Here is a 230,686-nt window from a genome sequence, read left to right as displayed (position 1 = left end):
GGCATTGCCAACAGTATGGCCTAATTTGTGTGTGTAAATGTTTCTTAATTTTTAGATAAAATCTGAAATTTCGACAAAATCCGATATAATTCCACGAATTTCTCCATAACATCTTCACTGCCTGATAGGTAAATCCGATAATAATTGTAACAAAAGTTACAGTGTTTTCAAAAAACTAAGGATGCCTAGAGAGATCATGGCGGGAGGATGTAGGAGAAGATGAAGATTCGGATGAAGCTGTCGGTTATGCTAATCGCAGTTGTATTTATTTCTACGGCATTAATGGGGATCTTTACGTATAGTAAGTCCACAGGCACTATCCTGGATCTAACTGAAACCTCAATGAAGCAGGTCAATACGAACAAAGCGCAGACCATTGGAGCGATGATTGACAAGGAGAAGCGGAGCATAGCGATTGTCGCCGATGACACGGAAATTGCCGAGCTGCTGCTAAAGGCTGGAAACGGCGGAATAACCAGCGGGGATGCTCTTCAAGCCAAGATTAATGCCAAGCTTCAGCGGCTGGTCAAAGATGCTGGCAACCTGGAGCATATGTTAGTGCTAAATATGTCTGGGGTTGGTGTGGCGGATAGCGATATCAAGCTGGTAGGAACCGACTTCAGTGATCGAAACTACACAAAAACGATTCTCAAGACCAATCAGCCCGTGATCAGCGAAATATTGAAATCCAAATCCACAGGTGCTTATGTGCTGGTGTTTGCTCATCCGGTGACAAGCAATGGCAAGATGATTGGCTTCGTAGCTTCTGCAGTCGACGCTAACAGCATTATTAAATATTTGGCTGACGCCAAGGTGGCGAACGCACCTTCCTCTTACGCTTATCTGGTCGATGAGACAGGGAACATGATCTATTCTCCCGATAAGGCGAAGATCGGCTTGCCGGTGGAGAATGCCCAGATCAAAGCTGTAGTGGAACGGGTAAAAGCCGGAGAGACAGTTGCTGACGGCAATGTTGAGTATAATTATAGAGGAACGGAGAAAAAAGCCGCTTATACTGTTCTGCCGGAGACGAGATGGACGCTGGTTCTGACCGGCGATATCGGCGAAGTCATGCAGCCGGTTCACAGCATGACAACTTATATCATCCTGCTGGGTCTGGGCAGTCTGCTGCTGACCTTGGTAATCGGGGTTGTAGTCGCTACACGAATTTCGTCGCCGATCATTAAGCTGACGGAGATGATCAACCGCACAGCCGAGCTGGATTTGAAATACGACTCGCAATATGAGTATCTCTTGAAGAACAAAGACGAGACCGGAACCATCGCCAAAGCTATGTTCCATACCCGCGCGGTGCTGCGGGAGATGGCAGGAAGCCTGTTAACGATCTCCTCCAAGGTGCTGGACAATGCAGTAACACTGGAGAAGCTCTCCATTGACGTCCGCGAGAACGCTCACGATAATTCAGCGACTACAGAGCAGCTATCGGCAGGCATGGAGGAGACGGCGGCTTCAACGGAGGAAATGACGGCGGCAATTCATGAAATTGAGAACAATGTCCGGATGATCTCCAGCCGGGTCAAGGAGGGAGCGGGGGTGTCCGGGCAGATTATAGAACGGGCGCTGGAGCTCCAGCATGATGCTACCCAGTCCACGGACAACGCTAAACGAATCTACGAGTCGGTTCGTGTGGAGATGGAGCAAGCCATCGAGCAGTCAGGTGCGATCAATGAAATCAACATCTTGGCCGACACGATTCTCTCCATCACCAGCCAGACCAACCTGCTCGCGCTCAATGCGGCAATTGAGGCGGCACGGGCGGGAGAGGCGGGCCGGGGCTTTGCGGTAGTTGCCGGAGAAATCCGCAAGCTTGCCGAGAGATCCTCCGAGACGGCGGCAGGTATTCAAGATGTCGTTAAGAATGTCTACTCCTCCGTCGAGCAGATGAAGGAACAGTCCGAGGCATTGCTTGGATTTATTGATCACAATGTTCTGAAAGACTTTGAACGTCTGACGGAGGTCAGCCAGCAGTATAACAGCGATGCTTCGACAATCAACGAGCTGATGAACCAATTCGAAGAATCCGCAGATCATCTGAATGAGACGATATCCGGCATTGCCACGGCAGTGAATGAGGTGGCGGCTACGATTAACGAAGGCGCCATCGGCGTGCAGGATATTGCCGAGAAGACGGCAGACATCGTCGAGAAGACCTTCCACGAAGCCGCGATGGCCGACGAAAACACCCAAAGTGCCAAAGAACTTCAGATTTTGGTAGAAAAATTCAAAATCTAAGCCGCTTAATGCAATCTTTAGGCTGCGTTCATCTGCTTTTAAGCTTGAGGGTATATATTAATCCCATAACCCCCCTTTAATATATTATTTGGCCCCGCTGGTTGTTGGCGGGGTCCTTTTTTTGTCTCAAGTATTTTACAAAAATAAAAAAATAATTGAATGGGATAAAAAAGAAAAATATCTATATAAACACAAAATTGAAAATATAGAGATAATTGTTTTGACGGTGGATGGAAAAATATGCAACTATGTATTGTATTCACAATACATCACATAAGAAGGAGCTTTAACCATGAAATACTTAAAATCTGTCGTATTAGTTATTTTTTTGTGCCTTGTTTTAAATCCGAATTTTGCTTCAGCAGACGAAGCACAATGGGTAACCAAAAATCCTATGTCTGAAGGCGTTACGAATATGCGAGTGATAACAGTTAACGGAGATATGTATAGAATTGGGGGATATACTTCTGATTCTACTAAAGTTGAAAGTTCAGACAAGGTCTATAAATATGAACCAATCAATGATGCATGGATTCCAAAAGCTAGTATGCATGTAAAACGTGAATATTTTGCAATTGCTGAATCAGGGGGTAAAATTTATGTTTTTGGTGGACAACAACATACAAATAAATTTACTGTTGCATTGAATTCTGTAGAAGAATATGATCCTGTCACTAATGTATGGACTGTAAAGCAAGACATGCCTACCGGTAGGATGGGCATGAGTGCGGCGACTGTTAACGGAAAAATATATGTTATTAGCGGTATAGTTGGAGAAAATACTCTTACGTCTCCGGTGGTGGAAGAGTACAATCCAATTACAAATTCATGGACCAAAAAGAAGGATATCCCGACTAGGAGATGGACCTATGGAATAGGTGTATACTCCAATAAAATTTACATTATTGGTGGATATAACTATGGAACTACAAAAACTGACAAGATAGAAATATATGATCCTAATTTAGACACATGGACTACCAGTTCTGTAGTTTCGCCTACTTTGAATATCGAACCTAGATCTGTAACGTATAAAGATAATATTTATCTTATTGGTGTCGGTGGTTCGTTTTTATTTTCTCCTGCAACTGAAACTTTGTCTAGTCTACCATCAATACCAGCGCCTAAATATGTGGATGGAGCAGGTATTGGCATACTAAATGGAAAATTATATTCAGTAGGTGGTTCATCTGTTTCTAAAAATGTTTACGAGTATGCTATTGAAAAAGTGGAAAATCCCGGACCTGATCCGCAGCCAGAACCATCCGGTGATCGTGCAATTCTAACCATCACATTAACAACAGGCCTTGAGAAAGAATACGATCTCAGCGCAGAAGAGATCAAAGCTTTTTTGACATGGTATGATGAACGTGATGCAGGTAAAGGACTGGCCAAATATGCAATTGACAAACATAGCAATAATAAAGGACCATTCATCAGCCGCAAGGAATATATAATCTTCGATAAAATATTGACCTTTAGTGTGGATGAGTATACTGCAAAAGAATAGCATTAATTAATTGTTCCACTCACTATAAATTAGATGTAACGGAAGCACCTTACCCTGCCAGCATTGGCGGGGTATTTTACATAAGAGAGTGACCAATTGAAGAATTGAAGATGTAACATAGAGAACCTCCTCAATTTAACATATAGTGTTTGACTATAGTTAATTGAGGAGGTAAGTATTGGGAAGGATTATTTGGTTGTATACTCACTGACTTCAAAGGTCAAGATTTTATCGAATACAACATAATCTTTACGTTTGCTGAATGGGCCCTTGTTATTCGTATGTTTATCAATTGCATACATACCTGGGCCTCTACCGGCATCGCGGGCATCATACCATTTTACAAATGCTTCAACATCGGACATTGGGAGATCATATTCTTTTTCTGTTCCGTTGATGAAAGTAATCGTAAGTAACCCTCGATCACCAGTTGGTTGTTCAGGTGTTGAAGTTGGTGACGGAGTAGCAGTTGGTACCGGTGTCACCGTAGCTGTTGGCACTGGTGTAGCGCTTGGTGTGGGCTCAGGTGTAGCTGTCGGTACTGGAGTTGCAGTTGGCGTTGTAGTAGGCGTTGGAGAAGGCGAAGCCGTTGGATCAACATATACCTCCCAATCGGTTATACGTGGTGTTGTCCCAGCGCCAATCCCCCAATAGTCTATTTTTGAATTAGGGTTTAAAGTAACTTTAACATAACGGACTTTGAAAGAGCTTGTACTACTACTTGCACCAATTGTGAAGTTTGGTGTGTTATTGCTAAAAGTTAATTGCATATTTTTATCATAAAAATAAAAACTAGAGGTGGAGCCTTTGCCAGATGAATAAAAATATATACTAGAGTATTCAGATCCTAAATCACCAAAAAAAGTTTTGGTCTCTCCAGGACCAGTAATTGCAGAAGTAGCAGCAGATGCCTTAGACAATGGGATGGCAGTAAACACTAACAAGAACATAAGGATTACAATTTTTATTTTCTTCATTGGTACACTCCTCATTATGTATTATCGCTATTGACTTTACAAAACTTAACAAGGAATGTCTAAACATATATCCCTATATCTGCAATTAAGTGAGCGAATACAATTATTTTCTTTTTATGAAAATCAGCATCAGCCAACTATAGAAAATGCGTGCGAGTGGAGATCATAAATCCAGCCGGAGTAACCTGTCGAGGAGGCTTGAGGGGTTATTTCAGTTTTTTTGCCCATACTGATAGCAAAGACTTCAGTTGCTGGAGGTAAAGACATCAATGTTTGAAATGATGCCGATGGCTGACAAGAAGGGCAGCCGTAACAGTATCAAAGCCACAGTCTACCGTGAGACTGCGGGCTTGTTGATTGTCCCGGAGACGCCGGGCGGAAAGAGCGGGCAGCTTCGGCAGATGCAGATGAGCTTTCTGCAGCAAATGGTCAAGGATGAGTGCTATAGCCTGGCGGCTATGAAGAAGCGGCTGCAACAGCTCCAACTGGCCCCGCTGGCGGAGGATGATCTGCGGCTGCAATTTGCGGCTGTGGAGATGAAGCTGCCGGCAGGAAGAATAGCGAACCGGCAGAAGCGCCGGGATTTGCTCCAGCTCGATTTTCAAAGGCTGTGCCGGGAGACGGCCGGCCACTGGAGGGGGATTTATCCATTCGGCGACGCCGCCAATCCTGCCATGATGCTTTTCCTCGTCATTGTGAAGCAGGGACCGAAGCATGCCCGGAAATCGCAGTTGTTCGTGGAAGAGCTGCAGCGGAACATCGCAAGCTGCCTGAAGCTTGAGTGCATAACGGGGATTGGCGAGGAGGTGAAGGGACTTAAGCGGCGGAAGAACGGCTATGCCTCTTGCATGCTGTCGTGGAGTCAGAGCACTGTCCGCAAAGACGGGGATGGCAAGCCGGAATATGTGCAAGAGCTAACCCAAGCCTTCACCCCGGAGATGGAGCGGAGCCTTACGCAAGCGATTGAAACTCTCGATGCGGGCGCCTTAAGTCAGCAGCTCGATGCCATGTTCAGCAGCGAAGAAGAGGCGCCGCTACCATATTGTAACTTGCTGGCGTTGCGGTTGCTGCTCTTGCTCCTCTCCATTGCCAGAAAGTTCGAGCCCCACGGCTCTGCTCTGCAGAAATATTTGTGGAACTGCCAGAAGACCATCACCAGTGAACAGTCCTGTAAAGGGATACGGGGGCAGATTGATGAGCTTGCGCAGCTTGTTATGGAGGAAGTGAAGAAGGTCCGCTGCTCGGGCGGCCGGCAGATGGCCGAGGCGGTCAGAAAATATGTGGAGGAGAACTTTTATTATGAGCTGACGGTTTCTTCCCTGGCGGACAAGTTTCATCTGCTGGAGAGCGAACTGCCGGGCCTCTTCAAGCAGCATGTAGGCGTTGCCTTCAGTAATTATGTCACTAAGCTGAGGATGACCAAATCTGAGCAATTGCTGCAAGAGAACGAACTGAGACTTGCCGATATCTCCATGCTTGCCGGGTACTCCAGCACCAGCCATTTCAGCGTTTCCTTCAAGAAATATAGCGGGACAAGCCCCAAGGAGTACCGGAAGCAGTATCTGAAGCGGCATGCGCAGGAATAGGGAGCTGGAGCGTTACTCGGTTCCCCCTGGACAAGAGGTTTGGTTCATTTCCCCATTGATGCTACAATAGAAGAAACTTATTCCATGTAAAGTCTGGATATGGAAGGGAGGGTTTGTGATGACAAGATTAAAGCTCTGCTCTATGCAAAGTCTATGGATGATAAACAACGGCGGTTGTTTGCATAGAGCTGGAAGCACGGTACCGCTCTAATTCTGGAGAATCGCTGTTTACCCTGTAGACTTTGCTACCTTAAAAAGTTCATTTTATTTTAAGGAGCGGAGCTATGAAGAAATATATCAATGCAGATGTCGTCCTGCCGGAAGAATTGCTTAAGGAAGTACAGAAATATATACATGGCGGAATGCTCTATGTTCCCAAGCCGGAGGGCTTGCGGACCAAGTGGGGCGAGAACTCGGGCGGCAGAAAATATCTGATGGTCCGTAATAATGAAATTCGCCAGCAATATTCCATAGGCCTCAACATTGAGCAACTGGCAGAGCAATTTTGCCTGTCCTGCGACAGCATCAAAAAAATTGTGTATGGTAAAAAATAGACAAAAAGCCACAGCGGAGCCTGCTCCAACGTGGCTTTTGCGGATTGATTCCACCCAAAAAAGAAAGCGCATACTTTTTTGTTGTCAAACGGCTAAATTCATGTTATTCTGACTTTGGGATTGTTACTGAAAAGGCAAAACCCAGGACATGTACTTGACATGTTTTGGGTTTTGCCTTTTTTTAATCCCAACTCTGGTATCCTGTCGCGCGATGGATCTTACGAAACGGAGTGGTGGATGAGTAAAATCGGCTCGTATTGGAAACGCTTAAATTATGTGCGAAGAAATGACGAAAATTCTATCAGCAATGTTGTGATCCGTCTGAAATTTTTTCGTCCAGCGTCTTAATCCTAGTTATACCTTAATACGGGATGAAGGAGGGCAGTTGGATGATCATCAAGAAAATCTTTAACAATAACGCGATTGTCGCCAAAGATCCGCAGAAGCAAGAGCTTGTTGTTATGGGCTGTGGCATTGGATTCAAAAAAAGCATTGGCGATGAGGTCGAGGAGGGCTTAATTGAGAAGGTTTTCATTCTCAAACAAAAAGAGGCTTCGGAAAAATTCAAGCTGCTGCTGGAGGATGTTCCCTCAGAGTATGTGTCGTTATGCTATGACATCATCGAGTACGGGAAAAACATGCTGGACACTCCTTTGAGTGAGTATATATATGTTACCCTAACGGACCATATCAACAACACACTGAAAATGTACGATGAGGGGATCCGCAATCCCAATCCGTTAATTTGGGAGATCAAAAAATTGTACCCCAAAGAATTCAAAATTGGGCTTAAGGCATTGGAATTTATTAATGACAGCGTAAATAAACAACTGACAGAAGATGAAGCGGGCAATATAGCCCTTCATTTGATCAATGCCCAGGTTAGCAGCCCGGATCATAAAATATCAGATATCGCAGGGCAGACTGAGAAAATTCAGGACATCCTGAACATTATCAAATATACCTATAATATAACGCTTGACGAACAATCCATCAGCTTCGAACGGTTTATTACCCATTTGAGATTTTTCTTTCAAAGGATTCATCAGAAGAAGAGGATGGAGCTGGATGATGATTTTTTATTACAGCAAGTCAAGGCAAAATACAAAAAAGCCTACAACTGCATGCTGAAGATAGAGAAGTATTTAGACACCGATCTGTCGGATGAAGAAAAGCTGTATTTAACCATTCATGTCCATCGTGTAACGGAAAAACAAATTGAATAAAAATTTTGGATTGTTACTGGTAAGGCAGGCGAGACCAAAATAGATAAGTACTCTTTTTGTAGTGCTGTCTATTGGGTCTCGCCTTTTTTATAAGGAAAATTAATTAAAGGAGCGATCAGCATGAAATACGAAAAGCTCGCACAAGACATTATCAGCAATGTTGGCGGCAAGGAAAATGTTAACAGTCTGACGCATTGCATTACCCGCCTGCGTTTTAAATTAAATGATGAGAGCAAGGCCAACACCGAAATTCTGAAGAATATGGATGGAGTCGTGACGGTTGTACAGAGCGGTGGACAATATCAAGTCGTTATAGGCAACCATGTCCCTGAGGTCTATGCGGAAGTCGCGGCTGTAGGCGGATTTCAGACGGCATCTGCAGAACCATCCGATGAAAAAGTGGGTCTTTTCAATAGATTCATTGATATCATTTCCGGTGTGTTCACACCAACGCTTGGTGTATTGAGTGCAACAGGGATGATCAAAGGGTTCACCGCGCTGCTCATCTCTCTGGGTGTGCTGACCAATACTTCGGGCACTTATCAAATTTTGAATGCAATCGGCGACTGTTTATTTTACTTCTTCCCGATATTCCTTGGATACACGTCAGCCAAAAAGTTCAATGCCAACATCTTTATAGGTATGGCTATAGGGGCAACGCTGGTCTATCCTACGTTTTCTGGTCTAACCGCAGCCGGGAAGCCGTTATACACTTTATTCAGCGGGACCGTTATTGAATCGCCGGTATATCTAACCTTTCTAGGCATCCCGGTAATCCTGATGACGTATTCGTCAAGCGTTATTCCGATTATTTTGTCCACCTATGTAGGCAGCAAGATCGAAGGTTTCTTTAAAAAGATTATTCCAAGCGTAGTCAGAACCTTCCTGGTTCCCTTCTGCACCCTGCTGGTGATTGTTCCGCTCGCTCTGATCTTCATCGGACCTGTTGCAACTTGGGCAGGACAGCTTCTTGGCGCAGGTACTTTGTCTATCTATAATTTGAGCCCGGTAATTGCCGGGGTGCTGCTCGGCGCGTTCTGGCAGGTATTCGTTATCTTCGGCTTGCACTGGGGTTTTGTGCCGATTGCCATCAACAACCTGACCGTGCTTAAATTTGATCCAATTCTGGCCGGCGTATTCGGTGCTTCCTTTGCCCAGACAGGTGTCGTATTGGCGATTATGCTGCGGACCAAAAACATTAAATTGAAATCGCTTTCTATTCCGGCCGTGATCTCGGGTATCTTCGGGGTTACAGAGCCTGCCATCTACGGGATTACCCTGCCGCGTAAAAAACCGTTCATCCTAAGCTGTATAGCGGCTGCAGTCGGAGGCGGAATTATTGGAATCATGGGAACCAAAGGTTATATCCTGGGCGGTCTGGGTATCTTCGGAATCCCGAGCTATATCAGCCCTGAGGGAATCGACAGAGGTTTTTATGGAGCCATTATCGGCATTACGGTCAGCTTCGTGCTTGGGTTCCTGCTCATGTTCTTCGGCGGATTCAAGGATGATGAAGTCAAGGCAGACAACACAAAAGGCCAGGGTCACAGCGGCGAACCTATGGTGAAGCAGGAAACCGTAAGCAGTCCGTTAAAAGGTGAAGTAATCGCATTGTCTGACGTCAAGGATGAAGCCTTCTCAACCGGTGCACTCGGCAAAGGGATTGCCATTGAACCTGCTGAAGGCAAGGTGTTTGCTCCGGTAGACGGGGTTCTAACCTCCCTGTTCTCGTCGGGCCACGCCATAGGCATTACAAGCGACCACGGTGTGGACATTCTTATCCATGTGGGCAAGGACACAGTTAAATTGAAAGGCAAATATTTTACCCCGAAAGTCAAACAAGGCGATGCGGTGAAAAAAGGCGATTTGTTAATGGAATTTGATATGGAGGCCATTAAAGCGGCGGGTTATATCTTAACTACCCCTGTAATCGTTTCCAATTCGAATAATTACCTGGATGTAATTGAAACCGGGAAGAAAAACATCGGGTATCGGGAAGACTTGTTAACGGTAATGATCTAATCACATATACGAGGAGGAATAATGAATGAATGAGATAACCAAGAGGTTTCCGGAAGGGTTTTTGTGGGGAGGCGCAACGGCGGCTAATCAATTGGAGGGCGGCTATAAGGAGGGCGGCAAAGGTCTCAGCACTGCGGATGTAATTACAGCCGGAACGCATACAACCCGCAGAAGAATTACACCGGTGCTGGAACAGGAGGCGAACTATCCGAGCCACGAGGCCATCGACTTTTATCACCACTATAAAGAGGATATACAGCTTTTCGCAGAAATGGGCTTCAAGGTTTTCCGGATGTCCCTGGCCTGGTCCAGAATATTCCCGAACGGGGATGATGCGCAGCCGAATGAGGAAGGCCTGAAGTTCTATGACAACGTGTTTGCCGAGCTGAAGAAGCATAATATTGAACCGTTAGTGACCATTTCCCATTACGAGGCTCCTTTCAATCTGGCGCAACAATATAATGGCTGGTCCAACCGCAAGGTCGTAGATTTTTATGTCAATTATTGCAGGGTTATCTTCAACCGGTATAAAGATGTGGTGAAATATTGGCTGACCTTTAATGAAATCAATATTCTAACCATGCCGTTTGGTTCTTTTATGGCTGGAGTGATCATGCCGGAGGGCAATGCGGAGTTTGGCAATACGGCAGGGGATGATGAGGGGCTGCGGTATCAGGCTCTGCACCACCAGTTCCTGGCAAGCGCAAAGGCGGTAAAGCTGGGGCATGAGATTAACCCGGATTTCAAAATTGGCTGTATGATCGCTTACATGTGTTCTTACCCGCTGACCTGTAACCCGGAAGACATTCTGCTCGCGCAGCAAAAAGACAACTTATCGAATTACCTCTGTTCCGATGTTCAGGTGCGCGGGGCGTATCCCGGATTTGCCAAACGGTATTTTAAGGAACAAGGCATTGAGCTTGTCATGGAAGACGGCGATGAGGAAATTCTGCGGGAGGGCTGTGTAGATTTCTATACCTTCAGCTACTATTCATCCACCTGCGTGAGTGCCGATCCGAATCAGGAGCAAATTGGCGGGAATTTATCCATGGGCCTAAAAAATCCTTACCTGGAAGCAAGCGCATGGGAATGGCAGATTGATCCGAAGGGTCTGAGATGGTCCTTGAACAATATCTACAACCGCTACCAAATTCCGTTGATGGTTGTGGAAAATGGCCTTGGCGCCGTAGACACTGTAGAGGAAGACGGCTCCATTAACGACGATTACCGGATTGATTACCTGAGAGGGCACATTGCGGAAATGAAAGAAGCCATAGCTGACGGAGTAGACCTGGTAGGTTACACCCCGTGGGGATGTATTGACCTCGTAAGCGCCGGAACCGGCGAAATGAAGAAGCGTTACGGCTTCATCTACGTGGACAAAGATAACGAAGGCAAAGGCACCCTGTCCAGATCGCGCAAAAAGAGCTTTTCGTGGTACCAGGGGGTTATTGAGAGTAACGGTGAGGTGTTGGAGTAGTACGGAGTTTGTGCGGGAGACCTTGGAATTCGATTCCAAGGTCTTTTTGTCTTTTGCTTAATACATTCTGTTAGAATGGGCATATGGTTATTTAAAGGTTTTTGTCAAAGGAGAGTTGAAAATGGATGAAAGAAAATTAAGCGGACTAAAGGTTTATGAATTTCAAACGAAGTTGTTGAGTATCAAGTGAAAATTGAAGAAAACGAGGTAGTTATTAAAAAAATCGACATTTAGGAGGCTGCATGATGCAGGTTGAGTATAACGTTTATAGAGCTATAGCTGCTGGGGATACCGCCTTTGTTGCTCATTATCTTTCAACCGGCGGGGACCCCAATTGTTATGAACAATCAGGGTGGACACTATTAATGTGTGCCGTCGAACATGAAAATAAAGAAATCATGGACATGTTGATCGCAAGCGGAGCCGATGTAAACTATCAATGCTCCGGGGGATGGACGGCTTTACACCAAGCCGTGGACCTGTCCATTGATGGAACCATTCAAACAGGTGGTTCTTCAGGTGAGGAGCCGGTAGATATTTTGCAGTACTTAATAGATCACGGAGCAGATATCCATGTGATGGATTCAAGAGGTGATACTCCCGTAGATATGGCGACAAGCTATAAATCGGAGAAGATCATCAGATTTTTAAAAGAATATCGGCCTGCTAACGAATAGGCGTTAATTAGGGAGGAACGAATGGGGCTCGACTATAACTATATACTTGTGATCCACAAGGATCAAAGGGATCGTTTGCTCCGTTATGTGCAGGAGCACGGCGAGGTCAGCGGAACGGGCAGTTTCTGTCTTCATTTTGGCGTTGATTCAGCGGTATTGAAGTATCTGGAGGGTGGATATGAACCGGGGCCTCATTATGATTGGGCAGAGATTCAACGCTCCCTTCTTCCAGGGAACAAGGCGAGGATCGGCACGATTGATTATTCGGAGGAAGCGCTAGATAATCATGCAGAGCTGTTACGTGTCCGCTTCATGGCTGTGACTTCAGATATGAGCCGTTTGCTGCGAGATTCCAAGTCGGTCCGGGAGTGGTTTGTTACCTTGAGCAAACATGTGGATGCAATCATTACATACATGGATATGGAAGCCGAGGGGCAACGGATTATTTACGGGAACGATACGGAGACTTTTTTGGAATTCAAAGAAGAAGGCTTTTCTCAAGGAACAAAGAGAGAATTTATTCGCAGAATGGACGAGTTCGCCAAGTATTGGCCTAAGGAACTGAAACAATATGAGACGAATTACAGATGGCAGGAGAAAATTTCCTTCATTATCAGGAAGGAGCAGAGAACTGCGCTGCGAAAATATGTCGAGAGTCATAGTCGCATGGATCAGGACAACCTCGTCCTGTATTTTGATTTGGATGCAGCCATTGTGAAGTATTTGGAAGATGGGTACGGTGAAACGGAATATGGCATCCCGCATGGGTCCGTCCTTCGATTTCGAAGGGAAATGGTTCACAAGCATATTGGCGAAAACCTGAAAGTGGCCTTAGGCAATATGGATTTCGTGGAAGAGGAAATCGGAGGCGCAGAGGGAGATTGGCTGGTTCATTTTATCCCTCGACAATGGAGGATGAGTCGGGTCTTTTCCGAATCCCCTTCCGTAAGGGATTGGTTTCGGAGGCTAGGCGACGCCGTCCGGGCTAAATTGATGTTCCAGAGCGTATGGTTGGGAGGATACGGTCATCGTATCATCTATGATCAAGGTCAACCAACCCAAGTGGAGTTCGTAGGGCATTACGATCTTAAGGCCGATCATTTTGCAAAGCTATACCGGGTGTTTGCCGAGTATTTTGAGCAATTTGCAGATGATCTTAACGAACAAGAAGGATGAATAAGAATAGAACTATGGAAATTAAATTAGATACTTGTGGAGGAATATTGAAGATATCCGCACTTGATCTGGAGGATGTATCCGTTACTTGCAAACCGGCGATGTTAAATTTCAAATCAGGAAAAGATAGTTTGGAACATTTCTCCTATCATTTTACATCCGGTAGAACTTATGCTGATGGCAACAAAATAGAAAATAGGCTGCTGGGATCATGACGGTTCGACAACAATTAGAAATGGGGACTGCTGAAAAACATGCAATTGATACTCTTGTAGAGTATCTTGAACTTGCCCCCTCGCGCCTAGATAGAGACCTAAGCCATATTAGTAATGAACGCTGGAATGCATCGGTAGCGATTGGACTTGCCCATGAGAAACAGGTGTTTTGCTTCCCGTGGCTGAGTGAGATGTGGAAGAATGCAATCATAGCAAGATTGGAGCATTGCTCAACTGTATTGAAGCTGAACAATTGTATGCTGCTTATTCCAGTACAGAACATATCTAACATCGAGAATTTCATTGATGATGTTGTGTATTTAAATGAGTACTAGCAATGAAAGGATTGGAAAAGGCAACCATCCACACTCTTCTGGAAGGGTTGCCTTTTAAAATAGTTCCAATGAACAGCAGATTTACCCGGCAATCCGCCGGGCCGCTTCCTCCACCGTCACCAGCTCCTCGCTTTGCTGCACCATATCCTTTAGCCGAAGCTTGTCGGCGGCGGCTTCATTCTCTCCGATGAGAATGACATAACGGATGCCCTTTGCGGAGGCAGAGGCCAGCGTTTTCTTGAGCTTGCGCTTTCCGGTGTCCACGGCGGTGCGGATGCCTGCTGCGCGAAGGGCTGCGGCTGCAGTTAGGGCCTGCGGCAGATACTCCCCAATAGGAATGACCAGCACGCCCGAAGTCTCCTCACGGGCCGGGCGTTCACCGAGCAGAGCCATAATCGACTCCATGCCGAAGGAAATGCCAACTGTAGGATATTCAATGTCATCCCGCCCCACCAGTTTACCGATGATGGCGTCATATCTTCCGCCGCCGCCCAGACTGGAGGAATACACTCCTGAGGCGTCAAAAATTTCATAGACTGTTCCCGTATAGAACGACAGGCCGCGGGACAAATAAGGATCGAAGACGCAGGTCCCGGCGAGTCCGATCTCTGCAATCAACTGCTGCAAGGCCAGAACCTCCAGAGCGCCGGGCTGTCCGGCCAGTCTATACTTGTCTGCAAGCTCTTCAAATGACGGTGTCTCCATGTCCAGCAGTTCCTTAAGCGTACCGATGGCTGCCGGGGTCAGTCCTTTCTCGTAAAGCTCAGCCAGTACTCCGCTGCTCCCGATTTTGGCAAGCTTGTCGAGGCTCAGCATCACGGACAGGTGCTGCTCCGGCGGCACGCCTGCCGCTTCCAGGATTTCGCCCAAGAAACGCCGGTTATTCCATTTCACCACGATAGGAATTTCCAATCTGCGGAAGGCCTCTGCCGCGAGCATCATAAGCTCCGCTTCCCCTTGCGGGCCGGGAAAACCCACCATATCGGCGTCGCATTGCAGGAACTCGCGCAGACGGCCTTTTTTGACCGGACCATCCCGGAACACCTTGCCGATCTCGTAGCGCTTATAGGGTAGCTCAATACCCGGATTCAGAGCGATCACTTTGGCAAAAGGAATCGTAAGATCGTAGCGCAGCCCAAGCTGGCGTCCGCGCTGATCGGTCAACTGGTACATTTCGCGGAGAATCTCGTCACCGCCGGCGTATTTGGAGGTTAGCAGCTCCAGTTCATTCAGCAAGGTCGTATCCATAGCTTCAAAATCGTATACTTCGAACAGCTCGGTCAGCGTGGAGCGGACTTTCTGGCGGATGGCCTGCTCCCGGCCGAAATAATCATAGGTTCCTTTAACGTTCTGCATGTTCAGCAGCTCCTTTGAATTGTTGGTTTGCAAAATAGCTAAAAACCAAAATAATAAGCGGAAAAATCCCTGCTACTTCGTGTGGAATTCCCGTTATCCATGAGGTAAAGAGAATTCCTCCCTGTATAATCGTTCTAACTACTACGGAAAGAGTTACTGACCTAATATAGGGGGATGCTTACCCTTTTAATTGTTCTAAAACGCCTGTTCTGTCTGTAATGGAGGGTGATTCTCCCGTTAACGGATCGTCAGACTCTACATGCTGGAGTTCAAACGCTTCTCTGCCGAACAGATTACCGCCGAACGGATTAGGGCGTGGAGATCACACTGCTGGCGTATCAGGGCCCTCGAACGGAAGCATCTCCCTGGTCAGAATTGTCTGACCGTTTGTTACGGACGGAGCAGCTCTTATTTCTACTGGAAGTCACTTTTTCGCAAGTGTACGGACTCCAGAGCCGTTATGGGTGGACTTTTACCCCAAAGTTACCTGCCGAAGAGGCAATAAGCGCCATACGGTCCGTACCTCGACTAAATGTATCCCTTTCTGGAAAATAAGGGTCTTACAGTCCGTTAAGGAACAAGGGGGGGATGGATACGACGAACCCTCTCTCCCCGAACCACAGAGGTTTCGTCCTAAGCCGCAGATTTAGAACGGGTGCTGTACTCGTTCAGGCACTGGCACGAAAATACCACTTTTCTTCCCCTTCTCCAATCCCCGCTAATTTTGGGGTGGGGTCTGAAAAAAATCTCCAAATAAAAAACGCGCCGGACCTCTTGGTCCTGCGCGCTTCAGTATGCCGCAGGGAGGTCAAACGCGAAATGCGTTAGCCCTCCCTGAATAATGTTCAGGAGTGCTAACGCTGCTTGTGATGATGAAGTGGATTCAGTATGATAGTAATGCTGTTCATGCGAATCAGATCCCTTCAAGGCTGGATTACAGCACATTATAGACGATTGAGAGAAGCCATGCAAGCTATGGAGCAATATCACACAATAAGGAGAGTGTTTTCCATGAATTCTACTCCAATCATTGCCGAAGCCGAAAGCTTCGCCAAAGAGCAATTAGGCCAGGACCGGACCGGTCATGACTGGTTCCACACGGACCGTGTGCGCAATATGGCGGCGCTGATCGCGGAGATGGAGCAGGCGGATATTGTTATCTGTACAATAGCAGCTCTGCTGCATGATGTGGCTGACGAGAAGCTGAACCCTTCCAAAGAAGCGGGATTGCTCAAAGTACATAACTGGCTGGCGCAGCATCTGAGTGACGAGGGACAAATCAGGCATATTATGCAGATCATCGAAACGATGTCCTTCAGCGGCGGCGGGGGAGCACCGATGTCAACCCTAGAAGGACAAGTGGTGCAGGATGCCGACCGGCTGGATGCGCTGGGAGCGATAGGCATAACGAGAACGATGGTTTTTTCGGGAGCCAAGGGGCGTCCGGTGTATGACCCGGAGATAACGCCGCGTGATGAAACCCTGCAGAAGGAGTACCGCGATTACTCCAAAGGAACGGCGGTTAATCATTTTTATGAGAAGCTGCTGAAGCTGAAAGACCTGATGAACACGCCTTACGGGCGCAAGCTGGCGGAGGAGCGGCATAATTTCATGCTTATTTTTCTGGAGCAATTTTATAAGGAATGGAACCAGGGAAGCCACTAGCTGCAATAATAAGACAATGCATTAGACGGAAGGAACAACTACATGAGTGAATTGCAGTTTAGAGATTATGAGTTAAATGAAGAGATTATCCGCGCGCTGGATGTGCTGAACTATCTGGAGCCAACCGAGGTGCAGAGCAAGGTCATTCCTGTAGCCCTGGAAGGGCAGGATCTGATCGTCAAATCGCAGACCGGCAGCGGCAAAACCGCATCGTTCGGCATCCCGCTCTGCGAGCTGGTGGATTGGGCGGAGAACAAGCCGCAGGCTTTGGTGCTGACGCCGACACGCGAGCTGGCCGCACAGGTCAAAGAGGATATTACCAACATCGGACGGTTCAAGCGGATCAAGGCGGTCGCTGTGTTCGGCAAGCAGCCGTTTGCCCCGCAGAAAATCGAGCTTGCGCAAAAAACGCATGTCGTCGTAGGCACGCCGGGACGGGTATTCGACCATATCGAGCGCGGCACACTGCCGCTGAACCGGATCAAATTCCTGGTCATTGATGAAGCGGATGAGATGCTGAGCATGGGGTTTATTGAGCAGATTGAGCAAATCATCCAGAAGCTGCCCCGGGAACGGGTAACGATGCTGTTCTCCGCCACGCTGCCGGATGCTGTGAAGAATCTGTGCCGCAAATATATGACCCAGCCGGTGGACATTGAGATTGAAGCCAGCGGTCTGACGACGGCGGCGATTGAGCATGCGCTGATTGAAGTCAGACAAGCGGCCAAGTTTGGGGTGCTGCTCGACCTGCTGACGGTGGAGAATCCCGAGAGCTGCATTATTTTTTGCCGGACGCAGGATCAGGTGAACGCGCTGTTCCGGGGGATGGCCGATCTGGAGTTCCCGGTGGACAAAATCCACGGCGGCATGATGCAGGACGAGCGGTTTGAGGTCATGAATGCTTTTAAAAGAGGCCAGTTCCGCTATCTGATCGCCACCGATGTAGCCGCGCGGGGCATTGATATTGAGAATATAACTCACGTAGTCAACTATGATATTCCAATGGAAAAAGAGAGCTACGTGCACCGCACCGGACGCACCGCACGCGCAGGCAAAAGCGGCAAAGCGGTCACATTCGCCACGCCGAATGAGCACAAATGGGTTCAGGACATTGAGCGCTATATCGGGTTCAGCCTCCCGGTGATGAAGGCGCCTTCGGCGGATGCCGTGGCTTACGCCAAGCCTGCTTTTGATGAGAAGCTGGGCAAGCAGCAGGTCCGCAAGAAGGGCAAAACCGAGGTGATGAACCAGGACATCATGAAGCTGTATTTTAACGGCGGGAAGAAAAAGAAACTCCGGGCCGTCGATTTCGTCGGCACGATTGCGAAGCTGGAAGGGATCACCGCCGAGGATATCGGGATTATCACGATTCAGGACAATGTGACTTACGTCGATATCCTCAACGGCAAGGGTACGCTGGTGCTGCAGGCGATGAGGGACACCACCGTGAAGGGCAAGCTGCTGAAGGTGCATATCGCGAAGAAATAAGGCGGCGGGAACAAGCAAGCTAACCTGAACTGAACTGGAGCGGCAGGGATTACAATAGAAACTTCGGACTACCGGGAGGCGTGGAACATGAAGAATCTGAGAAGCCGGGAATTTGCCGTCCCCTTTTTGCAGCGCTTGATTGAGGTGGATACGTGCAATCCGCCGGGTAATGAGCACCGCTTGTCTGAGCTGCTGCACGATTTTTTGCGGGAGCTTGGCGTGGAGAGCAGCATCACCGGAATCGAGCAGGGGCGGAGCAATCTGGAGGCTGTATTTCATGGGGCCGGGAGCAGGAGGCTGATGTTCTGCGGCCATCTGGACACCGTCAGCCCCTGGACTGCCGCCGCCGGAAGTTATCCTCCACATGGAGCGGTAATTGACAACGGACGGATGTACGGGCGGGGAACCTCCGATATGAAAAGCGGCCTCGCCGCCATGCTGCTCGCCGCAGCTTCACTGCACCAGGAAGGCATCCGGCTGGGCGGTGATCTGGTATTCCTGGCGACTGCGGGAGAAGAGGTGGATAGCTGCGGAGCACGGATGTATGCCGGTCAGAACAGCCCGCTGGATCTGGACGGCATTGTGATCGGGGAGCCGACCGGCAGCCGGGTGGCGGTGGGCCACAAAGGTGCTTTGTGGCTGCGGATAACGTTATTCGGGCGCAGCGCCCACGGCTCGATGCCGCAGCTTGGCCTGAATGCGGTGGAAGGGATGATGGAGGTAATAACGCTGCTGCGCAGCCACGCGCTGGAATGGCAGGCCCATGATGCCGTGCTGGGCACAAGCAGCCTGTCGGTGAATAAGATTGAAGGCGGAGTGCAGACCAATGTTATCCCGGATCGCTGCACCATTGATGTGGATATCCGCACGGTTCCGCCGCTGCGGCATGCCGCGCTCCTTGGGGAGATTGAAGCCAGGCTGCAGCAAATTCAGCAGCTTCATCCCGGCTACAGGTATGAAGTGGAGCAATTGCTGGACCGCAGTGTGGTCTGCACTGACCCCAGCCGGGAGCTGATTGCCACGGCGCTGGAGACTGCCGCCTCGTTGGGAGCAGCGGGGCCACCCGAAGAAGAGAGCCGTGCAGTGCAGGGCGTTCCCTACTACACGGACGGTTCTGTGCTGCATGACAATGGCAGATTGCCCGTTCTGATCTATGGCCCCGGCGACCCCGCCCTGGCCCACCAGCCGGATGAATGGGTAGACATTGAAGCGTATCTGGCCTCCATCGGCTTCTATAGAGAGCTGGCAATCCGCTTTCTGGGGACAGTAAAAGATTAAGGCCTATTAGAGGCACAGCAAAAAAACCTTCCGCGCCCATATTCATCAGGCGATTCCAGCGGAAGGTTTTTTTACATCTCTAAACTATGCGTTGTACTGTGCTTGATACAGACGGCTGTATGCGCCGCCGGTGTTCAGCAGCTCCTCGTGACGGCCCTCCTCGGAGATGCCTTCCTCGTTCACGACAATGATCCGGTCGGCGTTCTTAATCGTCGTAAGGCGGTGGGCGATCACAAGGGTCGTCCGGCCGACGGACAGCTCCGCCAGCGACTGCTGGATGGCTGCTTCTGTCTCTGTGTCCAGCGCCGAGGTGGCTTCATCCAGAATCAGTATCGGCGGATTCTTGAGGAACATCCGGGCGATGGCAAGCCGCTGCTTCTGCCCGCCGGACAGCTTCACGCCGCGTTCCCCGATGACCGTGTCCATCCCGGCCGGCAGGCTGTTGATCAGCTCCTCCAAATGCGCGCGTCTTGCTGCCTCCCAGATTTCAGGAAGCTCCGCATCCAGCTTGCCGTAAGCGATATTCTCGCGGATAGTTCCCGAGAAGAGGAACACATCCTGCTGCACAATCCCGATCTGTCTCCGCAGCGCATTCAGCTTCAGGTCGCGGATGTCGTTCCCGTCAATGGAGATGGCGCCGCCGGTGACATCATAGAAGCGGGGCAGCAGGCTGCAGATCGTGGTTTTGCCGGCCCCGGAGGGTCCAACGAAGGCAATGGTTTCTCCGGCTTTCACCTTCAGGCTGATGTCCTGCAGTACCGGACGGCCCGATTCGTAGCCGAAGCTGACATGGTCAAAGACAATATCGCCGTGCAGGGAAGCAACATCCAGTGCGCCGGGCTTGTCGGCAATATCGGGTTCCGCATCAATGACTTCCAGATAACGCTTGAAGCCGGCAATCCCCTTCGGATAACTCTCAATGACGGCGCTGATCTTGTCAATCGGCCGGAAAAAGACATTGGACAGCAGAATAAAAGCAACGAATTCCCCGATCGCAAGCTCTCCCTTAATGAAGAACCAGGCACCGCAGATCATCACGACGATGGTAATCAGACGGGTCATCATGTAGCTGACCGACGAGCTTTTGGCCATCAGCTTATACGCCATCAGCTTGGTTTGACGGAACATTTGGTTATCGACGGCAAACAGCTTTTTCTCATGCTCCTCATTGGCAAAAGATTGCACAACCCGGATTCCCCCGACATTATCCTCAATGCGGGCATTGAAGCTGCCTACATTGCCGAACAGCCGGCCATAGGTGGCGGTCATGCTGCGTCCGAAATAAATGATGATCCAGGCCATAATCGGCACAATAATAAAAGTAATAATGGCAAGCTTCAGATTGATATCGGCCATCAGGACAAATGCCCCTGCCAAAGTCATGATGGCAATAAATACATCCTCCGGCCCGTGATGCGCCAGCTCCCCGATATCGTTCAGGTCATTGGTGATGCGTCCGATCAGATGACCGGTTTTGTTGTTGTCGAAGTAACGGAAGGACAGCTTCTGGATATGGTCGAACATTTTTTTGCGCATATCGGTTTCAATATTGATCCCCAGCATATGCCCCCAATAGGTCACGATATATTGCATTGCTGTATTCAAGGCGTAAATCGCCATCAGCACAATACAGGCAATCAGAATCAGCGGCCAGTCCTGTCCCGGCAGCAGATCATCAATGAACTTATTGACGGCCACCGGAAAAGCCAGCTCAAGCAGCCCCGCACCCACAGCACAGGTGAAGTCGAGAATAAACAATTTTCTGTAGGGACGATAGTAGGCAAAAAAACGACGCAGCATCTCTTGTTCACTCATTTCTGTAGAATTATGTATATCTAATTGAGATTAATTCTCAATAAACCTCATGTTAAAGACGGGGACGGTATTTGTCAACGGAAAGAAGTTAAAAATTGCATATCTTTCGGGCGGATTTTTGCCGTTTTACCCAATCCCGAGTGCTCCTTCCCACATATCTTATCTGTATGCAAGGACAAAGGAGGAGTTAATCATGGGCGAAAATGTTGGAGGATACGGCGGCTTTACTTCTGCTGGCGCCATTCTGGTTCTGTTCATCCTGCTCGTTATCATCACAAAATCTTTCTGGGTATAAACCGCGATTCATTTGCTGCAGACCGCCAGTCCCAAGGACTGGCGGTTTGTTGAAATATAAGAATATGCTTCCCGCTATAAATCAGCCTTTACCGAATTTGAAATATTGTGCAATGCCGGAAGCAAGGAGATATAATTATTTAATGTGAATACATAGATCACCAGGAGGAGCATCATGAAAGTAAAGCAGCAAGAAGCACTTATTCAAAAGCCGGACAAGTCCCGCCCGGACGCTGGAGCGAGCCGCATTCTGCTGGCCGTGGGCATTATTTGTATTGCCGCTGCGCTGCGCGCCCCGTTCACCTCTGTTGGACCTTTATTGGGGATGATCCGGGATGATCTGGGATTATCGGGTACGCTCTCAGGAGCGATAACGACGCTGCCCCTGCTGGCGTTTGCGCTGCTGTCACCGTTTGCACCGGGGCTGGCCCGCCGTTTTGGCACTGCTAACGTGCTTATGCTGGCTATGCTGGCATTGTCTCTGGGCATTCTGATCCGCTCGTCCTCGGGAGCGGCAATGCTGTTCCTGGGCACAGCCATGATCGGGCTGTCCATCGCTGTCTGCAATGTGCTGCTGCCGGGGCTGATCAAAGGCAGATTCCCCGAGCGCATCGGACTTATGACTGGAGTCTATACCGTCTCGATGAATTTATGTGCAGCGGCCGCCTCCGGAATCAGCGTTCCATTGGCGCAGCAGAGCGGATTGGGCTGGCGGGGCACACTGGCCATATGGTTTATCGTGGCTGCGCTGGCCACGCTGTTCTGGATTCCGCAGCTACGGAATCTGGCCCAAGACAGCGCTGGGCGCAAAGGCCAATCCTCGGGAGCAATGTGGCGCTCGCGGCTAGCCTGGCAGGTGACTCTGTTCATGGGGCTGCAATCACTGCTCTATTATGTGCTGATTGCCTGGTTTTCGGTAATTCTGGTCGGGCGGGGCATGTCCTCCAGCCATGCCGGATGGATTCTTTCGCTTATGCAGCTTGCCCAGTTGCCGTTTACTTTTTTTGTGCCGCTGTGGGCAGGCAAAATGAAGGACCAGCGCCGTCTGGTGCTGGTCACCTCCATACTCTTTATTATTGGCATTCTTGGAGTCTGGCTTGGCGCAAGCTCCTGGATGGCCTTATGGGCCATCTGCATCGGCATTGCCGGAGGTTTCGCTTTTGGCCTCGTGATGATGTTCTTCAGCCTGCGTACCCGAAATGCCCGGGAAGCGAGCGAGCTGTCGGGGATGGCCCAATCGCTTGGTTATTTGCTGGCGGCGATGGGGCCTGCACTGTTCGGGCTTTTGCATGACGTGACCGGGAACTGGAATATTCCGCTGGCTTTATTGGCTGTCGCCAGTATTCTGCTCTTGGTTGTTGGACTTGGTGCAGGAAGCGACCGCTTTGTAGGTGATAAAAGATAAGTTTCGGTGTAGTTGTGAAGGGGAGTCTGCTTCGAATTCCGCTTACTCTCCATGCCCGGTTAGGGCGGTGAGGATGCCGTACAAGCTGAACAGGATCAGGATGACCGATGAGCAGAGGTTCAGCGAGCGGATGAAGGAGGCAGGGAGTCTGCCTCTGATCCAGTAAATTATGGTGCTTAGCAGCAGCCACCAGCAGCCGGAGCCGAGGGCGATGCCCACAGGCAGAAACCAGGAGCAGCCGATGGAGGTCCCCAGTGAAGCAGCGAGTGCCATGAAGCTCAGGAGGGTGGCCGGATTCGCCAAAGTCAATAGGAAAGATGATGCGAGGGAATAGGACATGCCGCCGCGCATAGTTTCTGTCTTCAGGCTGGTACTGGCGGGGAGCAAGGCTCTTACGCCCAGATAGCCAAGGAACAGGCTGCCGAGCAGCCGGAGCGGCAGAGCATACATTGTGGTGAAATTATTCACAACCTTGATGCTGGACACCGTCACCAAGGCATAAAGCATGTCGGCAAGTGTAATTCCGAGACCGGTGGCCAGTCCAGCCAGGAAGCCCTGCCGCAAGGTCCGGTTCATACAGAGCAGTGACATGGGGCCGACGGGAGCAGCTATGGCAAAGCCGAAGCCACAGCCGCTTAACAGGGCTGACCAGATGATCATGTAGGCTCCGCAGGGGGCAGCGGCACATTCGGAGTTTCCTTTACTGTCCCTAAAATAATAGTCGTGCGTGTCCGCACAATGCCGGGGAGACTCTTGAGCTGTTCGCTGATGATCCGGTCTAAATCACGTGTTCCCCGGCAGCGTACCTTCAGCACGTAATCGTCATCCCCGGCGGTATGATGGCATTCCTGGATCTCCGGCAGCTTCTGCACCAAGTCCAGAAAAGCTTCCCGGTGCGCAGGCCGCTCCAGCGAGACGGCGATGAGCGCTCCCAGCCCGCTGCCTGCGGATTCAGCGTCGATCAGAGCGGTATACCCTTTGATCAGGCCTTGCTCTTCCAGCTTGCGCACGCGGTCTGCCGTTGCCGGTGAGGAGAGGCCCAGATGACCCGCGAGCTCGGCCCAGGTAATTCTCCCGTTCTCCATTAGTGCATTGAGAATCTTGTAATCAATGGCGTCCATTTCACTCCACCTTTCTTTATTAAGTGTTAATCATAAAATACTTTATTTATTTAATTAAAACAAGCATTTTTATTTCGATGACGTAACTAAAGAACACTGACAAAAAATAGTTTGCAATTTGTAATTAAAGAGAGTATAGTCTTATTTGTAGTGATCAAATCGCTATGATACATAATATGCGGTCGTGGCGGAATTGGCAGACGCGCACGGTTCAGGTCCGTGTGGTAGCAATACCGTGGAGGTTCGAGTCCTCTCGACCGCATCATGCCTACAAAAAGGCCCACAGTTGCTTCGGCAATTGCGGGTCTTTTTTGCGTAAGTTGCCGCCTCGGGCTTCTGATCGTGACTTGAGCTAACGAGAGCTTGGATTTCATTAAGTCCTATGTTCTTGACATAAAAGTAAATCCGCAAGTAAAATTAACAGAAAAATACAATTTTATTGAGGTGAAGCTTGATGATAAAAGGTTTGTTCGAAACCCATATCTATGTATCTGATTTAGAGAAATCGTCGGAATTTTATAGGGAGATATTGGGAATGCCGGTGGCCTATGAGGATGCAAGACGCTGCCGATTCTTTTGGATCGGGGAACCCAGGAGGGCGATGCTTGGCCTGTGGGAGAAAGACCCGGCTCAAATTGTCAGCCAGCATTTTGCTTTTGAGACTACCGCAGGGGACATGGCCGGCATTGTTCCTTGGCTGAAAGAGCGGGGCATCGCTGTACGCAACTTTTTAGATGATGGGTCAGAAGACCCTTTTGTATTCGGATGGATTCCCGCTGTTTCCATTTATTTTCGTGATCCTGATGGTCACTCGTTGGAGTTCATTGCCGTGTTACCCGATGACCCGCAGCCGGAACTTGGGGTAGTGGCTTGGGAGGAATGGGAGCGAAGTCACGGAAGGAGCCTTTGACCTCTGTAATTAGCGGCCGAAATGATGAATACGGTTGAATGATATTTCCCGTTTGAGCCGTACAGTTATAGCGCAGACTATATTGATGATATTGTCCGGCATTCCCCCAATGACAATGCCGCCGAACGCTCAGGAAAGCTCAACAGAAAATCAAGCACGATCCCGCCGCCGGTTGAATACCCGCACAAAAAGGCTTTTTCAAGCTCCAAATGATCCGTTAGCAGCCTGATATTCCGGGAGCTTAATGAATAAGTAATCTCTTCTTTGGAAGCTTGACTTTGGCCCATGACCGCGGATATCAAAAGTGATTCTTCAAAAATCCTCCGACATTTGTCCCTGATATTGAAAATTCAAGCTTCTCAATCTCGGAGGGTGGATGATTATGATCGCTGTTTCTTTTCCGCAATCCTTATAATGCATTTGATGTCCATTTATGCAGGGCCGGGCATTTAAATCCACCTTCCTGAATTGCAATCTCCTCATTCATGGAATAATGTGTGCCTAGACATAAAGCATCTTTATCAAAAAAAATGTATACTAGTGTTAGTCTTAGTCCCCACTTGTACAGAGGAGGCTCTATCATTGACCGACACTATATATAAGCAGTTGTATTTGCGATCATCTATAGGTTACGCGGTAGTCTCCACGAAAGATGACACGATACTAATGGCAAATCCTGCACTTTGCACGATGTTTGGTTATACTGAAGCGGAGCTGAAGGAGCTCCGTTACCCGGATATGGCTTACCCGGAAGATGAGCTTGCGGCGGATCATGAGCTGACTGCGGAATATTTGCTGCGGAGTTCCGGCATGGCTGTAGATAAAGAAAAGCGTTTTGTGCGCAAAGATGGCGGGATCATCTGGATAGCCTTGCGTATCTTTTTGACTTTTGATGAGTCAACAGGCGCTCCTGCCCATCGAATTGTGGAAATGACGGATATCACCGGACACAAGCAATATGAATTGAAGCTGCTGGAGAGCGAGAACCGCTACAAATCCTTGTTTGAGTATAACCCTTCGGCGATTTGCGCCATGGATTTGCGGGGGCAGGTTCAGTCGCTGAACGCCAGCCTGCAGCAGTTGACCGGTTATTCACGGGAGAGCCTTCTGCTGTCCGGCTACAACGAGATTATTGATGCGGAAGAGCTGGAATTTGTAGAACGGCGTTTCGGGCTGGCTGCCGGCGGACAGGCCCAGTCCTTCGAGAGCAGGCTTATTCACCGGGAAGGTTATCCGGTCGAGGTCAGTATGATCTATGTGCCTATCATGGTGAACAGCAAGGTTGCGGGTGTATTCGGCATTACTAGCGATATCACTGAGCGCAAGCGCCGTCTGGAGCAGATTGAGAAGCTGAGCTACGAGCATGCGCTTATATTGAATTCCGTCTCAGAAGGTATATTTGGTATGAATCTTGAGGGCGAAATGATGTTTATTAATCCTGCAGCCTCGACGATGCTTGGCTATGAGCCCGGCGAGCTGGCGGGGAGCATCAAGCTGCATACGATTGAACAGACCTGGCTGAATGCCGAGCCTTATAGCAGTGGGCGGAGAACGTTGTCGGAGTCACTGTCGGAGCATCTTTCCTACGAAGAGGAAGAAGGAATATTCTGGAGGCAGGACGGCTCCAGCTTCCTGGTCAAATACCGGATGTCGCCGCTGTTCGACAATGGGGAACGGAAGGGAGCCGTGGTTGTCTTCCGGGATATTACCGAGGAAAAGGCCGTTGTGCGCGCCAAAGAGTCCGCAGAGCAGGCGGACCGGGCCAAGTCGGAGTTCCTGGCCATTATGAGCCATGAGCTGCGCACACCGCTGAACGGCATCATCGGCATGGCTGATTTGCTGGATGGAACAGAGCTGGATGAAGAGCAGCAGTATTACACACAGATCATTAACAAAAGCAGCGAGGCGCTGATGCATATTTTGAATGAGGTTCTGGATTTCAGCAAGGTTGAAGCCGGGATGATGACGCTTGAGCTGCAGCCGGTTGATCTCCGTGAAGTGCTCCAGCATGTGACGGAGCTGTTTTATCCCAAAGTCAAGGAGAAGGGTCTGGTGCTGCACACCGATATGGCCCCTGATCTGCCGCCGCTTGTAGTGACAGATGAGACCCGACTGCGGCAGATTCTGGTGAACCTTCTCGGCAATGCGGTGAAATTCACCGATGAAGGAGAGATTGGCCTCTCGGTGATGCTGCAGTCTATTGCCGATAACGGGGACCTGGTCATCAAATTTACAGTTAGGGATACAGGAATTGGCATCGCTCAGGGCAGCCAGGGAATGCTCTTTCAATCCTTTTCCCAACTGCATCCTTCAATTAACCGCAAATATGGCGGAACCGGTCTGGGTCTGGCGATCAGCAAGAAGCTGTCCGAGCTGCTCGGTGGAGGAATCGGCGTGGAGAGCTCTGAGGGGGAAGGAGCGGAATTCTATTTCACAATTCAGGTCTTTCTGCCGCATGCGGAGCCTGGAAAAGTGCCGGGCTCCTTACCCGTTGGAGATATGCAGATTATGAAGAATACGCTGGGAGAGGAATCCCTGGAAGGGGGGTACGGCCCCCTGTCAATATTGATCGCCGAGGATCATCCGGTAAATCTGCAATTGCTGCAGGCCTACCTGAAGCAGCACGGGTATTATGCCGATGTGGCTTTGAACGGGGAAATGGCAGTCGAGGCTGTACGCTCACGGCATTATGATATCATCTTTATGGATATTCAAATGCCGCTGATGGACGGTATTGAGGCCACCGAAAAAATTCGTGAGGAGATGGAGCTGTCTCCGGTTATCGTAGCCGTGACGGCATTTGCCCGCAAAGAGGACATGGAACTGTGCCGCAGAGCAGGGATGCAGGATTTCATCTCCAAGCCGGTGTCCCCGGCTGAAGTGGAGCGGGTGCTCAGAGAATGGTCGGTCGGCATCAGCAAGTAACCATCACTCCGCTGGACATGGACTACTGAAGATTCACCGCAAGCAAAGGCTATTCCCGAGTAGAGGCTTCTACACCGGATAGCCTTTTTGGCATTGGCGGGAACGGTGGTATGAAAGGAGAAGATGAAATGAAGGCTGCTCTGTATGTGCTGACCGCACTGCGGCGGAAACGTTGACAAAGTGTGCGATGCCGACTATATTTATATTAATCGTAAATATTACGAATATGAGCTTTGTATAAATTTAATTAGAAAACTTCAAAAAGGCAAAAAGTGGCGGAGGGGAAGTTTGGAACTGGAGGAGCGAATGCGTCCGCCTTTGTTCGCAGATTTCAACCGCAGCAGCGGTCTCAAATCAGGAAATCTGTGAACAACAGCGGCCGGAAGTCCAAACATTCCCCGCAGTCACGGTCAAAGCCAATTTGATATTTTTTTAAGTGAGAAGGAGTCAAAATTGGAAAAAATGAAACGCGGAGACTTTATGCTTATCCTGCTGGTATTGCTTGCGGCGGGTTCGATCTATGGGATCAAATGGTATAACAACCACAGTGAGCATTACGCGCAGGGGGATTTGAAGGCGGTCATTACGGTAGACGGCAAAGAGTATAAGACCGTTACCTTGACCAAGGAAGAGCAAATTATTCATATTAAAACAAAGTTTGGCCACAACATTCTAAAGGTGTACGACTACGGCATCCAAATGACTTATTCGGATGCTCCGCTCCCGATTGCGATTAATATGGGGTTCATCTCCAGGCCGAGACAGCAGATTATTTGTATTCCGGCCCGGCTGCTGGTAGAAGTCTTCAACCCGCTCTCATCGGGCGGTGATGACGAGCTGGATGCGGTTATTTAGCCTGGTTCTTTTCTTGCTGAATTGCCGCCCAGGCGGCTGTAGCGTCAGCATTGGTGTAAATGTAGGGCGTGGATGGCTGGGGAATCGGCGTAATTGACTCGGCAGTGATTTGCATGATTTCTTTACCCTTGTATGACGCGGCATGAAGCTTGCCCCGAACCTCGATCCAGGTGTCGGCGGGCAGGCTTATTTGCGTGTGCGGGTCAAGCAGCATTCCGAAAGGCGCAGCATCAGCCGTGCAGCACTGCACCAGAAAACGGCCCACCGCATAAGCATTCTTCATATCCGCCCCGGATTCCCGGTACAAAAAGCCGGAGACGGCAATGGTTTTGCCCTCGAATTGTTTTTTATACAGGTCAATTGCCCCTAAGGTCTCGGAGAAAATTTCCGGGTACACGGTGATCACAGGCTGAGCGTAAAGCTTGCCTGCCAGCTCTGCGAACTCTGCCTGATAGGGACTCGCGGCGGCGAATTCCGCACGGATACCTTGCTCTGGATGGTTATAGGTGAGCGCGATGCCTTTTCTGGCTGCCGCTGCGCTGCCAAGGGCGCGGTCGGGAAGCAGGAACCCGAGCAGCAGCGGGAACAGAAACAGGCTGTACAGCACTGTACTGCCCAGCCCGGAACGGGGGAGGCGGTGCTCACAGTCGCAGAGCAGGCTGCTTTTGCCGAATACAGCCTGAATGCCGAGACTAAGCGCCATTAGTGTAAGCGGAATGGGACAGAGCCTGATCCAGCGGGCCAGCTTGGGGGCCACATAATAATGCAAGGCGTCCTGCTCAACGAGATGCCCGATATAGAGCGCGAAGAGCAGCAGAAGGAGCGCCCTGAAACCATAGTGCAGCCGGATGCTCCGGGAGTCATTCATGCGGGAACCTCCTGAAAATTCATGAACGGGTCAGGGTCATAACCAGAATGAGACCAGCACAGACCCGATAAATACGGCTGAGAAAATCAGAAAAAATAAATACAGCGTAAATTTTGTCTTGAACAGCGAGAGCAGCATCAGCGAATTTTTGAAATCGAGCATCGGTCCAAGCACCACGAAGGCCAGCAGCGACCCTGAAGGAAAGGTATGCAAGAAGGTCGAGGCGACAAAGGCATCCGAGGTGGAGCAGAGCGAGAGCACAAAGGCGAGTCCCATCATGAACAGGTAGGAGCCAAGCGGCTTCCCGCCGATGGCGGCCAGACTGCCTTGATCCATGAAGGTCTGAATGCCGGAGGTGAGCAGACAGCCGATGATCAGATATTTGCCCATTTCAAAAAACTCGTCCGACGTATGCACGAAGACGGCAACCAGCCTGCCGCCGCGGGTGCTGCGGGCATGAAGCTCCCCGCTTTCACGTTCAATGGACAGCCTCAGCGGCGATTTGCGGACAGTGGCGTAGATTACCAGCCCGATAAGCGCCGCAACCGCGAAGGCCAGTCCCATCCGCGCATACGCAAGCTCGGGATGGGCACGAAATGCCGTCAGTGTCGCTCCATAGACGACCGGGTTGAGGATCGGACCGGATAAAATGAAGACGACAGCCACGTGCAGCGGCATTCCCTTGCGCATCAGCCGCCGGACCAGCGGAATCATCCCGCATTCACATACGGGGAAGAGGATGCCGAGCAGGCAGCCGAACAGAATCGCCGGGATAGGGCGGCGCGGAATCCAACGGGAGATCATCTCATCCGGCACGAATACTTGGAGCAGTGAGGAGAGCAGCGCTCCCAGAAGCACAAAGGGCATAGCCTCCAGCAAAATCCCGATAAAGGCGGTCTTGAACGTGTCGATATACGAGTTGTCCAGGAGCTGCGGATGATGGGGAAGCCAGAGGATGCCGATGGTAATCAGAAAAGCTGCGGGGAAGAGCAGCGGCAGTATTTTGATCGGAGTAAAGGTTCTCAAATCTTCCTGGGCTCCTTCCCGTAACAACGTGTACTTTAACTGAACAGGGCCGACCAGCGGTCTGTGAGCTGCTTCTCATCCAGATTCAGTCCGATGAACACCACATAAGGCTGGCCCGGATAACGTGAGGCCTCCCAGGTACAGCGGCTTCCGGCGTATTGCACAAGCTGAACCGTCTCTTGTCCCGCTAACCGTACATGCCCTTTGGCCCTTAACAGACGGTCTCCCCATTCGTGAAAAAAATCCTCCAGCTCTTCCCGGCCGATTCCGTCCTCTCCCTCTTGCGGGAAGGTCAGCGTCACAGCCGACACCTGCGAATAAGAGGCCTGCTGTCTTAATTCCGGTTCCTGCAACGCAGTTGCGCCCTGCCCATGACTGCCGCCCATTCGCTTCAGCGGTGTGCCGCTCATGGCACGGTTCCCGCGCTGCACAGCAGCGGAGCGGGGCTCGCGGGGGACAATTCCGGCCAGCAGCGGCGCGAGATTGATTTCGCTGTAATGGGTAAATACGATCTCCGAATCCGTGTTATGCTTGCTGATCATTTTTTCGATCCGCCATAAGGTATCCTGCTCGACGAGATCGCTTTTGTTGACAATAATCAGATCGGCACTGGTAATCTGCTTGCGCAGCGTCCGCACGAGCTGCTTGTCGGCAGTGAAGCGGCTGCTGTATTCCAGCGCGTTCTCCGCGTCCAGCAGCGTTAAGGAATAATGCAGGGCCAGCCGCTCGCTGAGTGCAGGCTCCAGCAGCGATTTGGCAATCTCTTCGGGATCGGCAACGCCGGTAAGCTCGATATAGATGATATCCGGCTGCCGCGCAAGCAGCGCGCTGAGGCTCCGCGGCAGCTCCTCCTTGCGGCTGCAGCAGACGCAGCCGTCCAGCAGCTTTTCCACATTTGCGCCGGTATGCTCCTGAAGTATATAGCCGTCTACGTCCTTTTTTCCCAGCTCATTCATCACCACGCCGGGATTCAGCCCCCGTGCCTTGCTCTCCTTCAGCAGGGTGAGCAGCAGGGTTGTTTTACCGCTCCCCAGAAATCCGCCAAGTATAATTACCGGTATCTTCATCTTCCTCACTCCCGCTCCCATTTTGCAATTGCAAGAATCATATTTTCATAATCCATCTATACGTAACATCCCCGCCGGAAAGACCACAAATCTGAGACAGCCTAAGATTTTTTGGAAGGTGCTGTTGACAATGGGCAGAGATAACATGTAGAATGTGTAAATCGTAAATATTACGATTAAACAAAAAGGGAGCTGATCAATAGTGAGAGTAGTCATTACACTCGCCTGTACGGAAACCGGTGACCGCAACTATACCACCACCAAGAATAAGAAAAACCAGCCCGGACGGATTGAGCTGAATAAATATTGTCCGCGGCTGAAGCGGGTCACCCTGCACCGTGAAACCCGCTAAGTCCTTTTGCCCGATAGGCCAATCGACAAATCCAAACACGTAAGGAGCAAACCTATGAACCAAATTCCTGTTACAGTGCTCAGCGGTTATCTGGGCTCCGGCAAAACCACACTGCTTAATCACATTCTGCACAACCGCGACGGCCTGAAGGTGGCGGTGATTGTCAACGATATGAGCGAGGTCAATGTTGATGCCGGATTAGTCAAATCGGGCAATACACTTTCCCGGACAGAGGAAAAGCTTGTGGAAATGTCAAACGGCTGCATTTGCTGCACATTGCGCGATGATTTGCTGCGTGAGGTGAACAAGCTGGCGCTGGAGGGACGCTTCGACTACATCCTCATTAAGTCCTCCGGCATCAGCGAGCCTGTTCCGGTGGCGCAGACATTTACCTATGCGAATCCCGAGCTGGACATTGATCTCACTGAGCTGGCCAGACTTGACACTATGGTAACTGTAGTCGATGCCAACCGGTTCTGGCATGATTTTGCTTCAGGCGACAGTCTGCTTGACCGCAATACGGTGGCCGGTGACAATGATTTCCGCGATATCGTCGATCTGCTCATAGATCAGATCGAAACCTGCGATGTGCTGCTGCTGAATAAATGCGATCTGGTGGAAGAGAAGGAATTGAACAAGCTTGAGGTTGTGCTGCGCAGACTTCAGCCGAACGCGAAGATCATCCGCACGGTGAAGGGTGCCGTCGATCCCAAGGAAATCCTGAACACCGGGCTGTTCGATTTTGAGAAGACAAGCATGTCCTCCGGCTGGATTGCCGAGCTGAACAAGGAGGACCACACGCCGGAGACGGAGGAATACGGCATCGGCTCGTTCGTCTACCGCCGGAGAACGCCGTTCCATCCGCAGCGGTTGAGCTTCTTCTTCAGCAATTGGCCGGAGGAGGTTGTCCGGGCCAAAGGGCTGGTCTGGCTGGCGGCAAGGGGCGATCTGGCCGCTACGATAAGCCAGGCGGGGCCATCCATCCAGTTCGGGCCCGCCGGCTATTGGCTCGCCACGCTGCCGCGGGAACAGCAGATTGAGGTTCTGGAGAACGAGCCTGATGTCAAGGCGAGATGGGATGAACAGTGGGGTGACCGCATGAATGAGGTCGTATTCATCGGGATTGGCATGGGCCGGGCCGATATTGAGGCCAGACTGGATAGATGTCTGCTGACAGAGGAAGAGATGAAGCAGGATTGGAATACCTTCAATAACCCGCTGCCGTGGCCTGCGGAAGAGCTGCTGGCGGCTTCGCAGGAGTGACGGTCATGATTCTGTCCTCCATGCGGGATGTGGTGTTCGGTTACGGCAATGAGCCGGTCATTGACCGCCTTTCTCTGGATATTGAAGCCGGGCAGTTCATCGGGATCACCGGCCCGAACGGGGCAGCCAAAACGACACTGCTCAAGCTATTGCTGGGCCTGCTCAAGCCGTGGAGCGGAACGGTCTCCCTGAACCGGGAGATCACTGGCGGCGGGAAGCTGGGCATCGGTTATGTCCCGCAGCAGGTGTCTTCGTTCAATGCCGGCTTTCCCAGCAAAGTGATCGAGCTTGTCCGTTCCGGCTGCTACTCGCGCCTGGGATGGTTCGGACGCTTCACGAAGGAGCAGGAAGAGCTTGTGGAGTTAAGCCTGCGGCAGGTAGAAATGTGGGAATACCGCAACCGCAGGATCGGCGAGCTGTCCGGCGGACAGAAGCAGCGCATCTGCATCGCCCGGGCGCTGGCGCAGCAGCCGCAGGTGCTGGTTCTTGATGAGCCTGCAACGGGCATGGATATCGGGAGCCGCACCGGCTTCAATAAGCTGATGCGCCATTATGTCAGCGAGCACGGGCGGACGGTGATCATGGTTACACATGGTCTTGATGAGACAAAGCCCTATCTGGATACGGTGATTAGTCTGGAGCGGAAAGAGCAGGAGGGCTGGAAATGCTTGGTTACGAATTCATGCAGCGCGCGTTTTGGGCCGGAGGCCTGATCGGGATCATCGGTCCGCTGCTCGGTGTGTACCTGATGCTGCGCCGGCAGGTGCTGATGGCCGATACTTTGTCCCATGTGTCACTCGCCGGAGTGGCGCTGGGTTCGGTATTGCAGTTAAGTCCGGCGCTCAGCGGTTTTGCCGTCGCGGTGACCGGAGGAGTTGTGATTGAGCAGTTGCGGCGCTCCTACCGTACATACAGTGAGCTTCCGGTAGCGATTATTATGACCTCCGGCCTGGCGCTTGCCGTTGTGCTGATGAGCCTGAAGATGAACCTCAGCAAAAGCTTCAGCTCATACCTGTTCGGCTCCATCGTCGCCGTCAGCGATACCCAGCTTAAGCTGATCGCTGCCGTAGCTGCTGCCGGTCTTATCTATTTCATAGTGTTTCGCCGTCCGCTCTATAGCCTTACCTTTGATGAGGAGACGGCGCGTATCGGCGGTGTGCATACAGGTCTGTTGTCCTTTTCATTTGCTGTGCTGACCGGCATGACTGTTGCTGCGGCAATGCCTGTTGTCGGCGTACTGCTGGTTTCTGCACTTATTGTGCTGCCGGCTTCAATCGCTCTGCGGATTGCCTCCGGGTTTACCGCTGCAATAGTGATTTCGGTCGGTGTCGGCCTCATCGGGGTATTTAGCGGGCTGACCGCTTCATATTACATCAACACGCCACCCGGGGGCACAATTGCCCTCATATTGCTGATCTTCCTGCTGATCGCCATCGCGGTGCAGAAGCTGGCTGCGTTCAATTACCGCCGCCGCATTTAATCTATAGTTTATTTGAATAAAAGGAGCAAAACAATAATGATACAACTCCGTATGCGTCACCTTGCCGCCCTGTCCCTGACCGCTATGCTTATAGCCGCCGGGTGCAGCAATAACAGCAATACTGCGGCCAATACAGGAGCCGCTGCCAGCGCTCCAGCCGCAACAGTGGAGCCAACTGCCGCTCCAGCCGCAGCAAGACTGGATATCAAGGTAAGCTTTTATCCAATGTACGAATTTACCTCCAAAATCGTCGGGGATCTGGCCGATGTGGAAACCTTGATTCCGCCCGGGATTGAGCCGCATGATTGGGAGCCGACAGCACAGGACATGGCTGGAATCTCCGCTGCTGATGTGCTGGTCTATAACGGTGCTGGTATGGAAGGCTGGGTGCAGCAGGTGCTGGACAGCGCTGCCGGGAGCAAGCTGGTTGCCGTGGAAGCCAGCAAGGGCCTGAATATTATGGAAGGCGCGGAAGAGGAAGAAGCCGATCATGAACATGAGCATAAGGAAGGCGGGCATGCCGAAGAGGGGCATGAGCACGGCGGCCTGGACCCGCATGTCTGGCTTGATCCTGCTCTTGCGGTCAAAGAGGTGCGCACCATTGAAGCCGCTTTGTCCGCCGCCGATCCCGGACATGCCGCTGCTTTTAAGGCGAACAGTGATGCCTATGTAGCGGAGCTTGAGCAGCTCAACCAGGATTACAAGGAGGGGCTGAAGGATACGAAACGGAAGGATTTCATTACCCAGCACGCGGCGTTCGGTTATCTGGCCCGGGAGTACGGCCTGACTCAGGTGCCGATTGCCGGCCTCTCTCCCGAGCAGGAGCCTTCTGCTGCCAAGATGGCAGAGATCGTGAAATTCGCCAAGGCGCACGAGGTGAAGACGATCTTTTTCGAAACCCTGGTATCTTCGAGCGTCGCGGACACGATTGCCAAGGAAATTGGCGCGAAATCGGCGGTTCTGAATCCAATCGAAGGTCTGACAGATAAGGACCGCAGCAGCAATCTTGATTATATCGGCATTATGCGCCAGAACCTGGAGGCACTCCGTACAGCTTTGAACGAATAGCAGTTGCTTATCCTATATCGAAAGAGGTGAATACTTAATATGGCGAAAAAATCAAAGGTTATCAAGGAGCTGAAGCGGCAGGAGCTGGTTGCAGCTTACGCAGACAGACGCCGCGCGTTGAAGGCCAATGGGGATTATCTGGCTCTGCAGAAGCTCCCGCGCGATTCCTCGGCCACTCGTCTCAAGAACAGATGCTCCGTATCCGGCAGACCAAGAGGTTATTTAAGCAGATTCAAGGTTTCACGGATCGTATTCCGCGAGCTGGCGCTCAAGGGGCAAATTCCCGGGATCACGAAAGCGAGCTGGTAGACCCGGCCCCCGCAAGCGGCACCAAACAAACGGCTGATTCTCTGAACTGCAGAGGGTTGGCCGTTTTTGCTATGGAGTTAGTCTTTGCCTGAACCTGCGGAGTGAACTAATATAGTAGACAAGATTGACTCTAAGCTTGAGAAGGAGATGAATGTTATTGTACAAGCTCATTGAAGAGCTCACACTGAATACCTGGCCTGCTGAGCAAAGTGTGCTTTTGGAGGGCTGGATTCTGCGCTATGCCGCAGGGTATACCAAACGCGCAAATTCAGTGAGTCCGCTATACGGACCCGAGGGACAGCATACCGCATTAGATGTGAAACACAAAATACTGCTCGCAGAGCAGTACTATGAAGCTGCCGGGCTGAAGCCTGTATTCAAAATCACTCCGTTTATCCAGCCTGCTAATCTCGACGGAATACTGGCGGAGCAGGGCTACAGTATAGTAGAGCCTTCATCGGTCAGGCTTCTGGATTTGCAGGAGCTCCCGCCTGTCCCCGGACAGTATAGTGTCCAGATCCGGGAGGAGCTGACGGAGGAGTGGCTGGCGGCATTTGCCGGAATATCCGGGCTGTCCGCTGCTAACCGTGATACGCTGCACAGAATGCTGTCCTCGGCCTGCTTGAAGCAGGGGTATGCCCTTTTGCTGAAGAGGGGGATTCCTGCGGCCTGTGGGCTGGGCGTCATCCAGCATGGTCATATCGGTCTATATGATGTATACACAGCTCCGGCGTTCCGGCGGCAGGGAATGGCGGAGGAAATGCTGCTGTCCCTGCTGCACTGGGCCAAAGATCAGAGTGTGGCCCAGTCCTTTCTACAGGTAGTGCAGACCAACAGAGGAGCCTCCGCATTATATGATAAGCTGGGCTACAAGGAGATTTATAAGTATTGGTATAGAGTGAAAAGCGGAGACCATATAAGGAGATGAACTTAATAGATCATAAAAGGGGTCCAAGTAATGGAGGGGAAGTTTGGATACTTACGGAGCGGTAGCATCCGCCTGAGAGCTTTCCGTAGGAAAGCTGGCCGTATGATTAGGCAATGTTTGGATTTCTACCGCGATCAGCGGTTCCAATCAGAGAAATCCAAACCTAACAGCGGCCGGAAGTCCAAACATTCCCCGCAGTTACGACTAAAGCCGTTTCGGTCAATCTATAATTCAGTTTATTATAGAAAGGAATGAGTCTTATGTCCGAATATTGGAGTGACAGATTTGCCCGTGAAGGCATGATCTGGGGGGATCAGCCTAGTCCTACGGCCCTGCGGGCGAGAGAATGGTTTGTTGAACAGGGAGTGCAGTCTGTCCTGGTTCCGGGTGCGGGGTATGGCCGGAATACGAAGGTGTTCTCTTCCGATTTTGTGACTTATGGCATAGAACTAAGCGGTGCAGCCCTGGAGCTGGCAGCAGAATGGGACTCTAAGACACAGTTCACAGAAGGATCGGCACTGGAACGTCAATTAGACTTCCGGGTGGATGCCGTCTATTGTTATGATGTGCTTCACTTGTTTCTTGCGGAAGAGCGTCGTAGTCTGATTACTGCAAGCCTTGAACAGCTTCGGCCCGGAGGTCTGCTCTATTTCACCAGCTTTTCGGATGAAGACCCCAATAACGGCTGTGGAAGGCAACTGGAGCAGGGAACGTATGAGTATAAGGAAGGGAAATACGCCCACTTTTTCAGCGATGCTGATTTGAGAACTCATTTTGCCGGAACCGAAATTATCGGGACAGAGGTCTGGGAGGAGACTCTGCATAGTTTGCAGGGAGAAAGTCATAAATACATACTGAGAGAGATACGCGCGCGCAAGAAATAATCATTGGGAGTCAGGCCGGTGGCCCTCAAGAGGCCCCTCTCAATTAGAGAAGGGCCTTAAGTGGGGCACACGCGAATACCGTATGTACCTTGAGGATTTTGGTTAACGCAGTTCACAATCGGCGAACAGGATATGCCGCGGAATGTGGAAGAAATTCTCGGCCTTCTCCTGCAAGGCGAGTGTCGGCAGATGGCATTGGTGCAGCCATTTGCGGAAGGTTCCGGGATGGACACCTATCCAGATGCTGACATCAGTTACAGAGAAATCGTAAACCATACATAGACCGGTTAGAATAACATTGCTATCCGGAGAATGCGCATTCGTTCTTTTCATGAAACGTGAGGGCGTCGGCTGGCATACAATCGGACTTTGCCGCAGGAGAGCCTCATTGAACAAGATGTGGGGCGGATAGCCAAGAATTCGGCATACCTTTTCCAGATTGGTTCTGGAAGGAATGCGGCCTTCGTACACCCAAGCGCTTACGCTGCGTGAAGATACGGAGAGCTCTTCTGCAAGCCGTGACAGCTTCATATCCTTAGCCATCAGGATGGCAAGCAGCACGCGGTTGCGGATCTGGCTTCGCTTCGGCTTGCGGAATCTTTTGACCCGTACGCCTTGTCCAAGATATTTGCGGTTGATCAGAGACCAGGCCTGGATTTTGTGTGGCTCTTGCTGATTCTTAGGCATAATTCCTCCGATTTACAGAATTGATAATGTGGCAAATGTTCTGGTTTAGCTTTATATGACTTTAACATTTTGATAATACGTTCGTCCAGATGAAATGCATGGAGCCTCCCCGAAGCTTAAGTTTCTTTCAGAAGTGGTGCGGGTATGATATATTTTTAGTAATCAATTTACATTATTCAGGAGCAGGGAGCGATATAGATGATCAAGCACATTGTATTCTTTAAATTAAAGGACGGTTCCCCGGAGCAGGTGGCGGCTACAGTGGCGGTGCTCCGGAACATGGAAGGCAAGATTCCGCAGCTCATCTCCATCGAGGTTGGCGCTGACATCATTCATTCCGAGCGCTCTTTTGATATTGCTCTGGTGACGGTGGTAGCTTCAATGGATGATCTGCAGGCCTATCAGGTACACCCGGCGCATAAGGAAGTCATCACCCATATCAATGAGGTCAAGGAGCTTTCGATTGCTGTAGATTACGAAATCTAGAGCTGAAACGCCGCGGCAAACGCGGGAAATAATGCTATTTTCTTGGAGGGTCAGTTGTGTATTATGTCAACCGGAAGCAAATCGAAAGTATCCTGGGGCAGATTCCGGATATTAATGCCGGGCTCCGCCAGGCGGCAGCCGCGTGGGATGGAAGCACATTAATGGGACTGGTGCAGGAACGCTGCCTGCATTTGGCGATAGAGGTCGTTACCGACGTAGGCAGTTGTCTGATTGACGGGTTCATTATGCGCGATGCCGGAAGCTATGAGGATATTATTTCTATAATCCATGAAGAGAAGGTTTTTAGCGGCAGCGGGCTCTATGGGCTGCTGACAGAGCTTGTCGCTCTCCGCAAGCCGCTCGTGCAGGACTATTATGCCTGGGAGCGCAGCCTGCTGCATCCGCTCACACTTGAGCTTCCCGGGGCGCTGGAGCAGTTCGCCGCAGAGGTGCACAGCTATTTGGAGCAGGAGCTGGGTGCAGAAGCTCCGCAATAATCTATTTTGTTGACAATGAAATAGGCGTCAGCCGTGTAAGAGAGGAGGTCCTTGATGATGAAGAAGGGTCAGGAAAGCGGATCAACAAGGCGCATGATTATGACGCTGCTGAAGATGAAAGGGCCGCTGACGATCGGCGCGCTCGCGGAGGAGCTGGGGATTACCGAAATGGGCGTCCGCCGCCACGTGCTGCAACTGGAGCAGGAGTCGCTGGCCAAAACCAAGGTCGTCCGTCAGGCCATGGGGCGCCCGCTGCATGTCTATTCACTGACTGACCGTGCAGAAGACCATTTTCCGAAAAGCTATCATAATCTGGCGCTGGAGCTGTTGCGCGAGCTTGATCATGGCAGCGGCCTGGAGGCTGTCAACGTGCTGTTTGAAGGCCGGAGAAAACGGATGCTTGCCCAGTATGCCCCGATGATGGAGCACCGCAATCTGGAAGAACGGGTGGCCGAGCTGTCCTCCATTCAGAATTCCGGGGGCTATATGGCGGAATGGAGTCAAGAAGAGGACGGCTCTTATATGCTTCGCGAGTATAACTGTCCCATCCGCCAGGTGGCTTCCCAGTATCGTAAGGCATGTCAATGTGAGCAGCATTTATTTGAGGAACTGCTTGATGCCAGAGTGACACGGACGGAGTGCATGGCAGAAGGCGGCCAATGCTGCCGGTACGCCATTACTCCCCGAAGGAAAGACAAAACTTCAGAAATGAACCTTTAATCAGTCACAGGTCAGGCTCCCATTGCTTATGATATAGCAGAACTAGGCGATAGCCCGGGTGGCCGGGCAGAGATTCAATGAACTTAAAGGAGAGATGGATGATGAAAAAGGATACCAAAAGCTTGCTGTGGGGCGCACTGGTTGGCAGTGTGGTCGGTTCGGTGACAGCACTGCTGTTTGCCCCGAAGCCCGGTAAGGAGCTGCGCAAGGATATTGCGGAAGGCACCTCGGTTGCCGTTGATAAAGTGCAGGAAATTGCCAGCGCAACCGGCGAGAAAACCACAGAGCTGTATGGCAAAGCCAAGGACGCGGTGGGATCTGTTGTCACCGAAGTTAAGGAATGGGGGAAGCACTACACTTCCTCCGATGCAGAAGAACTGGTAACGATCAGTGCAATTGCTGCTGTAGCAGGTGCTGCTCTTGAAGCTGCGGAGTTGGATGAAGCCGGAGCGGAGGCCGAAGCTGATGCTGTGGCTGAAGCTGAAGCGGCTGCTGAAACTGACACTGCAGCCGACGTGGAAGCCATTGTAGAAGATGACACGCAGAATGACAAAGGCGGCAGCGGTACTCTTTAGGCCTGCAGATGCTATTTTCCTGGAGCTACTTGCACTTATAAGGTTTTCCGGCGGGAGCCGCTTTTCGCATTTCTTGCGGAAGGCGGCTCTTGGCAGGAAAGAGCCCCGCTGCTTGAACTGTTGCGGCAAATGGAGTATTATCTGCAATTGGGGCTCAAATCCCGGTACATTTTGTTTTGGCCTTACATAAGCTACACAAAACAAGTAGAAGGAAGCGGTGTGTTCGTGCAGCAAGCTATAGCAATACTAGACTCAGGTGTAGGGGGATTGACGGTTGTCAAGGAAGTAATGAGGCAGCTCCCTCGGGAAAAAATCATTTATTTCGGAGACACAGCAAGGGCACCGTACGGCCCCCGTTCGACAGAGGAAGTGAAACTGTTCACCGAACAAATCGTGGACTATTTAATTCAATTCAATCCTAAAATGATCGTTATTGCCTGCAACACAGCAACAGCGGCCGCTCTCGATTATATTTCAGCCAAAGTATCCATTCCCGTCATCGGTGTGATTCATCCCGGAGCACGTGCGGCCATCACGGCCACCAAAACCGGTCAGGTAGGCGTCATAGGCACGATAGGCACGGTTAATAGCGGGGCTTATACGACTGCGCTCAAGCAGCTTTCCCCGTTTGTTCAGGTTGTCAGCCAGGCTTGTCCGGCGCTTGTTCCATATGTTGAGCAAGGCCTGTTCCGTACAGAGGAGAGCCATATTGCAGTAGCGGAGTCTCTCAACGGCATCAAATATGAGCCGATAGATACCTTGATCCTCGGCTGTACCCATTATCCCTTCCTGGTTGAACCGATAGGGAAAGTGATGGGGCCTGGAGTCAAGCTGATCAGCTCGGCGGATGAAACCGCGCGGGAAATCAGCACAATTCTGTATGACAAAGGCAAGCTGGCGAGCGGAGATGAAAGTCCAATCCACCAATTCTTCTGCAGCGGAGATGCGGAGATGTTCCAGCGGATCGCCCGGGACTGGCTCGGAGAGCAGATCAAGCGTACGCCCGTAGTGTGGCAGGTATCGTCATTATAAAGCATGGCTCGGAGTGAATTGAATAGGGACAAACCTCCTGATTCAGGAGGCGTTAGAACTGCAAAATAAGGCCGGGGCAGCAATACCCCGGCCTTTTAGTATTGTGCGGCAGCGGGCCGGCTCAATTCTTTCATGGTGGACAGAAGGGGTTGCATACAATAAGACCAGAGGGCTGTGTCCGGTTGTCTTCGCGGAAATGTCCGGCTGACGGCAGTGGATGACGGCGTACTTTGAGGCCGAGAGGATGAGACATATGCAGCAGTATATTGCCCGCAGGGGAGACACCGTCAGCCGGATTGCCGCAAAAGCCGGACTGACGCCTGAGCATGTTATTCAAGGAAACCCTTGGGCAGGGGGGCAGCCTTACTTGTATCCGGGACAAATTCTGTTCCTGCCATCCGCTCCGCGCAAACGTTATGCTGTGCAGGAGGGCGACAATGCGGAGCTGATCTCCGCCCTGTTCGGCGTGGAGATAGGTGAGCTTGAGCGGCTGAATCCCGGCGTAACCTCGGCACATTGGTGCGCTCCGGGCAAAGTGCTGGTTATTCCTCCAGCCATGTCCCATTCAGTGGTGCACCTGCGCGGTGAATACGGGCCTAATGAGGTTGAGGAGGATATCACAAAATTAACGGACCAATTTCCTTTTATCCACAAGGACAGCATCGGCACCAGTGTGCTCGGCAAGCCGCTTCATTTGCTGCGGATCGGCAATGGTTCCCGCCATCTCCATGTGAATGCTGCGCTGCATGCCAATGAATGGCTGACATCGCCTTGTCTGATGTCCTTTGTAGAGAAATATGCTGCGGCTTATGCCGAAGGCAAGGAATGGAACGGCCATCATCCCGAAGCGTGGTATAGCCGCTGGACGATATGGGTAGTCCCGATGGCCAACCCCGATGGGGTGGAGCTGGTACAGGAAGGAATACTGACCGGGCATCCCTGTTACAATGAGCTGATGAAATGGAACCACGGCCGGCGCAGTTTCCGGCACTGGAAGGCCAACATCCGGGGTGTGGATCTGGGGGATCAGTTCCCCGCCCACTGGGAAGAGGAGCGGGCCCGGCGGAGTGTGCGGGAGCCTGGGCCGCGCGATTTCAGCGGGCCTGCGCCGCTCAGCGAGCCGGAAGCGGCAGCGCTTGTTAGGCTGGCGGAAGAGATTCCCGGCGATGCTGCCGTATCCCTCCATAGCCAGGGAGGCGAGATTTACTGGAATTACCGGGGGTATGAGCCGCCGGAGAGCAAGGCGCTTGCAGTCAGGCTGGCGGCGGCAAGCGGCTACCGGCCGGTGGAGCTGACCGGCAGCGATGCCGGGTACAAGGATTGGTTCATACAGCGTTTCCGCAAGCCCGGCTTCACCGTGGAGCTGGGCAGCGGCAAAAATCCGCTGCCGCTGGCTGATTTTGGGGATGTGGCGCTGGAGACCGGTCTTATTTTGGCGGCTATTCTTTCAAATTTCAATTAAAAATGAAACAATACCTGCAAATTTGCGTAATATAACAGCAAAGGGTATGGCCGCAGTTTTCATCTAGAAGTTCTCAGCGGCTGTACCCTTTTCAAATCTTCACAACACTTTGGGAGGGCTGTTAATGAAACTGAGAAAACTGCTGTCACTGAAGATGTGGTCCCGGCTTTTCCGCAATTCCTGGCAGTATGTCATATCGCCCGAAGTTGCGCTAACGGACAAGCTGCTGTTCACGGTTCCGGTGCTGCTCTATTGGGTGCTGCCCGATGTTATGCCTTTTCTGCCGATTGACGATATTGGCGTGACGATGCTGCTGACGGGCTGGTTCGTATCACGGATGGACCGTAAATACCCGGCGCTGAGAGCCGGAAGATGAATATTTAGAGAATCTTTAGCGCGGCTGCAGCATCTATTTCAGTAATATAGTTGCTTTTGCAGGCTCATTTCCTTAAAATGAATTATTGAGTATTTAAACTATAGATGCCTGGGAGATGGATAAGGATGAACGTCAAAATTACCCGCAACGCGGCTAAAGTGATAAAGAAAACAATGGAGCTTGAAGGCAACAGCGAGCTGAAGCTGCGCGTAGCCATTACGCATGCCCACGGCGATCATGCCCACTACGGCCTGGATTTGGACACGCCTAAAGAGAATGATGTCGTGGTTACGACAGACAAAGAGATTGATGTCATTCTTGACCCGAACCAGCCGCTGCTGGATGGTGTGAAGATTGATTACCTGTACTTCCCGGAAGAAGGTTTTGTTATCACTAATCCGTCAAAAGGAAATCATGGCGATCACTAAGCGTTCGCCTATATTTTACGGACATAAAGAAGGGTTGCTTCATGGCTAACGATATACGGATTTGCGACGAATGTAATCATATCAAGATGAAGAGTATTCTGCCCAAGCTGCGCAAGATGGCGCCCGATGCCGAGATCAAGACCGGGTGCATCTCCTATTGCGGGCCTTGCGGCAAACGGCCGTTTGTGTATATAAATGGACGGTATGTCAGTGCTCCGACTGAGGATGAAGTGCTGGCGAAAGCCGAAGCTTTTGTCAAAAAGCCGGTCATCAAGGAATAATACTAACCTAGAGAAGTATCGCCTCCGCAAGGGTTTGCGGGGGCTTTTTGCACGCTGAAAACCGCCTCCTAGAGGGGACGTCCGCATCTTCCAGCAACTGCATGTTATAATAGAGCTGTTGTCAAAATTAGAGACCTACATAGGAGGGAATGGAGCCAATGAAGCATATTGCTGATGGAACGATTTTGAATAACGGGATTGTCATGCCGCGTTTTGGACTGGGCACCTATAAGGCAGAGGGCGAAGAGGTCGCCAAAGCCGTAACGACTGCGCTTGAGCTGGGATACCGGAGTATTGATACCGCAGCGGTGTATGGCAACGAAAATGAGGTTGGAAGCTCGATTGCCGCCAGCGGCGTCCCACGGGACAGCTTGTTCGTAACGACCAAGGTATGGAATACGGATCAGGGCTACGATGAGACCTTGAAAGCATTTGATGTCAGTTGCAAGAAGATGGGTCTGGACATTATTGATCTGTACTTGATCCATTGGCCGGGCGTAGACAAATATAAAGATACTTGGCGTGCGCTGGAGCGTCTGTATGCCGAAGGCCGCACCCGGGCTATTGGGGTCAGCAACTTTCAGATCCATCACCTGGAGGAATTGCTTAAGGACAGTGAAATTGTACCCGCTGTGAATCAGGTGGAGCTGCATCCGCGGTTTATCCAGAGAGAGCTGCATGAATACTGCGCCAGCCGGGGGATTCAGATTGAAGCCTGGGCTCCGCTGATGAAGGGCAGATTGCAGGATAATGAACGGCTGCAGGGGATTGCGGCAAAATACGGCAAGACGGTATCGCAGGTAGTTTTACGGTGGGGACTGCAAAATGAGATCGTGATTATTCCGAAATCGGTAACTGCATCGCGGATCAAGGAAAACAGCGAAATCTTCGATTTCGAGCTGTCGGCGGAGGAGCTTGCGGCGATAAGCGGACTCGATGCCGGAGAACGCGTTGGCTCCCATCCGGACAAGGTGTTGTTCTAGTTCGCGCTCAAATTTCATTAACAAGTGTATGTACAAAAATAGCCTTAAGCACTCACAGCAACTGTGGGGCTTAAGGCTATTGGTTTATTGCGGATTGCGCGGAGGCAGCGGCCCGAGGTACTGATAGTACTGGCACTCTATCCGTCCGTTGTACAGCTTCCGCCGTTTGTCCGCCTTGCGTCCGTAGAATTGCTCGAATTCCTTATACGGGCTGATGGCGAAAAAGGACCAGGTCGGCAGGTACAGCATCATTTCGCCGAATTGGCGGGTGAGCTTCTCCACTTCCTTGTCGCTGCTGATCCGCTCTCCGTAAGGCGGATTTGTGATGATGCAGCCGTAATCCCCTTGCGGTCTGGCTTTGGCGGCAGCGATGGTCTGAAAGGTGATCTCACCGGAAAGTCCGGCGCTCTTGGCGTTGGCTTCAGCGATTTCAATCGCGGCAGGGTCGATGTCGGTGCCGGTAAGCTGCAGCGGGTAGTCGTCGCGCACGGCGTCGAAGGCTTCCTCGCGTGCTTCTTCCCAGAGGCGCTTCGGAATTACGGGCCAATGCTCTGACGGGAACGAGCGCCGCAGGCCCGGCGCGATATTCCAGGCGATCATCGCCGCTTCAATAAGCAGCGTGCCGGAACCGCAGCAGGGATCGAACAGCGGACGGTGGCCGTTCCAGCGGCTGATCTGAATCAGCGCAGCGGCCATCGTTTCCTTCAGCGGCGCTTCCGTTGCCTGGCGGCGGTAACCGCGTTTGTGCAGCGCCGGTCCGGTGGTATCCAATGTAATCAAGGCGGTATCATTCAAAAGAATGACTTCTACAACATAGCGGGGCCCGTTCTCCGGGAACCATTCCGTCTGGTGCGAAAGCTTCAGCTTTTCAACAATGGCTTTCTTGACAATCCCTTGGCAGGCGGGTACGCTGGTAAGCTGGGATTTATGCGACCGTCCTTCCACGGGGAATTCCCCGTTCCCGGGAATCCAGTCCTGCCAGTCGATGGCTTTGACGCCTTCGAACAGCTCGTCGAAGGTTCTGGCCGGGAACTGGCCCATCTTCACCAATACCCGGTCAGAGGTGCGCAGCCATAAATTGCAGCGGCAGATGTCGATGTAATCTCCGCTGAACAATACCCGCCCGTTCTCGACCGTGGTCTCATAACCCAATTCGTTTAATTCACGTGCTACGATTGCCTCCAGCCCCATCGGGGCGGTGGCGATCAATTGTAATTTGCCCAAATGCTCTCAACTCCGTTTAACTTGTAGGTAAATATGAAAAGCCAGTACAATAAGTGAAGCAGCAATTCTAGTATGACTAACTTGTATGACTAACCTAGCCCCGCTTTGACGGCGGCTTGTCTTTTCAAGTATAGGGGAATGCGGGACACAGCACAATGCCACTAATAATCAAAGGAGAATACCTATGCCTAATCAGGAAGAATACAGTGAACAGCTATATACAGAGGACGAGATGCTTCTTAAGGTCAAACAAGCAATTACCGACAACCGCATGCCGGAGGTTTCCATTGCGCCGGGCTATGGGCGGCTGCTGACGATGCTGGTCAGCATGTCCCGCTCGGCCTCCATTCTGGAGATCGGAGCCCTTGGCGGATACAGCGGAATTTGCCTGTGCCGCGGACTTGCGTCCGGCGGGCGGCTGACGTCGCTTGAGCTGAAGGCTGAGTATGCGGAGCTTGCAGAGCGCCATCTGCAGCAGGCCGGCTTCGGTGAAGCTGTGGAATACAAGCTCGGCCCTGCGCTGGACAGCCTGAAGCTGCTGGAGGCGGAGGGCCGGCGGTTTGATTTCTTTTTTATCGACGCCGACAAGGAGAATTATCCGAATTATCTCGAGTATGCGATCAGACTAGCCTCTCCGGGAGCGATTATCGCCGGGGATAATATATTTCTGCGCGGACGCACACTGAGCCTGGAGAAGAATGGACCGGCTGTCCAAGCCATGCGCCGCTTCAATGAAATGATTGCCCGTGATGAGCGGCTCATGACTACGCTGCTGCCCGCCTACGACGGCCTGGCGCTTGCTATTGTTAAGTAAGCATCGCCGCTACCGGAATAAACGCGGCGCAGTACCTTTGTACAGCTTCAGCCGCACCCAGACCGTATTGACCAGCAGGAAACCGCCCGAAATCAGGAACAATCCTTCAATTCCGATGTATCCCGCCAAAAAGCCGCCAGTAATCGCTCCCAGCATGTTCCCAAGAGCCAGCATGCTGCTGTTGAAGCCAAAAGCGCGGCTTTCTTTGCCGTCAGGGGTATAGGAGCGGATCAAAGCGTTGACGCTAGGGAGCAGACCTCCCATGAAGACCCCCATCAGAAAGCGGACGGCGATGAGCTGCCAGACACTGGTTACAAAAGCTTGGGGAATGATGAATACGGCAGCGCCGACCAGCGCGTAGGTCAAGATGCGGTGAGCGCCGACCTTGTCGCTAAGCTTGCCCAGCAGCGGCGAAGCCAGCATGTTGGAGATGCCGGTAACGGCGCTGACTACCCCGGCCCAGAAGGCGATGTCTGCCGCTGAGCCGTGCAGCTTTTCTACATACAGCGGAAGCAGGGTCATTGGGCTGATCATGGCAAACTGCAGGAGGAATGTTACCCCGAACAATGCCGGAAGCTGCTGGACTTTGGCCAGCTCCTTGAAGCCTTCCATTACAGAAACCTGCGGCACCTTGGCGGCCTGGGTACGGTCGAACTTCTCCTTGACCAGGAACAGCGCCAGCAGGGAGGCGGCGAACAGGAGCGCACCCACGATATAAAAGATCGGGCGGTACCCGATCCAGTCAGCCATCGCTCCGCCGATCAGCGGTCCAAGAATGGTTCCGGCAACAGAACCGGACTGCATCAGTCCCATGGCAAAACCCATGCGCTCCTTTGGCGTGTTGCCGGAGACGAGCGCGATGGAGGCCGGATTGAAGCCGGAGATTGTTCCGTTAAGCAGCCGGAGCAGCAGAAGCTGCATAGGCGTCTGTGCGAAGCCCATCATCACAATGACCAGCGCCATGCCGAAGCTGGAGCGCAGCAGCATGATTTTGCGCCCGTATTTGTCGGCCAGCTTGCCCCACAGCGGCTGAAACAGAAATGAGGTCATAAAGTTCGCGGCAAAAATAAGTCCGGCCCATATCCCGAGCGAATTGCCTTGGACTCCCAGGTCTTTGGCCAGATATAAAGACAAGAATGGGGTAATCATAGTCATTCCGGCGTTGACCAGAAATTGGCCGAACCAAAGCACAATGAGGTTGATTTTCCAGGTCTCCCAATTCTTCAAAGTGCTTTCACTTCCTTTCAAGAGAATAAATGATTATAGACTCGCAAAAAAAGACATTCTATCAGTATATCATATATTTCAAGTCAATCACTGCAACACTTGTCATAGTAATGTCATTGGATTGTCATTCCCTTGATGGTACGGCGGTTGTTCCGAACTTTTAAAAAGAGCATAATAAGTGATAAGCGTTTACTTAATTAACTATTAAATCTAATGGAGATCTTATCATGGCCTACAATGACACTTTTATCCGCGCATGCAAGAAGCAAGACACGGAGCATATTCCCGTATGGTACATGCGGCAAGCTGGTCGTTACGATCCCGAATACCGTAAAATCAAGGAAAAATACTCGCTGCTGGAAATCTGTGCGCAGCCGGAGCTTGCGGCGGAGGTTACACTAATGCCTGTCCGCAAGCTGGGGGTAGATGCAGCTATCCTGTACTCCGACATCATGAACCCGGTGGCTTCTCTTGGGGTCAAGTTTGATATCGTCAAGAACATCGGACCGGTTATCGAGAATCCGATCCGCACCGCAGCCGATGTGGACAGACTGAAGCCAATTGATGTTGAAGGCGACCTAAGCCACATTCTGAAGACGATTGCAATTCTTGACAGGGAGCTTGACGTGCCGCTGATTACATTTGCCGGTGCGCCTTTTACGATTGCCAGCTATCTGATTGAAGGCCGGCCTTCGAAGAGCTATCACCGCACCAAGGAACTGATGTACAGCCAGCCCCAGGTCTGGCACAAGCTGATGGAAAAGCTCGGTGATATGGTCATCGCCTATCTGCGCAGCCATGTCGTTAGCGGCGGCAAAGCCTTCCAACTGTTCGATAGCTGGGTCGGTGCGCTGGCCCCCCGTGATTTCGAACAATATGTGCTGCCGACCATTTCCCGTATTTTTGCCGGACTTTCCGATCTTGATGTGCCGAAGATCTATTTTCCCGGTGTAAGCTCGGGGGAACTGCTGCCAAGCCTCACGAAGCTTCAGGCTGATGTCATTGGCCTTGACTGGCGTGTGAGCCTCAGTGAAGGCAGACGCCGGACTGGCGGAGCCTTTGCCATTCAGGGCAATCTTGATCCTTATCTGCTGACAGCACCGATGGAGCTGCTGAAGGAACGGGCCAAAGAGCTGATTGATGAAGGCATTCAGGAGCCGGGCTACATATTTAATTTGGGGCATGGATTATTTCCTGAGGCTTCACTGGACACGCTAAGAGAGCTGACGGAGTATATACATGATTATTCGAACGCAGCCCTTAAGAACAGAAAGGAATGAAAACCGTGACTACAAAAATTGGTGTACTGGTGATGTCGTACGGCACGCCTGAAAGTCTGGAGGGCGTAGAGGCCTACTACACCCATATCCGCCGCGGCAATCCGCCTTCCGCAGAGCAGCTTAAGGAGCTGAAGGATCGTTATGAGGCTATCGTCGGCGGAGTTTTTCCGCTGCGGGAGAACACGGACCGTCAAGTAGCAGCATTGCAGAACGCGCTGAACAGCGGCCATAACGCAGAGAATGTGGAGTATGTCTGCTACCAGGGACTGAAGCATGCCCGCCCTTTTATTGAAGATGGTGTAGAGGCCATGCTGCAGGATGGCATTACCAAAGCTGTCGGTATTGTGTTAGCGCCGCACTATTCCGTAATGAGTGTGGGCACTTATATCAAACGGGCACAGGAAAAAGCTGCAGCCAGCGGAATAGAAATGACATTCGTGGAGAGCTATCACCTGCACCCTGAGCTGATAGATGTGCTTAGCCGCAGAGTGGCAGCGAAGCTGGACCTCTTTGAGGAAACGGGGGCGAAGCGCGGGGAGGTTCGGGTGCTGTTCAGCGCGCACAGCCTGCCTGAGCGGATTCTAGCCATGGGTGATCCGTACCGTGATCAGCTCCTGGCAACCTCTGAAGCCATTGCCAAGCAGGCGGGAGTAACCTCCTGGCAATTCACCTGGCAGAGCGCGGGCCGCACAGCCCAGCCGTGGCTCGGTCCCGACATCCTTGAGACGCTCCGTGAGCTTAGTGAGGCACAGGTGAAATATGTCCTGTCAGCTCCAATCGGCTTCGTGTCAGACCATTTGGAGGTGCTGTACGACCTCGACATAGAAGCCCAGGCACTGGCCTCTGAACTGGATCTGCGGCTGCTGCGGATTGATTCCCTCAACAGCGATCCGGCCTATATGTCGGTGCTCAGCGATGTGGTGCAAACTGCGGCAAAAGAGCTGAAGGTGAGCCAGTCATGACCGGCAGAGCCCGTAAGGTAGTGATAATCGGCGGAGGCCTCAGCGGCCTCAGCGCCGCTTTTTATGTCCGCAAATATTACCGGGAAGCCGGAATTCAGCCGGATATTGTTCTGGTAGAGAAGGATAAGTTACTTGGGGGCAAGATTGAGACGCTGCACCGTGAGGGCTTTGTGATTGAGAAGGGTCCAGATTCTTTTCTAGCCCGGAAAACGGAAATGAGCGACCTGGCCAAAGAGCTGGGGATTGATCAGGAGCTGGTGACTACCAACCCGAATGCCAAGAAGACGTACATACTGCAGCGGGGGAAGCTGCATCCGATGCCGGCCGGCCTTGTGCTGGGCATTCCCACGGAGCTGAAGCCGTTTCTGAAGAGCGGACTGATTACATTCGGCGGTAAGCTGCGGGCAATGATGGATTTCGTGATTCCGCCGCGCCGCAGTACTGAGGATGAATCGCTGGGTGAGCTGATCGAACGCCGCCTTGGTACCGAAGTGCTGGAGAATATGACCGAGCCGCTGCTGGCTGGCATTTATGCCGGCGACATGCGCAAGATTAGCCTTCAGGCCACTTTCCCGCAGTTCGGAGAGGTGGAGCGCAAATATGGAAGCCTGATCCGCGGGATGACTGCGGGGCGCAAGCCGGCTGAAACACACACCGGCACCAAAAAGAGCGCCTTTCTGACCTTCCGTAAAGGCTTGCAGAGTCTCGTTCAGGCGCTGATCCACGATTTGCATGATGTGGAGCAGCGGACCGGAACGGGTGTGAAGTCGTTACATCTGCTGAGCGGTGCCGGAGCTGGCACAGCGGCTTCGGCGGGTGGTGCTTCCCCTCGCTATGAAGTGGAGCTGGATGACGGAGAACGGCTGCAGGCGGACGATGTGTACGTCACCGTACAGAATTATGCCGCAGCCGGGCTGCTTCGTCCCCATGTGGATGTGTCGGCGCTGGACGCTGTGAACTATGTATCGGTGGCCAATGTGGTTATGGCCTTTGCCAAGAAGGACATTGTTACGGAATATGACGGTTCAGGTTTCCTGGTCCCGCGCAAAGAAGGCCGCAATATTACAGCTTGTACCTGGACGTCTACCAAGTGGCTGCATACAAGCCCCGACGACAGGGTGCTGCTGCGCTGCTATGTCGGGCGTTCAGGGGATGAACAGAACGTCGGGCTTCCAGATGAAGCGCTGGCGGGTCTGGTGCACAAGGATCTGAAGGAGATTATGGACATCACTGCCGATCCGTTGTTTACGGAGATTACCCGGCTGAAGCATTCCATGCCGCAATATCCGGTAGGCCATCCGGCCAATATTGCCGGACTGCGCAGCGAACTTGCCCGCAAGCTGCCGGGGGTGTATGCCTTCGGAGCCGGCTACGACGGAATCGGCATGCCGGACTGCATCAAGCATGCCAAGCTGACGGCGGAGAGCGCGGCGGGCAGCCTCAGGCAGCAGGAGCCAGCGGCGGTGCCGGAATAGAATTAACGGTGAAGCGGAGAGGGGGGCGCTTCACCGTTTTCTTTTTGAAGGCTGGGCTCTGTCTATTTGGAGGAGGGAGTCCGACTTATGCTATAATAGAAACAATTTACGGGTAAAGGAGATTTGCGTGTACCATGTATCCGCCGCGATCACGTTCCAGACAAAAGCAGAAGCGCAGAAGCAGACAAAGGCGCAGAACGGCCTGGATATGGTTGAATGTAAGTCTGCTATTATTGATTTCTGCTCTCCTAGCTTATTACTTTATCAGCGATAACGGTAGAAGCGGCGAACTGCAGCCGCCAGCCGCGGAAGCGGTAAGCTCGTCTACACCGGATAACGGGGCGGCTGGGCCATCCGCCACTACCACCGCTCAGCCTGAAGCTGCGGCAACCCTGGCGCCGGAGCCTTCGCCAGAGCAAACTTCGGAGCCTTCTCCGGAGCTTTCACCATCCCCATCCCCGGGGGAGGTTAGCGCTTCAGAGGCACCGGTAGCCAGCAGGGTCCCTGCGGATGATGCAGCCGCGGGCGGGAGGGCAACTGCCGGTCTTGTTTCCGGACTGCCGAAGAACGCCGCCGGTAAGACGGTTAAGCTTAATTTTGCCGGGGATGTTATCTTTTCAGGTAAGGTCGGGGAGCTGCTGGAGAAGAAGGGCTACGATTATTCCTACGCCGCTCTGAACGGGCTGTTCAAGCAGGATGATCTTACCATTCTCAATTTGGAGACGCCGATTACCACCGGCGGTGTCGGCGCCGCAAATAAGCAGTTTGTGTTCAAGGGAGCGCCGAAGGCGCTGGATTCATTGAAGGCAGCGGGCGTAGACGCGGTTAATCTGGCTAACAATCATACCCTTGATCAAGGGGAAGAGGGGCTGCTGGATACTCTTAGCCATCTGAGCGGCCGGGGTATTCCCTATGTAGGGGGCGGCGCGAATGCCGCAGAAGCATACACTGCCAAGTATTTTGAACGCCAGGGTATCCGAATTGCCCTGCTGGGCTTCACGCGTGTGATGCCCCGCAGTGACTGGATGGCCGGAACGAACAAGCCGGGAGTTGCCTCGGTGTATGACAGTGCAGAAGCATTGAAGGCCATCGCCGCAGCCAAGAAACAAGCCGACCTGGTGGTAGTCGTGGTGCATTGGGGCAAAGAGCGCATGGAGCAGTATGATAAGACACAGCAGGCGCTGGGTCACAGCTTTATTGATGCGGGAGCAGATCTGGTTATGGGCGGACATCCGCATGTGCTGCAGGGAATAGAGCCATACAAGGGCAAGTGGATCGCTTACAGCACAGGGAATTTTATTTTTACGCGTTCCTCTGTTAAATCTACCTGGGAAACTGCTATATTTCAGGCAGAATGCAATATTACAGGCCAGTGCTCGCTGAAGCTGAATCCGATGGATGCCGAGCTGGGCCAGCCGGTGCCGATGAATGAGGTGGACGGACAGCTTTTGCTGCATAAGGTTGAAACGCTGTCCTCGGGTCGGGTGAAGATCGGCAATGACGGCAGCGTCGTTCAAGCCGGCGGATAGAGGTGCTCATATGATGAAGAATATGTGTGTGGCCCATCGCGGATTTTCCGGTAAAGCCCCGGAGAATACGCTCGCTGCGGTCCGCATGGCAATGGCTCTGCCGTTTGTCCGCTGGATCGAGATTGATGTGCAGCTTACGAGGGATGGCGTGCCCGTAGTGATCCATGATTTCACGCTGGACCGGACGACTAACGGGCACGGCAAGGTGAAGGAGATGGATTACGAGAGCATCCGCCGTCTTGATGCGGGAAGCTGGAAAGGGCGTGCTTTTCGCGGAGAACGCGTTCCTTCACTGGATGAGGTGCTTGCGCTGGCCTCCGGCAGGCTGCACTTGAACATTGAACTGAAGACAAGCGGAGAGATGTATCCCGGCCTGGAGAAGGCGGTTATTGATCTTGTCCATTCGGCCGGCATGCGCGATCAGGTCGTGCTGACCTCATTTGATGCCGGGGCACTGAAGCAGAGCAAAAATCTGGACCCCGGCTTTCAGACTGGACTGATCTACGATTCCAGATCCGGTGACCCGGCGGGGAAGCTGGAGGAGCTGGACTGCTCCTTGTTGTCCATCAGCTACGACCGGCTGAATCCGGGGCTGGTGAAGCTGCTAGCCGGGCGCGGGGTGAAGATTATGGCCTGGACGGTGAACAAAGCCAAGGAAATGCGCCGTTTGGCGGAGATGTCTTCGGATATAATGATTTGTACCAACCGTCCGGATATCTGGGGCGATACGTTTCTGGAAGTCTAAATGAACTCTATAAGAGCGGGAAAGAGAGCTGAAGAACGAATGTGTGCTGATGTTAACAATATTTACTGCGTTGGACGCAACTATAGACAACATGCCGAGGAGCTGGGCAACAAGGTGCCGGTGGAGCCGCTGATCTTTCTGAAGCCGTCCCATGCGGCAGTTCCCCTTGATAAGGCGGTCATTCAGCTCCCCAAGGATGCCGGGCTTATTCATTATGAAGGTGAGATTGTTCTGCGGATTGCGCGGGACTACGTGCCTGGAATGAGCGTGCAGGAGCTTGTGGATGTGATGGCGCTCGGCCTCGATTTCACCCTGCGTGATGTGCATAATGATCTGCAGAAGAAAGGCCTGCCTTGGACACCTGCAAAAGGGTTCAAAAACGCAGCCCCGCTGACTCCATACATTGCATTTCCCGAAACGGAGGAACTGGAAGCCACGGACTTCACTGTGCGCAAGAATGGCGTAGAGGTGCAGCGCGGTAATGTAAAGAATATGATTTTTTCGCTGCAAAACATTGTGGATTTCATTGCCTCACGCTATGGACTCGGCAAAGATGATATCATTTATACCGGTACGCCTGCCGGAGTAGGACCTGTCGTGTCTGGTGATTCGTTTGAGCTCTACTGGGGCGATACCCTGCTGGGTACCTGCCTGATCGGTTAGCGATGCCGGCGGTAATTGAAGTATTGCAATGGGGGATCGGCTTCTGCGGTGCTCTGCTGGTAGCGGGAGCTGCTTATTATAAGCGGTCGCTCAGCTTCTCCGGCATGCTGGCGGCGGTAGTGATGGGAACGATCTATTTCGGAGCAGGGAATGCTTTTTGGTTCGGCATTCTGCTGCTGTTCTTCATTTCCTCCAGCCTGCTCTCGAAGCTTCATCATGAGAACAAGGCGGAGCTGGAAGCCACTTATGACAAAACTGGACGCCGGGACGCAGGCCAGGTCTTCGCCAACGGCGGCCTGGGCATGCTGCTGGTGCTGCTGAACGCCATTTATCCTCTGGAGATATGGGGCTATCTGTTCATCGGTGTTATGGCTACTGTAACCTCGGATACGTGGGCTACAGAAATCGGCACGCTCGCCAAGAAGCCGCCCCGCTCTGTGCTGACAGGGCGGAGACTGCCAACCGGCACCTCCGGTGGCGTCTCGCTGCCGGGAACCCTGGCCGCAGCAGGAGGCGGCGCCCTGATCGGCGCTGCCTCCTGGCTGCTGCGGGCAGCCTCGGGCATGCCGGACCACTCCTTCCTGCTGCTTACGCTGGCAGGACTTCTGGGCGGTCTCGCCGGCGCGTTCGCCGACTCGGGTCTGGGGGCAACCGTGCAGCGGATGAACCGCTGCACGGTGTGCGGCCGCGAGGTGGAGGCCTCGCGGCATTGCGGGCAGCCTACCGTGTACGCACGGGGCTGGCGCTGGATGGACAATGACGCGGTGAATGCGGCCAGTTCAATCTTCGGGGGCATAGTGGCCCTGGTGATCGGCAGCATTTGACGGATCAGCCGCCAGGTTGTTAATGCATAGTAAATTTAGACTCGCAACTTTTGAGGAGGTGAACCGGTGAGCGGTGCATCCATACACAAGCATACAGCCATACTGGATGCTGCCTATGAGCTCTTCGGTTCAGGGGGCTTCTACGAAACGAAGATGTCGGAAGTGGCGGAACGTGCGGGCATTGCCAAAGGCACGGTGTACTTATATTTCAAGAATAAAGAAGATTTGTTCATGGCTGTTACACGCCGCGACTGTGAAGGTTTCCTTCAGCAGCTTGAGGGCAAGCTGCTTGCTTGCGGCAGCCTGACAGAGAAGCTGTGGGTGATTGCGGAGCATCATCTTTTCTATTATTATGAGCGCAAGCAGCATACGAAGCTTTTTTTTCGGGCACCGAACAACAACCCTGAGCTGGTGGCCTATATGGCGCTGTTTATGGAAGAGTACATGCAGGCCGTGGTGAAGGTGCTGCTGGAGGGCGGAGCGTTCGAGCCGGAACTGATGGCGCAGTCGTACATTGGCATGCTGGACCGGCTCAAGATGGACATTCTGTTCGATCCCTCCTTTAAGGAGGAGGATGCGCACAAACGGACGAAATTTGCCGCAGGCCTTTTTATCGGGGGGGCAATCGGCAGCCTGAACGTGGTACTGGGAGATCAACCGGAGGATCGTAAGCCGTAACAGAATCCGGTTTCAAAATATAAGGCAAGCGAGGACAGAGCATGAATATTATGACCGTGGAACATCTTTCCAAAAGCTATGGGGAGAAAATATTGTTCCGTGATGCGTCGTTCGGCATGGATGATCGGGACAAGATTGGTGTCATCGGTGTGAACGGTACGGGCAAATCAACCTTTCTGAAGATTATCGCCGGGCTGGATACTCCGGATGACGGGCAAATCGCCATCGGAAATGCAGTGCGGGTGCAGTATCTGGCGCAGAATCCGCCGTATGGGCCGGACAATACCGTGCTGCAGCAGGTCTTCGCCGGAGACGAGCCGGAGCTTGCGGCAATGCGGGAATACATGGAAACAATGTCTCTTTTGGAGAAAAGCCCAGGCAACCCCGAGCTGGAGAGCAGGCTGGTGCGGATTGGGCAAGCCATCGACGCGGCAGGCACGTGGCAACTGGAGAGCGAGGCCAAAACGGTGTTGACGAAGCTTGGGATCACCCGGTTCGATGCACGGATGGAGACACTCTCAGGGGGCCAACGCAAGCGCGTGGCGTTGGCGGCCGCGCTGATCACACCGTCCGAGCTGCTTATTCTGGATGAGCCGACCAACCATATTGATACGGACTCCGTGGGTTGGCTGGAGCAATATTTGCAGAAACGGCGCGGCGCGCTGCTGATGGTGACGCATGACCGTTATTTCCTCGAACGGGTAGCCAGCGTCATGCTGGAACTCGATGGCGGACAGTTGTACCGCTATGAAGCGAACTACTCGCGGTTTCTGGAGCTGAAGGCCGAACGCGAGGAGCGTGAGGCTTCGGCGGAGCAGAAACGCAAGAATCTGCTGCGCACCGAGCTGGCCTGGATTCGGCGCGGGGCCAAAGCCCGCTCCACGAAGCAGAAGGCAAGAATTGACCGCTTCGAGAAGCTGAAGGAGAACCAGGGACCTGCTTCGGCCAGTCAACTGGATATTTCCGTGGCCTCGGCACGTCTTGGCCGGAAAATCATCGAGCTCAAGGATCTGACCAAGGCGCTTGACGGAAGGGCGCTGATCAAGGATCTGACCTACATCGCTGTTCCGCAGGACCGGGTAGGGATTGTCGGTCCCAACGGAAGCGGCAAATCTACGCTGCTGAATCTGATTGCCGGCAAGCTTCAGCCGGATAGCGGCGAGGTTCAGCTAGGAGCGACCGTCAAGCTGGGGTACTTCACACAGGAGCACCAGGAGATGAATGATACCCAGCGGGTCATTGAATACATTAAGGAGGAAGCGGAGATTATCCGCACAGCCGACGGCAGCGTCATTACAGCGGGCCAGATGCTGGAGCGGTTCCTGTTCCCTCCGGCGATGCAGTGGACTCCAATCGCCAAGCTCTCGGGGGGCGAGAAAAGACGGCTGTATCTGCTGCGGGTACTTATGGGTGCGCCCAATGTGCTGCTGCTGGATGAGCCGACCAACGATCTGGACATCAGCACCCTTGCCGTGCTGGAAGATTATCTTGAGGAGTTTCCCGGTGTAGTCTTCACCGTATCCCATGACCGGTTTTTCCTGGACCGGACCGTGGATAAGCTGATTGCTTTTGAGAATGGAAGCATCCGGCTCCATGTCGGAGACTACAGTGAATATGAGGAATGGCTGGCGAAGAATGTTCCGGCCCGGGGCGGCGAAGCCGTCAAGGAGGAGGGAACCGGGAAACGCAGCTCAACGCCAGAGCAGGGACAAAGTGCTGCGTCGGCACCTTCTGTGCCTAGAGAGAAGCTGAAATTCACCTTCAAGGAACAGCGGGAATTCGAAGGCATTGACGAGCAAATTGAGCTGGCTGAGCAGCAGCTTGCAGACATTAGCACACAGATGGAGGCGGCCTTTGCTGACTCGGGTAGGCTGCAGGAGCTGGTAGAGCAGCAGCGGCTGGGAGAAGCAGAGCTGGAGCGCCTGATGGAGCGCTGGACGTATCTCAATGAGCTGGCTGAGAAAATTGCGGGGAAAGCTTAGATGACACGTTCAATGGAAACCGCAGTCGCCCTGCGCAGTGCCGGTCACGCCGAAGAAGCGAGAAGTCTGCTGCTTCAGCTTCTGGCAGAGGATCAAAGCAATGCGGAGCTGCATTATCAGCTTGCCTGGACCCATGATGTGCTGGGCCTGGAATGGGAGGCTGTTCCTTATTATGAGCGCTCCTTAGCACTCGGCCTGCCCCCGGAACCGCGCATGGGTGCGCTGCTCGGACTTGGCAGTACTTACAGAACGCTGGGGGAATACGATCAGTCAAGGAAGGTACTGGAGCAGGGCATCCGCGAATTTCCGCAGAATAAGGAATTTGCTGTGTTCCTTGCCATGACACTGCATAACCTGGGCGAGCATAGTGAAGCAATGAAGCTGCTATTGACGCTGCTAGCAGAGACTACCTCAGACGAAGGCATCGCCAGCTACCGGAAAGCCCTTCTGTTCTACTCGGATAAGCTGGAGCAGATGTGGAAATAAATCGCTCTCTTATTTAGTCATAACGGCTGTGCCATCCTTTAAAGGACGGTACAGCCGTTTCTGCTTGTCCAGTGGCTTTTATCTGTTGCTCTGTTTGATACCCTACAATGATTGCCTTCTCGTGGACCAGTACACAAGCACTTTGCCAAGCTTGTAATACTATATTGCGAGGAGGAGATATTTATGGTGAGAGCAACCCAAACGGACAGTGAACTCAAAGCCTTCATCGCCGCAGCGGAGAGGGTTTGGTTCGATGTGTATGATTCCGCTGACGATAACAGGGTTATTACAGTAGGCGGGGCAGAGTATAAGCGGCTGCCGCTGAAATACAGCACAAGGGCCAAAGTGATTGCAACTTTCCGGAAATACTGGGGAATCGCGATGAGTGGCAGAATGTTCTGCAATCTGCAGACGGTTTCGAGGAACAATAGGCTTTACGTTATTGTAGGCGACACTGGCATCATTCCCTTTATTCCCTTGCGCATCAGAGTAACGGGGCGAAATGCTACGCGAATCAGGCTGACAGCCGTTCTGTCGGTGGATGGAATAGAGGAAGAAGATTCGGAGAGTGTCCGTTATCTTATTGCCAAGTCGGGAACAACGCTGCGGATTCTCAACAGGGATAAAAAAAATACCGATCCCCGGTATCAGACATGCGGCTAGAGCAGAGCTACTTCATCTGTTGAATCTCCTTAATAGAGAAAAAGGGTACGAATTTCAGCACAAGATCACTGAATCCGTACCCCAGCTCTACATCTTATGGCTGCTCTGCTCCCGCCACGGCAATCATCTGCACGACCGGGCGCGAATCGCCGGTCAGCACAGCTTCATCGGCGTTCATCTGAGAGGAGCCGTCGCCGTCGAGAAAGATGCCTTCCCGCCCCTCGCCGGGGACGGTCTCCAGAATGGCTGTACGGAATTCCTCTGCCGTACAGCGCGCCTGCGTGACGATCAGCCACAGCTTCCCGTCCTGATCGTAGACCAGCCCTGAGCGCATCCGCTGATCGTCCGCAAGGGGAAGATGCTCTGCGGTTGCAGCCGCCTGCCACAGCTCCTCATGCTGCAGATTCATGCTGATGCCGCCCTGCGCCCAGTAATGCCCGCGGTCACTGACCTCCAGCTCGTCTCCAGAGGAGACAACCTGTACCGATAATGTCCCGCTGGCTCCATCCCAAACGAGCGTTCCACGCGGATATTTGGCGTTGAACCAGCCAGAGCCATAAGCCCTTGGCGTTCCGTTCACCGGGCTGTCATTCATAATGGCCACCGACAGGAGATCGCTGCCATAGAAGAAGCCGCCGTTAATCCCGTATGCGGCAATCGGGCGCAGCGGCGTGCCGGCTTTGCGCAGCACGATGTCTTCCGGCGCGACCAGCATCATGTGAAGCTTGGCCTTGCCCGGGCTATCCGCTTGCAAATAACTGTACTTGTGAGGCAGGCCGTCAAAGGCCTCTTTCTTATGCGGATGAGCCAGCAGCACCACAGCTATGGTGATGGCTGTCCCCGCCAGCAGAACGGCTGCGGCAATCAGGTACGGCTTGCGCAGCCATGCCCGCCACTTCTTGCCGAAGCCGGCTTCAATTCCCGCCCACATAGGCAGCGAGAAGCTTCGCCGTGTTCAACACGGCTTGCTTGTGGGTGCGCTCCATGGAGTGGGAGGCATGTACGCCCGGGCCGATCAGCGCGGCACGGATATTGTTCCCGCCCCGCAGTGCTGCGGAGGCATCGGAGCCATATTGCGGATAAATATCCACCGCAAAAGGAATTGCCAGCTTGTTCGCCAGCTCAATCAGCCGGCCGGTCATCGCATAATCATAAGGGCCGGAGGAATCCTTGGCGCAGATGGAGACATCGGTCTCCTTGCAGCTCAGATCATCGCCCATAGCACCCATGTCGACGGCGATCATCTCACTGATCTCGCCGGGAATCCAGGCTGCGCCGTGCCCTACTTCTTCGTAATTTGAGATCAGCAGGGAGAGATTGTGCAGCGGCTTCCAGCCTTCGCGTTTCATGCTTTCCAGCAGGCCGAGCAATGCGGCAACACTGGCTTTATCGTCGAGATGGCGCGATTTGATATACCCGCTTGAGGTAATCACTGCCCGCGCATCGAAGGAGATGAAATCGCCGACGGAAATGCCGAGCTTCAGCACATCATCCTTGGTCGAGACCAGCTCGTCGATGCGGACCTCCATATTTTCCTCTGCCCGCTTGAAGTCCCGCGCGTCCGCGTACACGTGAACAGAAGGGTGGCTCGTCAGAATGGTACCCGTGTAGGTTAAGCCAGAGCGGGTATGAATGACACAATACTCATTTTCGATGCTGTTCATCGTAAAGCCGCCGACCGAGGTCAGGCGCAGTGTACCGTTTGGCTTGATCGAACGCACCATAGCTCCGAGCGTATCCACATGGGCGCTGATGCCAATGGTACGCGAAGGATCGAGACCGGGAACGGTGAGGATAACCCCGCCTTTTTCGTTCCAACTGAGTGGTACGTTCAGCGCTGCCGCCTCCTCAGCGACCAGACTCATGACTTGTGCTGTATAGCCGCTGGGGCTGGGGGTATCGAGCAGTTTTTTTAATATGGATAAAATGTAATCTTCATTAGGTTGAATGGTAAGCAAGGTATAGTCCTCCTGTTCTTTGTATAATCTTAGAGCTCGGGCAGGTTGTTCGAGGTAAGACTGTCCTTTTGGTTCGGCAGATCGTCCAGAGCATTGCCCGCATCACGGAGCTTATTCAGCTCTGCCGTAAGCACTTTGATTTGCTTCTGCAGCTTATATTGGCGGAAAATTCCGTAGGAACCGACAATAACTCCGCCGATTAGCGCACAGCCGAGAATAACCAGAATCAGCGGAAGGCTGACTTGATCAAAATAAAAGTTAACCTGAACCGGATCTACATTGATAACTGCAAATACGGCTGTCAGCAGGGCGAAGATCAGACCTAATATTAGTGACCATTGCAATTTCAAATAACTTCCTCCTCTGAACGTGGTGGCATTAGAAATCCCCTGCCCGCACCGGGCAGGGGATTACGGTAATACTAAGCTTTATGCCTTATTTGGTCAACTGCTCCATCTGCTCAATCACGCTCTCAAACACACTCATAGCTTCGCGGATCGGCTCAGGAGAGGACATGTCGACTCCCGCCTTGGAGAGAATATTGATCGAATAGTCGCTGCCGCCGCTTTTCAGGAAGCCGAGGTAACGGTCCACCGCCGGTTTGCCTTCCTCCAGAATCTGCTTGGAGAAGCTGGTTGCCGCCGAGAAGCCGGTAGCATATTTATAGACATAGAAGCTGTTGTAGAAATGCGGAATCCGCGCCCACTCCATCTCGATGTCCTTGTCCACAACCATACTTTTACCATAGTACTTGACGTTAAGGTCATAGTAGATGGCTGAGAGATCCTGCGGAGTCAGTGATTCGCCGTCTTCGGCGCGCTGGTGAATGATCTTCTCGAATTCCGCGAACATTGTTTGCCGGAACACGGTGGTGCGGAATTGGTCGGCGTAATACGTGAGCAGATACATTTTTTCCTTCGGATCGGTCGACTTGTTCAGCAGATAATCCATCAGCAGCGCTTCGTTGGTCGTGGAAGCCACCTCTGCGAGGAAAATCGTGTACTGCGCATCGCGGTATTTCAGCGCATTGTCCGAATAGTAGGAATGCAGGGCATGGCCCATTTCATGTGCCAGGGTGAACATGCTGTTCAGATTGTCGTTGTGGTTGAGCAGCACATAAGGGTGAGTGCCGTAGGCTCCCCAGCTATAGGCGCCGGTGCGCTTATTCTCATTTTCATAAATATCAATCCAGCCCTTGTCATAGCCCTCTTGAAGCACACCCAGATAATCCTCGCCGAGCGGCTTCAGACCTTCCTTAGTAATCTTCTTGGCCTCTTCAAAGGTAATGTCCAGCTTGTATTCATCCACCAGCGGTGCGAACAGGTCATACATATGTAGCTCGTCGACGCCCAGCAGCTTCTGGCGCAGCTTCATGTAACGGTGCATCAGCGGCAGGCTCTCATGAATGGTGTCGATCAGGTTCGTGTACACTTCCTTAGGAATGTTGTCGCCATAGAGCGACATTTCCAGAACGGAAGGGTATTTGCGTACCCGCGAGTAAAATACATTCTTGTTCACATTGGCGCTCAGTGTGGCAGCAATTGTGTTTTTTTGTTTGGCGTAAGTTTCATAGACCGCCTTAAAAGCGTTCTTGCGAACCTCACGATCCGGGCTCTCCAGGAACTGAATGTAGCTGCCGTGCGTCAGCTCCACTTCCTTGCCTTCCTCGTTTTTGATCTTAGGGAATTTCAGGTCCGCATTGTTCAGCATGCCGAAGATCGTCTGCGGTGCCTGGGAGATATTGCCCACCTGTGCGAGCAGCGCTTCTTCCGCTTTGGAGAGGACATGCGCTTTCTCACGCTTCATTTCCGTTAAAGTGAAAGTATAATCGGACAGGCTGGGATCAGCGATGAACTGGTCGAGCTTCTCATTGGGCAGAGCCAGAATTTCCGGTGTGACAAAAGAAAAGGCTTCTCCTGCTTCAACGCCAATCTTCTTCGCCTTAGAGGAGAGCGCTTGGTAGACCGGTGCGGCTGTATCTTCATCCTGGCGCATATGCGCGTAAACATAGAGGCGTTCGGTCAGCAGGGACAGCTTATCATCCAGTTCAAAGCACTTCTTAAGCGCTTCAGGGGAGTCCAGCTTGCCCTGGAAGTCTGCAGCGCTCTTGATGAGCTCCTTTGCTTCCTTATACTCTGCATCCCATTGATCTTGTGAGGCAAACATGTCTTCAAGCTTCCAGCGGTTTTCGGCGGGTACTTCACTTCTTTTCAATAACTGTTCCATAGAAATCCTCCTCGGATGATGGGATGTAGTAGGCATAGTCTTCTGCGGTGCTGCTGACATTGCGGGATCGCCCGGCAGCAGACTTAAGGCAAGCAGAAGCGGGAGGGACTTGGTGAAAAAGGACATTGACGGCAGCCTCCTGATCGTTAAGGTCGGCTTAGTATGCCCTGCCAGATCCTGATTATTTAAAATATAAGAAAGTATAAGCTTCACGCTATACTTTATCCTTATATTTCTCGCTGAAACGGATGCCGGCCTTTGAAGGACGGCGTAGCCGTTTCTGCTTGCCCTATGCCGTGGAAGTTATGCGAGAAAGCTATAAATAATGAAGATAAAAGCCAAGGCGATCAATATGACCGCAGTCAGCGCCATCCCCCGCTTCAGGCGGGGGGGCACCTTGTCCTTGCCCATAATCAGAACTGCTCCGAGACAGAGAACTACAACTACAAATATAGCGAGACTCTCGTTACCCATAGCTATACCTGCTTGAAGGCAGCGATAATGTTTTTGTACTCTTCTTCATTATCCTTATATGATTCTTTGTTGAAACGGTTATTAACCCATTCCATCATGGCCGGACGGCTCATAAAGGTATGTGTTTCTTCTCCCCATTGGTCGGAAATCTCGCGCAGGACAATATAACGGCCCTGAACCTCCACTGTCATCATATTCCACTTATCTGTTTTGTATATTTCATGTTTTTTGATCATTATCATTACCACCCTGGCGATTTTTGGCTTTTGGGTCAATGATAACGCAGAGGGGAAGTGAAAAGCAAATATTATCACGCGGGAAGGGAAATGATGGATTGCTTTGCAGGCAGAGTTGGGGTATAATGTAAGCATACGTCATATATGGCGGTATTTTTAGGAGGTTGTTCATTTGAAAGGTACAGTAAAATGGTTTAACGCAGAAAAGGGTTATGGTTTTCTTCAAGTAGAAGGCGGCGAAGATGTATTCGTTCACTTCTCAGCAATTCAAGGTGACGGATTCAAGACTTTGGATGAAGGTCAAGCAGTAGAATTCGACATCACTGATGGTAACCGCGGTCCTCAAGCAGCTAACGTAGTTAAATTATAAGAAACGGCTTGACAGTTGTTCTGTCAGTCCCAATATATATTTGATATGGAAAGCACTTGCATGAGTGGTAACCAGCAATTCAAAGCACACAGTTCTTTCGGGAACTGTGTTTTTTTGTTCAAATATAAGAATGTATATAGTTCACGCTGAAACGGATACCGTCCTTTTAAAGACGGCGTAGCCGTTTCCTCTTGTTAAGCTGTGCATGCAGATACGGCTGATATTTTCACCAGTAGTGTATGTATCAGCCGCGTCTGTGAATATGCTCAAGCAGGACCCGGGGACAATCCCGGGTTAATTGCCCTTTTTGCGGAAATAGCGCCCAGCCCCGATTCTATCATCATCCAGCAAGTGTTTGGACAGAAAACCGATGAATGCCAGCAGTGACAAGCACATAGCCACAATATAGAAAACTGTGCGTCCGGCATTCTCATAGATCACTCCGCCGAATGTGCCGCTGAGCAGACCGGATGCGCTGGACCAGGCGACAGTAAAGATCGCTATGCCTGTTGCCCTGAGATGATCCGGGATGATCCGCGTGATGTAACGGACAGCCGTCACATAAAATGTGCCGAACGAAATGCTGTGCATGGCCTGTATGGCGATAACGGCAACGGGATCATTAGCCAGGGACATGAACAGAAAGCGCAGAGCAAACATCAGGCTGGCAAAAGCGAGCAGCGGCAGCTCCTTGAACTTATCGCCGTATTTGCTGAGGGCAAAAAAAACCGGAATTTCACTCAGTGCGGAAGCGAGCAGCGCCCAGCCGACGATCTCATCACCGGCGTGCATCTCTTTCAGGCTGATAGTAAGGAAGGCTTCGTTCATTCTATAGCCGACGGCAAGCACGAACACGCTGCCGAAAAACCACAGCACTTCCTTTTGCAGCAAAATTTGCTTTAGCCCTTCGCCCTTGGGTGGCTTGGCTGTAGATTTGCGGGAGCTTGGAAAGTCATCTTCAGTCCGTTTGACATCCTTCAGACCTATAGTGATCAGCAAGGCGGCTGCAACGATTACAATACAGACTGCGATGCTTGAGGATGTTCCTGTTGCCCTTAGCACATATCCAATGGTAAGCGCGAAAAAGGAGTAACCCAGCGAGCCAAATACACGGATAGTAATGAAATTGCGCCCGTGGCGCTGGGCGATTTTGATTGCCATCGTATCTGCAAGAGGAAATATCGGGTAATAGAAGAAATATAAAAGGGACAAAATAAGCACAACAGTTGAAAAATCCTCAGCCCTTGCCAACATAAAAGCGGTTACTAATTGTCCTGCCAGCAAAATAGCCATAATCTTCCGGATCGTGCCCAGCCGGTCGCTGATCATGCTCCAGAACAGATTGGACAGTATGGAAATCAGCGGCCCGATGGAATACAGGACACCCACCTGCTGGTTGCTGAAGCCCAAATGGGTGTAAAATAACGGAAAATATGAAACGATCAGCACACTTGTGCCATAAACCGTGAACATAAAGGATCGCAGCCAATTCTGACCGCTGTACTGGCCGCCGGTCCGTCTTGAATACATGAAATTGCACTCCTCCGAATATGAAATACGCCTAGTATATCATACACAATGGAAGCTAGGTTTGAGGAAAATGGCGTATTTCAGAATCTTTCACTGGTTTTGCGAAAGTGATTTTGTTGTTTGTACAAATGTGGGTGATCATATTATAATAATGATGATTTGGATAAGGAGACAACAATGTGGAGGCACTGTCATTGAATGAATTTGAGCAAGGCCGTTACCTTAGCCCTCGCGGCCCGATTGGGTTGATGAACAGGGTCTACAAGTACGTGCTGCCGGAAGTGCGGGAATGTCTACATATCTGGCGTGAAGATGCGGAGGGGATTCCCGATCCCGAGCTACGGAAGCAAGCGCTTGCCAGCATTGAAACCAAACAGTTTCACTGCGAAGGCGGCGGGATCTATGCCGCCGGCAATTTGTCGATGAGACATATACTGATTCCGCTAATTGTTGCTTATCAAACGATCAGTGATTATCTGGACAACCTGTGTGACCGCAGCACTTCGCTTGACCCCGCCGATTTCAGGCTGCTGCATCAATCTATGCTGGATGCGATTAATCCCGGGGCGGAGCTTGTTAATTATTATGCGCTGCGCAGCGAGCAGAACGACGGCGGATACTTGCACAGACTTGTCCGCAAATGCCAGGAGATGACCTCGCTTTTGCCGGGGTACGCTGCGGCGGCTGCAGAAATACATGATTTGGCTGTTCTGTATACGGATTTGCAGGTTTATAAGCACATCCGACCAGAGCTCCGGGAAGCTGCCCTGAAGGAATGGTGGGAGACAGAAGGGAAACGTGCTCCGCACCTGCAGTGGAATGAGTTTGCGGCCGCAACAGGTTCTACCCTGGGCGTGTTTATGCTTTTTCTGGCTTCATGCGACCCCAAGCTGAGCACATCGGCATCGGCTTCGATTCGTGCTGCGTATTTTCCGCATCTATGTGGACTGCACATTATGCTGGATTATTTGATTGACCAGGACGAAGACCGGGCTGGCGGAGACCTCAATTTCTGCAATTATTATGACGATACTGATACCATGCTGAATCGGATTGCTTCTATTGTGGAGTGGGCCCGCAGGGATGTCCGGAATCTTCCGGAGACCTCAATGCATCGCATGGTCATCGAGGGGCTGCTGGCACTTTATTTATCCGATCCGAAAGTCAGCGAACAGCGGGAGGTTCGCTCTGTATCCAAACGTCTGATGAGAAGAAGTCCGCTGACAAGGCTGTTCTTCTTCGTGAACAGCCGTTGGATACGCAAGCATATGTATTAGATGCACAATTTTAAGGAGGAACAAACAGGATGGCAAACGTAAAAAAAATCGCAGTATTAACCAGTGGAGGAGATTCGCAGGGCATGAATGCCGCAGTTCGCGCTGTTGTGCGCAGTGCAATCTACTTCGGCATTGAAGTGTTTGGAATCCAGCGCGGATACCAGGGCCTGCTGAACCGGGACATCTTCCCGATGGATCTGCGCAGTGTCGGCGATATCATCCAGCGCGGGGGCACCATTCTTCAATCTGCCCGCTGTCTGGAGTTCCTGACACCTGAGGGACAGCAAAAAGGTGCGGATATCCTGAATGAAATGGGTATCGACGGTTTGGTGGTTATCGGTGGAGACGGCTCTTACAAAGGCGCCAACAAACTCAGCAAGCTGGGCATCAACACCATGGCTCTGCCGGGCACCATTGATAACGATATTTCCTTCACGGATTACACCATTGGTTTTGATACTGCGGTAGGAGTCGTTGTTGATGCTGTCAACAAGCTCCGTGATACAATGTCCTCCCATGAACGTTCATCCATCGTAGAGGTAATGGGACGCCACTGCGGAGATATCGCCCTCCATGCAGGCCTTGCTTCCGGAGCGGAAACGATTCTGGTGCCGGAAATGCCGTATGATTTGAATGAGGTAGCTGACCGGATGCGCGACAACTTTACCAAAGGCAAACGCCATAGTATTGTTATTGTTGCTGAAGGTGTGGGCAAGGGTGAAGATGTGGCTCAAGCGCTGAAGGACCGCCACGCTTCTCTGGATGCGCGTGTTACGGTTCTGGGACATATTCAACGCGGAGGCACACCAACTCCAGCAGACCGCAATCTGGCCAGCCGCCTGGGAGATTTCGCCGTACGTTCGCTGATTGAAGGTCAATCCGACAAAGCTTGCGGAATCATTAAGGGTGAATTGGTGCTTACGGATATCGACCTGGTTGTGAACACCAAAAAAGACTTTGACAAAGAGCTTTATGAATTGGCATCCCGTCTTTCTCAATAAAATCATTGCAGCCTTGTAGCTGCTTATGAATTAACAAAAAAGGAACAGTCGCAGAATGAACTGCGCTGTTCCTTTTTTTGTTGCGGTTATACACTCTTTGACTTGAGGAAGGCATACCGCCGCTGCACCTTGACGAGCCGGGACAGGAGTAGAATGGCCCCTATAGCGAGACCCGTGATCAGTCCGATCCAGTAGCCGTAAGCCCCCAGATCTGTATAGGTAGCCAGGAAATAGCCAGTAGGAAGACCGATAACCCAATAGGCTGCAAAACAGATGATGAAGGCCGGGTTCACATCCTTGTATCCCCGCAGCACTCCTTGTGTGGGGGTAGCAATGGCATCGGATATCTGGAAGAATATCGCATAGATCAGAAAATGCTGGATTAGTGCAATGACCTCAGGCTCATCCGAGTATAGACCGGCAACATGGTTCCCCGCGAACAGCAGGACTAGTGCCGTAGCCAGAGAGAGCACAGCCGCCGAGCTGATTCCCAAAATCCCGTATTGGCGGGCATCTCTTAATCTGCCGGACCCGCTCTCAAAGCCGACGAGTATCGTCAGACTCATGCTGATGCTGAGCGGAATCATATACAGCGTTGAGGCGAAATTAATCGCTGCCTGGTGGGCGGCGATAGTCACCGTATCGAAGCGGCTCATGAGGAGCGTTACCGCCGAGAAAACCGCGGACTCAAAAAAGATAGAGAAGCCGATAGGCACGCCGATTTTCAGCAGCTCCTTGAAGCTCTGCAAAGACATTGCGTAGAATCTGCGGAACAATTGCAGGCTTTTGAAGGGTTCATAACGGTAAACAATGAGCAATGATATGCCAAAGATCACCCAATAGGTTATGGCTGACGCCACTCCGGCCCCTACACCGCCAAGGCGGGGGAAGCCTAATTTTCCGAAAATGAGCAGATAGTTCAGACCTACATTCACCGGCAGCGCAATCAGTGTAATGAGCATGGATACTCTTGTCTGTCCCAGAGCGTCAATGCAACTGCGCACTACAGTATAGCCGAACAGGGGAATCACTCCAACCGAGATAGCACACAGGAAACGGAAGGCGATATCACGTACGTGCGGCTCCAAATTCATGAAGTTAAGCACAGGATTTAGAGCGAAGCCTCCGATGACCAGTACAAGTACTGATACCAGTAGTGAGAGCCATATCCCCTGAGTCACTTGATAGGCCACATCCTTGTTCTTCCTGCTGCCGACAAGGTGGGAGACGATCGGTGTCATACCCATAAGAATGCCGCTGAGGCCAGTCTGAATCGGAAACCACAGGCTGGTGCCAATGGCTACGCCCGCCAGATCGCTTGTACCATATTTGCCGGACATGTTCGTATCGAAGAAGGTTATCGCTGACAATGCAATTTGTGTAATAAGAATGGGAATTAGAATATGAAGGAACTGTCCGGTTTTTTGCTTGATTGAATAAGTTTGTATCATTAGCGCATGCCTCGTTATCCATATTTTCTTTACTGAGGATAATCCCCAATAAAAAACCCAGCAAGATGCCGGGTTCTTATTCATTCTATAATGATTATGTTAGTGAGAGATAATTGCTGTACTCTATTTTTCGTAATCTACGCCTGGTGTGTAGCGGTTGTTGGCGTTCCAGAGCAGATATTCATCAACGTTCTGCTCTTTCATGGCGCGGATCTGGTCTTCAACCTGCTGTTTGCCGTATTTGACATAATGTCCGCTTCCAAGCCAGCTTGCAGTGAAGTCCTGAATCCAAGGCCGGATAATCGGCTTGCGGCTGCCAAGTGGGTTCAGCTTTTTGTGCGTATCGACCATAGAGCCTTTGATGGTTGCATATGGATTTTTGTCGGGATCTTTTACCTTAAACCACCCGGTTGAATAATGGCTCGGGTAGACCATCGGGCTGATGACATCCACATTCTTTGATATCTTAACGAAATCCTGGCCGATCCCCTCCGCAGCAGGGACAGACGCGGCATAACCGAAGATGTCAACCGATACACGGACACCAAGCGGTGCAAGCTCCGATCTGGCATATTTGACAAAATCGGAAATAATCTCGACGCGTGGACGGTCGCTTTTCGTATATTTCAGCGTATCTGCGCGTTTTTCGAAGCCTTCAGGGAACCGGACATAATCAAATTGGATTTCCTTAAAGCCCAGCTTGACGGCTTCCTTGGCAATGTCTACGTTGTATTTCCATACATTTTGATTATAAGGGTTAACGAAGCTGTCGCCGCCTTTATTGGTCCAGACGGAGCCGTTCGGATTTACAAAGGATAACTGCGGATTTTTCTTGGCCAGCACGGAGTCTTTAAAGACAACAATTCGTGCAATTGGATATACATTATGCGCCTTCAGACGAGCCATCAGCTTGCCTATATCTCCGATGAAGGGCTGTGGATGGCCCATTTGCTGAAGCTCAACGTTATCCGTTTTGTAAGTGATGTACCCGGCATCGTCCTTGATGTCAATGACCATGGAATTCAGCTCGGTTTTGTCGAGCAGGGCGAGCAGAGATTCCATTCGGGATCCTCCGGCACTGTACGCTGTTACGTATATGCCTTTAACTTTCGGAGCATCGGGCTGTGGATCGGCATAAGCGGTATCCGTTCCCGGCGAGTCCACGGAGTCCGGAGACGGTGCAGGTGCTGCGCTGCCTCCCGCAGTGTCTGATGAAGGTGCTGCTGTGCCAGAATTCTCGTTGTGTTGTGCGACAATGGGGGGATTCGAGGCAGATTGCAGTGCGGCTGCCACATCGGCATCTTGCGCATTATGCTGAACGCCAACGCCTCCCAGAGCCATCATCAGTAAAGCCCAGGTGATGTTCATTCGTTATTCTCTCCCTTTATATACATTCCCGTTAAGTATAAAGGAACGGCAGCTTCCAAAAAGAACAGACTTGTAACAATCCCTGTAATTTTGACTGTAAAAACCGCTCTTGCTGTATACGCACGGGATGTACGGATTTTTCACAACTCTTCCTGAAAAAGTAAATGCCGCCTGGAGCCGGCGCGTGGCCGAATCCAAAGCGGCAACTATCCAAAACTGACATCTGGCGCTTGCTTAATGAAGATACGCAGAATTCTGATGCTCGCAAATGCTGTAATGGATGATATCCATGGCATCAGCAGGCTCCAGAATACTCAGACCGTCACGCAGAACGATTACGGAATTCAATTCGTCCTGTTTTAGAAAAGGCATCATATCCGGATACCATCTCATGACGATTGCTGACAGTTTTACCGTTTCCATTTCCACAAAAATCACCCTTTCCTTTTTCGAATCGAACTGAATTGAAATTCAAGGTCCACCCGGAAAACGAAGTGCTTGGAAAAAAGAGGGTAAATCACAATCTTCATGAAATTGTTAAGGGTCCTGCGTGGTTCTAATATATCATAAATTCAAGATATGCGCATTATATGCACATTTCTTTTGGAGAGTTTACCTTTTGCGGAATGAGCCCATGACTCCGACCGTTTCCACAATGTTGACAAAAGCCTGAGGATCGCTCGTTCTGATGATCCGCTTCAGCTCTGCAAGCTCATAACGTGTTGTCACTGTCATTAGCATGTCCCTTTCCACATGAGAATAAGCGCCTTCTGTCTTGATCTTTGTGACCCCGCGCTGAAGCCCGAGCAACTGCTGCAGCAACTCGTCTGTTCGGGTAGTTACAATGTATACGGTAACCTTAATGTGACTGACGTGGATCAGATCAACAACCTTGCCGCTGACATAGATGGATGCCATAGAAGCAAGCGCCAGATTCCAGTTGTTGTCAAAATAAGCTGCGGTGAGAATTACCAGCCCGTTCAATCCCACCAGCACGTTGCCGATAGGGAAGTCACGGTAACGCGTGATTATGGAGCCGAGAATATCGAACCCGCCGGAGGAACCGCCTACCCGGAAGGATATTCCGGCACCGACGCCCACAAGCACTCCCCCGAAGACAGAGGCCAGCAGCATATCCGATGCCACAGTTACTGTGGGAATTACTGCCATCAGCCAGGTGGTTGCACCTACAGAGAGAATGCTGAGGACGATAAATCTCCGGCCGAGCTGGAACCAGCCTGCCACCAGCAAAGGCACATTGAAGAGCAGGTACAGCAGGCTGATGTTAAACGGTGTAAAATAACCCACCAGCATGGCGAGACCGGATACCCCGCCACTGAGCAGTCTGTGAGGGATGAGAAACAGGTTGAAGCCGCAGGCTATCATCGCCGAACCGAAGATGACAGCCAAATAATTACCGATTTGCTTTAAGCTTGACAAGCAGGTTCACCTCTGTCTTTAAATGTAAATAATGAAAGAAAGGAATGTACTGGTATTCCTAAAGGGGTTTGTGATATAATGTATAGGATATTCTTGAGTAGGACGTTACAATGGTATTTTTGCATTGCTTAGGATGCGAAATTACAATTGTTCAGGCGGATTTGAGTGGCCTGATCTAAGGACAGCTTTTGGTCCCAAACGCGCACGCTAAACCATGCAGAGAATCCGGCATGATTGGACAGCCTATAAGTGTGTTTACCGCTACTTAAGAATACAGACAAGCATGTGGAATGTCCACTATATAGAAGGAGCATGAATAATTTGAAAACATTCGCAGAATTCGGCTTGGAGCCAAAAGTGCTACAAGCAATCTTGGAGCTTGGATTTGAGGAAGCAACACCTATACAGGAGCAGGCCATCCCGATTGCACTGACTGGATCGGACATGATTGGACAGGCGCAGACCGGTACAGGTAAAACCGCCGCTTTCGGGATTCCCCTCATTTCCAAGATTGCCCGTGAAGAAGAAAAAATCCTTGCGCTGGTTATGACGCCTACACGCGAGCTGGCTATTCAGGTAGCTGAAGAAATCGGCAAGCTTACCCGTTTCAAGGGACTTCGTTCGCTGGCTATCTACGGCGGACAGGATATCGGCCGCCAAATTCGCGGGCTGAAGAAGAAACCGCAAATCATTATTGGTACACCAGGACGCCTTCTCGACCACATTAACCGCAAGACCATCCGTCTTGATGACGTACAGACTATTGTACTGGACGAAGCCGATGAAATGCTGGATATGGGCTTCATGGAAGACATCCAGACCATCCTCAAGCTTGTGCCGGAAGAACGCCAAACCATGCTGTTCTCAGCTACAATGCCTCCTAACATTCAACGTCTTGCCCAGCAGTTCCTGAAGAACCCGCAACATGTTTCCGTTATCCCGAAACAAATCAGCGCACCTCTGATTGATCAGGCCTACATTGAAGTTCCTGAACGCCAGAAGTTTGAAGCTCTGAGCCGTCTGATTGATATGGAATCTCCTGATCTGGCTATCGTATTCGGACGTACCAAACGCCGGGTGGATGAACTGGCCGAAGGCTTGCAAAAACGCGGCTATTCCGCAGACGGACTGCATGGCGACTTGTCCCAGAACCAGCGTGATGCAGTAATGCGCAAATTCCGCGACGGCAGCATTGATGTGCTGGTTGCTACTGACGTAGCGGCACGCGGACTCGATGTTTCCGGCGTAACTCACGTTATCAACTTTGACCTTCCGCAAGATCCGGAGAGTTATGTACACCGTATCGGCCGTACCGGCCGCGCAGGCAAGGAAGGTACCGCTTGGTCCTTCGTGACTCCACGTGAGATGGATCACCTGCATTTGATTGAACGTGTGACCCGCCACCGCATTACCCGCAAACCGCTTCCGACAATGGCTGAGGCTATTGAAGGCAAACAGCGCATTACCGCTGAACGTTTGCTGGCAGTCGTTGAAGGCGGCGGTGAATTGAACGAATACAAAGGCATTGCTATTCAACTGCTTGAGCAATATGACTCGGTACAACTGCTGTCTGCAGCAATGAAGCTGCTTACTGGCGAAACCAAGGATACTCAGGTTGAATTGACTCCGGAAGATCCAATTCGTGTGAAACGCCGGGGCGGCAAGAATGACATCCGCAGCGGCCGCAAGCCTAACGGCGGATATGGCGGCAACCGTACTGGCTCGGGAAGTGGCGGCGGCTACCGTGGCAACCGTGACAACGCAAACAGCGGCAGCCGTGGCGGTTATAGCAGCGGCTACGGCAGTGGCGGCTACGGCGGCGGCTACAAAGGCAACCGTGATTCCGGAGCTGGCCGTGACGCCGGTGCCGGACGCAGCGGAGACCGCAAACCGTCAACACGCCCAAGCAGCACAAGCACGCGTCCTGCTAAGCGCGAAGATTACGACATTTAAGCGGCAGTTTTGCTCATAAGGAGAAGACGAGTAACCGGATGGCGGTTCTCGTCTTCTTTTTTTAATTCCGTATTAGATAAATGTGCGGGTGATGATTACGAGCAGGATGAACAGAACAAGGATAGTGCCGGTAGATGTAAAAGGGTTACAACAAGGATTGGACATTTGGTTAACCTCCTTTAGGTGAGTGATTAGCGTGGCTACGATTCTAATATATGGACTCTCCGCTAAGACTGCGTAGACGATAACCCAACAATCGTAAACTTGGGCGCTGGAAAAGTCCGGGGCAAATAGGGTATAGTAAAGGTACGCAGTATGCGCGAGACAGACAGGAGGAAGGGAATTGGAGTTTAAAGGAGCAATGGGCGGTTTATACCGCATCACAGAGTGGATATCACGCATCGCCTTCAGCAATATTTTGTGGGCGTTATGTTCGGTCCCGTTTCTGTTCATGGCAGTGATGAAGATGATTATGCTGGGTTCAGAGGCAGGGGGGGCTAATGAGCAGATCACACTCAACTGGGCACTTGGCATTCTGGCGCCGTTTACTGTGTTTCCGGCAACAGCAGCGCTGTTTACAGTGGTCCGTAAATGGGTTATGGGCAATACGGATGTCAGCACGTTCCGCACTTTTTTTCAAGGATACAAAGAGAACTATGTCAAAAGCATGCTCGGGGGGGTTATCTACACCTTACTGTTTGTTGTTATGTACGTTGATGTGACCGTATACATGACTCAAATGGCCAATTTTAGAATCGTCGGTATACTGATGCTGGTGCTGATGATTATTTTGTTCGTCTCCATGTTCAACTTTTTTTCGATTGTGGTTCATTACCAGATGACCTTCAAAGAAGTGGCGACCAATTCTATTCTGCTGACTATCGCCCGTCCAATCCGTGTGTTCTCCACCTTAATCGGTTCGGCGGTTCTTGCTTATATTGGTCTGCGGTATTCGGTGCTGTATGTGATCTGTATTCCGACATTGATCGCTATGCTGGCTTTCTTTAACTTCTATGCTACGTATAACAAGCTGCAGATGCAGGTTGAGAAGAAGAAGCAGGAGGAGGAGCTTGCTGCTCTGGAAGCTGCTGAGAAAGAGGCGGACGAGCAGCAGGATGATGAGGATAACACGGATCAGGATCTAAAGAAGATTTAACATAGGGACAACAAAACCCGTTCAAAGTGGACGGAAATTGTTATCCGTTACTAATTAAAGCGCATACAGGTTTACTTTTTTGTCAAAAAGCAATATAATAGCTATAAATCCTGCGATGTGCGTTTACGGTTGCTCGTTGTTTTGAACCAATGATAATGTCTTGGGAGATCTAGATGAAGCGCGGCTGAACAGCCCTGTCTATATGACTTGGGGAATTCAAAAACGACTTCTGCGGCCACCCACCTGCTATAGCAGGTTCAGAAGACACTGTAGCCGGACGGCATAGGCGGGTTTCAACTGTTTTTGACAAGGTGCCCTGTTTCCCGCATTGCTGCGGGTACAGGGCACCTTTTTATGTATGATGATCTATAGAGAAAGTGAGCAATGCCCTTTTGTTCCGCGGATAAGAATGTTACACTTAAGGTAATGAACTTGGGATTTGAAGAGGGGGAAGTATTTTGTCGTTGAAAAGAACCTTGGTCGGTTTATTTCGCAGTCATGACGGAACAAGCGACCGTGCAAAAGATCCGGCATTAAAAACACGTTATTACACTCTTTCAAGAGACAAGGCGTGGGAGGAAATATCCTCAACGCTGAAGAAGATTCCTGGATTCAAGGTGCTTCATGAGGTGCAGTCTGTCGGAGAAATTATTCTTGAGAAAAGAACCGGATTCGGCCGCACGCTGGATATCACCGTCTCTGTGCTGAATACTACGCCGGTGCGTTGCGCGATTGATATTTATTCCGCATCGAGAGGATCGCTTGGCGATCTTGGCGCTAACTACCGCGTCATTCAGCGGTTGTACCAGTCGCTGGACAAGAAGCTGGGCAAATACAAGATCGACTAATATAAATTCATCCATATGCAAAAAGCGGGAGAAGGGTGTCCTTCTGCCGCTTTTTTTCAAATATATTAGGCTCGTTCCCGATAATTACAGCAGTTCCTTCACAGCGGCTATAGCAGCCTCGTAGTTAGGGTGTTCGGTCATTTCGGGCAAGTACTCGACATATGCCAGTGTGTTGTTCTTGTCCACCACAAAGATGGATCGCATGTCCAGACGGAATTCTTTGATCAGCACGCCATAGGCTTGTCCGAAAGCTGCCGCTTTGTGGTCGGAAAGTGTGATGACACGATCAATGCCTGCGGCACCGCACCAGCGGGCTTGGGCGAATGGCAGGTCCATGCTGATGGTGAGAATGACCACTTCATCGCCAAGCTCTGCGGCTTCAGTATTGAAACGGCGGGTCTGCGCATCGCATACACCGGTATCCAGAGAAGGTACAACGCTGATCAGCTTGATTTTACCGGCATAATCGCTAAGCGATGCGTCTTCCAGCAGATTCTTGCTTACCACGAAATCTGGCGCGGAATCACCGGCTTTCAGCTCTGGTCCTACGAGGGTGATGGGGCTGCTTTTAAATGTGGCTGCGCCTGTTCTTTCTTGCGTCATTTCCTTGTTCCTCCTTGAATTGCATTATTGGATTCTTACTGCCAGAATAAATTATAATCTTTTTAGAAGCTTTGTGTCCAACCGGACAAGAACAAGATACATAAAGGGATGGTGCTATGATATTCATAAGGTACGAGAATTGGAAAGGGTACATTCGCTATTACCCGGTAACCTGTACTTTAATTCTGTTAAATGTAATCATGTTTATTGTGTTGACTGCGAACGGCGGTTCAACCAATCTGCAGACGCTGCTGGATTACGGGGCTACTCTGAATGCGGGTCCCGAAAAAGATGAGCTGTGGCGTTATGTTGCGGCGACTTTTTTGCATAACGGGTTTGCCCATCTATTCTTTAACTGCTTTGCATTATTGGTGTTTGCCCCGCCGCTTGAGCGGCTGATGGGCTGGTGGCGCTATTCGCTGCTCTACTTGGCCGGAGGGTTCATCGCCAATTATTTGGCGGTTGCAATCAGCAGCCGTTCGGTTGTGGATGTGGCTACAGTCTCCGTAGGCGCTTCAGGCGCAATCTACGCCATCTATGGCGCCTTTCTTTATATTGCCTTATTACAGCGGGGAATGATGGATGAGGGCTCCCGTAAGACGCTGTACGGCCTTCTGGTGATGGGGGGGATTATGTCCTTTGCCACGCCAAATGTGAATTGGATGGCCCATCTCTGCGGATTGGGAGCTGGTTTTTTCCTCTATGGATTGATTATCCGCATATTCAAAAAAAGCCGACGGTAGAAGAGGGTGGAGATGTGGAGCTTAGACAGCTTCAGTATTTTTTGAAGGTTGCCCAAAAGGAGCATGTTACAAGAGCTGCGGAAGAGCTGCATGTAGCGCAGTCCGCGGTCAGCCGCCAGATTCATCAGCTCGAGCAGGAGCTTGGCGTGGACTTGTTCATGCAAAAAGGCCGCAACCTGCAGCTAACGCCGGTAGGACAGCTCTTTTGCAAAAGGGTTGAGTCCGTGCTGAAGGAGCTGGAGCGCTCTGTGGCGGAGGTGCATGAATTTCTGGACCCGGAGCGCGGCGAGATCCGTATCGGCTTTCCGCATAGCCTGGGGACACATCTAATCCCTTCAATTGTTGCGGAATTCCGGCGGCATTACCCGCTTGTCAAGTTTCGCTTTAAGCAGGGAGCCTATCCCTCCTTGATTAAGGATGTGCTCTCGGGCGAGGTTGACCTCGCCTTCATCTCGCCTTTCCCGGAGAGTGCCGAGCATATTGCCGGAGATATTGTTATGACAGAGGAGCTATTCGCCATCCTTCCGCAGAATCATCCGCTGGCTGGAGAGAAGCTCATCCGCCTCGAGCAACTGCGTGATGAGAAATTTGTCCTGTTCAGCCAGGGGTATTCGTTGAGGCCGATTGTATGGCAGGCCTGTGTGCAGGCTGGCTTTAAGCCGCAGATTGCCTTCGAAGGCGGGGAAACGGATACTATACGCGGTTTGGTTGCCGCAGGAATGGGGGTGAGCCTTCTTCCCGAAATGGCCCTGTATCAGACCAATCCGATGCAGCCGGCACAGGTGCGCGTGGTAGAACCCGCTGTAACAAGAACAGTGGGGCTTATTCACCGCAGCGACGGCAAGCTGCCGCTGGTGGCCCGTTCTTTTCGGACGTTCCTGCTGACCTATTTTAAAGACAGAAACAACAATACCCCGGTTGGCTCGTAGCCTTCCGGGGTATTGTTTATGCCTGTGAATTGCAGACTTAGTCACGGTTTCCAAGGAACATGGCAATTAAACGGATCAGTTCAAGCAAGGAAACCAAGGCTGCAGCTACATAAGTCAAAGCTGCCGCATTCAGAACCTTGGCCACGCCGCGTTCTTCCTCGTTGCGAATGTAGCCTTGCTCCACCATCACCTGGCGCGCCCGGTTGCTTGCGTTGAATTCAACGGGGAGAGTCACAAGCTGGAAAGCCACTGCAGCCGAGAAGAAAATGATACCCAGGCCGATTAGGTTAAGAGAACTGAAGATGAAGCCGGCCAGCAGCATAAATGGTGCAACTCCCGAGGCGAAATTGACGACCGGGAACATCCGGTGGCGCAGAGTGAGCATTGGATAGTGTACTTTATGCTGAATGGCGTGGCCGACCTCGTGGCAAGCGACGGAAATGGCAGCTATAGAGCTCTCATAATATACCGGTTCTGACAAGCGCACAACCCGGTGAACGGGGTCGTAGTGGTCGGAAAGCGAGCCGCGTACTGGTTCGATCGGAACATCACTGAGGCCGTTCGCATCAAGCATGCGCCGGGCCGCATCGTAGCCGGTCATACCGCTCATATTGGCTACCTTGGCCCATTTATTGAAATTGCCCTTCACTCTGAATTGAGCCCATAAGGAGAATAGAAACGCAACAATTACTAACAGATACATCAAAGAATTCATATGTCATTCCTCCACTATAATTTACAAGCTGTTTACATTGGCGGCCCCTGCATCAACAGAAGCCGGATCGCTTCCATACAGGCAACTCCTTGTGGAAGCAGCGTAGCCAGCGCCCGTCTGGCCTGAACGGGCTTTAACCCGCTGATGATCGGTTCCAGCGCCTTCACCTCACGCTCAAGCCGCTGCATGTGGATCTCAAGCTCGACCAGTTTGTCCGAAACATCGGTTTCGGGGGTAGCTTCATTCCACCTGCTCATCATGGATTTGATCTCTTCCAATGTATATTTCTCTTGCTTTAATTGATTAATACGCTCCAAGGCAATCAGGGTTTCATGGCTGTACAGCCGGTAATTCTTCATGCTCCTGGATTCTGGCGAAATCAATCCCAGTTTGGTGTAGTAATCAATTGTCCGCTCACTGGTGCGAGCAGCTTTGGCCAGTTCACCGATCCGGTACAAGTTCATATCCCCAAGTTATCTCACCTCGCTAACTGAAGCCGGTTCTTTTTCTCTATGCCGTCTTCTTACTATATAAAATATGGAATAACTTAATGATACCAAAAGACAAACCATACAGTCAAACGTCACGCTTACTTTTGGTATATGCTATGAGGTGGGTAAAAATGCTTCAAATCCTTTGTGCTTACAATATTGGTCAACCCGCTAATCGAGAGACTTCAGTTACCTGAAAAAGATAACACATCATGTAATGTGTTGATGATGAGGTGTTTTTGATGCTGTTTTTTAATGAATATTAATAAAAATGCATATATTTGAATTCAAATAAAGAAGCAGATTGAATGCGTTCTCATATTTGAGAGTCCCAAAAGCCTGTAAATCTGCGCGTTATCTGCAGCATTAGGGTGACCAAGTTAAACTGTGAGGAAATCGTAAGCTTCCATAAATAAATTAAAGTATCCAAAAAAATAGTCTTGTCAATTTACCTGACTTCTGATTATAATGACATTAAGAGTTTCACGTTTTGTTAGGAAATATAACATTGGGGAGTGGGGTAAAGTATGAAGAAAAAGATGATATTGATGTTCCTGGCCATGATCACACTGATGGTCTACCCGGTTAGCGCCTTTGCTGCTGATGGTCCTGCGGCACCGGATTTGCAAATCGGGCTGGATACGGCGTTCACCTTCCTGGCATTTATCCTAGTGTTCTTTATGCAATCAGGGTTTGCAATGCTTGAAGCCGGATCCGTCCGGATGAAGAATGCCGGTCACGTAGCCGGGAAGACGGTATTGACACTGGCTATTGCAAGCTTGTGTTTCTGGGCTCTTGGCTTCGGTCTTGGCTTCGGTAACGGCAATAGCTTCTTCGGAACTACAGGGTTTTTGTACGGTGGGGATACACAAGCTGCTTCCTTCGATAATGCCCTCGGGTTCTCAGATGTAACCCTTAACGTTAAATTCCTGTTCCAAATGGCTTTTGCCGCAGTTTCCCTGGCTATTGTGTCCGGCGGTATGGCTGAACGTGCTAAGCTGAGCGTATACATCATTTTCGGTATTCTGTTCTCCGTAGTTATCTACCCTGTTGTAGCACACTGGGTATGGGGCGGCGGCTGGTTATCTGAACTGAGCATGCAGGATTATGCAGGTTCGACGGTTGTCCATCTTACTGGTGCAACGGCGGCGGTTGTCGCAACGATCTTGCTTAAGCCACGTCTTGGCAAGTTCAATAAAGAAGGCAAACCGGTGATTATTCCAGGTCATAACCAAGTATTCACTGTACTCGGTGTAATCATCCTCTGGTTCGGCTGGTTCGGATTCAACCCAGGCAGCGCATTGTCTCCAATGGGCGGGTTCTTCGGACACGTAGCTTTGACAACAAATATTGCGGCGGCTGCTGGCGGTCTGGCTGCGCTGATCGCATCCTGGCTGTACTTTGGTAAGTCAGATATTCCGGCAATGCTGAACGGTGTGTTGGCCGCGCTTGTTGCTATCACTGGTGCCTGCGCATATGTAGAACCTTGGGCTGCTATCATCATCGGTTTGGTTGCAGGGGCATTCACGTTCATGACTTCCCAATGGCTGGAACGTGCAGGTCTGGACGATCCGATCTATGCATTCTCCGTACACGGTATTGCAGGGATGTGGGGAGCGTTGTCCACGGGTCTGTTCGCAGCGCCTGATCTGATCGAAAAAGGCGCTCTCGTCGGGAAAGCCGGCTTATTCTACGGCGGAGGCTTCCATCAGCTTGGTGTTCAGGCGCTTGGTGTAGCGGGAACATTCGTATTCGTAGCGGTAGCTTCCTTCATCATTCTGTATGTAATGAAGCTGGTCATGGGCTTGCGTGTAACTGAAGAGGAAGAATTGATGGGTCTGGATATCAGTGAGCATGGTACCTACGGGTATCCTGAGCAAATGAAGCTGATCGCAGATTCGGAATCCAAAACCCAAAAATTATAAACTTCTCGTTGGGAGGCGGACCGAGTGGCTTGGGTGGAGACTGCAGACTGGAATGAAGATAAAAGATATTTGTCCATCACAACGGCCGGTTCGCCGCAGGAGCTGAAGGCAAGGCGCAGCGCCTGTCAAGATGTACTGCTGGAGCAGTTAAACGTTATCCCGATCGAGGAATGGATGTCCCGGGTCAATGCCATGCATGACCGGATTGCCGGGACAGCAGTCGGCATATGTGAGGCGCAGATGAAGGAGGCGGGCTACGGCCCGCCTCCCTGCGCCTATTCCTTTATTGTCTTCGGCAGTGCCGGCAGACAGGAAGCTACGCTGTGGAGTGATCAGGATAATGGCCTAATTGTTGAAGGTGAACCGGATGGGCATAAAGCAAGTTATTTTGAGGCCTTCGGGGCAATGATGTCCGATGTGCTTGAAGAAGCAGGCTATGAGAAATGTGAAGGCAAAGTGATGTGCTCAGAGCCCTTGTGGCGCAAAACGCTGCCGGAATGGAAGCGGCAACTGGAAGGCTGGATGAGCCAACTGGAGTGGGAACCGATCCGGTATCTCATTATTGCTTCCGATATGCGTCATGTAGCCGGAAGTGAGGCGTTATCCACAGAGTGGCGTGAATCTTTTCATGCCGGATTCGTCAATAACGAGAAGCTGTCTACGGCCGTGCTCCGCAATACGGTCCGCCACAAAGCGACGCTGAATCTGCTTGGGCAGGTGCTTACGGAACGTTTTGGCGATTATGCCGGCGGATTTGATGTTAAATATGGTGTCTATATCCCTCTGGTTAATATTGTAAGGCATTTATCGTTACTGCACGGTGTCTGGGACAGCTCGACACTGAAGCGGCTTGAGCTTCTGGCTGGGCTGAATGAGTATCAGCATCTGGAGGATATCCGCCGCGCCTTTTTAACTGCTCTGCGCATGCGTGTGAATACACCCTATACCGTTCAGGACGGCTTGTTATCCAGCAGTGACTACATTGCTGAAAGTGATCTGAAGAATAAGCAGCTCTTGTCTGAGCTGCGGGAAGGTCTGCTGCTCGTCAGGCGTCTGCACAAGGCACTGCAGCGTCAGCTCCGGTCAGCGGAAAGGAGGCAGTCATGAAGGAGCCGAACAAAGGCGGAGGATTCTGGAACAACCTCAGACAGGGCGGAATGCCGTCCGCCATCGCTTCCATGAGGGGCGGGGAATCGGCACAGCAGACCGCACAGCAGATGGCATTTATCCGCTCCCTTATGCGAGAGAAGCGGCGCCCTGAAGTACTGCATACCCCGCTATCTGAACTGGAGACAGTTATTTTCGATCTGGAAACTACAGGCTTTTCCCATCAGCATGGAGATGAGATTATTTCTTTTGGTGCGATAAAGGTGGTGGGAGAGCAAATCAAGGAAGAGGAATGCTTCTATACTCTGGTGAACTGTCAGGCAGCAATTCCGGAGGATATTACAAAGCTTACGGGAATTTCGGAAGAGATGACATCAACAGCGCCGTCCTTGATGGACGCACTGCATAATTTCATGTCATTTGTCGGCCAGCAGGTGCTGGTGGCACACGGCAGCAATCATGATAAGTCTTTCTTAAATGCGGCTCTGTGGAAAACCTCCAAGGTCCAGCTTACCCACAGAGTGCTCGATACAATCATGCTGGCCCGCTGGCTGGAGCCACACCGCAGCAACTACACACTGGATGAGCTGCTCGCCGTTCACGACATTCCTATTCATGGCCGGCACAACGCACTTGAGGATGCCAAAATGACGGCTAAATTATGGGTATCTTACATGCGTGAGATTTCCCAGAAACGACAGATTGAGACTCTGGGAGATCTGTACGCTTATCTAAGCAGACCATAGAGTGGCGCGTGCAGCAGTCTATGGTTGGGATTTCCGTCCGCTCCGGGCTGCCGGTCGATATAGAACCCATTCAAGCGCGGAGGCTCCTTGCCATTTGATCCGGGAGAACCGATCAGATACACCTTGAATTCAGCGCCTAGGGAAGGTAGGCCCTGAATATCGGCGGTGGAGGGCCAGGGGCTGGAGTGCGGGTGGGAATGAAACAAACCGATGGGGGCGGGATCGAGGTAGAGTGCTTTAACCCATTCCTGCGGATCGGGAACAAAGGCATGCAGCGGGTCAGGCGCTACGTTGCGCATGGGCATATAGTCGTTGATGCGCATGCCGCCCGCTGCGGCAGCACCCAGCAGCACTCCGCAGGCCTCCTGCGGAGTACAGGACAGCAAGTGCTTCCCCAGCGCAAGCTGTACGGAGGAACTCAGCGCTATGGGCTGGATTTTTCCCTGGAATGCTGTCATTTGTTCACCCCTCTCTCTTCATAGGGTTTCGTCTTTGGCGAAATCCTCTTTTTTATTTATTTTTTGCAGATAATGGATGGTTTGAAACAGGGCCTGATGAGGGAACAATAGGAGAAACCCATCCCATTTGCAAAGGATAAACCTCTATGAAAGCTGTGAATAAACGTAATCTAACGGTCCTGGCCGTTATTGTATTTTTGGTCTTTCTGGCGGTAGAGCATAGATTAAAGCCTGAGCCGGAGGCGGTTCCTGCAATTCAGCAGCAGTCAGCCCCGGAGCTTAAGAGCGGTACCGGTGAGGGTCTGCTGGCCCCTGCGTTTTCTATGCAGGACAAAGACGGCCACAGCTATAAGGTAGGCGGAACCCGGGAAAAGGCGGTCTTGCTTAACTTTTGGGCTTCGTGGTGTGATCCTTGCCAGAAGGAGGCGCCTGCTCTCAATGCGCTGGCACTGAAATACAACAATGTGCTGGATATTTACGGAATTAACGTAACCAGTCAGGATTATAAGCCGAATGCGGAACGTTTTGTCAGAAAGTATATGCTGGCGTTTCCGATCTTGTATGATCTGAAAGGCGAGGTGTTTGATAAATATAAAGGCGTGGTATTCCCTACCAATGTGCTGGTTGACAAAAATGGGGTGGTTTCCGAGGTGATTCTCGGTTTTCTGTCCCCTGATGAGCTGGAAAAGAAAATTATTGCCCTTACCGGCTCCTGATAAGCAGCAATGGAGTAATAATGAAGTAATTGCTGAAACAAAGCCCCTCTGCATCACGGAAAGTTCCGGCTGCAGGGGGGCTTTGTTTAGCTTAGACAAGGACAAACTGTCAGTCGGAATTAGTGATTCACAAGTCCGCGGGGCTCGCTGCTTGTTTCCTTGCCGTTCTCCAGCGATATTTGTCCAAGCAGGGCATAACGCATACTGTCGACCAGCGCTTCCCAACTGGCTTCGATGACGTTGCTGGATACACCTACGGTACTCCAGGTATCCTTGTAGTCTTTGGACTCAATCAATACGCGCACCTTCGCAGCGGTCTGATCCTGCTCATCCAGCACCCGCACCTTATAGTCGGAAAGGTGCATATCCTTAAGCTGCGGGAAGTAGGTGAGCAGCGCCTTGCGCAGCGCGTTGTCGAGCGCGTTGACCGGGCCGTTGCCTTCAGCGGCGGTATACAGATTCTCACCGCCGACTCTAAGCTTGACGAATGCCTCGGAAACTACAGGATGTCCGGCTATTTTTTCTACAAGCATCTTGAAGGATTCGAAGGTGAACAATTCGTTCACCTCTCCGGTTGCTTCGCGAAGCAGCAGCTCCAGGGAGGCATCGGCGCCTTCGAATTGGTAACCCTGATGCTCCAGAGTTTTGATTTTGTCGATCACCTTGCGGGCCTGCTCGCTGCTTGGGTCAAGGCTGAGCCCCATGTCCTGCGCTTTGGACAGAACGTTGCTCTGTCCGGCCAGCTCGGATACGAGCACTCTTTGCTTGTTCCCGACCAGCTCCGGGGCAATATGCTCATAGGTGCGGGAATCGCGCAGAATTGCGGATACATGAATTCCGCCTTTGTGCGCAAAAGCGGCATTGCCAACATATGGCTGATTCACCGGAAGGTTCACATTGGCGACCTCGCTGATGAAATGAGCCGTATTTGTAAGCTGAGGCAACGAATCGCCAGGGATGCAGTGATACCCCATTTTGAGCTGGAGGGTGGGAATGATTGAGCATAGGTTGGCGTTCCCGCAGCGTTCGCCATAGCCGTTGATTGTGCCTTGAACCTGACGGACTCCAGCTCCGATTGCACTAAGCGCATTGGCGACCGCCAGCTCACAATCGTTATGTGTATGAATACCGAGTGAAGCTCCAGGGAGCTGAAGGGCAATGCTAGAGACAATCTCCTGAATTTCAAAAGGCAGAGTTCCGCCGTTCGTATCGCACATCACCAGCCAATCGGCACCTGCGCTACGGGCTGTCGCCAGCACGGCAGCAGCGTATTCGGCATTGTTCTTATAACCGTCGAAGAAATGCTCGGCATCAAAAATGACTTCGAGGCCCTTGCGTTTGAGGTAGGAGATGGATTCGCCGATCATGGCGAGATTTTCTTCAAGTGTAGTTTGCAGGGCAGTATGCACATGGAAGTCCCATGATTTACCGACCAGTGTGGCTGCAGGAACACCGGCGTCGATCATCCTTTGCAGGTTGTCGTCATGCTCGGTAATGGAGTTCTTGCGCCGGGTGCTGCCGAATGCGGTAATTTTGGCATTCAGATGCAGCTCCTTGACTCTTTTAAAAAACTCAATGTCTTTGTTGTTGCTTCCCGGGATGCCACCTTCAATATAGTGAACGCCCAGATCATCGAGTTTCTTGGCAATTTTCAGCTTGTCATCCGCCGACAGACTGATACCTTCACCTTGGGTGCCGTCACGCAGCGTCGTATCGAAGATGGAAATGGACTTAGACATGAGAGTCCTCCTAGAAGTTTGAATTTTTATATTATAGCATTTTTACGCGGGAATGTAACAAAGAACTTTACAGCAGGCCGAGATTTATTGACCTTCCGCCGGAGGAAGAGGTATGCTGAAATCAACACTTTGGAACCCTGAATATAAGAAGGTAGATATTGTGCAGAATGTGGATCAATATTATCCAACAAGCGGCAGGGTTATTTTGCATGTGGACATGAATGCTTTTTATTGCTCTGTGCATGAGGCGGAGGACCCTGATCAATACAAAGGAAAAGCAACAGCGGTTGCCGGCAGCGTGGAGCTGAGGCGGGGAATTATCGTAACCTGTTCCTATGCAGCGCGCAGGCAGGGGATCTCAACGGGAATGCAGGTGCAGAAGGCGCTGCGCCTTTGTCCTTCGCTTATTTTGATTAAGCCGGATTTTCATCTATACCGCAAGTATTCGAATGCGTTCATGCAAATTGCCTACAGCTACACGCCGCAGCTCGAAGCCGTCTCGATTGACGAATGTTATCTCGATATTACCGGCTCCCGCCAATTCGGAACACCGCTGGAAATCGCCGAAGCCATTCAGCGGCGGATTATGGAGGAACTGGGACTGCCCTGCTCCATCGGCATTGCACCCAATAAGCTGCTGGCCAAGATTGCATCCGATCTGAAGAAGCCTAACGGCATCACCGTCCTGCGGCTGCGCGATGTGCCGGGTGTCCTGTGGAATAAGCCCTGCAATGAGATGTTCGGCATTGGCGGCAAAACGGCGGAGAAGCTCCGCAGGCTGGGGATCTACAGTATCGGGCAGTTGGCCGCTGCGGAGGAGAGCATGCTGGTCGAGCATTTTGGCGTGATGGGTTCATGGCTGAAGCGGGCGGGGAACGGGATAGATCATGGTGAAGTGAACCCTGAACGGGAGCAGAGCAAGTCTATTGGGCATACGACGACACTGCCGCGCGACGTTGTCGGCTTAGCCGAGGCCCGGCCAATTCTGCTGAATCTCAGTGACCAGGTAGCGCGGCGGCTGAGAAAGCAAGGATTGGTAGCGGCGGGTGTACAGCTCACAATTCGCACGCCTGAAATGAAGACCATCACCCGCTCCCGCCAGCTTGAGGCTCCAACGGAAAACGCAGATGACATCTACAAGGCGGTCTGCGACCAATTTGCGAAGCACTGGAAGGGGGACAAGCCTATTCGTCTATTGGGTGTAACTCTGCAGGGGCTGACCCCCAAAGAGGATTCCGCGATCCAACTGGATCTGTTCGATTATGAACGCCAGCCTAAGAAGGAGTCGCTTACCAAAGCGATGGACATGCTGCGCAATAAATTCGGCGAGAATGCCGTGCTGACAGCGGGGATGCTCAGTGACAGCCATTCGGCGCGTCTGCGCAACCACAAGGAGCGCGGGACCTCCCTGCAGAAGGACAATCTCCACGAGGTTGACCCTGCGGATGACTGAACAGGCGGTTTTTGAATACGGCGGCAGTGTAGCTGCATATTACGTCAAAATGGGAAACGGACTCAAAACTCATTGAAATTGTATTCCATTTATATTAATATGAGAAAAATAACAGGCTGCTATTGCAGTGCTGTATTGTTCAACGGGAGGCAGAGGAAAAATGGCTAAATACACTTGGGTCGAAAAAGATACCTGCATCGCATGCGGTGCTTGTGGAGCGACGGCCCCTGATATTTATGATTATGATGATGAAGGCTTGGCAGAAGTGATCTATGAGAATGACGGCAACCGTGGTGTAACCGCGATTCCCGATGATTTATTCGATGATTTGCAGGATTCTGCCGATGGATGCCCAACGGACTCCATCAAAATTGCGGATGCTCCTTTTAACAAAGAGGGTTAAGCCTCTAAGGTATTCGTATCTGCGCAAAATATAAGGACCTGATGAAGGGTGGCCTCCATCAGGTCCTTATATTTCCATAAAGACATCTCTTTGCTGCGATAAATGCGGCTAGGGATGTCTTTTTTTGATGATTCAGCCGATATAAACTAATAAAGATTAAAGTAACTCATAACCCGGAGGCCCCGATGAAAAACTCGCAGCATCTTAAAGCATATGTGCAAATGCACCCTGATAATAAGATGGCATGGTACTTGCTTGGTAAGGAATATTATAAGAACGGCCAGCATGGGAAGGCTAACTACTGCTTCAATCAGGCGGGCGGAGTATATGAAGCTTTCGAGCACAGCAAGGTTCCTGCGGAAATGCTGCGTGAGTATGAAGAAGGATTGCTCAATACAGCGCGGCAGCGGCATGATTCCAAGCTTAGAAGGAATAGGGTAATGCTTGCGCTTGTGCTGCTATTGCTGCTGTTCATACCCTCGGCGGTAGCCCCGGAAGGAAGCACGGGTGAACCCGGCGAGCCGGCAGCGGCGAATGCGGCTTCAGGGCTGGAGGACCCGGACGTCCCGGCATCGACACCGGAATCGGCTCCGGCATCAGAGGAAGTAAAGTCTTCGCAGCCTGCGGCAATGGGCTTCACGGCGACAGGTGAAGACGCAGCTTCGATGGGCCGGACCTTGGCCAAGACGGTGCAGAGCGGGCAGGATACATCCAGGACAGCTATCCTGACCATGAAGCGTTCGGGACAATGGCTGCTATGGAAAAAGAATCTGCCGCTTGCCGCTACAATTGAGAAGGACAAGGAAGGCAAGGTTGTTTACCAGTCCTATGATCCGGCTGCCTGTGCTTGTACGCCCCCGGAAGCAGGAGGGCTGAAGAAGCAGGCAGGGTCATGGCAGCGCAGCCAGGAGGAGCTGGCCGTGCTCTCGAGCGCCATCCGCTCTTACAAGAACAGCAAAGGCGCGTTGCCGGAGGCACTGCAGGAGCTGACCAAATCTTTTCCGGAGAATATTCTGGGCGGAACGACCCCGCTGATGAAAAAGAACTTCGCTGCATTGCGCGCGGCGGCAGCCCCGCAGCCTCCAGAAGCTACGGCGAAGCCTGCCGGGCCAGAGGCGTCGGCTATCCCGGCGGCGGGCCAGGGAAGCGGCAATGGGGCAGGGGCGTCAGGCGGCGGGAAATCAGCAGATCAGCCTTTTTTTACCAGTCCGCTTAGAATTATTGTAGATAAACAAAAACACCGCCTGGCAGTGATCAGCGGCAACATCATTCTGCGGAACTATGAGGTTGGACTTGGAGGGGGCAGGACACCGGAAGGGGAGTTCGAAATCTCCGATAAGGTGGTTAATCCGAACGGGCGCGATAACGGTGAATTCGGCAGCCGCGGCATGCAGCTCTCGGATACCAACTATGCTATTCACGGTACGAATGAGCCGGACAGCATTGGCAAGGATGAGTCCAAGGGCTGTATCCGGATGAAACGGGAGGATGTGGAGGAGCTGTTCGCGATGGCGCCGATGGGAACGAAGGTCGAAATTACAGAGGGGGTTCTGCCTGATGAGCCGCTGCTTCCAGAGGAACGCTTCCCGTCCAGTGCACCAGAGAATCAGACCAACCCCCACAAAGTCTACCATTGGCTGGATTAATTTCCTGCTACTATAAATAAAACAAGAATCAGAAGCACCAGAAGCACCAGACTGACACTGATCCATAGGATTGCACTGCGGTTAACTTCTTCTTTCTTTTGCTGCAATGTGGGTGGTTTGCGTTTTGTGGACATATCGTTCATCCCTCTTTCTCTCTTCGTCAGTGATTACCCTTACATTGTAATGCGTTTACAAGAAAAATACTATACTCGGCGTTTCGCTCCGGAGCAGTGCAGGGTAAAAAACTTTTCTTTTCCCCCGGAAACGGCTAAAATTAAGAAGAAACCTACAGAATCGGGGAGTTACCTGCATCACTTAAGGGTTCCCTTTGAAGGAGCGAGAACGGTGCTGTATCGACATTTAGGCAAACCTATTTTCTTTAAAATGGACCCGGAGAAGGCGCACCATCTCGTCATCGGCGGACTGAACAAATCAAGTCTTGTGCCCGGCGGAAACGCGGCAATGCGTCTGATGTACGGCGTTCCCGAGACGGCCGATTTGGCGGTTGACCTGTTCGGACTGCATTTCCCGACTCCGGTGGGACTGGCTGCGGGCCTGGATAAAAATGCTGAAGCGGTAGGGGGCTTCTCCTCTATAGGATTTGGATTTATGGAAGTGGGCACGGTGACGCCGAAGGGCCAGCCGGGCAACGACAGCCCGCGGCTATTCCGCCTTCTGCCTGACGAAGCGCTGATTAACCGGATGGGCTTCAATAATGAGGGCGCGGAGGCGATGGCGCAGCGGCTGAAGGCGCTCGGGAAACGCAGGATTCCGGTGGCGGTGAACATTGGCCGCAACAAAACAACGCCAAATGAATCGGCGCATGAGGATTACCGCCAGTGTATCCGTACGCTATATCCGTACGGTGATTTTTTTGTGGTCAATATCAGCTCGCCGAATACGCCGGATCTGCGCAGTCTGCAGCACGGCAGCGAGCTGTCGAATCTGCTTGCACAAGTTCAGGAAGAAATGGAGCTTCAGCGTGTGCAGAGCGGTACCGCCAAAAGCCTGCTGGTCAAAATTGCTCCCGACGTCAGCGATGCCGAGCTAGAGTATATGGTACATACGCTCTCTGAAGCCGGAATGGACGGTGTGATTGCCACCAACACTACGCTTAACCGTGAAGGGCTGAAGAGTGACAAGGCAGGCGAGACAGGGGGCCTCAGCGGCAAGCCGCTGCGCGACCGTTCGACTGAAATTATTCGCAGAATCTACCGCCAGACCGACGGCAGGCTGCCGATCATTGGTTCAGGCGGTATTTTTACCGCTCAGGACGCATATGAGAAGATCCGGGCAGGCGCAAGCCTGGTCGAAATTTATACAGCTCTCATCTATGAGGGACCGGAGGTTAACCGCAGAGTGCACGCCGGACTACGGCAACTGCTGCGGCGCGACGGATTCTCTCATATCCTGGAAGCGGTGGGTGCTGATCATCACTGAAGGATGAATGGACAGGAGGACTAAGGCGATGGACGTCAGGGACTGGGGAACATTTTTGCTTCCATATGAACAGACAGTGGAAGAATTGAAGGTTAAATTCAAAACAATGCGCGCGGAGCTTAAGAAAAGAGAAGAGTACACCCCTATCGAGTTCGTGACTGGACGCGTAAAACGGCTCTCAAGCATTCTTGAGAAGGCTAAGCGCTTGAATGTGAAGATGGAGGACCTGGAAACGGGCATTGAGGATATCGCCGGCATTCGCATTATGTGCCAGTTCGTCGAGGATATCCGCAGAGTCGCGGAATATATCCGTGCCCGCAAGGACCTGGAGGTCCTCTACGAGAAGGACTACATTACGAATTATAAGGAAAGCGGCTACCGCAGCTTCCATATGATTATTAAATACCCGGTACAGACAGCCCTGGGGCAAAAGATCGTGCTCGCCGAAATTCAGATCCGTACCTTGGCAATGAACTTCTGGGCAACGATTGAGCATTCCCTGAACTATAAATACCGGGAGAGTCTCCCGGATGAAATGCGCCTGCGGCTGAAGACGGCAGCGGAAGCCGCTTCGATACTGGACAGCGAGATGTCCAGCATCCGTGATGAAATTCTGGATGCGCAAAAAACATTTGAGGATAATTCGAACACTACAACGCAGGTGCTGAAGGCGATTCATCAATTGTATTTCTATCACCTGGTCAATGAAGCCATCGAAAGCCAGGAGCGCTTTAATCAACTCTGGCAGGTGCAGGATATGGAAGCGATGAAATCGCTGCTGGAGCATGTGCGGGAGCTGCTCTCGAACGCCAAGAAGGACAGTCTGCCGGATGGCCTATGAACCGTTGTACCTGGCTTACCTGGTCTACTTCAACCGGGACAGGGATTATTTTGAATGCCATGAGGTGCTCGAAGAGCTGTGGCTGGCAAAGGATCGCGATCCGCTCTACAAAGCGCTGCTGCAAGTAGCGGTAGGGTTGTATCACTTCCGCAATCACAATGTGCGCGGCGGCAGAATCATGCTGAACCGGGCGCATGAAGTGCTGCAGCGTTATCCCGCAGAGACGCTTGGCATTGATCTTGCCAGGCTGGCAAGAGAGGCTCAGGAGTATGCACGGAGGCTGGAGAACTATGCAGAGCAGCCGTTCGATTATTTTGACCTGACGATTGTGCCCCTGGACCCGGGTCTGGCCGAGGCGGTTGCTGCTGCAGCGCTGGAGATCACACCCAGTAATCCGCAGCGCCGCGGTCCGCAGAGACCGGCAGCATCCCGCCGCAAGCAAGGTAATGAATAGCAAGGCTACCACAGGAGCACCCTCAGGGGTGTTCCTTGATTATTGGAGGACGGAATCATGGCGGCACAACTGCCCGGCTCTTTCATGCAGCGCATGAAAGAAATGCTGGGAACGGAGTATGAGCAATTTGCGGATTCATATAAGGAAACTCCCTATGGAGGAATTCGCGCCAACCTGCTAAAAATTTCGGTGGAGGAGCTGCTGGCTCTCTCCCCTTTTACACTTGCACCTATTCCCTGGTGCCCGTCAGGGTTCTATACAGAAGAGGGGGCAAGACCCGGCAAACATCCTTACTACCATGCCGGACTGTATTATATTCAGGAGCCTAGCGCGATGGCTCCGGTGGAACTGCTGGACGTGCAGCCAGGCGACCGCGTGCTGGATCTATGTGCGGCTCCGGGCGGCAAGTCGACACAGATTGCGGCCAAGCTGCAGGGGAAGGGCCTTCTGGTCAGCAACGATCTTCACCCGGAGCGGACCAAAGCTCTGGCCAAAAATCTGGAGCTGTACGGCGTACGCAACGGAATTGTGCTCAATGAGAACCCCGGGCGGATTGCGGCAGCTTTTCCCGGATTTTTTGACCGTATCCTGATCGACGCGCCTTGCTCAGGTGAAGGCATGTTCCGCAAGGATGAGGACATGGTGAAGCAGTGGGAGCCGGAAACGCCGCTGAAATATGCCGCTATGCAGCGTGAGATTCTGGAGTCGGCTGTAGCGGCGCTCAAACCGGGCGGTACTGTGGTGTATTCGACCTGTACCTTTGCTACCGAGGAGAATGAAGGAATTATCGGCGGGGTCCTGGACAAGCATCCGGAGTTTTCGCTTGTTTCCGTGGGCGGCACCGGTTCCTTCGCACTTGGACTTGGCGGGCTTCCGGGTGCCGCCCGGCTGTGGCCGCATAAGGTCAAAGGCGAAGGCCATTTTATGGCGGTGCTCCGCCATGAGGGCAGCGGCAGCTCTGACGGGGAGCCTGCAGAAAGACTAGAGCAGGCTGGTCAGGAACAAGCGCTGGCTGCTTCCTCACGGAGCAAATCCGCCAAAGCTGCTTCGAGGTCACATCCTGTGCGGGCAGAAGGCGGGCGCGGCGGCAAAGGCAGCCGATCTGCCGGCAAATCCGGCGGGGGAGCCCAAGGCCGCCAGCTTCCAGGAGCAGGAGGAGAAGACGCTGCAATTGCGGCGTATAGTGAATTCGCCAAAGACCAGCTCGGCTGGCAGCCAGCAGGATATCCGGTGCTGTTCGGGGATCATTTGTATATCTCCCCGCTGCCCAAGGCGGCGCTGGACGGTCTGAAGACCATCCGCCCGGGCTGGTATGTGGGACATGTCCGCAGCGGGAGATTTATTCCCGGACATCCGCTTGCTACCGCGTTGCATCCGGCTGAAAGCATCCGCAGTCTCTCGTTACCGGGCGCCGGCAGTGAGGCAGTCTCCTATCTGAAGGGGGAAACACTGTCTGTCCCTGAGGAACGCCTGTCCATACAACCGGGGAATTCCGCCAAGGGGTATGTTCTGGTCTGTATTGACGGCTATAGTGCAGGCTGGGCCAAATGGCAGAACGGCATGCTGAAGAATGAATATCCCGCTGGCTGGAGGTGGACCTAAACTATGAGCGCATCAGGTAATGCTGCAAAAAAACAACGGATTGACAAGATTCTGTCGCACATGGGCATAGGCTCCCGCAGCGATATCCGCAAACAGGCCAAGCAGGGGCTGATCACCGTGAACGGCGTTGTAGTTAAAGACAGCGGCTTTCATGTTGACCCCTATCTTGACAGGATAGAAGTCAACGGCGAACCTGTGCTATACCGTGAATATATCTATCTCATGATGAACAAGCCTCCGGGCGTACTGTCTGCTACGGAAGACAAACGGGACCGCACGGTGCTTGACTTGCTGAAGCCGGAGTATGCGCAGTTCGAGCCATTTCCGGTCGGAAGACTGGACAAGGATACGGTGGGCTTATTGCTGCTGACCAATGACGGGCAGCTTGCCCATGAGCTGCTCTCGCCGCGCAAGCATGTGCCGAAGACCTACGAGGCTACTGTCGAAGGCGAAGTCGATGCCGCCGATGTGGCTGCTTTTGCGGCCGGTGTGGAGCTTGAGGACGGTTATGTGACTCTGCCTGCGCAGCTAACTATCCTTGGCAGAGAGCGGGGGACGGTGACCCATTCGCAGATCTCGCTCATCATCACCGAGGGGAAATTCCACCAGGTGAAGCGGATGTTTTTGGCGGTGGGCAAGAAGGTAATATTTTTGAAGCGTGTGGCTATGGGCGGTCTTAAGCTGGATGAGAGTCTTGCACCGGGCGCTTGCCGGGAGCTGACTGCCGGGGAACTGAAGCTGCTGGGCGGCGGAGGAACGGAGCTTTAATAAAGTACGTCCGGGAAATGATTTTATACCGCTTTGATTAATATAACAGCCTCAGTTTACGTTTTTTGTATAAAATGATCTAAGCTCAAACAGATAAAAGAGTGACAAGGATGGTGGAGTATGAAATACAAGCTGATTGCACTGGATGTGGATGGGACGCTGTTGAACGACGATCACCAGCTCAGCTCCGAGAACAAGGAGGCAATTGCGGAGGTTACGCGGCAGGGCGGGCTAATCGTACTTTGCACGGGCCGCAGTCCGCAGAATTCAATTCCGTTCATGGAGGAGATGGGGCTGTCCGGGTATGTGCTGGGTCACAATGGAGCAGCAACGGTACGTGTGGAAGACCGCGAGGTACTGCATATTTACGGACTGGATGCGCGTGGTCTGGACCCTTATATTGAATACTGCCGCGAGCGTAATATTCACTATGATATCAATACGGCTTTTGACATGTATGTAGATAATGTGGAGAACCTGACGGAAGAAGCCCTCTTTATGTATGAGCATTTCCGGGTTATGCCGGCGTCGCTTCCTGCGTGGGAGGATTTCCGCGAACCGGTTGTTAAGTTTACGGTATTTACTAAGTCAGATGTTCTGGATGAAGCACAGCGCGAGTGGGCGACCTGGTCGCAGCAGTATAATATTTTGCGCAGCGGCGAATTTTTCGTTGATTTCATGCATCCGGATGCCTCTAAGGGCAACGCGCTGATGAACCTGGCCACGCAGCTCGGCATCCCTCAGGAGGAGGTCTTGGCGATCGGGAATTATTATAATGATATTTCAATGCTCACCTATGCCGGTCTTGGCATTGCCATGGACAACTCCCCGCTTGAGGTCAAGGCGGCGGCGAACGTAATTACTGGCACTAACAACGACAACGGGGTGCGTGACGCGCTGGTTAAGTATTGTTTGTCGTGATACGGATAAATGGATAATGTATTGGCTGCAAAAGTATAGAATAGAGTCCTTGGCGGCTCTGTTTTGTGCTTTTTTGTGTTGAAGTCCGATGAACGATTGTGTACTGCTGATTGGGTGAACCTTTCCGATAAAAAGGCTGTTTTTCCTATCTGGCTGTAAAAAACGCTATGGAATTTACATCTTCTATAGGACTGATTTTTACAGAGGAGGAACCCCCGCTTGCAGACTCAGATAAAGGTGAGCAAGGAAAAGGAACAGACTTCCGTTCATCATAAACCGTACAGCTATGAGCAGACGTATATGAAGCCAGCGGCTGCGCGGCAGCCGGACCCGGTGGAAATTATCCGGCGTATCCGCAAGAACCCGGCTTCGCTGTCACGGGAGGATCAGATGGCGCTCCAGCGTATCCTGGGCAATCGCGCCGTTGTTCAGTTGTTATCCGAGCTGAAGAAGAACGGTAAGAAAGAGGAAAAGACGGGTAGCGAGGGAGACGGAAAGCAGGAGGGGAAGGGACCGGGAGGTCTGGATAAGGCCAGTGCGAGTCAGGGGGCTCAGGCTGTGGAATCCGCTCAACCTGTACAACCCGAACCCGTGCAACCCGAACAACCCTTACAACCTGCACAGGTGGAAGAAGCGCCGGTGGTTAAAGTGGAGCGGCAGGCGAGTGAGCCGCAGCCCCAGAAGCAGGGGCGGAGCCAGGGTGTGGAACGAGCGGCTGTGAAACAGAGCAGCGCTGTTCTTGAGCAGCAGCCAAGCAAGAAAATAAAGGGATTTCTAAAGAAGAATCTGCTGGAAAGCCCTGTAAAGGGGAAAGCTTCGCCTGGCAGTGTAGAAGGCACTGTGGAATTGGCTACTGGAGCACTGGGCAGAGAAGAAAACCCTGTACCTGCTCAGCAGAAGAAAGAAGCAGGAGTCGATTCTAAAGCTACGGGCGAACCAGCGGCGGAGTCGGCTGAAGTACAGTCAGCGTATGAGAAGGACGGCAAGGCTGGCGAGTACTCAAAGGGCAGCAAAGAAGCAAAGGGCGGCAAGGGTGGTAAGAGCAGTAAAGGCAGCAAGGAAACCCAGGATGCCAAGGATGCTAAGGAAGGCATGGCTGGAAAAGGAAGTAAGGACGCTAAGGACGCCTCAGGGAAGTCTGGAAAAGCCGAGCAGGCCGCGTCAAAGGAGCCTTCACTGGGAACTGCTCTCGGCGCCATAGCCGGGGACGGCAAGGAAACCCCGGCCAAGGCCAAGAAGGTCAATATCCGCGGCGAAGATCCGGGGCAGATCCTGGATCAGCTCACCCATGTTCAGCCTACCGAGATGGGGGATGCCTATGCCCAGGCTGTTGACGTTTCCGCAGGAGCTTTTGCGAAGCAGAAGCAAAAGGCGAAGCAGTCCCTCCCGGTCATTCCCGCACCGACCGGACTGAAAGGGAAGGTGCTGCAAGCCCGGAGAAAGCCGGTGCCGCTGAAGCACGCTGCTCCAGAGAGCTATAAGAGCGAACGGTCCGGGGGAGCTGCAGCTCCGGGGAACCTCGAACGCATGAACATCGGCTCCTCCGGCCCAGAGGAAAACCCCGAAGCCATCATGAGCGAAATCCGTTCCGCCGCAGCCCAGCCGCCCGGCATCAGCATGACCGGCGAAGCCGATCCTTCCCAAGTGGAGGGCTTCAGCCGAGAAGCCACGCAGCAAGTAGGCGCAGCGAAGCAAGCGGAGATGGGCCAGATCAGCACCCCGTTCGGTGAGAATGATATCTTCCCCGAACCGGATGGCTCGACCCTGAAGGCAAACGCAGAGCTGCAAGGCGGCAATGCTCCTTCTGCCAAAAAGCTGCCGGGCCTCGCCATCCCGGGCGAGATGACCGCAGGCCTGAACAAGACGCTGGCCCCGGAAATGAACAAGCAGCTCGGTGCCAAGCAGGCCGAATACAGCAAGGAAAAAGAAAAATTCGACAGCAAAGTCATGCTCTCCAAAGCGGATAGCCACTCGCAAATCCAGAAGGCCGAAGCTGAAGCCAAAGAGCAGCAGCTCAGCCAGCAGGCCGGAGCCAAGGCCGAAGTGAATGCCCTGCGCGGCGAGTGGAAAAGCGAACTGGATGCCGCCGAAGCCGACTATGCCGGACAAGCCGGAGCCGCAGCCCAGCAGAAGAAAAGCGAAATCAACACCGTGCGCACCGAAAAGGAACGCGAAGCCCAAAAGCGGCAATCCGAAGCCGAACAAGAAGCCACGACCGCCTATAGCAAAGCCAAAAAAGAGGCCGACGGAAAACATGAAGAAGAAAAAGCCAAGGAGGAGAAGAAAGGCGGGTTCCTCGGCTGGGTGAAAGACAAACTCGAAGCAGTGGTCGAAGTTGTCAAGAAAGCGGTCAACTTCATTTTCGAGGGTCTGAGAAAAGCGGTTAAATTCATTTTTGAAAAGGCGAAGCAAGCCGTGCTGGGCATCATCGAGCTGGGCCGCAAGCTAATCACCACCCTGATTCAAGGCCTGGGGAATTTGCTCAAAAAGCTGGTCTCGGTCGTGTTCGCCAAATTCCCGGGCATTGCAGCCAAGATTTGCAGCAAAATAGACGGCGTCGTGAACAAAGCGGTGAAAGCCGTCAACCAGCTCGCACAAAAGCTCAAAACGAAAGTCACCCAGGTCATGGACTTCCTGGCTACCAAAGTGGATCAGGCCTTGGCTGTTGTGCAGAACTTCTACACGAAACTAATCTCCACCATAGGCAACCTCCTGATCGCTGTGTTCCTCGATGTGATGGAACGGATCGGAGCGCTCGGCAAGGCAGCGAAGCGGTCCTTCAGCCATTTGGAAGGCAAGATGTGGGAGTATCTGCTCGGTGTGGACATTTCGAAGCCGCTAGGCGCAGGTGCCGCAGAAGGCGGGGCAGAGCAGGAACAGGAAGCGGGAGAACCGCAGCCGGAAGAGAAGCTTACCGCAGACGACATCGAAATGGAGTCGGTCGAAGAGGGCGAAATGGACCCTGAGCTGGTCCAGGACATGAACCTCAAGGACGGCGAAACCAAGCAGCTTCCGGGCAGCAGCGACCCGCATACGATGGATAGCATCATGGCGGATTTTGATACCGGAAAAGCGAACCAAAGCCTCGGCGGCAAAATCGCAGACGGCGTATCGCTGCGGGCAAACAATGCCAAAATGGTGTTTGACCAGATCAAAACATATGTAATAAAATGGATGAAAGCCCATGGATTACAGCTCTTGGCCGCCATTGTAGGGATACTGGTCGGCGTTGTGGCTGCGGAAATTCTCACAGGCGGAGCGGTCACGGCTTTTCTTCCGGTCCTGATGAATATTGTCATGACCGTCATGGAAGCGCAGGCGATTGTATCCGTGGCGCAAACCCTCGCACAGGCCTCGGGCTATATCGGCACGTACCTGAGCCAAGGCTGGCAAAAGCTGATCGAACCGGCGGCCATCGCGCTGGCAACAGCACTGGCGATGGGTCTCGTTGAGCTGGCGATGGAGCTGGGCTTCAAGGGCCTCGGCAAGGGACTCAAGAAGACCGGACAAGCCATGAAGAAAGGCGCAGCGGCAACGGCCAAAGGTGTAAAGGCCGCCGCAGGTGCGGGAGCCAAGGGCATCAAGAGCCTGTTGAAAACCGGAGCCAAACTGGCCTCCAAGAGCGGCAGCATGATCATCCGCAATGGCAAAATCGTGATCAAGAGCCTGCAAAAAGGATTCATGAAGGGGGTCAAGAAACTCCAAGCCCTGCTTGGCAGGATTCTTGCGAAGTTCAAGTTCAAGAAGTTTAAGCTGGAGCGCAAGGGGAAACATATTCGTCTGTATGGCGAGGTTAATCCTTGGGTGCTGCTCGCGGACGGAACGATCGAAGAAGTCGACAGTCTGGAAGGCAGAAAAGCAGGAATCAGCACTCAGGATGAACTGGATAAGCTCAAGGGCTTGACGGACTCCCAAAGAGTAGACGTCTATAATAAGGCCGTTGCTAGTAAAGACGGTAAGATAGATTTTGATAATATTAAAGAACCGGGAGTAGTTGGTAATGATTTTGTAGGTACATTGAAGGGAGAAAAAGTCACTCTTCCTGGTGTGAAAACAAAAGAAATAGTATACACTAAAAGACTTCCGGAGGATACGGCGCAACTTCGTAGAGAATTTGATAGTACTGTGAGAAAAAAATTCCTAAAGGAATTTGCGAATGATTCCGTAAAAATTCAAAAACTTAGTAAAGCAGGTTTATCAGAATCTGATATTGCAAGAATGAGGGATGGCTTTGTACCAAAAGGATGGCAAGTTCATCATAAGTTACCACTAGATGCTGGTGGTACGAATTCACTTGATAATCTAATTTTAATTAAAAATGACCCCTACCATAAAGTAATCACAAATGCACAAAATGAACTAACAAGAGGCTTAGAGGCAGGACAAAGTAAAAAGATAAATTGGCCAATTCCAGAGGGAGATATCTATCCTTCAGGGGAATAATTTGATTAGGAGGAGTGAGCAAATGTTAAATAGTTTATTAATTGAAATTCAAAAAATTGAAGAACGATATGGAGGTAAGCTTAATGAACCGGCAACTAGTAAAGATCTCAAGAAGTTGGAGGAGGTCATCAAAGATAAATTCGATGGTTTAATACTACCTAGCGAGTTCATTGAGTTTCTTACGAAAGTAAATGGACTGGATTTTAATGGTTTGGTGATATACGGGGTTGATAATTTTTTATTGACTTCACAAAGTGAGGATGAAATAAATGGTTTTGTTGAAACAAATGATCTATGGTATGAAAATGAATGGCAAAGAAAATTCGTTTTCTTTGGGGATTCAGATATTGCTTGGTACTGTTATGATCTAACCGATAAAATTTTTTTGGAACTTGATAAACCATCCGGCACTATAATGAACACTTTCATTAACTTTAATGATATGCTGGTGAACGCACTTGAAAATAGGCTAAATTAATCTAATTTACAGAATTTATTAATTACTGTAACTGTGTGTGATAAATATTGCAAGATCTGTAATAACCCCCCCTTTTCCAAAATTAAACTGAGATCTAAGTTAAGGAGGAAGAGGCACCTCTGGCCTGATAATTTCGAGTCTTGGGTAAAGGAGCTACCACAATTTCTTACGTAACCAAAGAAACCTTGATTGGCCCTGGGCCATTCAAGGTTTCTCTTTTAGCAGAACTCAAGATGGTATAGCGAGCAAGAGCGTTTATGCGCGGCGTTGCTGGGATGCTGGAAGCACATGCGAGTCAGCAGTCTATTGCTCGTCAGCAAGGGCTTTTTGAATCCGCAGGCCTTTAGGAAGGTGATTCTTGAGCTGTCCCGCGCTGGCCTTGCCCCAACTGACCGGCAGTCCTTGGACGGTTACCAGTGTCCAGCCGTGCAGACCGGGCGGGACAGCCAGGCTCTCGCCGCGCAGCCAGGCCTGAATGTCCAGACTGTCCGCCGCCAGATCATAGCTGTGTGCCGCCTGTTCGGGCGTAAGGGCCATGGCGAGGGCATGGGCCGGTTCGATCCGGTTTTTCTTCAGATGAGCCACATGCAGGCCCGCGCGCGGCACTTTCAGTCCTTCCAGCAGGCCGGTATGCAGGCTGGCACTAAACGCCTCCGGCAGCAGATACAGGGATTCACCGAAGAGCAGAGGTACGCCCTGGCCGGTAAATCCGGGCAGCTCAGCGGCTGCCCAGCTCATAAATTGCTGATAGGCATCGCGGACGGCGGAAAGCGGCCTGGAGGCATTTTTGCCACGTCCGCCGCCGCGTTTGCTGCGGCTCTGCACGGCTTCCTCTGAGACGGCTTTGCGCAGCAGCGCAACGAAATGGCCTTCGCCTTGTTCCAAATGGGGCCACAGGCGCCGCTCCGCAATCAGCTCCATATCGGGATAGCTGTCCAAGAAACGCAGGATCGTTTCTTCATTTTCTGTACGGTTGAAGGTACAGGTTGAGTAGGCGAGGCTGCCGCCCGGCTTAAGCATAAGATAGGCATCCTGCAGAATGTCCCATTGTCTTGCCGCACACATCTCCACATGCCCAGGAGACCACTCGTCTATCGCTGCGGGGTCCTTGCGGAACATCCCTTCGCCGGAGCAAGGAGCATCGAGCATGATCCGGTCGAAGACTGCCGGGAACCGGCGGGATAAATCTCCAGGAGCCGCACATGTAACAATCGCATGCGGGATGCCTAGACGCTCTACGTTTTCCGCCAGTATTTTGGCCCGCTCCGGGTGAATCTCATTGGATACGAGCAAGCCTTGTCCCTTCATCAGGGCAGCGATATGCGTTGTTTTGCCGCCTGGAGCGGCTGCAAGATCAAGCACGGATTCTCCGGGAAGCGGCGCCAGCAGCTCGGCTGCGGACATTGCCGACGGCTCCTGAATATAATATAGTCCGGCAGCATGAAAGGCGTGGCGTCCGGGCCGGGCGGGTTCTTCATAATAATATCCTGAGGGACACCAGGGCACAGGCGTAAGGCCGAACGATGAGATTGCATGCTCTGCCGCATCCTGTCCTGAAGCCGAGGCGCTTTTTAAAGTGTTGAACCGCAGACCCTGGGTCCGCCGCGCATTATAGCTCTCCAGAAAAGCGTCCGCCTCCTGCCCCAGCATCTCTCTAATCCGGGCAGTGTAAGCGGCGGGCAGCCGTTCTTCATTCATATGACATTCTCCTCTTGTCAAAATCTTAGATAGGTGTTAAGGCTCTTCTTAGTTGCTGTTTCAGGTGGATACCGATAAAATCAAGGTATGGGACCTAAACGTACCTGTAAATTTATATGTACATATATCACTATATCATAATTGCCGGGTCGCACCGTATTCAGGGCAATTGTAAAGGGGATGTCCTTATGAACTTGCTGCAAGCGCTATTTTTCCCGCCGGAGCAGCCCGGTGGTGTATCTTCCATGATTCCGCATTTGCAGGAACGCTTTCGTTCGAACCGCTGGGAGATGGATTTATTCTGGCTGCCCAAGCGAATCCGGGGCAAGGGGCGTGAAGAGATCGTTTTTGAAACCTTTGACTGGACCCTATATGGCGAAAGTCCGGTTGTGCAGAAATATATTCAGACCTACAGGGATTATATCTGGTGGACAAAACTTCGGATGAGCAAAAAATATGATCTGATTCATGCCCACCATCCGATTGCAGGTCTTGCGATGAAAAAAATTTATCCCGAGGTTCCGCTTATTCAGACCCTGCATTCCAGCTACGAACGCGAGCTGATTCTCAATGGGGCCATTGTAGAAGGGGGGCTGGAGCATCGGTTCCTCGTGTCGATCTACCGTGAGCTGGAGCATGTCAGCGACCGTCTGATGACGGTATCGCGCTCTTTTGCCGAATATTTAGCTCCTTATATTGATCAGCCTTCGAGAATCGGAGTGATTCCGAACGGTTTTGACGAAAAAAGATTTAAGCCTGTGCCGCATGACAATGATATTCCGCAACTGGTTACAGTAACCCGTCTGGTTCCGGCCAAAGGCATCGACACGTTGTTCAAGGCATGTGCGGAGCTGAAAAAACGCAATCTTGAGTATGTGCTGCATATTATTGGCGATGGTCCTTCACGTGCAGAGCTGGAGCTGCTGGCTCAGAATCTTGGCATATATAATGAAACGATTTTTTATGGCTATACCCTGCATCCGGAAGAGTTCATGCCGTTCTTTGATATTTTTGTGCTCCCGTCGCGGGCGGAAGCCTTCGGATCGGTATTCGCGGAAGCTGCGCTTAGCTGTCTGGCGCTGGTCGGTACGAGTGTGGGCGGAATTCCCGAGCAGATTGAAGACGGTGTAAACGGTCTGCTGGTTGAGCCTGATGATGAGCTGGCTCTGGCGGATGCGCTGGAGAAGGTGATCAGCGATCCTGGCTACCGTTACGAGTTGTCCCGTTCGGCTTGGGATAAAGCGAAAAGCCAGTACTCTTTGACGCGTGTAGCCAATGAGCTGAAAAAAACTTATCTGCAATACCAGCAGGGAATGAAGGGGTGAGGTTATGATTCCATTTCGTTTCCTGCATGCTGCGGATCTGCATCTGGACAGCCGTTTTGCCGGACTGGTGCAGCTTCCGCAGGCCATACGCTCCTATTTGCGGGAGTCTACCTTCGCCGCCCTCGGGCGGCTTGTTGGCGTAGCTGTCCAGGAAGAGGTGGATTTTGTCGTCATCAGCGGCGATGTGTATGATGTCTCCGATGCCTCCTTGCAGGGGCAGCTTCGTTTCCAGGAGGCACTTGGGGAGCTGGGAAGACACGGCATTGCAGTATATCTGATTCACGGCAATCATGACCCGCTGGATGGGCCGCGTCTGAATACGGAACCACCCGGGCATGTAACGGTATTCGGCAGCGGAGAGCCGGGACAGGCCATCGCCTGCCGCCGCTGCGATGGCCAGGAGGTGGCAGTGGTCAGCGGCATCTCCTATCCAACGGCCAAAGTGACGGAGAATACAGCGCTGCTCTTCAACCGCAAACCGGGCAGCAGTCTGTTCCATATCGCTTTGCTCCACGGCAATGTGGACGGAGACCTCCAGCATGAGACCTATTCACCCTGCACCCGCAGAGACTTGATTGGGCGGGGATATGACTACTGGGCGCTGGGACATATACATAAACGAAGTATTCTGCATGATTGTCCGGCGATTGTATACCCGGGCAATATCCAGGGTCGAAGCGTCAAGGAAACAGGGCCAAAGGGCTGTTATATCGTGGATGTGGACAGCGAAGGCCGGACGGACCTCCGGTTCCATGAGCTGGATTCTATCCGCTGGCAGGTTCGTGAGCTATCCATTGAAGGCTTTGAGGACGAAGCGCAATGGACACAGTCTGTAGAGCAGGCCATAGAAGAGATCAGGGATGAGCTTCCGCAACGGATGTCTGTGGTGCGTTTCCGGCTTACGGGGCGTGGCGCTCTGCACAAGGTACTGTCCGAGAAAGGGGCGGCGGATGATCTGCTCGCCGAGCTGCAGCGCAGAGAAACAATTCGTGCAGAGCACAAAGAGTATGCCGGGCTGGTCTGGACGGAAGGGTTCACTGTGGAAACCGGTCTCGCCATTGACCGGGAGCGGCTGCTGCTGGAGGATAGCTTCCTTGGAGAAATGCTGCGGCAGGCCGGGCGAAGCGGACAATCGGCAGAAGAGCTGGAGGAGTTGATCGGCAGTGCGCTGAAACCGCTGATGGAGAACCGGGAGCTGCGTCGTTTGCTCTCAGCGGCGGGAGAAGAGGAGAAGCAGGGCTGGCTTAGAAGTGCGGCAGAGCTTGGCATTACACTGCTTGCCGGAATGGATGAAAATGACGGGCATACAGGCAGTATGCTCCCGACTGAAGCCGGAGGCAAGAGTGCAGATGCTGAGGCCGAAACACCGGAGCGGGGGAGTGCTAGATGAGAATAGAGGAGCTGCAGATTGGCGGGTTCGGCCGTCTGCATAATCGGGAGTTGAGGCCGGGTCAAGGAGTCACCGTTCTCTATGGCCGCAATGAGGCCGGTAAAAGCACGACGCTGCAGTTCATCCGCTCTATGCTGTTCGGAATTTCCAGCAGAGCTAATCCTGTGGAACGATATGAGCCGTCACAGGGCGGACAGCATGGGGGCATGCTGGTTGCGCGCGACGGCGAAGGTGCTCTGTGGAGCATCCGCCGGTATGCGGCAGGAGGGGATACACAGAGTAGAGGCGAAAAGCTGCAGATCACCGTCAGCTATCCGGATGGAAGAACGGAGGAAGCGGATCAGGGCGAGATGGAGCGCCGTCTGCTGGGCGGTATTTCCCGCAGTATGTTCCGGCAGTTGTTTGCCGTATCGCTGGATGAGCTGCAGGAGCTTGGAACGCTGCAATCCGAGGAAATGAGCAGCTATCTGTTCCATGCGGGTATGGGCGGAGGCGGTGAAATATTGCGGGCGGAGCGGCGGCTGCTTCAGGATGCCGAGAAGCTGTACAAGCCGCGCGGCAAGGTGCAGGAGGCGGCCAAGCTTCTCCAGATGATTGAGAAGCTGGAAAGAGAAGTCGCTGAGAGCCGGTCATATCTGCCAAGATATAATCTGAACACCGCGGCTTTGGAGGCTGCGGAGCATGCGCTTTCAGGGCTGGAGGCGCGGCGGCAGACGGAAGGGGACCGGCTGCGTAAGCTGCGCAAAGTCCAGGATATTCGCGGGCTGTGGCTGAAATGGAGTGAGGCCCGGCTGGAGCTGGAAGGGCTGCCTGTTATTGATTCTTTTCCAGAGGACGGCGCGGCGCGCTGGAACGCGCTGGAAGGAGAAGTCCGCAGTGCTGAAGGCGCGGTACATCGACTAAAGCGGCAGCACAGCGAGCTTGCTGAAGGCCTGGCGCACAATCCGCCGGACAGGCTGCTGGAAGCGCAGGGTCCGCGGCTTGAAGCGCTGGACCGCCGCCGCAGCAGCTATGAGGATAAACAGGCGGAACGTCAACGCCTTACTGGAGAGCTTGCTGCGCTGGAGGGGCATCTGGAGCACGTGCTGCGGGGAATCGGCGCGGGCTGGGGGTCTGCCGAGCTTGCGGGTTTTTCCGGTGCGGCGGCAGACCGTGAAGCCGCACGGCGTTTCGCTGAGGCCTTCACCGGCTATGACCGCCGCATGGAGGCCCGTGAAGCGGAGCGGCAGAATCTCCGCTCCGGCCTGGCCGCCGCCGCCGCTGCGCTGCAGGCGGCAGAGCGGGCACTGGCGCGCGAGCACGCCGCCGGTGCCGAAGACTTCGCGGGCCTGGCTTCGCGCAGCCCGCATGAACTGCTGCAGCTCTGGGACGAGCTGCAGCAGGCTGCCGAGCGCTGGCGCGAAGCGCAGCTCGGCGAAGGGCCGCTGCGCGGCCGCGCAGCCGGCGGGGCCGGCAGCGCCGGGCGCCGGGCGCAGCGCTATCGGCGCCTCCTGCTGGCGGGCGCAGCGCTCACGCTGCTGCTGCCGCCAGCGCTGTGGCTGACCGGCGCGCCGCCGGTCAGCGCCTGGGTCGCGCTCGGCCTGCTGGCGGCGGCCGACCTGGCCCTGTGGGCCGCCCTGGGCGCAGAGCGCAGGGCGGACGCTGCCCCGCCGGGGCACGGCGGGGAGGGCAGCGCAGCCGCAGCGGAGATGCTGCGGCTGCGGGGGCTGCTGCTCTCCGGCGCGGAGCCGGAGAGCGGGCTGAGCCGGCCGGGACGGAGGCCGGCGGGGGGGCCCAGCCCTGACGCAAGCGGGCTGGAGGCCGGGATGAAGGCGCTTCGCAGGCTCATGGAAGCCTGGAGCGCCTGGCGGCAGCGTGTGGAACGGCTGGAGGCCCAGCGGGATGCCTGCCGGATGGAGCTGGACACGCTGACGGCACAGGAGCGGGCACTGGCCGGAGAATTGGAACGTGCCGAGAGTGAGTTCATAGCGCTGAACGGACGCTATGAGGAGTGGCTGTATCAGCACAAGCTGCCGGAGGGCTTGTCGCCGGAAGGACTGCCGGACATCTTCGTCCGGGTCGAGCAGGGCAACGAGCTGCTGCGCCAACAGCACAAGCTTGCTTCGCGGCTGCAAGAATTGGCAGCAGAGTGCTCTGCCTATGAAGATGAAGTACTGGCGTTGATGAATGAAGCCAAGGCGAAGCTGGAAGAAGCAACTGTTCTCCCCGCTTCAAGTGAATCCGCTGCAGCGAACCAGCCGCAAGCGGGGGCGCAGATGAGCATTCGGGAGGAGGTGTCCCTGCTTAGCTGGCTGGAGCTGAGCAAGCGGGAGTGGGATCTGCTGCAGATTGAACTGCTGCGCCGGGAAGGAATTGCTGCACGGCTTCTGGAAGTGAAGGCAGAGCTTGCCGAGAGCAGCCGTGTGCTGGACGAGCTGGCGCAGCGCTGCCGCGAGCTGCTGCAGGAGGGCGGTGCCGAAGGCGGGGAGGAATTTCTCCGGCGGTCCGCGGCTGTACAGCTTCGGACAGAGCTGACGAGGTCGATCCGCCAGTGGGAGCTGGCCATGTTCGGAGGCTGGGAACATACGGGCGCCTCTGAGCTGCTGGCACTGCTGGAGCATCACGACGCCTATGCGCTGGAACAGGAGCGGAACGCTGCGGAGGAAGCTGCGGCGGGCATTGAGGAGGAGCGGAATGCCTTGCTGGAGCACCGGGGCAAGTTGCTTAAGGAACAGGAGCATTTGACGGAACGCTGCATGGAGGATTCGGTGCTTCAGCAATTGGAGGAGCAGCGGGCGGCGCTGCGGATGATCGCAGGCCAGTATGCGGTAACTGCGCTGGCGGCGGAGCTAATGGGCAGAACACGGCGCATTTATGAGCAGGAGAAACAGCCGCAGGTGCTGCTGCTGGCCTCCAATTATTTTGCCAAGCTGACAGAAGGGGAGTATCGGCGGGTAGTTATGACGCTTGGTCACAAAGAGCTTAAGGCCGAGCACAAGGATACAGGGCTGGTGGACAGCGGTCTGCTTAGCCGTGGGACGGCGGAGCAGCTCTACCTGGCGCTCCGGCTGGCGCTCGCGGAGACCATGGCGCGGCAGGCCAAGCTGCCGCTGCTCTTTGATGACCTGTTCGTCAATTTTGATGAACGCCGTCTGCATGCGGCATTGGCCCTGCTGGGTGAACTGTCAGCCTCCCGGCAGATTGTCATGATGACCTGCCACAGACATGTGGCTGAGGCGGCGGCTGCAATAATTCCTGCAGCCTTGGTCGTTCCCGTCTAAACCAGCTACCGGCGCCTTGCTCAATCAGCCCTCACATCGGCTTTGTTTGAGTTGTATTTTCTAATCTCGGTTGTTGCCAGAGTGACCAAGTCAAGATTTCCTTGCCGCAGCAATCATCTTCGCGTAATGCGAATTACAGGCTTCACCGCAGCAATAGTGATGCCTTTGCCTCCGGGACCGGGAGGATCGCCCTTGCGCGGAGGCGGGGACATCGGGGCACGCAGCAGCATCACTGCCCATATCAGCGACAAAGCGCCGAAGATCGGATAGAACACGCCCAGCAGCGAACTGAAGCCGAACTGGCTGAAGAGATAGCAGATGAGCATCAGCAGCGGGGTCACGAGGACCGGAGCCATAGGCAGACGCTGCTGTAGCTGTACGCCGACACCATAGATATTTGCCACAAAGGTACTGAAAATCTCCATAAATATCAGCAGCAGATAGATGAGCTGCACAATGGGACCCAGGCGAAACGCGATGCTGCCCATAGGGATTTCGAACTGCAGAATTCCCGGCATTTGCGAGCTCATGGCAAAATGCGCGGCCAGCAGCATGAACCCAATCCCCACTCCGCCGAGAATGCCGCCCCGCCAAAGCGGCTGTTCATCATCCGTATGCCGGGCCAGCGGCACCAATACGGCTTGGGCCATTCCGAGGTTGAAGGCGGTATAGAGCAGAGGGGACATCCAGGCATCAAAGAGGTTATGGTCAGTTCTCAAGAACAGAAAACGTTCCGCACCCGGAACCCCGAGCGTATTAAAAGTAATAATTAGCGACAGAGTAAGCATTAAAGGGACGACAAGGCTGTTGATCTGCAGAATGCCGGAAATGCCGCGCTTCAGCAATAAGTAGGAGCCGAATAGGGTCAGCAGCAGTCCCACTTGAAAAGGCAGCTTAAGACGCTCCTCAAAAATAGCGCCGGCCCCTGCCAGCATAATACTGGTGACTCCTATCAGGATAATCATCGTAAACAGGCTGATGATGCTTCCCGCACGTTCTCCAAAAAGATACCGGTTGAAATCCTCATACGAATCTGCTCCGATGCGGCGGGCGATGACCATCATTTTCGTTCCCAGCCATATAAAAAGTACAGTGGAGAGCAGAATGGTCAGCACTGCCCAGTGCCCGTACCTTGTAAAGAAACGGAGGATTTCCTGGCCGGTGGCGAATCCGGCGCCTACGATGGTGCCAATATAAGTGAAGGCGATTTGCATAGTGCGGACATGGGATTTCATGACTCCCCTCCTAAAAGTGCTGCATTGATAAAATGGCGATGCTCAAAGGATAGCCTTGTGCAGTCCATATAGTACAGGTTATGATGATGAGCAGAAGGACATGACTTCTGCCTAATGCTTAAGTGGGGTTATTATAGTGGAACGTCTGAAATATAAAGGGTAATGGAGGTTCATAGCCATGGAATTGTTGAAACAACGGATTTTGCAGGAAGGGGTCATCGTTTCCGATCAGGTGCTGAAGCTGGATGCACTGCTCAACCACCAGGTAGACCCTGAGCTGACGATGGAAATGGGACGGGAGTTTGCCGGGAGATTTGCTGATGCTGGAGTAACACGGGTAGTTACCGTGGAATCCTCGGGTATTGCCGTGGCATTTGCCACCGCTTACGAGATGAAGGTGCCGCTTGTTTTTGCCCGCCGCAAAAAGACGCTGCTTGCCGATCCCGACGCCCTGTGTGAGAGAGTTCCTTCATTTACGAAGGGGATCGTTACAGATATCATGCTGTCCCGCCAGTACATCTCCCCGGACGATAAGGTTCTCTTTATCGACGACATTATCGCCAATGGGGATGCCGCACGCGGCTTGATCAAAATCATCCAGCGCTCGGGCGCTGAGCTGGTCGGACTGGGTGTGGTTGTGGAGAAAAGCTTCCAGGCGGGAGCAAGAACGATCAGGGAGCAGGGCATCCGGCTGGAGTCGCTTGTCAGAATTACGTCTCTTAGCGAAGGATCAATTGTCTTTGACAATTAAACAGTGACAAATACAGGAACGCAGCCTAATTTTGCAACAACTGCTTTTCACCCTATAACTTTTCCTTTATAATGAGTATCAGACATGAGAGAGGAGGCGTCACAATGGGGAAAGAACCGGTGACAGAGCAATTTTTTATTGATAAATTAACCGAGGCCAAGGATCATTTCGAGCGTGCGCTGGATTGCAAACATACGGAGTTCGACGATCTGTACCCCTATATGATTGAACATCCTCAGTTTTTCTGGTACAAACGTTATGTTGCTTGGTCGGAGCTTCTGACCATCACAGGTTTGTGTGAAGAACTGTCCTTCAATTGGAGACAGAATTTCACGGAGCATCAGGTGGAATACTTGGAAGAACGTGTGATGTCCGCTAAAGTTCTTGACTTCTGGTTTGAGAAGAATGAAGCGCTGATATAGGAACTTCATAAGATATACATTGATGAAATTGGCAAGCAATTAGACCCGAATGGTTTATCATTGGGGTCTTTTTCATGAGTGGAAAGGCTAGATGGAGTGTAGAAAGGAGACTTTGGACCGCATGATCAGTGATGAACAACTGGATGCTTACCGGATATCCGGAGAACGTATACGTGTTGTGCGTGACGGCTTGGAGAGTAATGATGTTAAAGGGATTGTCCTGGCCTGGGATGAGTCTCAGGTGATGATCCGCCGCCCCAATAAGCGGGTAGTGAAGCTGGACCGCAACTATATATACCAGCCTTATGACGACCCTAGACAAACCCTTGAGAATTTATAAAAAGCACAAGCAGCCCCGTCCGGTTATGGATGGGGCTGCTGTACTTATAGACGGCAACAGTTGTCCTAAATGGACAACGCCATTTGTTCGACCGCTTCTTCCCGGGGAGCACCATGAATCTCCGGGGATAAGCCGAGATAGGCACGCATGCGCTGCATCATTTCATTGCGGAAGCCGGGCCACGGAATATTCATCTCACCGGTATATCCGCGGCAGGAATACTGGGCTTCTACGCCGCGCTGATCCTGGCGGACAGTGGTGATCTTCAGATTATGGGCAGTAAGCTCACGGGTGATCTCCTGCAGCATCAGTGAAGTTTTCTTCGTTGCACCGGATACCAGCTCCATGTATAGCTGTGGAGTTTTGAACAACCCGCTTTTGCCGATTACCCGGCAATCACGTTCAAATACTTTATGAATAAACGTTAGCAGCAGATAGCTTCTGACAAGGGACATTTCGCTTTGGGTTATTTCTTCAGGGAGTGTTGCGGAGTGTAGAAGATTTCTCTTGGTAGTCGCCATATAAATCACCTCATTTATAGTATGCGAACCTTTGTTCTTATTATACACCTTATCCACAAATAAAAGCAATTATTATACAAAAAATTCATTTAGAATTAAATCATTATAAAAAGATTGACTTCATGAATTCATCGTGTTATGATCTATCTTGTGGCCGCGAAAATGGTCATCTAAATATGCGGTCATGGCGGAATTGGCAGACGCGCTGGCTTCAGGTGCCAGTGGTAGCAATATCGTGGAGGTTCGAGTCCTCTTGACCGCATCAGCTTTTAATGAATAAGCTTCTGAATTTCCTTTGTTGGAGATTCAGAAGCTTATTTCGTTCTTATGGGATTATTCCCAGCAGGCGATAGGGTGGCGTGTGCATCGGATACGTTGCGGAATATTTTTCGATCCTTGCCGCTGACGGGGATTAACAAAACAATTTTCTCGGTAAAATATACTTTACTGATCGTTCTAGAAATGATATGCTTAGTTCAAGTTAGATCTAACCGATTTTTATCGCTTTAAATAGAATGATCATTCTCAAATCATCAGAACAATTTTAAAAAGGGAGAGAATCGTATGAAATATTCAGTTATTACAGGAGCAAGTTCAGGTATAGGTTATGAGACCGCATTGGCGTTTGCCGCTAAGGGTAAAAATCTGATTATTGTAGCCAGAAGACTGGACAAATTAGAAGAGCTTAAATCAAGAATTCAAGAATTAAATTCTGCTGTAGACGTTGTTATTGTTACTAGTGACCTTTCGGTTATTGATCAGGCGTATACCCTGTATAACGATTTGAAGAAATATCAAATTGAGACATGGATTAATAATGCGGGACTTGGAGAGGGTTCTCTTATTGCTGATCAGAAGCTGGAAAAAGTAGAGACTATGCTGCGTGTTAACATCGAATCCTTGACGATTCTTTCTACACTCTATGTGAGAGACTATGCTGATGTGGAAGGTACTCAGTTGATTAATGTGTCCTCAGCACTGGGATATGCTGTTGCTGTAGGAAGTGTTGCATATTCTGCTTCTAAATATTACGTTAGTGCCTTCACTGAAGGGCTTGCGAAAGAGCTGGAATTGAAAGGGGCAAAGCTAAAAGCGAAAATTCTGGCACCAGCCATTACGGAAACTGAATTCGTGAAAAAATCTTTGGATGCCGAAGATTACGACTACAAAGCCAACATGCGCAAATATCATACTGCCAAGCAAATGGCAGGCTTCATGGTGGACCTTTATGATAGCAACGAGGTGCTAGGCATTGTAGATCAGAACTATGATTTCAATTTGAGAGGACCAATCTATCCGGTAATTTCAGAATTCTAAAGGCCACTTACCAGAAGGATGTTGATTATTAATGAAAACACTCATGAAAGCGGCTCAGATCACCAAGTATTCCAAAAAAATCCATGCTCAAATCAATGAGATTCCCATTCCTGAAGTTGCTGACAACGAGGTTTTGGTAAGGGTCAAAGCTGCGGCTGTCAATCCACTCGAAATGTTAATTATTACAGGCAGCGTAAAACTGATTCAAGATTATGAATTCCCGTTGACGCTTGGTAATGAATTGGCAGGAGTAGTTGAAAAAGTTGGTAAAAATGTGAAAGGCTTTAATAAAGGTGATGAAATCTACACACGGCTGCCGCTGAGAAAAATTGGTGCATTTGCGGAATATGCTGCAATTGATGCTGACGCAATTGCGCCAATGCCCAAAAACTTGTCCTATGCAGAAGCTGCAGCAGCAGCATTGACTGGACTTACGGCGTATCAGGGCTTGCATGAAGAACTTGAGGCGCAGCCTGGAAATTCTGTCTTCATCCCGGGTGGATCGGGCAGCTTTGGTCAAATGGCTGTCCCGCTTGCTAAGGCAATGGGACTAAAGGTAATCGTTAGCGGCAACTCACAAATGCGCGAACGTACTTTAGCAATAGGTGCAGACCAATATTTGGACTACGCACAGGAAAGCTACGTTGACTTGTTGGAGAATGTCGATTATGTGATGGATACCTTGGGAGCGGGCGAATTCGATAATGAATTAACAATCATTAAGCCGGGCGGAAGATTGCTCTCTCTCCGTACAGGACCCAATAAGCGCTTCGCCGAAGACAATAACTTCCCTTGGTGGAAGCAGCAGCTTTTTTCTGTTGCTGGCGCAAAATTTGATCACAAAGCCAAGAAGCAAGGCGTGGAATACCGCTTTATCTTTGTTCGCTCTGATGGCGCACAGCTAAGAGAAATCACCAAAATCATTGAAAAAAACAATATTGTTCTACTGCTTCATCAAAAGCAATTTACTATAGGCGAAATAAATGAAGCGTTAGAATTAACCGCAAACGGACGTCCAAAAGGGAAGGTGATCATAAATTTGTAAGGAGAGAACGTTCACTTCAATGTATAATGGATACACGGGGTGATCATTATGGCCAGACATAAAGAATTTGAAGTTAATGAAGTATTGGATAAAGCGATACAGCTCTTTTGGATGCAGGGCTACGAGAAAACTTCGATGCAAGAATTAGTTGAATATATGGGGATTCACAGAAGAAGCATATATGATACTTTTGGAGATAAGCATGCCTTATATATGTGTGCGCTTAAACGATATGCGGATATTCAAAGCAACAAAATGAGCTTATTGGTTGAGAGGCAGGAACCGGTTAAAGAAATATTACGACATTTTTTGGAGACAACGTTGGAGAAAGAAGGAGACCCTCAGGGGTGTCTCCTCGTTAATTCGGGTGTGGAGCTGGGATTACTAGATCAGGAAGTTTCTTCCTTTGTTGAAGATAGCTATTCAAAAACAGAAAAGCTGTTATATAATCTCATTCTTGCCGGTCAACAAACAGGTGAAATCGAAGCTAAGCTTGACCCTGAAGCCCTTTCTCATTATTTCATGAATGCTTGGCTAGGATTACGTACGATGGTCAAAACAGCAACGAACCAGGAGAAATTATCGGGTGTTATGATTACCACACTGAGTATTTTAGATTGAGAAGGCAAAATATGAATTTTGAAGCTGAACAGTGGCCCATAAGACGGATGCTTTCAAAAAAAGTGACCCTCTTGTGGGTCATTTTTGTGTGGAGCCAAAATATTTTTTTATGAATAAAAGATCTGAACTCTTGCAACAATTCTCCCGCGCCAGTTGTATATAGAGTGCCGAACCGCTGGAACGGTTCAAGATGAAGGGAGAATTCGATTATGAAAAAAATATCTACTACCATTGTGGCTTGTGCGCTTACGCTTGCAGTGCCCACCATGTCCGCCCTGGCGGCCGGAGCATCGGAGAACCTGCTGATTGCCCCCCATCATGAATCCCGGTCTGCTGTACAACCAAAAGAAATCAAGTTGCAGGCGAAGGTCATAAATAAAGTAGATATGGTACCTGCACGGGCAGTATTTGAGGCTCTTGGTTTTACGGTTACCTGGAACGCAAAGGAGAAGAAATTACATGCGGAAAATGGAGAAAGAGAGACTGACGTAGTGCTTGGGGATGACAATTACTTCGCTTACAGCACCAAATCCGAGGGTATGACCGCTCCTGTTCCCCTCGGCGCCGCTCCTGTGAAAATCGGAGGCTCCATCTACGTGCCTGTGAAGCTGTTCAGCATCGTGCTGGGTAATCAGGCAAATCCGGTAGTGGTAAAGGGGGGAAAGATCATCGTGAACAGCGGCAGCAAGATGGAGAATACACAGCTCCCGACCCCTTTTGTGAACTACGATAGCATAGATGCTGCGAGAAAGGCAGCGGGCGCCAATTTTGCGGTTCCTACCGAACTTCCCGAAAACTACAAGCAGGACGAAATCTTTGTGTTCAACAGCAGAATGGCTCAGATCATCTATAGGAACGGAGAGCAGACTCTGTATTATCGCGTATCTCAGGAAACCGGTGATATCAGCGGCGATTATAATGTCTATGAGAGTACCAAGACAGTTGCCATTGGGAACCTCGAGGTTACCCTGAAAGGGAACAAAGGGCTTGTCTCCGTAGCCTCATGGGAAGCAGATGGCTTCAATTACTGTCTGCTGGCTAACAAAGCCCTTACTGCTGAACAAGTGCAGAACATTATCCTCAGCATTACAATACTATGACGAATAGCGTTGTACGGCTGCGACCGCCCTTAAAATGCATTAACGCGTTAGAACCTGTTGTCCGCTTCACCTTATTCTTATATCGTCTGTTGCTTGTTCCTCTGTTCTCGCTTCGTTATGAGTCAGGACCTCATGCGGATAGGATAGCGTTACAAGACCAAGAGGTTAACCAGCAGTGGGCGGAGGCCGCATTGAACCAACATGGGAATGCCATCCTGCGGCTGGCCCATTCCTATCTTCATAATATGGCGGACGCTGAGGACATGCTCCAGGAAGCACTTTTGCAAATGCTCAGGAAAGCGCCGTCTTTTGATAGCCCGGAGCACGAGAAAGCATGGCTGCTGCGGGTGACCATCAATCTTTGCAAAAACAAAATAAAATATAATCAGCGCCGTCGCTGGGAGGATTTGTCTGAATCCCTTGCTTGTGAGGTCCGTGAGGACCTCACGTTTGTGTGGGAGGCTGTCAGCTCGCTGCCGGTTAAGTACCGTGAGGTAGTACACCTGTTTTATCAAGAGGACCTGAGTACTGCTCAGATAGCCAACCTGCTGAACAAGCAGGATTCTACCATTCGTTCCTTGCTGCATCGGGCCAGATTTATTTTGAAGGAGCATTTGATGGAGGTGTATGACTTTGAAGAATAAATATCAGCAGGTGCAAAGCTTGATTTCTGTAACCCCTGAGATGGAACAACGGATAGTAGCCCGCCTGGCGCAGGCGGATTACAATAGGCCCCGGCTAAGGAAGCCTGCATTTTTTCGCTTTTCACGTAAAGCCGTGATTTCTGTTGCTGCTTGCTTTGCTCTCGCGGTTTGTATTGTAGTGGCGGTGCCGGCTCTAAAGACATCACAGACCCCGGCCCCACCTGTAGAGAACTCCTCTCCTGTAGTGGATTACAAGAGCTTGTCCGACCTGGCCATGAACCTTCCGTTTCCCCTTTATGTGCCTGCTGTATTGCCCGAAGGGTATAAGCTGGAGGCTATCTCTGCTCTATTCGGAGAGACCGCTCAGCTAAGCTACACTGACGGTACTAACAGGATTACGTTTCGGATGACAGAACGGAAGGGAGACGTGAGCGGAGAGTATAACGAATATGCTCAAGTCGAGAGTGTTCCTATAGACGGCGGGGAATTCACCCTGAAGGGTAGCAACGGACTTTTTTCTATAGCAATATGGGTCAAGGACGGTTATTCCTTCTCTGTTTCGGCTGCCAAGCCCCTATCCCGGGAGGTTATGGTTCAGCTAGCGGAAGGCGTTGCTCCATACGCATCCAAATAATTTACAGCTAATCGTGCGTCTTTCATCCGATGCCCGTTAGCGAGCCGGGTGTTTATATAAATCGGTACATTCTTTGTTTCTTTATTTATAGCCGTTATTCTTGCCCAAATACAGCATTTTGCTATAGCAGCAGGCATATATAGTTAGAATGCCGCATTTCGTACAACGTTTACGATAGAGGCGGGAGAAGGGGAGGGAAGCGCATGGGCAGCTACAGAATAAGCAGGGAAATTCCGCTCCAGGCTTCGTGGGATGTCATTGTTGTCGGGGGTGGTCCGGCCGGATGTACCGCCGCCGCTGCGGCAGCAAGGGAAGGCGCAAGAACCCTGCTCATTGAAGCAACGGGCAGCCTGGGCGGAATGGGGACGTCGGGGCTTGTTCCGGCGTGGTGTCCTTTTTCCGATATGCAGACTATCATCTACAGAGGGCTTGCGTTGAAGGTATTTGAGGCTTTGAAGGCGCAGATGCCGCATGTCAGCAAGGAAGCGGTGGATTGGGTGCCCATAGAACCGGAGAAGCTGAAGGTCATCTACGATGAGCTGGTTCAGGAGGCGGGGGTTACGGTTCTGTTCATGACGCAGCTTGGAGCTGTAGATACGGATGAGGCGGGTAAGGTTACGGCACTGATTACAGCCAGCAAAAGCGGCCTCCAGGCTCTGCAGGCCAAGGTATACATTGACTGTACGGGGGATGCTGATGTTGCTGCATGGGCAGGCGCGGAATACCTCAAGGGAGAAACTGCCACCGGCGAGCTGATGCCTGCCACCCACTGCTTCACCTTGGGGAATGTGGATGAGTATGCGTATCATCATGGACCGATGCTGCATAACAACAATAAAACCAGTCCGATCTACGATATTCTCGCCTCTGGCCGCTATCCCCTGATCCCGGATTCGCATATTTGCAACAATATCGTTGCTCCCAGAACCGTGGGGTTCAATGCGGGACATTTATGGGACGTGGACAATACAGAGGTGTTATCCATATCTGAGGCTCTGATGCAGGGCCGCAAGCTGGCCGCAGCCTATAGGGATGCGCTTGCGGAATTTCTGCCTGCCGCCTTCGGCAACTCGTATGTAGCCAATACCGGGGCATTGATGGGGGTCAGGGAGACACGGAGAATCGTGGGAGATTACGTGCTTAGCGTTGATGATTATGTCAGCCGCCGCAGCTTCGAAGATGAAATCTGCCGCAACAGCTATTATATAGACATTCACGGGACGGAGAAGGAAGAGAAGCAGGCTGGCGGGAAACCTGAGGCGATTAAGCGCTATGGTCCGGGCGAATCGCATGGCATTCCTTACCGCTGTCTGACCCCCCGTTCGCTGAAAAATGTGCTGGTTGCCGGGCGCTCCATTTCATGTGTGCGCGAGGTGCAAGGCAGCGTCAGAGTCATGCCGGTCTGTCTGGCGATGGGTGAGGCTGCGGGAATAGCCGCAGCCATGGCGGCCGTGCTCCCGGAACATAATGTACATGCAGTGGATATCTCCGAGCTGCGCCGACGCCTGCGGGAAGAAGGCGCATATCTGCCGGATGCAGATGCTAAGTGAGAATTACGGCCGCTTCCCTGAACGATTCATCAGGATGGCATTGATCTCGCCGCCTGCCAGGATGATGATGGAGCTGATGTACAGCCAGATCAGCAGAACCGTGACGCCGCCGAGGCTGCCGTAGGTTTTGGTGAAATCGCTGAACTGATTAACGTACAGAGAGAAGAGAACAGAGGTTGTGATCCAGCCGATGGTTGCAAACATCGCGCCGGGCATAACCTCTTTTAACGTCAGCCTGCGGCTTGGGGCAATCCAGTACAGCAGGGTGAAGACAACGAACAGGACAAGCAGCGGGACGGCATATTGCAGCAGGTCCCATATTTTCTGGAAGCCGTAAGGCAGATCGGCCAGCAGAAACACCCTCGTCTTCAGCCAGGTGCCGAGTACGAGCAGCAGAATGCTGAGCAGCACCACAAAGCCGATGATCAGCGTGGCCAGGAAAGCTATGCCCCGCACCTTCCAGAACGCCCTGCTCTCCTCAATATCATAGGCACGGTTAAGGCCCTTGATAATTGCATTGATTCCTTTGGAAGCGGCCCATAGTGTAGCCAGCATCCCGAAGGACAGCAAGGCCTGACTCCGGCCCTCGGAGACGTCTTTTAGAATTTCTTCAATAATGGAGATGGCTTCCTCCGGCATAATCTGCTCCAGATCACGGATTTTGTCCTCCAGTGAAATGTTGGCGTACCCGATCAGCGTCATTATAAAGATCAGGAAGGGGAACAGGGAAAGGATTAAATAGTAGGTTAACTGCGCGCCGATTCCTTGAACATCATCTAGCTTGATTTTCAGGAACAATTGCTTCGAGAAGTCATACGTTCTCCTGAAGGCTGAATTCCTCATAAGTCCCTCCTCTGCAATCCTGTAACTTCCGTTTATTCAATAGCTTATGTTATGCGCCGGGTTAAATCAATCACAGCAATCCAGGAGAGAGTCCTTTTTAATACAAGTTATAAAGAATATTAATCATTCAACGCCCGAGGAGGAGAATGTTAATGAATATATCAGAGCAGGATTTCAAAGCTATTAGAAACTGGGTCTATCGCAACTCCCGCCCGGTTGATCTGGCCAGATGGAAATACCATTTCGAAGCGGGGCCGGTCTCCGCTGTGCTGGAAGCGTTAGCGGCGTATCAGAATGAGGATGGGGGATTCGCCCATGCGCTGGAGGCCGATTCATGGAACCCTAATACTTCGCCAATTCAGACAGCGAATGCCGTTGAGAAGCTGCTGGAGGTTCACTTTGAAGATAGAGCGCATCCAGTCGTTCAGGGGATTCTGAAATACTTGGATAGTGGAGCAGATATGGAAGGCGGCTCGTGGAAAAATGTTGTGGAATCCAGCAACGGATATCCCCATGCTCCCTGGTGGCATACAAGCTCTAACAGTTCCGCCCGCAGTATCTTCAACCCAACGGCGATTCTGACCGGATTTATCCTGAAATTTTCGGACAGCGGCAGTAGACTCTATGAGCGCGGAAGGAGGATAGCCGGGGAACTGAGTGAGCTTTTTCTCGCCAATCCGAATATTGAAATGCATCCGCTGAAGTGTGTCGTTACACTCCTGGATTGTGTGGCGGAGGCGGGGTTGCAGGAGATAATTCCTTATGTAGAGCTTCGAGAAGCTGCAACGAAACAGATTACAGCGTTGGTGCACCGGGATGCCGCCAATTGGAGCGGATATAGCTGCAGACCTTCCGTGTTCATCAAATCACCGGAAAGCCCGGGCTATGAGGATAACGCTGACTTACTCCACCAAGAGCTGGATTATCTTCTGGCGGCAAGGAACCCGGAGGGAATCTGGAATTTGACCTGGAGCTGGGCAGCCTATGAGCGGGAATTCGCCATCAGTGAGAACTGGTGGAAGAGCGAAATTATCATTGAGAAGCTGCTGCTCCTGCGCGCTTTTGGAAAAGGAGGAACTTACCTATGACTCAAATCACCAGTTCACCGTCAAAATATATTCAGGGCGGCGGCGAGATCAGAAAGCTTGGATTCTATTGTTCACAATTGGAGGCGCAGGGGGCTTATGCCCTTATAGATCCGTTTATTCTCTCCCTCTACGGAGAAGAAATTACGCAGAGCTGTGAGCGACATTCCGTCCGTCTCTTGCAGCATGAATTCAGAGGAGAATGCTCCCTTGAGCAGGTGCACAGGATTGTGGCCGAAGCCCAAGCGGGCGGCATAGATGTAATTATAGGGATCGGCGGCGGCAAAACCCTGGATACGGCCAAAGCCGTCAGCCACTTCTCGTCCCTGCCGGTTGTTCTCGTCCCTACCGTTGCTTCCACGGATGCGCCGTGCAGCGCCTTATCCGTGCTGTATACGGAGGACGGCAGATTGGACCGGTACCTTCCCTTGCGGCGCAGCCCGGATGTTGTGATTGCAGACGTCGATATTATTGCCAAGGCTCCGCCAAGACTGCTGGCTGCCGGGATGGGCGATGCCTTATCCACCTATTATGAAGCCAGAGCCTGCCGGCGCTCTGGCGCGGTTACCCAAGCCGGGGGCAGCGGTTCCATCGCCGCCTTTGCCCTTGCCAAGGCTTGTTATGACACGCTGCTTGAGGACGGTGCAGAGGCGCTGCGGGATTGCCGGGAAGGCCGGAGTTCGGATGCTGTCGGGCGGATTGTCGAGGCCAATATTTATCTCAGCGGCATCGGCTTTGAGAGCGGCGGGCTGGCAGCGGCCCATGCGATCCATAACGGGCTGACACTGCTGGAGGAATGCCGTCATGTGCTGCACGGTGAAAAGGTCGCGTTCGCCACGCTGGCGCAGCTCATGCTGGAACAAGCCCCGCCAGCGGAGATTGATACGGTTGTGGACTTTTGCCGGATGGCAGGGCTGCCGCTAACCTTAAGCGAAATGGGGCTGTCCGGCATTCCGCAGGAGAGACTCGCGGAGGCTGCTTCGGCAAGCTGTGCCGGGGACGGTCCGATGTCGTGCATGCCCTTTACCGTTTCGCCGCAGCAGGTGCTGGAAGCGATACTTGCCGCAGACAAGCGGGGGCGGCAGGGAGTCTGACGATTGTTAATTATTGCGTAGCTGCTGCCGTACATATTTATCCTTCGTGTTCCAAACAATGAGAACATTAGTTCAACAACACGAAGGAGGCGTTCCCTTTGAAGAACAGAGGCTACTTTAATATTCAGCACCCTATACTGTATCTTGTTGCCGCCGTGGTCGTCATCATGACCACGCTGGGCTTAGCAGCGCCGCCCGCACTGGGCGCGGACATTGCTGCGCAAGGCTCCTATGGCAGCGGGATGAAGCCGCAGGCAGAGCCGGGCGCGGGAACCGGTGGCGGCACCCGCGAGCAGCCGGTGGAGAATACCGTCTCCCGCAGCCCGGTAGCACTCATTGTCGATGATTTCGGCAATAGCATGCGGGGGACGGAGGAGATGTTCGCGCTGCCGGTCAAATTTACCGTTGCGGTCATGCCATTCCTGCCTACGTCGGAGAAGGATGCGCGGCGCGCCCATGAGCGGGGGCTTGATGTGCTGGTTCATCTGCCGATGGAGCCGCGCCAGGGCAAACCGGAATGGCTGGGACCGGGAGCCATCCTGACCCGTATGAGCGATGCGGAGGTCCGCCAGCGGGTGGAGGCGGCGCTGGACAATGTTCCGTTTGCCGTCGGAATCAACAATCATATGGGCTCCAAGGTAACCGGAGACGAGCGGGTGATGGGCATTATTCTGGCTGTTTGCAAGGAGCGGGGACTGTTCTTTGTGGACAGCCATACCAATTACCGCTCGGTCGCCGGGAGAGTGGCCCGGGAGATGGGATTGCCTCCGGTGGAGAATCACATTTTTCTGGATGATGTTCATACGGCAAGCCATGTTGTGAAGCAAATGCGGCTGGTGAAGGAAAGGGCGCTGAATCAAAAATACTGTGTAACGATTGGCCATGTCGGCATTCAAGGCAAAGAGACCGCTGCAGGCATCCGCAGCGGCATTAACGAACTAAAGAACAGCGTCGAATTTGTGGGCATCTCCGATTTGGTAAAAAACCAGTGGAAATGGAGTTCCCATGTCACACTTCCATAAGATACGCAGCAATGCCGCCCGCAATGGCTTCTGCGATCTCCTCCTGGCCCTTCGGACTGCACAGCTTTTCACGGTCAGTGGGACTGCTGATGAATCCCGCCTCAACGATAACCGTTGTGGCGGTTATTTTGTTGAGCAGATAGAAGGGCTTGCCGGGTACGGAATCGGACTGTACACCGTAAAGCTGATTGAGCTGATCCTGAATCGAACGGGCGAGCAGATAGCTGCGCCCTTCCTGGCGGTAGAGGATGATCGGTCCGTGTTTTGCCGGTGAACGGGCCCAATTCACATGAATGCTGACCACCACATTAGCGGGCAGCGTCTCCGCCAGCTCTTTGCGCTGGGCTAAGTCGCGCAGATGACGCGACCGGCTCTGCAGCCACCGGTTATCGTCGCTCGGGGCATAGTCGCCGGTCCGGTTGAGGATGGCGTCAAAGCCGTCGCTGCGCAGCAGCAGGAACAAGCGCCGGGAGATGGCAAGCGTAATGTCTTTCTCCAGAATGGAGCCATGCGAGGTTCCGCCGTCAATTCCCCCATGTCCGGCATCTATAAGAATGATCCGCTGGTCATGGCCAAGCATCCGCTGGCGATCCGGCTTTGCGCTATGTTGTGGCGGCTCTGTATAGGTCTGTGCACCCGCAGCGGTGCTGGTCAGCAGAGACAGCAGCAGCCCTGAGACAGACAGGAGCAGCCACAAACGGCGCAGCGGCCTGCCGGCGCTTACAGAGGTTTTTTTACTCGAAATATAAGAAAATATACGTTTCACACCGTACTTTGTCCTTATATTTCTCGCTGAAACGGTTACCGTCTTTTTATGGATGGCACAGTTGTTTCTGCTTGAATGGATTAAGGTTCTCAAGTGAACGGCCTCCTTGTCCATGAATGGTCTTACAGCTTGTCTCCATTGGGTTCTTTGTTAGAATGTGCCGGAACAGGCAATACTATGCGAATTGCAAATTCATAGTTTAGATCAAAGTGCAATGGAGCACACTAGTAGAGCGTCAGAATTAAAAAGGTGGATTAGGGGCTTGAGATGCCCGTAGGACGGAAGGCGTGGAGCGATCCTCCCTCAGGTGTACCCCTTTCCAGACGGGGGTTGTTCTAAATTGGCGTTTGGCTCGGCGTTACGGACTGTGGTGCACTTCATTCGGATAAGAGTCACGGATTGGGGAAGTTACGGACACCACGGGCCTTATGATGAAATATTCCGCTCCTGAACGTTCCTTGGAGAGACGATAAGCGCCCCTCGGTCCGCTAAGCCGCAACAAGTGGCGTTTGCTTGAAAATAACGGCTCTCCGGTCCGTATGGAGCCGAATCGGCTGCTGCGACTTCTCTTCACCAACCCTTGAGGGTATGATCTCACCCACAGATTTAGCTCTGATGCTGGACTGGGATTGGGAGACTTAGAGCATGGCTGCGGAATATTTCTATTTAAGGGGAAAAGGGGGAATAAGGATGGCTTCCGGTGGGGATGAACTGGTGAAATACATTACGGAGAAGGTCGTTGTCTATATGGAGGACCCGCGGGCCAGCCGGGAACGCAGGAAGGCCCGGAAGCAGCCATGGGCGGAGAAGTGGTTCGGCATGCTGCCGCTTAGCTGGTCCATCTGGCGCAGTCAACGGGCGCGCGGCAAAAAATAGCTTCAGAATCACCAACAGCAAACAACCTTCCCGGCGCCGTTAATACGGCAGCCCGGGAAGGTTGTTTGTATTGTATGCGTATGTGTGCGGAGTTTATTTCCCGTTGGAATGTGCTGTCTTTGCCACAGTGGTGCTGGGAACGGGATTCCCGGAGGATGGGAGCTTGTGGAAAGTTCCCTTCTCCAGCAGAACCGCAAGAGGGAGATAACGCCTGCCCTCCGGCCCGGAAAGGGCGTACACGATAGCCGGGCGGCTGCTATCATCCTTACTGCCGGAGGAGGTTAACCTCCAGCTCTGATAGCCCGTGACCATAAAAGGCGCACCCAGGGTGTCATTGCGGCCGGCAGCTTGAAAGGCAAGACTGCCGCTTGCAGCGAGCAAAGCTGCAAGGCTGTCTCCGCTCACGGATTTCAGTGAGGGTGCTGTGAGCCACAGCAGGTCTGCATAAGGATCATCCTGACCACCGCTCCGGTAAGCCCGAAGAGGCGAACGTCCTGTATCCAGGCTGGATAGAGATGAGGCTCCATCCAACGTTCTTGTAAGGACCGCTTCCGCTTGGCTGGGGCTCCATGGCATGACCTGCAATACTGAAGCGTTGATATATAGTGTTGTCTGGTCCGTTGTTAATTTCCACAGCGGCAGCAGCGGGGCGTAGAGCGCTGTTAATTCAAGTTTTCCGGAATAAGCTGACGGGATAAGTTCCTGCTGCACCAGGAACTGGCGCAGATCTTGCAGACTGTAAGGAAGACCATAGCTTCCGGCCCCGTATTCGCTGAGCATATAACCGCCCTGTTCCGTAGCGGAGATGACAAGATACCCAATCCGCTGATCCCCGTTTAAGACATTAACCAGCCAGCCGTGTGTTCCGGGCCCCAAGGGGAAATATTCGGTTCCGGCATCTGCCCAGGCTGTAAAAGGGGCATCCGCCGAGAGCTTGCGGATGGTGCGGCGGGTAAAGTCCTGCAGGGATTCAGGCGATGGAACGGACTTCAGCGTGAGCAGGGGCAAATGATCCTTGGATACCGCCTGGGTAACCGTAACCTTGCTTCCGGTAGCGGCCAGCGCCGGAGGAAAAGCTGAGACAGCCGAGAATCCGACCAGCCCAAGACACAGACAAAGGACGAGACGCACACGACGTCCGAAAACGTCCTTCTGCCTTGCTTTTATCTTCATGTGATCGCTCACCTTTCTTGGAGAAGTACTGATGCTTATTGTAGAGGACAAGCCCTGAAAAGGCTGTTGCTTGCTGTCCGCGGCAGTGCAGGAAATTCACTGTTTTTTTGCCTGCTTTTAGCGAGCAGGGTCGCATCTTATGTGCTGCGCAGATGGAACAGGCCGTAGGTTATGGCAGAAACTGCAATCTGCGGCTCGTACTGCCAGGCGGTCTCCTTGCGGCGGCGGTTGTATTGCTCCTCTATAGCCAGCCGTTTCTCCTCATCCTGCTCCTTGAGCAGCTCCGCGTAGTAAATGTCCACAATCCCCAGCTCCAGCTCCAGCCGTTCGCGCGCCTCCTCGGCCCAGGTGTAGTCCATCAGCGCAAGCTTCGAGGTCAGGTAGCCCTCCAGCCTGTCCGCTCCGGCAGCAACCGTCAGCTCCGAGGGCTGAATGTGAACATTCTCGGGCAGGCGGGGCGTCAGCTCCCGTGAAGCCAGCCTGGCTTCAAAGTCGGGGACAATCAGCCCGGTGGCGAGTGAGACCCCGATATAATGCAGCTCCTCGCGCTTCAGATCGCAGGTCATCTCCACCTTGTAGCAGACGCCGAGCCACGGCTCGTAGGCTGCCGAGAACAAGGTCAGCCGCTGTCTGCGCCCCGGGTCCTCGAAGAGCTGCAGGCATTTGCCCTCCTCCCGGGCCGCAGCCCAGATTTGCCGCAGCCGCTTGCTGCCGTAAATGACATCCTCGCGCCTGATCATGCCCGGTCCGATTCGCGGCAGCGCCGGAACGTTCCCGAAGTAACGGGCGAGGAGGCTGTCCTGCGGATCAGCCGCGCTCCCTGGCGGTGCCGCGCCTGCGGGCGCTCCGCCGCCAGTCACACCGCCGGCGCCGAGGTCCGCGCCGGCCGGCAGGCCCGCAGCGCCCGTGCGGCGCTGCGGCCTTGAAGGCGGGGCCGCCTGTGCGGCTGCGGCCAGGCTGTCGTACTTCTCCGGCTCGAAGACGAATGTGAACGACAGCGTCTCGGGCTCGACGCCTGTACGGTCCACGAACCCCCAATAATAGGGCCGTTCGGTGAGCATCCGGTCAGCGATGGGCGAGAGCTTCACCGTCACATGCAGCGGCGACGCTTCGATGATGGAGCATTCTGTCGCCTCCAGATAATCCATGACCTGCTTGCGAATCTCCTGTACAGATAGGCTCATAACGCAGCCCCGCCTTCCTTCTGAATGCTGTGAGACAGCTCGCTGAGCGATTCGCCGATGTGGTCCAGCCCGCTGCGCAGCTCCTCGTCACTGCGGGCTTCGAGCATGATTTTGTACAGGCTTTTCTCCAGAGACTCCTTCTTCTCGAAACGCTCCAGAATCACATCCAGCCCGCCGATTACCATCTCGAACATGTTGATCTTCTCATGCAGCAGGTGAATGATATGCTCTTCAATCGTGCCTTCTGTCGAGAGGTTGTAGATCATCACATCGTTCTCCTGGCCCAGACGGTGCACCCGGCCAATCCGCTGCTCGACCCGCATCGGGTTCCAGGGCAGATCGAAATTGATCATATGGTGGCAGAACTGCAGATTAATGCCCTCGCCGCCCGCTTCGGTGGCAATCATCACCTGGGCGCGTCCCCGGAAGAGGTCCATCATCCAGTCCTTTTTGCCCCGGTTCATCCCGCCGGAATAGGTGACGGACTGCAAGCCGTGCTCACGGAAATACTGCAGCAGGTACTCCTGAGTGGCCCGGTATTCGGTAAACACGATCACCTTTTCATTCATTTCACGGATCAGCTCCATCGTCTTGGCCGCTTTGGTATTTGTCTTGACCGTGCGGATGCTCTGCAGCAGGCCCATCATCTTGTCACGCTTCGGAGAATCGGCCGGAAGCTTCTTAATCAGATTGACCAGCGTGACGAATACGGCATCCCGGCTGCTGCAGACCTCACGCTGAAGCGTAACCAGGGAGAGCATGCTGCTGAGATTGCCGCCCGCTTCCTCATATTGGTCTTTGACAAAGGCGGTAACGCCGTCATATAATACTTTCTCCTCAGGTGAGAGCGTGAGCGGAATATTGCGCACCTTGCGCTTCGTGAAGCTGACCGGACCCTCGCCGCGCCGGTTGCGGATCATGACTTTGGATAGCTCGTCCCGGAGCTGGCCCTCGTTCTTCGGCTGACGTTTGTCAACCACGAAATTAGCGGCAAAATCCCCCTGGTTTCCGAGCTGGCCCGGCTTCAGCAGCGTAATCAGATTGAACAGCTCGCCGAGGTCATTCTGCACGGGAGTGGCGGTGAGCAGCAGGCAGTATTTTTTGCGGAGCTGCTGAACGAATTGGTAGTTGGTCGATTTCTTGTTCTTGAGCTTATGGGCCTCGTCGATAATCAGCATGTCATACTCATGGTTCAGCAGAGTTTCCTTATGGGGATCACGTTTGGCGGTATCCATGGAGGCGACCACTATGTCGTTGTCCCAGGAATACGCTTTTTTTTGTGCAACGGCAGAAATGCCGAATTTGGTATTCAGCTCCCGCACCCATTGCAGCACAAGGGAGGCGGGAACGAGAATCAGCACCTTGGTCACAAGCCCGCGCACCAGATATTCCTTGAGCACCAGCCCGGCTTCGATGGTTTTGCCCAGGCCGACCTCGTCGGCCAGAATGGCGCGGCCCGACATTTGGAACAGTACCTTATGGGCGGTATCAAGCTGGTGGGGGAGCGGGGAGAGCCCGGACAGATGCTTCATGCACTGCAGCTCATCAAAGCTGGTGACCAGAGCCGAGGTTTCGCCTTGAATAGCCAGCCGGGATAGACGCCAGTCTCCCCAAGGTCCGCCCTTGTCCAGCCTTGACTCTAAATCATGCAGCCAGTTTCGTTCAAAAGACAGAGGAACAGGCAGCAGCGGGGCAGTGGAAATGCCTTCCTGCGGCAAGGAATTGCGGAATAATTGCGTCATATAGCAGCCTCCTCCGGCGCAAGTTTCATATCGAAATGCGTAGGAGTAGTATGCTCGTAAAAGAGAGAATTCATAACCTGCTATTTTCGGCCCCATGCTGTAAAATAACGAGCAAGAGGGAGTAAATGTGCCATCTTTTGCCGATATTTCGCTTAGATGCAGCTATTTTCGAAAAAGACCTACCACACAATATGTGGTATAGTTGAAAAGCTGACTGACACAATATATTGTTACAAATGCTTGAAAACTTTGATTATACCGGGCATTTTCCGGTTGTTTTTTAAAATATAAGGATTCATATGCTTTACGCCATAAATCATCCTTATATTTCTCGCTGAAACGGATACCGTCCTTTTAAGGACGGCGTAGCCGTTTCTGCTTGTTGTCATTGCATACTTCAAGCGTACAAGGCAGCCAGCCTGTATTTTCTTGAAACGGAATTACATATTACAATACCGGGAGGTTTTTCTATTGAGTACAAAGGAACGCAAACAGCGTCTTGAAGGGTTGAGCGAGAAAATATTTTTGGACCGCTACGCCTGGAAGGATGCCGACAGCAACAATGCGAAGGTTGGCGATGTGGTGCTTGTGCTGACGAAGGACGACCCTAAGTTTCCTACCAAGGAAGTAGGGGAGATCGTTGCGCGGAGCGGCCGTACAGTGACGGTGAAGACACGCAGCGGAGAGCTTGTGGACTCGGATGTAGAAAAGCTGACGCTTAACATAGAGAAGACGCCGGAGGAAATGTGGGACCGTCTAGCCTCCGCTATGGCTTCGGTAGAGAAGACACCTGAGCTTCAGGAAGAATGGACAAGCAAATTCCGTTCGATTCTCGATGACTGGAAGCTCGTTCCAGGCGGACGGATCGCCGCAGGCGCCGGGGCAAGCGAAGAGCTGACCCTGTTCAACTGCTATGTCGTGCCTTCGCCAAAAGACAGCCGGGGCGGCATCATGCAGACCCTCTCGGAAATGACCGAGATCATGGCCCGCGGCGGCGGCGTAGGGATCAACCTGTCCTCGCTGCGTCCGCGCCGCGCCATCGTCAGAGGTGTCAACGGCTCGTCCAGCGGTTCTGTATCCTGGGGCGGACTGTTCAGCTACACAACCGGACTGATTGAGCAGGGCGGAAGCCGCCGCGGCGCGCTGATGCTGATGATCAACGACTGGCATCCCGATGTCGTCGATTTCATCACCGTGAAGCAGACGATGGGACAGGTAACGAACGCCAACCTGTCGGTATGCGTAAGCAATTCTTTTATGAAGGCCGTCAAGGAGGATCTGGACTGGGAGCTGGTATTCCCGGATACTACGGACCCTGATTACGATACAGTGTGGGACGGTGACCTGGATAAATGGAAGGAAGCTGGACGTGCAGTCATTCCTTACCGTACAGTCAAGGCCCGCGATGTGTGGCATACCATTATTGAATCGGCGTGGAAATCGGCTGAGCCGGGCGTAGTGTTCATGGAATACTATAACCAAATGTCCAATAGCTGGTACTTCAATCCGATCATCTGCACGAATCCTTGTGGTGAGCAGGGGCTGCCGGGCTGGGGCGTGTGCAATCTGTCCGCCGTCAACCTCTCCAAATTCTACGATGCGGAGAATCATGATGTGGATTGGGCCGATCTTGCTACAACCACCCGTTATTCCGTGCGGTTCCTGGACAATGTGATCGACAAAACGCCTTATCACTTCCCGGAAAATGAAGCCAACCAACGCAAGGAGCGCCGCGTAGGTCTGGGCACAATGGGCTTGGCCGAGCTGATGATCAAGCTGAACATCCGTTATGGCAGCCCGGAATCGCTGGAATTCCTGGACAAGCTGTACGGCTTCATGGCCCGCGAAGCCTACCTGGCTTCCTCTGAAATTGCCGGGGAGAAAGGCTCCTTCCAGGCGTTCGACACCGAGAAATACCTGCTGAGCGGATTCATGAAAAATATCGCTGAAACCTACCCTGAGGTGGGCGAATCCATCCGCAAGCACGGCATGCGCAACGTTACCGTTATTACCCAAGCGCCTACAGGCAGCACGGGGACAATGGTCGGCACATCCACCGGCATCGAGCCTTATTTTGCCTTCAAATACTTCCGTCAGAGCCGTCTCGGCTACGATGAGCAGTTCGTGCCGATTGCCCAGGAATGGCTGGAGGCCCATCCGGGTGAAGAGCTTCCTGAGTATTTCGTCACCTCGATGGATTTATCCGCCAAGGATCATATCCGTGCACAGGCGGCAATCCAGCGCTGGGTGGACAGCTCGATTTCCAAGACCGCGAACTGCCCGTCCGACTTCACTGTTGAAGAAACGGCGGAGCTGTACGAAATGGCCTTCGATCTGGGCTGCAAAGGCGTAACGATCTACCGCGACGGCAGCCGCGATGTCCAGGTGCTCGAAACGTCGAAGAAGGAAGACAAAAAGGAAGCCGCAGCTCCGGCGGCTGAACCTGCTGCTCCTGCTGTCTCAGCAAGCGCGCCAGCTACTGCATTGCAGGCAAGTAACGCAGGCGGCGTAGACAAACAATACAAAAAACGCCCGCAGGTGCTGCGCGGCGCTACCTATAAAATCAATACGCCATTCGGCATGGCGTATATCACCATCAATGATCTTGACGGCATTCCGGCCGAGATCTTCCTGAATGTCGGCAAGGCCGGCTCCGATGTCTTCGCTATGGCGGAAGCGCTCGGCCGGGTCTGCTCGCTGTTCCTCCGTTACGGCGATCACGGCGAGAAGGTTGAGCTGCTGATCAAGCATCTCAAGGGCATCGGCGGCTCCGGCGCCATCGGCTTCGGCGCGAACCGCGTCGAGTCTATCGCCGACGCAGTGGCGAAGGCCCTCGAGACCCATGTGCAGAACAATGCACATGACGACCATGTGGCCGCTCCAATCGCGGCCACCCTGGAACTGGATTTTAATGAAGCGTTGAACGCCGAGCTGAAATCCAGCGTGCCTGCCGCGGCGTCCACCGATGATGGCCAGGGCGGCCATGACGCACACAGCCACGCCACCGCTTCCCGCGACCTCTGCCCATCCTGCGGCAGCGCCTCGCTGATCAACATCGAAGGCTGCAAGACCTGCAGCAACTGCGGGTATAGCCGGTGCGGGTAAGTAGGGATGGAGATTTGTGACTAAGTAGCAACTCAAAACAAGCGATCATCGAGAGGGGGCGTAAACCTTTTATCTCAATGGATCGCTTGTTTTGAGTATTGGACTTTCATGACGACTCATTTCCGTATGCAATGGAACTACAGGAGGATATATTTTAATCTAGAAATGAAAAGAAAGGATTAATTTTGGATTTAGGTTGGTATCCTTGAAAAAGAGCAATCAGATTCGTCCGAAATAAAATAAATCCTTGAAAAAATGCTCCCTCCCCCTCCTTCTGCGCTTCATTTTAATGATTCATTTCCAGCCAAACAAAAGAGCAGCCCGCCCGGATTAACTCCTGAGTTGGCTGCTCTTTTACATGTCTCCGAAGGAAGCCCCTTTTGGGGATGCCCAATTTAATTACATTCAGCGCTTTAAGAGGCCTGCTCGAATTGGCTGTTATATAGCTCGGCGTAGAAGCCGTTCTTGGCGAGCAGCTCGCTGTGGCTGCCGCTCTCCAGAATGTCGCCGTCCTTCAGTACGAGAATGACATCGGCATTCTTGATGGTCGAGAGCCGGTGGGCGATGACGAAGGAGGTCCGGCCTTCCATGAGCCGGTCCATCGCCTGCTGGATCAGCAGCTCTGTCCGGGTATCGACCGAGCTGGTCGCCTCGTCGAGAATGAGCATCGGCGCATTTTTGAGCATGGCGCGGGCAATGGTGAGCTGCTGCTTTTGCCCGGCTGACAAATTGACCTTGTCGTTCAATACGGTATCGTAGCCGGCGCTCAAGGTCTGGATGAAATGGTGCAGGCCCACCGACTTGCAGGCATCCTGAAGCTCTTGGTCGGTAATGCCGGTCTGGTTGTACACCAGATTCTCGCGGATCGTACCTTCAAACAGCCAGGTGTCCTGCAGCACCATACAGAACTGATCATGGATATTCTCCCGGGTCAAACTGCTGACCGGAGTATCGTCGATGTAAATCTCGCCGCCGGTCAGTTCATTGAAACGGATGAGCAGATTGACGAGCGTAGTTTTGCCGGCGCCGGTAGGTCCGACGATAGCGATTTTTTGACCCGGCTGAACCTCGGTGGAGAAGTCGTTGATGACCGGTTTATCCGTACCCTCATAGGCAAATTTCACGTGTTCGAACTTCACTCTGCCGGTTGCGGCTTCCAGGCGTACCGTCTTCCGGCTCTCATCCTCCATTTCCTCGGCTTCAAGAAATTCAAAGACACGTTTGCCGGCTGCGGAGGCGGATTGCAGGCTCTGTGCAGCCTGGGCAATCTGCGAGAGTGGCTGGGTAAAGAAACGGACGTACAGCATGAACGCGACGATAACCCCGAAGGAAATGTCTCCGTTCGACGCCAGTATAGCACCAACCACACAGACGGCCACGAAGCCCAAATTTCCGATAAACATCATAATCGGCATCATCAGCCCGGAGAGGAACTGGGCCTTAAATACACTGTTTTTGAGATTGCCGTTCAAATCTTCAAAGGCACCGCGCATCTGCGCTTCGGCATTGTAGGCTTTTACAACGGTATGTCCAGTGTAGACTTCTTCCACATGACCGTTGATCTTACCCAAGTATTCTTGCTGGCTCTGAAAATACTTCTGGGACTGCTTCATGATAACCATCATCAGACCGAAGCCGATGACCGTTGCGACAACGGCTGTAACGGTCATGATCCAATTCGTCTTGAGCATCATGACAATTGACCCGATGAAGAGGGAGATTGCAGTAACCAGCATACCTACGCTCTGATTCATCGCTTGCCCGATGGTATCCACATCATTGGTCACCCGGGAGAGAATATCGCCGGTTGTCGATTTATTATAGTAGGAGATCGGGAGTCTGTTCATTTTGTGCGCCAGATCGGCTCTTAAGCGTTTGGAGACTTTTTGCGTCACATTCGCCATAATGAGTCCCTGCGTCAGGGACAGTACAGCGCTAATCCCATAAATAATGATTAGGAAAAATCCGATGGAAGCCACTGCATCCAGGTCGATTCCGGTGGCAATGCCCTTGGTAATCAGGTCGGTCATCTCCGAGAGCTGATCCGGACCGAGCAGGGTAAGCACTGTCCCGATAGCTGCACTGATTACGGCAAGGAGTACTACTGGAATATATTTGCGGCAATAACGGAGAAGCTTGCTCCAGGTGCCGGGTTGTTTGTGGTTTGCAGACATTATGCCAACTCCTCCTTAGACAACTGCGAATAAGCAATTTCTTGATAGACGCTGCAGGTGTCCATTAATTCCTCATGTGTGCCCATGCCGGCAATGCGGCCGTCTTCCAGCACGATGATTTTATCCGCATCCTTAATGGTGCCGATCCGCTGGGCGACAATCAGCATCGTGGTCCCGCGGGACCCTTTTTTCAGCTCGCTGCGCAGTTTGCGGTCCGTCTTGTAATCCAGCGCGGAGAAGGAATCGTCGAAGATTAGAATTTCCGGACGGCGGGCGACGGCCCGGGCGATGGACAGCCGCTGCTTCTGGCCGCCGGACAGATTGGAACCGCCCTGGGCGATATGCGCATCATAGCTGCCTTCCATTTTCTCTACGAAATCTGAAGCCTGGGACGTATAGACCGCGTCTACCACTTCGGCGGAAATGTCGCTTCCGTTGTCACCGAAGTCGATGTTGGACGATACTGTACCGCCGAACAGCACTGCTTTTTGCGAGACATAACCCATTTTATTGCGGAGTGCGCTCTGTTCATATTGGTTAACGTTCATCCCGTCGACGAGAACCTCACCTTCGGTTGCATCATAGAAGCGGGGGATCAGGTTGACAACGGTGCTTTTGCCGCAGCCGGTCGAGCCGATGAAGGCAACCGTTTCGCCTTTGCTTGCGGTAAAGCTGATATCCTTAATGACATAATCATCTGCATCGGGATATTTAAAGCTGACATTTCTGAATTCCACCTCACCGGCAAGCTTGGAAGGCGAAGCGGTCAGTGATCCGTTCGTCAGGCGTGGCTTGGTATCCAGCACTTCGTTGATCCGGTTGGCCGCGACATGGGCGCGGGGCATCAGAATGAAGATCATAATCAGCATCATAAACGCCATTACCACCTGAATCGCATAGGAAGAGAAGACGATCATATCGGAGAACGTGCCCATTTTGTCAGCCATATTGGCAGATTGGATCAGTCCCGCGCCAACCCAATAAATGGCAAGGCTCAGCCCGCTCATAATCATGGTGATGCTCGGCATGAGTACAGCCAGTACGCTGTTCGCGAACAGGTTCGTCCGGGTAAGCTCATCATTGGCTCCGCTGAACTTGTCTTCCTGGTAGCCTTCCGCATTATAAGCACGGATAACACGCAGTCCGGTCAGATTCTCTCTGGATACCCGGTTCAGGTTATCGGTCAACTGCTGCAGCTTCTGGAACTTCGGCAGTACAAGCACGACGCAGATCCCGACGATCAGAATAAGCACTCCGACGGCAATCCCGGTTGTCATCGACCACTGCCAGCTCTTGCCGGTAATCTTCAGCAGTGCCCACACCGCAAGGATCGGGGCTTTTACCAATAGCTGCAGACCGATAACAATCAGCATCTGCACCTGGGTAATATCGTTGGTGGAACGGGTAATCAGGCTGGCTGTCGAGAAGCTGTTGATCTCCTCCATGGAGAAGGATTGCACCTTATCGAACAGCTTGGAGCGCAGCCGGGCCGAGAAGTTGGCCGCGATCCGGGCCGCGATGCCGGCAACAACAATCGAGGTCGCCAGACTGCCGAGCGCACACAGCAGCATCCAGCCGCCGGTGGCCATAATATCGCTCATTTCGCTTCCCGGTGTCTGAACCAGCCGGGTAATTTCACTCATATAATCGGGTAATTCGAGATCGAGCCACACCTGGGCAACGATAAAAAGGATGCTGATGCCGAAGAGAGCCCATTCCTTCGGGTTTAAGTATTTAAGTATTTTGACCATAAGTCTGACTCCTTTGTGTGATGATATATGTATGGTACCGGAACAACATAAACTGAAAGTTAACTTTTCTGAAAAAAAGAAAAAGCTTTGAAAAAACCTCGCGGTTCTTTCAAAGCTTTATGGTTCTGGGGTCCCCGCAAAGTACCTGACAAGGCTTCGAAGCCAAAGCCTCACTTTGTGGGGTTATTTTTAAACTCCGGACGGCAATGTGACGATAAATGCTGTTCCTTGGGCAGGTGTGCTCTCGCAAGCAACCTTGCCCCCGTGCAGGCTAATGATTCGCTGTACGATGGTTAGACCGAGTCCATTGCCGGCTGCCGAGTGGGAGGTATCCGCCTGATAGAATTTATCGAAAATTCTGGGGACGGCGTCCGGATCAATCCCGTTGCCGGTGTCACGGAACACGACCTCCAGCGATTCTGCCGTCCGTTTCATCCCGATTGTGATTGTTCCATGCTCCGGTGTGAACTTGACCGCATTATCCAGCAGATTAAGCCAGACCTGATTAAGCAGCTCTTTATTGCCGGACAGTGAATAATCATGCAGGGTGAGATCGAGCGACACCTGTTTTTTTTCGATTTTGGCGGCCAGCAGCAGCACACATTGGCGAATTTGCTCTCCGATGTTCACTGTTTGCTTATCTGTCAGAATAGTCTGTGTCTCAATCTTCGACAGCTCCAGCACATTTGAGGCCAAAGAGGCCAGTCTGGCAGATTCTTCAATGACGATATCCAAATATTCATTCCGTTCTTCTCTGGAGAGGTCATCATGCTTCAGGATTTCGGCAAAACCTTTGATTGAGACAATCGGTGTCTTGAATTCATGAGAGAAGTTGTTCACGAAGTCGGTACGCAATATCTCAATACCGCCGAGCTCCTCGGCCATCCGGTTGAAATTCTCAGACAGAATCCGGTACTCGGGAGGACTCTTCAAATACAGGCGCGTGGAAAAATCGCCAGCGGCCAGCCGCCTGGTTGCATCAATAAACTCCCGGATCGACTGAACCATTTTGCGGCTGGCTAAGCCGGATATCGCGGTTCCGATAATGATGCAGGATAACAAAATCATGATAGGCAGCACAATGCCGCCCCGGGCGATTTCATTATTAAGCAGCCCGAAGAAATGGGCCAGGAAGAACAATATACCGGTGATCACAACAGTAATCAGGAAAATAATGCATACCATCAGCGAAAACAGGAACGGCAGTGTTATTTTCTCTTTGATTCTTGCGCCCAGTCTGCTCATGGAGTCCGCACCGCCTTATAGCCGAGGCCGCGGACGGACACCAGCTCAAATTCGGGATAGTCTTCGAACCGCTTCCGCAGACGGTTGATATGCACATTGACCGTGGTGTCGGTGCTCTCACTTTGCATCCCCCAGATTTCGTCCATCAGTTGGATACGGGTGAAGATGCGGTCAGGATAGGACAGCAGCTTATACAGCAGGTAGAACTCTTTTTGCGGCAGGGTCTGTTTCTCCTCGTCCCGAGTCACCGTCAAGGCATCATAATCCAGAATCACCTTGCCTACAACGAGTGTACGGGCACTGGCGATCTGGGAACGGCGGAGCAAGGCCTGAATCCTCAGCAGCATTTCCTCGGTATCAATTGGCTTAGTCATATAGTCGTCGGTCCCGAGGCGGAAGCCCTTCTTCTTATCCTCAGGAAGATGCTTGGCTGTAGCCATGAGAATAGGAATCAGGCTGCCGGCATCCCGGAGCTCCTTGGCGAATTCATACCCGTCCATATTCGGCATCATAATATCAAGAATGATCAGGTCGATATGCTGCTCTTCGAGTACTTCCATTGCCCGGGCCCCGTCTTCGGCGGTGGACACCAGGTATCCTTCACGTTTCAGCACGGCTTCCAGCAGTCTTCTGGCATGCCGGTCATCTTCTGCAACCAGTATATGGATCATCGCGTTCACTCCAGTGGTGTGGTCATTTGATGGTATAGCTTTTAACCCTATCATAACCATCCTGAAAAGGATTAGGCAAGAAGTGTGCTTTTGTTTAGTAAGTTTAGTTGGAGGGTGAAATATTTCTGTTTCCTGGGTATTTTTTGATTCTTTTGCAACTGTATTGACGATGTATTTAAGTTGATGTAGGATTTAATTGAGTAAAAAAGTGGTAAATGTCCATCGTAATTTAGTTTTGTTTAGGTTGATTGTTGATCTTTCATCATTCTTAAGAAGAATAGGAAGGAGCTTATGCTGTGGCTTATAAAACACAAGATCATATCTCCGCTGTAGTCCCGGAGAAGGTGGCTAAATGGGGAGTATGTGAAATTGTTCTGCATGGAGGACCTGCGCAGGGCAATCCATTTGTGGACGTTTCATTGAACGCAGAGTTTACTTTTGGAGAACGCGCCATTCAAACCTCCGGGTTCTATGATGGTGAAGGTGTGTATTGCATCCGGTTCATGCCGGACAGCGAAGGGAAGTGGCTCTTCAGAACAAGCAGTACAGAACATTCTCTTCATGGAATCGAAGGTGTATTTGAGTGTATGGCTGCAAAGTCAGGAAACCACGGACCGGTCCGGGTCAACAATACATTTCATTTTGCTTATGAGGACGGAACACGGTATCTTCCGGTCGGCACAACTTGTTACGCATGGACCCATCAGGGGGAAGACATGGAACAGATGACTTTGGCAACCTTGAAAGCGTCCTCATTTAACAAATTGAGAATGTGTGTATTCCCTAAGTCATATTCATATAACACCAATGAGCCGGTATACTATCCGTTTGCAGGTTCGCTTGAGCAGGGCTGGGACTATAGCAGGTTTAATCCGGCGTTTTTCAGGCATTTGGAGGAAAGGATTGCCGATCTCGGGAGGCTTGGTATTGAAGCAGACCTGATCCTGTTCCATCCCTACGACCGCTGGGGGTTCGCTGAGATGGGCGAGGCTGCAGACGATCAATACCTTCGTTACATTGTGGCAAGACTCTCGGCTTATCGCCATATTTGGTGGTCTCTTGCTAATGAATACGATTTTATCGGGAGTAAAAGCATTGATGATTGGGAGCGGTTCGCTCAAATCGTAACGGACAACGATCCTTATAACCACCTGATATCTAACCACAATGGTACAAAGTTATTCGACTTTCACAAGCCGTGGGTTACCCATTGCAGTATTCAACGTGTTGACGTATACAAGACGGCCGAGAATACAGACGAATGGAGAAAACAATGGAATAAGCCGGTAGTTATCGACGAATGTGCATACGAGGGCAATGTGGAGCACGGCTGGGGAAACATTACCGGGGAAGAAATGGTCCGGCGCTTCTGGGAAGGATTCGTGCGCGGAGGATATGTCGGACATGGGGAAACTTACCTGCATCCAGAGGACCAAATATGGTGGGCCAAAGGCGGTCGGCTCTACGGTACCAGTCCAACGCGGATTGCGTTTTTACGCCGTGTAATGGAAGAGGGACCGTCAGCGGGCTTAAACCCGTTGCCTTCCGATTGGGATGTGCCCTGTGCAGGGATCGAAGATGAATATTATTTGTTCTATTTCGGATTCAATCAGCCGATGTTCCGTGAATTCAAGATGAAACCAAACATCCGCTTTAAGGTTGAACTGCTCGATACCTGGAACATGACGGTGGAGAGGCTGGAGGATAGCTATGAGGGCACTTTCCGGATCGCTCTGCCCGGGCGGACTTCCATGGCGTTGAGAATGACCGCCATTCCTATATCACTTGAACTAAAGAAAACATAAAAAGGGCAGAAGTGACGGAGGGGAAGTTTGGATACTTACGGAGCGGTAGCGTCCGCCTTTATGTATCAATGTCCTGAATCTATTGGATATGTTCTTCAGATTGGGGCATCGACTTGATCATAATTCCCCTATAGAATGACTGTAAGATTTCATGGGAGGAGCAGAGCAGAGGATGACATTATCTTTGGCAGGTACATTCCGTAGCGTTCCCGAAGGAGTCAGAATTACAACATTTGCGGAGGATCATTTTCAGATTGAAACAGCTCCGGAGGGAGGCGGTGCAGCTCTGGATTTATCGCAGTATGCACCGGGGATTTGGAAGGACTACGAATATTTGACCGCAGATATTTACCATGAATGCCACGACGTACTGGTTATCATTTTCCATTTTCAGGATACTGCCGGGCGGTCGATTTCGGTTCATTACGGTGTTCTTCCCCGTGTGACAACGCGATTGTGTTTGCCGCTGACAGCTTTAAATGGCGAAAAGCTATTTCTGGACCGGTATCCAGGGGTCCTGCAATCTCTGCTCAGGGGAGATTCCTTTGTGGACCGCAGCCGGATGGAAGGACTCTCAATCTGTACAATTCCTTCTGTTTCTGACAGGCGGTTCGAAATATCGGGTCTGCGGCTGACACAGGAAGCGCCGGAATTCAAGTATACCCCCAGCCAATATATGGATGAGCTGGGGCAGCTCTCATGGAAAGAATGGCAGGGTAAAACAAAGTCAGCCGGAGATATGATAGCTGCATTAAATCAGGAGCTTGCCTGGACGCGGCATGGGGAGGAAAGCCCCGACTGGCCTAACGGCAGCTATGGCGGCTGGAAGAAGCTGCAATTTGCGGCTACCGGGTATTTTCGGACCGAGTTCGATGGCTCGAACTGGTGGTTTGTTGACCCGGATGGTTACGCTTTATTCAGCGCGGGAATGGACTGCATCGGGCCTTCTTCCGAGCTGCGGGTAACGGGAATGGAGCATTTGCTGCCCGTGCTTCCAGAGCGGGAAGGGTCATATAAGGATGCATGGAGCATGCACGGATACTCGCCCTTTATCGCCAACCTGATCTCCGCATTCGGGGAGCAGTGGCGGGAATGCTGGAGGGAATTGACCGAGCAGCGGTTGAAGGAGTGGGGGATCAATACGATCGGAAACTGGTCCGACCCGGATTTTATCTCCGGCTCCAAGCTTCCGTATGTCTATCCGATGCACAGCTTTCCAACGACGGGTGCGGTGATATATCGCGATTTTCCGGACGTCTTCAGCCCCGAGTACGAAGAGAGTGCATTGGAGTTCGCCAAGCAGCTAATTTCGCTTAAGGAGGACAAGAGACTGGTAGGTTATTTCATGCGGAACGAACCGCATTGGGCGTTCGTTGACGGACTGAATTTGACGGAGGAGCTGCTGCGCAGCCCCGTGCACTTCGCGTCCAAAACCCGTCTGATCGCCTGGCTTGAAGACCGGTATGGTTCGGTGGAGCGCTGGAACGCGGCTTGGGAATCCTCATTTGATGATTTCCAGGACCTCTTGGTCAGCCGAATAGCATCGGCAGAAGGTAATGAGGAGCGGAGGAACGACTTTACGTTATTCAACCGGATGATGATCAGGCGATATGTAGAAATTCCTGCAAGGGCTTGCAAAGCTGTTGATCCCCGGCATTTGAACCTGGGTATGCGCTATGCCTGGATTTCTAGTGAAGATCTGCTGGAAGGCTGTGAAGCCTTCGATGTATTCAGCATCAATTGTTATCAGTTTCAACCGGACCGGGAGCTTATCGAGCGTATCAGCAGCAGGCTTAATCGGCCCGTGATGATCGGGGAATATCATTTCGGCGCAGCAGATTCCGGCTTGCCGGCTTATGGCATCCGGGCAGTGGCTACGCAGCAGGACCGGGGACTCGCTTACCGCTGCTACGTTGAACAAGCTGCCGCAATACCGGCACTAATCGGTGTTCATTATTTTCAGCTTAACGATCAGACAGTGCTGGGGAGATTTGACGGGGAGAATTATCAGATTGGGGCAGTGGATGTCTGCCAGCAGCCTTATCAGGCTTTGGTGAAACAGATGATCGTCGCTCACCGGAACATGTATGAAGTCCGGTCCGGCCGGATTGAGCCGATGGCTCAGGCGCCTGAGGAAATACCGCGGACCGGATTCTAGTTCGGCTTACGGACTTGTTTTGAAGCCCGCCTGTTAATATGGCGGGCTTTCACCGTTCATGCAATTTTTTATAGACACTTGGAGTCTGGCCGGTAAGCTTCTTGAACACCTCATTGAAATGCTTAATGTCTTTATAGCCTACCTGCTCAGCGACGACAATAATTTTGTTGTCCGTGTGGGTAAGCAAATTGCAGGCCTCTTCGATGCGCAGCCTCTGAACATACTCTGAAACGGTCATGCCCGTATGCTCCTTGAACAGCTTGCAGAAATAAGTAGGGCTCAGGAACGACTGAGAGGCAAGCTCGTTAAGCTTTGTGCTTATTGTGTAGTTTGCTTTTAGGTGCCGGATAGATTGTTCTATGAGCTTGGCATGATGTGACATTGTGCGGTTATTGGTCTTGTCTGACTTCTTTAAAGAACGGAAGATTGTAATAAGCAATTCCATCAGGTACGCCCTAAGCATTTCAATATATCCGTCCTCTTGGTTCGTAAATTCCACTAGCATTTTCTTGTACATCGCTTCGATAGCTGAATTTTCCCCGCCTAATATTTTTAGATCATCCATAGTATCAGACCCCAAAGAGAACACAGAACGAAAGGACAAATAGTGAATCACGTCGCTGAAATCCTTATAATCATTAAGATTCACATCAATAAAATCCGGCTTGAATACACAGTTATAGACTTGTAAAGGCGGGGCGGCAGGAGAAGCAAAGGATCTGAATTCATGTGGGATATCGTAGTTGATCAGAAACAAATCCCCTTTGCAAACCTCATACTTGCTATCCCCAAGAATATGTATACCTGACCCGGAGGCCACATATGAAATTTCAATAAAGTCATGAACATGTAAGTGCGGTTCCGGGCTCTCACTAAATAGATTTAGAAATATAGAATTGCCGTTATTAAAGAATCGCTCGCCGGAATCACGGTAAATCACAGCATTATTCATAAAATTCACCCCATACAATTATAATATGCCCCCATGAAATAGAAAATATGAAGCAGGTATACTTTGGATATGCGGTAAATTCTTTTTCAGACAGGAGAGTTTAAATGAAAATAGCTTCTATGAAATGCAACCGTATCGTAAATCCATTAGGATATAACCTTAACAAGCCCCGCTTAAGCTGGGTGACAGAGGCTGAGGGGGCTACCCTTCAAAAGGCTTGCCAGGTAGAAGTGGCGTATGACGTGGCGTTCTTGCACATCGTGCATGACAGCGGCGTTCGAGAGGATATTGACAGTATCGGTCATACACTGGAAATGAAATTGGAGCCTTGTACCCGGTATTACTGGAGGGTGCGTGTATGGACGGACATCGGGGATCTTATTAGTTCTGCCGCCTGGTTTGAGACCTCTAAGCTGGATCAGCCCTGGTCAGGGCAATGGATTACGCCGGACTGGGAAGACCAAGCCGTCCATCCCCTTTTGCGAAAAGGGTTCAGCCTTACCGGAGATATTGCCCAGGCAAATCTTTATGTGTGCGGGTTAGGGTTATATGAGGTTGAAATTAACGGCAAGCGGGTCGGTGACGAATACTTAACGCCTTATTGCAACAGCTATAATCACTGGATTCAATATCAGACCTTTGATGTCACACGTCTGGTAACGAAAGGGAACAATGCCGTAGGAGCTATGCTCGGTAATGGCTGGTATAAGGGACGTTTTGGCTTCCAGGGTGAGGAGGGAGGACATTACGGGGACAGCTTTGCTTTTCTCTGCGAGCTTGTTATCCATTATACGGATGGGAGCACGGATATCATATCCACGGATGGAAGCTGGAAAGCTGCACCATCCCATATTGTTGACAGTAATATTTATGATGGCGAGATTCAGGATGCTAATAAATATGACGAAGCTTGGTCAACCGCTTTATTCGATGATTGCAACTGGACAGGAGTGCGTCTTATTGACATTGGGTTCGATTTGCTCGAAGCCCGCAGAAGTATTCCGGTGCGAATTATGGAAAAGCTCAAGCCTGTTAACGTTATTCATACGCCGAAAGGCGAGGTTGTGCTTGATATGGGACAGAATATGGTAGGCTGGGTCAGCTTTGACAATAACGCTCCTAAGGGCCACACCATAACTCTCCAGTACGGTGAAGAGATGCAGGAGGGCAGCTTCTACAGGGAGAATCTCCGTACAGCCAAAGCGGAGTTCAAATATACTTCCGGTGGCCGGCCTTGTGAGGTGCAGCCTCACTTTACATTCTACGGTTTCAGGTACGTGAAGGTTGAGGGATGGCCCGGGAATGTAAGAGCGGAGGACTTCACCGGATGTGTTGTTTACTCCGATTTGGAAGCGACGGGGCATATAGAAACGTCTAACCCGATGGTGAACCGGCTGATTCTGAACGCATTATGGGGACAAAAGGGGAATTTCCTTGATGTGCCAACCGACTGCCCGCAACGCGATGAACGGATGGGGTGGACAGGGGATGCTCAGATGTTCTCGGGTACCGCGTGCTTTAACATGGATTCGGATGCTTTTTTCCATAAATATCTGTATGATCTGGCCAAAGAACAGTCGGGTATGGGCGGGATTGTACCTCATGTGATCCCCAGCTTCGGAATGAGCAGCAGAGGGGAAAACAATTTTTTGTCCGGCGGCTCCAGCGCATGGTCTGAAGCAGCGACCGTCATTCCTTGGAATTTGTATCTTCATTATGGGGACACGGCGATTCTGGAGCAGCAGCTAGACAGTATGAAGGCTTATGTTGACTACATTAGGTCACAGGATGATGGCGGCAGGCTGTGGAATACAGGCTTCCACTTTGGGGATTGGCTGGCCTTGGATGGCAAAGGGGAATTTGATGTATTTGGAGGAACACCCACTGACATCATAGCAACTGCGTATTATGCTTATTCATCGCAGCTCGTAGCAAAAGCCGCTAAAGTTCTAGGCAAAGAAGCTATAGCCAATGAATATCAGCAGCTTTCTAATGAAGTGAAGGAAGCTTTCTGCGAGGAGTTTCTGACAACGCGGGGGCGTCTGGTGGCGGAGACACAAACAGCCTGCATCCTGGCTCTGTTTATGGAGCTTGTTCCAGAGAAGCACCGGGAAAGAATTGTCCAATCCCTCAGAGAAAATCTGGAGAATAACAAGAATTATTTAAGCACGGGGTTTGTCGGAACGCCATATATTTGCCGGGTGCTGTCCGAGCATGGGCATAATGATCTGGCTTATAGACTTTTGCTGAATGAAGAATTTCCAAGCTGGTTATATGAGGTCAAACTAGGGGCTACGACGATATGGGAAAGATGGAATTCGCTGCTGCCGGACGGAAGCTTTGGCGAGCTTGGCATGAATTCGTTGAACCACTATACGTACGGCTCCATTGTTGAATGGATGTACCGGAATATGTGCGGATTAAATCCGTTAGAGGATTTTCCAGGCTTCAGAAAAATCCGGCTGGCGCCGCAGCCTAACCGTCTTCTGGGTTACGCCAAGGCATCTATTCATACAGCCGCAGGGCTGTATGAGAGCGGCTGGAGCTATGAAGCGTATGGTCTCCGCTATCAGTTGCGCATTCCATTTAATGCGCAGGCCGATCTGGTGCTTCGGGATACGGAGGTTAGGCATATTACGATAAACGGCGAAGCTCTTGAGAATTCGCGCCTGGATTATTCGGAAGCGGAAGATCATGTTATGATCGCTCTTAAGACGGGCTTCTATGAGATCCGTCAACAAATCTAGAGCCTGCAAATATCCGGCAGAAGCGGCGAGTCTCCTAATTTGGAGGTTCGCTGCTTTTTGCTTCTGATTTCACCACGCCTTGCTTCGATTTCATACATTTAAGATTGTAGGTCCGGCCGTAGGTCTTGCCATAACTGACAATTCGGTCTAGCATACTGTGGTCCTTCAGCTTCGTAAACGGACAAGGGTCGGGAGCTGTATTCACTTCCAGAATCCAAGGCTTCAGGTGCTGGTCCAAGGCGATGTCTACGCCGATTTCCTGAAGACCCGGATAGGCGGCGCTTAACTGCCGGGCGGACTTCACACCAATTTCTTTCATTTCCGTAATCAGAGCTTCGCGCTCCTCTATGCTTGTGTAGGTGCTGAGCAACTCCTCGACCGGATAAATTGTCCCTCCTTGGCTTCCGTTCGTAACCACCTTGCGAGGATGTGCCACGCGTCCTGCAACCCCGGTAGCTTCCCATTCCTTATTAGAATTGCGCTGCACCATCACCCGGATATCGAAGGGGCGTCCATCGTAACTCAGCAGCCGGACCCCCTTTTGAACTAAATACGATTTCCCCAGCGTTTCTCTCAAGATTGCACGATAAGCCGTGTTGTATTCAGAGAATTTGTGCACCCGCGTACCCGCCTGATAGCGGTATTGCAGCCGTTTCTTTCGGCGGGCCGGATCACTGCTCCCTTTGCTGTTCAAGCCGATGCTGGCCGTTTTTTCCACCCGGATCACCCCCTGACCCAAAGATCCGCAGCATGGCTTGATGTACACCATCTTATATTTATGCAGCATCTCCTGCAGTACCCTCTGATTCATTTTTTTCGTTGCCGGGATATGCTGCTTTAGCTCCTGGCTCCCAGCCAGAACCCTGGTTTTGGTCAGCTTATTGGATATGCGGCTGATCTGTTTCTTCATTTGTATCCCTCCGTGCCAAAGGATCTATAGGCTATATTATGGGAATGGCCCGGTTTTTGATTGGGCAGCCACCCAGACATAGAACACACCGAAAGAATGTTACATATGCTTATTGTAGGTGTTTACCCATAAAGGCCGCGGCAAGCGGCAGAGCAGGAGGCGGCAATGATGCTGCTGGATGAATTGCAGGATAAGGTGCAGGAAGTCATTGGGGGCTATCCGTGGTACAAAGGGCTGATCGGCGGTGAGAAAACGAATTACAGCCTACAGGACCTGCCGCTTATGACGTCAAAAATACTGGAAACCTATTATTACACGGAGTCCGCTGACCCTTCTTTGTCCGTGTACAGGACGTCGGGTACAAGCTCGGGCCGCCGAAAATCCATCTTCTACTCCCAGGAAGACGATAGGCACTATATTGATATCAAAACAAAGCTGTTCGCAGAGCTTCTGGCGGGGAGCGGCTGCACAAGAGCAGTAGCGGACATGGGGACCGGACATGCAGCGAATACTGCGTTATCCATATTTGAACGGCTTGGCCTGGAAAATCATGCAATCCCCTTTGAGCTGCCCATCGAACAGCACATTGAACGGCTGCAAGCCTTTCAGCCGGATGTGCTGTACACGATGCCTTCCATTCTGGATCATATCGTATACGCCTCGGACAATCCGCGTGCCTTCGGCATCCGCAGAATTATTCTGGTCGGGGAAATTGCCACGCCAGAGTGGCAGCGGAATATGGCCCGCCTGTTCGGTCTGGAGCCGCGCGACATCATCGACACGTACGGCTCCATTGAAATCGGCACGATTGCTTATTACTCGCATGAGCTTGGCAGGTATATTGTTGCCGATGGAATCTATGCGGAAGGGATCGGGACGCAGGAGTTAGATGAGGAGCTGCAGCCGCTGGGTACAGACGAAAGCATCCTGGTGCTTACCTCGAACGTCCGCAAGCTGCTGCCTGCCATCCGTTTTGTTACCTATGACGTCGTTAGGGATTTCAGGCCCGTGATGATCGGCGGGGTGGAAAAGATGAGCTTCGAGTCCATCGTCAAACGGGTAGGCCGGGAGCTGAAGCACGGAGAAAAGATCAGCCTGTACGATATCGAACAGGTGGTATACCGTCATCTTGAGGATGCAATCATCCGGGTGAAAGTAAGAAGCAACGCACTGACTGTCTATATCAAGAGCAAATCCGCAGTTGACGCCACTGTTCAGGCCATCCGGCAGGAGATCAGAGAATGCATTCCGGAAATCGGCATGATGATCCGAAATCATCTGCTGAACGATATCGAGGTTATCATTGCTGCCGAAGATGAGCCGCTGGACAGCGGGCAGGTGAAGAATAAGAAGCTATATTACCAGATGGCTAAAGACAGGGCCGGGCTGAACCTGAATGGGGGTATTCTATCGACCATCGGAAATACGCCCTTAATCAAGCTTAGCAACCTGTTCCAGACGAACGGGCTGGGGGTTTACGCCAAAATGGAGCTGCTGAACCCCGGGGGAAGCGCGAAAGACCGTCCTGCCCTGCGGATGATTGAGGAGGCGTGGAGGGAAGGAACCATAGGGCCGGGAACGACCATCATTGAATCGAGTTCGGGAAACATGGCGATCAGCCTGGCTATGATTTGCAAATATGCGGGGCTGCGTTTTATCAGCGTGGTTGACCCCAGAACAACGGAAACGAATCTGCAAATCCTGAAGGCTTTGGATGCAACCATCGACTACGTTGTCCACCCTGACCCGGACACCGGCGAGTTTTTGCCTGCCAGGCTGAACCGGGTGCAGCAGCTCCTCACGGCAATACCGGGCAGCTTCTGGCCGAATCAATATGGGAACAAGAACAACTATCTGTCCCACTACCATACAACCATGAAGGAAATCGTGAATGAACTTGACCGGGTGGATTATTTGTTTTGCAGCGTCAGTACATGCGGTACGATCCGGGGACTTGCGGAATACGCGAGGGATCACGGTCTGGGGACCAAGATCGTAGCCGTCGACGCGGAGGGCAGCGCCATTTTTGGCGGAAATAAGGGGCAGCGGCGGTTCCCGGGACTCGGGGCCGGCATCGTGCCGCCCTTCTGCAGAAGAGATCTGATCGACCGTATCGTGCATGTCTCGGACCGGGATATCGTTCAAGGCTGCCGGGCGCTCGCGCGGAGCGAGTCGATTCTGGCCGGGGCATCCTCCGGCGGGATAATTGCCGCAGTTCAGCAGATGGAGCAGGAGATACCTCCGGGCTCTGTCTGCACGGTCATTCTGCACGACAAGGGGGAGCGTTACCTCGATACGGTATATTCAGACTCATGGGTTCAGCGCCAGTTCGGCGGAGAGCTTCCGTCTGAAGACGGAGATGTTCTCTCTTAACGGCAAAAGGAGGAAACAGCATGCTGTACTTAAACGACCGGGACATACGGGCAATAGGCTTTGATTGGCCTGCCCTTGTGGATTCGGTAGAATCTGCGGTGCGCATTCTTGATTCAGGTGATTACGCACAGCCGATAAAACCATACCTAAGATATAAAAACCTTCAAAACCGCATTATTGCAATGCCTGCATATATAGGGGGAGACGTGAGTGCAGCCGGAATCAAATGGATTTCCAGCTTCCCGGGCAATCTAAAATCCGGTCTTCCCCGTGCGCATAGCATCATCGTACTAAATGATCCCGTTACAGGCGAGCCTTCAGCGGTGCTGAATTCGCCAGTCCCTAGCATCGTCAGGACCGCTTCCATCAGCGGACTAATGCTCCGCCACTTTTTGGAGGCGCGTCCGCTGGGCCCTATTCAGCTCGGCATTATCGGCTGGGGCCCGATTGGGCAGCAGCATCTGCAAATGGCAACGGCTCTGTATGGAGAACGAATCGAACGTATCCGTATATTCGATATAAGGGGAGTTGATTTGTCAGAAGCTCCGCCTCTTTACAGGGACAGGATGGAAGCGGCAGAGACATGGGCGGATGTGTATCAGCATTCCAATATTTTCATTACATGTACCGTATCGGATTACCGTTATATTGATCTTCCCCCGGCAAAAGGCAGTCTGCTGCTGAATGTGTCTCTGCGAGATTATAAGCCGGAGGCGCTGGCTTCAGTGAACGCCATCATCGTCGATGATTGGGATGAAGTGTGCCGCGAGAATACGGACATCGAGCGGCTCTATCTGGAACAGGGGCTTACCCGTGCCGGCACCCGGATGATTACCGATGTTGTCTCCCGCCGCAGCCTGACGGAATTCACTGCGGATGAGCCGGTTTTGTTCTGCCCGATGGGGATGGCCGTCTTCGATATCGCTATAGCGGTATATTATGTGAAGATTGCAAGAGATAAAGGGATTGGGGCAGAGCTTGCGTAAGGGGAAGAAAATTGGACGAATAAACATCGAAAACCCGCCCGGGTGAGCGGGTTTTCTGTGAAAGCTTTTTACGTGGTGGCCGGGTTAGTCAGTGTGTGCGACGGCGCGGATTTCAATCAGTTGATGCGGGAACGCCAGCCCCGACACGCCGATGAGGGTAGCAGCCGGCCGATGGTCACCCGTATATTCCTTGTACAGAGCGATGCATGGCTCGAAATGCTCTTGCGGGTTAGTCAGAAAGATTTCCATCTCAGCGATGTTCGACTTAGTGACACCAAATCCCGCCAATACGCGATCGAGATTTTGCAGTGTCTGCCGGGTCTGCGCTTCGATATCACCCTCGCCAATGAACTCGCCCTGCATATCATGGGCAAATTGTCCCGAAATGTAGATGGTGCCGTTAACGCTGTAGCCTTGGGTGACGCTGAAGGCTTCTTCCCATGCAACGCCATGATTGTAGATTTTAGCAGTAGTCAATTTTTTTCTCTCCTTTTCTTCAAAGTAAGGCTAGTATAAAATGAACATAAATAAATGAGTAGTACGCACTTTTTTGATAGGTACTACCCGGAAGGATAGCGTAAGATGAGTATAGCTGACTATAAGAAGGCTACAAGTATTCAAGAAACCCCCTTTGGTTACACGTTGTCAGTGATTGGCGGTAAATGGAAAATGGTTATTCTGTATCTCCTGGCAGAAAACCAAACGGTTCGCTTTAATGATCTGAAAAGACAAATCGGCGCGATAACGTTTAAAACATTAAGCTCACAGCTAAAAGAATTAGAAGCGGACGGTCTGGTGAACCGGAAGGAGTATCCTCAAGTTCCCCCTAAAGTCGAATACAGTCTTACAGCTAAAGCGGAAACACTATTGCCGGTTTTGGAGAAATTATGTGAGTGGGGCGAAAAAAACCAAACTAATTAAATCCAGTATGCTTATTATAGAAAGGATCTGGGTAAGGATGATTGGAATTTTAGCAGGTATGGGACCCAAATCTACAGGGCCTTTTGTCGATAGGGTGGTGGACCAGTGCCAGCAAATATATGGCGCCAAGTATGACATTGATTTTCCCCATATGATGATCTATTCATGTCCGACACCTTTTTACATGGACAGGCCAGTCGACCATGCGGCTATGGAAAAGGCTATTATTGACGGTGCCCAAAAGCTGGAGAGAACGGGTGTGGTTTTTATCGCAATTCCTTGCAATACGGCACATTTGTATTATGAAAATATAAAAAATTCCGTTTCTGTGCCTGTGCTGAATATAGTGGATGAGACCATTCTGAGGCTGCCGAAGACTGCTGAAAAGATTGCGCTGTTAGCTACACCCGCCACGGTTCAATCTGGCATTTATCAAAAGAGTCTGGAAAACCTTGGACTTGATTGTCTCCACCAGGATCACTGGCAACAATGGGTGAATGCCATTATTACCAACATAAAAACAGGTGAAATCCAAGAAGCAAATGTGTTGTGGCAACGATTGTATTCGGAACTGGTGCGGAAGGCAGACGTCGCTATACTTGCATGTACTGATTTAAATGTAGTTGCTAAAGGTAGTGCAGAAGAGCTTGTCCTGATTGATTCGTCAGAGTGTCTGGCGCAAGCTGTGGTGAAGAGGTATGTTCATGCAAAAGAAGAGGGCGAATAACGTCCTCTTCTTTTTTGCAGGTAATTAAGGGACTCATGAACTGTAAATCCGTTCGTCATCCTCACCTTCGAGCGTCCGCACCTCGATCCATTTCATAGCTGTAAAAGCCTTCATTCCGTGCCGGTCTCCTCTGGCTATTGTAAATATTCCGCCTGCCTGTGCGGCGGCGGGCAATCCGTTCAGAACCGCTTCTCCTTCACCGGATAAGATGATCCAGCTCTTGCCGGAATGCTCACAGAGTATTTCGGGCAAGTCATGATGTGGCAGCAGGGACAATGAAATTGTAAGCACAAGCTTCGAACCATTCATAGTCCGGTCCAGGACGGTAAAGCTTCCCCACTCGGGTTCCCCGTATTTCGGTTCCCCCGCAGCATTCTGCAGGATTTCTTTTATCGCGTTCGCTTCGCCTTTACCGGCAATCAGAATCCCCTCGGGACTTCCTACGGCGACTATGCCGGACACACCGATTACATGCAGCGGAATGTTCAATTCATTGACAATATGGGTATTCCGGCATGCTCCCCACATCCCCCCGGCGCCAATCACCGGTTCAGGGAGTTGGGCGGTCAGCGTATCCCAGCTTCCCAGATCCAGCCACTCGCCTTCATGGCGCAGCACGACGGCTTTGCTGCTGCGTTCAGCCACCTCCTTGTCAAAGCTGCGGACCGGGAATTCGGGATACAGCTCTGTAAAGGCGTCGAGCTCAGCGGGCAGCCCCATCTGCTGTACATGCGACAGCATAAAGCGCAGCGGAAACGCAAAAACTCCGCAGTTCCACAGCGCATGCTCACGGATCAATTCCGCAGCTCTGGAGCCGTCTGGCTTTTCTTCAAAGGAAATGACCGGGGAATACGCTTCGTCTGCACCCTCGCCCGGAACAATATAGCCGTATTGGTCCGATGGATGAGTGGGCCTTGTCCCAAGCAACACAAGCTCGGCCTGGGAGACGGCTAATATGTCAGTGAATTGATGAAATAACCGGAAGAAGCCGTCATCGGCAAACATATCGGCCGGGGCTACACATATCGTATCTTCCGGCTTCGCTTTCCCTGTGGAATACAAGTAGAGGGCACCCAGCGCTGCTGCGGTGAAGGTGCCGCGTTTATGCGGCTCCCCAATCACCGGATATCCATTCCGGGTATGCCGCCGCGTCAGGCCTATTTGCTCCTGGTGGGTGACGAACAATGCGGATTCACCAAGTCCGGCGTGGTCGAGCTGACGGCATACCCGTCCGATCATCGACTCCGTGCCGCCGTCCGGTGCAGGAAGCAGATTCAGAAACATCTTGGAACGGATACGGCCCGACAGCGGCCACAGCCGCTGGCCGGAACCGCCGCATAGAAGAATGGTATGCAAGGCTGTCTGCCTCCTTAGTGCTTGGCCGGAATGGAGTATCCCTTACGCTGGTGGAACGAAAGCGAGCGGTAGGTACGGGCCAGCTTCTGAATCTGCTCTTTGCCCAGGGCGGCCGCCGAGGTTTTCAGCGAGGTATTATTGGCGTTTCTGAGCAGCACCGAGGCGCTGTTTCCGCTGTACACATAATTGGCATACGTCTCAAATTCGGAGAAGCCGAACTGTCTCCGCTTGTCGATGCTGCGGAGAATGGCGGCATGCCACGATACTCCGTGCCGGGCTTCGATTTTTCTTTTCAGTCCGGCCAGCTTTGCTTTTTCGAACAGCATGTAATGGGTGACAAAGGATTTGGGGGAAGGGGCGGCAGTACCGAGCAGCTTCCGGTAGGTGCGGAAATATTCCGGCTGGCTCCAGTTGCGGCAGTAAAAGATGCTTTTCCCCCCGGAACGGAACCGGTGAGGCTTAATCAGCACCGTATCGGCATCAATGACGAGAAAAAAGCTCTCCCGGCAGATATGGTCACCGTTCATCTTGAGTAGCTGCTGATACAGCCAGCCGGAGCGGTTCCAGCGGGGAGAGGAATAATGGATATCTTTTTTGGTAAAGGGCAGCACAGTGGTTTCATTGACAAAAATACAGCCTTTGCGTGTGCACAGACTTCTGATCCGGGTGCTGTTGGGCGAGACAATGTAGATGTTGCTGATGGGATGGCGGACATGGCGGCGAAGGCCGTCTATCACATGGCGGAGGGTGGCCAGATCTTTTTCAATGGCCGGGATCAGGATATCTATGGGAGGTCCGCTGTTCGTTAAGCCTGCTGAAGTAGCTGACATAAGATCATCTCCGTGCACAAATTGACATATAAGGCGTCTGCATTAATGTATGTCGGGTAATCGCTTTATGACCGGGCAGAGGCCGCCGTGAAGCCAATCTTCCTGCTCTGGCAGATGAACGCAAAAAAACTCCAATCCAATTGACATTTCTGCTGTTATTTCTGATCAAGCCAGCCAACCTTACGGTTTTCCTTGTTTTCCCTATATTTAGTTCATTTCGTAAGCGATTGCCTTGGCGAGAGTAAACCTATGCTTGCGATTGTATAGATGTCTATGTATAATAAGGTCATGCTTAAATATAACGCTTTATCATTGATCAGCAAGATTCGCACCGAGGCTTACAAGATGATCGTTTCCGAGCTTGAGAAACACGGCGTCGAGGGTATTGTCCCTTCACATGGCGATGTGTTGATCTTTCTTTATGAGCAGGATGGCTTGTCTGTCAAGGAGCTTGCGAACAAGATTCACCTTACACAGCCTACAGTGACTGTCCTGATCAACAAGCTGGAGAAGCTGGGGTATGTGAACAGAATAAAGAGCGGGGAGGATAGCAGAGTAACTTTAGTAAAGCTTACAGAGAAGGGCGTTGCGCTGCAGCCGGCATTTCGGGACATATCGGATAAGCTGAATGAAGCCATTTACGGCGGTCTCAGTCCTGCGCAGCGGGAGGATCTTGAATTTCTGCTGGAGCATATTTATAGAAGATTCTAAATAGTTTTTAAATTTTTTTGCATAATTATATAGATATCTATCAATCATAAGCAAGATGATATTCAACCAAATTCAATCATCGGAGGTAATAACAATGAAACATCTAGTCGTATATGCCCATCCCAATCCTGAGAGCCTTAACCATGCCATTCTGGAGACAACGGTTAATGCACTGAAGAAAAAAGGTCATGAAGTCGTAGTACGTGATTTGTACGCACTTGATTTCCAACCGGTGCTTAAGCCTGAGGATTTCGTAGGCATCCGCAGCGGACAGACTCCGGCAGATATTCTTGCTGAACAGAAATATATTACGGATGCGGAGGTGGTCACCTTTATTTACCCGATCTGGTGGACAGGGCTTCCTGCGATTATCAAGGGTTATGTTGACCGGGTATTTGCTTACGGCTTCGCGTATGCTTATGGAGCAAATGGTATTGACAAGCTGCTTGCGGGCAAAAAAGGGTTCATCATCAATACGCACGGCACTCCGAACGAGTACTATGATCAAATCGGAATGACTGCTGGACTCAAAATTACTTCCGATACCGGTATTTTTGACTTTACGGGAATCGAAGCGGTGGATCATTTGCTGTTTGGCGGTATTTCTGCAGCCGACCCGGAAGCTCTCAAGGAGATCCTCGTTCAGGTTGAAGAAAAAGTAACCTCTTTATTCTAACCGAAAGCTTGCTTATTATCGGGCCTGCCGTTGTCCCGGAGACAGCGCCGGGCCTTTTTCTGCTCATAGTCCACCGGAAAAAAGGGAATATTAATGACGCTGATGCATAACGTCTTTGCGGAAAAGCGCTAGTTGCTGGCCTGCTTGTTCCTTTACAATCCTCCCGGCGAATTATATAATAACTTTAATTGTATATAGTTTTACCCGGAGGAGCCTGCCAACAGCGGGCTCTTTTTGTGTTTTTTTATGGAAATTTAAGTAAGGAGGTAAATCTTATGACTCTTAGACAGGGCAGTGAAAGTATTTTGGTATGTGTCCATTATGGTCCGCACGGACAGCGTCTGATTCAGAGGGGGAGCCGGTTATCAGGATTGTTAGGCGCTCCATTATGTGTGCTAACCGTAGATTCTTCCAAGGATAACGAGTACAACTCTGAGAAGGAGCAATATATCTCGGGATGGGAAACACTCACTAAGGAAGCTGGCGGAGAGTTTTTAATCAGAAAATGTATAGGCAAGAAGACGGCCGAAGTTATTGTGGATACTGCCCGGGAGCGGGAAGTCACGCAGATTATCATCGGCCAGTCGGGCCAAACCTTATGGCAGGAGATCACCCGGGGTAATTTTATCAATGAATTAATTGAACTGCTCGGCCCGATTGATCTCCATATAGTAGCTGTACAGCGCTATCCTGATCTCTTGGAACAGACCCATGAAAAAGGCTTCACTGCTTATCTGGTGAAACAAGACAATGATTATGTGCTTGCGGATGAAGTTGAAGGTGAATCGCCGATAAAGGGGATGTTTTTCCGCGAACTGGATACGGATTTCAACAGTGGTTTGTTCAAAATCGTGGAGAACGGGGAAGCGCAGTATCTGCGGATTCTGCAAGGCGTCTGGGTAAAGCCAGTCCAATAGAATATTGATTAAAATGAGGGGGGAGTGTTTGGCTGTGCTGCATGCTTCAATTGTGATTCCATTTCTGCTGGCGGTTCTGATCCCGCTCATCAAGCGTTTTCCGCGTTTTCACGCAGGGTGGGCAGTTCTGCCTGTTCCTGCGGCTCTTTTCGTATACTTCCTGACGAGGATACCGGAGATTCAGGCCGGGCACAGCACGGTCGCCACAGTGGGCTGGATGCCTTCGCTGGGGATCAATATCACGCTGGTACTGGATGGGCTGAGTCTCCTGTTCGCGCTGCTGATTACGGGAATGGGGGCGCTGGTCGTTTTGTATTCCATTTTCTATCTGCAAAAGCGGACAGAATCCATACGGAGCTTCTATATCTACCTGCTCATGTTCATGGGAGCGATGCTAGGCGTTGTGCTGTCCGATAATTTAATGGTGCTGTATGGGTTCTGGGAGCTGACCAGCATTACGTCATTCCTGCTGATTGCCTTCTGGCACCGGCGGGAGAGATCGCGCTATGGGGCGCTCAAGTCCATGCTGATTACGGTCTTTGGCGGACTCGCGATGTTCGCGGGGTTCAATCTGCTGTACGTGATGAGTGGAACCTACAGCATCCGGGATATATTCTTGCAGGCAGGCGAGCTGTCGTCCGAACCGTTGTTCCTTCCGGCTATGCTGCTGATTTTGCTCGGAGCGTTCACCAAGTCCGCTCAATTTCCCTTTCATATCTGGCTCCCGGATGCGATGGAGGCACCGACTCCGGTCAGTGCTTATCTTCATTCCGCTACAATGGTTAAGGCAGGACTGTATCTGGTAGCCAGGCTAAGCCCCGTATTCGCGGGTCAGTCCGAATGGTTCTGGCTGGTCTCACTTTGCGGACTGGTTACGCTCCTGTACGGATCGTTCAAAGCGATAAAGCAGACAGATCTGAAGGCTCTGCTGGCCTTTTCGACAATCAGCCAATTGGGTCTGATCATGTGTCTCCTGGGACTTGGCTCTGCGGCAGCCTTTTTCACAGGTACAGAGGAATCAGTGTTCTATTCACTGGCTACAGCAGCGGCTGTGTTTCATCTCATCAACCATGCCGTATTCAAGGGTACGCTGTTCATGGTGGTCGGCATTGTAGACCATGAGACGAATACCAGGGACTTGCGCAAGCTGGGCGGACTGATGTCCATTATGCCGGTTACCTTCTCGGCAGCGCTCATCGGAGCCTTTTCGATGGCTGGTCTTCCGCCGTTCAGCGGCTTTCTGAGCAAAGAAATGTTCTTCACCGCTGTGCTAAATATCCGGGAATTCAATATTTGGAGCGGGCAGGCCTGGCTGATGCTGTTTCCTGTCCTAGCCTGGATCGCCAGTGTATTTACTTTTGTGTACAGCATGATTCTGGTCTTCAGAACCTTCACCGGCAAGCTGCAGCCGGAGAAACTGGATAAGGTTCCGCATGAAGCACCGGCAGGGCTGCTGTTCTCACCGGTATTACTGGTTTCGCTGGCGGTGGTATTTGCTTTTTTTCCGAAACTGCTGACCTCCTCCCTGATTGAACCGGCAGTGGCTGCGATTCATTCTGGGCGGCTCCCGGCGGAAAATCTGCACGTCTCCATTCAATTCTGGCACGGCTGGACTCCTGAAATTTTCATGACGATGGGCGTTGTCGCAGCGGGTGCGCTTCTGTACAGAGGATTCAGCAGATTGCGGATTCTGGACCGCGGGTGGAGCGGAAGGGATTCACTGAATCGCTTATATGATTTGGGCATACGGGCGCTGGAGGGCGGTTCGGCCCGATTCACCAATCTGTATATGACCGGCTCAAACCGGCATTATTTACTGTATATCTTCGGGTTCTTCATCTTTGCTCTGGGAAGCACACTGCTTGGGGCGCAGGGAATTACTCTGGGTATGGCGGATTACGCGCCAGTGTCGCCATACGAGGTGCTCATTGTTGCGGTCATGCTCGCAGCGGCTATTGCCGTGCCTTTTGCCAGGTCGAGAGTCAATGCCATTCTGTTCACCGGCGCGGTTGGCTACATGGTGACGCTGCTGTTTGTCCTGTTCCGTGCTCCTGACCTTGCGCTGACACAGATGATCGTAGAGACGGTATCGGTGATTCTGTTCCTGCTATGCTTCAAATTCTTGCCGAAGCTGAAGAAGGAACGGGAGAAAGCTTCCTTCAAATGGCTGAATCTCATGATTGCCGTGGGAGTTGGCCTGACAATGACAGTGATTGCGCTGGCAGCTATGGGCAGCAGCCCATTTGCGCCGATCTCTGAGTTTTTCCTTAAAGAAAGCTATTCTCTGGCCGGCGGCAAAAATGTGGTGAATGTCATTCTGGTAGACTTCCGGGGCTTCGATACGCTGTTCGAAATTATGGTGCTGGGCATTGCCTCGCTTGGAATTTATGGTCTGGTGCATCTGAGAATGGAGCCTGGGACGCTGATGCCACCAGACAAAAGGAGCCTGAAGACAACCGGCTTCCCGCTCCGCAGCAACGATGTGATCCTTCGGACTATGTCCAAGATTGCCGCACCGATTATGGTCATATTCTCGATTTATTTGTTCTTTGCCGGACATAATCATCCGGGCGGGGGCTTCATTGGAGCCCTTATGACCTCCGCTGGCCTTATTCTGGTTGCTATTTCACTGGGGATGGATACTGTCCGCAGATTTCTTCCGGTCAATTACCGTATTCTGACGGCTGTGGGATTGCTGATTGCGATTCTGACAGCCGCAGGCTCCTTCGCTTTTGGAGCGCCTTTTCTGAGCCATTCCTTTGGCCATTTTACGCTGCCGATATTGGGCGATACGGAGCTTGCAACAGCGGTCCTGTTCGATCTCGGCGTATATGTGGCGGTCGTCGGCGTGACGATGAATATTATTTTTACCATAGGAGGGGATGAATGAGATGGAATTGATTATGGCCATTGCGGTCGGTGTGTTATTTACGGTTGGAGTATACCTGATCCTGTCCAAAAGCCTGTTGCGCATCGTGCTCGGCACCTCCCTGCTTACACACGGCGTTCATCTGCTGCTGCTGACTATGGCCGGACTGAAAAGGGGTGCGGCTCCGGTATTGGGCGGCCAAGCGGATACCTATGTAGACCCGCTTCCGCAGGCGCTAATTTTGACCTCTATCGTGATCAGCTTCGGTGTTACGGCCTTCTTCTTCGTGCTGGCCTATCGGGCCTACCAGGCACATGGGACAGATGAAATGGATGCCGTCCGGGAGGAGAAGCAATGAATAATCTTGTGGTACTGCCAATTCTGATTCCTTTGTGTACTGCGGTCCTAATGATATTTCTAAAAGAAAAGGTGCTGCTGCAGCGGTTAATAAGTGTATTCAGCGGCGTTCTTAATGTTGTGCTGTCGTGCATCCTGGTGTCCCGTATTGATGGGAACGGCATTCAAACTCTCCATATGGGAGGCTGGGCTCCGCCTTATGGCATTGTTTTTGTGGGCGATATGTTTGCCGCACTGCTGGTGCTGACGGCCTCTGTGGTAAGTCTCGCAGTTCTGCTCTATTCCTTCGGCAGCATTGGGGTGGAGCGGGAGAGAACGTACTACTACACTTTTTTTCATTTTCTGCTCGTTGGTGTATACGGGTCGTTTCTGACGGGGGATATCTTCAACCTGTTTGTCTTTTTTGAAGTGATGCTTATTTCTTCCTACGCATTGATTTCACTGGGAGGAACGAAGCTGCAGCTTCGGGAGGCACCAAAATATCTGTTGATCAACATTGTGTCCTCGACGCTCTTTGTGGCGGCGGTCGCCTACTTGTATGCGGCGGTGGGCACGCTGAATATGGCTCATTTATCGCAGCGTGTGGCTGAGGCCGGGCAGGGCGGTGTCCTGAATGTCATTGCAATTCTCTTCCTGATTGTGTTCGCGCTGAAAGCAGGGCTGTTCCTATTCTTCTGGCTCCCCGGCTCTTATATCGCGCCGCCAGCAGCGGTCCGGGCCTTGTTCGGCGCTTTGCTGACCAAAGTGGGAGTGTATGCAATGATTCGTACATTTACACTTATTTTTGTCAATGATCCTGATTTCACGAATGGCTGGATTGCCTGGATGGCGGCGGTTACGATGATCCTGGGCGCACTCGGCGCAGTCGCGTATAATGATATTCCCCGCATTCTGAATTACAATGTCGTCGTCGGTGTAGGATTTGTGGCCTTCGGGCTGGCTTCGGGAACGTCAGATGCACTGAATGGAGCGGTTTTCTATTTGCTTCACGATATGCTTGGCAAAAGCCTCATGTTCATTCTCGGGGGGCTGATCATTGCGGCGGAGGGTACAGATCAGCTTAAGAACATGGGGGGAATGATCAAACGTTATCCGCTGCTGGGCTGGAGCTTTTTCGTTATGGCGTTGGCGCTTGCCGGTATGCCTCCATTCAGCGGCTTCCCCGGCAAAGTGCTGATTATCCGTGGGGGACTCGATTCGGGAATGCTGACGTTATCCCTGATCGGGCTGGGCTCCAGCCTGCTTGTGCTGTACTCGCTGATCAAAGTGTTCCGGCTGGCCTTCTGGGGCAATGAACCGGGTACGGAGCAGCCTAAGGTGAGGCTCAAAGGCGGGACTGCGGTTGCGGCCGGTCTGCTCGTTCTGGTCATGATGATGGGCCTTGGAGCAGAGTGGGTAAATTCCTATGTTACACAGGCGGGGGATGTGCTTGGTTCTCCCGAGCTTTACATTAAAGCTGTAATGAAGGAGTAGATGAGCATGGCAGTACTGTTCTATTTGAAGCGTCTGTGGTCCATTGTGAAGCTGCTGGCGCTGTTCCTGCGGGAACTGGTGTTATCCAGCTTTGCGGTGATCCGTCATATCATTCGTCCCAGATTGGCGATGCGTCCGGGCATCTTTGCCTATGAAACCGCGCTTACCTCAGACTTTGAGGTTACGCTGCTCTCCTGTCTTATTTGTCTGACACCGGGAACACTTACGCTGGAAGTATCGGGAGACGGCCAGACTCTGTATATTCACGCGATGGATATTGCGGACGCCGGCGAGCTCTCCCGGCAGATCAGGGGAACCTTTGAAAAAGCGATTATGGAGGTGACGCGGTCATGATTTCGGCGCTGCTTAATGTTGCTCTGATGATTTTGGCGCTGGGGATAGCAGCCTGCCTGTACAGACTGCTTCAAGGTCCCACCCGTTCAGACCGGATTGCTGCGCTGGATACCATCGGTATCCATCTGCTGGCGCTGATTGCGGTGCTAAGCATGCAGCAGAAGACAGAGGATTATATTGAAATTATTCTTGTCATCGGTATTCTGACGTTTATCGGAACAACGGCGTTAGCCAGATACATTGAAAGAGACACTGTGTTCGAGCGGGGAGGTGATGATCATGATCGGTGAACTGCTGATTGGGGGGCTTGTTCTGTTAGGTGCATTGTTTTGCGGACTTGGGGCCTTTGGGCTGTTCCGGCTTCCGGATGTCTATTTACGTTCCCATGCTGCAACCAAAAGTGCGACCCTTGGCGTATTATGCGTATTGTCAGGGGCCTTTCTGTTTTTCTTTTTCTATATGAACGTAGCCAGCGTCAAGCTGCTGCTTGCTATCGTGTTTGTCTTCATCACCTCCCCGGTGGCGGGCCATTTAAACGGCCGGGCCGCTTACCGCTCTGGCGTGCCGCTATGGAAGGGCAGTGTGCAGGATGATCTGAAGCCGGTGCTGGAGGAGCGTCAGGAGCAGGCTGATTCGCAGCAAAAGTAAATTTTTACTGGATATCCGCAGCCCCAGACTGTACAATATTAACCGTCTTAAAATTTGCAACGAAGAAGGTCCTGCAATTGAACGAAAATCATACGCACAAGCTGCTAAATACCTGGTTCGATTTCAAGTTCCGGCTGCTGGCCGGAGGAATTGCTGTCGGGGTGTTATCTGGAAGTGTTGTGGTGCTGTTCCGCTATGTGTTGGAAGCTAATCTGGAGAATGTTCTCAGATTCTATCACTATCAGTTAGAACATCCTTGGCTGATTCCTCTATGGCTGATCGTGCTGGTGCTGGCCGGATGGGGAACCGGTATACTGGTCAAAATGCAGCCGGCAATCTCTGGAAGCGGTATTCCCCAGGTGAAGGCGGTATTGCAAAATAAACTGGAAATGAACTGGTGGAAGGCGGTTAGCGCCAAATTTGTAGGAGGTACAATCAGCATAGGTGCCGGGCTGTCGCTGGGCAGAGAAGGCCCCTCGATTCAGATTGGGGCGCTGATGGCCCAGGGCTTCAGCCGTCTGCTGCGAAAGACCAAGACAGAGGAGCATATGCTGATTACCTGCGGGGCCAGCGCCGGGCTGGCTGCTGCATTTAACGCCCCGATAGCGGGAGTTATCTTTGCACTGGAAGAGGTGCATATGAATTTTTCCCCCTTAGTAATGATTGCTGCGTTGGCTTCATCGCTGACGGCTGACTTCGTCTCCAAAGAGTTTTTCGGGATGAGTCCGATTTTTCATTTTTCGGGAATCAGCACTATTCCGCTTGGTCAATATTATCACTTGATTATTCTGGGTATAATTGTTGGGATCATGGGGATTTTTTTCAACAAAGGGATTTATGCTTTTCAGGATTTATATAAAAAAATGACCTGGCTTCCGGCCCAGTTCAGACCTGTTGTTCCTTTTTTGCTGGCCGGTGTACTGGGCTTGTGCCTGCCCTCTGTACTCGGAGGAGGAAATAATCTGGTAAATGAGCTTGTTGAAGGCCCATTTGGATTAAAGCTGCTCCTGCTTATCCTGGTTGTTAAATACTTGTTCACAATGCTCAGCTACGGCTCAAGCGCCCCCGGAGGAATATTCCTGCCTATGCTCGTAATCGGCAGTCTTATTGGTGTAATATACACCAAACTGATAAATGGAATGACCGGAGGGACTACCCTGAATGAGAGCAGCTTTCTGATACTCGCGATGGCCGGCTACCTTACTGCAAGTCTCAAAGCGCCTATCACGGGAATCATTTTGATTACGGAAATGACCGGCTCTTTTAGCAATCTGCTCTCAACCGGCGTTGTTTGCCTCGCTGCTTATATGACTGCTGAGCTGTTCCGTTCCCATCCTGTTTATGAAGTACTCCTGGACCGTTTTCTCCATCAGGGGCATGAAGAAAAGTCTGCAGAATCCTCAACCAAAGTTATTCTGGAGATTCCGATTCATCATGGGTCACTGCTGGATGGCCTATGCATTAAAGATTTCTCCTGGCCAGCACAATGCCTGATTGTTTCAGTAAAGAGAGGAACGAAGGAAAATATTCCCGATGGCGAGTACGTTCTGGAGGCTGGAGATTATTTAACCATTCTCACCGGGGACCGGAATGCCCCGCTCGTTCAGAAATCTTTGACACAGGCTGCTAACCTTGCAATTGATTGATAGGAGCATTGTATTAATTCGCGCGGACTTCCTGTTTTTCTCAATTAACGGTTATCAAGAACCGATATAAAGAATAGCATCTGATGATGTAATACAAACTTGGAGGAATCAACATGCCCTACACAATGGAAGTAAACGTTCAAAAGAATCAAGTGGTTGTCAAAGCGTTCGGTCTTACAGAAGAAGATGTGCCTTCATACATAGCGGATTTTGAAAATGCGATGAAAAAGCTGAAGACAGGATTCACGGGAGTAACCGATGTTACCGGGTCCAAATCCATTCTTACGCCTGAGGTTGCCGCCATGCTTGCACCTACAGGAGACGTAGCAGTTGCTCATGGAGTCGCCGGATGGGTATATGTGGCAGATTCACCGGTATGGAAAATGCAGATGAAGAGACTGTTCGGTAATTTTGCAGTGCATTATCCGACTTATGAAGAGGCGGATGCTTACCTGCAAAGCCTGACTAAATAATTCATAATAGCTTAGTGGAGGTCCTGCGGGACCTTCATTTTTTTTGCCCGGTTCAGGCTTAAATCAGGCTTATGAAAAAAATTTCTCTCCAAAATTTTCTGGATAAGCAACAGAGCTAACATAACCGGCTGCCTTAAGCTGATCGCTGAATCTCCGGAATGCCAGTAATATCAAGGGGTTCCGGCTGCTTGGGACATGACCGGACAGGGCGTATGAAAACGGATTTATATGCGGCTGTAGACGGCTTGTCCATCCATTATTGTAAACGTAATCATGTGATGTTATCTAATCTGTCGCACTTGACGCGACTGAAAAGCCTTTGTTATGGTTTTTATAAGGCTGAGGCCAGCCGATAGATGATTTCGCAGTTAGGAGGATGATTAATTTTGATCAAAGGTATTATTTTCGATTTTGATGGCACTATTATTGACACTGAAACTGCCTGGTACACCGCTTTTAAAGAAGCATATGAGGAGCACGGGGTAGAATTGACGCTTGAGCAGTATTCGGGCTGTATTGGAACGAGTCTGAACAGCTTTAATCCTTATGAATACTTGATGACTGAGCTTAACCTGGACATTAACAAGGAAGAATTCAGAGCAGCCGTTCGGGCGCGGCACGACAAGCTCATGGAGGTTGAAACCATCCGTCCGGGCATTCAGCATTATCTGGATTCCGCCAGAGCAGCCGGACTGCGTCTTGGGCTTGCCTCCAGCTCCTCCCTGGAATGGGTTGAGAAGTATCTGAAGCAGCTCGGCATCCGCGAATACTTTGATTGCATCCGTACTTCCGACCATGTGAAGAACGTGAAGCCTGACCCGGAGCTGTATAATCAGACGTTGTCATGCCTTGGTCTTGCACCGGAGGAAGCGATTGCGATTGAGGATTCTCCGAACGGCTCAAAGGCTGCGGCAGCAGCGGGAATTCAGTGTGTGGTTATCCCGAATGAGATTACCCGCTTCCTTGAATTTGATGCTGTGCATCACCAAATCGAAAGTCTCGGGGAACTTGATTTCGACCAGGCTGTCCGCCGGGGACGTGTTGGCAACATAAGCTGAACTACGAATGTGTCATCTAACTTCTTACAAGGGGGGAGTTCTTATTGAGAGCCGTACATTTCGGAGCAGGCAACATAGGTAGAGGGTTCATCGGCCCTGTGCTGTCTAACTCCGGTTACGAAGTATGTTTTGTCGGAAGAAACAAACGGAAGATTTCACAACTGCGGGAGCGGGGCTGTTATCCTGTGACGCTGGCCAACGACAACCGGGACAGCTACATCGTTAATAATGTTACAGCCCTCGATTTGGCGGATACGGAGAAGGTCGCCAAGGCTATCGCGGAGGCAGAAATTGTTACAACTGCAGTAGGGCTGTCGGCCCTTAAGGATATAGGGGGCACGATTGCGCAGGGGATCGAACTCAGGCTGCAAAACAGCAGGAACATCAAACCTCTGCATGTCTTTGCCTGCGAAAACGGCGTTAACAGCAGCGAGAAACTAAAAAGCTCGGTGTACGGTCACATGGAGCAAGAAGTCAAAGCGCTTGCCGACAGTTTCATTGCTTTTCCGAGTGTGATGGTAGACCGCATTGTTCCTGTTCAGACCCATAAAGATCCGCTTGAAATCCTCGTAGAACCCTTCAGTGAATGGGTGATTCCCCGCACGGACATGATCGGCAGTTATAAGGAGATTAAAGGAGTCCATTACGTAGAGAAGCTTGACCCATACCTCGAACGTAAATTATTCACGGTAAATACCGGTCACTGCAGTGCAGCTTATTTCGGTTATTTGGCAGGCTACTCGACAATTCAGGAAGCAATGTCCGATCCGGCAATTGTCGCCCGCGTCCGCGAGGTACTGGAGGAGACCGGAGCTGTCTTGATTAGGAGATATGGGTTCACTCCGCAAGCCCACGCGAAGTATATTGACAAGATTCTGGAGCGTTTTCGCAATCCCAACTTTAACGACAAAATCACGCGAATTGCCCGTTCCCCGCTCCGCAAGCTTTCTCCAAGGGACCGGCTGGTGTATCCGGCCATGCTGGCCCATGAGCTGGGCCTGAAGACATCCGGCCTGGTCTCGGCGATGACCTCAGCGCTGCTGTTTCATCACTCTCCCGATCCGGAGGCTATGCAGATGCAGGAAGCTATCCGCCGGTATGGATTAAGTGAATTCCTGTCCGCCCATTTGAACATTCCCGCTGAACATCCACTTCATGAACGTATAATCCAGGAATATCAGAAGCACTTTATAAGCCTTTCCCAAAGCCTGTAGGTGCAGCTTAAACAAACGGAATTTCGGAACATGATTGTCATGTTTTGAGGTTCCGTTTTTTTCTGAAATAGGTTGATAACCTATCTACTTTGTGCTTTAATGCAGTAGTAACACGGATGCGGGCGGCTGTTATTTTTTTGAAAGGAAATGAATTGTTTTATGAAGAGATCATTGAAAAGCATTTTGAATAGGCCGATTTTAGTGTTTAGTTTTGTGCTGCTGCTGAAAAGCGCTGTGGCCTGGTTTGTTGTTTTTAACGACGGCCCCAATTGGAGCATGCTGTACACGGAAATTCCTTTTTTCATCATTGTATTCAGCCTCATTGAGTGGCTCTCCTCGAAGCGGAAGATTCTGTATTACATGATCGCCAACTTGTTTATTACGATTATTTATTTCTCCGTTCTGATGTATTACAAGTATTATGGCGTTATTGCTACTTACCATGCCTTGCAGCAGGCGGATAAAGTCACGAAGGTCGGAGAGAGCACGTATTCCCTGATTACGCCTTATTATCTGTTTATTTTTGTCGATATTCTCTTCTTCCTGTGTCTTATGTTTCGTCCTAAGTACATTGCCATATGGAAGGAAAGAGGTCTGTACCGTATGAGCCGGCCGGTCTTGATTACTGTTGCCGTTGCTTCATTCGCGCTCTGTATCTTCAACATTTGGCCCAATCGTGCAAGCATGAACGAAATCAAGAAGGCGGAGAGCATGGGGATCTTGAATTATGAGGTCTACACGCTGTTTGCGGACAGCACAGAGAAGGAAGAGATCATTGACAGCAAAGAGATTACGCAGCAGGCCGTGGATAAGCTTAAAGGCGTCCCGACTCCACAGTCACCGCAATACTTCGGCATTGACCAAGGGAAAAATCTGATTGTAGTGCAGATGGAATCGTTCCAGAACTTCCTGATTGGACTTAAGATAGACGGACAGGAGATTACCCCGAATATTAACAAGCTGGCCCAAAGCAATACGTATTTCAACAATTTCTATACCAATGCGGGCCAAGGCACTACCTCAGATGCTGAGTTTGTGGTGAATTCTTCTTTTTATGTGCCCAAAAACGAGCCGGCAACCTCTTCACCCTATATGAAAAAAGCTGTGCCCAGCCTGCCGAGACTGCTGAGTGAGAAGGGGTATTTTACGGCTACTTTTCATACCAACAGTGTGGAGTTCTGGAACCGCAGGGCGCTGTACAAGGCGTTAGGCTTTGACAAATATTATGACCAGTCCTTTTATGGCGATGACGATCATATTGCGTTCGGTTCCTCGGATGAAGTCCTGTTCAAGAAGACGGTACCGGAGCTGTCCGCTCTCGATGCCAAGGATAAGCCGTTCTATGCAATGGTGATTTCCATGAGTGCCCATCATCCCTTCCGGCTGCCGGAGGAGAAGTTCAAGATGAAGCTGCCGGAGCGCTACGAAGGCACACTGCTGGGCGACTATATCCAGTCCCAGAATTATGCGGACTATGCAATGGGGCAATTTCTGGATGAACTGAAAGAGAGCGGGCTGTGGGATGATAGCCTGATTGTGTTCTACGGGGATCACCAGGGTGTCCCGATGTATACCCTTGGCAACGACGAGAAGGAATTGCTGAAGGAGCTGGTCGGCCATGAGTATGGCTACACCGATATGTTCAACATTCCGTTCATTGTCCATTCACCAAGCGGGTCGCTGCCTGCCGTGATGGAGCGGACGGGCGGACAGATTGATATTCTGCCGACGGTAGCCAATTTGCTGGGAGTCTCGCTGCAGAATCAATTGCATTTTGGTGAGGATCTCTTGAATACACAGAGTAATCTGATTCCCTTCAGACATTTTTTGCCGACAGGGTCTTTCGTGAACAACACGAGTATTTATTTGCCGGGGAATGATTACGAGGATGGCAGTAACTACAGGCTGAGCGATAATGCAGAGGTCAAAGACGGTTCCACCGAAGCGCAGTTTGAAGCCGCCGAGCGTCTGCTGGATATGTCGAACAGTTATCTGCTGCAACTGCCGGAACGGCAGTAGCCTGGAACAGTAAGAATGGGGGAGACCCTGATCTTACTGTTTTTTTTTGTTAAGATTCATCCACCTGTCCGTTAAGCTCTTCGAAATAGTGGTAGACCCCGTTCAGAATGTCCACTAAAGCGTCGCTCTGCTCTTTACCGAGATAATCAATCATGCCCTTGAACGTATCGCGGATTCTGGCAACCGCTGTATCGGCAAAACGTTCTCCCTTGTCCGTTAGTGTAATTCCGCTGACTCTCTTATCCTGCGGATCGCTGGAGCGGGTGACATAACCTTGCGCCAGCAGACTGTTCACCATTTGGGTGATGGTCGGGGAAGTGACCTTGTGCAGCCTGCTGATGTCCGAGACCGTGAGTCCTTGCCTGCCTGATTTCTCTGTGCCCATCCGGATCGTCACGAGCACGCGTATTTCACTGGGCTTCAGCGGGGAGGTATTTGGCTTTTGCCAGTTTATCTTGGAGAATTGCTGAAATACCTCCATTAAGTCGTCAACCTTCGCATATCTGTCTTCGTTCATGTGTACACCCCATAGGCTTGTTTAGCCTAATTATAGTCCAGACTGTGAAATAAAAGAAAGGAAGGGACAGGAAGTGTGTGATCACTAATTCACAAACAGCGAAGTAAGCGCATACATAAAGTTTTGTGCTAATCGAGTTTCTTGAAAACAGCCCATACAAGCAGAATTAGACATACGCCTAGCGCAATGAGAACGAACGGAAACCACACCGGTGCGGAAGCTGCGGTCAGACTGATCGGGCCCATCCTGGAATTCACCTCCTTTCTTATACGGCTTATAGCTCTTATTCTGCGGGATTGTAGAGAAGTGACGTCTGGTATTTGTTCAGAAAAGTAATCCATTCCTCCGAAGGCTTCTCGTCCGTAACAATATAATCAATCTCGTCAAAGCCGAACAGCTTGATAAAGGCGATCCGGTCAAACTTGGAATAGTCGGCCAGGAGAACGGCTTTGCTCGCCTGCTGGCGCATCAGAATCTTGAGCTCGCTTTCGGCTTCGTTCGAGTCGCTCAGTCCGCCTGTCATCGAGAGCGCTTTGCAGCTAAACAGCGCGACATCCACATTGTATCTCTGAATGGTATGGGAGGCACTTGGCCCGACAAAGGAGTTCGTCTCGGCTCCCAGCACTCCGCCGGTGGAAATCAGCTTGTGTCCGGAATGCTGGAACTCGGACAGGACGACAAGGGAGTTAGTGATGATCGTCAGATTTTTTTTGGCTTCGGTGATTTTCTTCAGGGCTTCAAAGGCTGTAGAGCTGGTGTCTGTCATCAGGCTGTCCCCGTCATTGATCAGCTCCAGGACGTTTGCGGCTATATTCCGCTTTCCTTCAATATGAATCGCATGTCTGTGGGAGTAGGAGGGGTCCTCATTGGTGTGGACGTTCAAGACAGCGCCCCCGTAGCTTTTCTTGGCAATGCCTTCTTTGTCGAGCTTCTCCAGGTCTCTGCGGATGGTCTCCTCAGAGACATCGAAATTCTGGGCCAAATCGGCGACATGGACTTTCTTGTTGCGGTACAGCTTGTTGATAATGAGCTCACGGCGTTCAAATGCTCTCACTGGGGCGGCCTCCTTGCTATAACCTATCTGTGTTCTTATTCTACTATAACTTCTAAGATAAATAAAAGCATAATCCACAAATAAACCACACTATATTTATAAAACCACATAAATTCACTATATTAGTGTGGTTTTATATTGACATTGGATTCTTTGGATTTTATGATGAAACAGATGGAAACGCTTTATTGTTCTTATCCTACGGAGGAGGTTATAAGGCATGACAACACATTATCCCACAATCGGAATCCGCCCTACGATTGACGGGAGACGCCGCGGCGTGCGTGAATCGCTTGAGGTTCAGACGATGGGGATGGCGGAGCGGGTCGCAGCTTATCTGCAGGCAAATCTGCGTTACCCGGACGGCTCACCTGTAGAATGCGTTATTGCAGATTCCACCATCGGCGGTGTGAAGGAAGCAGCGGCTGCGCAGGCTAAGTTCTCCGGCGCAGGTGTAGGCGTGTCGATCACTGTGACGCCTTGCTGGTGTTATGGCTCAGAGACGATGGATATGGATGCCACGATTCCCCATGCGGTGTGGGGATTTAATGGTACGGAAAGACCCGGCGCCGTGTACCTTGCCGCTGTGCTGTCGGCGTATGCCCAGAAGGGCATTCCGGCCTTTGGAATCTATGGGGAGGATGTGCAGGATTCGGGAAGTGAAGACATCCCTGCCGATGTTCAGACGAAGCTGCTGCAGTTCGCCAGATCGGCGCTGGCGGTTGCTCTTATGAAGGGGACCTCTTATCTGTCGATGGGTTCGGTATCTATGGGGATTGCCGGTTCGATTGTGAACGACTCATTCTTTCAGGAGTATCTGGGCATGCGCAACGAATATATTGATATGTCTGAATTCGTCCGCCGTTTCGAAGAGGGAATCTATGATCAAGATGAATTTAAGCGCGCGCTGAAATGGACGAAGGAGAACTGCCGGGTGGGACCCGACAATAATCCGGTGCATTTGCAGGTCAGTGATGAAGTGAAGGAATCCCAGTGGGAGACCTGCGTCAAGATGGCGCTTATCGGCCGTGACCTGATGGCCGGCAATCCGGTGCTGGCGGAGCTTGGATTTGAAGAGGAAGCCCAAGGCCACAATGCGCTTGCTGCGGGCTTCCAGGGGCAGCGTCAATGGACAGACCACTTCCCGAACGGCGATTTCATGGAGACAATTCTGAATTCGTCCTTCGATTGGAACGGCAGGCGGGCGCCTTATATTCTGGCTACGGAGAATGACAGCCTGAACGGCGTGACAATGCTATTCAATTATCTGCTGACGAATACGGCACAGATCTTCGCCGATGTCCGCACCTACTGGAGTCCGGCTGCCGTGAAGCGTGTCACCGGCTACGAGCTTGAGGGCCAGGCGGCAGGCGGTCTGCTCCACCTGATCAACTCCGGCTCCGCCGCGCTGGATGGCGCCGGTGAACAGACGGCAGATGGCCAGCCTGCCATCAAGCCGTTCTGGGAGATTACGGACGATGAGGTGGAAGCCACTCTGAAGGCTACAGAGTTCCGGCCGGCTTCGCAGGAATATTTCCGCGGGGGCGGCTTCTCCACCGACTATCTGACCAAAGGCGGCATGCCTGTGACTATGGCCCGTCTCAATCTGGTCAAAGGGCTGGGGCCGGTCCTGCAACTGGTGGAAGGCTATACGGTGGAGCTTCCCGAAGCGGTGCACCGCACCTTGGACGAACGCACTGATCCTACCTGGCCGACCACCTGGTTCGCACCCAATCTTACCGGAGCCGGCCCGTTCAGCTCCGTATATGACGTAATGAACAATTGGGGAGCCAATCACGGCGCCATCAGCTATGGGCATATCGGGGCCGATCTGATTACACTGGCTTCGATGCTGCGTATTCCTGTTTGCATGCACAATGTAGCGGAATCGAAGATCTTCAGACCGCGCGTCTGGTCGATGTTCGGCACGGAGACTCCCGAAGCTGCCGATTACCGGGCCTGCCGCAATTTCGGACCGCTGTATTAATACTAATCTATGAAGCGGGCAGGTGCATGCAATGAGTAAGCTGATAAGGCTGCTCGCCGTGGATCTGGGGGCAAGCTCGGGAAGAGTGATGCTGGGAACCTATGACGGCAACTCGATTGTAGCAGAAGAGCTTCACCGGTTTGCCAATACGCCGGTCCAGGAGGGCGGACATTTGTATTGGAATGTCGCGGCGCTGCTGCAGGAGATCAAACATGGCCTGAAGCTGGCGATCCAGGCTTACGGCGAAATAGCCAGCCTTAGTGTGGACACGTGGGGTGTAGACTACGGTTATATTGACCATGCCGGACAACTGCTGAATGCCCCTCATCACTACAGGGATCAACGAATGGACGCCCACCGGACGAGACTGGAGGAGCTGCTGCCGCCGGAGGAGCAATTCCGTCTGACGGGCAATCAGCCGGATTCGATCAACACGGTATATCAGTTGTTTGCGGACTTTCAGGAGAATAGCCGGCTTCAGGAAAGCGTCAATAAAATGCTGATGATGCCGGATTTGTTCCTCTATTTATTATCGGGAGCGGCTTCCGCCGAGCGAACGATTCTCAGCACAAGCGGTTTGCTGGATGCCCGCTCGGGTAGACTCTCCACGGAGGTATTCTGCAGGCTGGGAATCCCCGCCGGCCTGATCCCGGATCAGGTGCCGGCGGGAACTGTCATCGGCTCTTTGCGGCCGGAGCTTAGCAGTGAGCTTGGCTGCGGACCAATTAATGTAATCGCCGGGGCATCCCATGACACGGCTTCAGCCGTTGCCTCTATCCCGTATGCGGATAAGGACAGTGCGGCATTTATTAGCTCCGGCACCTGGTCTTTGGTTGGGATGGAGACGAAGGCGCCGGTCCTGGACCGGCAATGCCTTGACTACGGCTTCACCAATGAGAGCTGCTACGGCGGGGGCAACCGGCTGCTGAAGAATATTACGGGTCTCTGGCTGCTGCAGGAGACCCGCAGAGTGTGGGCTGAAGCCGGGGAGGCGCTCAGCTACGGGGAGCTGATTGAGCTTGCCGGGAATGAGGGACCGGCAAGCTCTTGGATCAATCCTGACGATCCGCTCTTCCGTACGCCGGGAGATATGCCGGAACGCATTGCTGAATACTGCCGGAAGACCGGACAGCGTGTACCGAAAACCAAAGGAGCCATTGTCCGGGTTATTGTGGAAAGTCTTGCAAAGTCCTACGCTTCGGCGCTTAAGGGACTGGAGCAAATTACTGGCAGGCCGATCCGCATCGTCCATATGGTTGGAGGGGGCATTCAGAACCGGCTGCTCTGCCAACTGACAGCGGATGCCACGGGGAAGAAGGTTATTGCCGGTCCTGTCGAAGCGAGTGCGCTAGGCAATCTGCTGGTGCAGCTAGCGGCCTTGGGCGAACTGGATTTCAGCCGGGCTGCCGGGGTAGTGGCCGCATCCGAAGCCTTAAGCATGTATCGGCCGAATAAATGAAAACAGAGGAGAGTAAATCATGGATGAGCTGGAAAAGAAGCTGCGTCTGCAAATTTGTGATATCGGCAGAAATCTGTTCAACAAGGATTATATCGCTGCGAACGACGGCAACATATCCGCCCGCTTGAGTGCAAATGAGGTGCTGGCTACCCCGACGGGAGTCAGCAAGGGCTATTTGGAGCCGCATATGCTGGTTAAAGTCAATCTTGAGGGGGAGATTCTGGAAGCCCATGAAGACTACAGACCTTCAACGGAAGTGAAGATGCATCTGCGGATTTACCGCGAGCTGCCTGAGATGAACGGGGTCGTCCATGCCCATCCGCCGTTTGGTACTGCTTTTGCCATTAAGGGAGAAGCGCTTGATAAAATGATGATGCCGGAATCCGTCATCGCCATGGGCGATATTCCGCTCGCCAAGTACGGCACGCCATCAACGGAGGAGGTTCCCGATTCCATCATGCCGTTCCTGGGCAAGAAAACAGCCGTGCTGCTGGAAAGTCATGGCGCGTTGTCCTGGGGCAAGGATGTCATGGGCGCTTACATGAATATGGAGCGGCTGGAGTATACGGCGAAGCTTACCTTCCTCACCCGCATGATTGACGGAGAACGGGAGCTGCCGGCGAACCGGATCGAAGAGCTGGTTGCGCTAAGATCCTTCTATGGGATGTAAGGGAGGGAACGGTCATGCTGAACAAAATTCCCAAGCTGCTCTCTCCCGAGCTGGTGAAGACAATGATGGAGATGGGGCATGGCGATGAGCTTGTGCTCGCCGATGCCAACTACCCCGGGCATGCGCTGCACTCCAGGGTGATCCGCTGTGACGGCATCGGGATTCCGGAGCTGCTGGACGCGATCCTGGAGCTGCTTCCGCTGGATCATTATGCGGAGCATCAGGCCGCTCTGATGAGCGTTGTTCCCGGAGATCCGGTAGTACCCGTAATATGGGATACTTACATGGAAATTATCGCCGGACATGATCCCCGAGCGGTGACAGCCCATGAAGCACGTTTTGACTTCTATACCCGCTCCAAAAGCGCCTATGCAATCGTAGTTACTGGTGAACAAGCACTGTACGGCAATATTATTCTCAAAAAAGGTGTGGTCAAAAGCGGCTGACCGCTTTGAGTCTGAGACTGAATTTAATCCTGCCGGTCATGGATTCTCGAAGTGAGAAAATATGACTTGCGGGATTTTTTTGCATATCAGAAAGTATAGGGATCGGGTTTCCGCAAAGTATGAAAATCACAATAGACGATATCGAATAAGAGTTGAAGAATTTCTTAGGATTCAGTAATCCGAAGAATGGATTGCAGATCCGAGTCCCTAAGATTGTCACGATGTAAAGTTAGTTTCTCGCCGATGTATTTACGATTGCCTGAGGCTATACGATATTTTTCTGAAACATCGTGAGATATGAAGGAATGGAGTCGGAAGATATTTAGATAAAAGGAAAGAATTATAAGTTCGTTTTCAGAACTGTTTTTTCGTCTTTATTTTTTCATAAATGTATCTTATTTCCTTCATTGTTACGCATGAAAAGACAAGAATAATAAAATATAATTACATTTAACAACATTCGGCAAATAATAACAAAAAATTCATCTATCAATTGACATCCTATGGACTATACCTCAATTAATGGGGAGGAGTTATTATATTCCTTGTAATCGGCCGATTAACAAACGTATTGAAGGGCGGAAGAATAGTGAAAATTAAAAAGTTCTTATCTGTACTTCTTACAGTTGCAGTAGTTATGATTCCATCGGCATCCGCATTTGCCGAAGATTCAAACACTGCTAAAGTTGCTTCTGCGGCTACAGTAACTCCCTATATTGTAGGCATAGGTGATACGCAAGCATCTGCTATATCTCTAGTACTTAATGAGTATGGTGGAGTTATTTATGACCTCTTTATTCAGAGTTCAACAGATAGTGACTGGTTTAAATGGACCAATACATCATCTGAATTTAAAAGAGTATATGTAACAGTAGGTGGATTTTCGGGTAATGGACCAACTAGGGCTGGGTTGAAAATCAACTATAATAACGGTTATGGTGAGACCTCAGTTCTCTACACGGATAAAGCAGGCACTAGTGAACCACAAGCTTTTGGGAATGTTTTTGTACCACCTGGAGCTACTGTATACGTAGTTGTAGACGCTCCTAACTTTACGTCTCCACCAGCCTACCATCTTAATTTTTCTGCATACAGTATCTAAGAAATACAAATGTCAAGCACCTCTTATGTAAAAAAGAGGTGCTTTTTTGTGCGGTGGCAGGGTGGGGTGGCAACTGTGCGGAGGTAGCAGGAAGCCTATGAGGAAAATGTCATTAGATGTCAATGAGCCAGATGGTTTGTTCCAGCGTTCACAAAAAATACAATTTCTGGTTTCGGAAATAGGCGGATGAATCCGCTTTTTACGGTAAATACGTCTGCTGCATTGTCATATTTTCGTTCATCAATCAATAAGAAAACCTAAACAAAAACCAGTTGTAAACGCTTAATGTTAGTTATTGGTCATAAATAATTACATATTCAATGACAATATGCAGGAGTATGGGTTTCGAGATTGAACTATGTTTAGAATAAACGTAATATAAATAGATATAATTGGCTGGATCGCAGAAGGAGGGAGTTGCAATGCCCAAAGGGATTCCGAACCTGTTCATTGAGCCTGATTGTGAGCACAACCGCGAGCTGAAAAAAGGCTGCGTCAAACCGGGTCCGGGCGACGTTGCCAAGGGCTGTGTCTTTCAAGGCACTCAGGCCGTTCTGCTTCCCATCTCGGATGCCGCGCATTTGGTGCACGGAACCTCTGGCTGTCTGCAGAATAGCTGGGGCATGCTGGAGGCCGGAATGCCGGGCGGTCCGTTGTCGAAATTCAGCTTTTCCATGGGGCTGACGGAAACGGATATTGTTCTTGGCGGCCAGAAGAAGCTGCTTGAAGCGATCAACTACATCGTAGAGCATTACCACCCTCCCTGTATATTTGTATACGCCACCTGTATCACCATCCTGACCGCAGAGGACTTGAACACGGTCTGCGGCAAGGCCGAGAGCCTATGGAAGCTCCCCGTTATCCCGCTGCATAACTCCGGCCTGATGGGAAGCGAAAATATGGGCAACCGGCAGGCGGGCGAAGCATTATTCGAACGAGTCATTGGTACCAGTGATTCAGACCCCAGAAAACTCACCCCTTTTGATATCAACCTCATTGGCGATCATCATTTCTCCGCAGAAGGACAAGAAATTGAAGCTATGCTCTCCAAAGTCGGGATACGCGTCATGTCGCGGATTGCCGGTGAATGTACCCTCCAGGAGCTGCGCTCCGCCCATCAGGCCAAGCTGAATATGCTGGTATGCAGCCGTTCAATGGTTACTTTGGCCCGGCGGATGCGCGATTCATTCGGCATTCCTTATTGTGAAGGCTCCTTCTGCGGTTCCCGGGAGATCCGGTTCTCCCTGCGGCAGCTCTCCTTTCACTTTCAGAATGAGGCACTGGATAAAGGGCTGCACCGCTACATGCGCCGGGAAGAAGAACGCCTCCACAAAGACATCCAACGCTCCTATAAATCGCTCAAAGGCAAGAAGGTCGTGCTGTTCACCGATGGTATTGAGAGCTGGCTGTATATTTCGCTGCTCCATGAGCTGGGGATTAAGATCGCTGCCATTGGCACTAATCATAATGCCCAGGAGGATCTGTCCCGGATCAAGGAACGGATTCAAGAGGATACCCTGTTGATTGTTAAATGTGAAGAAGCACGGATTCTGGAGCTGTGCCGTCTGCGGAAGGCTGATCTGTTAATCGTAAGCGGCCGCAGTGCTTTTGTCCCGCTGAAGGAGGGAATTCCTTTTATGAACATTGATGAAGAACGGCGCGGGGGGTATGCCGGCTATGACGGAGTGAGAAGATTTGCCCAGGACGTGATGGATACGCTGGCGCAGCCTGTCTGGCAAATGATCCGCCGGCGCTCCCCCTGGGAGGTGGACAGCTATGAACAAGGCTGACAGCTCGCCGGGCAAACCGCTGGCGGTCAATCCTTTTCAGACCAGCCAGGCGGCAGGCGGCGTGCTTGCCCTGCAGGGCATTTATCGGGCGGTTCCGATTCTGCACGGGGCGCAGGGCTGCGCGGAATCGGTGAGAACAGTGCTATCCCGCCATTTTCGTGAGCCGATTTCGCTCCAGAACATTGCCATTCATGAGCAGAATTTGATTTTTGGCGGGGAGGAGGCCATTCGGGAGATGATCCGGCTGGTTATGGACAAACATCACCCGGACGTTCTGGCGCTGATCGGCACATCGCTGACAGCGGTTGTGGGCGAGGATCTGCTGGGAATCGCCGAGGCCTATTACCGTCAGCATAAGCTGCTGTTCAGAGATAAGCTGATGTGCGGGCTGCATCTTCCCGACTATGAGGGCTCCTTGGAATCGGGTTATGCCAAAACCGTGTATGCTGTAATTCAAAAGGTCATTCAAAGCGGGGGGCGAACGGTGCGGAAAAAGAAGCGGAACCGGATCAATCTGCTGCCGGGAGCGCATCTGACGCCGGGGGATGTGATGGAATTGAAGGAAATAATCGCTTCCTTCGACATCGAGGTGATCGTCCTCCCGGACCTGTCCTCCTCGCTCACCGGGCATCTGATGATGGGCCACACACCGCTCTCGCGGGGCGGGGTTCCGCTGGATTACTTGCGCGAAATACTTACATCCTCCTACACCCTTGCGCTGGGCAGCTCGATGGAGCCGTGTGCGAGACTGCTGCAGGAGGAGCTGCAAATTCCCTATCAGGTATTTAATGGGGTAACGGGGTTAGCGGAAACCGATGAGTTCTTTCTGTTCCTCCGCCAGTTCAGCCAGAGCGACGGTCAGAATAAATATCGCTGGCAGCGGCAGTTCCTGCTGGATTGCATGCTTGACACGCGTTCGGTGTTTAGGGGGAAAAGGATTCTGGCCGCACTTGAGCCTGATCACCTGGTTGCGCTGTACCAGTGCCTCTCAGAGCTTGGCATCAGGTTCTTCGGTTCGGTGATCTCCACCGCTTCACCGGCGGTTGCCGCCATTCCGGGTGCTGTGCAGGCCGGTGATCTGGAAGATCTGGAGCGGATGGCTGCGGGCGGAGCCGACCTGTGGGTGAGCAATGCTTACGGGGAACGGAATGCGCTTCAGTGCAATATTCCTTATTTGCCTTTGGGATTTCCGGTATTTAACCGTTTTGGTTCGCCGGCCAGCGTGAGCGTGGGATACCGGGGGACAGCCGATCTGCTGAATCATATCGCCAATACTATGCATAGCAAGGAGGGGAACGGCCGATGAAGATTGCCTTTGCGTCCAATGAGGGCAGAACGCTGGATTGTCATTTCGGACAATGTCATTCGTTTGTGGTTTTTGAGTTTGGGGAAAAGGGTTACCGCTTGCTGGAATCAAGGACGGTGCCCGCCCCCGGGGAGGAGACGGAGGAATGCGATAAATTCCAGCAGCGGGTAGAGCTGATTGCAGACTGCACGGTTCTGTTTGTTGTGAAGATCGGCGGCGATGCCGTCAAAAAAGTTCTCGCGGCAGGAATCATCCTCCTTCAGTCCGAGCAGGGAAGCGAGATTCTGCCCCAGTTGGAGCAATTGCGGCAGATGCTGAAGGAGCGTCCGCCGCTGTGGCTGGTCAAAGCGCTGAACAGAGTAAATGATAAAATGTGAGTCTTAAGACATCGCATCAGATGCATCCGCCGCGCGTTTGCGCGGTGTCTTCAGCTTTGGGAAGAACCCGGCGATGAACAAGGCGATATGCCAGGCGAAAACCCAGAGCACGGTGTTCTTCAGGCCGGCCGAAAGGCCCAGAATGCTCCAGGAGTAAGAAGCCAGGAATAGAAGAGTACCTGTTGCTGTAAGCAGGATGACACGCAATCCGAGCCAGAGAAAGGGCTGCCGGTTATGCTTAGTTATGAACACCCGTCTACCCTTAAGCAGCCGGAGAACCAGTACAAGCACATATATACCAAGCAGTGCTGCAACAGCGTATGCGATGTAGGCGTTGGTCTTACGTGCAGCATTAAGCGCATCATATCCATCCGGTACGGAGCCGGTCAGCGACTGAACCCATGCATGGTAAATGTCCTGCCGCAGGTCGATGCCGTTCTCGCTGTTCGTCAGGATCACAAGGCCATCCCCGGTCTTCGGGACGAAGCCGTAAAAGCTGTGAAACCCCCGGTTATCTCCCGGATGATACAGCATGACCTGGCCGCTGGACAGGGTTCTTGTGAAAATACCCAAGCCGTTATCGGCCAGAACCGGAGTCTGCATCTCATGGATAAGCGGTTCCGAGATAACGCCGCTGCCAGCCGGCGGTTCGTTTTTTTCACCCATGCTTGCCATAATCAATTTCATCAGATCGGCGGAAGTGGTGGAGAGACCGGCAGCAGCTTTTTCAGTAAACTGGTAATCCGGCAGCGGCTGTCCGAAGTAACCGTATCCTTGTGACATCAGAGGGTTGGCGGCGGTGTCCCCAAAGGTGCTGGCATTCATTCCTAACGGCTTCAGTACCTGCTGATCCATATATTGTTCAAAAGGCAGGCCGGTGACCTCCTCAATCACTAGCTGCAATAGCGTATACCCCGCACCGGAATAGACCGCCTCCGTTCCGGGAGCGGTGGCCAGCTTCACCGGATTGGACCCTCCATCCCCTGATAAGGATTCCTCCAGCGTCGGCAGCGGCTCTCCCGGAGCGGAGCCAAGATAACCCTGGTGTGCCGGGAGGCCGGCGGTATGGCTGAGCAATCTTCTGAGAGTGACTCCCTTCTCGTCAAATTCAGAGCCTGGCAGCTTCCAGCGCGTTATATATTCCGTGACGGAATCATCGGGCGATAACCGTCCTTCTTCTGCGAGATGCAGAATACCCCATGCAGTAAGACTCTTAGAGATTGAACCTGCCTGAAACAGCGTATCGTTGCTCACGGGCTCACCGCTCTTGGTGTCAGCCACCCCATAATTAAGCGAGTAAGCCACTTGCCCGTTATGCACCAAACCCACTGCGACTCCGGGTACATCATAGGTCTTCTGCCACTCGGGCACTTTGCGGTCCAGCAGCAGCTTGAATTCCTCAATGCTTCCGGCAGATGACATTTCAGCAGACGCTGGACTCCCTGTCTCCGCACTCACACTGTTGGATAAGCCTGAAACCGCCAAACCTGCGGCAATCGTACATAAGGCTATAATGGGGTAAAATGCTGTTTTTTTGCTGGATTTCATGTGTTTGGACTCCTTTGGTATGCATTCGTATAAGCGATAAATACAGCGTAGTCCATATGAAGGTAATCTCCCATAGATTTAGCTTACGGTAAGCTTTAAAGTTCCTTAAAGGAATCTTAAAGCGCTGTAAGGTGTCACGAAAAAGAAGAGGAGTATCCCTAGCCGCAAGGCCGGGGATCTCCTCTTCTTTTGTGGATTATGCAATATTGTGCGTCAGGCAAAAGGTGCGGCGGCAAGCTGGATGCAGTGGGTTGGACAACTGTCGAAGGCCTCCTGCAATTCATCCAGCATGTCCTCGCCGATGGCTGTAACCCCCTTGTTATTGTCACCCTCATAGATTACGCCGGCAATTCCGTTGTTATCCAGATCGAAAATATCCGGGGCTGCAGAGTTGCAAGCACCGCAAGCGATACAGGAATCCTGGTCCACACTGGCAAATTGACTCATGATTCTCTCTCCTTTTAACTTTGATAAGTGACGAAAAATGATGATTTCATGATAGCTTATGCCTCTTGCAACGGGTAAATGCTTTTTGATGTATGTTTCTTCATGTGTTATTTTACATCTCACGAACCGTCACTTACAACGGATAAATGGCTGATTTAACAGTAGGTTCATATTTTGTGTAAGGTAATATAACATCTTGCGCTTAAAAACATTATTTTGATGCAGATGATTGCGCTTTTACAGCTAAGTAGTAGAGGTTCGTTCGGAATAAAAGTGATATCTGCTATGTCATGATAATTAGATAGCGTTTTCAAAACAGTATTTACGAATGTTGAAAAGGTAAACCCCGATTAAGGTTCGTTTATGTCGTTGACAGGTTCTTCAATTTTGTTATGATCTAGTCAAATCCAGAGCACCAACAGATTCAGAAAAATATTAAAGCGGGAGTGTGGAGAAATGACTAGAAAAATTGCAATCTACGGCAAGGGTGGAATCGGAAAGTCTACTACACAACAGAACACGGCTGCGGCAATGGCTTACTACCATGACAAAAAGGTGTTTATTCACGGCTGTGACCCGAAGGCCGATTCCACACGGATGATTCTCGGCGGGATGAATCAGAAGACGCTGATGGATATGCTCCGTGATGACGGTGCCGAGAACATCACTACCGAGAAGGTTGTGAAGTCGGGTTATCTCGGTATCCAGTGTGTGGAATCGGGCGGGCCTGAACCGGGGGTTGGCTGCGCCGGACGTGGCGTCATTACAGCGATTGATCTGATGGAGAGCAATGGCGCCTACACCGACGATTTGGATTTTGTGTTCTTCGATGTACTGGGTGATGTAGTGTGCGGGGGCTTCGCAATGCCGATCCGCGACGGCAAGGCCCAGGAGGTGTACATCGTAGCATCGGGCGAGATGATGGCCATATATGCGGCGAACAATATCTGTAAGGGTCTTGTCAAATATGCCAAGCAAAGCGGCGTCCGTCTTGGCGGAATCATCTGCAACAGCCGGAATGTGGACCGGGAAAGAGAATTTCTGGAGGAATTCACCGCCTCAATCGGCACACAAATGATTCATTTCATGCCCCGTGACAATATCGTTCAGAAAGCAGAGTTTAACAAAAAGACGGTCGTTGAATTCGATTCCGAGAGTAAGCAGGCAGGGGAATACGGCGAGCTGGGCCGCAAAATCATCGAGAACGAAAATTTTGTGATCCCCAAGCCGCTGAGCATGGATGAACTGGAAGCGATGGTAGTCAAATATGGAATTGGCGATTAAAAACTAAAGCGTAGGCTTTTGAAGCCAGTTTTGCGAAGCGGGTTCACGAAGCATATGCCGACAAAACTTTTAGGAGGAATAACCATGCCATATCATACTTTTAAATGCAGCGAGTGCATTCCAGAGCGGACCAAGCATGCTGTGGTCAAAGGTCCCGGCGAGGATTTGACCTCTGCCCTTCCCGAAGGCTACCTCAACACGATTCCGGGAACGATCTCCGAGCGGGGCTGCGCCTACTGCGGAGCCAAGCATGTTATCGGCACACCAATGAAGGATGTTATCCATCTGAGTCACGGCCCGGTCGGATGCACTTACGATACTTGGCAGACCAAACGCTATATCAGCGACAATGACAATTTTCAGATCAAGAACACCTTTGCCTCGGATGTGAAGGAGAAGCATATCGTCTTCGGAGCCGAAGGGCTGCTTAAGAAGAATATTGTAGAAGCGTTCAAGGCTTTTCCTGAAATCAAACGGATGACGATCTACTCCACCTGTGCCACGGCGTTGATTGGCGATGACATCGGTGCGGTTGCGCAGGAGGTTATGGATGAGATGCCTGATGTGGATATCTTCGTCTGCAACTCTCCCGGGTTCGCGGGACCGAGCCAATCCGGCGGCCACCACAAAATCAACATCGCCTGGATCAACTCGAAAGTGGGAACGGTTGAACCGAAGATTACCAGCGATTATGTCATCAATTATGTCGGCGAATATAACATCCAGGGCGATCAGGAGGTTATGGTCGATTATTTCAAAAGCATGGGCATTCAGGTGCTGTCCACCTTTACCGGCAACGGCTCCTACGATGATCTCCGGGCGATGCACCGGGCGCATCTGAACGTTCTGGAATGCGCGCGTTCCGCCGAGTACATCTGCAATGAGCTGCGGGTGAAATACGGAATTCCGCGTCTGGACATCGACGGCTTTGGTTTCGAACCGCTGTCTGCCTCACTCCGCAAGGTTGGCTTGTTCTTCGGTATCGAAGACCGGGCGCAGGCAATTATTGATGAGCAGACCGCCAGATGGAAGCCGGAGCTGGACTGGTACAGGGAACGCCTCCAAGGTAAAAAGGTCTGCCTCTGGCCCGGCGGCTCCAAGCTCTGGCACTGGGCCAATGTCATCCATGAGGAAATGGGGGTTGAGGTCGTATCCCTGTATACGAAGTTCGGCCATCAAGGCGACATGGAAAAAGGCATTGCCCGCTGTGAGCAGGGCGCTCTCGCCATCGACGATCCGAACGAGCTGGAAGGGCTTGAGGCGATGGAGAAGCTGAAGCCGGACATTATTTTCACAGGTAAACGTCCTGGCGAGGTTGCGAAGAAGATCCGGGTTCCTTATCTCAATGCCCACGCCTATCACAACGGTCCGTACAAAGGCTACGAGGGTTGGGTCAGATTTGCCCGCGATATTTATAATGCCATCTATTCACCGATTCATCAGTTGTCAGCACTGGATATCAGCAAGGATGAGATTCCGACGGATAAAGGCTTCGCCACCCAGCGGATGGTGTCCGACGTGAATTTGAGCGAAGAGGTCAGAAATTCAACCACTCTGCGGCAATATACCGGCGGGTATGACTCCGTCTCCAAACTGCGGACCAAAACGTATCCATATTTGCAAAATCAGCTCGCAGGCGTGTAGCGGAGGGAGGGGAATTCTATGGAAGATGTGATGAAGGAGAGAGTTGCGGAGCTGGAAAATTATATTATGAAAAAATGCCTCTGGCAGTTTCACTCCCGTTCCTGGGACAGGGAAAAGCAAAACGAGGGCGTTCTCACGAAAACCATGCAGATTCTCTGCGGTGAACCGGTAGACAAAGGAACCCCTGCGGACCGCTGTTATTGGGTGGATGCCGTAGTCCTGGCGGAAGAGTACACCAAACGGTTCGAATGGCTGGCCGAAATGGGTATAGCGGAAATTAAGCAACTGATGCAGGCGCTGAAGGAGCGGATTGATTATGTGACCATAACCGGGTCGCTGAACAAGGAGCTTACTGTCAAGCAATATTAATTCGCGTAAGTGAATAATCGGAGGGGGCCAGACTATGACTTGTGAAATCATTCAAAAGGAACGCAGCGGTGTTATTAATCCGATATTCACCTGCCAGCCGGCAGGCGCGCAGTATGCCAGTATCGGAATCAAGGATTGCATCGGAATTGTTCATGGCGGCCAAGGCTGTGTAATGTTTGTCCGTCTGCTGTTCTCCCAGCATTTCAAGGATAACTTTCTGCTCGCTTCCTCCTCTGTTCATGAGGATGGTGCGGTATTCGGCGCACTGAACCGTGTCGAGGAAGCGGTGGATGTGCTGCTTATGCGCTACCCGGATGTGAAGGTTGTGCCGATCATCACCACCTGCTCGACAGAGGTCATTGGCGATGATGTGGACGGTGTCATTCTGAAGCTGAACAACGGGCTGCTCAAGGAAAAATATGCCGGCCGGGAGGTGCATCTGATCGCGGTGCATACGCCCAGCTTTGTAGGCAGCCAGGTGAGTGGTTATGATGTGGCCGTCGATGCCTTTGTGAGGCATTTTGCCCGCAAGGACCAGCCAAACGGCAAGCTGAATCTGATCACAGGCTGGGTTAACCCCGGAGATGTGACGGCACTCAAGCACCTGCTGGACGAAATGCAAGTGGATGCTACGGTGTTGTTTGAAATAGAAAGCTTTGATTCGCCCATTCTGCCCGATAAAAGCGGGGAATCGCACGGCAGCACTACGATAGCGGATTTAACCGGGACGGCGGATGCGCTGGCTACAATCGCGCTTAACAAGTACGAGGGGGGCAAGGCTGCAAAATATCTGGAGGATGAATTCGGCATTCCCGCCGTTATTGGTCCTACACCGATTGGCATCCGCAACACCGATACCTTTCTGCAGAACGTCAAAAAGCTGACCGGGAAGCCCATTCCGCAATCCCTGGTTCGCGAGCGGGGGGTTGCCATCGACGCTCTGGCGGATCTGGTGCATATGTTCCTTGCTGACAAGAAGGTGGCGATCTATGGACATCCGGATCTCGTTATCGGTCTCGCTGAATTCTGCATTGATCTGGAGATGCAGCCGGTGCTTCTGCTGCTTGGCGACGACAATACCACCTACAAGAACGATCCGCGTATCCAGGCGCTGCAAAATAATGTGGAATTCGGTATGGAAATTGTACTCAATGCCGATTTGATGGAGCTGGAAAGCCGGATCAAGAACAAGGAAGTGGAGCTGGATCTGATTCTTGGCCACTCCAAAGGGCGCTTCACCGCCATCGACAATAATATCCCTATGGTCCGGGTAGGCTTCCCTACTTATGACCGTGCAGGATTATACCGCCATCCAACCGTTGGTTATGCCGGGGCGATCCGCTTGGCTGAAGAAATTGCCAATACCCTGTTCACTGATATGGAGTACAAGCGGAACAAGGAATGGATTCTGAGCGTGTGGTAGCATTTGCGCAGGAGAGTGGAATGATGATTTTCAATAGTTCTTATAACAAGGGATAAACATTAGCTATGGGGGAGGTGTACAGCGCTATGCTGGCAACGGAAACGGATCTGGAGGATTTTGAGGAGAACTATCGGGATGCTTTGGCGTATCATCGCAGAGCGGAGCAATTTTTGCGGCAACAGCAGCGGCTCAGCCTGGTATTCAATGTGGGTTCAGTAGCGCTGGAACGATATCTTGTCGCCTTATGCCATCTTTATGGGGCCATCCCGCTGAATCATAATTATATCTGTCTCATGAATGCAGTAGAGACTGTTGTAGATGTCCCTAAGGAGCTGAATAAAGAGATCAGATCGCTGGATTTCATTTTTGGCATCTGCTCATTGGATGATTATTTTCATGGGACGCCGAAGCCGGAGGATTCGACCCGTGTGCTGAGCATGTGCGAGCAGGTGCGCGGGCTGTTCGATCCGGCCAGGATTTCCTTGGTAAGAGCGGCGGCAGCGGCAAGTATGACTGGATAGCGGAGTCACCTGAGCCGGTTCAGCGAACAGGAGGGGAGGAAGCTGCAAGGATGGAGCATGTAAGCTATAAGCAAAGGGATTGCCGTGACCAGGAGCGGATCGGGGAATTTCTTAATACGGCAAGAATTGGCGTTGTCGGTATCGGCGGGGATGCCTACCCCTATGCGGTTCCGGTCAATTATGTGTGGCATGAAGGCGCTGTGTATTTCCACGGCATGGGCTCCGGCAAAAAGGTGCGTCTGCTCGCAGAGCATCCGGCCGTAAGCTTCACGGTTTACCGGGAGGACAGTACGGTGACCGATCCGGTTCCCTGTAAGGCGGATACCGCATACTTCAGCGTAATGCTGTTCGGTGAAGCATCCAGAGTCACCGACATGGATGAAGCTTCCGGAGTGCTGCAGAAAATTTTGGACAAATACACGCCGGGCTTCTACAAGCAGGAAATGACTGCCCGGATGGTTGAGAAATACAGGTCTTCTATGGATGGGAACGCAGTAGCCGTCTATCGTCTGACACCGGTCCACCTGACAGCCAAGGAGAATGCCGCTGTTTGAATAGGTGGCCGCTAAGCATAAAAACAGCCTTCCGAATGACTGGAAGGCTGTTTTTTACTGTGACAAATGTTATGATGCATAACATTTGAACGTTGTTTTTAGACGGGTGAACAAAAATAAATGATTCGCAATTGATTTTTACAGCAAAATGATATTAAAATACACGCAATAAGTTATATAATCTAACATATAATTCACTGCTTATATGGAGTTCAAAGTGAATGGAGAGGTGGAACGAACATGATAGAGGAAAAGAAGATACCGGCACAAGAGCTAGAGCTTCCCCGTGATTGCACGTTCTCCCCTGAGGACTGGCGCGTGCTGGCTGAATATTGGTATCCAATAGCGATTGCGGATGAAGTGCAGGATAAGCCGCTTGGAGTGAAGTTGCTGGATATGAAGCTGGTGTGCTACCGCAGTGAAGGCAAGGTGGTCGTTGCCCGTGATCTGTGCTTCCACCGGGGAGCGCCGCTGAGCAAGGGCTGGGTGGAGAATGGCGAAATCGTCTGCCCGTACCACGGCTTCCGTTATAACTGCGAAGGCAAGTGTACGGCCGTACCTGCACATCCCAGCTCCAAAATATCCCCCAAGTTGAAACTGATTGTCTACCCGGCTGTTGAGCGTTATGGCCTAATCTGGACCTGCCTGGGGTCAGCGCCGGAGCAAATTCCGGCATTTCCGGGCTGGGATGATCCGGACTATATTAATATTTTGCCGCCAAGCTTCGATATTGCCGGTTCATCCGGCCGCCAGATGGAAGGGTTCCTGGATGTCTCACATTTTGCTTATGTGCATACGGCGACCTTCGGCGACCGCAACAATACGGAGGTTCCGCAATACAAGGTAAGACGCGAGGGCGGCGAGCTGGTGGCCGAATACTGGAGTACAGTCAGCAATTATGGCAAAGGCCAGGAGAATCCGGCGCCGGAGGGCTTCATGTGGCTGCGTGAGTTCCGCGTATTTCCTCCGTTTGCCGCTTCGCTTACAGTATATTTTCCGGATGAGGGTAGGCTCAAAATTCTCAACTGCGCTTCTCCGGTCTCCGCCCGCTACACGCGGCTGTTCTGCCCGATCTCCAGAAACTTCGACAAGAGTGCGCCGGTGGAGGATACGATTCAGTTCAATCTGCAGGTCTTTGGGGAAGACGCCGAAATGGTGGAATCGCAGACTCCAGAGGACTTGCCGCTGGATTTGCAGGCCGAAGCCCATATCCCGGCAGACCGCACCTCCATTGCTTACCGCCAGCTTCTTACCGAACTGGGGCTGGGACGGTCTTATACTTCTTAGGAGAGGGACTTATTTATAAGAGCTGTAGACCTATTCCTTCTTGTGATTTGCTCTTACAGAGCAGACGCAAGGAGGTTTTTGTGTTTGCCATTGGAATAGAAGGCATGTCTTGGCGGAAAGTTGCATTTCACTCTATTTTCTTCTACTTTTAATAGAAAGGGGATGCGGGGAAGGAGTTTTGCAGCTTGAATAGCGGGAAGCTAACTATCTCTGTCATGAAGGAGCAGGAAGCGCGCGAAATCGTAATTTGGGAATATGATCCGCCTTATTCTATCTATAATATGACGGACGATTCAGACAGCATTCAAGAATTAATGGATGGTTCTTATTTTTCAGTAACAGCTCAGGAGGGAGAACTGATTGGATTTTTCTGTTACGGGAGAAACGCTCAGGTTCCCGGAGGAATCAGGCAAGGATTATACATAGGGGATAGTGTGCTGGATATTGGTCTGGGTCTCAGACCGGAGCTTACGGGAATGGGGAGAGGGCTCGATTTTTTGCAGGCGGGGTTGAAATTCGGTCAACAGAAGTATGCCCCGGCGACCTTCAGATTGAGTGTTGCCTCTTTTAATCACAGAGCCATTTCTCTGTATCGAAAAGCAGGGTTCCGGCAAACGGGTGCCTTCATCAATACGTATGGGGAGACAGAGCAGGCATTTTTTTTAATGGAGAAAAGCTGACTTCTCTGCTCGACTGGAGAATATAGGGGCATGTCTGGTAAAATAGAATGACATCAACAAAATCCAAGACTGATCCGGCAACGGCGCTAAGCAGGGCGGGCATCATACCAAAGGAGACTTTATTGTGAACGAGAAACTGAAGCAAGCCTATGAAAGGTTAGGGCTTTCTGAAACCGTAACGGGAGAAGAGCTCAACAAGCGTTTTGATCTGCTGCTGAGACGGCGCCGTTCGCTGAAGAGTGAAACGGAAATAGCAGCCTATGAAGAAGAGTTTCAGGCAATCAAGCTTATTCTGGATTCCAGAGATCAGCAGGAGATTCAAGAGGCGGAGGACCAGCGGTTGGCCAAATACGGCAGTCTTGCCGGTGGAGCACGGAAATGGGAGCGCTTTATGCGGCTCTATAAGACACATGTTATCCTCGGCATCATCGCCGTCATTGTGCTCATTGCCGGCGGAAATGCGCTGTATAACAATTGGCAGCACAGAAAATACTTGGCTTCGTTGCCCCCGATCGACGCCAAAATCATGTTCATCGGCAATTTCGGGGTGAAGGACCCGGACGGCAAGATGGATGATCTGAACAAGGCGATTCTTGCAGAATACCCGCAGTGGAAACGGGTGGACAGCAGCATTGTCTACCTTCCCAAAACAGGGGCGGGCGCAGATACGCTCGATATGAACTATATGCAAAAGGCAGTTGTCGAGCTGGCGGCGAATTCACCGGATATTCTCATTTTGGATGAAGCCACCCTTAAATGGATCGGTGGACAGGACGGGTTTCAGAATCTTGAGCCGATTCTGAAGGACGGGAAGATTTCAAGTGACGATGCCCGTTTACAGTGGGGAACGGACGGAGAGACCGGCCAGAAAGAGCTGTATGCTGTGGACATTACGGACTCAAAGTTTGTGTCTGCTCTGCCCATTAACCGGAATACTCAGTCCGTCGAGATCGGAGTTCTGGGCGGGGAAGAACAGAAGGTTAAGATGTTTGATTTCGTAAAGCATGTTGCCGGGGAGGCAGCAGGAAAGTAAGGTACTCGTAGAATAGAGGAATAACAATAATGGCGGAATGGAAGGAGGCCCTTTCATTCCGCCATTGCTTTTGTTGCATCGAATCGGCTGGGAACGTTGTCCTACTGCTCCAAGCGGTAGCCGCCGTGGAAGACCGGGCCGACATATTGGTTGAAGGCATAGCCGCTGCGAATCGCTGCGGAGACGAAATCCTTCGCCTTGACTACGGCATCATGTACAGAAAGGCCGTTAGCCAGGCCACCTGTAATGGCAGCGGCAAAGGTGCAGCCTGCTCCGTGGTTGTAGGCCGGTTCAATTTTGGCTGTTTCCAGCACGGTGTATTCGGAGCCGTCAAAGAACACGTCGATGGCCTTATCGCCGCCGAGCGCCTTGCCGCCCTTTACGACAACATTCTGCGTGCCGAGCAGGTGAATCAGACGGGCAGCCTCTTTCATTTCTTCAATCGAGGAGAGCTTGCCCAGCCCGGAAAGCACACCTGCTTCGAACAAGTTAGGCGTGACCACAGTGGCCAGCGGCAGCAGCAGATCGCGGATCGCATGGGCGCTCTCCGGATTCAGTACTTCGTCTTCGCCTTTGCAGACCATGACCGGATCAATGACAACATTGGTCTGCTGATTGTCTTTAATCGCTTTTTCCGCGACATGGACGATATCTACGCTGCCCAGCATGCCGGTCTTCATAGCATCCACAGGTCCGCCGGCGAACACGGTTTTCAGTTGCTCCGCTACAATTGACGCATCAATCGGATAGACGTTGTGATGCCAGCCGTTATCCGTGTCCATCGTCACAATCGTGGTCAAAGCGCTGAAACCATAGGTGCCATACTCCTCAAACGTTTTCAGATCAGCCTGAATGCCGGCGCCTCCGCTGGAGTCACTTCCGGCAATCGTTAAGGTTTTGATGATTTTTGACAAAGTGAACGTCCCCTTCATGTATATAAATAGATATTGCCTGATTCGAAAGGAATCATTTTAAACACTACGATATTATAACAAAATTCACTGCTGCCGTCCGCAAAATAACCCCATAAAGTGAAGACTTCGCCTGGAGGGCTATTGGGTTCTGCTGCATTGATCAAGTGAATAGGCCTGCGCACATCATCGGATATGCCGCAGGCCTTCAGTATGTTCCTTCTGATTGTCCCCGTTTTTTGTGATTTCAGCGGCTATGTAGAGCCTGTCCCGGGCTGTCCAGCAGCAGATGGGGTTCAGTGGTGCGGAAGAAATCCAGTACTTTGTCAAAGATAATGCGGTGGCCTTCCTTGTTGGGGTGGATTCCGTCACGGCAAATAAACTGGGTGTAATCCGGCTGCTGGAGAAATGCGCCCCGGACATCAATGATTTTGGTTCTGGTAGCCTCCGCGACCTTGATAATGGTGGAGTTGTATCTTTCCTGCCACCAGTAAATTTTGGTCACGCTGCCGAGAAATTTCATAATGTTCACTTCCGAGGCCGGATTATTTCCGCTGACCCACTTGAAATAGTTATCCGCATTCAGCGGAGGAAGACTCATCAGAATAGGGGTTATGCCCTGATTCTTCAGGAAATCAATCATATCGAGCAGCATGCGTTCGAATGCCGGAAATGCGGTCTTCGGATTATGCTCTGCCTCCGGGTCGTTCGCAATCTCTTCCCAGTGGAAATCACAGTCATTTCCCCCGTATTCAATCAGCACCACATCCGGCTTCTCCTTCAGCACATCGCGTTTCAGATTGCCGAAGCCCTTGAGCAGGGTATTACCGAATCTTGCTGTGTTGCGCAGCGCCCCCGTCAGCTTCCCTTGCAGCAAAGAGACATAGTTATCCTCCAGAATGACATATTTGCTTCTGGCTTCATCATAGACCACGCCTTTGGAAATGGAGTCGCCGCTGACCATATATTTAAGCCCAAGCTCCGCATTTACTGAACGTTCTTCGTTCATATGCATTGCTTCACCTCCGGTATCTGTACTGTATTTAATCTTAGTGTAAACCTTCGCGATGGCGTTGCCTATGTATAAATGTCACGGTTATAACTACTGTTCATTCAGTAGATGGTTATATCAGTTGAGCTATAGATTTTCATATTGGGTCTAGTCGTAACTGCGGGGAATGTTTGGACTTCCGGCCGCTGTTGTCTGCAGATTTCTTGATTTATACCGCTCTTCGCGGTGGAAATCCGCAGACAAAGGCGGACGCTACCGCTCCTCCAGTTCCAAACTTCCCCTCCGTTACTTCCGCCCTTTTTTATGTTTTTTAAGTTCAACTTCTACAGGCTGAATAAGAATGTGAGATATAACTTACAGCTTTGCAGTGATATGATAAATAAGAAAAAGCACTCCAATATACCGGCAGAGGAGGAAATAGAATGAGTGAGATTATCACGGAATGCATGCGAAGACTGGATCAATCGCTGGGCTATTTGGAGCTGGCCGTCGGGAGGCTGCCGGAAGAGAAGGTGTGGTTCCGTCCCAGGGAGAAGATGAATGCAATCGGCAACCTGTGCCTGCATCTGGCCGGCAATGAATACCAGCATTTGGTCAGCGCGATTGGCAACCGGTCAGCAGATAGGGATAGACCTGCGGAGTTCCTGACCAGGGGAGGGTATCCGGCTGAAGAGCTGCTGGAACAGCTAAGACAGGTGAGAGCAGAGAGCTGGTCGGTAGTCCGTGATCTGACCGGGGAAGATTTGGAGCGGGTGGTTACCGTGCATTACCCGGAGAGCTCGGGCGTTGACAGCTATAATTGGAGCATCCAAAAGATTCTGATCGGTACGGCAGAGCACTATTCTTACCATACCGGTCAGATTGTATACGCTGCTAAATGGCTGCAGGAAGAAGATGTTCATTTACTGAACTGGAAGCACTACAATTAATTGCTGCACAGGCTTTTCATCAGGGCAACCGTCTCTTTGACATCAGGACCCGAAATATCCTCAAGGGAGACGTCGATCATCGGCTTGCAGGCCTGAAGCTTCTTCAGGAAGTCAGCGGTGTGGAACAGTCCCTGCCCGGCTTTGCCGTGACGGAACCCGCTTCCATCGGCATAGATCCCCTTAAGATGGGCCAGAATAATCCGTTCACCGAACAGGCTGAAGGAATCGTCGACAATTTCATCCTGTAAGTGCACCTGATCCCCGATTAAATTGCAGGGATCGAACACTACTCCGATTGCGCTGGAAGGTACTTCATCCAGAATGCGGCGCATTTTTGCCGGGGTAGACAGAGTGTGGCTTCTGACGCCCTCAAGACCCAGAAGAACGCCCCATTTCTCGGCTTCTTCAGCTAACTCCTCAACTGTGGACTTGAGCGTGTCCCAACCGAGTTCTTCATACCGCGAAGGCTCAAGCTCTTTATAGGTAGTCAAATTCCCGGTCTCTGTCGCCACCATCGGGGCACCGAATTGCCGGGCATAACGCAAATGCTCCTTGAATCGCTTGATCTCCTGCCGGCGGACCGCCGGGTCGGGGTGAATGGGATTGATGTAGCAGCCGAGCACGCCGATGCGGATGCCTGCCTTGTCAAACTGCTCACCGATATAATTGGCCAAGCCGGGGCTGAGCTTGCCGGTTGAAGTGTCAATATCCTGTATAGCTTTGGACAAGGCGAGTTGTACAAAGTCAATTCCGTAGTCCTGAAGAGCGGCAGTCAGCTCTTTAAGCGGTAAACAGCCTGCGGTGTGTGCTAAGGTTCCGTAACGAATAACGAACATCTCCTTTGAAATCTATGGATTTGTATTAATATTAATAGCGCTTACAATGATATGCAATGATAAAGAGCTTAACAAATAGGAGTGCATGAGATGAATACGATTGAGCAACGCAAGCAGGAGCTTCAGAATTGCCGTCCGGAACCGACACTGGATATGGAGACGGTCAACAGTTATTGGGATAGTATCCTTGAGGAATATGGGAACAGACCCCTGGAATGGGTTTCTGTTCCCGAAGTTACGCCGTATCCGGGAATGCAGGTGAGCAGGATCAGCTTCAAGGGTTTTGATGAAACCACAGTCCATGCCTGGTATATCCAGCCCTCGTTCCCTGCGTCTGGCGGAGAACTGCGGCCCTGTATCGTGACGTTCCCCGGTTATACCCGAGACCGTGGATACCCGGAGCAGTACGCCTCCTGGGTGCTGCTCGGGTATGCTGTTCTGGCTGTAGATGTGCGGGGGCAGCTTGGGGAGACCGGCAACCGGCTGTCCCACGAAAGCGGTGGAAGCCGGGGCTGGATTACCCAGGGGCTTCTGGACAAGGAACGCTCCTATTATATGGCTGTAGCGATAGATACTGTCCGGGCTATAGATACCGCTGCGGAGCTGCCGGGAGTGGACCCGTCGCGTATCGCCGTCACCGGCGCCAGCCAGGGCGGGGGGCTTGCACTACTCGCCGGAGCCCTGAATCCGCGTGTCGCGGCGGTTGCTGCCGACATCCCGAATCTCTGCCGGCTGGACTTTGGCGTGCTGAATTCCAGCAGCTCACTTACAGAGATCGCCGATTACGTGAAACGCTACCCGGAGCATCTGGAGCGGGTACTGCATAATCTTGCCTATTTTGATATCGTGAATCTGGCCCCACGGATTACAGCTCCCGTATTGATGTCTGTTGGCTGGAAGGATGCAGTGTGCATGCCGGAGACCGTATATGCCGCATATAACCGCATCGAGTCGCCCAAGCAGATGCTGGATTACCCGTTTTCCGGGCATGAGGTCAGCGCGTATCATGAGCGGCAGAAGGTGCTGTTCCTGCAGAGACAGTTGGGATCAGCCGGGCTTTAGGTGTAAAGCGGATCAGGTTGTGACCTTGGCATAGGCAGCAAAGAACAGCGCCAATTCTCCCATGATGAGCACATTCGGTACATGGACTACCATATTCAGAATGTAAAAGAAAGCCAGCACCGCTGTCAGCAGCGCTAAATGGAGGACTCCAAGTCTTTGCTGCTTGTGCCTGTAAATATGGAACACCCAGGTTGTAGAAGCAAAATAGAGTAGAACGGCACCGAAGATAAGATTGACCATTAGGTTATAGTGAAGCTGATTTAGAAATAACAGTTGGATCGAAGCGGCAAGCATGCACAGCGACAAAAAGATAAACAGATGGCCGTAGATAATCGTCTGACCGGCGGTTTGGATGTTTTTGTCCACCTTTTTCTCCAGGTTGTCATAATACTGCCACCACATCGCGATAATCAGGACGAAGGTCAGGGCTGCGAATCCCACAGACTGCCAGGTCCAGGAGCTGGACTGCAGCACGGCAAGGATGCTGACAACGGATTCCCCAAGCAGAATCAGCGCAAACAGAGAGAAGCGCTCCAGCAGGTGATGTGTGTTGGTTGGAGATTTCACCAGGATTTTTCTGCCGGTCAGCGGAAGCGTAATGTCCAAGGCAATCCCGGCGTACAGCACCGCATAGCGGACCCAGGAATCAAAGAACAGGGAGCAAGCGGAGATCGCGAGCCCAATCCAGAAGCGTGTGCCTAAATAATGGGCAGTGGCCCGCATGTGTCCGGTTTCTTTGGAATGCACGTAATGATATTGAACTGCAGTCATAGCCCGAAGCCCGATATACCCGATCAGAAATGAATAATAATTGGCGTCGAAATCCACAGACAGACTGGCGGTCATAATCAGCACAAAAAACAATTGGACGATCAGGAATATCCGGTGCGAGGCAATATCCTGTCCAAAGCGGTTGACAAAGCGTCTGGCCGACCCAGGCCCACCAAATGGGGATAAAAATCAGCACAAATTTGCCCAGTGTCTGGAGGGAAATGGTCCCGTCTTCCACATGCAGCAGCACATGGCTTGCTTTGGATACTGCGGCTACAAAGAGCAAGTCATAAAAAAGCTCCAGCCAGGTTACTTTTTTTACAATCATTTGCCATACCCCTTTGCCAATAGATGATTTCAAGCTTATAGTCTGTTTACCCAGAGCGGCCGGGGTTATATGATATAATAAAGGTTATTTTCTGCTTACCGCAAGACATTTATAAGTTTTTGGGGAGGGATTGCAGGGTGGAGAAGGATGGAGCGAGTGTTCCGGCAGAAACCGTTGTGGAGAATTTTAAATACAGCAAGAGGAATGAAGAGCTGGTCAAAAAGAGCTTTTGGAGCAAAACCAAGAAATTTGCCGGCAAAATACCGTTCACCAAGGATGCGGTGGCAATGTATTACTGTGCGGTTGACGCCAAAACCCCGCTCTGGGCGAAAGGCATTGCCTTCGGAGCGCTGGCCTATTTCATTTCTCCAATCGACGCCATTCCAGATGCGCTGATCGGCCTGGGCTTCACGGATGACGCGGCCATTATTGCCGCAGGCGTAAGAGCGATAGCCGGTCAGGTGACCGATGAGCATCGGCAGAAGTCGGAGGCCTTTTTCGAGCAGGAGCAATAAAAGGCTTTTCGGAAAATATAAGAATTTATATGTTTCACATCATAAATCATCCTTCCGTTTCTGCTTATATCCACAAAAAAGGTGCAGCAAAAGCTACACCTGTATATTTTCCACTAAAGGGCAGCTTTCCTTGGAAGGCTGTCCTGTTATGTTCCTCATACTTGTGGAGATAAGGAGGCCGACTCCTCCCGGGGCTGGCGAAGCTGGTTCTGCTTATATTCCTCGCCCCAGTCCTTCATCAGCTTAATGATGGGAATAAGCGTCTTGCCGAACTCGGTTAGTGAATATTCGACCTTTGGAGGGACCTGCTGGTAAACCTCACGGTGGATCACCCCATCCTCTTCCAGCTCGCGGAGCTGTAAAGTCAGCATGCGCTGGGTAATTCCCGGACAGATCCGGCGGAATTCATTGAAGCGTTTTTTGTCCTCCATCAAGTGGTATAAAAGCACACCCTTCCATTTGCCGCCGATCACGTCGAGTGTGAATTCTACGGGACAAGCCGTTTCCATACCATCCGGGCAATCGCCAAATCCGCCTTTTCGATTACGCATAACAGATAAACTCCTTCAGTATCATTTTGTATACTACATTACATTAATGTGCGTACTTCAAAACTCAGCATATATACTCTAATATTAAGCACGTAAGCAAGGCGAGTCAAACCAAATTATGAGTATACACGAAAGGGAGTATGAATATGGAAACAGCAACAGTAAAAAATGAAATCTTGGCGGCTTATCAGTTCAGACATGCCACTAAAGAATTCGACGCCAGCCGCAAGATCAGCAGCGGGGACTTTCAGTTTATTCTGGAAACCGGACGGCTGTCGCCAAGCTCCTTCGGGCTTGAGCCTTGGCAGTTTGTGGTGGTGCAGAATCCGCAAATCCGCGAGAAGCTGCGTCCGTTTGCCTGGGGAGCGCAAAAGCAACTGCCGACGGCAAGCCACTTCGTGCTGATTCTCTCTAGATTGCCTAAAGATATGGCGGCCGGATAGGAATATATTGAAGGGTTAATGAAGGAGGTGCAGAACCTGCCGCCTGAGATTGCCGAGGGTAGACGCAACATGTACGCAGCCTTCCTGAAATCGGATTTCGGACTGGATGGCAATGAGCGGGCAATGTTCGAGTGGGGCGCACGCCAGACCTATTTGGCCCTTGGCAATATGATGACCGCTGCCGCCCAGATTGGGATTGATTCCTGCCCGATTGAAGGCTTCAACAAACAGCAGATCGAAGAGATACTGGCTGCGGAGGGCATTATGGACCCTGAGCATTTCGGAATTGCCTGTATGGTCGCCTTCGGCTACCGTCTTAATGAGCCGCGCGGCAAAACACGGCGCAGTGCTGATCAGGTTGTGCAGTGGGTGTAAGCATGCCGGAGATAACGGCAGGATGAATGAAGTTGACTGAAAAAAACGGCTCTGCCGGCAGCGGCGTTGTGGAAACACAGCGGGCTTGCCTGCAGAGCCGTTTTTGTTTTTGTGTGCATGCAAAATACATAAAAGTCTCGAAAAAGAATTGAAAACTTACTGAAAGTTCTGCTAGTCTAGAAGAGTCAGTATTTTTACATAGAATTGTTATTTCAAGATTGAAGGGATTCCTGCAGCATGAAAATCATTCGAATCATTGCCGAAGTCGGCGTACTGTACGTATTTTATCTCATCGGAGATTATCTGCAAAAGCTGCTGCATCTCCCGATTCCGGGCAGCATTGTCGGGCTTCTGCTTCTCTTTGTGTTATTGCTGCTGAAGATTGTGCCGGTGAAGCTGATCGAGAACGGCTCGAACTTTATACTCGCCTATCTTCCGATGTTCTTCATTCCGGCAACCGCCGGAATTATGAATCATCTGGACATATTCAGCGGCAGAGGGCTGCTGCTGATCGGTATACTGGTTGTAAGCAGTGTGCTGACCATGGTTGTGACGGCCCATTCCAGCGAGTGGATCGCAAGCCGCAGTGCAGGACGCAAGGCGGGACTCAGTGACCATGCCAAAGCCAGTGCCGTACCCGGGAAGGGGAACGAAGCATGAGAATCCTGCTTGCTGTAGGTTTCGTCCTGATGAATGTTGCTATCTACCTGTTCATGTCCATGCTGTACAGACGGTTTCGTCTGCCTGTGCTGTTGCCGGCGCTGACCGCGACCTTTGCCGTAGTGGTTCTGCTGCTTGGCTTCGATATTTCTTATGAGACCTACATGATCGGCGGCGAATGGATCAACCGTCTGCTGGGACCGGCCGTGGTGTCGCTTGCATATCCGCTGTACAAACAGCGCCATGTGCTGTGGCAGAACCTGCCCGCTATCCTGGGAGGTACGGTCACCGGGCTGCTTGTCGGGATGTTCAGCGGGCTGCTGCTGGCAGCCGGACTTGGTTTTTCCAAAATGTACGTGCTCTCGATATTGCCCAAATCCATTACCACTGCTGTAGCGATCCAGATTTCCAGCAACCTTGGAGGCAACTCGTCCTTAACCTCTGTATTCGTAATGGTTGCCGGATTCACTGGAGCGATTGGCGGGCCGTATATTATCAAGCTGTTCAGAATCCGCAGTGAATCCGGTATCGGCATCGGTCTGGGAACTGCCTCTCACGCCCTTGGCACAGCCAAAGCGCTGGAGTACGGCGAACAGTCCGTCTCCATGAGCTCCGTAGCCATGACAGTCTGCGCTATCGTAGGCTCCATTGTCGGACCCATCGTCGCCTGGATCATGTACCACTAAGTCAGCTTAGCTCTCTACCTTCAGCCGGATAACATTCCAGGACGCTTTGGACAGCAGGGCGGTGACGCGGCCACCCTCTGCTGAAGCTGTTCCACGGTCATGTGGAAGAACTGCCCCCGGATTGGCCTTAGTGTTTGCTGCCTGAAGATTGTCATGATCCATGACGGTATGCTGAATGACAGTAGTCTTCCCGAAGCTGCGCAGATCCACGGAAAGCTCCATTCCTTCGCTTAAATGACGGTTTACCGCAAAGACAGTAATCTCGCCAAGCTCCTCGTTATACACACTCACTGCTTCCAGGTAAGGAACATCGGTGAAATCCTTGGAATCATATTTCGGGCTGGAAATGAGCGGATGCAGCACGGTTCCCCGGCCGTAAAGCGAAGCATGCATGTAAGGGTAGTAAGTGGTCTGGAGCCACAATGGACCGCCATTCTCCGTCATAATCGGCGCAATGGTGTTGATCAACTGGGCGAGGCATGCCATCTTCACCCGGTCCGCGTGCTTCAGCAGGCTGATCAGGCAGCAGCCCACCACCAGCGCATCCTCCATATTGTAGACATCCTCAAATTCAGGCGGCGCAATCTGCCAATGTGTGTCCATACGGCTTGACCCCTGCGACTTCCACACATTCCACTCGTCCAGAGACAGATAAATTTTCTTTTTGCTCTTCTTTTTGGCTTTGATATAATCGCAAATCGCTGCCACACTGTCGATGAACTGGTCCAAATCCAGTGACTTGGCCAGAAAGTTAGGCGTGTCTCCCACGTTGTTGTTGTAATAGGTATGCAGAGAAAGGAAATCTACATTGTCATAAGTTAAATCCAGTACGGTTGCTTCCCATTCGGCAAAAGTGCTCATGTCGCTGCCCGAGCTTCCGCATGCGACCAGCTCCAGCGACGGGTCCACCCAGCGCATCGCCTTGGCGGTTTCATTGGCGAGCCGTCCGTATTCAACAGCGGTCTTGGCTCCAATCTGCCACGGGCCATCCATCTCATTGCCCAGGCACCAGGTCTTGAATTTATGCGGCGCCTCTACACCGTGGGATCTCCGCAGGTCGCTCCAGTAAGAGCCGGAGGGGTGGTTGCAATATTCAACCAGATTTCTGGCAGCATCAATTCCGCGTGTTCCGAGATTGACTGCCATCATAACCTCGGAGCCGACCAGCTTGGCCCATTCAGCGAACTCATTGGTGCCTACCTGATTCGTTTCTGTCGTCCACCAGGCCAATTCGAGACAGCGCTTACGTTCCGATTGGGGGCCAACGCCATTTTCCCAGTTATAGCCGGAGACAAAATTGCCGCCGGGATAGCGGATAATCGGAACATTCAGTGCCCGCACCGCTTCAAGAACGTCTTTACGGAAACCGTTCCCGTCAGCCGCAGGATGCCCCGGTTCATAGATTCCGCCATACACTGCCCGTCCCAAATGCTCAATAAATGAACCGTACAGACGAGGGTCCACCTCGGCCAGCTTGAAATCTTTGTCAACAATCATGGATGCTTTAATGGTCATGAAGAGTCGCTCCTTTATTGAATTAATATATATCCTAATTGAATATTTCATTTTCTGATTACATCATACGAATCATCTGCTATACTTAGCAATATAAAAATTCAGGATTAACAAAATTACTAATTCTTAAGAATCTGGAGGATGCAGATGTACTTAACAACGGATGCGGAGTCGCTTAAGGTGTATGAAGCTCTGGCCAGCGAGGTCAGGCTGCGGATTATTGATCTGCTGGGCGAGCGGGAGATGCATATCAAGGAGCTTGCCTCGAGCCTGTATCTGAGCAGCGCTATCGTCAGTTCGCATGTTGCCAAGCTGCAGAGAGCCGGCATCGTCAGCTCGCAAATGAGAAGAATTGATGGCGGAACCTATAAATACTGCTCGTTATCCGCTAATTTCCTGCAGATCAAGCTGTCGGGTGCACATGGCATTTCCAGAAAGGTAGTTGAGGTATCCGTGCCGGTCGGACAATATACGGATCTGCAAGCCTCCCCCACCTGCGGAATAGCCACAACAGAGAAATTGATCGGCTATTATGATGATCCGCGCTATTTTCTGGACCCGGAGCGGGTGGATGCAGGGATTCTCTGGTTTGCCAAGGGTTATGTTGAATACAAGGTGCCCAATTATCTTTTCAAAGATCAGACGGTCCAGGAGATTGAGGTTTCGATGGAGATTGGATCAGAAGCCCCGAGTGTAAATGAGAAATGGCCTTCGGATATCGCGTTTACCCTGAACGGGGTTGAACTGGGGAAGTGGACAAGCCCCGGTGACTTTGGAGTGATGAGAGGGCGATTAACCCCGGCCTGGCTGGATTCAGATGTGAATCAGTACGGCCTGCTCAAGGTCCTGCGGATCAACAGCGGCGGAACATATATAGACGGGCAGCAGATCTCAGCGGTAACGCTGGACGATGTGGGCTGGCAGCAGGACCAGTGGAGCTTCCGCTTCACAGCAGAGGACACCACCCGCAGACGGGGCGGATTAACCCTGTTCGGCCGCGGCTTTGGCAACTATGAGCAGGACATTGTATTCAGGGTATATTATTGTTAAAAAATGATGTGATTATAAGCCGAAATCCATAACCTCCACGAAGGATGTTTGCAAAGCAGGCTGGAGGGCAACTCTAACTATGTAACCTATAACCTGCATACATGCTAAAAGGAGGATTTCACATGGCTGATCATACCGGGAATGAAGCGGACATCCGCAACAAGCAAAATAAAGCCGGAGATTCGCTGGCGGAGCGTAAAAAGATGGAGAATGGCGTAGACGTTGAGCCGGAGGCAGATGAGTGGGTAGCCAAACCGGCAGAATCCGCCCATCCTGACCCGCTTCCCAAAAATTAGAGCTGAATTTGCAGGCTGGCAGACTATCCTACGGGTAGTCTGTTTTTGTGTCTGACAGCGTATCGGCAGTGTATTCAAAATTCCAATTAAAAGTATGAAATCTCTATTAGACAGTGCTTGGGATCGGGGATTAAAGTTAATAGAACCTGTTGCCCAAAAGCTTGAAAGGAGAATGTTCAATGAAATTTGCATTATTTAGTCTGATCGCGAATACTCCTAACGCTGTAACAGGAGAAGTGCTCACCACACACCAGAAGTTTCAAAATGTGCTGAGTCAGGCCGTACTGGCTGAGAAGCTTGCTTTTGACGCTTATGGCGTAGGTGAGAGACACGGGGCTCCCTTTCTGTCCTCGTCGCCTCCTCTCGTGCTGACCGCCATCGCCGCCAGAACCTCCCGCATCCGGTTAATCACTATGGTAACTGTATTGAGTGTCCTTGATCCGGTACGGGTAGCCGAAGATTATGCTACGCTGGACCATCTTTCCGGAGGGCGGTTGGAGATGATCATCGGCAAAGGCAATGATCCCCGGCATTATCCGCTCTTTGGGATTACTGAGGAAGAACAATGGGAATCGCTCGCCGAGCGCTACGGGCTGCTTAAGCGGCTCTGGACAGAGGAAAATGTAAGCTGGGAGGGACGCTACCGCCCGGCCCTGCACAACGTCACTACACAGCCAAGGCCTTTGCAGAGTTCCATTCCGGTATGGCACGGCAGTGCGTCGAGCCTGCTGTCGACAGAGCTGGCTGCCAGATACGGCGAACCCCTTTTCTCCTCCAACAGCTTCCATCCACAGGCCAAGTATAAGGCGCTGATTGATCATTACCGCGAGCGTTTATCGTTCTACGGCCATGATCCGCAGAATGCGGTCGTCGGCTCCGGTGCCGGCAGCTTGTATCTGGCGGATACCACCGAGGAGGCTGCAAGGCGTTACCGTCCCTACTACAATGCGTTTCAAGCAACGGATTCAGCCAAGCATAATCAATCTCCCTTCAGAGATCTGGAGGATAATATTGCAAACGGTCCTGCACTTGTCGGCAGCGCGGAGTTCGTAATTGAGAAAATATTGGATTACCACAAGGCCTATGGCCATGAAGTGTTAAGCGTTAGCGTGGACGGTCTGACAGAGGCGGAGCAGCGTGAGCAGTTGGAGCGTTTTGCGGAAGAGGTTATTCCGGTGCTCAAACGGGAAATTCCGAGCAAGGTCTGGGAGAGCATGCCGCTGACCGTTCCGCAAATTGTGCATTAGCTGGTTCATTTCCCGGCTGTCCATGTTGAGAACGGTTTAGCAATTATTGTATACTTGAGCTACGTACAACCTTATCCTGTCGTCATTCTCCAGTTCATTGCAGATTTCACAAGTCTCAAGCAATCCATATTGCGGGGAGGAAACCTGGATGCGAAGTCGGAATGAGAACGGCCGGTACCGGCACAAACGAGGTGACGCTCTGGTGGGCAACCTTGAGAAAAAGTACGGCTCGGACTTTGGTGTACGCAGCGACATGAAGCTGGAAACGCTAAGGAAGCAGCATGACGGCCAGACGTTGATGCAACTGCTCAAGGAGCAGCAGAACAAAAGCTAATATACCGGGAGCACAGCTTAAGGTTCCCAGGATGATGACATAACCTGCGGGTTATGTTTTTTTTGCTACCATTAATTTCCTTCATACTCTCTGCCTGAACTAGGCATACTAGCTCCCAATAATACCTGTTGTAAAAGATTAGCAGGAGGGAGCGGGACAAAATTTCAATCACAGAGTTGCTTTCGCTGGGACATTACACTGCTGTGGCCGTGGCGGGTGAATATTTCTTTTACTTTATGCTGTACTCTTTTCTTGGATGGGTGCTGGAGGGCAGCTATAGCCTGTACAGTGCAGGAACCTTCCGGAAGAAAGGATTTCTGAGAGGGCCGTTCAAGCCGATGTACGGCTTCGCGCCGCTGCTGCTGCTGAGTGCCAAGGATCTGGGGTTTCCATTTCCGCTTATCGTGGCCCTTGCCTTAATTATTCCTTCCGCCGTTGAGTATGCCAGCGGATGGCTGCTGAAGGCGGCATTTCACAAGCAATGGTGGGATTACTCAGAGATGCCTTATCAGATGCAGGGGCATATTTGCTTAAAGTTCTCTTTATACTGGTGGGGACTGGCGCTTGCCTGCATGTATGGATTGCATCCGTTCATAGAAATGCTGTATCGGCAGATAGAGCCGTTGTGGCTGCTGTTGCTGCCGCTGGCGGCGCTTATGCTCACTGCTGACCTGCTTTGGACCTGCCGGACCCGGCGGCACGGTCTCAAAGGGCTGGAGCTGCGGGAGGGCTAAGACTAGAACGGGTACCTTAGAAGGCTGGAACGAGTATTTTAGATGAAAGAGCATACGGTAGATAAGTTGAACTTAAAAAAATCATAAAAAAGGTAGGAGTGCGGAGGGGAAGTTTGGATACTTACGGAGCGAAAGCGTCCGCCTTTGTCTGCGGATTTCCACCGCGAAGAACGGTTTAAATCGAGAAATCTGCAGACAACAGCGGCCGGAAGTCCAAACATTCCCCGTAGTTACGACCAATAACCTAATAAGAAAATCAAAAGTTCAACTTATATAAATCAAGAGACATCTTCAAGCCAATGAGCCGGGGATGTCTCTTTGTTATTTTTGGCGGACAAGGAATAGATGCTGATCATGTCAAATATAGTGAGAGGAGTTGACAATAGAGTAGGCATCCCGGGAGGAATTATGAGAGGGTTTTGGAAGAAAAGCACTGTTGTCATTATTCTGGAAGCATTTATTAACACGGGGAAAACCGAATATGTCTGTAGGGCAATAAGGCTTGATGATACAGTAGAATTATACAGGGTTGAGTTGTCCGATTGTCAGGGTTACGCGAAAGATGAGAAAATCAGCTTGATTTCGTTTCGTAAGGACGCACTATAAGCGCGTTATAAAGTGCTGGAATACTGTTGAAAAAACAGGAGGGTGTCATGCCAATATCCGAATATTACCGCGGGCTGCGGGAGAAGGCTGGAAGTGAGCTGCTGATGGTGCCGTCTGTGGCGGCGGTGGTCAGGAATGAGGAGGGCGGGATTCTCCTGCTTCGCAAAGGCGGGGAACAGCTATGGGGACTTCCCGCTGGTGCCATTGAACCGGGGGAGAAGCCGTCACGGGCGCTGCGCCGGGAGGTATTTGAAGAGACAGGCCTGATGGTGAATCCGAAGCGGATTATCGGGGTATTCGGCGGAGAGAAGTATGCTTATGAGTACAGCAATGGCGACCGGGTGCAATATACAGTCATTGTGTTTGCATGTGCAATCGTTAAAGGAACCCCAAGGAGCGTGGACGGAGAGGCCGAGGAGCTCAGGTTTTTTACAAAAGAGGAGCTGCCGGAGCTTGCCATCCCGTATCCCCGGGAGATTTTTATGCAGGATTCCGATACGGACCAGGCGATCTTCGAGTAAATTCACACCACAATATGGGAGCGACCAACATGAGAGCCAAAATGATATATTGCTGCGCTTTGCTCATAGCCATCGTCTTGGGCCTCAGCTCAAGAGCTTTCGGAGACCGGCTGCCGCCGTTTGCCGCAAGCCATTTAGGGGACGCGCTATGGGCGGTAATGGTTTATTTTGCCTTCAGGATGCTGTTCACCCGTCGGATTATGGGGCTGTCGCTTGTGCTGAGCCTGATCTTCAGCTATGGCGTTGAGTTCAGCCAGCTCTATCAAGCAGACTGGATTAACGGGCTGCGCTCTACTGTAGCGGGAGCGTTAATCCTGGGAAAAGGGTTTCTGTGGATCGACCTGCTCCGGTATACAGTGGGGATATCGTTCGCTTATGCGCTGGACCATGTATGCCTATCCAAAATAAGAAACTGATAGAGCGGGAATTGCATAAAGCCATTAGGGATACACAATTCTATAAATCTTACAAAATTGCTTCTGGATGTTACAGGTTAAAGAATATATATTTAGTGAGGAGATTTGCAGTTTGTAAGAAATTGGATGAACAAAATTGCATCTCTCTCAAAAGCTGCTTGATTTGGAGATGAATGCGCTAATGACAATGACGAATAGTTTAATCGTAGTGTGCCTGCTGACAATGGTCATTCATACGGCGGAAACGTTATCGTATTCAGTACGTTTTGCCGGAGTGAGGCTGAACAAGATTGCCATTGCACTATCGCTGACCGGAATTATCGTGCTGGTGTCGAGAACGGCAAATATGGTGCAGGCTCCGCTGACGGCGAAATTTGTGGACTTTGCCAAAACAGACGCCAGCTTCCCGCTGCTCAATTATTTGCGGATTATTATGTTGGCCTCGTCCTTGGGGACTTTAATTGCCATTGCTGTGTTTCCTACCTTTGTCGGTCTGTTTGGGAGAATCATCTCCAAGCTGGAGATCGAAGGCTCCATTCCCAAGCTGTTGACCAGCGTAACGATCGGCCAGCTTAAGAATACCCGCAAGTATATCCGCAAGCCCAGATTGAAGCTGCACAGCTTCCGGTATCTTGGTATTCCGAAGCGGTTCATTGTAATGAACATCTTCGTTACCGCGTTTTACACAGTAGGTGTGTTGTCCTCCCTCTACGCGGCGCATTTAATGCCCCAGTTCAGTACGACTGCCTCCCAGGCGTCAGGGATGATAAACGGGGTAGCGACAATACTGCTGACTGTGTTCATTGACCCGCAGCTTGGAGTGATTACCCACAAAGCCACTGAAAATGCAGAATACCGCGACCAGCTCGGTAAAATATATGTCCTGTTAATGGGTTCCCGTTTTTTGGGAACATTGCTGGGCCAGTTCGTGCTTGTGCCTGCATCTTATTCAATCTGCTGGCTGGTGCAACTGATCTGAAGCTTGGATGCAAGCCAAAAGTACATAGAATGAAACGGTGTTCCCGAGCAATGACGGCAGAATCTTTATTTCGGCAGTTTGGACTCTGCCGCACGTAGCGCCAGGGCGATCTTCTGCTCCCAGCTATAGTTCATCTGACCCAGGGTGCGGATCTCGCCCATCTTGGTAAATGACAATTTCATCGCGGCTGCTGCAGCCACAGCATCACCGGCTTGAATCGCGGCTTTATAGCGTTTGTCAGCCTTCGCACGTTCGGTTTGAGCGGCGTTGATTGCTTTGTTCTGTACGGTAATCTGCTTCTTAAGGTCCGCTATGGGTGCAAGCGCGTCCTTGGCAGGCTTAATCTTGGCTGCGGCCTGGGCGCGCGCTGCCGCCAGCAAGGCAATCTTCGTCTTCATCTCGGCCCGGGCAGCGGCTGCCGCCGCCTTCAGTCTGTTGCGTTTGATCTCCAGCAGGGTAGCCGATTTCAGATTCCCCGCTTTACGGGCAGCGGCAATCTGCTTGCTAAGCGAGCTGTATTCCTCAAGAAGCGGGGCATGCTTCACCTTCATGGCTGCGGCCTCTGACTTCAGCCGGCTCAGCAGGGAAGCATCCGTTGCCTGCAGCTTCAGGTTGATTGCGGCAAGCCCGGTATTGTTCTGCTTGCGGAGCGCCCCTGTCCGCTGGTTCTCGGACTTGAGGGTCATCTGCAGCACGGTGTAATCGTTGTAAAGGGCATGGATCTCATCCAGCGAGGAATCCCAGTCTGTTGCGGCCGCTGCTTGAGGTGCATGTCCTGCCCATAATGCCAGCAGAATCGCCCACACCAGCCATCTGCTGTAAAAGCCTGTGCCGCACAATCTTGCTGAATTTACCCCTGTACGTTTATTCATTTCCTTCAGCTCCCGTCATAATTTTGCCAATAGGCACAAAAAAGCACCCCGAAGGAAGGCATAAATAAATGCCTGTCCTGCGAGGTGCTTCTCCCGCTTGGCGTGTGTAATTGTAAGTTCAATATAGCTTGAAATTAATGGATAGTCAAGATACAAAAAAGAACATTAGTTCTATGTTTATGACGGTTTCTTCTTGTATTAATGTCATTATTCTAAAAATCTAGTAGAATAGTTCTGTAGTTTACAATACAGGGAGATGACAGAAGTGCAGCTTAGACATGTGAAGATCATACAGGAAAATATTAGCCAGGCAGAAAGGTGACCGATGAAGAACTGGCTGCTGCACTCGGCATATGTCCAGGGCGGGTAAACAAAGTGACCGGTGTGGGTGTGCGTTATTGGACAACGCTGATGATGAACCATTTTGACACGTTGAACACTGCGGGAATTACCAGGGAGAAGGCTTTTACCGAAGCCTATGAAGCCGAGAACAGCCGGAATTTCAAGCCGACGCTTCAGGGCATCACAGTGATGGAGGTGCTGGATTTCCTTCGGCGCGAGTATCCGGGTTATACTATTCTATATCGGTCACGGGCTGCTGCTGCGCCGGATCGGCATATCTTTGATTCAAAAGCTGAAGCTGTAACTTGAAGCGGGCAGGTTTATACATACACAGCTACAGTGTGCTCTATTCAATCTAATAGGAGGTGCGGCGTGAACACTGAACACGGGCAAAATGCTGGTAAAGTCGCCCTGATCACCGGAGCCTCCAGCGGCTTTGGGCTGCTGACCGCGCTTGCTCTGGCAGGCAAAGGCTACAAAGTCGTAGCTACCATGCGGGATTTAAGCCGTCAAGGCGAGCTGATCCGGCAGGCTGAACTGGCCGGTGTCAGCGGACTGATTCATTTAGTGACCCTCGATGTGACGGATGCCGCTTCAATAGATTCTGCTGTAGCTTCAATCATCGAGAGCTTTGGCCGAATGGATGTGCTGGTGAACAACGCCGGATTTGCCGTAGGCGGCTATGTGGAGGAAGTAAGCATGGACGAATGGCGGCGGCAGATGGAGACGAACTTCTTCGGACTGGTCGCGGTGACCAAGGCGGTGCTTCCTGTTATGCGCCGCCAGCGCGAGGGCTTGATCATCAACGTCAGCAGCGTTAGCGGGTTGAGCGGGTTTCCCGGCTACGGCCCGTATGCCGCTTCCAAATTTGCGGTGGAGGGCTTCAGTGAAAGCCTGCGCCATGAGCTGCTGTCTTTTGGCATCCGTGTTGTGCTGGTGGAGCCGGCGTCCTTCCGTACGCCGATTTGGGGCAAGGGGCTGGAAGGAATGCACACGAGCGTCGATTCCCCGTATCGGGAAAAGCTGGAGGAAGTGCTCACGTATTCCCGGCGTAGCGCCGAGACTGCACCAGACCCTATCCGGGTTGCCGAGCTGATTGCACGGATTACGGAGATGAAGGCGCCGAAGCTGCGTTATCCGGTAGGCAAAGGCTCACGTCTGCTAATGATCGGCAAAGCCCTGCTGCCCTGGAAGACGCTGGAGGGAATTATCGCCAGGTCGCTGAAGGGAATGAAATAAAATGCGGCGATTATTTTTCCAATAAGATGGGAGGTATCCCTGTGCCGGGTACGGTAGGACTGCATATATGCTTTGATGAGCAAGGCCGCGAAATAGAGATTCTGGATGTGACTCCGGTTGCGCAGGATAAATACCGCATTGAAGAAACGCCGATTTTTAACCCGGGCATTGCCCTTGGGGACATTATCAGGGTCAAAGAGAAGCAAGGGATTGCTTATTATGTGGAAACGGTGCAGAAATCGGGATATCTGAGACATGCATGGCTCCTGAGCAAGGAGGCGGCAGGCTCGCAGGAGATTCAGGAGTTCAAGCAGCGCGTCAGGGAGCATGACGGGAAATGTGAGCAGATTTTTGGCGGATTGCTCGTCATCCATCTTCCCAAGCACTCCGCAGTGGATGCGGAAGCCGAAATGGCCCAGATTATTGAACGATTTGAAAACTAATACTTGAAAGACCGAGAGGTGGCAGAAGGATGAAGAAATTTCTGAAGCAATGGGTGCCAAGCATAGCAATTGGTATTATTCTGTCTTTGTTTATCCGCACATACGTGGCTGAAGCGATGAGAGTTCCAACCGGCTCAATGATCCCGACCATACAGATCAATGACCGCCTGGTGGTGGAGAAGATGCTCTGGCTGACTACGCTGAAGCATGGCGACATAGTAGTGTTCGATCCCCCTGTTGCTGGTGAAGAGGATAAAAGATATGTCAAACGGCTGATCGGACTGCCCGGAGACACTGTTCAAATCAAAGACGGAGCCTTGTACAGAAACAATGAGAAGATTGATGAGCCTTACCTGCAGGAACCGATGAATTATACCTTCGGGCCGGTCACCGTTCCGGCAGACCATTATTTTTTTCTCGGGGATAACCGGAATACGAGCTATGACGCCCATTTGTGGAGCACTCCGTTTGTAGCCAAGGATAAGCTGATCGGCAAGGTGCTGCTCGACGTCAATGATCTTTTCTGAAAAATAGGATAGTCTGCCGCTCTAACATTCCGATTTGTGAAAGGAATCTGCCATGCAGGACAATTTACCTGTATCCGGAATCAAGACGCCGCTTGCTGTCCGTTCGATATCCACCATAACCCTTGTCATCATCATTCAAATTGTTACGTTAGTGGACAACTTGAGAAATCAGTTTCATCCACACATTACATTGAGATATTTTATGATATTTTGGGTTGCGGTCTGCACTGCTATCCTGGCGTTCCTGCTCTGGAATGCTCTGCGGAAGACGGCTGAAATCAAGTGGGGAGAGGGTTTACTGCTGATCCGCAATGAAAACATCCCGGCAGGTATGATCCAATCCATCCATATAGACGGTTCGCTCGTAGGAATTAAACTCAGCGGCAAACGAATTGTACCGCTCCGGCTCTGCTTCCGGTTCATAGATGACAGGGAGCAGTCGATGAAGCAGTTAGGCCGCTGGGCGATGGAGAACGGAATCAAGCTCGATTACGGATTGTTTTTGAAATGGATGTAAAAAAAATGCAATGTAATGCTCCAATATACCTTTCTCTGTAGCGCCGCCAATACTGTAAATTGCCTGTATGCAGGGAGGCGAGAGTCTAAAGTTGGAGATTCGATGTACCTAGTCGCAGGCAGTGAATGTGACTTTAACCATATTGTGACTTTGCAGGCTTTTGGCTATGATCAAATAAAGCTAGAGCAAATATTATTTCTGTACATAAAAAGGGGTGCTGATACTTGAAAGTACATGTCACGGATCTCAAACACGGCGACTGTCTTATGACAGACACTTTCAATAGTGTAGGCCTGCATGTTCTTCCTAAAAGAACAGTTGTGCAGCGCGAGGAAATCACCATCCTGATGCGGCACAAGATTGAATATGTGGATATTGAACCGCGTAAAGTGCTGCATGAAGATAGCGGCAGCGGTCTGAGCCACAGTCTGAACGAAAATTTTGACAATGCTATTCAGAACTACGAATCTATATTCTTGGAGGCCTTGGCCCAGGGAAGCTTTACCCAATCCATGGTGGATGACACGCTGGAGCCGCTGCTGGAATCGCTGGATGAGCAAAAGGATGTTGTGTCTTTGCTGCTCCTGCTGGAACGTGATGACATTGATACATACCACCACTCCTTGCAAGTGGGTTTGCTGTCATATTACATAGCTGCATGGCTCGGCCATTCCAAGGAAGACCGGTATCAGATCAGCCGTGCCGGCTACCTGCATGATATCGGCAAAAGCCAGGTGCCAGCGTCCATTTTGAACAAGCCTGGAATCTTGACGGCTGACGAAGAGGAGGAAATGAAACGCCATACCTCCTACGGCTATGATATTATCCGCGGTTCGAAGATGGATGAGAATACAGCATTGGTAGCGCTCCAGCATCATGAATTTGAGGATGGAACCGGCTATCCGAACAAGATCGGCAAAAGCGACATTCATCCGTACACCGAAATTGTGGCTGTAGCGAATATCTACATGGGATTGACGACCTCCAGACCGAATCAGCCGAAGCAAGGGCTGGTTTCCGTGCTGCGCAAGGTGCATGAAATGGGCTTTGGCAAGCTAAACGGGACAGTTGTCCAAGCGCTTACCGGACATCTGCTGCCTGGTTTTGTCGGCAAAAGTGTGCAGCTCAGCAACGGGGAGATTGGCACTATTGTCATGAATAACCCGCTGGACATGTTCAAGCCGCTTGTTAAAGTGGACAATGTGTTCAGAGATTTATCCCGCGAGCGCGGCTTGTCCGTAGAAGAAGTGTTCATGTAAGATAAGAACAATAATTAATTGAATTGCGATCAGGTTATCTCACTGTGTTCGGCAACGGACACTGGGGTAACCTTTTTTATATGGGGGAAATTTGAAATCCGCTAGTAGATTGGCTATGATTAATGAGAGATTAGGATAGGAGAAATGAATATGAGCACCGAAACCCAGATTGACAAAATCAAGCAGATTAAATATGAACTCACCCGTTTTATGATGATTTATAAGTTCGCCCTTGAGGAAATGGAGACTAAGATCGAAATTCTGAAACAGGAATTCCAGATGCTCCATGATTACAGTCCTATAGAACATACGAAATCACGGATCAAGTCACCTGAGAGCATTATGAATAAAATGCTGCGCAAGAACAGCGAGATTTCGTTGCCCGCCATCAGAGCCAGTATTAAAGATATCGCGGGACTGCGGATTACCTGCTCTTTTATCTCGGATATCTACTATGTCAGCGCGATGCTGCAGAAGCAGGATGATCTGAAGATTCTCAGTGTGAAGGACTATATCAAGAATCCTAAGCCCAACGGCTACCAGAGCCTGCATTTGCTGGTGGAGGTTCCGGTATTTCTGTCCGACTGTCAGGAGCATGTATGCGTAGAAGTGCAGATCCGCACCATTGCCATGGATTTCTGGGCCAGCCTGGAGCACAAAATTTTCTATAAATATAGCCAGGCGGTTCCCGAGCATCTGACCCGGGAATTGAAAAATGCCGCCGACAGAGCCTATGAGCTGGACCTGCAGATGGAGCGCCTGCACCGTGAAATTAAGGAGATTAAGGATGCCCAGGAGGAAGATGATTTTGAGGAAGAGCTGCGCAAGATCATCATTAACAACCAGCAGTTTCATCTCCCGGCAAATTTCATTAAACTGCTTGGAGAATAGAAATCAGGGAGAGAAGATAGATGAGTGTACATAATCCCCGGCACATTGCTGTGAATCAGGTCGGCTATCCCGTGGAAGGCACAAAGATCGCTTTGTTCAGCGGCGCAGGACATGATTTCCGCGTCATTAACGAAAAGACGGGGGCTGTGGCCTATACCGGACAATGCGGGGCTGCTTATCTTGACAAGCCCAGCGGTGCAAGTGTACATGCTGCGGATTTCTCTGAGCTGAAGACAGCCGGAAGCTACCGCATTGAAGGAGACAATGGTGCAACGTCCGCTTCCTTTGTCATTGCTGACAAACCTTACGGGGAGCTGCAGCAGGGACTTTTGAAGGCTTTTTATTATTTCCGCTGCGGTGTTGAGCTGACCCCGGAATATGCCGGTCCTTGGGCGCATGGTGCGTGCCATACCGCAGAGGGCACCGTATTTGGACACCCGGAGCTTCGTCTGGATAGCTGCGGAGGCTGGCATGATGCTGGTGATTACGGCAAGTACTCCGGTCCTGGAGCGAAGGCTGTTGCGGATTTGCTGCTGGCCTATGAGCTGTATCCGGCGGCATTTGCCGCCCCTGTTCCTCTGCCGGAAAGTGACGGGACAACCCCGGATGTTCTTCTGGAATGTAAGATCGAGCTGGACTGGCTGTTCAAAATGCAGGAAGTTGGCACCGGCGGTGTATATCATAAGCTGACCACGCTGAATTTCCCGGGCCTTGATGTCATGCCGGAGGACGATACGGATGAGCTGTATTTCTCGCCGGTATCTGCAGCCGCTACGGGGGATTTTGCCGGAGTTATGGCGATGGCGGCAAGAGTCTATGCGCCGTTTGACCCCGCGTATGCACAGAAATGCCAGGCTGCGGCGTCCGCTGCCTGGGGCTGGCTGGAGCAGCATCCCAAGGCGCCCGGTTTCACCAATCCGCCGGGGATTACCACCGGTGAATACGGAGATGAGTGTGATCAGGACGAACGCTTCTGGGCTGCGGCAGAGCTGTACCGGACTACAGGTAAGGAGGGTTACCATCAGGCGGTTCAGTCGCTGGTTCAGCGGCCATTTCCGAAATACAGATTTGGCTGGGCGGATATGGGAGGCTACGGTACGCTGGCTTACCTGTTGACCGGGAAAGAACGGACACAGCCAGCCTTGCATGCTTCACTGAAGCAGGGACTGCTGGCAGAAGCTGACCGTCTGGTCCGGCAGAGCCGGGAGGATGGATACCGCATTTCTTTGCTGGAAGAGGATTATATCTGGGGCAGCAATATGCTGGTGCTTAACAATGCCATGCTGCTGCTGGCAGCGGAGCATTTCAGCGGAGACGCGGCATTTGCCGCCTGCGCTCTGGATCATTTGCATTATCTGATGGGCCGCAATGTGCTGGACATCAGTTATGTGACAGGGTTCGGAGACCGTCCAGTCATGCACCCGCATCATCGTCCATCCGTGGGCGACGGTGTGGCCGATCCGGTGCCGGGACTGGTGTCCGGCGGGCCTGACCGTGGACTGCACGACGAATATGTCGTGGAGCATTTGCAGGGCAAGCCTGCTGCACAGTGCTTTGCCGACCATGATCTCAGCTATTCCACGAATGAGGTTACGATCTACTGGAATTCGCCGGCTGTGTTCGTGGCAGCGAGGTTTAATGCGTAGATGAAGAATTACAAAGTGATCAGCCTGGATATGTTTCAGACGCTAGTGAACGTTCAGGATCGGACAGGCCATGTGTGGAGGCGGATTTTGCTGGAGAATTACAGCGATGAGCGGGCCTTGGAGCTTGGCGGACTGCTGCTGAGCCATTATCATACCCAGGCAGAAGCGATTCGCGCTGCCGGTAGGTTTTGCACCACCAGAGAAATATACCGCCGCGGGTTCGGGCAGGTTTTCCGGCAGCATGCTATGAATTTCGACGACCTAACGGCTGTGACTATTTTATTTGAAGAGCACAGGCAGTCCCCTTTGTATGAAGAGACTGAGCGGTTCCTGCGGCGGATTACCGGGGGAGAATATCAGGTCTGTATTGTCAGCGATACGGATATGCTGATGCTGCCGGATTTTTACAAGGACTACCCGATTAGGCTGTTCTCCTCAGAAGAATACCAATCCTACAAAAATGACGGCCTGAACAGAATGTTCAGTGAGGTTATTGCCTTTTATGGCGTAAAGCCTGGAGAGATTATCCATATTGGCGACTCCGCCTCGGATGTGCTGGGAGCGGGCAGGGCGGGAATGAAGACCTGCTGGCTGAACCGGGAGGGAGTCGAATGGAAGCATGAAGTAAAGCCGGATTATACGGTCAGCGACCTAGACGAATTCTACGCCATTCTATAGAGACGGGAGCAGAACATGGATCAATTACGTTATCCGATAGGTCCCTTTACAAGCGCTGGACCGCAGACGGCCGAGGAGCGGAAGATGAGCATTGAAGAGCTGCGTACAATGGCTGCACGGTTAAGAGGGATCATTGAGCCGCTCAGCGAGGAGCAGTTGAACACTCCCTACCGTCCAGGCGGCTGGAGCGTCAAGCAGGTGGTGCATCATCTCGCCGATAACAACATGAATGCCTATTTGCGCTTTAAGCGGGGATTGACCGAAGAAGCACCGGAAATTCCTTCCTACAGGGAGGATTTATGGGCTGAGCTGAGCGATTACAGCAGTGAGCCGGTTGAAACCTCGCTTCTATTACTGGAGAATCTTAACCGCAGATTCGCTCTTGTGCTCACTTCGCTGGAAGAAGCGCAGTATAGCAGAACCTTTGTGAGCCTGATGCTGGGAACGATGACTCTGGATACGGCGCTCCAAAGATACAACTGGCATAACCGGCATCATCTTGCGCAGATTACTTCACTGATTGAGCGCAGCGGCTGGTAAGCGTTACAGATCATAAGAAGAGCAAGCGGATTCGGGACAGGTCCCGCCGTTTGCTCTTCTTCATGTCCTGCTGCGCAAAAACTTAGTCGCGGCCGGCCTGGACGATTTTATCGGCAATCTCTTGAGGGCGTGTATGAGGGGTTGTCATGTGATCGCCTGTGCCTTCAATGAACCGGTAAACACCTAAATGGCTTGATTGTCCGGGATGCCAGCCGTAAGGCGGAATCTGAGGCATTGCAATATCCTCCGTCAGATAAAGATAGCTCTTCGGCGTGGGCAGGCTGTAGAATTTCTTCAGATCAAGCTTCTCAAACAGCGACCCTCCCGGTTCAGGAATAACCTTCTTGTACAGCGCCTGCGCCTGCTCAAGTGTAGCTGTATTTACAAAGGTATCACGGAAAAGGTTAAAGGGGAGCATGATGGTATTGTTCCCGGAAGCCTTGCGCAACTGCACGAACATCTCTTTTGCGGGAGCGGGGAACTGGTCAGCGGCGCTTTGCCCGTCCGGCAGGACGAAAGCGTCAAAAAACACCAGGCGTTTCAGCCGGTCCGGTACCTGCTCTGCCGTTTTTTGAATCACCGTACCTCCAAAGCTATGCCCAACCAGGATAATATCGTGCAGATCCTTCTGCTTGATGAAATCAACGACTGATTTTGTCTCCTGCGCGTGGGTGACGTTTTTGTTCTGATCCGAGCCGTGTCCGGCGTATTCGGGCGTGTACACAGTATGTCCCATTTTGCGCAGCTCCGCTGCTATTTCATCCCAGAAGCTGGCATCGACCCAGGCACCATGCACCAGCACAAAAGTAAGCGATCCAGGATTTGCCGGCTTGCCCTCTACAGCAGCTTCTACTCCTGATGCATGTACAGGCTGTCCTGCAAAAAGAATCAATAGCGCCATGAGCATGGCGAGGGCCGGTATTGCTTTATTTTTTATCCACATCATGTTCTAAATATGCCTCCTGAGAATTGGGTTGGTTAAGCCAATAGTTGAATTCTGCCCCAAAGAAGTATGAATGATGTGTGGATTCTGCATCTCAATCGTTTATAATTATAAATAAGATACACCTGTTGGCAGTTGCTGCCCAGTAACACGAGGAGGTTAAGTAATGCCCAGACTGGGAGGAGCAGGACTCTTACCGGAAAAGAAGAAGCTCAGTCTTACCGCGCTGCTGATCGGTCTGGTAACACTGGTGGTTCTACTGACATCTACGATCCTGCTTACCGCTTCATATCAATCGAAAAAAATATCGTTGATCAATACAACGCTGAATCTCAACTTTAGCAATGCCGAAAGAATGAGCCAAACGATGGATTCGCTCTTCCGCTCCATGCGCAGCTCCCTTGAATTCAGCGCGTATAGGCTGTCGCACGGAGTGAAGCCTGAAGAGATTAACAATTATCTTGAGTTAATGCGCAACAGCAGCAACTATTTCAATTCGATTCTCCTGGTAGGTGAAAATGGCGTTATCCGCAGCACCTCACCGACAACGCTTGGACTAGCCGGCAAAAAAGTTGATTCACCCTGGGCGCTGGAAGCGCTTCGCATGAAGAGCGCCTATCTCTCCGAACCGTACACAGCCTCCGCTACCGGCAGGATGATTGTGTTCATGAGCGAGCCGCTGTACGACGAAAACCAGCATTATCTGGGACAGCTTGGCGGAACGATTTATCTGCAGAATCATAATATCCTGAATATGATTTTTGGCGGCGGGAATAACGATGTTAACGCTGGAGGCTCCTATTATTACATTGTGAGCGCTGACGGGCATTTGCTGTTTCACCCTGATAAAAGCCGAATTAATGAGGATGTCAGCTCAAACCGGGTTGTGCAAGAATTAATTAAGGGAAAAAGCGGACAAATGCAGGCGGTAAATGTGAGAGGCATTCCGATGCTGGCTGGTTATTCCAAAGTCACGTCGAATGGCTGGGGAGTTGTGGTCGTTTCGCCTGTGAGCGCCATCCAGAATGAATTACTGAGCCACCTCCGCATAACCATTGCCTATACTATAATTCCTTTTGTGATCCTGCTTCTGCTTGTAATTCTGCTGGCTCATCAATTGGCCAAGCCGTTCGTGATGCTTGCGGACCTGATGAGCAGGGTAGGCAAAGAAAAGATGGAGCTTCCTGAGCTGAAGCCGCATTGGAACCGGGAAGCAGACCTGCTGACGCAGGCGGTTGCCATTGCCTGGAGTGATGTTCAGAAGCAGACGAGCCAACTGACCCAGGAAGCGATGACGGATCTACTGACGGGACTTGTGAACCGCAGATCGGTTGAAGCGACGATGAATCAATGGATCGCCGCACAGTTTTCCTTCTCTGTCATCGCGCTGGATGTGGACAAGTTCAAATTCGTGAATGACACCTACGGCCACCTGGCAGGGGATGAGGTATTGAAGCAGGTTGCCGGAATCCTGACGTCAAGCGTTCGCCCGGGCGATGTCTGCTGCCGTTACGGCGGGGAGGAGTTTGTTGTGCTGCTTCCGCGCACCAAAGCTGCAGATGCATATTTGGTGGCGGAGCGAATCCGTAAAACGCTGGAAGCAAGCGCCGCTCCCTTGGCGATGAAGGTTACTTCTTCGCAAGGCATTGCGCATTTTCCAACCCACGGGAAATCCCGCGAGGAGCTGCTGGAACAGGCGGACCAGGCCATGTATATGGCTAAGGGCCTGGGCAGGAACCGGACGATTATTGCCAGTGAATAGAACTTAGGCGCATCTTCCCCTGTGGAGGATGCTTTTTTTTGGGGACAAGGCCGGAACAAAAATCATTCACCTGGGCATGAGCGGATACATATCCTATCGCAGAAGGAGAATACGGTTTTTGGAGAAGGGAAGGATTTACCGGTGACGTTATATCTGGATTACAAATCACCCAATACACAGTTTACTTTTGATGTGAACAGCAATACAACGTTTAGAAAGGATGCCTGCAATTATATCAATACGCTGTCGGTGAATGAGCTTAACACGCTGGATAATATATCCTTGCTTGATATTTTTCTCAGCAAATCCAATGTGGTTGAACCGCATTATCATCAAAATGCCGCTGAATTGGTCTATTGCATCTCCGGCGAGGCTGTAGTCTCATTGATCAACCCGTTCACGAATGAGCTGCTGCATTTCCCCATCTGCCCGGGACAAGTAACGAATGTGCCGCAGGGCTGGTGGCATTATGAGGTTGCCACTGTAGACTGCACCCATTTGCTGGCGATTTTCAATGCTCCAGTCCCAGAGGTCATTCTGGGGTCGAATCTGCTGACCCTTACACCGTCGAATGTTCTTGCACATACCTATTGTCTGAATGAAGCCAAAGTGAAGGATGCGCTGGCTCCAGTGCAGCCCGGAACGTTTATTGGACCGCCTGCGGACTGCTGTGAACCCGGCAAATCTGCAGGGGCAAATGCCAAGCATCCTTATTTCATGCCTCCATACATGTATCCGCAGGCGCCGCAGATGCTACAGCCCTATGGGTACCAGCCTGCTGACCCCTCGCCGGGCTTCTATGGTCAGCCGTATGTCCAGCAGTACCGGCAACAGCCATATGTTCAGCCCTATCCCGGCACGCAGACTGCAGTCGATGAATTTTAGTTTTTGACAAGCAGAAACGGCTTCGCCGTCCTTAAAAGGACGGTATCCGTTTCAGCAAGAAATAGAAGGATGTTTTATGGTGTGAAACATATAAAGCCTTATATTTTAAAAAAATAGCCACCCAGGGATGCTCCCGGGTGGCTGAATAGTGATTAATAATTGTCGGGTGGAGCGCTTAGTCTTGTATTAAGACAAGCGGACAAGCACCCGTCCTCTTGTGCGCGACTTAAGAATATCCTCCAGCGCAGAGGGCAGCTCGGTTAAAGGAATCTCACGGTCTATAAGAGCTTCGAGTGAATCGGGCTTCAGATCCGTAGCCATCCGCTCCCAAATGTTCAACCGCAGCTCCATCGGACAGGAAACGGAATCAATGCCCAGCAGGCTTACGCCCCGCAGAATAAAAGGAAGCACAGTCGTCGGAACCGCTGTTCCGGCGGTTAGACCGCTGGCTGCAACCGCGCCGCCATAGGCGATTTTGCTCAGCACCGCCGCAAGCGGAGCCCCGCCCACAGAATCAACAGCCGCCTGCCACAGTTGCTTGTCGAGCGGCTTGCCTGCACCTCCGCTGACGTCCTCGCGGGAGAGGACCTCGGCTGCACCCAGAGCCTGCAAATAAGCGGCTTCCTCTGTTCTGCCGGTGCTGGCGGCCACGTGGTAGCCTTTCTTGGCGAGCATTGCAACTGCTGAGCCGCCGACGCCGCCGGTCGCACCGGTAACGAGCACCTTGCCTTTATCCGGCGCGGTTCCGTGGTCCTCCAGCGCCTGAACGGACATAGCGGCGGTGAAGCCTGCGGTTCCATAGATCATCGCCTCCCGCAGGGTAAGTCCTTCCGGCAGAGGGAGGACCCATTCCGCAGGAATCCGTGCATATTCGCTGAAGCCTCCGTAATGGGACACGCCGATGCCGTAGCTGGTGGCGATGACGGATTGTCCTTCGTGGAAACGTGGATCGGCAGAGGATACGACGATTCCCGACAAATCAATACCCGGAATAAAGGGATAATTGCGCAGGATGTTCCCGTTCGGGATGCTCGCTAATCCGTCCTTATAGTTCACACTGGAATAGGCAACGTGGATTAATACTTCTCCGGCAGGCAATTCCGCTAACGTTACAGGCTTGACTGCAACGGAAAAGGTCTCGGATTTGTCCACGACCAAAGCTTGAAAATGTTCTGGCATACAAAATTCTCCTTTTAACAGCTATAATTGTGTAGCTAAGTTATATAATATTTATTCTGACCGGTCAACTTTTTATTGTCCATGATATAATATACATTATTTCTTTAAAAAGTGGAGGCCCTATGGTTCGTTACAAGAAATCCGAGGAGAAACGCAAACAGATTCTATTCGCTGCTTTTCAGGCATTGTCCGAGCTTGGATATGATTCCGTGACCCTGCAGACGATTGCCGATCATGCCGGGGTCAGCAAGGGGGTCGTGCATTATTATTTTGACAATAAGGAAGCGGTGCTTGTGGAGCTGCTGGAATGGCTGACCGGTAAAATATCGGCCAAAGAGCAGGCGGCGGTACAGGAGCAGCAGACAGCAACCGGCAAGCTTACTGCGTATATCGACTCCGTTTTTGCCGGACCGGCGAAGAACCGTTCTTTTTACCGGGTGTATCTGGATTTCTTGTCCAGAGCGAGCCGGATTCCGGTATACCGGGAGATTAACCAGCGTTTCTACGACAACTGCGCACGGATAAGCACGGAGGTGCTGATAGCAGGCCAGCAGGAGGGCGTCTTCCCCAAAGAGCTGTCCCCGGACACCACTGCGCCCGTGATCCGCGCAATTATCGACGGCTGCCTGATCCAGTGGCTGATGACCGACAATGACGATTTGCATGGTGTATTTAAGGGGTCTTGTTATGATGCGGTTATGAAAGTGCTTAGTGTGCGATAGAAGCTTTATAAAAAATATGGAGATCAAGACAGGACGTTTAAACATTCTGTCTTTTTTTGTCTTCATTTGTAGAATTATTATAAATTTGGACTCTATTGCAGGAGGATTATGGAATATAAGAACGAATATATATTTTTGAAGATAAAAAAGATCATGGATAATGTTGTGACGGGTAGGAGGATCCTTGATGAAGCCTTGATTTGAAGGAGGATTCAAGTAAAATGTGACGGTCTTCAATCAGCACATTCATATCCAAATAACTACGAATTATTTGGGGGTAAATATGTCGAAAATATGCATTTTTTTTGAAAAAGAAAGTTTTATTTTTACTAAAATTAAAAAATTAAAAATTATCAAAGTAACTATCTTATCAGGGGTTCTTTTTTTACTTGGTGTATTTATTAACTTCGTATGCCCCTTTCCCTTTTTTTATGTTCATCTAATTTCTCTTTTAACCATATTTATAATTTCATTATATACAGTTAAGAAATTCATGCTTTTTTTTGAGAATGGCTTAACTCCTTTAAATCCTCAAATTACAGGGGCCCATTTCCGAACTGAAAAGAAATTAAAATCTAACCTGAATCTCTATATTGCATGTATTGTTGTTGTTTTTTACTTTGTTAACATCATTTTATTGAAATACATTCAGATGAATTCTATGGGAGTTTATGCAATAATTGTCGGTGCAGTTGCTCTCTTTTTTTCGATTATAGGATATTTCCAGTTTGTACAGCTAATAATATATACAAAAAGAATAACAAAGCTGGATATTTCAGATTACAATAAATTCATACCTGCCAATACGCCTTGGCTAGTCATCATAGCTGAACAAGCTAAAAATTTCAAAAATATATTTTTCATACTAGGATTGTTGTTTACCTTCGAGTATGCAATGCTAGTACCTAAAAATTCTGTTTCATTTAAGCCTAATTTATCCATTAATGTGAATCCTAATTTTTCATTTATAATTACTTGGGGAGGGATAATTTTATTTATAATTATTGCTTTCCCAGTGTATTCATATCTACTGAAGGCATATATTAAGAAAATTGTTTCAAAACTCAAGCAACAAAGAATCGAGGAACTTGAGAAATTACTTGAGAAGGAGATGGAACTATCCAATGGTCTGGGAGATATCTTGATCGAAAAAACAAGTACAGTTGCAGCCTTGATTAAACAAGTAAACGATTCTCAAAATTATCCAATAAAAGACTCTTCATCATTTAATATATTACTTCCTTTGCTAACGCTTGCTGTCCATCTAACTAGCATTGCAACAGGATTGAAAACCTTACTTTAACACGCGTTCAATGCAAAATTCAAAAATATATTCAATAAATTTTTCGAATTCTATGGACCACAATTTATTATTAGTTAAGGAAAGTAGGTGTTCCACATCCTTCATAATATCAGACTTTATGCGAGAAACCTCTTTGAGAACAAAAGAAGTGATGTCATATTTATTGTATAAATTTAAAATATAATCTGATTTAAGTGCTTTAGTATTTCTAATCATTGCCTGTTCTTTAGAACTTGACATTCCGTACAAATACCCGATAACAATATTTTTTCTGGATTTATTAAAGTCAAAATTATTATTGCCTTTATAGTTTTCATTTCTACTTTTTTGAGAAAACGGCTCAGTGTCATTCAGCATCTGGAATACAAAACCACATTTGCTACCAATAACTTCAACAATTTCCATAACTTGTTTATCAAAATTACCGCTTGAAAGATATCCTAGAAGAAAACTATTTTTTATTAAACTTACAGTTTCTAAATTAATAATTTCGCTTAACTCATTTAATTTTGTGATTTCATCAGAGCTTAGGTTTAATTCTTTAAGCGCGCCTTTGGACATCTCGCAAATCGTTTTTGAAAGTATATCAATATATATATTTAAATGAGGTGTAACATTAGTATTCAAGGAAAAGTTATCATTTAATATTTTTACAGAATGACCTAAAAGATGAACCACAAAGAGTATTGCCTCGTACCTACTATACTCCACATGAAAGGTAGGTTTTCCATGACGGGCGTTATCATTGTCTATTAAATCATCTGTAATAATTGAGGCTTTATGTACTAATTCAATACTGACTGCAGTATTTGTCACCTTATTGAAATCTAAATTGTTAATGGATGGAGAAGAAAGGCTGTATCCCCAAGCAGCTAGCAAAGGACGAAGACGATGCCCCACACTCATTTGTACTGATTGCGTATACTTCTGATCCATACATGCGAGACAAGATTTCCATGCCAAGTCAAATGCACTTATAAAACTTTCAGAATGGTTCCCCATTATTACGTCATAATAAGTTACTTCCTTCAACATTATTAATACCCCCAAATAATTCGTAGTTATTTGGAGGTCTCCAGCCGATTGCGGGGATTAAACTGTGAAAGAACGTCCCGTTTTCTTTTTACCGAAACTTCGGTATAAATCTCTGTTGTGCTCACACTGGAGTGGCCTAATATTTCCTGGACGGCACGGAGGTCGGCCCCGTTTTCGAGCAGTTGTGTTGCAAATGAATGCCGTAGGTAATGAGGAGTGGCTTTTTCGTTAATGCTGGCTAATTTTCTGTATTTGGAAAAAATATCTTCAATCCCGTAAATTGATAAGGCCTTGCCATATTTATTAAGAAAAAGAGTATCGCATTGCGGACGGAATAGCTCCCTGACTTCCATCCAGTCATTTATCTTGTCGATTAGCTCAGTGCTGGACAGATATAGCAGCCGTTCTTTGCGCCCCTTCCCAAAAATGACGACCACACGGTTTTTTAAATCAATATCCTGCAGGTGAATTTGCGCAAGTTCACCGATTCGGATTCCGGTAGAAAATAATAGATCAATGATGGCGTCATTCCTGATGGACAGGCGAGTGCGAAAAGGTGTAGTCAATTGCTCCCGATCCCTAAGCGGAGATTGCAGTAAGCGTTCGATTTCTTCTACAGCAAGAGTTTTGGGGATTCTTTTGGACGTTTTGAACCTTTTCCCGAAGTTGTGAAGAGGAGATTGTTCAATCCAGTTTTTGTGGACCAGAAATAAAAAAAAGGCCTTTATGGATATGTATTTTCTTTTAATTGTAGAATCTTTAAGCAGGCAGGAATTGTTAAAGCTGTGGAAGTAAAGATGGAGAATGTCGCTGGTGACACTATTCATCTTATTTTCGATTAACCAGTTTTGCAGCATATTGAGGTCGGAAAGGTAAGCTTTGATCGACTTTGGGGATAGGTTCTTTTCAATGATTAGATAGGTAACGTACTTCTCTAAATATTCTTGTAATTCGGAGACGGAAACGGTCATGCTATTCCTCCTGGATGTATGTTTTCTATAGTCAGATGTTCAAATTATAACAAAGGCAACCGGTAAAAAACGGGAATTAACAATTTATATTTTATTCTGAAATTTACTCAGCATTTTCTGTGAAATCCGTTCAGTGAAAAGTGTCGCTGTACCTTTGGAATCCGAAATATACAATGGGCTGTAACTATTGCATTTCTTGTGGGGGAGGAGCCATGTACAGCAGAATTCATATTCTGGGAGCTTCGGGCGCTGGGACGAGTACAATGGGCCGCGCTTTAGCGGGCAGGCTGCCATATGCGCATTTGGATAGTGATGATTATTTTTGGAAGCATAAATATACGGAGCAAACGGAAATCACAGAGAGATTAAGCAGAATTATGCATGATTTGGACACGCGGGAGCCGTGGATTTTGTCCGGTGCGGTTTGCGGGTGGGGAGATGGGCTGCGGCCCAGATTTGACCTGGTGGTATTTCTGCGGATTCCGCCGGAGATCCGTCTGGAGCGCTTGAGAGCAAGGGAGTACGGACGGTATGGGAAGGAAATTCTGCCGGGCGGAAGCCAATTTGAGGCTACGCAGGCTTTTATGGAATGGGCGGCTTTATATGAGACTGCGGGGCCAGAGGTGAGAAGCCGGGTGCTGCACGAGGAATGGATGTCCGGCCTTGAGTGTCCTGTGCTGAGACTGGAAGAAGATTTAACCGTTGAGGAGCGCGTTCAAACGGTGCTGAAGGAAATGTCTGTTCCTTTGTAAATACGGTGCAATTTGAGGACGGCAGTCGATGGGAGATTAGTTATGAACATGAGTAGAATGATGGTTTCGGAGGGCATTGCCGGGGGAAAAGCACTGGCTCAAGGGTCAAGCCGGATTGAATTTGGCGACAGCGCTACCAAAGGTACGGTGAAAACCCATTTGTCCGGCAATGAAGATATGCAAAACACTGCTGTGAATACAGGCGGGGCTTAAGCGGATGACTATCGGATTGGTCAGACATTTCAGAGTAGCAGCCCCTCCGAAGCGGGCTTGGATGTCAGGTGCGCAGTTTAATGAGTGGGTTTCACAGTATGAAGCCGCGGAAATCTGGCAGTCAGCAGAGTGCAAGAGCAGCGGGCATGTATGGGCGCGTTGCCTGTGCAGTGATCAGTCCAGAGCCATAAGCACCGCCCGTCTGATCTATGCAGGAGAGCTTCTTTTCACAGCCAAGCTAAGAGAAGTTAGAATTGCCGCTGTACCGTTGGGAGGATGTAGACTACCCACAGCTTGCTGGCTGATATTAGGCCGTATATTCTGGAGCTTTGAACATCACTCGCAGCCAGAGAACAGGCATTCTGTAATTGGCCGAGTCAAAGATGCTGTCGACGCTCTCGAATGCGAGCAAAAACTGGGGAACGTGCTGGCTGTCAGCCATGGCGCTTTTATGAAACTGCTGGATCGGGAATTGCGCCGCAGAGGCTACAAGGGGAAGCGGATGATTAATCCGAGAAATGGACAGCTATATGTCTATGAGAAGAAAACCTAATCAAACCAATCAGAAAGCGAGACGATCATAGATGCCAGTCATTAGAGAAATCGAAGCGGATTCACTTGCCGCATTGAACCTGCTGTACGAGGAACTTACGGGCAGACTCACAGATTCACGGAAGCTGGAGGCAGCGTTTCAGACAATCAAGGCGGACAGCCGGTACATATTGTTGGGTGCTTTTGTAGAGGGGGAACTGCTGGGCTCAATGATGGGCATCGTATGTCAAGACCTCGTCGGGGATTGCCGGCCGTTTATGGTGATAGAAAATGTGGTCGTCTCCTCCCGGGCGCGCCGTCAGGGGCTGGGCAAAAGGCTGATGACCGCCCTGGAAGAGATCGCTCACGCAAGAGATTGCTATTATATTATTTTTGTCTCCGGTGAGAAGCGGAAGGAAGCGCATGTCTTTTATGAGGCAATGGGCTACCGGGAGGAGAACGTGGAGGGCTACCGCAAGCATCTTAGCTCACATTAATAATACCTGCAACTCTTATACTACGGACAGTGGTGTTCTGCTTCTGGTATTATGTTGTTGTATATGAATGGAGCCAAGCTTTGTCCAGATTCAGCCTGTACCCGCATAAAATGTGTCTGTAATCATGGCTGCCGCTTCTGTGTATAGGTTAGACTGATGGAGTATTCCCGGAGGGTTGTCTGGTGAAAATTGGAAGGTATACATTTAGGCTGCGAACAACAATTACGTTGATGATCTGTGCAGTGCTTGTTGTAATGCTGCTGGTGGTCTATGTGCTCTTTGGGATGAAGGTGTCCTCGCAGACCCAAACCGCGCTGGAGCAGAAGGCAGTCACCTTATCCCGTACGCTGTCCCGTACACCGCTGATTATTGAATCACTAACGAATTCACACACCTCGCCCGAATTGCAAAGCTACACCGAGGACATTCGAACTTTAAACCATGTGGAGTTTGTGGTTGTCATGAATATGAAGGCAATCCGTTTGTCCCATCCGGACAAGGCGAAAATCGGAAAGCATTTCAGCGGTGGCGATGAATCGGCGGTTCTCCAGGGACAGGAGAGCATATCTGAAGCCGAGGGATCTATGGGCGCATCCGTGAGAGCGTTCTCACCTGTATTCGCCGCAAGCGGGGAGCAGGTGGGGGCTGTGGCGGTAGGAATCTCACTGGGGAACGTTAGGCTTGCTGTAAAAGAGAATGAGGGCATCCTGTATTGGAGCATTCTTGTGGGCAGTGTGATCGGCGCTGCGGGAGCGTTCGTGCTGGCCCGTACCATCAAAAAGATGATGTTCGGCATGGAGCCTGCGGCCATTGCCAAGCTTCTTGAGGAGCGCAGCTCCATGCTTCAATCCGTGCGGGAGGGAGTCATTGCCGTTGATCAGCAGGCACGCATCACCTTGATCAATACGGAAGCTAAGCGCTTGCTTGCGGCAATGGGCATGCAGGAGGAACCGCTGGATCAGCCGGTGGAGAAATACTGGCCGCTGCTTCAGATGAAGCATGTGCTTGAGACCGGTGAAGCGAGCCAGGATCTGGAGGTGGAGCATAACGGGGTTACTTTACTTGCAAATGTTGTGCCTATCTTCGTTAACGGGACTGTGGAGGGGGCAATCGCCACTTTCCGCGACAAGACGGAGATTGGCCTGCTGATGGAAAGACTCACCGGCATTTCCCACTATGCCGAAGCCTTGCGTGCACAGGCGCATGAGTTCATGAATAAGCTGCATGTTATTCTGGGGTTAACCCATATGCGCCGGTATGACCGTCTGGAGGAGTACATCACCAGTACGGTCACCACGACACAGACGGAGATGGGAGCCGTTGTCAGGCAGATCAAAGACCCGGTGATGGCCGGATTTCTGCTGGGCAAGCTGAGCCGGGCCAGAGAAGCAGGCATTCGGCTGGTGCTGCTTGAGGATGGAGTTCTGCCGGAGCCGAGTGACCCGGAGAGAACCCGTCAGCTTATCACGATTGTGGGCAATCTGCTGGATAACGCGATGGAAGCGCCCGAAGGGGCGGGAAGCAAATGCATTCACGTCGGTTTTCAGTTTCAGGATAATACGCTTATTGTTACAGTCAGTGATAACGGCAGCGGCGTACCTCCTGAGAATGAGCCGTTTATATTTCATCAGGGCTATTCGACAAAAGGAAATGACCGGGGCATCGGCTTGTACCTGGTTGAGAGGAGTCTTAAGCTTTTGGGCGGAACGATTGTCTGCGAGACAGGCAAAGGAGAAGGAACCCGGTTCACAGTTAGTTTACCCTATCAAGCGAAGAGTGATGGACAATGATAAACGTATTGATTGTAGAAGACGATCCGATGGTAGCCGAGATGAACAAATTTTACGTAGAGCAAGTGGAAGGCTTCCGGTGTGCGGGCTGGGCCAGATCTGCGGACGAGGCCATGACTCAATTGGGGGAACATCCCTTTGAGCTGATTCTGCTGGATATTTACATGAAGGAGAGCAACGGTCTTGAGCTGCTGTCTGCCATCCGCCGGAGCAGTATCCGAATAGATGTTATAGTCATTTCAGCCGCAAGCGATAAAGACAGCATCCGGGATGCGCTTCAGAACGGTGCTGTAGATTACCTGATCAAGCCGTTTGAGTTCGAACGCTTGCGTGCAGCGCTGTCGGCTTACAAGGAGCAGTATTTTCTGTTCCGCAGCCAGGATTCTCTGGACCAGTCTGAGCTGGATAAGCTGACCGGCTACAGGAAAGGGGACTTTGCGGCCCAGGAATTATCCAAGGGGTTTACACGAAATACACTTCGGGCCGTCTGGACAGCAGTGGAGAAATGTAATACAGCAAGCTTCTCCACCGAAGAAATTGCGGCGTTATCCGGAATTTCGCGTGTTTCGGTCGGCAAATACCTTGCCGGACTGGTGGACATGGGGGCCCTCGATGGTGATGTGACCTATGGCACCGTAGGCAGACCCGTGCAGCGATACCGGATATCTCCCCGGGGCAGCTCCGTTATTTCTAAATTCATATAGGTTGAGCGCCACAGACCGTCAATTCCGGAATTAGGGGATTGGCGGTTTTTGCGTGCTCATTTATGATAGCGCTTACTTTAATAATTTACATAATTCAATCAATATTTACGTAAAAACAAAAGCGCTTACATTTACGCTACTATAGGGCTGTAGACGATATTAGGAGGTAATGCATGATGCAAAAAGCTGTTCAATCCCCTGCCGCTGAAAGGAACCCCACCACGTCCTCTCCGGCCAATGAAGGGTTTCTGCAGAAGCTGAAGCAACTAAAGGTAGGTGTTATTCCCCTTCCGCTTTACGTAATTATAGCCCTTATTATTTATGGGGCGGCTGTAACCGGGAATCTTCCCAATGATATGATCGGCGGATTTGCAGTCATTATGGTTCTGGGAATCCTGCTGAGCGACCTGGGCTTCAAGCTTCCGATTCTCAAAAGCATCGGCGGCCCCGCCATCCTGGCTCTGATGGTTCCCTCGTTCATGGTGTTCTGGAATGTCATCAGCCCGGATGCGCTCGCCTCAGTCAAAACATTGATGAAAACCTCAAACTTTCTGTACCTGTACATCTCCTGTCTGGTAGCCGGCAGTATACTGGGCATGAACCGGAAGACCCTGATCAACGGTGTTGTGAGAATTTTTATTCCGATGGTGGTCGGGACCGTAGCCGCGATTGGAGCGGGTATTGCCGTTGGCACAATGTTTGGCTACAGCCTGCATCACACGATCTTTTACATTATTGTTCCAATCATCTGCGGCGGTATCGGAGAAGGCATTCTTCCGCTGTCCATTGCTTACTCCCAGATTATTGGCGGAGAGTCAGGAGCCGTTGTTGCACAAATGATCCCGGCTGCCATTATCGGAAACATTGTGGCGATCATTGGAGCCGGACTGCTTAAGAAGCTGGGCGAGAAGAAGCCATCCTATACAGGCAACGGCATGCTGGTGAAGGAGAAGGATGGAGAGAAGCTCGGCGGAGGAAGCTATGAGGATAAGCCGGTGGTATTCCCGCTCATGGGAGCCGGACTATTGGTGGCCTGCGGATTATTCATCT

General features: G+C 51.3%; 221 protein-coding genes, 2 tRNA genes, 1 other RNA gene and 3 pseudogenes (2 of these 227 only partly in view). 166 read left to right on the top strand and 61 right to left on the bottom strand.

Going from position 1 to position 230,686, the window contains the following annotated elements:
* From B212_RS0115910 to B212_RS31600, 3 genes are all read left to right on the top strand, one after another.
* Positions 1-24, top strand: the final stretch of a protein-coding gene (locus B212_RS0115910) for an L-rhamnose/proton symporter RhaT (RefSeq protein WP_019911915.1). The gene continues 990 nt to the left of window position 1, outside the view; only the last 24 of its 1,014 coding nucleotides appear in the window; the start codon falls outside the window, past its left edge; the stop codon is at positions 22-24.
* 195 nt (positions 25-219) lie between these two features.
* Positions 220-2,253, top strand: a complete 2,034-nt coding sequence (locus B212_RS0115905) for a methyl-accepting chemotaxis protein (protein WP_019911914.1) — start codon at positions 220-222, stop codon at positions 2,251-2,253.
* 292 nt (positions 2,254-2,545) lie between these two features.
* On the top strand, positions 2,546-3,763 hold the full coding sequence (locus B212_RS31600; protein ID WP_019911913.1) for a Kelch repeat-containing protein: 1,218 nt from the start codon (positions 2,546-2,548) through the stop codon (positions 3,761-3,763).
* Positions 3,764-3,951: 188 nt separating this feature from the next.
* Here B212_RS31600 and B212_RS34540 read toward each other — a convergent pair whose 3' ends face one another.
* The gene (locus B212_RS34540; protein ID WP_156830143.1) at positions 3,952-4,740 is read right to left on the bottom strand and encodes a hypothetical protein; all 789 of its coding nucleotides are present in this window, start codon (positions 4,738-4,740) and stop codon (positions 3,952-3,954) included.
* A 269-nt stretch (positions 4,741-5,009) separates the two neighbouring features.
* On the opposite strand from B212_RS34540, the gene B212_RS0115890 reads away from it, so the two are divergent.
* The 8 genes from B212_RS0115890 (at position 5,010) to B212_RS0115850 (ending at position 14,011) form a co-directional block, all read left to right on the top strand.
* Positions 5,010-6,326 (top strand): helix-turn-helix transcriptional regulator, encoded by a 1,317-nt coding sequence (locus B212_RS0115890; protein ID WP_019911911.1) that lies wholly within the window; start codon positions 5,010-5,012, stop codon positions 6,324-6,326.
* Positions 6,327-6,610: 284 nt separating this feature from the next.
* Complete coding sequence (locus tag B212_RS0115885; RefSeq protein WP_019911910.1) at positions 6,611-6,880, top strand: CD3324 family protein; 270 nt, start codon at positions 6,611-6,613, stop codon at positions 6,878-6,880.
* Between the two features lie 389 nt (positions 6,881-7,269).
* On the top strand, positions 7,270-8,106 hold the full coding sequence (gene licT, locus B212_RS0115880; RefSeq protein ID WP_019911909.1) for a BglG family transcription antiterminator LicT: 837 nt from the start codon (positions 7,270-7,272) through the stop codon (positions 8,104-8,106).
* A gap of 120 nt (positions 8,107-8,226) precedes the next feature.
* The gene (locus B212_RS0115875) at positions 8,227-10,128 is read left to right on the top strand and encodes a beta-glucoside-specific PTS transporter subunit IIABC (protein ID WP_019911908.1); all 1,902 of its coding nucleotides are present in this window, start codon (positions 8,227-8,229) and stop codon (positions 10,126-10,128) included.
* Between the two features lie 25 nt (positions 10,129-10,153).
* Positions 10,154-11,608: a glycoside hydrolase family 1 protein gene (locus B212_RS0115870; protein WP_019911907.1), complete on the top strand. Its 1,455-nt coding sequence runs from the start codon at positions 10,154-10,156 to the stop codon at positions 11,606-11,608.
* Between the two features lie 242 nt (positions 11,609-11,850).
* On the top strand, positions 11,851-12,285 hold the full coding sequence (locus B212_RS31595) for an ankyrin repeat domain-containing protein (protein ID WP_084673299.1): 435 nt from the start codon (positions 11,851-11,853) through the stop codon (positions 12,283-12,285).
* Between the two features lie 21 nt (positions 12,286-12,306).
* The gene (locus tag B212_RS0115860; RefSeq protein WP_019911905.1) at positions 12,307-13,461 is read left to right on the top strand and encodes a hypothetical protein; all 1,155 of its coding nucleotides are present in this window, start codon (positions 12,307-12,309) and stop codon (positions 13,459-13,461) included.
* Positions 13,462-13,672: 211 nt separating this feature from the next.
* On the top strand, positions 13,673-14,011 hold the full coding sequence (locus tag B212_RS0115850; protein ID WP_019911902.1) for a hypothetical protein: 339 nt from the start codon (positions 13,673-13,675) through the stop codon (positions 14,009-14,011).
* An 81-nt stretch (positions 14,012-14,092) separates the two neighbouring features.
* On the opposite strand, the gene B212_RS0115845 is transcribed toward B212_RS0115850, so the two are convergent.
* On the bottom strand, positions 14,093-15,367 hold the full coding sequence (locus B212_RS0115845) for a histidine--tRNA ligase (protein ID WP_019911901.1): 1,275 nt from the start codon (positions 15,365-15,367) through the stop codon (positions 14,093-14,095).
* Positions 15,368-16,378: 1,011 nt separating this feature from the next.
* Between B212_RS0115845 and B212_RS0115840 the strand changes: the two genes are divergently transcribed.
* The 3 genes from B212_RS0115840 (at position 16,379) to B212_RS31590 (ending at position 19,798) form a co-directional block, all read left to right on the top strand.
* Positions 16,379-17,032 carry an HD domain-containing protein gene (locus B212_RS0115840; RefSeq protein ID WP_019911899.1) on the top strand — a complete coding sequence of 218 codons (654 nt, stop codon included), beginning with the start codon at positions 16,379-16,381 and terminating at the stop codon, positions 17,030-17,032.
* A 42-nt stretch (positions 17,033-17,074) separates the two neighbouring features.
* Entirely contained in the window at positions 17,075-18,520 is a 1,446-nt protein-coding gene (locus B212_RS0115835; protein ID WP_019911898.1) for a DEAD/DEAH box helicase, read from the top strand.
* An 87-nt stretch (positions 18,521-18,607) separates the two neighbouring features.
* Positions 18,608-19,798, top strand: a complete 1,191-nt coding sequence (locus B212_RS31590; RefSeq protein WP_019911896.1) for a M20 family metallopeptidase — start codon at positions 18,608-18,610, stop codon at positions 19,796-19,798.
* Between the two features lie 84 nt (positions 19,799-19,882).
* Here B212_RS31590 and B212_RS0115825 read toward each other — a convergent pair whose 3' ends face one another.
* Positions 19,883-21,598 (bottom strand): ABC transporter ATP-binding protein, encoded by a 1,716-nt coding sequence (locus tag B212_RS0115825; protein WP_019911895.1) that lies wholly within the window; start codon positions 21,596-21,598, stop codon positions 19,883-19,885.
* Between the two features lie 208 nt (positions 21,599-21,806).
* Here B212_RS0115825 and B212_RS35035 point away from each other — a divergent pair, with 208 nt between their 5' ends.
* Positions 21,807-21,908, top strand: coding sequence for a hypothetical protein (locus B212_RS35035; RefSeq protein ID WP_019911894.1), 102 nt, complete (start codon positions 21,807-21,809; stop codon positions 21,906-21,908).
* A 174-nt stretch (positions 21,909-22,082) separates the two neighbouring features.
* Positions 22,083-23,312, top strand: coding sequence for a CynX/NimT family MFS transporter (locus B212_RS0115815; protein ID WP_019911893.1), 1,230 nt, complete (start codon positions 22,083-22,085; stop codon positions 23,310-23,312).
* Between the two features lie 42 nt (positions 23,313-23,354).
* On the opposite strand, the gene B212_RS31585 is transcribed toward B212_RS0115815, so the two are convergent.
* Together B212_RS31585 and B212_RS0115805 are read right to left on the bottom strand one after the other, a co-directional pair.
* Positions 23,355-23,972 (bottom strand): LysE family translocator, encoded by a 618-nt coding sequence (locus tag B212_RS31585; RefSeq protein WP_019911892.1) that lies wholly within the window; start codon positions 23,970-23,972, stop codon positions 23,355-23,357.
* Positions 23,969-24,433, bottom strand: a complete 465-nt coding sequence (locus B212_RS0115805) for an Lrp/AsnC family transcriptional regulator (RefSeq protein WP_019911891.1) — start codon at positions 24,431-24,433, stop codon at positions 23,969-23,971. Before B212_RS0115805 ends, B212_RS31585 begins: the two co-directional genes overlap by 4 nt.
* A gap of 178 nt (positions 24,434-24,611) precedes the next feature.
* On the opposite strand from B212_RS0115805, the gene B212_RS0115800 reads away from it, so the two are divergent.
* The 4 genes from B212_RS0115800 to B212_RS0115775 all read left to right on the top strand — a co-directional run bounded on the left by B212_RS0115800 (position 24,612) and on the right by B212_RS0115775 (position 29,123).
* Positions 24,612-24,695 (top strand) — tRNA-Leu (locus tag B212_RS0115800).
* Between the two features lie 192 nt (positions 24,696-24,887).
* Positions 24,888-25,343: a VOC family protein gene (locus B212_RS0115795; RefSeq protein WP_019911890.1), complete on the top strand. Its 456-nt coding sequence runs from the start codon at positions 24,888-24,890 to the stop codon at positions 25,341-25,343.
* Positions 25,344-25,925: 582 nt separating this feature from the next.
* The gene (locus B212_RS31575) at positions 25,926-28,268 is read left to right on the top strand and encodes a PAS domain S-box protein (protein WP_156830141.1); all 2,343 of its coding nucleotides are present in this window, start codon (positions 25,926-25,928) and stop codon (positions 28,266-28,268) included.
* A gap of 462 nt (positions 28,269-28,730) precedes the next feature.
* Positions 28,731-29,123 carry a NusG domain II-containing protein gene (locus tag B212_RS0115775; RefSeq protein ID WP_028530872.1) on the top strand — a complete coding sequence of 131 codons (393 nt, stop codon included), beginning with the start codon at positions 28,731-28,733 and terminating at the stop codon, positions 29,121-29,123.
* Here the strand turns inward: B212_RS0115775 and B212_RS31570 are convergent.
* The 3 genes from B212_RS31570 to B212_RS0115760 are packed head-to-tail and all read right to left on the bottom strand — an operon-like array spanning position 29,116 to position 32,084.
* The gene (locus B212_RS31570; RefSeq protein WP_019911886.1) at positions 29,116-29,991 is read right to left on the bottom strand and encodes a TIGR03943 family putative permease subunit; all 876 of its coding nucleotides are present in this window, start codon (positions 29,989-29,991) and stop codon (positions 29,116-29,118) included. The two genes, B212_RS0115775 and B212_RS31570, sit on opposite strands and share 8 nt — an antisense overlap.
* 36 nt (positions 29,992-30,027) lie before the next feature.
* Positions 30,028-31,017 (bottom strand): permease, encoded by a 990-nt coding sequence (locus B212_RS0115765; protein WP_019911885.1) that lies wholly within the window; start codon positions 31,015-31,017, stop codon positions 30,028-30,030.
* 35 nt (positions 31,018-31,052) lie between these two features.
* Positions 31,053-32,084, bottom strand: coding sequence for a CobW family GTP-binding protein (locus B212_RS0115760; RefSeq protein WP_019911884.1), 1,032 nt, complete (start codon positions 32,082-32,084; stop codon positions 31,053-31,055).
* A gap of 202 nt (positions 32,085-32,286) precedes the next feature.
* Between B212_RS0115760 and rpmG the strand changes: the two genes are divergently transcribed.
* The 8 genes from rpmG to B212_RS0115720 all read left to right on the top strand — a co-directional run bounded on the left by rpmG (position 32,287) and on the right by B212_RS0115720 (position 38,368).
* Positions 32,287-32,436, top strand: a complete 150-nt coding sequence (rpmG, locus tag B212_RS0115755) for a 50S ribosomal protein L33 (protein WP_019911883.1) — start codon at positions 32,287-32,289, stop codon at positions 32,434-32,436.
* 54 nt (positions 32,437-32,490) lie between these two features.
* Positions 32,491-33,699, top strand: a complete 1,209-nt coding sequence (locus B212_RS0115750) for a GTP-binding protein (protein ID WP_019911882.1) — start codon at positions 32,491-32,493, stop codon at positions 33,697-33,699.
* A gap of 5 nt (positions 33,700-33,704) precedes the next feature.
* Positions 33,705-34,412, top strand: a complete 708-nt coding sequence (locus B212_RS0115745) for a metal ABC transporter ATP-binding protein (RefSeq protein ID WP_019911881.1) — start codon at positions 33,705-33,707, stop codon at positions 34,410-34,412.
* Positions 34,358-35,179, top strand: a complete 822-nt coding sequence (locus B212_RS31565; RefSeq protein ID WP_036668214.1) for a metal ABC transporter permease — start codon at positions 34,358-34,360, stop codon at positions 35,177-35,179. The genes B212_RS0115745 and B212_RS31565 overlap by 55 nt, the downstream gene beginning before the upstream one ends.
* 36 nt (positions 35,180-35,215) lie before the next feature.
* Complete coding sequence (locus tag B212_RS0115735; RefSeq protein ID WP_019911879.1) at positions 35,216-36,247, top strand: metal ABC transporter substrate-binding protein; 1,032 nt, start codon at positions 35,216-35,218, stop codon at positions 36,245-36,247.
* Positions 36,248-36,286: 39 nt separating this feature from the next.
* Positions 36,287-36,556 (top strand): 30S ribosomal protein S14, encoded by a 270-nt coding sequence (gene rpsN / locus B212_RS0115730; RefSeq protein ID WP_019911878.1) that lies wholly within the window; start codon positions 36,287-36,289, stop codon positions 36,554-36,556.
* A 157-nt stretch (positions 36,557-36,713) separates the two neighbouring features.
* Positions 36,714-37,484: a GNAT family N-acetyltransferase gene (locus tag B212_RS0115725; RefSeq protein ID WP_019911877.1), complete on the top strand. Its 771-nt coding sequence runs from the start codon at positions 36,714-36,716 to the stop codon at positions 37,482-37,484.
* 260 nt (positions 37,485-37,744) lie between these two features.
* Positions 37,745-38,368, top strand: coding sequence for a class I SAM-dependent methyltransferase (locus B212_RS0115720; RefSeq protein ID WP_019911876.1), 624 nt, complete (start codon positions 37,745-37,747; stop codon positions 38,366-38,368).
* A 102-nt stretch (positions 38,369-38,470) separates the two neighbouring features.
* Here the strand turns inward: B212_RS0115720 and B212_RS0115715 are convergent, their stop codons facing one another.
* Positions 38,471-39,055, bottom strand: coding sequence for a helix-turn-helix domain-containing protein (locus B212_RS0115715; RefSeq protein WP_019911874.1), 585 nt, complete (start codon positions 39,053-39,055; stop codon positions 38,471-38,473).
* Between the two features lie 198 nt (positions 39,056-39,253).
* Between B212_RS0115715 and B212_RS0115710 the strand changes: the two genes are divergently transcribed.
* From B212_RS0115710 to B212_RS0115665, 10 genes are all read left to right on the top strand, one after another.
* Positions 39,254-39,541 carry a Dabb family protein gene (locus tag B212_RS0115710; protein ID WP_019911872.1) on the top strand — a complete coding sequence of 96 codons (288 nt, stop codon included), beginning with the start codon at positions 39,254-39,256 and terminating at the stop codon, positions 39,539-39,541.
* 56 nt (positions 39,542-39,597) lie between these two features.
* On the top strand, positions 39,598-40,038 hold the full coding sequence (locus B212_RS0115705; protein ID WP_019911870.1) for a DUF86 domain-containing protein: 441 nt from the start codon (positions 39,598-39,600) through the stop codon (positions 40,036-40,038).
* A gap of 54 nt (positions 40,039-40,092) precedes the next feature.
* Positions 40,093-40,758: a helix-turn-helix transcriptional regulator gene (locus B212_RS0115700; protein ID WP_019911869.1), complete on the top strand. Its 666-nt coding sequence runs from the start codon at positions 40,093-40,095 to the stop codon at positions 40,756-40,758.
* Positions 40,759-40,856: 98 nt separating this feature from the next.
* Complete coding sequence (locus tag B212_RS33185; protein WP_084673297.1) at positions 40,857-41,333, top strand: YtxH domain-containing protein; 477 nt, start codon at positions 40,857-40,859, stop codon at positions 41,331-41,333.
* Positions 41,334-41,558: 225 nt separating this feature from the next.
* The gene (gene racE / locus B212_RS0115690) at positions 41,559-42,365 is read left to right on the top strand and encodes a glutamate racemase (protein WP_028530869.1); all 807 of its coding nucleotides are present in this window, start codon (positions 41,559-41,561) and stop codon (positions 42,363-42,365) included.
* Positions 42,366-42,618: 253 nt separating this feature from the next.
* Positions 42,619-43,827: a M14 family metallopeptidase gene (locus B212_RS0115685; RefSeq protein WP_019911864.1), complete on the top strand. Its 1,209-nt coding sequence runs from the start codon at positions 42,619-42,621 to the stop codon at positions 43,825-43,827.
* 124 nt (positions 43,828-43,951) lie between these two features.
* Positions 43,952-44,203: a hypothetical protein gene (locus B212_RS0115680; protein WP_019911863.1), complete on the top strand. Its 252-nt coding sequence runs from the start codon at positions 43,952-43,954 to the stop codon at positions 44,201-44,203.
* Between the two features lie 125 nt (positions 44,204-44,328).
* Positions 44,329-44,631 (top strand): HesB/IscA family protein, encoded by a 303-nt coding sequence (locus tag B212_RS0115675; RefSeq protein WP_019911862.1) that lies wholly within the window; start codon positions 44,329-44,331, stop codon positions 44,629-44,631.
* 41 nt (positions 44,632-44,672) lie between these two features.
* Positions 44,673-44,912 (top strand): DUF1450 domain-containing protein, encoded by a 240-nt coding sequence (locus B212_RS0115670; protein ID WP_019911861.1) that lies wholly within the window; start codon positions 44,673-44,675, stop codon positions 44,910-44,912.
* 158 nt (positions 44,913-45,070) lie between these two features.
* Positions 45,071-45,895, top strand: coding sequence for an aldo/keto reductase (locus tag B212_RS0115665; protein WP_019911860.1), 825 nt, complete (start codon positions 45,071-45,073; stop codon positions 45,893-45,895).
* Positions 45,896-45,979: 84 nt separating this feature from the next.
* On the opposite strand, the gene B212_RS0115660 is transcribed toward B212_RS0115665, so the two are convergent.
* Complete coding sequence (locus B212_RS0115660) at positions 45,980-47,119, bottom strand: THUMP domain-containing class I SAM-dependent RNA methyltransferase (protein ID WP_019911859.1); 1,140 nt, start codon at positions 47,117-47,119, stop codon at positions 45,980-45,982.
* Positions 47,120-47,303: 184 nt separating this feature from the next.
* Here B212_RS0115660 and B212_RS0115655 point away from each other — a divergent pair, with 184 nt between their 5' ends.
* On the top strand, positions 47,304-47,933 hold the full coding sequence (locus B212_RS0115655; protein WP_019911857.1) for an O-methyltransferase: 630 nt from the start codon (positions 47,304-47,306) through the stop codon (positions 47,931-47,933).
* A gap of 9 nt (positions 47,934-47,942) precedes the next feature.
* On the opposite strand, the gene B212_RS0115650 is transcribed toward B212_RS0115655, so the two are convergent.
* Positions 47,943-49,160: an MFS transporter gene (locus B212_RS0115650; RefSeq protein WP_019911856.1), complete on the bottom strand. Its 1,218-nt coding sequence runs from the start codon at positions 49,158-49,160 to the stop codon at positions 47,943-47,945.
* 227 nt (positions 49,161-49,387) lie between these two features.
* Here B212_RS0115650 and hemE point away from each other — a divergent pair, with 227 nt between their 5' ends.
* From hemE to B212_RS0115595, 11 genes are all read left to right on the top strand, one after another.
* Entirely contained in the window at positions 49,388-50,440 is a 1,053-nt protein-coding gene (hemE, locus tag B212_RS0115645) for a uroporphyrinogen decarboxylase (RefSeq protein ID WP_019911855.1), read from the top strand.
* A gap of 5 nt (positions 50,441-50,445) precedes the next feature.
* Positions 50,446-51,402: a ferrochelatase gene (gene hemH, locus B212_RS0115640; protein WP_028530868.1), complete on the top strand. Its 957-nt coding sequence runs from the start codon at positions 50,446-50,448 to the stop codon at positions 51,400-51,402.
* The gene (gene hemG, locus B212_RS0115635) at positions 51,399-52,877 is read left to right on the top strand and encodes a protoporphyrinogen oxidase (RefSeq protein WP_019911853.1); all 1,479 of its coding nucleotides are present in this window, start codon (positions 51,399-51,401) and stop codon (positions 52,875-52,877) included. Before hemH ends, hemG begins: the two co-directional genes overlap by 4 nt.
* Before the next feature lie 134 nt (positions 52,878-53,011).
* A complete protein-coding gene (locus B212_RS0115630) occupies positions 53,012-54,406 on the top strand; it encodes a CapA family protein (RefSeq protein WP_019911852.1) in 1,395 nt (464 codons plus the stop codon).
* A 13-nt stretch (positions 54,407-54,419) separates the two neighbouring features.
* The gene (locus B212_RS0115625; protein ID WP_028530867.1) at positions 54,420-55,151 is read left to right on the top strand and encodes a glycerophosphodiester phosphodiesterase family protein; all 732 of its coding nucleotides are present in this window, start codon (positions 54,420-54,422) and stop codon (positions 55,149-55,151) included.
* Between the two features lie 39 nt (positions 55,152-55,190).
* Positions 55,191-55,814 carry a fumarylacetoacetate hydrolase family protein gene (locus tag B212_RS0115620; protein WP_019911849.1) on the top strand — a complete coding sequence of 208 codons (624 nt, stop codon included), beginning with the start codon at positions 55,191-55,193 and terminating at the stop codon, positions 55,812-55,814.
* Positions 55,815-55,837: 23 nt separating this feature from the next.
* Positions 55,838-56,638: a DUF92 domain-containing protein gene (locus B212_RS0115615; protein ID WP_028530866.1), complete on the top strand. Its 801-nt coding sequence runs from the start codon at positions 55,838-55,840 to the stop codon at positions 56,636-56,638.
* Between the two features lie 66 nt (positions 56,639-56,704).
* Positions 56,705-57,316, top strand: a complete 612-nt coding sequence (locus tag B212_RS0115610) for a TetR/AcrR family transcriptional regulator (protein WP_019911846.1) — start codon at positions 56,705-56,707, stop codon at positions 57,314-57,316.
* Between the two features lie 41 nt (positions 57,317-57,357).
* Entirely contained in the window at positions 57,358-59,298 is a 1,941-nt protein-coding gene (locus B212_RS0115605) for an ABC-F family ATP-binding cassette domain-containing protein (RefSeq protein WP_019911845.1), read from the top strand.
* Positions 59,299-59,784, top strand: a complete 486-nt coding sequence (locus B212_RS0115600) for a tetratricopeptide repeat protein (RefSeq protein WP_019911844.1) — start codon at positions 59,299-59,301, stop codon at positions 59,782-59,784.
* Between the two features lie 183 nt (positions 59,785-59,967).
* Positions 59,968-60,447 carry a hypothetical protein gene (locus B212_RS0115595; RefSeq protein WP_019911843.1) on the top strand — a complete coding sequence of 160 codons (480 nt, stop codon included), beginning with the start codon at positions 59,968-59,970 and terminating at the stop codon, positions 60,445-60,447.
* A 94-nt stretch (positions 60,448-60,541) separates the two neighbouring features.
* Here B212_RS0115595 and B212_RS0115590 read toward each other — a convergent pair whose 3' ends face one another.
* The 6 genes from B212_RS0115590 to B212_RS0115565 form a co-directional block, all read right to left on the bottom strand.
* Positions 60,542-61,378: a phosphodiester glycosidase family protein gene (locus tag B212_RS0115590; RefSeq protein WP_019911842.1), complete on the bottom strand. Its 837-nt coding sequence runs from the start codon at positions 61,376-61,378 to the stop codon at positions 60,542-60,544.
* Complete coding sequence (locus B212_RS0115585) at positions 61,362-62,405, bottom strand: M42 family metallopeptidase (RefSeq protein WP_019911841.1); 1,044 nt, start codon at positions 62,403-62,405, stop codon at positions 61,362-61,364. Before B212_RS0115585 ends, B212_RS0115590 begins: the two co-directional genes overlap by 17 nt.
* 29 nt (positions 62,406-62,434) lie before the next feature.
* Positions 62,435-62,755 carry a LapA family protein gene (locus B212_RS31555; protein WP_019911840.1) on the bottom strand — a complete coding sequence of 107 codons (321 nt, stop codon included), beginning with the start codon at positions 62,753-62,755 and terminating at the stop codon, positions 62,435-62,437.
* An 85-nt stretch (positions 62,756-62,840) separates the two neighbouring features.
* Complete coding sequence (pepF, locus tag B212_RS0115575; protein ID WP_028530865.1) at positions 62,841-64,631, bottom strand: oligoendopeptidase F; 1,791 nt, start codon at positions 64,629-64,631, stop codon at positions 62,841-62,843.
* 303 nt (positions 64,632-64,934) lie between these two features.
* Positions 64,935-65,105, bottom strand: coding sequence for a hypothetical protein (locus tag B212_RS35030; protein WP_019911838.1), 171 nt, complete (start codon positions 65,103-65,105; stop codon positions 64,935-64,937).
* A 2-nt stretch (positions 65,106-65,107) separates the two neighbouring features.
* Positions 65,108-65,341: a hypothetical protein gene (locus B212_RS0115565; RefSeq protein ID WP_019911835.1), complete on the bottom strand. Its 234-nt coding sequence runs from the start codon at positions 65,339-65,341 to the stop codon at positions 65,108-65,110.
* A 172-nt stretch (positions 65,342-65,513) separates the two neighbouring features.
* Here B212_RS0115565 and B212_RS0115560 point away from each other — a divergent pair, with 172 nt between their 5' ends.
* On the top strand, positions 65,514-65,711 hold the full coding sequence (locus tag B212_RS0115560) for a cold shock domain-containing protein (RefSeq protein WP_019911834.1): 198 nt from the start codon (positions 65,514-65,516) through the stop codon (positions 65,709-65,711).
* A gap of 294 nt (positions 65,712-66,005) precedes the next feature.
* Here B212_RS0115560 and B212_RS0115555 read toward each other — a convergent pair whose 3' ends face one another.
* Positions 66,006-67,241, bottom strand: coding sequence for an MFS transporter (locus B212_RS0115555; protein WP_019911833.1), 1,236 nt, complete (start codon positions 67,239-67,241; stop codon positions 66,006-66,008).
* A 194-nt stretch (positions 67,242-67,435) separates the two neighbouring features.
* Here B212_RS0115555 and B212_RS0115550 point away from each other — a divergent pair, with 194 nt between their 5' ends.
* A complete protein-coding gene (locus B212_RS0115550) occupies positions 67,436-68,518 on the top strand; it encodes a tetraprenyl-beta-curcumene synthase family protein (RefSeq protein WP_028530864.1) in 1,083 nt (360 codons plus the stop codon).
* Positions 68,519-68,547: 29 nt separating this feature from the next.
* Positions 68,548-69,519, top strand: a complete 972-nt coding sequence (gene pfkA / locus B212_RS0115545) for a 6-phosphofructokinase (RefSeq protein ID WP_019911826.1) — start codon at positions 68,548-68,550, stop codon at positions 69,517-69,519.
* 86 nt (positions 69,520-69,605) lie between these two features.
* On the opposite strand, the gene B212_RS0115540 is transcribed toward pfkA, so the two are convergent.
* From B212_RS0115540 to B212_RS0115525, 4 genes are all read right to left on the bottom strand, one after another.
* Positions 69,606-70,970, bottom strand: a complete 1,365-nt coding sequence (locus B212_RS0115540; protein ID WP_019911825.1) for an MATE family efflux transporter — start codon at positions 70,968-70,970, stop codon at positions 69,606-69,608.
* A gap of 123 nt (positions 70,971-71,093) precedes the next feature.
* Complete coding sequence (locus tag B212_RS0115535) at positions 71,094-72,338, bottom strand: putative glycoside hydrolase (protein ID WP_019911824.1); 1,245 nt, start codon at positions 72,336-72,338, stop codon at positions 71,094-71,096.
* A gap of 234 nt (positions 72,339-72,572) precedes the next feature.
* Entirely contained in the window at positions 72,573-72,761 is a 189-nt protein-coding gene (locus B212_RS0115530; protein ID WP_175374354.1) for a hypothetical protein, read from the bottom strand.
* 189 nt (positions 72,762-72,950) lie between these two features.
* Positions 72,951-73,778: a YitT family protein gene (locus tag B212_RS0115525; protein ID WP_019911822.1), complete on the bottom strand. Its 828-nt coding sequence runs from the start codon at positions 73,776-73,778 to the stop codon at positions 72,951-72,953.
* A gap of 321 nt (positions 73,779-74,099) precedes the next feature.
* Between B212_RS0115525 and B212_RS0115520 the strand changes: the two genes are divergently transcribed.
* A complete protein-coding gene (locus B212_RS0115520; protein WP_019911821.1) occupies positions 74,100-75,731 on the top strand; it encodes a DEAD/DEAH box helicase in 1,632 nt (543 codons plus the stop codon).
* Between the two features lie 72 nt (positions 75,732-75,803).
* Here the strand turns inward: B212_RS0115520 and B212_RS35390 are convergent, their stop codons facing one another.
* Positions 75,804-75,896: a YjcZ family sporulation protein gene (locus B212_RS35390; RefSeq protein ID WP_232231484.1), complete on the bottom strand. Its 93-nt coding sequence runs from the start codon at positions 75,894-75,896 to the stop codon at positions 75,804-75,806.
* Positions 75,897-76,074: 178 nt separating this feature from the next.
* Between B212_RS35390 and B212_RS0115515 the strand changes: the two genes are divergently transcribed.
* The 3 genes from B212_RS0115515 to B212_RS0115510 all read left to right on the top strand — a co-directional run bounded on the left by B212_RS0115515 (position 76,075) and on the right by B212_RS0115510 (position 77,735).
* On the top strand, positions 76,075-76,887 hold the full coding sequence (locus tag B212_RS0115515) for a YesL family protein (RefSeq protein WP_019911820.1): 813 nt from the start codon (positions 76,075-76,077) through the stop codon (positions 76,885-76,887).
* Between the two features lie 104 nt (positions 76,888-76,991).
* Positions 76,992-77,184, top strand: a non-coding RNA gene (gene ssrS, locus B212_RS33850) — 6S RNA.
* A gap of 161 nt (positions 77,185-77,345) precedes the next feature.
* Positions 77,346-77,735: a DUF1499 domain-containing protein gene (locus B212_RS0115510; RefSeq protein WP_019911819.1), complete on the top strand. Its 390-nt coding sequence runs from the start codon at positions 77,346-77,348 to the stop codon at positions 77,733-77,735.
* Positions 77,736-77,819: 84 nt separating this feature from the next.
* Here B212_RS0115510 and tpx read toward each other — a convergent pair whose 3' ends face one another.
* The gene (gene tpx / locus B212_RS0115505; RefSeq protein ID WP_019911818.1) at positions 77,820-78,338 is read right to left on the bottom strand and encodes a thiol peroxidase; all 519 of its coding nucleotides are present in this window, start codon (positions 78,336-78,338) and stop codon (positions 77,820-77,822) included.
* 116 nt (positions 78,339-78,454) lie between these two features.
* Here tpx and B212_RS0115500 point away from each other — a divergent pair, with 116 nt between their 5' ends.
* Entirely contained in the window at positions 78,455-79,081 is a 627-nt protein-coding gene (locus B212_RS0115500) for a rhomboid family intramembrane serine protease (protein ID WP_019911817.1), read from the top strand.
* Positions 79,082-79,095: 14 nt separating this feature from the next.
* Positions 79,096-80,010: a LysR family transcriptional regulator gene (locus B212_RS0115495; RefSeq protein WP_019911816.1), complete on the top strand. Its 915-nt coding sequence runs from the start codon at positions 79,096-79,098 to the stop codon at positions 80,008-80,010.
* Between the two features lie 37 nt (positions 80,011-80,047).
* On the opposite strand, the gene B212_RS0115490 is transcribed toward B212_RS0115495, so the two are convergent.
* Both B212_RS0115490 and B212_RS0115485 read right to left on the bottom strand, forming a co-directional pair.
* Positions 80,048-80,725 carry a zinc metallopeptidase gene (locus tag B212_RS0115490; protein ID WP_019911815.1) on the bottom strand — a complete coding sequence of 226 codons (678 nt, stop codon included), beginning with the start codon at positions 80,723-80,725 and terminating at the stop codon, positions 80,048-80,050.
* Between the two features lie 32 nt (positions 80,726-80,757).
* Entirely contained in the window at positions 80,758-81,189 is a 432-nt protein-coding gene (locus B212_RS0115485; protein WP_028530862.1) for a MerR family transcriptional regulator, read from the bottom strand.
* A gap of 554 nt (positions 81,190-81,743) precedes the next feature.
* On the opposite strand from B212_RS0115485, the gene B212_RS0115480 reads away from it, so the two are divergent.
* Genes B212_RS0115480 through B212_RS0115470 form a run of 3 tightly spaced genes read left to right on the top strand, consistent with a single transcriptional unit; the run spans position 81,744 to position 84,994 of the window.
* Complete coding sequence (locus B212_RS0115480) at positions 81,744-83,141, top strand: ammonium transporter (protein ID WP_019911813.1); 1,398 nt, start codon at positions 81,744-81,746, stop codon at positions 83,139-83,141.
* A gap of 24 nt (positions 83,142-83,165) precedes the next feature.
* Complete coding sequence (locus B212_RS0115475) at positions 83,166-84,248, top strand: DUF294 nucleotidyltransferase-like domain-containing protein (RefSeq protein WP_019911812.1); 1,083 nt, start codon at positions 83,166-83,168, stop codon at positions 84,246-84,248.
* On the top strand, positions 84,245-84,994 hold the full coding sequence (locus B212_RS0115470; protein WP_019911811.1) for an exonuclease domain-containing protein: 750 nt from the start codon (positions 84,245-84,247) through the stop codon (positions 84,992-84,994). The genes B212_RS0115475 and B212_RS0115470 overlap by 4 nt, the downstream gene beginning before the upstream one ends.
* Here B212_RS0115470 and B212_RS31545 read toward each other — a convergent pair.
* Positions 84,976-85,452 (bottom strand): Mov34/MPN/PAD-1 family protein, encoded by a 477-nt coding sequence (locus B212_RS31545; RefSeq protein ID WP_019911810.1) that lies wholly within the window; start codon positions 85,450-85,452, stop codon positions 84,976-84,978. The two genes, B212_RS0115470 and B212_RS31545, sit on opposite strands and share 19 nt — an antisense overlap.
* 146 nt (positions 85,453-85,598) lie before the next feature.
* On the opposite strand from B212_RS31545, the gene B212_RS0115460 reads away from it, so the two are divergent.
* Complete coding sequence (locus tag B212_RS0115460; RefSeq protein WP_019911809.1) at positions 85,599-86,168, top strand: TlpA family protein disulfide reductase; 570 nt, start codon at positions 85,599-85,601, stop codon at positions 86,166-86,168.
* Positions 86,169-86,287: 119 nt separating this feature from the next.
* On the opposite strand, the gene cimA is transcribed toward B212_RS0115460, so the two are convergent.
* Positions 86,288-87,907, bottom strand: coding sequence for a citramalate synthase (gene cimA / locus B212_RS0115455; protein ID WP_019911808.1), 1,620 nt, complete (start codon positions 87,905-87,907; stop codon positions 86,288-86,290).
* A gap of 112 nt (positions 87,908-88,019) precedes the next feature.
* On the opposite strand from cimA, the gene B212_RS0115450 reads away from it, so the two are divergent.
* The 3 genes from B212_RS0115450 (at position 88,020) to B212_RS0115440 (ending at position 91,409) form a co-directional block, all read left to right on the top strand.
* Entirely contained in the window at positions 88,020-89,360 is a 1,341-nt protein-coding gene (locus B212_RS0115450) for a DNA polymerase IV (protein ID WP_019911807.1), read from the top strand.
* 160 nt (positions 89,361-89,520) lie between these two features.
* Positions 89,521-89,763: a ferredoxin gene (locus B212_RS0115445; RefSeq protein WP_019911805.1), complete on the top strand. Its 243-nt coding sequence runs from the start codon at positions 89,521-89,523 to the stop codon at positions 89,761-89,763.
* A gap of 185 nt (positions 89,764-89,948) precedes the next feature.
* The gene (locus B212_RS0115440) at positions 89,949-91,409 is read left to right on the top strand and encodes a L,D-transpeptidase family protein (RefSeq protein WP_019911804.1); all 1,461 of its coding nucleotides are present in this window, start codon (positions 89,949-89,951) and stop codon (positions 91,407-91,409) included.
* Here B212_RS0115440 and B212_RS35025 read toward each other — a convergent pair.
* Positions 91,406-91,543: a hypothetical protein gene (locus B212_RS35025; RefSeq protein WP_198015863.1), complete on the bottom strand. Its 138-nt coding sequence runs from the start codon at positions 91,541-91,543 to the stop codon at positions 91,406-91,408. The genes B212_RS0115440 and B212_RS35025 overlap by 4 nt on opposite strands.
* A gap of 211 nt (positions 91,544-91,754) precedes the next feature.
* Here B212_RS35025 and B212_RS0115430 point away from each other — a divergent pair, with 211 nt between their 5' ends.
* The 8 genes from B212_RS0115430 (at position 91,755) to B212_RS0115395 (ending at position 102,356) form a co-directional block, all read left to right on the top strand.
* Positions 91,755-92,849: a quinone-dependent dihydroorotate dehydrogenase gene (locus B212_RS0115430; RefSeq protein WP_019911802.1), complete on the top strand. Its 1,095-nt coding sequence runs from the start codon at positions 91,755-91,757 to the stop codon at positions 92,847-92,849.
* A 28-nt stretch (positions 92,850-92,877) separates the two neighbouring features.
* Positions 92,878-93,690 carry a GTP pyrophosphokinase gene (locus B212_RS0115425; protein WP_019911801.1) on the top strand — a complete coding sequence of 271 codons (813 nt, stop codon included), beginning with the start codon at positions 92,878-92,880 and terminating at the stop codon, positions 93,688-93,690.
* Entirely contained in the window at positions 93,680-94,144 is a 465-nt protein-coding gene (locus tag B212_RS0115420) for a DUF309 domain-containing protein (protein WP_019911800.1), read from the top strand. The genes B212_RS0115425 and B212_RS0115420 overlap by 11 nt, the downstream gene beginning before the upstream one ends.
* A 57-nt stretch (positions 94,145-94,201) precedes the next feature.
* Positions 94,202-95,746: an RsmB/NOP family class I SAM-dependent RNA methyltransferase gene (locus tag B212_RS0115415; protein ID WP_019911799.1), complete on the top strand. Its 1,545-nt coding sequence runs from the start codon at positions 94,202-94,204 to the stop codon at positions 95,744-95,746.
* 3 nt (positions 95,747-95,749) lie between these two features.
* Complete coding sequence (locus B212_RS0115410; RefSeq protein WP_019911798.1) at positions 95,750-96,514, top strand: pseudouridine synthase; 765 nt, start codon at positions 95,750-95,752, stop codon at positions 96,512-96,514.
* Positions 96,515-96,634: 120 nt separating this feature from the next.
* A complete protein-coding gene (locus tag B212_RS0115405; protein WP_019911797.1) occupies positions 96,635-97,435 on the top strand; it encodes a Cof-type HAD-IIB family hydrolase in 801 nt (266 codons plus the stop codon).
* 219 nt (positions 97,436-97,654) lie between these two features.
* Positions 97,655-101,878 carry an HNH endonuclease gene (locus B212_RS31540; protein ID WP_019911796.1) on the top strand — a complete coding sequence of 1,408 codons (4,224 nt, stop codon included), beginning with the start codon at positions 97,655-97,657 and terminating at the stop codon, positions 101,876-101,878.
* Between the two features lie 22 nt (positions 101,879-101,900).
* Entirely contained in the window at positions 101,901-102,356 is a 456-nt protein-coding gene (locus B212_RS0115395) for a YrhA family protein (protein WP_019911795.1), read from the top strand.
* Between the two features lie 303 nt (positions 102,357-102,659).
* Here the strand turns inward: B212_RS0115395 and B212_RS0115390 are convergent, their stop codons facing one another.
* Positions 102,660-104,054, bottom strand: coding sequence for an RsmB/NOP family class I SAM-dependent RNA methyltransferase (locus tag B212_RS0115390; RefSeq protein ID WP_019911794.1), 1,395 nt, complete (start codon positions 104,052-104,054; stop codon positions 102,660-102,662).
* 188 nt (positions 104,055-104,242) lie between these two features.
* Here B212_RS0115390 and B212_RS0115385 point away from each other — a divergent pair, with 188 nt between their 5' ends.
* From B212_RS0115385 to B212_RS0115375, 3 genes are read left to right on the top strand one after another with little or no spacing between them, the layout of a single operon-like run.
* The gene (locus tag B212_RS0115385) at positions 104,243-105,379 is read left to right on the top strand and encodes a glycosyltransferase family 4 protein (RefSeq protein WP_019911793.1); all 1,137 of its coding nucleotides are present in this window, start codon (positions 104,243-104,245) and stop codon (positions 105,377-105,379) included.
* 4 nt (positions 105,380-105,383) lie between these two features.
* Positions 105,384-106,769: a metallophosphoesterase family protein gene (locus tag B212_RS31530; protein ID WP_019911792.1), complete on the top strand. Its 1,386-nt coding sequence runs from the start codon at positions 105,384-105,386 to the stop codon at positions 106,767-106,769.
* Positions 106,766-110,029: an AAA family ATPase gene (locus tag B212_RS0115375; protein WP_019911790.1), complete on the top strand. Its 3,264-nt coding sequence runs from the start codon at positions 106,766-106,768 to the stop codon at positions 110,027-110,029. Before B212_RS31530 ends, B212_RS0115375 begins: the two co-directional genes overlap by 4 nt.
* Positions 110,030-110,142: 113 nt before the next feature.
* Here B212_RS0115375 and B212_RS0115370 read toward each other — a convergent pair whose 3' ends face one another.
* Positions 110,143-111,264 carry a YkvI family membrane protein gene (locus tag B212_RS0115370; RefSeq protein ID WP_019911789.1) on the bottom strand — a complete coding sequence of 374 codons (1,122 nt, stop codon included), beginning with the start codon at positions 111,262-111,264 and terminating at the stop codon, positions 110,143-110,145.
* A gap of 178 nt (positions 111,265-111,442) precedes the next feature.
* Between B212_RS0115370 and B212_RS0115365 the strand changes: the two genes are divergently transcribed.
* From B212_RS0115365 to B212_RS0115355, 3 genes are all read left to right on the top strand, one after another.
* A complete protein-coding gene (locus B212_RS0115365) occupies positions 111,443-112,015 on the top strand; it encodes a xanthine phosphoribosyltransferase (RefSeq protein ID WP_019911788.1) in 573 nt (190 codons plus the stop codon).
* Positions 112,016-112,119: 104 nt separating this feature from the next.
* Positions 112,120-112,437: a hypothetical protein gene (locus tag B212_RS0115360; RefSeq protein WP_019911787.1), complete on the top strand. Its 318-nt coding sequence runs from the start codon at positions 112,120-112,122 to the stop codon at positions 112,435-112,437.
* Between the two features lie 121 nt (positions 112,438-112,558).
* Entirely contained in the window at positions 112,559-112,777 is a 219-nt protein-coding gene (locus B212_RS0115355) for a hypothetical protein (RefSeq protein ID WP_019911786.1), read from the top strand.
* A 65-nt stretch (positions 112,778-112,842) separates the two neighbouring features.
* Here B212_RS0115355 and B212_RS0115350 read toward each other — a convergent pair whose 3' ends face one another.
* The gene (locus tag B212_RS0115350; protein WP_019911785.1) at positions 112,843-113,298 is read right to left on the bottom strand and encodes a hypothetical protein; all 456 of its coding nucleotides are present in this window, start codon (positions 113,296-113,298) and stop codon (positions 112,843-112,845) included.
* A 178-nt stretch (positions 113,299-113,476) separates the two neighbouring features.
* On the opposite strand from B212_RS0115350, the gene B212_RS0115345 reads away from it, so the two are divergent.
* The 8 genes from B212_RS0115345 (at position 113,477) to B212_RS0115310 (ending at position 120,209) form a co-directional block, all read left to right on the top strand.
* Positions 113,477-113,560 (top strand) — tRNA-Leu (locus tag B212_RS0115345).
* Between the two features lie 302 nt (positions 113,561-113,862).
* On the top strand, positions 113,863-114,615 hold the full coding sequence (locus B212_RS0115340; protein WP_019911784.1) for an SDR family NAD(P)-dependent oxidoreductase: 753 nt from the start codon (positions 113,863-113,865) through the stop codon (positions 114,613-114,615).
* A 31-nt stretch (positions 114,616-114,646) separates the two neighbouring features.
* Complete coding sequence (locus tag B212_RS0115335) at positions 114,647-115,660, top strand: NADP-dependent oxidoreductase (RefSeq protein ID WP_019911783.1); 1,014 nt, start codon at positions 114,647-114,649, stop codon at positions 115,658-115,660.
* 48 nt (positions 115,661-115,708) lie between these two features.
* Positions 115,709-116,281 (top strand): TetR/AcrR family transcriptional regulator, encoded by a 573-nt coding sequence (locus B212_RS0115330; RefSeq protein ID WP_028530859.1) that lies wholly within the window; start codon positions 115,709-115,711, stop codon positions 116,279-116,281.
* A gap of 209 nt (positions 116,282-116,490) precedes the next feature.
* A complete protein-coding gene (locus tag B212_RS33180) occupies positions 116,491-117,381 on the top strand; it encodes a stalk domain-containing protein (RefSeq protein ID WP_019911781.1) in 891 nt (296 codons plus the stop codon).
* 191 nt (positions 117,382-117,572) lie between these two features.
* Complete coding sequence (locus B212_RS0115320; protein WP_019911780.1) at positions 117,573-118,025, top strand: RNA polymerase sigma factor; 453 nt, start codon at positions 117,573-117,575, stop codon at positions 118,023-118,025.
* A complete protein-coding gene (locus tag B212_RS0115315; protein ID WP_019911779.1) occupies positions 118,015-118,659 on the top strand; it encodes a DUF4367 domain-containing protein in 645 nt (214 codons plus the stop codon). Before B212_RS0115320 ends, B212_RS0115315 begins: the two co-directional genes overlap by 11 nt.
* Positions 118,660-118,862: 203 nt before the next feature.
* A complete protein-coding gene (locus B212_RS0115310) occupies positions 118,863-120,209 on the top strand; it encodes an FAD-dependent oxidoreductase (protein WP_019911778.1) in 1,347 nt (448 codons plus the stop codon).
* Positions 120,210-120,212: 3 nt separating this feature from the next.
* On the opposite strand, the gene B212_RS0115305 is transcribed toward B212_RS0115310, so the two are convergent.
* Positions 120,213-121,052, bottom strand: a complete 840-nt coding sequence (locus B212_RS0115305; RefSeq protein ID WP_019911776.1) for a YihY/virulence factor BrkB family protein — start codon at positions 121,050-121,052, stop codon at positions 120,213-120,215.
* A gap of 152 nt (positions 121,053-121,204) precedes the next feature.
* Here B212_RS0115305 and B212_RS0115300 point away from each other — a divergent pair, with 152 nt between their 5' ends.
* The 3 genes from B212_RS0115300 to B212_RS31520 all read left to right on the top strand — a co-directional run bounded on the left by B212_RS0115300 (position 121,205) and on the right by B212_RS31520 (position 124,253).
* Positions 121,205-122,140, top strand: a complete 936-nt coding sequence (locus B212_RS0115300; protein WP_019911773.1) for a hypothetical protein — start codon at positions 121,205-121,207, stop codon at positions 122,138-122,140.
* Positions 122,137-123,231 carry a glycerol dehydrogenase gene (locus B212_RS0115295; RefSeq protein WP_019911772.1) on the top strand — a complete coding sequence of 365 codons (1,095 nt, stop codon included), beginning with the start codon at positions 122,137-122,139 and terminating at the stop codon, positions 123,229-123,231. The genes B212_RS0115300 and B212_RS0115295 overlap by 4 nt, the downstream gene beginning before the upstream one ends.
* 98 nt (positions 123,232-123,329) lie before the next feature.
* Entirely contained in the window at positions 123,330-124,253 is a 924-nt protein-coding gene (locus tag B212_RS31520; RefSeq protein WP_019911771.1) for a divergent polysaccharide deacetylase family protein, read from the top strand.
* Here the strand turns inward: B212_RS31520 and B212_RS0115285 are convergent.
* The gene (locus tag B212_RS0115285) at positions 124,240-125,019 is read right to left on the bottom strand and encodes an N-acetylmuramoyl-L-alanine amidase (RefSeq protein ID WP_232231483.1); all 780 of its coding nucleotides are present in this window, start codon (positions 125,017-125,019) and stop codon (positions 124,240-124,242) included. The two genes, B212_RS31520 and B212_RS0115285, sit on opposite strands and share 14 nt — an antisense overlap.
* A gap of 690 nt (positions 125,020-125,709) precedes the next feature.
* Between B212_RS0115285 and B212_RS0115280 the strand changes: the two genes are divergently transcribed.
* The gene (locus B212_RS0115280) at positions 125,710-125,895 is read left to right on the top strand and encodes a YqzE family protein (protein ID WP_019911768.1); all 186 of its coding nucleotides are present in this window, start codon (positions 125,710-125,712) and stop codon (positions 125,893-125,895) included.
* 93 nt (positions 125,896-125,988) lie between these two features.
* On the opposite strand, the gene B212_RS33175 is transcribed toward B212_RS0115280, so the two are convergent.
* The 3 genes from B212_RS33175 to B212_RS0115265 all read right to left on the bottom strand — a co-directional run bounded on the left by B212_RS33175 (position 125,989) and on the right by B212_RS0115265 (position 129,994).
* Positions 125,989-127,068: a hypothetical protein gene (locus B212_RS33175; RefSeq protein WP_019911767.1), complete on the bottom strand. Its 1,080-nt coding sequence runs from the start codon at positions 127,066-127,068 to the stop codon at positions 125,989-125,991.
* A gap of 137 nt (positions 127,069-127,205) precedes the next feature.
* Positions 127,206-128,252 (bottom strand): YqhG family protein, encoded by a 1,047-nt coding sequence (locus tag B212_RS0115270; protein ID WP_019911766.1) that lies wholly within the window; start codon positions 128,250-128,252, stop codon positions 127,206-127,208.
* Complete coding sequence (locus tag B212_RS0115265; RefSeq protein ID WP_019911765.1) at positions 128,249-129,994, bottom strand: DEAD/DEAH box helicase; 1,746 nt, start codon at positions 129,992-129,994, stop codon at positions 128,249-128,251. Before B212_RS0115265 ends, B212_RS0115270 begins: the two co-directional genes overlap by 4 nt.
* Before the next feature lie 471 nt (positions 129,995-130,465).
* Between B212_RS0115265 and B212_RS0115260 the strand changes: the two genes are divergently transcribed.
* Positions 130,466-133,099 carry an adenosylcobalamin-dependent ribonucleoside-diphosphate reductase gene (locus tag B212_RS0115260; RefSeq protein WP_019911764.1) on the top strand — a complete coding sequence of 878 codons (2,634 nt, stop codon included), beginning with the start codon at positions 130,466-130,468 and terminating at the stop codon, positions 133,097-133,099.
* Between the two features lie 413 nt (positions 133,100-133,512).
* Here B212_RS0115260 and B212_RS0115255 read toward each other — a convergent pair whose 3' ends face one another.
* From B212_RS0115255 to B212_RS0115240, 4 genes are all read right to left on the bottom strand, one after another.
* Entirely contained in the window at positions 133,513-135,273 is a 1,761-nt protein-coding gene (locus B212_RS0115255; protein WP_019911763.1) for an ABC transporter ATP-binding protein, read from the bottom strand.
* Positions 135,273-137,024, bottom strand: a complete 1,752-nt coding sequence (locus tag B212_RS0115250; protein ID WP_019911762.1) for an ABC transporter ATP-binding protein — start codon at positions 137,022-137,024, stop codon at positions 135,273-135,275. Before B212_RS0115250 ends, B212_RS0115255 begins: the two co-directional genes overlap by 1 nt.
* A gap of 189 nt (positions 137,025-137,213) precedes the next feature.
* Positions 137,214-138,269 carry a sensor histidine kinase gene (locus B212_RS0115245; protein ID WP_019911760.1) on the bottom strand — a complete coding sequence of 352 codons (1,056 nt, stop codon included), beginning with the start codon at positions 138,267-138,269 and terminating at the stop codon, positions 137,214-137,216.
* On the bottom strand, positions 138,266-138,940 hold the full coding sequence (locus B212_RS0115240; protein WP_019911759.1) for a response regulator transcription factor: 675 nt from the start codon (positions 138,938-138,940) through the stop codon (positions 138,266-138,268). Before B212_RS0115240 ends, B212_RS0115245 begins: the two co-directional genes overlap by 4 nt.
* A gap of 296 nt (positions 138,941-139,236) precedes the next feature.
* Here B212_RS0115240 and B212_RS0115235 point away from each other — a divergent pair, with 296 nt between their 5' ends.
* Positions 139,237-140,745, top strand: a complete 1,509-nt coding sequence (locus tag B212_RS0115235; RefSeq protein ID WP_019911758.1) for a DUF5605 domain-containing protein — start codon at positions 139,237-139,239, stop codon at positions 140,743-140,745.
* A gap of 172 nt (positions 140,746-140,917) precedes the next feature.
* Positions 140,918-142,903, top strand: a complete 1,986-nt coding sequence (locus B212_RS0115230; protein ID WP_019911757.1) for a beta-galactosidase — start codon at positions 140,918-140,920, stop codon at positions 142,901-142,903.
* Positions 142,904-142,952: 49 nt separating this feature from the next.
* On the opposite strand, the gene B212_RS0115225 is transcribed toward B212_RS0115230, so the two are convergent.
* Positions 142,953-143,855 (bottom strand): AraC family transcriptional regulator, encoded by a 903-nt coding sequence (locus tag B212_RS0115225; protein ID WP_028530855.1) that lies wholly within the window; start codon positions 143,853-143,855, stop codon positions 142,953-142,955.
* A 104-nt stretch (positions 143,856-143,959) separates the two neighbouring features.
* On the opposite strand from B212_RS0115225, the gene B212_RS0115220 reads away from it, so the two are divergent.
* Complete coding sequence (locus tag B212_RS0115220; RefSeq protein WP_019911755.1) at positions 143,960-146,602, top strand: alpha-L-rhamnosidase; 2,643 nt, start codon at positions 143,960-143,962, stop codon at positions 146,600-146,602.
* A 34-nt stretch (positions 146,603-146,636) separates the two neighbouring features.
* On the opposite strand, the gene B212_RS31510 is transcribed toward B212_RS0115220, so the two are convergent.
* Positions 146,637-147,512: a YheC/YheD family protein gene (locus B212_RS31510; protein WP_019911754.1), complete on the bottom strand. Its 876-nt coding sequence runs from the start codon at positions 147,510-147,512 to the stop codon at positions 146,637-146,639.
* Positions 147,513-147,677: 165 nt separating this feature from the next.
* Between B212_RS31510 and sbnA the strand changes: the two genes are divergently transcribed.
* Together sbnA and B212_RS0115200 are read left to right on the top strand one after the other, a co-directional pair.
* Positions 147,678-149,885: a 2,3-diaminopropionate biosynthesis protein SbnA gene (gene sbnA, locus B212_RS35805; RefSeq protein ID WP_332258063.1), complete on the top strand. Its 2,208-nt coding sequence runs from the start codon at positions 147,678-147,680 to the stop codon at positions 149,883-149,885.
* Between the two features lie 20 nt (positions 149,886-149,905).
* The gene (locus tag B212_RS0115200) at positions 149,906-150,871 is read left to right on the top strand and encodes a hypothetical protein (RefSeq protein ID WP_019911752.1); all 966 of its coding nucleotides are present in this window, start codon (positions 149,906-149,908) and stop codon (positions 150,869-150,871) included.
* An 84-nt stretch (positions 150,872-150,955) separates the two neighbouring features.
* Here the strand turns inward: B212_RS0115200 and B212_RS0115195 are convergent, their stop codons facing one another.
* Entirely contained in the window at positions 150,956-151,348 is a 393-nt protein-coding gene (locus B212_RS0115195; RefSeq protein WP_019911751.1) for a RidA family protein, read from the bottom strand.
* Positions 151,349-151,453: 105 nt separating this feature from the next.
* On the opposite strand from B212_RS0115195, the gene B212_RS0115190 reads away from it, so the two are divergent.
* Positions 151,454-151,792 (top strand): winged helix-turn-helix transcriptional regulator, encoded by a 339-nt coding sequence (locus B212_RS0115190; protein ID WP_019911749.1) that lies wholly within the window; start codon positions 151,454-151,456, stop codon positions 151,790-151,792.
* 37 nt (positions 151,793-151,829) lie between these two features.
* A complete protein-coding gene (locus tag B212_RS0115185; protein WP_028530854.1) occupies positions 151,830-152,519 on the top strand; it encodes an aspartate/glutamate racemase family protein in 690 nt (229 codons plus the stop codon).
* Positions 152,520-152,552: 33 nt separating this feature from the next.
* Here B212_RS0115185 and B212_RS0115180 read toward each other — a convergent pair whose 3' ends face one another.
* Positions 152,553-153,875, bottom strand: coding sequence for a sugar phosphate nucleotidyltransferase (locus B212_RS0115180; RefSeq protein ID WP_019911747.1), 1,323 nt, complete (start codon positions 153,873-153,875; stop codon positions 152,553-152,555).
* A 14-nt stretch (positions 153,876-153,889) separates the two neighbouring features.
* Positions 153,890-154,705 (bottom strand): DUF6492 family protein, encoded by an 816-nt coding sequence (locus B212_RS0115175; protein ID WP_019911746.1) that lies wholly within the window; start codon positions 154,703-154,705, stop codon positions 153,890-153,892.
* Between the two features lie 288 nt (positions 154,706-154,993).
* Here B212_RS0115175 and B212_RS0115170 point away from each other — a divergent pair, with 288 nt between their 5' ends.
* From B212_RS0115170 to B212_RS0115105, 14 genes and pseudogenes are all read left to right on the top strand, one after another.
* The gene (locus tag B212_RS0115170; RefSeq protein ID WP_028530853.1) at positions 154,994-155,416 is read left to right on the top strand and encodes a MarR family transcriptional regulator; all 423 of its coding nucleotides are present in this window, start codon (positions 154,994-154,996) and stop codon (positions 155,414-155,416) included.
* 94 nt (positions 155,417-155,510) lie between these two features.
* Positions 155,511-156,092 carry an NAD(P)H-dependent oxidoreductase gene (locus B212_RS0115165; RefSeq protein ID WP_019911744.1) on the top strand — a complete coding sequence of 194 codons (582 nt, stop codon included), beginning with the start codon at positions 155,511-155,513 and terminating at the stop codon, positions 156,090-156,092.
* A gap of 275 nt (positions 156,093-156,367) precedes the next feature.
* Positions 156,368-157,009 (top strand): universal stress protein, encoded by a 642-nt coding sequence (locus tag B212_RS0115160; RefSeq protein ID WP_019911743.1) that lies wholly within the window; start codon positions 156,368-156,370, stop codon positions 157,007-157,009.
* Positions 157,010-157,037: 28 nt separating this feature from the next.
* Positions 157,038-159,899: a Na+/H+ antiporter subunit A gene (locus B212_RS0115155; protein ID WP_019911742.1), complete on the top strand. Its 2,862-nt coding sequence runs from the start codon at positions 157,038-157,040 to the stop codon at positions 159,897-159,899.
* A gap of 1 nt (position 159,900) precedes the next feature.
* A complete protein-coding gene (locus B212_RS0115150; RefSeq protein WP_028530852.1) occupies positions 159,901-160,236 on the top strand; it encodes a Na(+)/H(+) antiporter subunit C in 336 nt (111 codons plus the stop codon).
* The gene (locus B212_RS0115145; RefSeq protein WP_019911740.1) at positions 160,233-161,708 is read left to right on the top strand and encodes a Na+/H+ antiporter subunit D; all 1,476 of its coding nucleotides are present in this window, start codon (positions 160,233-160,235) and stop codon (positions 161,706-161,708) included. The genes B212_RS0115150 and B212_RS0115145 overlap by 4 nt, the downstream gene beginning before the upstream one ends.
* 18 nt (positions 161,709-161,726) lie before the next feature.
* Positions 161,727-162,062: pseudogene (locus tag B212_RS35385) on the top strand (Na+/H+ antiporter subunit E); the annotation flags it as partial.
* Complete coding sequence (locus B212_RS0115135) at positions 162,059-162,352, top strand: Na(+)/H(+) antiporter subunit F1 (RefSeq protein WP_019911737.1); 294 nt, start codon at positions 162,059-162,061, stop codon at positions 162,350-162,352. The pseudogene B212_RS35385 and the gene B212_RS0115135, both read left to right, overlap by 4 nt.
* Positions 162,336-162,710: a monovalent cation/H(+) antiporter subunit G gene (gene mnhG, locus B212_RS0115130; protein ID WP_028530851.1), complete on the top strand. Its 375-nt coding sequence runs from the start codon at positions 162,336-162,338 to the stop codon at positions 162,708-162,710. The genes B212_RS0115135 and mnhG overlap by 17 nt, the downstream gene beginning before the upstream one ends.
* Positions 162,711-162,787: 77 nt before the next feature.
* Positions 162,788-164,356: a ClC family H(+)/Cl(-) exchange transporter gene (locus tag B212_RS0115125; protein WP_019911735.1), complete on the top strand. Its 1,569-nt coding sequence runs from the start codon at positions 162,788-162,790 to the stop codon at positions 164,354-164,356.
* A 113-nt stretch (positions 164,357-164,469) separates the two neighbouring features.
* Positions 164,470-164,829, top strand: coding sequence for a hypothetical protein (locus B212_RS0115120; RefSeq protein ID WP_019911734.1), 360 nt, complete (start codon positions 164,470-164,472; stop codon positions 164,827-164,829).
* A gap of 386 nt (positions 164,830-165,215) precedes the next feature.
* The gene (locus tag B212_RS0115115; protein ID WP_019911733.1) at positions 165,216-165,887 is read left to right on the top strand and encodes an HAD family hydrolase; all 672 of its coding nucleotides are present in this window, start codon (positions 165,216-165,218) and stop codon (positions 165,885-165,887) included.
* A gap of 44 nt (positions 165,888-165,931) precedes the next feature.
* Positions 165,932-167,101, top strand: coding sequence for a mannitol-1-phosphate 5-dehydrogenase (locus B212_RS0115110; protein ID WP_019911732.1), 1,170 nt, complete (start codon positions 165,932-165,934; stop codon positions 167,099-167,101).
* 159 nt (positions 167,102-167,260) lie between these two features.
* Entirely contained in the window at positions 167,261-169,120 is a 1,860-nt protein-coding gene (locus tag B212_RS0115105) for an LTA synthase family protein (protein WP_019911731.1), read from the top strand.
* A gap of 49 nt (positions 169,121-169,169) precedes the next feature.
* On the opposite strand, the gene B212_RS0115100 is transcribed toward B212_RS0115105, so the two are convergent.
* Together B212_RS0115100 and B212_RS0115090 are read right to left on the bottom strand one after the other, a co-directional pair.
* Positions 169,170-169,637 carry a MarR family winged helix-turn-helix transcriptional regulator gene (locus B212_RS0115100; RefSeq protein WP_019911729.1) on the bottom strand — a complete coding sequence of 156 codons (468 nt, stop codon included), beginning with the start codon at positions 169,635-169,637 and terminating at the stop codon, positions 169,170-169,172.
* 283 nt (positions 169,638-169,920) lie between these two features.
* Positions 169,921-170,691: a DeoR/GlpR family DNA-binding transcription regulator gene (locus B212_RS0115090; RefSeq protein WP_019911726.1), complete on the bottom strand. Its 771-nt coding sequence runs from the start codon at positions 170,689-170,691 to the stop codon at positions 169,921-169,923.
* 220 nt (positions 170,692-170,911) lie between these two features.
* Between B212_RS0115090 and B212_RS0115085 the strand changes: the two genes are divergently transcribed.
* The 8 genes from B212_RS0115085 (at position 170,912) to B212_RS31495 (ending at position 179,828) form a co-directional block, all read left to right on the top strand.
* Positions 170,912-172,678 carry an L-fucose isomerase gene (locus B212_RS0115085; protein WP_019911725.1) on the top strand — a complete coding sequence of 589 codons (1,767 nt, stop codon included), beginning with the start codon at positions 170,912-170,914 and terminating at the stop codon, positions 172,676-172,678.
* A 31-nt stretch (positions 172,679-172,709) separates the two neighbouring features.
* Complete coding sequence (locus B212_RS0115080) at positions 172,710-174,137, top strand: rhamnulokinase (RefSeq protein WP_019911724.1); 1,428 nt, start codon at positions 172,710-172,712, stop codon at positions 174,135-174,137.
* Between the two features lie 19 nt (positions 174,138-174,156).
* Positions 174,157-174,807, top strand: coding sequence for a class II aldolase/adducin family protein (locus B212_RS0115075; RefSeq protein WP_019911723.1), 651 nt, complete (start codon positions 174,157-174,159; stop codon positions 174,805-174,807).
* A 14-nt stretch (positions 174,808-174,821) separates the two neighbouring features.
* Positions 174,822-175,253: an RbsD/FucU family protein gene (locus B212_RS0115070; protein WP_019911720.1), complete on the top strand. Its 432-nt coding sequence runs from the start codon at positions 174,822-174,824 to the stop codon at positions 175,251-175,253.
* A gap of 589 nt (positions 175,254-175,842) precedes the next feature.
* Positions 175,843-176,355: a hypothetical protein gene (locus B212_RS34525; RefSeq protein WP_156830138.1), complete on the top strand. Its 513-nt coding sequence runs from the start codon at positions 175,843-175,845 to the stop codon at positions 176,353-176,355.
* Positions 176,356-176,777: 422 nt separating this feature from the next.
* Complete coding sequence (locus B212_RS0115065; protein WP_019911719.1) at positions 176,778-178,145, top strand: nitrogenase component 1; 1,368 nt, start codon at positions 176,778-176,780, stop codon at positions 178,143-178,145.
* The gene (gene nifN / locus B212_RS0115060) at positions 178,132-179,451 is read left to right on the top strand and encodes a nitrogenase iron-molybdenum cofactor biosynthesis protein NifN (protein ID WP_019911718.1); all 1,320 of its coding nucleotides are present in this window, start codon (positions 178,132-178,134) and stop codon (positions 179,449-179,451) included. Before B212_RS0115065 ends, nifN begins: the two co-directional genes overlap by 14 nt.
* Entirely contained in the window at positions 179,448-179,828 is a 381-nt protein-coding gene (locus B212_RS31495) for a NifB/NifX family molybdenum-iron cluster-binding protein (protein WP_019911717.1), read from the top strand. Before nifN ends, B212_RS31495 begins: the two co-directional genes overlap by 4 nt.
* Before the next feature lie 3 nt (positions 179,829-179,831).
* On the opposite strand, the gene B212_RS0115050 is transcribed toward B212_RS31495, so the two are convergent.
* Together B212_RS0115050 and B212_RS0115045 are read right to left on the bottom strand one after the other, a co-directional pair.
* Positions 179,832-181,376, bottom strand: a complete 1,545-nt coding sequence (locus B212_RS0115050; RefSeq protein WP_019911716.1) for a serine hydrolase domain-containing protein — start codon at positions 181,374-181,376, stop codon at positions 179,832-179,834.
* A gap of 213 nt (positions 181,377-181,589) precedes the next feature.
* On the bottom strand, positions 181,590-181,823 hold the full coding sequence (locus B212_RS0115045; protein ID WP_019911715.1) for a ferredoxin: 234 nt from the start codon (positions 181,821-181,823) through the stop codon (positions 181,590-181,592).
* Positions 181,824-182,279: 456 nt separating this feature from the next.
* Here B212_RS0115045 and nifH point away from each other — a divergent pair, with 456 nt between their 5' ends.
* The 9 genes from nifH (at position 182,280) to B212_RS0115000 (ending at position 190,618) form a co-directional block, all read left to right on the top strand.
* Positions 182,280-183,107 (top strand): nitrogenase iron protein, encoded by an 828-nt coding sequence (gene nifH, locus B212_RS0115040; protein WP_019911713.1) that lies wholly within the window; start codon positions 182,280-182,282, stop codon positions 183,105-183,107.
* An 84-nt stretch (positions 183,108-183,191) separates the two neighbouring features.
* A complete protein-coding gene (anfD, locus tag B212_RS0115035) occupies positions 183,192-184,751 on the top strand; it encodes a nitrogenase iron-iron protein, alpha chain (protein ID WP_019911712.1) in 1,560 nt (519 codons plus the stop codon).
* Between the two features lie 18 nt (positions 184,752-184,769).
* A complete protein-coding gene (anfG, locus tag B212_RS0115030; RefSeq protein WP_019911711.1) occupies positions 184,770-185,120 on the top strand; it encodes a Fe-only nitrogenase subunit delta in 351 nt (116 codons plus the stop codon).
* Between the two features lie 34 nt (positions 185,121-185,154).
* Positions 185,155-186,543: a Fe-only nitrogenase subunit beta gene (anfK, locus tag B212_RS0115025; RefSeq protein ID WP_019911710.1), complete on the top strand. Its 1,389-nt coding sequence runs from the start codon at positions 185,155-185,157 to the stop codon at positions 186,541-186,543.
* Between the two features lie 86 nt (positions 186,544-186,629).
* Positions 186,630-187,064 (top strand): hypothetical protein, encoded by a 435-nt coding sequence (locus B212_RS0115020; RefSeq protein WP_019911709.1) that lies wholly within the window; start codon positions 186,630-186,632, stop codon positions 187,062-187,064.
* Between the two features lie 50 nt (positions 187,065-187,114).
* Positions 187,115-187,618 (top strand): pyridoxamine 5'-phosphate oxidase family protein, encoded by a 504-nt coding sequence (locus B212_RS0115015; RefSeq protein WP_019911707.1) that lies wholly within the window; start codon positions 187,115-187,117, stop codon positions 187,616-187,618.
* A gap of 240 nt (positions 187,619-187,858) precedes the next feature.
* Complete coding sequence (locus B212_RS0115010; RefSeq protein WP_019911706.1) at positions 187,859-188,905, top strand: aromatic ring-hydroxylating oxygenase subunit alpha; 1,047 nt, start codon at positions 187,859-187,861, stop codon at positions 188,903-188,905.
* 185 nt (positions 188,906-189,090) lie between these two features.
* Entirely contained in the window at positions 189,091-189,585 is a 495-nt protein-coding gene (locus tag B212_RS0115005; RefSeq protein ID WP_019911705.1) for a GNAT family N-acetyltransferase, read from the top strand.
* Between the two features lie 124 nt (positions 189,586-189,709).
* A complete protein-coding gene (locus tag B212_RS0115000) occupies positions 189,710-190,618 on the top strand; it encodes a hypothetical protein (RefSeq protein ID WP_019911704.1) in 909 nt (302 codons plus the stop codon).
* A gap of 101 nt (positions 190,619-190,719) precedes the next feature.
* On the opposite strand, the gene thiD is transcribed toward B212_RS0115000, so the two are convergent.
* Together thiD and B212_RS0114990 are read right to left on the bottom strand one after the other, a co-directional pair.
* Positions 190,720-191,550, bottom strand: a complete 831-nt coding sequence (thiD, locus tag B212_RS0114995; RefSeq protein ID WP_036668194.1) for a bifunctional hydroxymethylpyrimidine kinase/phosphomethylpyrimidine kinase — start codon at positions 191,548-191,550, stop codon at positions 190,720-190,722.
* A 226-nt stretch (positions 191,551-191,776) separates the two neighbouring features.
* Positions 191,777-192,544, bottom strand: coding sequence for an SGNH/GDSL hydrolase family protein (locus tag B212_RS0114990; RefSeq protein ID WP_019911702.1), 768 nt, complete (start codon positions 192,542-192,544; stop codon positions 191,777-191,779).
* 419 nt (positions 192,545-192,963) lie between these two features.
* Between B212_RS0114990 and B212_RS0114985 the strand changes: the two genes are divergently transcribed.
* Positions 192,964-193,470 carry a DinB family protein gene (locus tag B212_RS0114985; protein ID WP_019911701.1) on the top strand — a complete coding sequence of 169 codons (507 nt, stop codon included), beginning with the start codon at positions 192,964-192,966 and terminating at the stop codon, positions 193,468-193,470.
* Here the strand turns inward: B212_RS0114985 and B212_RS0114980 are convergent.
* The gene (locus B212_RS0114980) at positions 193,467-194,306 is read right to left on the bottom strand and encodes a sugar phosphate isomerase/epimerase family protein (protein ID WP_019911700.1); all 840 of its coding nucleotides are present in this window, start codon (positions 194,304-194,306) and stop codon (positions 193,467-193,469) included. The two genes, B212_RS0114985 and B212_RS0114980, sit on opposite strands and share 4 nt — an antisense overlap.
* A 90-nt stretch (positions 194,307-194,396) precedes the next feature.
* Here B212_RS0114980 and B212_RS0114975 point away from each other — a divergent pair, with 90 nt between their 5' ends.
* Positions 194,397-195,368, top strand: coding sequence for an acetylxylan esterase (locus B212_RS0114975; RefSeq protein WP_019911699.1), 972 nt, complete (start codon positions 194,397-194,399; stop codon positions 195,366-195,368).
* Positions 195,369-195,380: 12 nt separating this feature from the next.
* Here B212_RS0114975 and B212_RS31490 read toward each other — a convergent pair.
* Positions 195,381-196,467, bottom strand: a pseudogene (locus tag B212_RS31490) (low temperature requirement protein A).
* A gap of 137 nt (positions 196,468-196,604) precedes the next feature.
* On the opposite strand from B212_RS31490, the gene B212_RS35380 reads away from it, so the two are divergent.
* On the top strand, positions 196,605-196,982 hold the full coding sequence (locus tag B212_RS35380; protein ID WP_019911696.1) for a YkvA family protein: 378 nt from the start codon (positions 196,605-196,607) through the stop codon (positions 196,980-196,982).
* 155 nt (positions 196,983-197,137) lie between these two features.
* On the opposite strand, the gene B212_RS0114960 is transcribed toward B212_RS35380, so the two are convergent.
* Complete coding sequence (locus tag B212_RS0114960; protein WP_019911693.1) at positions 197,138-197,533, bottom strand: winged helix-turn-helix transcriptional regulator; 396 nt, start codon at positions 197,531-197,533, stop codon at positions 197,138-197,140.
* 146 nt (positions 197,534-197,679) lie between these two features.
* Here B212_RS0114960 and B212_RS31485 point away from each other — a divergent pair.
* The 3 genes and pseudogenes from B212_RS31485 to B212_RS0114945 all read left to right on the top strand — a co-directional run bounded on the left by B212_RS31485 (position 197,680) and on the right by B212_RS0114945 (position 199,697).
* Positions 197,680-198,351: pseudogene (locus B212_RS31485) on the top strand (NAD(P)H-dependent oxidoreductase).
* A 237-nt stretch (positions 198,352-198,588) separates the two neighbouring features.
* Positions 198,589-199,011 (top strand): CidA/LrgA family protein, encoded by a 423-nt coding sequence (locus B212_RS0114950; RefSeq protein WP_019911690.1) that lies wholly within the window; start codon positions 198,589-198,591, stop codon positions 199,009-199,011.
* Positions 199,008-199,697, top strand: coding sequence for an LrgB family protein (locus B212_RS0114945; RefSeq protein ID WP_019911689.1), 690 nt, complete (start codon positions 199,008-199,010; stop codon positions 199,695-199,697). Before B212_RS0114950 ends, B212_RS0114945 begins: the two co-directional genes overlap by 4 nt.
* A gap of 6 nt (positions 199,698-199,703) precedes the next feature.
* On the opposite strand, the gene arfA is transcribed toward B212_RS0114945, so the two are convergent.
* Complete coding sequence (gene arfA / locus B212_RS0114940) at positions 199,704-201,212, bottom strand: arabinosylfuranosidase ArfA (protein WP_019911688.1); 1,509 nt, start codon at positions 201,210-201,212, stop codon at positions 199,704-199,706.
* Positions 201,213-201,359: 147 nt separating this feature from the next.
* On the opposite strand from arfA, the gene B212_RS0114935 reads away from it, so the two are divergent.
* The 8 genes from B212_RS0114935 (at position 201,360) to B212_RS0114895 (ending at position 207,395) form a co-directional block, all read left to right on the top strand.
* Entirely contained in the window at positions 201,360-202,262 is a 903-nt protein-coding gene (locus tag B212_RS0114935) for an ArsR/SmtB family transcription factor (protein WP_019911686.1), read from the top strand.
* A gap of 122 nt (positions 202,263-202,384) precedes the next feature.
* Positions 202,385-202,558, top strand: coding sequence for a hypothetical protein (locus tag B212_RS35020; protein WP_019911685.1), 174 nt, complete (start codon positions 202,385-202,387; stop codon positions 202,556-202,558).
* A gap of 179 nt (positions 202,559-202,737) precedes the next feature.
* The gene (locus B212_RS0114925) at positions 202,738-203,805 is read left to right on the top strand and encodes an LLM class flavin-dependent oxidoreductase (protein ID WP_019911684.1); all 1,068 of its coding nucleotides are present in this window, start codon (positions 202,738-202,740) and stop codon (positions 203,803-203,805) included.
* Positions 203,806-203,953: 148 nt separating this feature from the next.
* Positions 203,954-204,139 carry a hypothetical protein gene (locus B212_RS0114920; protein ID WP_019911683.1) on the top strand — a complete coding sequence of 62 codons (186 nt, stop codon included), beginning with the start codon at positions 203,954-203,956 and terminating at the stop codon, positions 204,137-204,139.
* 203 nt (positions 204,140-204,342) lie between these two features.
* Positions 204,343-204,873, top strand: a complete 531-nt coding sequence (locus tag B212_RS0114915) for a putative ABC transporter permease (RefSeq protein WP_198015862.1) — start codon at positions 204,343-204,345, stop codon at positions 204,871-204,873.
* A 653-nt stretch (positions 204,874-205,526) separates the two neighbouring features.
* Positions 205,527-206,000, top strand: a complete 474-nt coding sequence (locus B212_RS0114905) for an NUDIX domain-containing protein (protein ID WP_019911679.1) — start codon at positions 205,527-205,529, stop codon at positions 205,998-206,000.
* A gap of 29 nt (positions 206,001-206,029) precedes the next feature.
* Positions 206,030-206,416, top strand: a complete 387-nt coding sequence (locus tag B212_RS0114900) for a ribosomal maturation YjgA family protein (RefSeq protein ID WP_019911678.1) — start codon at positions 206,030-206,032, stop codon at positions 206,414-206,416.
* A 187-nt stretch (positions 206,417-206,603) separates the two neighbouring features.
* Positions 206,604-207,395 carry a lipid II flippase Amj family protein gene (locus B212_RS0114895; RefSeq protein ID WP_028530845.1) on the top strand — a complete coding sequence of 264 codons (792 nt, stop codon included), beginning with the start codon at positions 206,604-206,606 and terminating at the stop codon, positions 207,393-207,395.
* Between the two features lie 65 nt (positions 207,396-207,460).
* Here B212_RS0114895 and B212_RS0114890 read toward each other — a convergent pair whose 3' ends face one another.
* Entirely contained in the window at positions 207,461-208,267 is an 807-nt protein-coding gene (locus B212_RS0114890) for a hypothetical protein (protein WP_019911676.1), read from the bottom strand.
* A 318-nt stretch (positions 208,268-208,585) separates the two neighbouring features.
* Between B212_RS0114890 and B212_RS0114885 the strand changes: the two genes are divergently transcribed.
* From B212_RS0114885 to B212_RS0114835, 10 genes are all read left to right on the top strand, one after another.
* Positions 208,586-208,918, top strand: coding sequence for a hypothetical protein (locus tag B212_RS0114885; protein ID WP_019911675.1), 333 nt, complete (start codon positions 208,586-208,588; stop codon positions 208,916-208,918).
* Between the two features lie 63 nt (positions 208,919-208,981).
* Positions 208,982-209,848, top strand: a complete 867-nt coding sequence (locus tag B212_RS0114880) for an SDR family oxidoreductase (protein ID WP_019911674.1) — start codon at positions 208,982-208,984, stop codon at positions 209,846-209,848.
* A gap of 41 nt (positions 209,849-209,889) precedes the next feature.
* Positions 209,890-210,291: a DUF4265 domain-containing protein gene (locus B212_RS0114875; protein WP_019911671.1), complete on the top strand. Its 402-nt coding sequence runs from the start codon at positions 209,890-209,892 to the stop codon at positions 210,289-210,291.
* Between the two features lie 29 nt (positions 210,292-210,320).
* Positions 210,321-210,818: a signal peptidase I gene (gene lepB, locus B212_RS0114870; RefSeq protein ID WP_019911670.1), complete on the top strand. Its 498-nt coding sequence runs from the start codon at positions 210,321-210,323 to the stop codon at positions 210,816-210,818.
* Positions 210,819-210,870: 52 nt separating this feature from the next.
* Entirely contained in the window at positions 210,871-211,335 is a 465-nt protein-coding gene (locus tag B212_RS0114865) for a hypothetical protein (protein WP_019911669.1), read from the top strand.
* Between the two features lie 224 nt (positions 211,336-211,559).
* Positions 211,560-212,594 carry an HD-GYP domain-containing protein gene (locus tag B212_RS0114855; protein ID WP_019911667.1) on the top strand — a complete coding sequence of 345 codons (1,035 nt, stop codon included), beginning with the start codon at positions 211,560-211,562 and terminating at the stop codon, positions 212,592-212,594.
* 150 nt (positions 212,595-212,744) lie between these two features.
* Positions 212,745-213,485: a GTP pyrophosphokinase gene (locus B212_RS0114850; RefSeq protein ID WP_019911666.1), complete on the top strand. Its 741-nt coding sequence runs from the start codon at positions 212,745-212,747 to the stop codon at positions 213,483-213,485.
* A gap of 20 nt (positions 213,486-213,505) precedes the next feature.
* Positions 213,506-215,131: a glycoside hydrolase family 9 protein gene (locus tag B212_RS0114845; protein ID WP_019911665.1), complete on the top strand. Its 1,626-nt coding sequence runs from the start codon at positions 213,506-213,508 to the stop codon at positions 215,129-215,131.
* A complete protein-coding gene (locus B212_RS33170; protein ID WP_019911663.1) occupies positions 215,132-215,809 on the top strand; it encodes an HAD family hydrolase in 678 nt (225 codons plus the stop codon).
* A 15-nt stretch (positions 215,810-215,824) separates the two neighbouring features.
* The gene (locus B212_RS0114835; protein ID WP_019911662.1) at positions 215,825-216,349 is read left to right on the top strand and encodes a YfiT family bacillithiol transferase; all 525 of its coding nucleotides are present in this window, start codon (positions 215,825-215,827) and stop codon (positions 216,347-216,349) included.
* An 82-nt stretch (positions 216,350-216,431) separates the two neighbouring features.
* Here B212_RS0114835 and B212_RS0114830 read toward each other — a convergent pair whose 3' ends face one another.
* The gene (locus B212_RS0114830; protein WP_019911661.1) at positions 216,432-217,295 is read right to left on the bottom strand and encodes an alpha/beta hydrolase; all 864 of its coding nucleotides are present in this window, start codon (positions 217,293-217,295) and stop codon (positions 216,432-216,434) included.
* A gap of 163 nt (positions 217,296-217,458) precedes the next feature.
* Between B212_RS0114830 and B212_RS0114825 the strand changes: the two genes are divergently transcribed.
* Both B212_RS0114825 and B212_RS0114820 read left to right on the top strand, forming a co-directional pair.
* A complete protein-coding gene (locus tag B212_RS0114825) occupies positions 217,459-219,054 on the top strand; it encodes a sensor domain-containing diguanylate cyclase (RefSeq protein WP_019911660.1) in 1,596 nt (531 codons plus the stop codon).
* A 141-nt stretch (positions 219,055-219,195) separates the two neighbouring features.
* Positions 219,196-219,939 (top strand): cupin domain-containing protein, encoded by a 744-nt coding sequence (locus B212_RS0114820; RefSeq protein ID WP_156830336.1) that lies wholly within the window; start codon positions 219,196-219,198, stop codon positions 219,937-219,939.
* 186 nt (positions 219,940-220,125) lie between these two features.
* Here B212_RS0114820 and B212_RS0114815 read toward each other — a convergent pair whose 3' ends face one another.
* Entirely contained in the window at positions 220,126-221,118 is a 993-nt protein-coding gene (locus tag B212_RS0114815) for an acrylyl-CoA reductase family protein (RefSeq protein WP_019911658.1), read from the bottom strand.
* Positions 221,119-221,240: 122 nt separating this feature from the next.
* Here B212_RS0114815 and B212_RS0114810 point away from each other — a divergent pair, with 122 nt between their 5' ends.
* Positions 221,241-221,840, top strand: a complete 600-nt coding sequence (locus B212_RS0114810; protein ID WP_019911657.1) for a TetR/AcrR family transcriptional regulator — start codon at positions 221,241-221,243, stop codon at positions 221,838-221,840.
* A gap of 283 nt (positions 221,841-222,123) precedes the next feature.
* The gene (locus B212_RS0114800) at positions 222,124-223,143 is read left to right on the top strand and encodes a hypothetical protein (protein ID WP_156830135.1); all 1,020 of its coding nucleotides are present in this window, start codon (positions 222,124-222,126) and stop codon (positions 223,141-223,143) included.
* Here B212_RS0114800 and B212_RS0114795 read toward each other — a convergent pair.
* Together B212_RS0114795 and B212_RS0114790 are read right to left on the bottom strand one after the other, a co-directional pair.
* Complete coding sequence (locus tag B212_RS0114795) at positions 223,135-224,178, bottom strand: polyprenyl synthetase family protein (RefSeq protein WP_019911654.1); 1,044 nt, start codon at positions 224,176-224,178, stop codon at positions 223,135-223,137. The genes B212_RS0114800 and B212_RS0114795 overlap by 9 nt on opposite strands.
* Positions 224,179-224,204: 26 nt before the next feature.
* Positions 224,205-225,149 (bottom strand): tyrosine-type recombinase/integrase, encoded by a 945-nt coding sequence (locus B212_RS0114790; RefSeq protein ID WP_019911653.1) that lies wholly within the window; start codon positions 225,147-225,149, stop codon positions 224,205-224,207.
* A gap of 212 nt (positions 225,150-225,361) precedes the next feature.
* On the opposite strand from B212_RS0114790, the gene B212_RS0114785 reads away from it, so the two are divergent.
* From B212_RS0114785 to B212_RS0114755, 7 genes are all read left to right on the top strand, one after another.
* Entirely contained in the window at positions 225,362-225,901 is a 540-nt protein-coding gene (locus B212_RS0114785) for an AAA family ATPase (protein WP_019911651.1), read from the top strand.
* Between the two features lie 42 nt (positions 225,902-225,943).
* Entirely contained in the window at positions 225,944-226,114 is a 171-nt protein-coding gene (locus B212_RS34515; protein ID WP_019911650.1) for a hypothetical protein, read from the top strand.
* Positions 226,115-226,118: 4 nt separating this feature from the next.
* Positions 226,119-226,667: a histidine phosphatase family protein gene (locus B212_RS0114775; protein WP_019911649.1), complete on the top strand. Its 549-nt coding sequence runs from the start codon at positions 226,119-226,121 to the stop codon at positions 226,665-226,667.
* Positions 226,668-226,698: 31 nt separating this feature from the next.
* Positions 226,699-227,142 (top strand): GNAT family N-acetyltransferase, encoded by a 444-nt coding sequence (locus B212_RS0114770; protein ID WP_019911648.1) that lies wholly within the window; start codon positions 226,699-226,701, stop codon positions 227,140-227,142.
* A gap of 182 nt (positions 227,143-227,324) precedes the next feature.
* On the top strand, positions 227,325-228,932 hold the full coding sequence (gene dcuS / locus B212_RS0114765; RefSeq protein ID WP_019911646.1) for a DcuS/MalK family sensor histidine kinase: 1,608 nt from the start codon (positions 227,325-227,327) through the stop codon (positions 228,930-228,932).
* Positions 228,929-229,636 (top strand): response regulator, encoded by a 708-nt coding sequence (locus B212_RS0114760; protein WP_019911645.1) that lies wholly within the window; start codon positions 228,929-228,931, stop codon positions 229,634-229,636. The genes dcuS and B212_RS0114760 overlap by 4 nt, the downstream gene beginning before the upstream one ends.
* Before the next feature lie 176 nt (positions 229,637-229,812).
* Positions 229,813-230,686, top strand: partial view of a 2-hydroxycarboxylate transporter family protein gene (locus B212_RS0114755; RefSeq protein WP_028530842.1) — the 5' portion only. It continues 476 nt past the right edge of the window; 874 of the gene's 1,350 nt are visible here — the first part of the coding sequence; its start codon is at positions 229,813-229,815; its stop codon lies beyond the right edge, outside the window.

Origin of the sequence: Paenibacillus sp. HW567 (genome assembly GCF_000374185.1) — a bacterium.
GTDB lineage: Bacteria > Bacillota > Bacilli > Paenibacillales > Paenibacillaceae > Paenibacillus_AQ.
This window is presented reverse-complemented; position numbering and strand designations above follow the sequence as displayed.

Coding starts and splice junctions, on each gene's coding strand:
- B212_RS33170 (WP_019911663.1), top strand. CDS start 215,132: ATGAAGAATTACAAAGTGATCAGCCTGGATATGTTTCAGACGCTAGTG.
- B212_RS0114890 (WP_019911676.1), bottom strand. CDS start 208,267: ATGAATAAACGTACAGGGGTAAATTCAGCAAGATTGTGCGGCACAGGC.
- B212_RS0115265 (WP_019911765.1), bottom strand. CDS start 129,994: ATGACGCAATTATTCCGCAATTCCTTGCCGCAGGAAGGCATTTCCACT.
- B212_RS0115685 (WP_019911864.1), top strand. CDS start 42,619: ATGCAGCAGTATATTGCCCGCAGGGGAGACACCGTCAGCCGGATTGCC.
- B212_RS35030 (WP_019911838.1), bottom strand. CDS start 65,105: ATGGGTAACGAGAGTCTCGCTATATTTGTAGTTGTAGTTCTCTGTCTC.
- B212_RS0115720 (WP_019911876.1), top strand. CDS start 37,745: ATGTCCGAATATTGGAGTGACAGATTTGCCCGTGAAGGCATGATCTGG.
- B212_RS0115595 (WP_019911843.1), top strand. CDS start 59,968: ATGGTGAGAGCAACCCAAACGGACAGTGAACTCAAAGCCTTCATCGCC.
- B212_RS0115170 (WP_028530853.1), top strand. CDS start 154,994: ATGCTTAAATATAACGCTTTATCATTGATCAGCAAGATTCGCACCGAG.
- B212_RS0115250 (WP_019911762.1), bottom strand. CDS start 137,024: ATGGTCAAAATACTTAAATACTTAAACCCGAAGGAATGGGCTCTCTTC.
- B212_RS0115150 (WP_028530852.1), top strand. CDS start 159,901: ATGGAATTGATTATGGCCATTGCGGTCGGTGTGTTATTTACGGTTGGA.
- B212_RS31590 (WP_019911896.1), top strand. CDS start 18,608: ATGAAGAATCTGAGAAGCCGGGAATTTGCCGTCCCCTTTTTGCAGCGC.
- B212_RS0115825 (WP_019911895.1), bottom strand. CDS start 21,598: ATGCTGCGTCGTTTTTTTGCCTACTATCGTCCCTACAGAAAATTGTTT.
- B212_RS0114825 (WP_019911660.1), top strand. CDS start 217,459: ATGCCCAGACTGGGAGGAGCAGGACTCTTACCGGAAAAGAAGAAGCTC.
- B212_RS0115335 (WP_019911783.1), top strand. CDS start 114,647: ATGAAAACACTCATGAAAGCGGCTCAGATCACCAAGTATTCCAAAAAA.
- B212_RS0115625 (WP_028530867.1), top strand. CDS start 54,420: ATGAAGAATATGTGTGTGGCCCATCGCGGATTTTCCGGTAAAGCCCCG.
- tpx (WP_019911818.1), bottom strand. CDS start 78,338: ATGACGCAAGAAAGAACAGGCGCAGCCACATTTAAAAGCAGCCCCATC.
- B212_RS0115120 (WP_019911734.1), top strand. CDS start 164,470: ATGCCCTACACAATGGAAGTAAACGTTCAAAAGAATCAAGTGGTTGTC.
- B212_RS0114760 (WP_019911645.1), top strand. CDS start 228,929: ATGATAAACGTATTGATTGTAGAAGACGATCCGATGGTAGCCGAGATG.
- B212_RS0115100 (WP_019911729.1), bottom strand. CDS start 169,637: ATGAACGAAGACAGATATGCGAAGGTTGACGACTTAATGGAGGTATTT.
- B212_RS0114830 (WP_019911661.1), bottom strand. CDS start 217,295: ATGATGTGGATAAAAAATAAAGCAATACCGGCCCTCGCCATGCTCATG.
- B212_RS0114980 (WP_019911700.1), bottom strand. CDS start 194,306: ATGTTCGTTATTCGTTACGGAACCTTAGCACACACCGCAGGCTGTTTA.
- B212_RS0115245 (WP_019911760.1), bottom strand. CDS start 138,269: ATGAGCAGACTGGGCGCAAGAATCAAAGAGAAAATAACACTGCCGTTC.
- B212_RS0115460 (WP_019911809.1), top strand. CDS start 85,599: ATGAAAGCTGTGAATAAACGTAATCTAACGGTCCTGGCCGTTATTGTA.
- B212_RS33175 (WP_019911767.1), bottom strand. CDS start 127,068: ATGAAGATAAAAGCAAGGCAGAAGGACGTTTTCGGACGTCGTGTGCGT.
- pepF (WP_028530865.1), bottom strand. CDS start 64,631: ATGGAACAGTTATTGAAAAGAAGTGAAGTACCCGCCGAAAACCGCTGG.
- B212_RS0115710 (WP_019911872.1), top strand. CDS start 39,254: ATGATCAAGCACATTGTATTCTTTAAATTAAAGGACGGTTCCCCGGAG.
- B212_RS0115255 (WP_019911763.1), bottom strand. CDS start 135,273: ATGTCTGCAAACCACAAACAACCCGGCACCTGGAGCAAGCTTCTCCGT.
- B212_RS0115015 (WP_019911707.1), top strand. CDS start 187,115: ATGGAGCATGTAAGCTATAAGCAAAGGGATTGCCGTGACCAGGAGCGG.
- B212_RS0115280 (WP_019911768.1), top strand. CDS start 125,710: ATGGCTTCCGGTGGGGATGAACTGGTGAAATACATTACGGAGAAGGTC.
- B212_RS0115860 (WP_019911905.1), top strand. CDS start 12,307: ATGGGGCTCGACTATAACTATATACTTGTGATCCACAAGGATCAAAGG.
- B212_RS0115655 (WP_019911857.1), top strand. CDS start 47,304: ATGCCTAATCAGGAAGAATACAGTGAACAGCTATATACAGAGGACGAG.
- B212_RS0115075 (WP_019911723.1), top strand. CDS start 174,157: ATGGATGAGCTGGAAAAGAAGCTGCGTCTGCAAATTTGTGATATCGGC.
- B212_RS0115875 (WP_019911908.1), top strand. CDS start 8,227: ATGAAATACGAAAAGCTCGCACAAGACATTATCAGCAATGTTGGCGGC.
- B212_RS0115175 (WP_019911746.1), bottom strand. CDS start 154,705: ATGTCAGCTACTTCAGCAGGCTTAACGAACAGCGGACCTCCCATAGAT.
- B212_RS0114985 (WP_019911701.1), top strand. CDS start 192,964: ATGAGTGAGATTATCACGGAATGCATGCGAAGACTGGATCAATCGCTG.
- B212_RS0115190 (WP_019911749.1), top strand. CDS start 151,454: ATGAGTATAGCTGACTATAAGAAGGCTACAAGTATTCAAGAAACCCCC.
- B212_RS0115620 (WP_019911849.1), top strand. CDS start 55,191: ATGTGTGCTGATGTTAACAATATTTACTGCGTTGGACGCAACTATAGA.
- B212_RS0115445 (WP_019911805.1), top strand. CDS start 89,521: ATGGCTAAATACACTTGGGTCGAAAAAGATACCTGCATCGCATGCGGT.
- B212_RS0114835 (WP_019911662.1), top strand. CDS start 215,825: ATGGATCAATTACGTTATCCGATAGGTCCCTTTACAAGCGCTGGACCG.
- B212_RS0115565 (WP_019911835.1), bottom strand. CDS start 65,341: ATGATCAAAAAACATGAAATATACAAAACAGATAAGTGGAATATGATG.
- B212_RS0115670 (WP_019911861.1), top strand. CDS start 44,673: ATGGCTAACGATATACGGATTTGCGACGAATGTAATCATATCAAGATG.
- B212_RS0115390 (WP_019911794.1), bottom strand. CDS start 104,054: ATGAATGAAGAACGGCTGCCCGCCGCTTACACTGCCCGGATTAGAGAG.
- B212_RS0115415 (WP_019911799.1), top strand. CDS start 94,202: ATGGCGGCACAACTGCCCGGCTCTTTCATGCAGCGCATGAAAGAAATG.
- B212_RS0115425 (WP_019911801.1), top strand. CDS start 92,878: ATGGACGTCAGGGACTGGGGAACATTTTTGCTTCCATATGAACAGACA.
- B212_RS0115845 (WP_019911901.1), bottom strand. CDS start 15,367: ATGCAGAACGTTAAAGGAACCTATGATTATTTCGGCCGGGAGCAGGCC.
- B212_RS0114795 (WP_019911654.1), bottom strand. CDS start 224,178: ATGTTGAAGGAAGTAACTTATTATGACGTAATAATGGGGAACCATTCT.
- B212_RS0114770 (WP_019911648.1), top strand. CDS start 226,699: ATGCCAGTCATTAGAGAAATCGAAGCGGATTCACTTGCCGCATTGAAC.
- B212_RS0115045 (WP_019911715.1), bottom strand. CDS start 181,823: ATGAGTCAATTTGCCAGTGTGGACCAGGATTCCTGTATCGCTTGCGGT.
- B212_RS31595 (WP_084673299.1), top strand. CDS start 11,851: ATGATGCAGGTTGAGTATAACGTTTATAGAGCTATAGCTGCTGGGGAT.
- B212_RS34515 (WP_019911650.1), top strand. CDS start 225,944: ATGAACATGAGTAGAATGATGGTTTCGGAGGGCATTGCCGGGGGAAAA.
- B212_RS0115835 (WP_019911898.1), top strand. CDS start 17,075: ATGAGTGAATTGCAGTTTAGAGATTATGAGTTAAATGAAGAGATTATC.
- B212_RS0115605 (WP_019911845.1), top strand. CDS start 57,358: ATGAATATTATGACCGTGGAACATCTTTCCAAAAGCTATGGGGAGAAA.
- B212_RS0114935 (WP_019911686.1), top strand. CDS start 201,360: ATGTACTTAACAACGGATGCGGAGTCGCTTAAGGTGTATGAAGCTCTG.
- B212_RS0115715 (WP_019911874.1), bottom strand. CDS start 39,055: ATGCCTAAGAATCAGCAAGAGCCACACAAAATCCAGGCCTGGTCTCTG.
- pfkA (WP_019911826.1), top strand. CDS start 68,548: ATGGCAAACGTAAAAAAAATCGCAGTATTAACCAGTGGAGGAGATTCG.
- B212_RS0115410 (WP_019911798.1), top strand. CDS start 95,750: ATGAGCGCATCAGGTAATGCTGCAAAAAAACAACGGATTGACAAGATT.
- cimA (WP_019911808.1), bottom strand. CDS start 87,907: ATGTCTAAGTCCATTTCCATCTTCGATACGACGCTGCGTGACGGCACC.
- B212_RS0115905 (WP_019911914.1), top strand. CDS start 220: ATGAAGATTCGGATGAAGCTGTCGGTTATGCTAATCGCAGTTGTATTT.
- sbnA (WP_332258063.1), top strand. CDS start 147,678: ATGATGCTGCTGGATGAATTGCAGGATAAGGTGCAGGAAGTCATTGGG.
- B212_RS0115450 (WP_019911807.1), top strand. CDS start 88,020: ATGCTGAAATCAACACTTTGGAACCCTGAATATAAGAAGGTAGATATT.
- B212_RS0114845 (WP_019911665.1), top strand. CDS start 213,506: ATGAGTGTACATAATCCCCGGCACATTGCTGTGAATCAGGTCGGCTAT.
- B212_RS0115680 (WP_019911863.1), top strand. CDS start 43,952: ATGAAACTGAGAAAACTGCTGTCACTGAAGATGTGGTCCCGGCTTTTC.
- B212_RS0115395 (WP_019911795.1), top strand. CDS start 101,901: ATGTTAAATAGTTTATTAATTGAAATTCAAAAAATTGAAGAACGATAT.
- nifH (WP_019911713.1), top strand. CDS start 182,280: ATGACTAGAAAAATTGCAATCTACGGCAAGGGTGGAATCGGAAAGTCT.
- B212_RS0115840 (WP_019911899.1), top strand. CDS start 16,379: ATGAATTCTACTCCAATCATTGCCGAAGCCGAAAGCTTCGCCAAAGAG.
- lepB (WP_019911670.1), top strand. CDS start 210,321: ATGAAGAAATTTCTGAAGCAATGGGTGCCAAGCATAGCAATTGGTATT.
- B212_RS0115775 (WP_028530872.1), top strand. CDS start 28,731: ATGAAACGCGGAGACTTTATGCTTATCCTGCTGGTATTGCTTGCGGCG.
- B212_RS0115085 (WP_019911725.1), top strand. CDS start 170,912: ATGACAACACATTATCCCACAATCGGAATCCGCCCTACGATTGACGGG.
- B212_RS0114850 (WP_019911666.1), top strand. CDS start 212,745: ATGAGCACCGAAACCCAGATTGACAAAATCAAGCAGATTAAATATGAA.
- B212_RS31570 (WP_019911886.1), bottom strand. CDS start 29,991: ATGAATGACTCCCGGAGCATCCGGCTGCACTATGGTTTCAGGGCGCTC.
- B212_RS0114950 (WP_019911690.1), top strand. CDS start 198,589: ATGAAAATCATTCGAATCATTGCCGAAGTCGGCGTACTGTACGTATTT.
- B212_RS0114810 (WP_019911657.1), top strand. CDS start 221,241: ATGGTTCGTTACAAGAAATCCGAGGAGAAACGCAAACAGATTCTATTC.
- licT (WP_019911909.1), top strand. CDS start 7,270: ATGATCATCAAGAAAATCTTTAACAATAACGCGATTGTCGCCAAAGAT.
- B212_RS0115295 (WP_019911772.1), top strand. CDS start 122,137: ATGACTCAAATCACCAGTTCACCGTCAAAATATATTCAGGGCGGCGGC.
- hemE (WP_019911855.1), top strand. CDS start 49,388: ATGGCCTACAATGACACTTTTATCCGCGCATGCAAGAAGCAAGACACG.
- B212_RS0115105 (WP_019911731.1), top strand. CDS start 167,261: ATGAAGAGATCATTGAAAAGCATTTTGAATAGGCCGATTTTAGTGTTT.
- B212_RS35025 (WP_198015863.1), bottom strand. CDS start 91,543: ATGTCCACAAAACGCAAACCACCCACATTGCAGCAAAAGAAAGAAGAA.
- B212_RS0114900 (WP_019911678.1), top strand. CDS start 206,030: ATGAGAGCCAAAATGATATATTGCTGCGCTTTGCTCATAGCCATCGTC.
- B212_RS0115385 (WP_019911793.1), top strand. CDS start 104,243: ATGAACTTGCTGCAAGCGCTATTTTTCCCGCCGGAGCAGCCCGGTGGT.
- B212_RS0115850 (WP_019911902.1), top strand. CDS start 13,673: ATGACGGTTCGACAACAATTAGAAATGGGGACTGCTGAAAAACATGCA.
- B212_RS0115590 (WP_019911842.1), bottom strand. CDS start 61,378: ATGTGGGCGGGAATTGAAGCCGGCTTCGGCAAGAAGTGGCGGGCATGG.
- B212_RS0115240 (WP_019911759.1), bottom strand. CDS start 138,940: ATGATCCATATACTGGTTGCAGAAGATGACCGGCATGCCAGAAGACTG.
- B212_RS0115815 (WP_019911893.1), top strand. CDS start 22,083: ATGAAAGTAAAGCAGCAAGAAGCACTTATTCAAAAGCCGGACAAGTCC.
- nifN (WP_019911718.1), top strand. CDS start 178,132: ATGAACAAGGCTGACAGCTCGCCGGGCAAACCGCTGGCGGTCAATCCT.
- B212_RS0114775 (WP_019911649.1), top strand. CDS start 226,119: ATGACTATCGGATTGGTCAGACATTTCAGAGTAGCAGCCCCTCCGAAG.
- hemG (WP_019911853.1), top strand. CDS start 51,399: ATGACCGGCAGAGCCCGTAAGGTAGTGATAATCGGCGGAGGCCTCAGC.
- B212_RS0115370 (WP_019911789.1), bottom strand. CDS start 111,264: ATGAAATCCCATGTCCGCACTATGCAAATCGCCTTCACTTATATTGGC.
- B212_RS0115160 (WP_019911743.1), top strand. CDS start 156,368: ATGACTCTTAGACAGGGCAGTGAAAGTATTTTGGTATGTGTCCATTAT.
- B212_RS0115530 (WP_175374354.1), bottom strand. CDS start 72,761: ATGGAAACGGTAAAACTGTCAGCAATCGTCATGAGATGGTATCCGGAT.
- B212_RS0115630 (WP_019911852.1), top strand. CDS start 53,012: ATGTATCCGCCGCGATCACGTTCCAGACAAAAGCAGAAGCGCAGAAGC.
- B212_RS0115420 (WP_019911800.1), top strand. CDS start 93,680: ATGGCCTATGAACCGTTGTACCTGGCTTACCTGGTCTACTTCAACCGG.
- B212_RS0115230 (WP_019911757.1), top strand. CDS start 140,918: ATGACATTATCTTTGGCAGGTACATTCCGTAGCGTTCCCGAAGGAGTC.
- B212_RS31585 (WP_019911892.1), bottom strand. CDS start 23,972: ATGATCATCTGGTCAGCCCTGTTAAGCGGCTGTGGCTTCGGCTTTGCC.
- B212_RS0114815 (WP_019911658.1), bottom strand. CDS start 221,118: ATGCCAGAACATTTTCAAGCTTTGGTCGTGGACAAATCCGAGACCTTT.
- B212_RS0115050 (WP_019911716.1), bottom strand. CDS start 181,376: ATGAAATCCAGCAAAAAAACAGCATTTTACCCCATTATAGCCTTATGT.
- B212_RS0115760 (WP_019911884.1), bottom strand. CDS start 32,084: ATGAAGATACCGGTAATTATACTTGGCGGATTTCTGGGGAGCGGTAAA.
- B212_RS0115870 (WP_019911907.1), top strand. CDS start 10,154: ATGAATGAGATAACCAAGAGGTTTCCGGAAGGGTTTTTGTGGGGAGGC.
- B212_RS0115805 (WP_019911891.1), bottom strand. CDS start 24,433: ATGGACGCCATTGATTACAAGATTCTCAATGCACTAATGGAGAACGGG.
- B212_RS0115360 (WP_019911787.1), top strand. CDS start 112,120: ATGGGGAAAGAACCGGTGACAGAGCAATTTTTTATTGATAAATTAACC.
- B212_RS0115375 (WP_019911790.1), top strand. CDS start 106,766: ATGAGAATAGAGGAGCTGCAGATTGGCGGGTTCGGCCGTCTGCATAAT.
- B212_RS0115340 (WP_019911784.1), top strand. CDS start 113,863: ATGAAATATTCAGTTATTACAGGAGCAAGTTCAGGTATAGGTTATGAG.
- B212_RS0115500 (WP_019911817.1), top strand. CDS start 78,455: ATGATATTCATAAGGTACGAGAATTGGAAAGGGTACATTCGCTATTAC.
- B212_RS0115745 (WP_019911881.1), top strand. CDS start 33,705: ATGATTCTGTCCTCCATGCGGGATGTGGTGTTCGGTTACGGCAATGAG.
- B212_RS0115535 (WP_019911824.1), bottom strand. CDS start 72,338: ATGAACATCACCTGGGCTTTACTGATGATGGCTCTGGGAGGCGTTGGC.
- B212_RS0114895 (WP_028530845.1), top strand. CDS start 206,604: ATGACGAATAGTTTAATCGTAGTGTGCCTGCTGACAATGGTCATTCAT.
- B212_RS35020 (WP_019911685.1), top strand. CDS start 202,385: ATGGCTGATCATACCGGGAATGAAGCGGACATCCGCAACAAGCAAAAT.
- B212_RS0115440 (WP_019911804.1), top strand. CDS start 89,949: ATGAAAAACTCGCAGCATCTTAAAGCATATGTGCAAATGCACCCTGAT.
- B212_RS0115735 (WP_019911879.1), top strand. CDS start 35,216: ATGATACAACTCCGTATGCGTCACCTTGCCGCCCTGTCCCTGACCGCT.
- rpsN (WP_019911878.1), top strand. CDS start 36,287: ATGGCGAAAAAATCAAAGGTTATCAAGGAGCTGAAGCGGCAGGAGCTG.
- arfA (WP_019911688.1), bottom strand. CDS start 201,212: ATGACCATTAAAGCATCCATGATTGTTGACAAAGATTTCAAGCTGGCC.
- anfD (WP_019911712.1), top strand. CDS start 183,192: ATGCCATATCATACTTTTAAATGCAGCGAGTGCATTCCAGAGCGGACC.
- B212_RS0115185 (WP_028530854.1), top strand. CDS start 151,830: ATGATTGGAATTTTAGCAGGTATGGGACCCAAATCTACAGGGCCTTTT.
- B212_RS0114990 (WP_019911702.1), bottom strand. CDS start 192,544: ATGCATATGAACGAAGAACGTTCAGTAAATGCGGAGCTTGGGCTTAAA.
- B212_RS0114790 (WP_019911653.1), bottom strand. CDS start 225,149: ATGACCGTTTCCGTCTCCGAATTACAAGAATATTTAGAGAAGTACGTT.
- B212_RS31545 (WP_019911810.1), bottom strand. CDS start 85,452: ATGACAGCATTCCAGGGAAAAATCCAGCCCATAGCGCTGAGTTCCTCC.
- anfG (WP_019911711.1), top strand. CDS start 184,770: ATGGAAGATGTGATGAAGGAGAGAGTTGCGGAGCTGGAAAATTATATT.
- B212_RS0115200 (WP_019911752.1), top strand. CDS start 149,906: ATGCTGTACTTAAACGACCGGGACATACGGGCAATAGGCTTTGATTGG.
- B212_RS0115470 (WP_019911811.1), top strand. CDS start 84,245: ATGAAGGAGCCGAACAAAGGCGGAGGATTCTGGAACAACCTCAGACAG.
- B212_RS0115665 (WP_019911860.1), top strand. CDS start 45,071: ATGAAGCATATTGCTGATGGAACGATTTTGAATAACGGGATTGTCATG.
- B212_RS0115700 (WP_019911869.1), top strand. CDS start 40,093: ATGATGAAGAAGGGTCAGGAAAGCGGATCAACAAGGCGCATGATTATG.
- B212_RS0115330 (WP_028530859.1), top strand. CDS start 115,709: ATGGCCAGACATAAAGAATTTGAAGTTAATGAAGTATTGGATAAAGCG.
- B212_RS31510 (WP_019911754.1), bottom strand. CDS start 147,512: ATGAAGAAACAGATCAGCCGCATATCCAATAAGCTGACCAAAACCAGG.
- B212_RS0115310 (WP_019911778.1), top strand. CDS start 118,863: ATGGGCAGCTACAGAATAAGCAGGGAAATTCCGCTCCAGGCTTCGTGG.
- B212_RS0115145 (WP_019911740.1), top strand. CDS start 160,233: ATGAATAATCTTGTGGTACTGCCAATTCTGATTCCTTTGTGTACTGCG.
- B212_RS0115225 (WP_028530855.1), bottom strand. CDS start 143,855: ATGAATAATGCTGTGATTTACCGTGATTCCGGCGAGCGATTCTTTAAT.
- anfK (WP_019911710.1), top strand. CDS start 185,155: ATGACTTGTGAAATCATTCAAAAGGAACGCAGCGGTGTTATTAATCCG.
- B212_RS0115600 (WP_019911844.1), top strand. CDS start 59,299: ATGACACGTTCAATGGAAACCGCAGTCGCCCTGCGCAGTGCCGGTCAC.
- B212_RS0114785 (WP_019911651.1), top strand. CDS start 225,362: ATGTACAGCAGAATTCATATTCTGGGAGCTTCGGGCGCTGGGACGAGT.
- B212_RS31600 (WP_019911913.1), top strand. CDS start 2,546: ATGAAATACTTAAAATCTGTCGTATTAGTTATTTTTTTGTGCCTTGTT.
- B212_RS0115355 (WP_019911786.1), top strand. CDS start 112,559: ATGATCAGTGATGAACAACTGGATGCTTACCGGATATCCGGAGAACGT.
- B212_RS0115555 (WP_019911833.1), bottom strand. CDS start 67,241: ATGTATTCAAGACGGACCGGCGGCCAGTACAGCGGTCAGAATTGGCTG.
- B212_RS0114945 (WP_019911689.1), top strand. CDS start 199,008: ATGAGAATCCTGCTTGCTGTAGGTTTCGTCCTGATGAATGTTGCTATC.
- B212_RS0115750 (WP_019911882.1), top strand. CDS start 32,491: ATGAACCAAATTCCTGTTACAGTGCTCAGCGGTTATCTGGGCTCCGGC.
- B212_RS0115540 (WP_019911825.1), bottom strand. CDS start 70,970: ATGATACAAACTTATTCAATCAAGCAAAAAACCGGACAGTTCCTTCAT.
- B212_RS0115350 (WP_019911785.1), bottom strand. CDS start 113,298: ATGGCGACTACCAAGAGAAATCTTCTACACTCCGCAACACTCCCTGAA.
- B212_RS0115795 (WP_019911890.1), top strand. CDS start 24,888: ATGATAAAAGGTTTGTTCGAAACCCATATCTATGTATCTGATTTAGAG.
- B212_RS0115485 (WP_028530862.1), bottom strand. CDS start 81,189: ATGAACTTGTACCGGATCGGTGAACTGGCCAAAGCTGCTCGCACCAGT.
- B212_RS0115070 (WP_019911720.1), top strand. CDS start 174,822: ATGCTGAACAAAATTCCCAAGCTGCTCTCTCCCGAGCTGGTGAAGACA.
- B212_RS31495 (WP_019911717.1), top strand. CDS start 179,448: ATGAAGATTGCCTTTGCGTCCAATGAGGGCAGAACGCTGGATTGTCAT.
- B212_RS0114800 (WP_156830135.1), top strand. CDS start 222,124: ATGTCGAAAATATGCATTTTTTTTGAAAAAGAAAGTTTTATTTTTACT.
- B212_RS33185 (WP_084673297.1), top strand. CDS start 40,857: ATGATGAAAAAGGATACCAAAAGCTTGCTGTGGGGCGCACTGGTTGGC.
- B212_RS0115300 (WP_019911773.1), top strand. CDS start 121,205: ATGAATATATCAGAGCAGGATTTCAAAGCTATTAGAAACTGGGTCTAT.
- B212_RS0114960 (WP_019911693.1), bottom strand. CDS start 197,533: ATGCGTAATCGAAAAGGCGGATTTGGCGATTGCCCGGATGGTATGGAA.
- B212_RS0115080 (WP_019911724.1), top strand. CDS start 172,710: ATGAGTAAGCTGATAAGGCTGCTCGCCGTGGATCTGGGGGCAAGCTCG.
- B212_RS0114925 (WP_019911684.1), top strand. CDS start 202,738: ATGAAATTTGCATTATTTAGTCTGATCGCGAATACTCCTAACGCTGTA.
- B212_RS33180 (WP_019911781.1), top strand. CDS start 116,491: ATGAAAAAAATATCTACTACCATTGTGGCTTGTGCGCTTACGCTTGCA.
- B212_RS0115890 (WP_019911911.1), top strand. CDS start 5,010: ATGTTTGAAATGATGCCGATGGCTGACAAGAAGGGCAGCCGTAACAGT.
- B212_RS35035 (WP_019911894.1), top strand. CDS start 21,807: ATGGGCGAAAATGTTGGAGGATACGGCGGCTTTACTTCTGCTGGCGCC.
- B212_RS31530 (WP_019911792.1), top strand. CDS start 105,384: ATGATTCCATTTCGTTTCCTGCATGCTGCGGATCTGCATCTGGACAGC.
- B212_RS0115885 (WP_019911910.1), top strand. CDS start 6,611: ATGAAGAAATATATCAATGCAGATGTCGTCCTGCCGGAAGAATTGCTT.
- B212_RS0115405 (WP_019911797.1), top strand. CDS start 96,635: ATGAAATACAAGCTGATTGCACTGGATGTGGATGGGACGCTGTTGAAC.
- mnhG (WP_028530851.1), top strand. CDS start 162,336: ATGATCATGATCGGTGAACTGCTGATTGGGGGGCTTGTTCTGTTAGGT.
- B212_RS0115490 (WP_019911815.1), bottom strand. CDS start 80,725: ATGAATTCTTTGATGTATCTGTTAGTAATTGTTGCGTTTCTATTCTCC.
- B212_RS0115135 (WP_019911737.1), top strand. CDS start 162,059: ATGATTTCGGCGCTGCTTAATGTTGCTCTGATGATTTTGGCGCTGGGG.
- B212_RS0114905 (WP_019911679.1), top strand. CDS start 205,527: ATGCCAATATCCGAATATTACCGCGGGCTGCGGGAGAAGGCTGGAAGT.
- B212_RS0115065 (WP_019911719.1), top strand. CDS start 176,778: ATGCCCAAAGGGATTCCGAACCTGTTCATTGAGCCTGATTGTGAGCAC.
- B212_RS0114865 (WP_019911669.1), top strand. CDS start 210,871: ATGCAGGACAATTTACCTGTATCCGGAATCAAGACGCCGCTTGCTGTC.
- thiD (WP_036668194.1), bottom strand. CDS start 191,550: ATGAAGGGGACGTTCACTTTGTCAAAAATCATCAAAACCTTAACGATT.
- B212_RS0115480 (WP_019911813.1), top strand. CDS start 81,744: ATGAAGAAAAAGATGATATTGATGTTCCTGGCCATGATCACACTGATG.
- B212_RS0114975 (WP_019911699.1), top strand. CDS start 194,397: ATGAATACGATTGAGCAACGCAAGCAGGAGCTTCAGAATTGCCGTCCG.
- B212_RS0115010 (WP_019911706.1), top strand. CDS start 187,859: ATGATAGAGGAAAAGAAGATACCGGCACAAGAGCTAGAGCTTCCCCGT.
- B212_RS0115020 (WP_019911709.1), top strand. CDS start 186,630: ATGCTGGCAACGGAAACGGATCTGGAGGATTTTGAGGAGAACTATCGG.
- B212_RS0114920 (WP_019911683.1), top strand. CDS start 203,954: ATGCGAAGTCGGAATGAGAACGGCCGGTACCGGCACAAACGAGGTGAC.
- B212_RS0115270 (WP_019911766.1), bottom strand. CDS start 128,252: ATGAGCCTATCTGTACAGGAGATTCGCAAGCAGGTCATGGATTATCTG.
- B212_RS0115165 (WP_019911744.1), top strand. CDS start 155,511: ATGAAACATCTAGTCGTATATGCCCATCCCAATCCTGAGAGCCTTAAC.
- B212_RS0115675 (WP_019911862.1), top strand. CDS start 44,329: ATGAACGTCAAAATTACCCGCAACGCGGCTAAAGTGATAAAGAAAACA.
- B212_RS35390 (WP_232231484.1), bottom strand. CDS start 75,896: ATGTCCAATCCTTGTTGTAACCCTTTTACATCTACCGGCACTATCCTT.
- B212_RS34540 (WP_156830143.1), bottom strand. CDS start 4,740: ATGAAGAAAATAAAAATTGTAATCCTTATGTTCTTGTTAGTGTTTACT.
- B212_RS0115365 (WP_019911788.1), top strand. CDS start 111,443: ATGGAATTGTTGAAACAACGGATTTTGCAGGAAGGGGTCATCGTTTCC.
- B212_RS0115305 (WP_019911776.1), bottom strand. CDS start 121,052: ATGAGGAATTCAGCCTTCAGGAGAACGTATGACTTCTCGAAGCAATTG.
- B212_RS0115220 (WP_019911755.1), top strand. CDS start 143,960: ATGAAAATAGCTTCTATGAAATGCAACCGTATCGTAAATCCATTAGGA.